162 protein-coding genes, 1 pseudogene and 3 riboswitches are annotated in these 171,519 nt (G+C 74.3%); of the genes and pseudogenes, 73 read left to right on the plus strand and 90 right to left on the minus strand.

What is annotated here, in order from left to right:
* Positions 1-150: 150 nt before the first annotated feature.
* Positions 151-301, minus strand: a riboswitch (cyclic di-AMP (ydaO/yuaA leader).
* Positions 302-1,326: 1,025 nt separating this feature from the next.
* Positions 1,327-2,100: a methyltransferase domain-containing protein gene (locus tag J4557_RS31240; protein ID WP_208270350.1), complete on the minus strand. Its 774-nt coding sequence runs from the start codon at positions 2,098-2,100 to the stop codon at positions 1,327-1,329.
* Between the two features lie 70 nt (positions 2,101-2,170).
* Between J4557_RS31240 and J4557_RS31245 the strand changes: the two genes are divergently transcribed.
* On the plus strand, positions 2,171-2,677 hold the full coding sequence (locus tag J4557_RS31245) for a winged helix-turn-helix transcriptional regulator (protein WP_208270351.1): 507 nt from the start codon (positions 2,171-2,173) through the stop codon (positions 2,675-2,677).
* A 77-nt stretch (positions 2,678-2,754) separates the two neighbouring features.
* Here the strand turns inward: J4557_RS31245 and J4557_RS31250 are convergent, their stop codons facing one another.
* The 4 genes from J4557_RS31250 to J4557_RS31265 form a co-directional block, all read right to left on the minus strand.
* On the minus strand, positions 2,755-3,411 hold the full coding sequence (locus tag J4557_RS31250; protein WP_208270352.1) for an NHL repeat-containing protein: 657 nt from the start codon (positions 3,409-3,411) through the stop codon (positions 2,755-2,757).
* 370 nt (positions 3,412-3,781) lie between these two features.
* A complete protein-coding gene (locus J4557_RS31255) occupies positions 3,782-4,063 on the minus strand; it encodes a hypothetical protein (protein ID WP_208270353.1) in 282 nt (93 codons plus the stop codon).
* 31 nt (positions 4,064-4,094) lie between these two features.
* Positions 4,095-5,021: an EamA family transporter gene (locus tag J4557_RS31260; RefSeq protein WP_208270354.1), complete on the minus strand. Its 927-nt coding sequence runs from the start codon at positions 5,019-5,021 to the stop codon at positions 4,095-4,097.
* 681 nt (positions 5,022-5,702) lie between these two features.
* Complete coding sequence (locus J4557_RS31265) at positions 5,703-6,407, minus strand: TioE family transcriptional regulator (protein WP_208270355.1); 705 nt, start codon at positions 6,405-6,407, stop codon at positions 5,703-5,705.
* Positions 6,408-6,497: 90 nt separating this feature from the next.
* Between J4557_RS31265 and J4557_RS31270 the strand changes: the two genes are divergently transcribed.
* Together J4557_RS31270 and J4557_RS31275 are read left to right on the plus strand one after the other, a co-directional pair.
* The gene (locus tag J4557_RS31270) at positions 6,498-7,649 is read left to right on the plus strand and encodes an erythromycin esterase family protein (protein WP_208270356.1); all 1,152 of its coding nucleotides are present in this window, start codon (positions 6,498-6,500) and stop codon (positions 7,647-7,649) included.
* Positions 7,650-7,760: 111 nt separating this feature from the next.
* Positions 7,761-8,231 (plus strand): MarR family winged helix-turn-helix transcriptional regulator, encoded by a 471-nt coding sequence (locus tag J4557_RS31275; protein WP_307800311.1) that lies wholly within the window; start codon positions 7,761-7,763, stop codon positions 8,229-8,231.
* 45 nt (positions 8,232-8,276) lie between these two features.
* Here the strand turns inward: J4557_RS31275 and J4557_RS31280 are convergent, their stop codons facing one another.
* Complete coding sequence (locus J4557_RS31280; protein WP_208270357.1) at positions 8,277-8,870, minus strand: helix-turn-helix domain-containing protein; 594 nt, start codon at positions 8,868-8,870, stop codon at positions 8,277-8,279.
* A gap of 80 nt (positions 8,871-8,950) precedes the next feature.
* Here J4557_RS31280 and J4557_RS31285 point away from each other — a divergent pair, with 80 nt between their 5' ends.
* The 3 genes from J4557_RS31285 (at position 8,951) to J4557_RS31295 (ending at position 11,225) form a co-directional block, all read left to right on the plus strand.
* A complete protein-coding gene (locus tag J4557_RS31285; RefSeq protein ID WP_208270358.1) occupies positions 8,951-9,970 on the plus strand; it encodes an NAD(P)/FAD-dependent oxidoreductase in 1,020 nt (339 codons plus the stop codon).
* 92 nt (positions 9,971-10,062) lie between these two features.
* A complete protein-coding gene (locus J4557_RS31290) occupies positions 10,063-10,668 on the plus strand; it encodes a TetR/AcrR family transcriptional regulator (RefSeq protein ID WP_208270359.1) in 606 nt (201 codons plus the stop codon).
* A complete protein-coding gene (locus J4557_RS31295) occupies positions 10,665-11,225 on the plus strand; it encodes a carboxymuconolactone decarboxylase family protein (RefSeq protein WP_208270360.1) in 561 nt (186 codons plus the stop codon). The genes J4557_RS31290 and J4557_RS31295 overlap by 4 nt, the downstream gene beginning before the upstream one ends.
* A 19-nt stretch (positions 11,226-11,244) precedes the next feature.
* Here J4557_RS31295 and J4557_RS31300 read toward each other — a convergent pair whose 3' ends face one another.
* On the minus strand, positions 11,245-12,102 hold the full coding sequence (locus tag J4557_RS31300) for a helix-turn-helix transcriptional regulator (protein ID WP_208270361.1): 858 nt from the start codon (positions 12,100-12,102) through the stop codon (positions 11,245-11,247).
* A gap of 145 nt (positions 12,103-12,247) precedes the next feature.
* Here J4557_RS31300 and J4557_RS31305 point away from each other — a divergent pair, with 145 nt between their 5' ends.
* Both J4557_RS31305 and J4557_RS31310 read left to right on the plus strand, forming a co-directional pair.
* On the plus strand, positions 12,248-13,291 hold the full coding sequence (locus J4557_RS31305; RefSeq protein ID WP_243776632.1) for an aldo/keto reductase: 1,044 nt from the start codon (positions 12,248-12,250) through the stop codon (positions 13,289-13,291).
* A gap of 46 nt (positions 13,292-13,337) precedes the next feature.
* Positions 13,338-13,628: a putative quinol monooxygenase gene (locus tag J4557_RS31310; RefSeq protein ID WP_208270362.1), complete on the plus strand. Its 291-nt coding sequence runs from the start codon at positions 13,338-13,340 to the stop codon at positions 13,626-13,628.
* A 36-nt stretch (positions 13,629-13,664) separates the two neighbouring features.
* Here the strand turns inward: J4557_RS31310 and J4557_RS31315 are convergent, their stop codons facing one another.
* Entirely contained in the window at positions 13,665-14,270 is a 606-nt protein-coding gene (locus J4557_RS31315) for a TetR/AcrR family transcriptional regulator (RefSeq protein WP_208270363.1), read from the minus strand.
* A 109-nt stretch (positions 14,271-14,379) separates the two neighbouring features.
* Here J4557_RS31315 and J4557_RS31320 point away from each other — a divergent pair, with 109 nt between their 5' ends.
* The 5 genes from J4557_RS31320 (at position 14,380) to J4557_RS31340 (ending at position 19,363) form a co-directional block, all read left to right on the plus strand.
* Positions 14,380-15,273, plus strand: a complete 894-nt coding sequence (locus tag J4557_RS31320; RefSeq protein ID WP_208270364.1) for a Vgb family protein — start codon at positions 14,380-14,382, stop codon at positions 15,271-15,273.
* A 70-nt stretch (positions 15,274-15,343) separates the two neighbouring features.
* Positions 15,344-16,756 (plus strand): MFS transporter, encoded by a 1,413-nt coding sequence (locus tag J4557_RS31325; RefSeq protein ID WP_243776633.1) that lies wholly within the window; start codon positions 15,344-15,346, stop codon positions 16,754-16,756.
* A gap of 43 nt (positions 16,757-16,799) precedes the next feature.
* Positions 16,800-17,588, plus strand: a complete 789-nt coding sequence (locus tag J4557_RS31330) for an RNA ligase family protein (RefSeq protein ID WP_208270365.1) — start codon at positions 16,800-16,802, stop codon at positions 17,586-17,588.
* Complete coding sequence (locus tag J4557_RS31335) at positions 17,572-18,696, plus strand: AAA family ATPase (protein ID WP_208270366.1); 1,125 nt, start codon at positions 17,572-17,574, stop codon at positions 18,694-18,696. The genes J4557_RS31330 and J4557_RS31335 overlap by 17 nt, the downstream gene beginning before the upstream one ends.
* Before the next feature lie 16 nt (positions 18,697-18,712).
* Positions 18,713-19,363 (plus strand): Type 1 glutamine amidotransferase-like domain-containing protein, encoded by a 651-nt coding sequence (locus J4557_RS31340; protein ID WP_208270367.1) that lies wholly within the window; start codon positions 18,713-18,715, stop codon positions 19,361-19,363.
* Between the two features lie 45 nt (positions 19,364-19,408).
* Here J4557_RS31340 and J4557_RS31345 read toward each other — a convergent pair whose 3' ends face one another.
* Positions 19,409-20,977, minus strand: a complete 1,569-nt coding sequence (locus J4557_RS31345) for a sialidase family protein (protein ID WP_208270368.1) — start codon at positions 20,975-20,977, stop codon at positions 19,409-19,411.
* A gap of 346 nt (positions 20,978-21,323) precedes the next feature.
* On the opposite strand from J4557_RS31345, the gene J4557_RS31350 reads away from it, so the two are divergent.
* The 5 genes from J4557_RS31350 (at position 21,324) to J4557_RS31370 (ending at position 24,841) form a co-directional block, all read left to right on the plus strand.
* Entirely contained in the window at positions 21,324-22,115 is a 792-nt protein-coding gene (locus J4557_RS31350; RefSeq protein WP_208270369.1) for an SDR family oxidoreductase, read from the plus strand.
* Positions 22,116-22,213: 98 nt separating this feature from the next.
* Positions 22,214-22,702 (plus strand): phage holin family protein, encoded by a 489-nt coding sequence (locus J4557_RS31355; RefSeq protein WP_208270370.1) that lies wholly within the window; start codon positions 22,214-22,216, stop codon positions 22,700-22,702.
* Positions 22,699-23,115, plus strand: a complete 417-nt coding sequence (locus tag J4557_RS31360) for a DUF3618 domain-containing protein (protein ID WP_208270371.1) — start codon at positions 22,699-22,701, stop codon at positions 23,113-23,115. The genes J4557_RS31355 and J4557_RS31360 overlap by 4 nt, the downstream gene beginning before the upstream one ends.
* Positions 23,116-23,129: 14 nt before the next feature.
* On the plus strand, positions 23,130-24,146 hold the full coding sequence (locus J4557_RS31365; protein ID WP_208270372.1) for a YihY/virulence factor BrkB family protein: 1,017 nt from the start codon (positions 23,130-23,132) through the stop codon (positions 24,144-24,146).
* A gap of 92 nt (positions 24,147-24,238) precedes the next feature.
* The gene (locus J4557_RS31370; protein ID WP_208270373.1) at positions 24,239-24,841 is read left to right on the plus strand and encodes a GNAT family N-acetyltransferase; all 603 of its coding nucleotides are present in this window, start codon (positions 24,239-24,241) and stop codon (positions 24,839-24,841) included.
* Between the two features lie 45 nt (positions 24,842-24,886).
* Here J4557_RS31370 and J4557_RS31375 read toward each other — a convergent pair whose 3' ends face one another.
* Entirely contained in the window at positions 24,887-25,876 is a 990-nt protein-coding gene (locus J4557_RS31375) for a helix-turn-helix transcriptional regulator (RefSeq protein WP_307800312.1), read from the minus strand.
* Between the two features lie 81 nt (positions 25,877-25,957).
* On the opposite strand from J4557_RS31375, the gene J4557_RS31380 reads away from it, so the two are divergent.
* Positions 25,958-26,722 (plus strand): alpha/beta fold hydrolase, encoded by a 765-nt coding sequence (locus J4557_RS31380; protein ID WP_208270374.1) that lies wholly within the window; start codon positions 25,958-25,960, stop codon positions 26,720-26,722.
* Between the two features lie 13 nt (positions 26,723-26,735).
* Here the strand turns inward: J4557_RS31380 and J4557_RS31385 are convergent, their stop codons facing one another.
* A complete protein-coding gene (locus tag J4557_RS31385) occupies positions 26,736-27,425 on the minus strand; it encodes a phosphatase PAP2 family protein (protein WP_208270375.1) in 690 nt (229 codons plus the stop codon).
* A gap of 266 nt (positions 27,426-27,691) precedes the next feature.
* Between J4557_RS31385 and J4557_RS31390 the strand changes: the two genes are divergently transcribed.
* On the plus strand, positions 27,692-28,747 hold the full coding sequence (locus tag J4557_RS31390; RefSeq protein WP_208270376.1) for an alpha/beta hydrolase: 1,056 nt from the start codon (positions 27,692-27,694) through the stop codon (positions 28,745-28,747).
* Positions 28,748-28,909: 162 nt separating this feature from the next.
* On the opposite strand, the gene J4557_RS31395 is transcribed toward J4557_RS31390, so the two are convergent.
* From J4557_RS31395 to J4557_RS31415, 5 genes are all read right to left on the minus strand, one after another.
* Positions 28,910-30,817 carry a glycoside hydrolase family 3 protein gene (locus J4557_RS31395; RefSeq protein ID WP_208270377.1) on the minus strand — a complete coding sequence of 636 codons (1,908 nt, stop codon included), beginning with the start codon at positions 30,815-30,817 and terminating at the stop codon, positions 28,910-28,912.
* Positions 30,818-30,986: 169 nt separating this feature from the next.
* Entirely contained in the window at positions 30,987-31,559 is a 573-nt protein-coding gene (locus J4557_RS31400; RefSeq protein WP_208270378.1) for a TetR/AcrR family transcriptional regulator, read from the minus strand.
* Between the two features lie 48 nt (positions 31,560-31,607).
* On the minus strand, positions 31,608-32,294 hold the full coding sequence (locus J4557_RS31405) for an ABC transporter ATP-binding protein (protein WP_208270379.1): 687 nt from the start codon (positions 32,292-32,294) through the stop codon (positions 31,608-31,610).
* Positions 32,291-33,400, minus strand: coding sequence for an ABC transporter permease (locus J4557_RS31410; protein WP_208270380.1), 1,110 nt, complete (start codon positions 33,398-33,400; stop codon positions 32,291-32,293). The genes J4557_RS31405 and J4557_RS31410 overlap by 4 nt, the downstream gene beginning before the upstream one ends.
* An 80-nt stretch (positions 33,401-33,480) precedes the next feature.
* The gene (locus tag J4557_RS31415; RefSeq protein WP_208270381.1) at positions 33,481-34,788 is read right to left on the minus strand and encodes an AI-2E family transporter; all 1,308 of its coding nucleotides are present in this window, start codon (positions 34,786-34,788) and stop codon (positions 33,481-33,483) included.
* A 208-nt stretch (positions 34,789-34,996) separates the two neighbouring features.
* Between J4557_RS31415 and J4557_RS31420 the strand changes: the two genes are divergently transcribed.
* The gene (locus J4557_RS31420; protein WP_208270382.1) at positions 34,997-35,824 is read left to right on the plus strand and encodes an alpha/beta fold hydrolase; all 828 of its coding nucleotides are present in this window, start codon (positions 34,997-34,999) and stop codon (positions 35,822-35,824) included.
* Positions 35,825-35,899: 75 nt separating this feature from the next.
* On the opposite strand, the gene J4557_RS31425 is transcribed toward J4557_RS31420, so the two are convergent.
* The gene (locus J4557_RS31425) at positions 35,900-36,259 is read right to left on the minus strand and encodes a YybH family protein (RefSeq protein ID WP_208270383.1); all 360 of its coding nucleotides are present in this window, start codon (positions 36,257-36,259) and stop codon (positions 35,900-35,902) included.
* A 181-nt stretch (positions 36,260-36,440) separates the two neighbouring features.
* Here J4557_RS31425 and J4557_RS31430 point away from each other — a divergent pair, with 181 nt between their 5' ends.
* Positions 36,441-36,884: an acyl-CoA thioesterase gene (locus J4557_RS31430; RefSeq protein WP_190856620.1), complete on the plus strand. Its 444-nt coding sequence runs from the start codon at positions 36,441-36,443 to the stop codon at positions 36,882-36,884.
* A gap of 155 nt (positions 36,885-37,039) precedes the next feature.
* Here the strand turns inward: J4557_RS31430 and J4557_RS31435 are convergent, their stop codons facing one another.
* The 3 genes from J4557_RS31435 to J4557_RS31445 all read right to left on the minus strand — a co-directional run bounded on the left by J4557_RS31435 (position 37,040) and on the right by J4557_RS31445 (position 40,397).
* A complete protein-coding gene (locus tag J4557_RS31435) occupies positions 37,040-38,011 on the minus strand; it encodes an ARPP-1 family domain-containing protein (RefSeq protein ID WP_208270384.1) in 972 nt (323 codons plus the stop codon).
* Positions 38,012-38,155: 144 nt separating this feature from the next.
* Positions 38,156-39,556, minus strand: coding sequence for a VWA domain-containing protein (locus J4557_RS31440; protein WP_208270385.1), 1,401 nt, complete (start codon positions 39,554-39,556; stop codon positions 38,156-38,158).
* Between the two features lie 55 nt (positions 39,557-39,611).
* Positions 39,612-40,397, minus strand: coding sequence for a TetR/AcrR family transcriptional regulator (locus J4557_RS31445; protein ID WP_208270386.1), 786 nt, complete (start codon positions 40,395-40,397; stop codon positions 39,612-39,614).
* 99 nt (positions 40,398-40,496) lie between these two features.
* Between J4557_RS31445 and J4557_RS31450 the strand changes: the two genes are divergently transcribed.
* Both J4557_RS31450 and J4557_RS31455 read left to right on the plus strand, forming a co-directional pair.
* On the plus strand, positions 40,497-41,444 hold the full coding sequence (locus tag J4557_RS31450) for an ATP-binding cassette domain-containing protein (RefSeq protein WP_208270387.1): 948 nt from the start codon (positions 40,497-40,499) through the stop codon (positions 41,442-41,444).
* A 40-nt stretch (positions 41,445-41,484) separates the two neighbouring features.
* Positions 41,485-42,255 (plus strand): ABC transporter permease, encoded by a 771-nt coding sequence (locus J4557_RS31455; protein ID WP_208270388.1) that lies wholly within the window; start codon positions 41,485-41,487, stop codon positions 42,253-42,255.
* Positions 42,256-42,292: 37 nt separating this feature from the next.
* On the opposite strand, the gene J4557_RS31460 is transcribed toward J4557_RS31455, so the two are convergent.
* Positions 42,293-43,336, minus strand: coding sequence for an EamA family transporter (locus tag J4557_RS31460; protein WP_208270389.1), 1,044 nt, complete (start codon positions 43,334-43,336; stop codon positions 42,293-42,295).
* Positions 43,337-43,462: 126 nt separating this feature from the next.
* Here J4557_RS31460 and J4557_RS31465 point away from each other — a divergent pair, with 126 nt between their 5' ends.
* Positions 43,463-46,432, plus strand: coding sequence for a hypothetical protein (locus tag J4557_RS31465; protein ID WP_208270390.1), 2,970 nt, complete (start codon positions 43,463-43,465; stop codon positions 46,430-46,432).
* 138 nt (positions 46,433-46,570) lie between these two features.
* The gene (locus tag J4557_RS31470) at positions 46,571-47,704 is read left to right on the plus strand and encodes a helix-turn-helix transcriptional regulator (RefSeq protein WP_208270391.1); all 1,134 of its coding nucleotides are present in this window, start codon (positions 46,571-46,573) and stop codon (positions 47,702-47,704) included.
* A gap of 42 nt (positions 47,705-47,746) precedes the next feature.
* Here J4557_RS31470 and J4557_RS49975 read toward each other — a convergent pair whose 3' ends face one another.
* From J4557_RS49975 to J4557_RS31490, 4 genes are all read right to left on the minus strand, one after another.
* A complete protein-coding gene (locus J4557_RS49975) occupies positions 47,747-47,932 on the minus strand; it encodes a CGNR zinc finger domain-containing protein (protein ID WP_307800313.1) in 186 nt (61 codons plus the stop codon).
* 621 nt (positions 47,933-48,553) lie between these two features.
* Positions 48,554-49,285, minus strand: a complete 732-nt coding sequence (locus tag J4557_RS51800; RefSeq protein ID WP_208270392.1) for an ATP-binding protein — start codon at positions 49,283-49,285, stop codon at positions 48,554-48,556.
* A gap of 534 nt (positions 49,286-49,819) precedes the next feature.
* Complete coding sequence (locus J4557_RS31485; RefSeq protein ID WP_208270393.1) at positions 49,820-50,023, minus strand: DUF3040 domain-containing protein; 204 nt, start codon at positions 50,021-50,023, stop codon at positions 49,820-49,822.
* A gap of 56 nt (positions 50,024-50,079) precedes the next feature.
* On the minus strand, positions 50,080-51,690 hold the full coding sequence (locus J4557_RS31490; protein ID WP_208270394.1) for a glycoside hydrolase family 10-like protein: 1,611 nt from the start codon (positions 51,688-51,690) through the stop codon (positions 50,080-50,082).
* Positions 51,691-51,869: 179 nt separating this feature from the next.
* On the opposite strand from J4557_RS31490, the gene J4557_RS31495 reads away from it, so the two are divergent.
* Positions 51,870-52,922: an Rv2578c family radical SAM protein gene (locus J4557_RS31495; RefSeq protein ID WP_307800314.1), complete on the plus strand. Its 1,053-nt coding sequence runs from the start codon at positions 51,870-51,872 to the stop codon at positions 52,920-52,922.
* A 68-nt stretch (positions 52,923-52,990) separates the two neighbouring features.
* Here the strand turns inward: J4557_RS31495 and J4557_RS31500 are convergent, their stop codons facing one another.
* Complete coding sequence (locus J4557_RS31500; protein ID WP_208270396.1) at positions 52,991-53,608, minus strand: HAD family hydrolase; 618 nt, start codon at positions 53,606-53,608, stop codon at positions 52,991-52,993.
* 8 nt (positions 53,609-53,616) lie between these two features.
* Complete coding sequence (locus J4557_RS31505) at positions 53,617-54,687, minus strand: ArsR/SmtB family transcription factor (RefSeq protein WP_208270397.1); 1,071 nt, start codon at positions 54,685-54,687, stop codon at positions 53,617-53,619.
* Positions 54,688-54,939: 252 nt separating this feature from the next.
* Here J4557_RS31505 and J4557_RS31510 point away from each other — a divergent pair, with 252 nt between their 5' ends.
* Complete coding sequence (locus tag J4557_RS31510; protein ID WP_307800315.1) at positions 54,940-56,175, plus strand: MFS transporter; 1,236 nt, start codon at positions 54,940-54,942, stop codon at positions 56,173-56,175.
* 43 nt (positions 56,176-56,218) lie between these two features.
* Here J4557_RS31510 and J4557_RS31515 read toward each other — a convergent pair whose 3' ends face one another.
* Positions 56,219-56,983 carry an NAD(P)H-dependent oxidoreductase gene (locus tag J4557_RS31515; protein WP_208270399.1) on the minus strand — a complete coding sequence of 255 codons (765 nt, stop codon included), beginning with the start codon at positions 56,981-56,983 and terminating at the stop codon, positions 56,219-56,221.
* A gap of 100 nt (positions 56,984-57,083) precedes the next feature.
* Between J4557_RS31515 and J4557_RS31520 the strand changes: the two genes are divergently transcribed.
* Positions 57,084-58,121: a GlxA family transcriptional regulator gene (locus tag J4557_RS31520; RefSeq protein WP_243776634.1), complete on the plus strand. Its 1,038-nt coding sequence runs from the start codon at positions 57,084-57,086 to the stop codon at positions 58,119-58,121.
* Positions 58,122-58,174: 53 nt separating this feature from the next.
* Here the strand turns inward: J4557_RS31520 and J4557_RS31525 are convergent, their stop codons facing one another.
* From J4557_RS31525 to J4557_RS31535, 3 genes are all read right to left on the minus strand, one after another.
* Entirely contained in the window at positions 58,175-59,161 is a 987-nt protein-coding gene (locus J4557_RS31525) for a S1C family serine protease (RefSeq protein WP_208270400.1), read from the minus strand.
* An 80-nt stretch (positions 59,162-59,241) separates the two neighbouring features.
* Complete coding sequence (locus J4557_RS31530; protein ID WP_208270401.1) at positions 59,242-59,772, minus strand: GNAT family N-acetyltransferase; 531 nt, start codon at positions 59,770-59,772, stop codon at positions 59,242-59,244.
* A 104-nt stretch (positions 59,773-59,876) separates the two neighbouring features.
* Positions 59,877-60,764, minus strand: a complete 888-nt coding sequence (locus tag J4557_RS31535) for a helix-turn-helix transcriptional regulator (RefSeq protein ID WP_208270402.1) — start codon at positions 60,762-60,764, stop codon at positions 59,877-59,879.
* A gap of 184 nt (positions 60,765-60,948) precedes the next feature.
* Between J4557_RS31535 and J4557_RS31540 the strand changes: the two genes are divergently transcribed.
* Positions 60,949-61,710, plus strand: a complete 762-nt coding sequence (locus tag J4557_RS31540) for an SDR family oxidoreductase (RefSeq protein WP_208270403.1) — start codon at positions 60,949-60,951, stop codon at positions 61,708-61,710.
* Positions 61,711-61,773: 63 nt separating this feature from the next.
* On the opposite strand, the gene J4557_RS31545 is transcribed toward J4557_RS31540, so the two are convergent.
* The gene (locus J4557_RS31545; RefSeq protein WP_208270404.1) at positions 61,774-62,634 is read right to left on the minus strand and encodes an SDR family NAD(P)-dependent oxidoreductase; all 861 of its coding nucleotides are present in this window, start codon (positions 62,632-62,634) and stop codon (positions 61,774-61,776) included.
* A gap of 108 nt (positions 62,635-62,742) precedes the next feature.
* On the opposite strand from J4557_RS31545, the gene J4557_RS31550 reads away from it, so the two are divergent.
* The 4 genes from J4557_RS31550 to J4557_RS31565 all read left to right on the plus strand — a co-directional run bounded on the left by J4557_RS31550 (position 62,743) and on the right by J4557_RS31565 (position 66,746).
* Positions 62,743-63,495 (plus strand): spermidine synthase family protein, encoded by a 753-nt coding sequence (locus J4557_RS31550; RefSeq protein WP_208270405.1) that lies wholly within the window; start codon positions 62,743-62,745, stop codon positions 63,493-63,495.
* A gap of 103 nt (positions 63,496-63,598) precedes the next feature.
* A complete protein-coding gene (locus J4557_RS31555; protein ID WP_208270406.1) occupies positions 63,599-64,195 on the plus strand; it encodes a biotin transporter BioY in 597 nt (198 codons plus the stop codon).
* A gap of 258 nt (positions 64,196-64,453) precedes the next feature.
* A complete protein-coding gene (locus tag J4557_RS31560) occupies positions 64,454-65,689 on the plus strand; it encodes an isochorismate synthase (RefSeq protein ID WP_307800316.1) in 1,236 nt (411 codons plus the stop codon).
* Between the two features lie 43 nt (positions 65,690-65,732).
* A complete protein-coding gene (locus J4557_RS31565; RefSeq protein ID WP_208270408.1) occupies positions 65,733-66,746 on the plus strand; it encodes a helix-turn-helix transcriptional regulator in 1,014 nt (337 codons plus the stop codon).
* Between the two features lie 41 nt (positions 66,747-66,787).
* Here J4557_RS31565 and J4557_RS31570 read toward each other — a convergent pair whose 3' ends face one another.
* Together J4557_RS31570 and J4557_RS31575 are read right to left on the minus strand one after the other, a co-directional pair.
* Positions 66,788-67,603, minus strand: coding sequence for an Fpg/Nei family DNA glycosylase (locus tag J4557_RS31570; RefSeq protein ID WP_208270409.1), 816 nt, complete (start codon positions 67,601-67,603; stop codon positions 66,788-66,790).
* A gap of 13 nt (positions 67,604-67,616) precedes the next feature.
* Entirely contained in the window at positions 67,617-68,642 is a 1,026-nt protein-coding gene (locus J4557_RS31575) for a fatty acid desaturase family protein (protein WP_243776635.1), read from the minus strand.
* A 201-nt stretch (positions 68,643-68,843) separates the two neighbouring features.
* Here J4557_RS31575 and J4557_RS31580 point away from each other — a divergent pair, with 201 nt between their 5' ends.
* Positions 68,844-69,650, plus strand: coding sequence for a tyrosine-protein phosphatase (locus J4557_RS31580; protein ID WP_208270411.1), 807 nt, complete (start codon positions 68,844-68,846; stop codon positions 69,648-69,650).
* 115 nt (positions 69,651-69,765) lie between these two features.
* The gene (locus J4557_RS31585; RefSeq protein WP_208270412.1) at positions 69,766-70,479 is read left to right on the plus strand and encodes a diguanylate cyclase; all 714 of its coding nucleotides are present in this window, start codon (positions 69,766-69,768) and stop codon (positions 70,477-70,479) included.
* Between the two features lie 146 nt (positions 70,480-70,625).
* Here the strand turns inward: J4557_RS31585 and menD are convergent, their stop codons facing one another.
* The 3 genes from menD to J4557_RS31600 form a co-directional block, all read right to left on the minus strand.
* Positions 70,626-72,293: a 2-succinyl-5-enolpyruvyl-6-hydroxy-3-cyclohexene-1-carboxylic-acid synthase gene (menD, locus tag J4557_RS31590; RefSeq protein ID WP_208270413.1), complete on the minus strand. Its 1,668-nt coding sequence runs from the start codon at positions 72,291-72,293 to the stop codon at positions 70,626-70,628.
* The gene (locus J4557_RS31595) at positions 72,290-73,228 is read right to left on the minus strand and encodes an o-succinylbenzoate synthase (RefSeq protein ID WP_243776660.1); all 939 of its coding nucleotides are present in this window, start codon (positions 73,226-73,228) and stop codon (positions 72,290-72,292) included. The genes menD and J4557_RS31595 overlap by 4 nt, the downstream gene beginning before the upstream one ends.
* Positions 73,229-73,312: 84 nt before the next feature.
* Positions 73,313-74,212, minus strand: a complete 900-nt coding sequence (locus J4557_RS31600; RefSeq protein WP_208270415.1) for a 1,4-dihydroxy-2-naphthoyl-CoA synthase — start codon at positions 74,210-74,212, stop codon at positions 73,313-73,315.
* Between the two features lie 101 nt (positions 74,213-74,313).
* Between J4557_RS31600 and J4557_RS31605 the strand changes: the two genes are divergently transcribed.
* The 3 genes from J4557_RS31605 to J4557_RS31615 all read left to right on the plus strand — a co-directional run bounded on the left by J4557_RS31605 (position 74,314) and on the right by J4557_RS31615 (position 78,162).
* A complete protein-coding gene (locus J4557_RS31605; RefSeq protein ID WP_208270416.1) occupies positions 74,314-75,471 on the plus strand; it encodes an AMP-binding protein in 1,158 nt (385 codons plus the stop codon).
* A 64-nt stretch (positions 75,472-75,535) separates the two neighbouring features.
* Positions 75,536-76,543 (plus strand): cation diffusion facilitator family transporter, encoded by a 1,008-nt coding sequence (locus tag J4557_RS31610; RefSeq protein WP_208270417.1) that lies wholly within the window; start codon positions 75,536-75,538, stop codon positions 76,541-76,543.
* 254 nt (positions 76,544-76,797) lie between these two features.
* Positions 76,798-78,162 (plus strand): RNA polymerase sigma factor, encoded by a 1,365-nt coding sequence (locus J4557_RS31615; RefSeq protein WP_208270418.1) that lies wholly within the window; start codon positions 76,798-76,800, stop codon positions 78,160-78,162.
* Between the two features lie 61 nt (positions 78,163-78,223).
* Here the strand turns inward: J4557_RS31615 and J4557_RS31620 are convergent, their stop codons facing one another.
* The 3 genes from J4557_RS31620 to J4557_RS31630 all read right to left on the minus strand — a co-directional run bounded on the left by J4557_RS31620 (position 78,224) and on the right by J4557_RS31630 (position 80,591).
* Positions 78,224-79,210, minus strand: a complete 987-nt coding sequence (locus J4557_RS31620; protein ID WP_208270419.1) for a zinc-dependent alcohol dehydrogenase family protein — start codon at positions 79,208-79,210, stop codon at positions 78,224-78,226.
* 99 nt (positions 79,211-79,309) lie between these two features.
* On the minus strand, positions 79,310-79,612 hold the full coding sequence (locus tag J4557_RS31625; protein ID WP_208270420.1) for a hypothetical protein: 303 nt from the start codon (positions 79,610-79,612) through the stop codon (positions 79,310-79,312).
* 154 nt (positions 79,613-79,766) lie between these two features.
* Positions 79,767-80,591, minus strand: coding sequence for a helix-turn-helix transcriptional regulator (locus tag J4557_RS31630; protein ID WP_307800317.1), 825 nt, complete (start codon positions 80,589-80,591; stop codon positions 79,767-79,769).
* Positions 80,592-80,701: 110 nt separating this feature from the next.
* Between J4557_RS31630 and J4557_RS31635 the strand changes: the two genes are divergently transcribed.
* Entirely contained in the window at positions 80,702-81,505 is an 804-nt protein-coding gene (locus J4557_RS31635; protein WP_307800318.1) for an SDR family oxidoreductase, read from the plus strand.
* Between the two features lie 81 nt (positions 81,506-81,586).
* On the opposite strand, the gene J4557_RS31640 is transcribed toward J4557_RS31635, so the two are convergent.
* Both J4557_RS31640 and J4557_RS31645 read right to left on the minus strand, forming a co-directional pair.
* On the minus strand, positions 81,587-82,489 hold the full coding sequence (locus J4557_RS31640; protein ID WP_208270421.1) for an ABC transporter permease: 903 nt from the start codon (positions 82,487-82,489) through the stop codon (positions 81,587-81,589).
* Between the two features lies 1 nt (position 82,490).
* Positions 82,491-83,474, minus strand: a complete 984-nt coding sequence (locus tag J4557_RS31645) for an ATP-binding cassette domain-containing protein (RefSeq protein WP_208270422.1) — start codon at positions 83,472-83,474, stop codon at positions 82,491-82,493.
* 117 nt (positions 83,475-83,591) lie between these two features.
* On the opposite strand from J4557_RS31645, the gene J4557_RS31650 reads away from it, so the two are divergent.
* On the plus strand, positions 83,592-84,149 hold the full coding sequence (locus J4557_RS31650; protein ID WP_208270423.1) for a MarR family winged helix-turn-helix transcriptional regulator: 558 nt from the start codon (positions 83,592-83,594) through the stop codon (positions 84,147-84,149).
* Here J4557_RS31650 and J4557_RS31655 read toward each other — a convergent pair.
* The 4 genes from J4557_RS31655 to J4557_RS31670 form a co-directional block, all read right to left on the minus strand.
* Positions 84,143-84,913, minus strand: coding sequence for a sirohydrochlorin chelatase (locus J4557_RS31655; protein ID WP_307800319.1), 771 nt, complete (start codon positions 84,911-84,913; stop codon positions 84,143-84,145). The genes J4557_RS31650 and J4557_RS31655 overlap by 7 nt on opposite strands.
* Positions 84,906-86,096 carry a uroporphyrinogen-III synthase gene (locus J4557_RS31660; protein WP_208270424.1) on the minus strand — a complete coding sequence of 397 codons (1,191 nt, stop codon included), beginning with the start codon at positions 86,094-86,096 and terminating at the stop codon, positions 84,906-84,908. Before J4557_RS31660 ends, J4557_RS31655 begins: the two co-directional genes overlap by 8 nt.
* Entirely contained in the window at positions 86,080-86,475 is a 396-nt protein-coding gene (gene nirD, locus J4557_RS31665) for a nitrite reductase small subunit NirD (protein WP_208270425.1), read from the minus strand. Before nirD ends, J4557_RS31660 begins: the two co-directional genes overlap by 17 nt.
* Positions 86,476-86,673: 198 nt before the next feature.
* Positions 86,674-88,749 carry a molybdopterin oxidoreductase family protein gene (locus J4557_RS31670; RefSeq protein ID WP_208270426.1) on the minus strand — a complete coding sequence of 692 codons (2,076 nt, stop codon included), beginning with the start codon at positions 88,747-88,749 and terminating at the stop codon, positions 86,674-86,676.
* A gap of 300 nt (positions 88,750-89,049) precedes the next feature.
* On the opposite strand from J4557_RS31670, the gene J4557_RS31675 reads away from it, so the two are divergent.
* Positions 89,050-89,553 (plus strand): NUDIX domain-containing protein, encoded by a 504-nt coding sequence (locus J4557_RS31675; RefSeq protein ID WP_208270427.1) that lies wholly within the window; start codon positions 89,050-89,052, stop codon positions 89,551-89,553.
* 91 nt (positions 89,554-89,644) lie between these two features.
* Here J4557_RS31675 and J4557_RS31680 read toward each other — a convergent pair whose 3' ends face one another.
* Entirely contained in the window at positions 89,645-89,893 is a 249-nt protein-coding gene (locus J4557_RS31680; RefSeq protein ID WP_173092611.1) for a metallothionein, read from the minus strand.
* A gap of 197 nt (positions 89,894-90,090) precedes the next feature.
* Between J4557_RS31680 and J4557_RS31685 the strand changes: the two genes are divergently transcribed.
* Positions 90,091-91,464 carry a nitrate/nitrite transporter gene (locus J4557_RS31685; RefSeq protein ID WP_243776637.1) on the plus strand — a complete coding sequence of 458 codons (1,374 nt, stop codon included), beginning with the start codon at positions 90,091-90,093 and terminating at the stop codon, positions 91,462-91,464.
* On the opposite strand, the gene J4557_RS31690 is transcribed toward J4557_RS31685, so the two are convergent.
* Together J4557_RS31690 and J4557_RS31695 are read right to left on the minus strand one after the other, a co-directional pair.
* On the minus strand, positions 91,412-92,140 hold the full coding sequence (locus J4557_RS31690) for a maleylpyruvate isomerase N-terminal domain-containing protein (protein WP_208270428.1): 729 nt from the start codon (positions 92,138-92,140) through the stop codon (positions 91,412-91,414). The genes J4557_RS31685 and J4557_RS31690 overlap by 53 nt on opposite strands.
* A gap of 236 nt (positions 92,141-92,376) precedes the next feature.
* The gene (locus tag J4557_RS31695; protein WP_208270429.1) at positions 92,377-92,793 is read right to left on the minus strand and encodes a plectin; all 417 of its coding nucleotides are present in this window, start codon (positions 92,791-92,793) and stop codon (positions 92,377-92,379) included.
* A gap of 210 nt (positions 92,794-93,003) precedes the next feature.
* Between J4557_RS31695 and J4557_RS31700 the strand changes: the two genes are divergently transcribed.
* Positions 93,004-93,735, plus strand: coding sequence for a DUF7873 family protein (locus J4557_RS31700; protein ID WP_208270430.1), 732 nt, complete (start codon positions 93,004-93,006; stop codon positions 93,733-93,735).
* 473 nt (positions 93,736-94,208) lie between these two features.
* A complete protein-coding gene (locus tag J4557_RS31705) occupies positions 94,209-94,781 on the plus strand; it encodes a TetR/AcrR family transcriptional regulator (protein WP_208270431.1) in 573 nt (190 codons plus the stop codon).
* Positions 94,782-94,829: 48 nt separating this feature from the next.
* On the opposite strand, the gene J4557_RS31710 is transcribed toward J4557_RS31705, so the two are convergent.
* From J4557_RS31710 to J4557_RS31720, 3 genes are read right to left on the minus strand one after another with little or no spacing between them, the layout of a single operon-like run.
* Positions 94,830-95,471 carry a LutC/YkgG family protein gene (locus J4557_RS31710; RefSeq protein WP_208270432.1) on the minus strand — a complete coding sequence of 214 codons (642 nt, stop codon included), beginning with the start codon at positions 95,469-95,471 and terminating at the stop codon, positions 94,830-94,832.
* Positions 95,468-96,937 carry a lactate utilization protein B gene (locus tag J4557_RS31715; RefSeq protein ID WP_208270433.1) on the minus strand — a complete coding sequence of 490 codons (1,470 nt, stop codon included), beginning with the start codon at positions 96,935-96,937 and terminating at the stop codon, positions 95,468-95,470. Before J4557_RS31715 ends, J4557_RS31710 begins: the two co-directional genes overlap by 4 nt.
* Entirely contained in the window at positions 96,934-97,662 is a 729-nt protein-coding gene (locus J4557_RS31720) for a (Fe-S)-binding protein (protein WP_208270434.1), read from the minus strand. The genes J4557_RS31715 and J4557_RS31720 overlap by 4 nt, the downstream gene beginning before the upstream one ends.
* A gap of 362 nt (positions 97,663-98,024) precedes the next feature.
* Between J4557_RS31720 and J4557_RS31725 the strand changes: the two genes are divergently transcribed.
* Positions 98,025-98,228 carry a DUF5999 family protein gene (locus tag J4557_RS31725; protein ID WP_190868705.1) on the plus strand — a complete coding sequence of 68 codons (204 nt, stop codon included), beginning with the start codon at positions 98,025-98,027 and terminating at the stop codon, positions 98,226-98,228.
* A gap of 158 nt (positions 98,229-98,386) precedes the next feature.
* Here J4557_RS31725 and J4557_RS31730 read toward each other — a convergent pair whose 3' ends face one another.
* The gene (locus tag J4557_RS31730) at positions 98,387-99,001 is read right to left on the minus strand and encodes an alpha/beta hydrolase family protein (protein ID WP_208270435.1); all 615 of its coding nucleotides are present in this window, start codon (positions 98,999-99,001) and stop codon (positions 98,387-98,389) included.
* A gap of 55 nt (positions 99,002-99,056) precedes the next feature.
* Between J4557_RS31730 and J4557_RS31735 the strand changes: the two genes are divergently transcribed.
* Positions 99,057-99,482, plus strand: coding sequence for a PPOX class F420-dependent oxidoreductase (locus J4557_RS31735; RefSeq protein ID WP_208270436.1), 426 nt, complete (start codon positions 99,057-99,059; stop codon positions 99,480-99,482).
* Positions 99,483-99,494: 12 nt separating this feature from the next.
* Here the strand turns inward: J4557_RS31735 and J4557_RS31740 are convergent, their stop codons facing one another.
* Positions 99,495-100,622: a tetratricopeptide repeat protein gene (locus J4557_RS31740; protein ID WP_208270437.1), complete on the minus strand. Its 1,128-nt coding sequence runs from the start codon at positions 100,620-100,622 to the stop codon at positions 99,495-99,497.
* A gap of 281 nt (positions 100,623-100,903) precedes the next feature.
* On the opposite strand from J4557_RS31740, the gene J4557_RS31745 reads away from it, so the two are divergent.
* Both J4557_RS31745 and J4557_RS31750 read left to right on the plus strand, forming a co-directional pair.
* A complete protein-coding gene (locus J4557_RS31745) occupies positions 100,904-101,560 on the plus strand; it encodes a TetR/AcrR family transcriptional regulator (protein WP_208270438.1) in 657 nt (218 codons plus the stop codon).
* Between the two features lie 86 nt (positions 101,561-101,646).
* The gene (locus J4557_RS31750) at positions 101,647-103,098 is read left to right on the plus strand and encodes an MDR family MFS transporter (protein WP_208270439.1); all 1,452 of its coding nucleotides are present in this window, start codon (positions 101,647-101,649) and stop codon (positions 103,096-103,098) included.
* A 118-nt stretch (positions 103,099-103,216) separates the two neighbouring features.
* Here J4557_RS31750 and gcvP read toward each other — a convergent pair whose 3' ends face one another.
* The gene (gene gcvP, locus J4557_RS31755; RefSeq protein WP_208270440.1) at positions 103,217-106,093 is read right to left on the minus strand and encodes an aminomethyl-transferring glycine dehydrogenase; all 2,877 of its coding nucleotides are present in this window, start codon (positions 106,091-106,093) and stop codon (positions 103,217-103,219) included.
* 172 nt (positions 106,094-106,265) lie between these two features.
* A riboswitch (glycine riboswitch) is annotated at positions 106,266-106,360 on the minus strand.
* A 312-nt stretch (positions 106,361-106,672) separates the two neighbouring features.
* Between gcvP and J4557_RS31760 the strand changes: the two genes are divergently transcribed.
* Positions 106,673-109,135, plus strand: a complete 2,463-nt coding sequence (locus J4557_RS31760; protein ID WP_307800320.1) for a lysylphosphatidylglycerol synthase transmembrane domain-containing protein — start codon at positions 106,673-106,675, stop codon at positions 109,133-109,135.
* Between the two features lie 53 nt (positions 109,136-109,188).
* Here the strand turns inward: J4557_RS31760 and J4557_RS31765 are convergent, their stop codons facing one another.
* The 8 genes from J4557_RS31765 to J4557_RS31800 form a co-directional block, all read right to left on the minus strand.
* Positions 109,189-109,794 (minus strand): MerR family transcriptional regulator, encoded by a 606-nt coding sequence (locus J4557_RS31765; RefSeq protein WP_208270442.1) that lies wholly within the window; start codon positions 109,792-109,794, stop codon positions 109,189-109,191.
* Between the two features lie 408 nt (positions 109,795-110,202).
* On the minus strand, positions 110,203-110,673 hold the full coding sequence (locus tag J4557_RS31770; RefSeq protein ID WP_151546279.1) for a bifunctional nuclease family protein: 471 nt from the start codon (positions 110,671-110,673) through the stop codon (positions 110,203-110,205).
* Positions 110,674-110,814: 141 nt separating this feature from the next.
* The gene (ftsR, locus tag J4557_RS31775) at positions 110,815-111,534 is read right to left on the minus strand and encodes a transcriptional regulator FtsR (protein ID WP_208270443.1); all 720 of its coding nucleotides are present in this window, start codon (positions 111,532-111,534) and stop codon (positions 110,815-110,817) included.
* 53 nt (positions 111,535-111,587) lie between these two features.
* Positions 111,588-112,121, minus strand: a complete 534-nt coding sequence (locus J4557_RS31780) for an FHA domain-containing protein (protein ID WP_208270444.1) — start codon at positions 112,119-112,121, stop codon at positions 111,588-111,590.
* Positions 112,122-112,427: 306 nt separating this feature from the next.
* Positions 112,428-113,198 (minus strand): DUF881 domain-containing protein, encoded by a 771-nt coding sequence (locus tag J4557_RS31785; RefSeq protein ID WP_208270445.1) that lies wholly within the window; start codon positions 113,196-113,198, stop codon positions 112,428-112,430.
* Complete coding sequence (locus J4557_RS31790) at positions 113,195-113,632, minus strand: small basic family protein (protein ID WP_243776638.1); 438 nt, start codon at positions 113,630-113,632, stop codon at positions 113,195-113,197. The genes J4557_RS31785 and J4557_RS31790 overlap by 4 nt, the downstream gene beginning before the upstream one ends.
* A gap of 4 nt (positions 113,633-113,636) precedes the next feature.
* On the minus strand, positions 113,637-114,521 hold the full coding sequence (locus J4557_RS31795) for a DUF881 domain-containing protein (RefSeq protein WP_208270446.1): 885 nt from the start codon (positions 114,519-114,521) through the stop codon (positions 113,637-113,639).
* Between the two features lie 59 nt (positions 114,522-114,580).
* The gene (locus tag J4557_RS31800; RefSeq protein WP_208270447.1) at positions 114,581-115,225 is read right to left on the minus strand and encodes a LysE family translocator; all 645 of its coding nucleotides are present in this window, start codon (positions 115,223-115,225) and stop codon (positions 114,581-114,583) included.
* A gap of 72 nt (positions 115,226-115,297) precedes the next feature.
* On the opposite strand from J4557_RS31800, the gene J4557_RS31805 reads away from it, so the two are divergent.
* From J4557_RS31805 to J4557_RS31815, 3 genes are all read left to right on the plus strand, one after another.
* A complete protein-coding gene (locus J4557_RS31805) occupies positions 115,298-116,638 on the plus strand; it encodes an aminotransferase-like domain-containing protein (RefSeq protein WP_208270448.1) in 1,341 nt (446 codons plus the stop codon).
* A gap of 104 nt (positions 116,639-116,742) precedes the next feature.
* Positions 116,743-118,389, plus strand: a complete 1,647-nt coding sequence (locus tag J4557_RS31810) for an ABC transporter ATP-binding protein/permease (protein ID WP_208270450.1) — start codon at positions 116,743-116,745, stop codon at positions 118,387-118,389.
* An 83-nt stretch (positions 118,390-118,472) separates the two neighbouring features.
* Positions 118,473-119,915 (plus strand): aminotransferase class V-fold PLP-dependent enzyme, encoded by a 1,443-nt coding sequence (locus J4557_RS31815; RefSeq protein ID WP_243776639.1) that lies wholly within the window; start codon positions 118,473-118,475, stop codon positions 119,913-119,915.
* Positions 119,916-119,947: 32 nt separating this feature from the next.
* On the opposite strand, the gene J4557_RS31820 is transcribed toward J4557_RS31815, so the two are convergent.
* Positions 119,948-122,446 (minus strand): sugar phosphate nucleotidyltransferase, encoded by a 2,499-nt coding sequence (locus J4557_RS31820; RefSeq protein WP_208270452.1) that lies wholly within the window; start codon positions 122,444-122,446, stop codon positions 119,948-119,950.
* Positions 122,443-123,114 carry a cardiolipin synthase ClsA gene (clsA, locus tag J4557_RS31825; protein ID WP_307800322.1) on the minus strand — a complete coding sequence of 224 codons (672 nt, stop codon included), beginning with the start codon at positions 123,112-123,114 and terminating at the stop codon, positions 122,443-122,445. Before clsA ends, J4557_RS31820 begins: the two co-directional genes overlap by 4 nt.
* Positions 123,115-123,250: 136 nt before the next feature.
* Between clsA and J4557_RS31830 the strand changes: the two genes are divergently transcribed.
* The gene (locus J4557_RS31830) at positions 123,251-123,784 is read left to right on the plus strand and encodes an NUDIX hydrolase (RefSeq protein WP_190867804.1); all 534 of its coding nucleotides are present in this window, start codon (positions 123,251-123,253) and stop codon (positions 123,782-123,784) included.
* Here J4557_RS31830 and J4557_RS31835 read toward each other — a convergent pair.
* The 4 genes from J4557_RS31835 to tsaA all read right to left on the minus strand — a co-directional run bounded on the left by J4557_RS31835 (position 123,771) and on the right by tsaA (position 127,579).
* Positions 123,771-124,964: a sensor histidine kinase gene (locus J4557_RS31835; RefSeq protein WP_243776670.1), complete on the minus strand. Its 1,194-nt coding sequence runs from the start codon at positions 124,962-124,964 to the stop codon at positions 123,771-123,773. The genes J4557_RS31830 and J4557_RS31835 overlap by 14 nt on opposite strands.
* A 68-nt stretch (positions 124,965-125,032) precedes the next feature.
* Positions 125,033-125,599: a dihydrofolate reductase family protein gene (locus tag J4557_RS31840; RefSeq protein WP_208270455.1), complete on the minus strand. Its 567-nt coding sequence runs from the start codon at positions 125,597-125,599 to the stop codon at positions 125,033-125,035.
* Between the two features lie 103 nt (positions 125,600-125,702).
* Entirely contained in the window at positions 125,703-127,079 is a 1,377-nt protein-coding gene (gene gdhA, locus J4557_RS31845; protein WP_208270457.1) for an NADP-specific glutamate dehydrogenase, read from the minus strand.
* A 77-nt stretch (positions 127,080-127,156) separates the two neighbouring features.
* Positions 127,157-127,579: a tRNA (N6-threonylcarbamoyladenosine(37)-N6)-methyltransferase TrmO gene (tsaA, locus tag J4557_RS31850; RefSeq protein ID WP_208270458.1), complete on the minus strand. Its 423-nt coding sequence runs from the start codon at positions 127,577-127,579 to the stop codon at positions 127,157-127,159.
* Between the two features lie 90 nt (positions 127,580-127,669).
* A riboswitch (TPP riboswitch) is annotated at positions 127,670-127,783 on the plus strand.
* Between tsaA and thiC the strand changes: the two genes are divergently transcribed.
* Both thiC and J4557_RS31860 read left to right on the plus strand, forming a co-directional pair.
* Entirely contained in the window at positions 127,779-129,503 is a 1,725-nt protein-coding gene (thiC, locus tag J4557_RS31855) for a phosphomethylpyrimidine synthase ThiC (protein WP_208270459.1), read from the plus strand. (Overlaps the previous riboswitch by 5 nt.)
* Positions 129,504-129,778: 275 nt before the next feature.
* The gene (locus tag J4557_RS31860) at positions 129,779-130,456 is read left to right on the plus strand and encodes a TetR/AcrR family transcriptional regulator (RefSeq protein WP_208270460.1); all 678 of its coding nucleotides are present in this window, start codon (positions 129,779-129,781) and stop codon (positions 130,454-130,456) included.
* A 4-nt stretch (positions 130,457-130,460) separates the two neighbouring features.
* On the opposite strand, the gene J4557_RS31865 is transcribed toward J4557_RS31860, so the two are convergent.
* Together J4557_RS31865 and J4557_RS31870 are read right to left on the minus strand one after the other, a co-directional pair.
* The gene (locus J4557_RS31865) at positions 130,461-131,297 is read right to left on the minus strand and encodes a metallophosphoesterase family protein (RefSeq protein WP_208270462.1); all 837 of its coding nucleotides are present in this window, start codon (positions 131,295-131,297) and stop codon (positions 130,461-130,463) included.
* 133 nt (positions 131,298-131,430) lie between these two features.
* Positions 131,431-132,291 carry an NAD(P)H-binding protein gene (locus J4557_RS31870; RefSeq protein WP_243776641.1) on the minus strand — a complete coding sequence of 287 codons (861 nt, stop codon included), beginning with the start codon at positions 132,289-132,291 and terminating at the stop codon, positions 131,431-131,433.
* Positions 132,292-132,382: 91 nt separating this feature from the next.
* Here J4557_RS31870 and J4557_RS31875 point away from each other — a divergent pair, with 91 nt between their 5' ends.
* Positions 132,383-133,324 (plus strand): AraC family transcriptional regulator, encoded by a 942-nt coding sequence (locus J4557_RS31875; protein ID WP_208270463.1) that lies wholly within the window; start codon positions 132,383-132,385, stop codon positions 133,322-133,324.
* Between the two features lie 115 nt (positions 133,325-133,439).
* Here the strand turns inward: J4557_RS31875 and J4557_RS31880 are convergent, their stop codons facing one another.
* The 5 genes from J4557_RS31880 to J4557_RS31900 form a co-directional block, all read right to left on the minus strand.
* The gene (locus J4557_RS31880) at positions 133,440-136,235 is read right to left on the minus strand and encodes an alkaline phosphatase family protein (RefSeq protein ID WP_208270465.1); all 2,796 of its coding nucleotides are present in this window, start codon (positions 136,233-136,235) and stop codon (positions 133,440-133,442) included.
* 3 nt (positions 136,236-136,238) lie between these two features.
* Positions 136,239-137,609, minus strand: coding sequence for an ABC transporter permease (locus J4557_RS31885; RefSeq protein ID WP_208270467.1), 1,371 nt, complete (start codon positions 137,607-137,609; stop codon positions 136,239-136,241).
* Positions 137,606-138,565, minus strand: coding sequence for an ABC transporter ATP-binding protein (locus J4557_RS31890; RefSeq protein ID WP_208270468.1), 960 nt, complete (start codon positions 138,563-138,565; stop codon positions 137,606-137,608). The genes J4557_RS31885 and J4557_RS31890 overlap by 4 nt, the downstream gene beginning before the upstream one ends.
* A 149-nt stretch (positions 138,566-138,714) precedes the next feature.
* Positions 138,715-139,803 carry a hypothetical protein gene (locus J4557_RS31895; RefSeq protein ID WP_208270469.1) on the minus strand — a complete coding sequence of 363 codons (1,089 nt, stop codon included), beginning with the start codon at positions 139,801-139,803 and terminating at the stop codon, positions 138,715-138,717.
* 160 nt (positions 139,804-139,963) lie between these two features.
* Entirely contained in the window at positions 139,964-141,295 is a 1,332-nt protein-coding gene (locus tag J4557_RS31900; RefSeq protein WP_243776642.1) for a hypothetical protein, read from the minus strand.
* Between the two features lie 186 nt (positions 141,296-141,481).
* On the opposite strand from J4557_RS31900, the gene J4557_RS51805 reads away from it, so the two are divergent.
* From J4557_RS51805 to J4557_RS31925, 5 genes are all read left to right on the plus strand, one after another.
* Positions 141,482-142,213, plus strand: coding sequence for a GntR family transcriptional regulator (locus tag J4557_RS51805; protein ID WP_307800324.1), 732 nt, complete (start codon positions 141,482-141,484; stop codon positions 142,211-142,213).
* A gap of 108 nt (positions 142,214-142,321) precedes the next feature.
* Positions 142,322-143,755, plus strand: coding sequence for a PTS ascorbate transporter subunit IIC (locus tag J4557_RS31910; protein ID WP_208270470.1), 1,434 nt, complete (start codon positions 142,322-142,324; stop codon positions 143,753-143,755).
* 25 nt (positions 143,756-143,780) lie between these two features.
* Entirely contained in the window at positions 143,781-144,083 is a 303-nt protein-coding gene (locus J4557_RS31915) for a PTS sugar transporter subunit IIB (protein WP_208270471.1), read from the plus strand.
* Positions 144,080-144,517, plus strand: coding sequence for a PTS sugar transporter subunit IIA (locus tag J4557_RS31920; RefSeq protein WP_208270472.1), 438 nt, complete (start codon positions 144,080-144,082; stop codon positions 144,515-144,517). The genes J4557_RS31915 and J4557_RS31920 overlap by 4 nt, the downstream gene beginning before the upstream one ends.
* Complete coding sequence (locus tag J4557_RS31925; RefSeq protein WP_208270474.1) at positions 144,510-145,253, plus strand: sugar isomerase domain-containing protein; 744 nt, start codon at positions 144,510-144,512, stop codon at positions 145,251-145,253. The genes J4557_RS31920 and J4557_RS31925 overlap by 8 nt, the downstream gene beginning before the upstream one ends.
* 95 nt (positions 145,254-145,348) lie before the next feature.
* On the opposite strand, the gene J4557_RS31930 is transcribed toward J4557_RS31925, so the two are convergent.
* The gene (locus tag J4557_RS31930) at positions 145,349-145,885 is read right to left on the minus strand and encodes a hypothetical protein (RefSeq protein WP_208270475.1); all 537 of its coding nucleotides are present in this window, start codon (positions 145,883-145,885) and stop codon (positions 145,349-145,351) included.
* A 97-nt stretch (positions 145,886-145,982) separates the two neighbouring features.
* Between J4557_RS31930 and J4557_RS31935 the strand changes: the two genes are divergently transcribed.
* Positions 145,983-146,213, plus strand: a complete 231-nt coding sequence (locus J4557_RS31935) for an EF-hand domain-containing protein (RefSeq protein WP_208270476.1) — start codon at positions 145,983-145,985, stop codon at positions 146,211-146,213.
* A gap of 66 nt (positions 146,214-146,279) precedes the next feature.
* Here the strand turns inward: J4557_RS31935 and pgi are convergent, their stop codons facing one another.
* Positions 146,280-147,911 (minus strand): glucose-6-phosphate isomerase, encoded by a 1,632-nt coding sequence (gene pgi, locus J4557_RS31940; RefSeq protein ID WP_208270478.1) that lies wholly within the window; start codon positions 147,909-147,911, stop codon positions 146,280-146,282.
* A gap of 218 nt (positions 147,912-148,129) precedes the next feature.
* On the opposite strand from pgi, the gene J4557_RS31945 reads away from it, so the two are divergent.
* Positions 148,130-148,936, plus strand: coding sequence for an acyl-CoA thioesterase (locus tag J4557_RS31945; protein WP_208270480.1), 807 nt, complete (start codon positions 148,130-148,132; stop codon positions 148,934-148,936).
* 53 nt (positions 148,937-148,989) lie between these two features.
* On the opposite strand, the gene J4557_RS31950 is transcribed toward J4557_RS31945, so the two are convergent.
* Positions 148,990-150,264, minus strand: coding sequence for an MFS transporter (locus tag J4557_RS31950; RefSeq protein WP_208270482.1), 1,275 nt, complete (start codon positions 150,262-150,264; stop codon positions 148,990-148,992).
* Positions 150,265-150,513: 249 nt separating this feature from the next.
* On the opposite strand from J4557_RS31950, the gene J4557_RS31955 reads away from it, so the two are divergent.
* Together J4557_RS31955 and J4557_RS31960 are read left to right on the plus strand one after the other, a co-directional pair.
* Positions 150,514-151,890, plus strand: a complete 1,377-nt coding sequence (locus J4557_RS31955; RefSeq protein ID WP_208270483.1) for an NADP-dependent succinic semialdehyde dehydrogenase — start codon at positions 150,514-150,516, stop codon at positions 151,888-151,890.
* A gap of 67 nt (positions 151,891-151,957) precedes the next feature.
* Positions 151,958-152,443, plus strand: a complete 486-nt coding sequence (locus J4557_RS31960) for a cupin domain-containing protein (protein WP_190868874.1) — start codon at positions 151,958-151,960, stop codon at positions 152,441-152,443.
* 1 nt (position 152,444) lies between these two features.
* Here the strand turns inward: J4557_RS31960 and J4557_RS31965 are convergent, their stop codons facing one another.
* Both J4557_RS31965 and trxA read right to left on the minus strand, forming a co-directional pair.
* The gene (locus tag J4557_RS31965; protein ID WP_208270485.1) at positions 152,445-153,944 is read right to left on the minus strand and encodes a serine/threonine-protein kinase; all 1,500 of its coding nucleotides are present in this window, start codon (positions 153,942-153,944) and stop codon (positions 152,445-152,447) included.
* Positions 153,945-154,077: 133 nt separating this feature from the next.
* Positions 154,078-154,443, minus strand: a complete 366-nt coding sequence (gene trxA, locus J4557_RS31970; protein ID WP_208270487.1) for a thioredoxin — start codon at positions 154,441-154,443, stop codon at positions 154,078-154,080.
* A gap of 192 nt (positions 154,444-154,635) precedes the next feature.
* Here trxA and J4557_RS31975 point away from each other — a divergent pair, with 192 nt between their 5' ends.
* Positions 154,636-155,655, plus strand: a complete 1,020-nt coding sequence (locus tag J4557_RS31975; RefSeq protein ID WP_208270488.1) for an AfsR/SARP family transcriptional regulator — start codon at positions 154,636-154,638, stop codon at positions 155,653-155,655.
* 47 nt (positions 155,656-155,702) lie between these two features.
* Here the strand turns inward: J4557_RS31975 and J4557_RS31980 are convergent, their stop codons facing one another.
* The 9 genes from J4557_RS31980 to J4557_RS32020 form a co-directional block, all read right to left on the minus strand.
* Positions 155,703-157,103, minus strand: coding sequence for an aldehyde dehydrogenase (NADP(+)) (locus J4557_RS31980; RefSeq protein WP_208270489.1), 1,401 nt, complete (start codon positions 157,101-157,103; stop codon positions 155,703-155,705).
* Positions 157,100-158,587, minus strand: coding sequence for an amino acid permease (locus tag J4557_RS31985; protein ID WP_208270490.1), 1,488 nt, complete (start codon positions 158,585-158,587; stop codon positions 157,100-157,102). The genes J4557_RS31980 and J4557_RS31985 overlap by 4 nt, the downstream gene beginning before the upstream one ends.
* Positions 158,588-158,726: 139 nt before the next feature.
* On the minus strand, positions 158,727-159,728 hold the full coding sequence (locus tag J4557_RS31990; RefSeq protein ID WP_208270491.1) for a proline racemase family protein: 1,002 nt from the start codon (positions 159,726-159,728) through the stop codon (positions 158,727-158,729).
* Complete coding sequence (locus tag J4557_RS31995; protein WP_208270492.1) at positions 159,728-160,657, minus strand: dihydrodipicolinate synthase family protein; 930 nt, start codon at positions 160,655-160,657, stop codon at positions 159,728-159,730. Before J4557_RS31995 ends, J4557_RS31990 begins: the two co-directional genes overlap by 1 nt.
* Positions 160,654-162,096: an FAD/NAD(P)-dependent oxidoreductase gene (locus J4557_RS32000; protein ID WP_208270493.1), complete on the minus strand. Its 1,443-nt coding sequence runs from the start codon at positions 162,094-162,096 to the stop codon at positions 160,654-160,656. Before J4557_RS32000 ends, J4557_RS31995 begins: the two co-directional genes overlap by 4 nt.
* Complete coding sequence (locus J4557_RS32005) at positions 162,093-162,407, minus strand: (2Fe-2S)-binding protein (protein ID WP_307800325.1); 315 nt, start codon at positions 162,405-162,407, stop codon at positions 162,093-162,095. Before J4557_RS32005 ends, J4557_RS32000 begins: the two co-directional genes overlap by 4 nt.
* A complete protein-coding gene (locus tag J4557_RS32010; protein ID WP_208270494.1) occupies positions 162,404-163,564 on the minus strand; it encodes an NAD(P)/FAD-dependent oxidoreductase in 1,161 nt (386 codons plus the stop codon). The genes J4557_RS32005 and J4557_RS32010 overlap by 4 nt, the downstream gene beginning before the upstream one ends.
* 108 nt (positions 163,565-163,672) lie before the next feature.
* Complete coding sequence (locus J4557_RS32015) at positions 163,673-164,284, minus strand: helix-turn-helix domain-containing protein (protein WP_307800326.1); 612 nt, start codon at positions 164,282-164,284, stop codon at positions 163,673-163,675.
* Positions 164,285-164,408: 124 nt separating this feature from the next.
* A complete protein-coding gene (locus J4557_RS32020; RefSeq protein WP_208270495.1) occupies positions 164,409-165,389 on the minus strand; it encodes an ornithine cyclodeaminase family protein in 981 nt (326 codons plus the stop codon).
* A 157-nt stretch (positions 165,390-165,546) separates the two neighbouring features.
* Between J4557_RS32020 and J4557_RS32025 the strand changes: the two genes are divergently transcribed.
* The 6 genes and pseudogenes from J4557_RS32025 to J4557_RS49990 form a co-directional block, all read left to right on the plus strand.
* Positions 165,547-166,746, plus strand: coding sequence for a branched-chain amino acid ABC transporter substrate-binding protein (locus J4557_RS32025; RefSeq protein WP_208270496.1), 1,200 nt, complete (start codon positions 165,547-165,549; stop codon positions 166,744-166,746).
* Positions 166,747-166,756: 10 nt separating this feature from the next.
* On the plus strand, positions 166,757-167,656 hold the full coding sequence (locus tag J4557_RS32030; protein ID WP_208270497.1) for a branched-chain amino acid ABC transporter permease: 900 nt from the start codon (positions 166,757-166,759) through the stop codon (positions 167,654-167,656).
* Complete coding sequence (locus tag J4557_RS51150; protein WP_279576241.1) at positions 167,653-169,413, plus strand: branched-chain amino acid ABC transporter ATP-binding protein/permease; 1,761 nt, start codon at positions 167,653-167,655, stop codon at positions 169,411-169,413. The genes J4557_RS32030 and J4557_RS51150 overlap by 4 nt, the downstream gene beginning before the upstream one ends.
* Positions 169,410-170,144, plus strand: a complete 735-nt coding sequence (locus J4557_RS32040) for an ABC transporter ATP-binding protein (RefSeq protein ID WP_208270498.1) — start codon at positions 169,410-169,412, stop codon at positions 170,142-170,144. Before J4557_RS51150 ends, J4557_RS32040 begins: the two co-directional genes overlap by 4 nt.
* Positions 170,145-170,337: 193 nt before the next feature.
* Positions 170,338-171,363 (plus strand): LacI family DNA-binding transcriptional regulator, encoded by a 1,026-nt coding sequence (locus tag J4557_RS32045; RefSeq protein ID WP_208270499.1) that lies wholly within the window; start codon positions 170,338-170,340, stop codon positions 171,361-171,363.
* Positions 171,360-171,519: pseudogene (locus J4557_RS49990) on the plus strand (deoxyribose-phosphate aldolase); the annotation flags it as partial. The gene J4557_RS32045 and the pseudogene J4557_RS49990, both read left to right, overlap by 4 nt.

Below are 171,519 nucleotides of genomic sequence, written 5' to 3' on the forward strand. Positions count from 1 at the left end.
GTGTCGGCGGGGTTGGTGCCGGCGTGGGCGGAGGGGACCAGGGAGGCGAAGCCGAACGCGCCGGCCAGGGACAGTACGGCACCGGCGGCGAGGCGGGTGCCCATGCGCTTGGCATCGAAGGTACGAGCGGTCATGAGAAGGGTTCTCCTGAGGTTCTTCCAGTCCGCCTACCGGGTTAGCTGTCGGGTTCGGGCGTGGAAGTGGCCCTACCGCGGCCCTCGCGCATGCGAGGGGTGCGGATTCACCCCGGTGTTTCGGTGGGTCCCCGGCTCCGCACCGCCATGATCGGCGTGGCCTGTGATCGGCGTCGCCTTGATCGGCGATCGTGATCGGCGCTGGTGCGGACTCGGCGGAGGACGTGCCCGAGATCGGCCGTCCTGATGATCAGGGACTCGATGCGCCCTTCGTGATCTGGTCGGGCGCCTCCGGCGGGCTTCCCCGTCGGTCACACATCCACAACAGGTTCAAGGGGCCCCATATTTCGCAAAGCACGCCCCAAGCACCCGCCCCACCTGCAAAGAGCGCCCAAAACCCCGCAAACGCAAGGGCTCAGGCCCACTTCCCCCGACCCAAAAAAAGTTCGGGAGGATCTCCAGGAGCCGGGAAACGGACATGTGGATCACCTGTCGCAGTGACCCAGACCACCCGCAGGGCGGGGCTTTCGGCAGCGGGATGGCCCCGAACGCGCTGGACAGCGCTGAGCGAAGCCGTGCACGTCAGGCCATGAGCGGCGCACGATAACGCTTTGCCGCACGTTCCGGCGGATGGAGCAGAACGGCAGGGACTGCTCGCCGGCCCCAGTAGACAGGCGCCACCCTCTGTGAGGGCTGGCGTGCCGTTGGGCCCGTCGACCAACGGACCCGGCCGCCTGACACCCGAAGGACCCTGCTGCTACTCCCTTAGACCCAGCGGCTCCCCGAGCCGCTGGCAGGCCGGTCGCGGCGACATGCTCCTGCTCCCCCGCCGTGGTCGAGGCGGCGCTGAACCGCGGCGCAAACCTGGTGCGCCGAACGGGCGGTCGGGCAGGCGGCGCGCGAGGCCGAGGTCGCCGGCGCTCACCTGGACCGGGACGCCGCGCGCACCGACGCCGGCAGGCAACGCGAACGCGCGGTTCTCGCCCAGCAGCGCACCGAGACCGCCGAGGCCCTCGTTCCGCCCTCCGGAAGGCTGCCCGCCGTGGACGCCACCGGCCCCGCCGCACTGAATCCGCGCTCGTCTGCGCGGATGGCGAGGAGGGCGTTCTCGACCGCCTGCCCACGCCGCTGTCCACCGAGACGGCTCTTCAGGTGGCCTACGTGATCCTCGCTCTGAACGACGGCCGTCCCGCTACTCCCCCGCCGTCTGATCCGTCCGGGCGTGACCGAGATAGGTGACGATCGGCTTGCCGTCCGGCTCGAGGACGAAACCCGTCATCGCCGGGATCGCCTCGTCGGCGATCCTCCCCTTCCGGCGCGCGACGGTGGCCCGGACCAGGTCGAGGACGTTCGCGGGCTTGAACGAGCAGACGTCCTCGTTCCGCAGCCCGTGAGCGGCGAGCGCGGCCGCGACCTCCTCCGGCGTCCGCAACCGCATGGCGGTGTAGCGGCCGCGCGGCATGATCCGGGTCGGCGGCAGCGCCTGGAAGGCCCCCAGGTAGATCAGCCGGGAGACCGGCGTCCGGTTGACGGTGTCGTAGAACAGGACGCCGTCGGGACGCAGCAGCCGGGCGGCGTGCGCGACGACCCGGTCGAGGTCGCCGGTGATCTCGAAGGTGTCGGCGTAGAAGAGGACGTCGAAGGACGCGTCGGGCAGTCCGGGATCCTCCGCGGACGCGGTCGTGTACTCGACGGTCTCGCCGGCGCCCGCCTCCCGCGCCATCGCGGTCGCCTCGGGTGAGGGATCCAGCGCGACGACGGTGAGACCGAGCCCGGCCAGCCCGCGGGCGAGCAGCCCGCGGCCGCTGCCGACCACCAGGGCGGACCGCCCGGCCGGCTCGATCCCGAGCCGGCGCAGCACCGAGCTCACGTACTCCAGCCGCACGTCCTGGAACGTGAGGGCCCGGATGTGGCGCCCGTCGATGGCGCCGGCCGCACGCGAGTCCAGTTCGATGGTCGGTCCCATGTCGCCTCCCGTTGGTTCCCTAAGGGAACTTTAACCTAGTCCCCTAAGGGAACCCAGATACTCTGGAGGGGTGACCAGGACCTCGCTCACCGACGTCGCGTGCTCGATCGCGCGCGCCACCGACCTGTTCGCGGACGCGTGGACGGCGCTCATCATGCGCGACGTCCTGGTGGGCGTGACCCGCTTTGACGACCTGGCCCGCGACCTGGGCATCTCGCGCAAGGTCCTGGCCGCCCGGCTCGCCCGGTTGGTGGAGGAGGGCGTGCTGGTCCGCGAGCGCTACCAGGACCATCCGCCTCGCGAGCACTACCTGGCGACGGAGAAGGGCAAGGACCTGTATCCGGTCCTGCTCGCCCTGATGCGGTGGGGCGACCGCTGGTACGGGGAGTCCGGGCCACCCGTGCGCATCCACCACCTGGAGTGCGGACACGACACCGAGGCCGTCACCGCGTGCGTCCACTGCGGGCATGAGCTCACCGCCGACAACACCACCCAGCTTCCCGGTCCCGGCGGCCGCATCGGCCCCGGGACCAGTGTCATCGGCCCCCTCATCGCCGCCCGCGAATCCACCACCTGACCCGTTCGCGCCCGCGTCGCCGACTGCTGTGTCAGGTCGCACCCGACGGCCTGGGACCGGCCCTGGTAGGCGGGCCGTCAGGGGCGGGGGATGGCGATCGCCCAGTACGGCGTGGTCGGGGTCGGCGTCGTGTTGAAACGCGCGTTGGGGAGGTATATCCGGGACCCGAAGGCGGCCACGGTCGACGGGACGTCGAACCGGCGATCGGTGACCCGCCGCACGACATGGCCGTCAGTTCCAGCGGCGTTCAAGCGCAGGACCGCGACGGCGTTGTCGTGGCCCTCGACCGCGTACATCGTCCGGCCGCGCAGCAGCAGTCCGTCGCCTTGGCGGAGCGAGTCGCCGTGCAGGTTCACCCGGCGGGTCTTCCCGGTCCAGGTGACGTGGAACAGTCCGCCGGTGTTCGACTGGACGACGAGCAGGCCCTTGCCGTCCGGGGTGGCCGTGATGCCGTTGGAGTTGAATCCCGGCTGGTACTTCAGGTCGCCGATGAGCGGGATCCGCACCGGGGCGGCGGGCAGTCGGCCGCCGCGCAGCGGCAGCTCGTAGAGCACCGGGGCGGTGGAGTCGGTGATCCAGGCCGCGCCGTGGGTGAGGATGATGTCGTTGACGAACGTCGGGCCGGTGGCCACCTGGTAGCGAGCCAGCACCCGGCCGGTCTGGGTGTCGAGGACCCGCACGTCGCCGCCGGTGCCGCCCGCCACGAACAGCCGTCCGTGTGAGTCGAGCTTCATTCCGAGAGACGGTGTTCCGGGCCCCTTGCTGAAGATCGCGCCATGTCCGGTGCGCAGGTTCACGCGGTAGATGGAGCCGTCGGCCATGGAGCTGAAATAGGCGACCGCACCGGGCCCGGTCTCAACGCCTTCGGGTTGGAACCCCTCCGGCAACCGGATCGTGGTGGGAGACGCGGAGGCCGCCTGGGCCGGAGCGCCCGGCGCAGTGACGAGTCCGAGACCGAGCACCAGTACGGCGGCGGACCTTTTACGTAGCATCAGAAAACCTCTCAACGCTGAGGTAACGGTTTCAGCTGTCGCCGGCCGGGGGTGAACGCCTGTGCGCACTCCTCGGTCATGTCGACGATCCATTTCGGGACGCCGTGGCCGATCAGTGTTTTCGCTTGGCGTCGTCGCCGACCGGAAGGTAGGTGATGGGCCTGCCGACGGCGAGGCTCAGTTGGCCGGCGACCTCATCGGACGTCAAGGAGCGCGGGCCGGTGAGGGTGCAGGTCCGGCTGTGGTGGCAGCCGGGGTCGTGGAGAAGGGGGGCCGTGGGCTTTGGACTCGTCGCGGACGTGAGCACGAAGGTCCGCGCAGTCCCTTCCGGTGCGCTCATCAGTGCGGTGGATACGGTTCCGGTGGCTCCGGTGACCAGCACGGTGCGCGACACGTTCATCCTCCTTTTGCGACGGTTGTACGGATCAGTCGCGCGCGGGGGTGCGGGCCGCGTCTGGGGGGAGCTGCGCGGCGGCCATGGCGGTCAGTGCGAGCGTGAACCCGACGCCCTGCCACGCCGTCAGGGATTCACCGAGGAACAGCCAGCCCAGGAGCGTGGCGGTCATGGGTGAGAGCAGGGCGAGGAACGACACGGCGACCACGGGCAGCTTCCCGATGCCGCGGAACCACATCGGGAAGGACAGCAGAGCTCCGACAACCGACAGCCATGCGTAGCCGCCGATCGCAGGAAGATCCAGCCCGGAGGGAAGTCCTTCGAACCCGAGTGCGAGCGGGACCAGTACGATTCCGCCGGCGGTGAGCTGCCAGCCGGCGATGGTCGCCGCGCCGGCGCCGTCCGGAAGACCCCAACGTTTGGTCAGGACGAGTCCGCCGGCCAACACTCCGGCAGCTGCGATGCCGGCCAGGATGCCGAGCAGGTCGAAGGAGAACTGGCCGCGCAGCACCATCAATCCCACGCCCAGTACGCCGACCAGGCCCCAGCCGAGCCGCCGGCGTGTGGGTTTCTCACCGAGGAGCAGGAACGCCAGTCCGGCGACGAACAATGGCAGGACGGCGGTGAGGGTCGCCGCGACGCCGCCCGGCAGCCGGTAGGCGGCGACGAACAGCAGTGCGAACAGCGCGCCGATGTTGAGGGTGCCGAGCAGCAACGAGCGCCACAGCCATCTGCCGCGCGGCAGCCTGCGCGTGATGGCGAGCAGGACCAGCCCCGCCGGCAGCGCGCGGATCACACCGGACGCCAACGGGTAGCCGGGCGGGAGGAACTCGGTGGTCACCAGATAGGTGGTGCCCCAGCTGACCGGCGCCGTCGCGGTCAGCGCGGTCAGGCCCAGAGTGCCACCGACGAGTGCGGGCCCGGGCGCGGTGATCGCGGCAGGTGACGCAGCACCCATGGCATGACCTTTCAACGTTGAAGTGTTTGACGTTGAAGACCGTACGCCGAGCGTCACCCTAACGTCAAACAGTTCAACGTTGAAAGGTTACTTGGTAACTGGCCCGCCACTCGATGAAATCCGGGGGGCGTCACCAGCCGGCTCGTCGCCAAGGGCTACGTCACACGCAACGTCCACCCCGCCAACCGGCGCACCATCGTCCTCACACCCGCCGGCCGCGCCTGACGACCGCGGTGTCCTCATGTGCCCCATAGTTGGGTTGCTCGGTGAGTCGTTCTGCGGCGGGTTTATTGAACTGGCACTGGGGCTGGGAACTGAACGGGGAGCCCCGTCAAGGACCCGAACTGGGCCGACGTGGTCGTGGTCGCGTCAACCCCGTAGCGGGCCGGGTCCACCAGCCGCGCCGACGTCGTCACCCTCGGCGGCAGCACCTTGCCGGTCCGCGGCCGCATCACCCCGTCGGTGAAGATGCTCTTCGCGCCGTCCCCGGTGTTCCACGCCCGCGCATCCACCCGGGAAGCGGGCCGTGCTCGGCGAGCACGTCGGCCGGAGACGGTCCGGGGACGTACGCGGTGGCCATCTAGGGTGGCCTGGCGTCGGGATCGGGATCTGCGTATATGGAGTCCCCCGACCCGGCTCACGCTCTCGAGCGCCGGCGGACATGGTTCGTCGCGCCGGACGTCATCGGTGTGCAATGGCCAGGTAGTGGCTCAGATGGACGGACGCGTCGAGCATCGCGAGCCCCTGCGCGGTGAGCTTTCGCTGCCAGCCGTCGAGGGCGGCGGCGAGGGCGCCCGTACCGCCGGCCTGCCGGACCTGCTCGACCACCGTGCGGATGTGGCTCAGCGGGTAGCCCCCGCGTCTGAGCAGGTGGGTGAGTTCGGCGTCGCGGACGTCGTCGGCACGGAAGACGCGGTAGCCGGTGGCGGGGTCCCGGGCGGGGGCGAGGATGCCCGCGTTCTCCCAGTTGCGCAGGGTCGCGGGCGTGACGTGGAGCCGGTGCGCGAGTTCGCCGATGGTGCGGGTCTCGGGACGTGCCGCCGGTGCCGCGTCGGCGCCGGAGTCGGCGATCAGGTGGTCGACCGCCCGCCGCACCGCGTCGAGGGTGTCCCGGTCGCGGAGCAGCCGGCCGTGGCCGCGGTCGATGGTCCGCAGGGCGCCGTCGAGGTCGCCGCCGTGCACGGCGTTCATGATCTGGCCCGCGACGGCGTGCCCGTACGCGGGGACGAGCGCGAGGAAGGCGCGCAGCGCCGCCGCGTGCGCCTCGGTGTAGATCCGGTACCCGCTGCGCGTGCGTTCGGCGGGCGGGAGGAAGCCGTCCTGCTCGTAGTTGCGCACCGCCTGGGTCGAGATGCCGTGCTCGCGGGCGAGGTCAGCTGGTCGCAAGTGTCATCACGGTTTGAGACTTTACCTGGCTCGATTGCGAGTTATGCCGCCAAAGTCTCAACCGAATTTTCAGAGATACGATTGCGACACATGACTCAGGACATTTGCGGGTTCGTACCCGCGTCATGCGACCTGCTGGGGCTCGGTGAGCCGACGCATCTGGAACCGGCCTTCGGACGGGTCCGCAACGAACTGTTCGCCCGGCTCGTCGAGCGCGGCTTCCGGTCGATCGCCCTGGAGACCGATCGTGTGGCCGCGCTCGCCGTGGACGACTTCGTCCGGCACGGCACCGGAAGCCTCGACGCCGTGATGAGCGGAGGGTTCTCGCACGGCTTCGGAGACCTCGACGCCAACAGGCGGCTGGTCGCCTGGATGCGCGAGTACAACCGGGACCGGCCCGCCGCGGAGCGCCTGACCTTCCACGGCTTCGACGCTTCGATGGAGACGACCAGCGCGCCCAGCCCCCGCACCTACCTCGAGCACGCCCGCGACTACCTGGCACTCGACCACGACATCGCGGGCCTGACCGGCGAGGACGGGCGGTGGAGCCGCATGGAGGCGGTCATGGACCCGGCCATGTCGGTCGGTGAGACGCCCGAGGCCGAGAAGCTGCGCTCGATCGCCGACGACATGCTCAACACGCTCTACGCGCGCGCACCGGAACTGATCGCGGCGACGTCGCGCGCCGAGTGGTACCGGGCGAAGACGCACCTCACCGCCGGCCTCGGCCTGCTGCGGTATCACAAGCAGTCGGCCCAGCGCCTGGAGCAGGCCGCACGCATCTCCCTGCTGGGAGGCACGCGGGACGCACTGATGGCGCGAAATCTTCTGGACATCCGCGACATCGAGGCCCGGCGGGGGCCGACGCTCGTCTTCGCTCACAACCTCCACCTGCAGCGGAACATCTGCGCCATGCCGATGGGGAACATGGAGCTCAGCTGGATCGGCGTGGGCGCCATTCTCGGATCCCTGGTGGACGAGCGGTACGTCTTCGTCGCCGGAAGCCTGGGGCGCAGCGGGATCCTCGGTCTTCAGGAGCCGGACCCGGACACCTACGAGGGCTCGCTTCAGAGCCGAATCGGCACGTGGGGCCTGGTAGAGGCCGCCTCGATAGCCGCTGCCGGTCCGCGCAAGGACGCCGCCCAGCAGCAGACCTATTTCCCGCTCGGCCAGGAGACCATCGACGCGGCGGACGCCGTCCTGCACATCAGCGACGCCTCGACGGCGGCCCCGAATCCCTAGAGCAGGGCCATCGAGCGCTGGCCGGCCGTTCCGTCGGGCGTGGGGCCGCGGCTCGCGCAGCCGCGGGCCGACGGCGGCCGGCACGGCGTCGAACGGCGATAGGTTTCGGGTGTGGACGACACCTCGGACGACGCCCTGGACGTCGACGCCTTCGACGTGGACGCCTTCACCGACGCGATCGAGAGCTTCAACCGGTTCTACATCCGGATTCCGATGCTGGAGAAGCTGCCGTTCACGACGCTGTCGGTGCTGGACACGCTCGCGGCCGGCGGTCCCGTGCGGATGACCGAGCTGACCAGGACCGAGCAGGTGAGCCAGCCCGGCATCACCCAGCTGGTCTCCCGGCTGGAGCGCGACGGGCTGGTGGAGCGCCGTCCCGATCCGGACGACGGGCGCGCCGTGCTGGTCCACATCACCGAGGCGGGCCGGCGGATCTGGCGGTCGCGCCGCGCCGACCGGACGCGGCACCTGGCGCCGCTGGTGGAGAGGCTGACCGGGGAGCAGCGGCGGGCGCTCGCGGACGCGCTGCCCGCGCTGGCCCGCCTCGCCGAGCTCGGCCGCGACGAGGCCGGCCGCAGGTAGACGGGCCGCAGGTGGACCGGCGCGGCGATGGCGGGCGAGCGGGCGCTAGCCGGAGCGCTTCGCCTTGGGGCGGGCGCGCAGGTGGGCGCGTTCGCCCTGGCTGCCGAACAGGACGAGGAACTCGACGGGGTCGGCGTCGACGGCGCCGAACCAGTGCGGCAGCCGGGTGTCGAACTCGGCGGCCTCGCCGGGCGACAGCACCAGGTCGTGCTCGCCGAGGACGACGCGCAGCCGTCCGTTGAGGACGTAGAGCCATTCGTAGCCCTCGTGGGTCTGCGGTGTCGGTTCCCGGCGCTCGCTGCCGGCGGGGATGACGAGCTTGTAGGCCTGGATGCCGCCGGCGCGGCGGGTCAGCGGCAGCATGGTCATGCCGTTGCGGACGACGGGCCGCAGGTGGATGCGCGGGTCGCCGGTGGGCGGCGCGTCCACGAGCTCGTCGAGGGTGACGCCGTAGGCCTTGGCCAGCGGGAACAGCAGTTCGAGGGTCGGGCGGCGGGTGCCGGACTCCAGCCGCGACAGCGTGCTCACCGAGACGCCGGTCGCGGCCGACAGGTCGGTCAGCGTGATCTCCCGCTCGTTGCGCAGCGCCCGCAGGCGCGGGCCGACCGCGTCGAGCGCCTGGTCGAGGTCGTCGTCCATGCGGACCAGTTTGCCATATCGGCAAAGTTGTTTGCGGTTCTCGGCGCCTGGTCCGCATAGTGGCCGCGGAGGTGGTCGAGATGACCGAACGGCTGAAGGACGCCTATGACGTGGTGGTGGTCGGCGGGGGTGCCGCGGGCCTGAACGGGGCGCTGATGCTCGCGCGATCGCGGCGGTCGGTCGTGGTGGTCGACGCCGGTTCCCCGCGCAACGCGCCCGCCGAGGGCGTGCACGGGCTGCTGGCCAGGGACGGGATGCCGCCGGCCGAACTGCTGGAGCGCGGCCGGGCCGAGGTCCGCCGCTACGGCGGGCACGTGGTGGCCGGGGCGGTCACCGAGGCGGCGCGCGAAGGCGCCGGCTTCACCGTCGGCCTGGCCGGCGGAAGGACCGTCCGGGCGCGCCGGCTGCTGGTGACGACCGGGCTGGTGGACGAGCTGCCGGACGTGCCGGGGCTGGCGGAGCGGTGGGGCCGGGACGTGGTGCACTGCCCGTACTGCCACGGCTGGGAGGTCCGCGACCGGGCCATCGGCGTGCTGTCGAGCGGCCCGATGTCGGTGCACCAGGCGCTGCTGTTCCGGCAACTCAGCGACGATGTCGTGTTCTTCGCCCACACCGCGCCGCGGCCCGGCGGCGAGCAGGCCGAGCAGCTGGCCGCCCGCGGCGTCCGCGTGGTGGACGGCGAGGTGGCGGCGCTGGAGATCGCCGATGACCGGCTCGCCGGCGTCCGGCTGGCCGACGGCACGGTGGTCGCCCGCGACGCGCTGGCGGTGGCGTCCCGGATGGTCGCCCGCGCCGGCTTCCTCGCGGGCCTGGGGCTGCGGCCGGTGGAGCATCCGACGGGCGCGGGCGAGCACGTCCCGGCCGACGCGGTGGGCCGCACCGACGTGCCCGGGGTGTGGGTCGCGGGCAACGTGACCGACCTGTCCGCACAGGTCGGTGCCGCGGCGGCGGCGGGCGCGATGGCGGGGGCGCAGATCAACGCCGATCTGGTCGCCGAGGAGGCGCGGGACGCGGTGGCCGCGCGGCGGGAGCCGTTCTCCGCCGAGTCCGAGGCGCGCGCGTGCGAGGCGGTGCTGGGCGACCGCCGCCACGGCGTGTAGCACCGGCGGAGAGGACGAGGCGGTTGCGCGGCCGGACCCTTCCATGCCATCTTGGAACGGTCGTTCCGAGATAGACACGGAGGCGGGAGCGGATGCCCGACGTCAAGCACTTCGACCCGGACGCGGTGCTGGAGCAGGTGCTGCGGCTGTTCTGGCGGCGCGGCGCCGCGTCCACCGGCATCGCCGAGGTGGTGGCGGAGACGGGGATCAGCCGGTCCAGCCTGTACGCGACCTTCGGCGGCAAGCGCGACCTGTACCTGGCCGCGCTCCGCGGCTACGTGGAGCGCCACTCGCGGCCGGTGTTCGACCGCCTCGCGGCCGACGGCCGGGGCCTGCCCGCGATCGCCGGCTTCTTCGCCGGGCTCATCGCCGCCCGCTGCTCGGGCGAGCACGCGCGCTGGGGATGCATGGTGTCCAACGCGCACGCGGGCCCCGGCGGCGCCGAGGACGACGACGTCAGGCGGATCCTGGACGCCCACCACGACGGGCTGTGCGCGGCGATGCGCGCGGCCCTGCGAGCCGCCGACCGGCAGGGGCAGCTGCGTCCGGGCCTGGACGTCGACGGCACCGCGCAGACCCTGGCGCTGCTGGCCTACGGCGTGAACCTGCGGTCGCGCGCGGGCGCCCCCGCGACCGCGCTGACCGCGTCCGTGGACGCCGCCCTCGCCTCCCTGACCCCCGATGAGGAGAACCGATGACCGAGTTCACCGTGTACGACGAGACCGACGCCCCCGAGGCCGCGCGCCCGCACCTGGAGGCGGCCAGGAAGCGGATGGGGTTCGTCACCACCCTGAACGGGGTGATGGCCGAATCACCCGAGCTGCTGGCCGGGTACAACGCGCTGTCGGAGCTGTTCGGCAGGTCGTCGCTGCCCAGGAACGCCAAGCACGTCGTGTGGATCACCGCGAGCGTGCTGAACGGCTGCGCGTACTGCGTGGCGGCCCACTCCACGCTCGCGCTGCGGTCGCGCGTCCCGGCCGAGGTCGTCGAGGCGCTGCGCGGCGGCCGCGCGCTGGAGGACCCGGCGCTGGAGGCGGTCCGCGTCTTCACCGGCGCGATGGTCGAGCAGCGGGGCTGGGTGGACGACGCGCAGGTCGAGGCGTTCCTGGCCGCCGGGTACACCCGCCGCCACGTCTTGGACATCGTGCTCGGGATCGGCATGAAGACGCTGTCGAACTACACCAACCACATCGCGCACACCCCGCTCGACCCCGCCTGGGAGGACCAGGAGTGGACGGCGCCCGCGCCCGCGTGACGCGGATCCGGCCCACGGCTCACCGCACCGAGACGCTCCGGTGGGTGGCGGCCAGCAGCCGCAGCGCGGCGTGCGAGGGGGAGTCCTGCTCGACGGTGTGCGCGATCAGCGCCTGGTCGGGGTCGTCGGGCAGGCGGAGCGTCTCGAAGCCGAGGTCGAGGGTGCCGACGACCGGGTGCCGGTAGACGTAGCGGCCGTGCGTCTTCTCCTTCAGGCCGTGCTCGGCCCAGATCTCGCGGAACTCGGGGCTGGCGGCCGACAGCTCCTCCACCAGCGCGGCGGCCGCCGGGTCGCCCGGATGCCGCCCGACGTCCAGCCGCAGGTAGCCGACGATGTCGGCGGCCTTCCCGCGCCAGTCGGCGTACAGGCTGCGCATGCCCTCGTCCAGGAACACCATGCGCGCGAAGTTGCGATCGGCGGGCGCCAGCGCCCCGAAGTCGGTGATGAGCGCGGCGGCCAGGGCGTTCCAGGCCAGCACCTCGGTGTAGCGGCCGACGATGTAGACGGGCACGTCGGTGGCGGCGTCCAGTAGGCGCCGCAGGCCGGACCGGACCCGCTGGGGCCGCCGCTCGGGCGCCCCGGCGGGCTCGGTGTAGGGGCGGGCCAGGCGGTACAGGTGGCCGCGTTCGACGTCGTCGAGCCGCAGGGCGCGGGCGACCGCGTCCAGGACGGCCTCGGAGAAGTGCAGGGTGCGGCCCTGCTCCAGCCGGACGTAGTGGTCGACGCTGACGCCCGCGAGCCGGGCCAGTTCCTCGCGGCGCAGGCCGGGGACGCGGCGCCGGCCGCCGTGGTCGGGCACCCCGAGCTCCTCGGGCTTCAGCCGGGCCCTGCGTGAGCGCAGGAACTCGCCGAGTTCCGCTCGCCTGTCGAGTGCCATGGACCGATTATCCCGTGCCGTCCCGGGATGCCGGGCCGCGAAGCCTGGTCATGCGGTGCCTAGGCACCGGCCGCCACTGGGTACGGCCGCGCCCGCCGACGAGAGTGATCATCACGAACTCCCGTCGACCTGAGGAGCAAGGGAAATGATCACGACGCGTCCGCTCGGCGGCACCGGCATGGACATCACCACGGTCGGTTTCGGGTCCTGGGCGGTGTCGGGCCCGGGCTGGCGGTTCGGCTGGGGCGCCACCGACGACGCCGAGTCCGTCGCGGCGATCCGGCACGCCATCGGCTCCGGCGTCAACTGGATCGACACCGCCGCGGTGTACGGGCTCGGCCACTCCGAGGAACTGGTCGGCAAGGCGATCGCGGGGCTGCGCGAGGACGAGCGGCCGTTCGTCTTCACCAAGGCCGGCCTCGTCTGGGACCCCGCCGACCCGCAGGCCGCGCCGCGGCGGATCATGAAGCCGGCGAGCGTGCGCCGCGAGGTGGAGGACTCGCTGCGGCGGCTCGGGCTGGAGCGCATCGACCTGTACCAGGTGCACTGGCCCGACACCGGCGAGTCGCTGGAGTACACCGGCGACGGCAGCGGCCCGGTCTCGCCGAACGCCACGCCGCTGGAGGAGTACTGGCAGGTCATGGCCGACCTGAAGGCCGAGGGGAAGGTCCTCGCGATCGGGCTGTCCAACCACTCCCCCGACCTGCTGGACCGGGCCGAGAAGGTCGCGCACGTGGACGCGGTCCAGCCGCCGTTCTCGGCGATCAACCGGTCCGCGGCCGCCGAGATCGCCTGGGCCCGCGAACACGGCACCGGCGTGATCGTGTACTCGCCGCTGCAGTCGGGCCTGCTGACCGGCGCGTTCTCGGCCGAGCGGGCCGCGTCGCTGCCGGCCGACGACTGGCGTGCGGCCCACCACGACTTCACCACCGGGCTGGCGGCGAACCTGCGGCTCGCCGACGCGCTGCGTCCCGTCGCCGAACGCCGCGGCGTGACCGTCGCGGAGGTCGCGATCGCCTGGACGCTGGCCTGGCCCGGCGTCACCGGCGCGATCGTCGGCGCCCGCCGGGCGGACCAGGTGGACGGCTGGATCGGCGCCGGATCGGTCGAGCCGACCCCGGCCGACCTGGACGAGATCGCCGCGGCGATCACGACGTCCGGCGCGGGCACCGGCCCGGCCCGTCCCTGATCCCGCACCGCTTCCGACCACGCGACTCTTCGAAGGAGGCACTTCCATGTCCTTGACCGTCGTCGCCGAATGCCTCGCCTCGCCCGGCCAGGAAGACCGGCTCCGCACCGCCCTGGAGGCGATGATCGAGCCTTCCTTGGACGAGCCGGGATGCCTGGCCTACCGCCCCTACGCCGACCCGAACCGTCCCGCCCGGATGGTGGTCGTGGAGGAGTGGACGAGCGACGCCGCGCTGGAGGAGCACTTCACCACGCCGCACTTCCGCCACGTCGAGCAGGTGCTGGGTCAGATCCTCGCCGTGCCGATGACGGTCCGGCGGCTCGTTCCGGCGCCCTGACCGCGCGTCGCGCGGCCCCGCCGCCGCCCGCGCCGGTCAGGTCGTCAGGAGACCGGCGTGGGCGGCGGCGCAGGCCGCCGCCGCCGCGCGTGCGGCCGCGGCCCGGTCGAGCGGCTCGCCGCTGACGAACAGCCGGTAGTACAGCGGCGCGATGGCGAGCCGGACGACCTCGGCGGGGTCGGTGCCGGCGGGCGCCTCGCCGCGTTCGATCGCGCGCGCGACGATGGCGGCGCTCTGCTCGTGGCGGCGCGCGAAGAACGCGTGCAGGGCGCGGGCGGCGGCGGGGCTCTGCGCGGCGGCCTGCACGAACGCTCGGGCCACGGGCCCGGCCTCGGGATCGGAGAAGCCGGCCAGGACGAGCCCGGCGAGCGCGCGCAGGTCGCCGTCGAGGGTGCCGGTGTCGGGGACCGGCCATGGTTCGCCGGCGGCCAGGTCGAGGGCGTCGGCGATGAGCCCGTCGGTCCCCGCCCACCGCCGGTAGACGGTGGTCTTGTGCACGCCGGACCGGGCGGCGACGCCCTCGACGGTGAATCCCCTGTAGCCCTGCTCGGACAGCTCGGCGAGAGTGGCCGCGCGGACGGCGGCGCGGATGCGCGCGGTGCGGCCGCCGGGGCGGACCGTCCCCGGCCCGGCGGCGGTCATGGACGGGCCCCGCGGCGCCCGGTGTTCCGCACGAACCGATCGTAACGCAACTCCAGTTGCGTTAGTCTCGCCGTCGCGCGGAAAGAAGTTGGACAAGGGGGGACTATTCATGCCGCAGGGTTCGCATGCCACGATCAGGGAGTTCACCGTCACCGACCCCGAAGCGGGTCCTTATGGAATAGCCGCGGGCCCGGACGGCGCCCTGTGGTTCACACTGGTCCACGAAGGGCGCATCGGGCGGATGGTGCCGGGCGGTGAGGCGGACTTCCATCCGGCCGCCCCCGTCCCGGCCGGGCCGATGAACATCACCGCGGGCCCGGACGGCGCCCTGTGGTTCACCGGACTGCGCGGCGACCGCGTCGGCCGGATCGACACCGGCGGCCGTGTGACGATGTTCGAGGTCCCCCCGGGCGGCCCCTGCGGCATCACCGCCGGGCCGGACGGCGCGCTCTGGTTCACCCTCATGCGGACCGACCGCATCGGCAGGATCACCACCGCCGGGGAGGTCACCGAGTTCCCGCTGCCGGTGTCGGGCGCCATGCCGTCCATGATCACGGCGGGGCCCGACGGGGCGCTGTGGTTCACCCTCAACCAGGGCAACGCGGTCGGGCGGATCGCGCCCGGCGGCGACGTCGCCGTGCACGCCCTGCCGACCGAGGGCGCCGCGCCGGTCGGGATCACCGCGGGCCCGGACGGCGCGCTGTGGTTCGCCGCGATCGGCACCGGCCACATCGGCCGGATCGCCACGGACGGGAAGGTGACCGAGTTCCCGCTGCCCGACCCGGCCGCGCGCCCGCACGCCATCGTCACCGGCCCGGACGAGGCGCTGTGGTTCACCGAGTGGGGCACCGCGCACATCGGCCGCATCACCCCCGAGGGCCGCATCGACGAGCATCCGCTGCCGAGGCCCGGAAGCGAGCCGCACGGCATCGCGCTCGGCCCCGACGGCGCCCTGTGGGTCGCCTTGGAGACCGGCGCGCTCGCCCAGGTCGTGCCCGGCTGACGGAACCCCGGCCCGTGCGGTCGCGGAAGGTTCCAGCGCGGGCGAAACGTTCGCGGGTCACCGTGGACGGATGAGATCACCGACCGACACCAGCGCCCAGACCGCCACCGAGAGCACCGGGCCCGCGCCGGTCCCCCGCCGCGGCGCGATGCTCGCCATCCTGTGCGCCGGGATGTTCCTGGTACTGCTGGACGTGACGATCGTCAACGTCGCCCTCCCCGGCATCGGCCGCGCGCTCGGAACCGGACTGCCCGGGCTGCAGGGAGTCGTCGACGGGTACGCCGTCGCGATCGCCGGGCTGCTGCTCGGCGGCGGCGCGCTCGGCGACCGGATCGGGCACCGCCGGATGCTGCTGGCGGGGCTCGGGCTGTTCGGGATCGCGTCGCTGGCCTGCGGCTCCGCGCCCGGCCCCGGCCCGCTGATCGCGGCGCGGGTCGTCCAGGGCGCGGGCGCGGCGCTGCTGCTGCCCGGCAGCCTCGCGGTCATCACCGCGGCGTACCCGGGCCGCGCGGAGCAGGCCCGCGCGCTCGGGGTGTGGGCGGGCATCTCCTCCACGGCGCTGCCCGCCGGGCCGCTGCTGGGCGGCGCGCTGGTCGACTCCGCCGGCTGGCGGTGGATCTTCCTGCTGAACGTACCGATCGTCGCCGCCGCCATCGCCGGGGTGCTCGCCGTCGTCCGGGAGCCGCGCCGGGAGCGCCCGGAAGGCGCCCGCCCTCCGCTGGACCGGGCCGGGATGGCGCTGGCGCCGCTCACCCTCGGCGGGCTGGTGTGGACGGTCATCGCCGCGGGCCACGGCCACCTCGAGGAGACGGTGCTGACGGCGGCCGTCACGATCGCCGCGGCGGCCGCGTTCGTGTGGGCCGAGCGCCGCGCGGCGGCGCCGATGGTGCCGGGAGGGCTGCTGCGCGCGCCCGCGTTCCTCGGCGCCAACGGCATCGCGCTGGCGATGAACCTGGTCACCAACGGCGTGCTGTTCGTCGCGACGCTCAAGCTGCAGCAGGCCGAGCACCATTCGGCGTTCACCGCGGGGGTGCTGCTGATGCCGATGGCGGTGCCGCTGGCGCTGCTGGCGCCGGTCAGCGGCCGGCTCACCGCCCGGTTCGGCACCCGCCTCCCGCTCGGCGCCGGAACGGCGCTGGCCGCCGCCGGATGCCTCAGCCTGCTGCGGGTCGGCGCCGGCACCCCCTACCCGGTGCTGCTGCCGACGCTGCTGGCCATCGGGATCGGCGACGGCCTGATCGTGACGGCCGTGGTCGCCGGGGCGATGCGCGCCGTCCCGCCCGCGCACGCCGGACTGGCGGGCGGGTTCAACAACACCGCCCGGCAGGTCGGGACGGCCCTCGGCGTCGCGGTGTACGGGGCGGTCGCCGGCCCGGCGCTCGACGCGGCGCGCTTCACGGCGGGCCTGCACGCGCTGGCGTGGGTGAGCGTCGGGCTGTGGCTCGCCGCGTTCGCGCTCACCGGGATCGTCCCGAACCGCTGAAATTCGGTTGGCACGGCCGGACGGGTCCGTTAGAACGGTCGGCATGCTCCGCAAATACCCCCGCACCCGGCACATCGAGGGCTCCCGGCTGCAGCCGGGGGACCACGACCTGGCCGCGCGGCCGTTCTCGGCGATCGCCGGGCGGTACCTGGTGGTGGAGGAGAAGCTGGACGGCGCCAACTGCGGCATCAGCTTCTCCTCCGACGGGGAGCTGCGGTTGCAGAGCCGCGGCCACTACCTGACCGGCGGGCCCCGCGAGCGGCAGTTCGGGCCGCTGAAGGCGTGGGCCGCGTCCGTCCAGCACGTCCTGCGGGAAGGCCTCGGCGACCGGTACGTGATGTACGGGGAATGGCTGTACGCCAAGCACACCGTCTTCTACGACGCTCTCCCCCACTACTTCTGCGAGTTCGACGTCCTCGACCGGCGCGACGGGACGTTCCTGTCGACCGCGCGCCGCCGCGAGCTGCTGGCCGGGACGCCGGTGGTGTCGGTGCCCGTCCTGCACGAGGGGACGCTCCCGGACCTGGGCGCGCTGACCGCGTTCGTCGGCCCGTCGACCTGCCGCACCCCCGCCTGGCGGGACGCGCTGCGCGCGGCGGCGCAGGCGGGCGGCGCCGACCCGGACCGGGTCGCCGCCGAGACCGACAAGTCCGACGAGATGGAGGGCCTCTACATCAAGGTGGAGGAGGACGGGGAGACGGTCGACCGCTACAAGTGGGTCCGGCCGGGCTTCCTGACCGCGATCCTCGACTCGGGGACGCACTGGCAGGAGCGTCCGATCGTCGCCAACGGCCTGGCCGACCCGGAGGTGCTGTATGCGGGTGTTCGATGACCTGTGCCCGGCGCCGCCGCACTGGGACGTCCGGTGGGACGACATCCGCGAGGCGTTCGGGTGGGTGCGCGAGATGGCGGGCGTCCCGCAGGACGCGGTGTTCCACGGCGAGGGCGACGTCGAGGTCCACACCCGGATGGCGTGCGAGGCGCTCGCGGCCCTGCCGCAGTGGCGGGCGCGCCCGGCCGCCGAGCGGGTGCGGCTGTTCGCGACGGTGCTGATGCACGACATCGCCAAGCCGCACTGCACCCGCACCGAGGACGACGGCCGGATCAGCGCGCGCGGCCATTCGCGCCGCGGCGACCTGATGGTGCGGCGGATCCTGTGGGAGATGGGCGCGCCGGTCGCGTGGCGCGAGCACGTCGCCGCGCTGATCCGCCACCACCAGGTGCCGTTCTGGGCGCTGGAGCGCCCCGACCTGCAGAAGATCGCGTTCCGGGTGAGCCTGCTGGCCCGCAACGACGACCTGGTGCTGCTGGCGTCGGCCGACATCCTCGGCCGGATCTGCCCCGACACCGACGAGCTGCTGGACAACGTCGCCCTGTACGGGGAGTACTGCGCCGAGCAGCGGTGCCTGGACGCTCCGCGGGCGTTCCCGTCCGACCACGCGCGGTTCTGGTACTTCCGCAAGGACGATCGCGACCCCGACTACGCCGCCTACGACGACACCCGCTGCACGGTGACGGTGCTGTCGGGGTTGCCGGGCGTCGGCAAGGACCACTGGATCGCCGCGAACCGCCCGGACGTGCCGGTGGTGAGCCTGGACCGTCTTCGCACCGAGATGGGGGTCTCCCCCGCCGGTGACCAGCACGCGGTCGTCGCCGCCGCGCACGAGCTGGCCCGCGGGCATCTGCGCGCCGGCCGGTCGTTCGTGTGGAACGCCACGAACGTGTCGCGGACGCAGCGCGAGCAGTGCACCGGTCTCATCGCCGGCTACCAGGGCCGGGTGGAGCTGGTGGCGCTGGAGGCGCCCCCGGCGGTGCTGCGCGACCGCAACCGCGGCCGGACCGCGCCGGTTCCGGACGCCGTCATCGACCGGCTCGTCCGCCGCTGGGAGACGCCCGATCCGACCGAGGGCCACCGCGTCGACTGGCTGAGCACGGCCTGACCAATAGAGTTCTCGGGTGCGCTTGTATCTGTCGTCCTTCCGGCTGGGCGGGCATGCCGACCGGCTGCTCGCCCTGCTGCGGGCACCGGCGGGGGCCGGGGCCGCGGTGATCGCCAATGCTCTGGACGCGGAGTCCGAGGACGACCGGCGGGGCGGGGTCCGGAGCGAGGTCGCCGCTTTGACCTCGCTGGGGCTGCGCCCGACCGAGATCGACCTGCGGCGGTACTTCGGCCGCCCCGCCTGTGACGTCGCGGCGGAGCTGGCGCGCTTCCCGCTGGTGTGGGCGCGGGGCGGCAACGCGTTCGTGCTGCGCCACGCGCTGGCCCGCAGCGGCGCCGACGCCGCGCTCACCGGCCTGCTCGGCCGCGACGCGCTCGTGTACGCCGGGTACAGCGCGGGCGGCTGCGTGCTGGCGCCGAGCCTGCGCGGCCTGGAGGCGTGCGACGACCCGGACGCCGTGACCCGCGTCCACGGGGACCCGCCGGTCTGGGACGGCTTGGGCGTCCTCGATCACGCGCTGGTCCCCCACGTCGACTCCCCGGGCCACCCGGAGTCGGCGGTCCTGACGGCCGTCGCCGCCCGCTACCGCAGCGAAGGCGTCCCGCATCGGCCGCTGCGCGACGGGCAGGTCCTGCTGGTCGACGGCCCGGAGTCGCGGGTGCTGTGACCCCGGGAGGGGCGGGCCGCCGGGCGGCGCCGGCGGCCCCCTCGCTCAGTGCTGGGTGCGGTGGGCGTTCAGATGGCGGGCGGCGGTGAGGTGCGGGGCGGGGCCCGCCGGCGCCGGAGCGGCCGGTGCCGGGGCGGCGCCGAAGATGCCGGTGAACAGGTCGGTGCTGTTGGTCGCGGGGCCGGTGTCGTTGGTCTCGATCACCGCCGGCTGGAACCCGTGCCCGGTGGCCGCGACGCTCTCGTAGTCGCCGAGGAAGTGGCCCCACCCCGCGTACGGCGCCTTCAGCCAGTCGAAGACGCGGGAGATGCGGCGCTCGGACGGCCGGTTCTCGCCGCCGCGCGGGAAGGTGGCGTACCACATGGCGGTGGGCAACGTGCTGGTGTCGCCGGGGCGCAGGTAGCGCAGGTCGTAGTAGGTGATGGCGACCGTTCCGCGGGCGTCCACCGCGATGGACGGGGTGAAGGCGGGCGCCGTGGGCGCCCGGTTGACGCGCACCGGACCCGACCAGGTGCGGCCCCCGTCGGTGGAGTGGACGAGCTGGATCTGGTCGTAGGAGCCGGTGGGGTCGGCTCCCTCGAACGTCGCGTACAGCTCGCCGGTCACCGGGTCGACGGCGGCGCTGATGAGGTTGGCGCCGCCGCGCAGCGCCTTGGACGGGTCGTCGGGGGCGTTGGGGTCGACCTCCGGCACGGAGGTGTCGGGGGCGATCGTGACGGGGGCGCTCCAGGTGCGGCCCTGGTCCTTGGAGGTGACCACGGCGAAGTGCAGGTCGACCGGCTCGGTGGCGCTGACGTCGCTGTAGGTCTGCCATTCGAAGAAGTCGTACAGGACGTCGCGGCGGGCGTCGGCGACGATGACGTTGCCGATGGTCTGCGAGTTGGGGACCGCGCCGGTGTCCACGAACGGGTGCGGGGGCGTCCAGGTGCGGCCGTGGTCGCGAGTGATGGCGATGTAGGAGGGGCCGGTGTAGTGGGCGCCGGGTCCGGTGGTGACCTGGTCGATGCGGTCCCAGACCTGGTAGGCGGTACCGGGGTGGCGCGGGTCGGCGGTGACGGAGTTCTTGTCGTCGACGATGGACGGGTCGGTGTCGTCGATGAGCTGGGTGGTGTGGGTCCAGGTGCGTCCGCCGTCGTAGGAGGTGGCGGCGCCGACGCCGTTGCGGGGCGTGCTCACGTCGAAGTCCAGGCCGCTGGCGTAGGCGACGCCGTCGGGGCCGAAGTCCACCCAGGCGTCGGAGGCCCGTTCGTAGTCCAGGCCGCCGGGGGCGCACTTGCTGAACGGCAGCGTGGTCTTGGTGAAGTGCCGTCCGTCGCGGCTGTAGGAGGCGGCGACGCCTTTGGCGCCGCCGTCGGACCAGCGGTCCTGCTGGTAGACGGCGATGACGCGGCCGGGTCTGTGCCGGTCGGCGGCGATCCACGGTTCCACTTCGGCGCCCGGGTAGACCGTGCCGTTCGGGCTGGCGCCGGCGGTGCAGGCGGCGTAGGGGTCGCCGGGCGAGATCGGGTGGACGGGCTGCGCGGCCGGGCCGGGCGCCGCGTGCGCCGCGGGCGCGGTGGCGAGGGCGGAGCCGAGCAGCAGCGCGGCGGCGGCGATCGTTGTGCGGGTCGTCATCGGGGGGAGCTCCTCGGGGGTGAGTGGAGCCGGAAGGAGGGGGTGAGTATCTGCTCGTCGTCGGGCGGGACGGGCGCTGGGAGCAACGCCCGCGCGGAACGTAGATCCACATCAGCGGACCCACAAGACCCGATGGCCGACCCCGGACACTCACGCCGGGTCCGGAACCGGCCAGGCGGGCACAAGCGGGCGCAGCGCCGGCGGTGACCGCCCCCTGGCCGCGGTCGGCGGCCCCTGCCCGGCGCGACCCTGCCAGGGCGTTCATGATGTGGCGGTTCGTCAGAGGTCATCCGTATCGCGAACGCCGATCTTGACATGTGAGACGCCGAAGAGGGAGGCTCGACCCGTGTCCGATCATGGAACCGGTCCCGGCCGGAAGCCCGGCGGGGAACCGGTCGCGCTCGTCACCGGGGCGGGCTCGGGCATCGGCGCCGCCGTCGCCGTCGCCCTGCTGGACCGCGGCTGGCGGGTGGCCCTGGCCGGGCGCCGCGCCGCCCGCCTCGCGGACACCGCCGCGCGCGCCCGCGACGCCGGGGACCGGGCGCTGCCCGTCCCCGCCGACGTCACCGACCCCGCGTCGGTCGAGGCGCTGTTCGGCGCCGTCGCCGAGCGGTGGGGACGGCTGGACCTCCTGGTCAACAACGCCGGGGTGTTCGGCGCGCCGCAGCCGGTCGAGGAGTTCTCGCACCGCGAGTGGCGGACCGTCCTCGACACCAACCTCACCGGCGCGTTCCTGTGCGCCCAGCAGGCGTTCCGCATGATGAAGGAGCAGGACCCGCAGGGCGGCCGGATCATCAACAACGGGTCGCTGTCGGCGCACACCCCGCGCCCCCTGTCGGCCGCCTACACCGCCAGCAAGCACGCGATCACCGGCCTCACCAAGACGCTGTCGCTGGAGGGACGCCCCCACCGGATCGCGTGCGGGCAGATCGACGTCGGCAACGCCGCGACGGAGATGACCGGCCGGTTCGGGTCCGGCACCCTGCAGGCCGACGGGACGGTGAAGCCCGAACCGGTGATGGACGTCCGGCACGTCGCCGACGCCGTGCTGTACATGGCGGGGCTGCCGCTGGAGGCCAACGTGCAGTTCATGACGGTGCTGGCCACCGCGATGCCCTCGTTCGTCGGCCGCGGCTAGGGGCCCGGCGCGCCGCGTCCCACGTTTAGGTCCCCACCAGGGGGAACGGGTCTGCCGTCAGGCTTCGAATCGACGGCACGCGGAGGGGGCCTGAGGCCATGAGCACCCTGCGGACACACGACGGCCGGAGCGCCGCCGAGATCACCGGGGCGTCCCGGCAGGACGCCGGACGCGCCCCCGCGGTCCTCAACGGGAACAGGAGCGAGGCCGGGACGGGCGAGCTCGTCCGGCAGGCGACGCAGCAGGTCTCGGAACTGATGCGGGCGGAACTGCGGCTCGCCGTGGCGGAACTGAAGGACAAGGGCCGGCACGCCGGCACCGGCGTCGGCATGTTCGGCGGCGCGGCGCTGGTCGGCCTGTACGGGGCGGCGGCGCTGCTCGTCGCCGTGATCGCCGCGATCGCGCTGGTGCTGCCGGTGTGGGCGTCGGCCCTCATCATCGGGGGCCTGCTGGTGGCGGTCGCGGGCGTGCTGGCGCTGCTCGGCAGGGCGCAGACCAAGCGGGCGACGCCCGCCAGACCCGAACGGGCGATGGACGAGGCGCGCATGACCGTCCACGACCTGAAGGAGAGGGCGACGCACCGATGACCACCCAGGGCAGGCACGGCGCCGACGCCGGCACCGAGGAGCTGCGTCAGGAGGTCGACCGGGCCCGCCATGAGCTCGGGGAGACGGTCGAGGCGCTGGCGGCCAAGGCCGACGTCAAGGCCATGGCCCGCGACAGGGCCGACCAGGCCAAGGCGATGGCCCGCGAGCGCGCCCTGCGCGCCCGGCGGGCCGTCGCGTCCCGGCAGGCGCGGATCAGGGCCGCGCAGGGCGGCGCCGCCGTCGCCGCGGCGGGCGCCGCCGCGGCGCTGACGGTGTGGATGCGGCGCCGCCGCACCGCGCAGGCGCGGCTGCGCCGCCGGATCCGCAACGCACCGGTGCAGGTCCGGGTCCGGCGGGCGCAGCGCGCCCCGATCCGCCTGCGCCGGACCGGCCGCGGACCGCTCAAACGCTGAGAGAGGACCCCGGAATGCGCAGGCCCTCCGCGCCCACCGATCTGCCCGTCACCTCGTGGGGACGCGCCGCCAAGCGCGCCGTCGGCGAGTTCCAGCGCGACAACCTGTCGGACTGGGCCGCCGCCCTCACCTACTACGCCATCCTGTCGATCTTCCCGGCGATGCTGGTGGTGGTGTCGCTGATCGGGCTCGGCGGCAAGTCGGTCACCAGCGACCTCATCGACAACCTCAGCGGGATCGCGCCGGGCGCCGTGAAGACCGTCCTGGTCAACGCGATCACGCAGCTGGAGCACAATCGCGCCGGAGCCGGGGTCGTCGCGATCATCGGCATCCTGGCCGCGATCTGGTCGGCGTCGGGGTACGTGGGCGCGTTCATGCGCGCGTCCAACGCCATCTACGACATCCCCGAGGGGCGGCCGATCTGGAAGACGCTGCCGCTGCGCGTCGGCGTCACGATCGTCACGCTGGTCCTGCTGTCGGCCTCGGTCATCGCGGTGATCGTCTCCGGTCCGCTCGCCCGCAAGGCCGGCGACCTGCTCGGCCTCGGCTCGACCGCGGTCATGGTCTGGGACATCGTCAAGTGGCCGGTGATGCTGCTCGTCGTCAGCTTCCTGTTCGCGCTGCTGTACTGGGCGGCGCCGAACGCCAAGCGCGGCTTCCGGTGGGTCACCCCGGGCGGCGTGCTGGCCATCCTGCTGTGGCTGGCGGCGTCCGGGGTGTTCGCGGCCTACGTGGCGAACTTCTCCAATTACAACAAGACCTACGGCAGCCTCGCCGGCATCATCATCTTCCTGGTATGGCTGTGGATCAGCAATCTGGCGATCCTGCTGGGCGCGGAGATGAACGCCGAACTGGAGCGCGGCCGCGCCATCGCCGCCGGGCGGCCCGCCGGGGCCGAACCGTATGTCGAATTCCGCGACACCCGGGGGTTCAGCGAGGAGGAGAAACGCGAGACCGGCGTCACCGGCGGCAGGGACGCGGGCGGGAATGCGGGCGGCCGCGACGGACGGCACGGCGCCACCCGCTCCTGATCCGGGGACGCCCGTACGACCAGCGTGCGACCGGGTGGTTACCGGGGAACCACGGGTCGCCCAACGGTCGGGCGGGTGAATAGGATCGGCGCGTGCTTCGTCCCACCTTTCCCATCGAGACCGAGCGCCTGACGCTGCGTCCGTTCCGAGAAGAGGACCTGGAGAGCCTCTACGCCTACCAATCCCTTCCCGAAGTGGCGCGCTTCCTGTATTGGGAGCCGCGGGACCGGGAGGAATCACGGTCGTTCCTGCGCGAGAAAATGGCCGCCGCGACCCTGGAGAAGGAGGGCGACTGGCTCGTGCTGGCGGTCGAGTGGCGCGAGACCGGCGAGCTGGTCGGCGAGGTCAATCTGCAGTGGCGCAGTCGCGAGCACCGGCAGGGCGAGATCGGCTACATCCTGAACCCGTCCTTCCACGGCAAGGGGTTCGCGACGGAGGCGGCCGCGGTGGTGCTGCGGCTGGGGTTCGAGGGCCTGGGCCTGCACCGGATCGTGGGCCGGCTGGACGGCCGCAACGCCGCGTCCGCGCGGGTGCTGGAGCGGCTCGGGATGCGGCGCGAGGCGCACCTGGTGCAGAACGAGATCGTCAAGGGCGAGTGGACCGACGAGATCATCTACGCGGTGCTGCGCGACGAGTGGGAGGCTCACCGCTCCGACGCCGCGGACGGTTCCGGCGGCGAGCCCGAGCGGGACTGACGGCGGTCCTAAGGGCGGTCCTGAGGGCGGGCCGGGCGCGGGCGGTCAGCGGCCCGCCTGCTCGTCCAGGAGGCGTGCGAGGTCGCGGACGTGCCCGCGCAGTTCGGCGGGCCTCCGGATCACGAACGGCCAGCCGAGGCCGGCGAGCATCCGCGCCATGCCGTCCAGGTGCTCGGCGCGGGTCGTCATCACCACTCCCCCGGCGGTCTCGGTGAGGGTGGCGACGGTGGCGGGGACCCGCCGGCGCGCCTGTTCGAGCGTGGTCTCCAGCAGCACCTCGACCTCGTGCGCGTACGGGACGCCGGCCAGCGACCGCGTCACGTGCTGGACGGGGTCGGCGCCGGCGGGGATCTCGTAGGCGGCGCTGCCGGTCGCGGCGCCGCTGGTGTCGGCGGAGGCGATCCGGTCGACGCGGAAGGTGCGGACCTCGCCGCTGAGGTGGTCGTGGCCGGTGGCGTACCAGCGTCCGGAATGGAACACCAGGCCGTAGGGGTCCAGGTCGCGTTCGGAGTCCGCGCCCTGCCAGGACCGGTACCGCAGCCGGACGCGGCGGCGTTCGCGGACGGCGGCGGCCAGGGTGAGCAGGACGCCGGTGGAGGGCGCGGCGGCGTCGCGGGCGGCGAGGGTGAACCCGAGGGTCTCGCGCAGCGCCTGGACGCGGTCGCGCAGCACGGCGGGCAGGACCCGCTGCACCTTCGCCAGCGCGCTCTCGGTGGCCTGTCCCGGCAGGCCGAGGCGGCGGCCGGCCAGCAGCCCGAGCACGACCGCGACCGCCTCGTCGTCGGTGAGCATCAGCGGCGGCAGCTTGTAGCCGGGCATCAGGCGGTAGCCGCCGTACCGGCCGCGTTCGGCGACGACGGGCACGCCGAGGTCGTCGAGCCGGGCGGCGTAGCGGCGGACGGTGCGCTCGTCGACGCCGAGCCGCCGCGCCAGGTCGGGCCCGGTCATGCGGTGGTGGGCCTGGAGCAGTTCGAGCATCGCCAGCACGCGGGTCGTCGGGTGGGACCGGCCGGGGTCCGGCGCCGGGTGTGACACGGGCCACTCCACTAATCCGGGCGGGTTATGTCCGGTATCGAGCCTAGCGTTGACCTCATCCACGAGGGAAAGGGCGCTGACATGGCGACGTTCGTATTGGTTCCGGGGTTCTGGCTGGGCGCGTGGGCGTGGGAGGAGGTGGCCGCGGGCCTGCGGGACGAGGGCCACGAGGCGCTCCCGGTGACGCTGACGGGGCTCGCCGAGCGGGCGGACGAGCTGACGCCGGAGGTGGGTCTGGACGCGCACATCGCCGACGTCGTCGGCGCCGTGGAGAGCGCCGGGCCGGGGCCGGTGGTCCTCGTCGCGCACAGCGGCGCGAACATGGCGGTCACCGGCGCCGCCGACCGACTCGTCGACCGCGTCTCGCGGGTGGTCTACGTCGACAGCGGTCCGATGCCGTCCGGGATGGCGGGGATCGACTTCCGCGCTCCCGACGACCGCGCGGAGCTGGAGAAGACCGTCGCCGAGGCGGGCGACGGCTGGACGATCCCGGTGCCGGCGTTCGACGCGGACACCGACCCGGTCAACCTCGCGGGCCTGAGCGCCGAGCGGCTCGCCGAGATGCGGCGGCGCGGCACTCCGCAGCCGTTCGCGACCGTGACGCAGCCGCTCCGGCGCCCCGAGCCGCTGCCGGGCACGCCGCGCACACTCGTCCTGTGCACGATCCCGCTCCCGGCCGTGCGGCAGATGGCCGGCAGCGGCAATCCGGTGTTCGCCATGATGACCGGGCCGGAGTGGACGTACCGCGAGCTGCCGACCGGGCACTGGCCGATGTTCTCCAAGCCGCGCGAGCTCGCCTCGCTGCTCGCCGAGTCCGCCGGTCCGGAGTCCGCCGGTCCCGAGTGAGGCCGGGGCGGGGTCAGGCGTCCTTGGGGGCGGCGGTGACCGGCGCGGCGCGGCGGCGGCCTTCGCGGGCGGTCGCGTCCGGCACGACCAGGACGCGGGCGGCGCAGGCCAGCAGCGTGCCGATCCCCCATCCGGCGAGCGCGTCGGTCGGCCAGTGGTAGCCGAGCGCGACGACGGCGACGGCGACCAGCGCGGCCAGGGTGTGCGCGGCGATCGTCCAGCCGCGCGAGGCGCCGGTCATCGCGGCGATGAACAGCAGGCAGGCGGCGGCGTTGGCGGAGTGTCCGGACGGGAACGACAGGTGCCCGGCGGCGAACAGCTCGTCCTCCCCGTACAGGGGTGCGGTCCGTGCGAACAGCACCTGCGCGGACCGCACGACGAGTTCGGTGCAGGCCAGCCACACGCCCGCGCGGATCAGCAGCGGGAGGCTGCGGCGCCGCCACGCGGCGGTGGCGGCGGTGATCCCGGCGAGGCCGCCGACGATCCAGTACTGGCCGCCGTTGACGATCGTCCGCCACGTCCAGTGCCAGGCGCCGGTGCGGGGCGGGAGGCCGCCGGAGAACACCCACTGGTCCAGGTGGCGCAGCGGTCCGTCGGCCAGCACGTCCAGGACGGCCGCGGCCGTGGCGAGGGCCGCGGCCGCCGCCAGTGCCCGGGGCCGCCGCCGGTCCGCGCGACCGCCCCCCGGCCGATGCGCCCGCATTCCTCGATCCTGCCCGATGCGCGGGACCCGTCACGCCGAGACCTGGCTCACACCCGGGGGCTCCGGGCGCCGTGAGCGGTCGTTCGGCGCCTCAATTGACCCGAGTGTCACCGGATGCTCACGGCACCGTCTGAATGACTCACTTATCTACAGTGGGGCGGAGTCTTCTTTGTTACTCCGGTCGGTAGATCATTTGGCGGGTCGGCGGCACACTCTGCGGAAGTCGCGCGGCCACGGGGGTCGGGCCTGTTCCGCAAGGTGAGCACATGACACCCTCTGTCCGCCGTCCGGTACTCACGGTCGTTCACTGGCGGCGTTCGGTGACGACGGCCGCCGCCACGGTACTGGTGGCCGGGATCGGCGCGGCGGGTGCCGGGGCGGCGCAGGCGGAATCGGCACCGGTGAAGGCGGACGACGGCGCTCGGATCACCCAGGAGACGAAGATCGCCGACCACGAGGTGGACGTCACCATCTCCTCCCCGGCGCTCGGCAAGTCGGTGAAGACCCGGATCCTGCTGCCCAGCGGCTGGTCGCGCGGCTCGGCGCGGACGTGGCCGGTGCTGTACGCCTTCCACGGCGGCCAGGACAACTACACCTCCTGGACGAAGAACACCGACATCGAGGCCTGGGCGGCCAAGTACGACGTCCTGGTCGTGATGCCGGAGGGCGAGAACGGCTCGTACACCGACTGGTACAACTACGGCAAGGGCGGGACCCCCAAGTGGGAGACCTTCCACACCGCCGAGGTGCGCCAGCTGATGGAGCGCAACTACGGCGCGGGCGCGGTCCGCGCGGCGATCGGCAACTCCTCCGGCGGGCAGGGCGCGTACAGCTACGCCGCCCGCCACCCGGGGCTGTTCAAGTACGTCGCCTCGCTGAGCGGCACGCTGTCGCTGCGGTCGGCGGGGATGCCGGCGATGCTGATGTTCACCAACGCCGGCAACGGGCAGGACCCGTTCGCGATCTGGGGCATCCCGTGGGCCGACGACGCCAACTGGGCGGCCCACGACCCGTACGCGCTGGCCGACAAGCTGCGCGGCACGCAGCTGTTCTTCTCCGCCGGGACGACCGGCAAGCCCGGTCCGGGCGACCCGAACGTCGCGCCGTGGGACATCGGCCTGCTGAGCGAGATCGCGGTCGGCGCGGACAACCAGGAGTTCAAGAAGCGCCTGGACGCGCTGAAGGTGCCCTACACCGCCGACATCTACGGCGACGGCCGCCACAACTGGCCCGCGTGGATCCGCGAGGCCACCAAGATCTGGCCGACGGTGATGAAGGCGATCGGCGCCAAGCAGGTGACCGTCACCGCGCGGCACCGCTGACCGTCGGGTCCCGGCCGCACGGGCCTTCATAGGTTCTGACGTGGGCGGGAACGCGCGGGGAGCAGAGGCTGAATACGGCCCGGTTCCGGGGACGACAGCGGTTGTCGTCCCCGGAACCGGGCCGTCGCCGTCGGACCCCAACCAGGGGCCGGTGCCGGCAGGTCAGTGCTGGTAGGTCAGCCCGTGGCCGAAGGGGTACAGGGCGGTGCCGGGGTCGTCGCGGGTGGGGATGGTGACGGGCAGCCTGCCCTGCGGGTCGATCTCGCCGAACAGGGTCTTGACGGCCGAGCGCAGCGCTTCGGCGGTGTAGGAGTAGGTGGCCAGGTAGGTGCGGGCCTCGGGGAAGTAGGCGATGTCGTAGGGGTCGCGGACGGCGATGACGACGACGGGTCTACCGGTGGCGACCAGCGCCTTGACGAGGTTCGCCTGGCCGGGGCCCTGGTGGCCGGGTTCGGTGCCGACGTCCCAGGCGCGGTTGGTGACGGCGACGACGAGGTCCTGGTCCCTGGCGGCGGCGACGGCGTCGTCGATCTGCGCGGGGGTGGGACTGAGGCCGGTGCTGCGGACTGTGGTGGCGGCGCCGTGCTCGGTGATGCCGGCGGCGAGGCCGGCGGTGGTGGAGGCGGTGCCCCATCCGGCGACGAGGACCCTGCGGGGGCCGGCCACCAGCGGGAGCACGCCGGCGTCGTTCTTGATCAGGGTGGTGGTGCGGTCCGCGGCGCGCTGCGCGGCGGCCAGGTGCTCCGGGGTGCCGACGGTCCGGCCGATCTTGGAGGTGTCGGCGTAGGGGCTGCGGAACAGGCCGCGCTTCTTCTTGAGGGCCAGGACCCGGTACACCGACGCGTCGAGGCGCCGTTCGCTGATCTCGCCGGTCCTGACGGCGTCGACGACGGCGGCGAGCTGGCGGGCGAACACGCCGTTGCCGGCGGCGTCGGCGGGTGGTTTGAGGAGCACGTCGGCACCGGCCTCGAGGGCGAGGACGGGGATGCGCTCGTCGCCGTACTTGTCGCGGACGCCCTGCATGTCCAGGGCGTCGGTGACGATGACGCCGCGGTAGTGCAGCTGGTCGCGCAGGATGCCGGTGAGGATCGGCTTGGACAGGGTGGCGGGGTCCTCGGAGGGGTCGAGGGCCGGCACGATGATGTGCGCGGTCATGATGGCCTCGACGCCGGCGGCGATCGCGGCGCGGAAGGGCGGCAGGTCGAGCTTCTCCCACTGGGCGCGGGTGTGGCCGATGCGGGGGACGCCGGTGTGGCTGTCGGTGGTGGTGTCGCCGTGCCCGGGGAAGTGCTTGGCGGTGGCGGTCACTCCCCCGGCGCGGTAGCCGCGCAGCTGCGCGGTGACCATGGACGACACCAGCGACGGGTCGGAGCCGAAGGAGCGGACGCCGATGACGGGGTTGGCGGGGTTGACGTTGACGTCCGCGTCGGGCGCGTAGTCCTGGTTGACGCCGATGGCGCGCAGTTCCCGCCCGGTGATGCGGGCGAGCGCGCCGGCGTCGCCGGTGCTGCGTCCGGCGGCCAGGGCCATGCTGCCGGGCGACTGGGTGGCGGGCGGCTGGACGCGCGCGACGATGCCGCCCTCCTGGTCGGTGGCGATGGTCTCGGGGATGCGGTGCGGCTGGGCCATCGCGGCGCGCTGGATGCCGTTGGAGAACCCGGCGAGCTGCACGGGGTCGTCGACGTTGTTGGCGTAGTAGATGAACCCGCCGGGGTGGTACCGGGCGACGATCTGCGCGGCGTTGTCGACTCCGTAGAGCTTCCGGTTGGCGGCGACGTCGGCGGGATCGGCGGTGTCGGCGCTCTTTCCGTAGACCTGCAGGACGAACAGCTGGGCGGCCTTGTCCTGCAGGCTCATCGAGCGCAGCAGCCGCATGAGCGCGGGGTCCTTGCCGGCGTCGCGTCCGGTGGTCTGGGCGTGGGCGGCGGGCGCGGTGAGCGCGGTGACGGCGAGCGCTCCGGCTGCCAGCCCGGCGATGGCGCGGCGGGCGCGGCCGGTGCCGGGCGGGCGCGGGGTGCGGGGCGCGCGGTCGGCGGGCCGGGGAGGACGGTGCGTGCGGGGCAGGTGCATGACGGCTCCCTCCGCCCCCGAGCTGCTATTTGATCAAGGTTCTGCTGGCACGCTAACCCGGCGGGCCGGGCTCGTCCACGGCAATGGTCGACGATGTGGTCCGGGTCCGTCCTGCCGCCGGTAAAGGCCGCCCGGCGACCGTCCCCGGGCGGTGCCGGGGCTCGGCGGCTCAGGGGCGGGTGATGAAGGCCAGGGCGGCGTCGGTGACGGCGGCGGGGTCGCGTCCGGCGTCGATGAGGCGGGCGGCGCCGTCGAGGGCGCCGAGGACGAGCGCGGCGGTGCCCTCGGGGTCGGGGTCGCCGCGGTCGGCGAGGGCCTCGCGCAGCGGCGCGACGAGCGCGCGCTGCTGCGCGGCGAGCCAGTCCAGGCATGCGGGGGGCAGCCCGGCGGCGGCGATGGCGTCGGTGACGCGGCGGTCGTCGCTGCGGGCGTACTCCAGATGGGCGCGGACGTAGGCGGCGATGCGGGCGGCGGGACCGCCCGATTCGGCGGCGGTGGTGGCGGCGCGCAGCCGGCCGGTCCAGTCGGCGAGGACGTCGGCGGCGAGCTGGGCGAGGATGTCGCCGGTGGAGGGGTAGTACTTGTAGACGCTGGAGCGGGCGAGGCCGGCGCGGGCGCCGACCGATGCCGGGGTCACCGCCTGCGCGCCGTCGGCGAGCAGGATGTCGCGGGCGGCGGCCTGCAGGGCGGTGTGCCTGCGGGCGCGGTGCTCGGCGACGGTCGGGGCGGTGATCCTCGGCATGCGGTCTCCTTCCGCGGCGGGGAGGTGCGGCCGCTGGTGCGGGTGCGGCTAGTTCATTCTGCCGTCCCGGATGCGCACGACGCGGTCGGCGGTGCCGAGCAGGCCCTCGTCGTGGGTGACCAGGACGGTGGCGGTGCCGCGCCGGTGGGCCTGCTCGGCCAGCAGCGCGACGATGTCGCGGGCGCGGTGCTGGTCGAGGGCGGCGGTGGGCTCGTCGGCCAGCAGCAGCGCGGGCCGGTTCATCAGGGCGCGGGCGATGCCGACGCGCTGGCGTTCGCCGCCCGACAGCTCGTGGGGGCGGCGGGACGCCTTGGTGGTCATCCCGACGGCGTCCAGCAGCTCGGCGGCGCGGTCGCGGTCCTCGCGGGTGACGCGTCCGGCCAGGTGCGCGACGAGCAGCAGCTGGTCGCGGGCGGTGAGGGAGGGCAGCAGGTTGGAGGCCTGGAAGACGTAGCCGATGCCGGTGCGGCGCAGCGCGGTGCGTTGCGCGGGGGTGGCGGCGGTGACGTCGGTGCCGCCGATGGCGACGGTGCCCTCGGTGGGGGCGATCAGCGCGCCGGCGACGGCGAGGAGGCTGGACTTGCCCGAGCCGGAGGGGCCGGCGACGGCGACGACCTCGCCGGGCCCGACGGTGAGGTCGACGCCGTCGAGGGCGGTGACGAGGGTGTCGCCGGAGCCGTAGCGCAGGGTGACGCCGGACAGGGTGAGCCCGGTGCGGGTCGCAGTGGCGGTCATCGGTGGCCTCCCAGGGCGGTGAGCGGGTCGACGGAGGTGACGCGGCGCAGGGTGGCGACGGTGCCGAGCACGCCGAGGACGATCAGCAGCCCGGCGGCGGTCGCCAGGGGCGCGGCCTCCAGGGCGATGGGGACGGTGCGGGACGCGGCGTGCAGCCCGGCGGTGAGGCCGACGCCGACGGCGGTGCCGACGGCGGTGGCCGACACCAGCACGACCAGCACCTGCGCGACGGCGTCGCGCACCAGGTACCAGGCGGATCCGCCGAGCGCCCGGACCAGGGCGATCTCCCCTCGGCGCTGGACGGTCCACACGACGAAGAACGCGGCGACGACCAGCATCGAGATCAGGTACAGGAACACCTTGATCAGGGTCATGGTGGCGGTCTCGGCGGCGAAGCCGGGCGAGGCGGAGTAGGACTTCTCCTTGGTGAGGACATGCGCGTCGCCGCCGCCGGCGACCGAGGGCGCGGCGTCCAGGGCGATCGCGGTGGCCTGGTGGTAGGCCTGCTCGGGCGGCGCGCCGGGCAGGCCGTAGTGGACGCGCTGCCAGGTGCGCAGCGGCGCGTAGACGACGGCGACGTGGGTGAAGGACCGGTCGCCGACGGTGCCGATGACGGGCAGCGCGGCGCCGCTGCGCTCGACCCGCAGGGTGTCGCCGATCCGGACGCCGTCGTCGGCGAGGCGGCTGGAGATCAGCACGCCGTCGGGGACGGAGCCGAGCGCGCGGCCGGTGGCGGGGCGGGGCGCGATGAAGGAGCCGGGGTCCATGCCGAACACGGCGATGTCGAGGTCCTGGCCGGTGCGGGCGTCCTTGGCGTGGGCGAGCTGGTTGCCGTAGGCGGCGGCCCTGCGGACGCCGGGCCGCGCCGCCCAGGCGGCGGCGTCGTCGGAGGAGACGGTGCTGCGCGAGTACAGGTCTCCCTCGACGCCGCGCTGGAAGGCGAAGTGGGTGACGGGCATGGCGCGCAGCGCGGACACGCCGTCGCGGACCAGCCCCGACGACAGGCCGGTGAGGACGGCGGCGAGCACCGAGATCAGTGCGATCACGGTGCCCATCAGCAGGAAGCGGCCGCGGGCGAACCGCAGGTCGCGGAGGGCGAGGAACACGGAGGGGCTCCGGGGATAGTTGGCGACACTGTGTCGCCAACCTTATGATGGCGACACGATGTCGCCAAAGCGGGGGGGGGTCACTTCCGGTGCCGGAGCCGCCCGAGCCACCGCCGCGCCCATCGCCGCGCCCACTGCGGTGCGCGCCGGGCGCGCCGGGCGCGCCGGGCCGGTGTCGTCCGGGTCAGCGGGTGCTCCTCCACCTCGTAGCGGCGGACGTAGGCGCCGGCGAACGCCTGCACGCTCGCGCCGAACGGCAGCGCCACCAGCACCCCGACCGGCCCGGCGACCGCCACCCCGGCCAGCACGAGCCCGAACGCGACCGCGGGGTGCATGTCCAGCGTCCGGGCGGTGATGCGGGGCTGCAGCAGGTAGTTCTCCACCTGCTGGTAGGCGATGATGAACAGCAGCGTCCACAGCGCCGTCGACGGCGAGCGGGTCAGCGCGATCAGCACCGGCACCGCGCCCGCCAGGTAGGTGCCGACCGCCGGGATGAACTGCGACACCACCCCCACCCACAGCGCCAGCGTCACCGCGTACGGCACTCCGAGGCCGGCGAGCGCGATGTAGTGCGCGACGGCGGAGATCAGCGCCAGCAGCGCGCGCGAGTAGATGTAGCCGCCGGTCTTGTCGATCGCGATCTCCCAGGCCCGCAGCACGGCGCGCTGCCGGTGCGGCGGCAGCAGCGAGCACACCGTCCGGCGCAGCTGCGGGCCCTGCGCCGACAGGTAGAAGGTGAACAGCAGCACCCCGAGCGCCTTGAAGACCACCCCGAACGCGGTGGTGCCGATCCCCCACACGTTCCGCGCGAGGCCCGACACGTGCCGCGACAGCGTGCCCGTCACCGTCGGGAGCCGCTGGAACAGGGTGTCGCGCGACAGGCGGGTGCCGAAGGTGGCGTTGATCCAGTCGATGACGTGCCGGACGTAGCCGGGGAACCCGTTGATCAGATGGCTGCTCTGGGTGGCCAGCAGCGACCCGATGCCGCCGACGAACCCGGCGAGCAGCACGGCGATCACCACGAACATCAGCGCGGTGGCGGCGCCGCGCCGCCATCCGCGGGCGGCCAGCCGGTTGACCGCGGGCTCGATCGCGAACGCCAGGAACAGCGAGACCAGCACGAGCAGCAGCAGGCCGCGCAGCCGTGCCAGCAGCCACAGCAGCGCCAGGAACGCCAGCGTGATCACCCAGGCGAGCGCGAACGCCCGGGGCAGCCACGGCGGCATCCGCCGCGGGCCGGGCCCGCCGGCCCCGGCCGGAGCCGTCCCCGGCGGCACCGGCGGTCCGGGAGGCGCGGGCTGTGCGGGCTGTGCGGGCGCCGGGGGCGGCGCGTCGGGCGGGACGTCGGCGGGCTCGTACGCGGGCCTGTCGCCGGGCGTCTGCGGCATGGCCGCACGCTAACCGCGCGCGTGGCCCGTCCCCGGCCGCACGCGCCGCCTTTGCCGAGACTTCAGCCGCCGCCCATGCCGGGCCGCGGTGCTCACGGGACGGGCGGGCAAAGAAAGGTCGACTCTGCCTTGCCCCGCGATCCGGATAGCGGCGCGCGTGCACGGGAACGCCCCGCGGGACGCACCGACACATCTGGGGGTTCACGGCATGGCGTTCGTCACGACGCGCGACGGCAACGAGATCTACTACAAGGACTGGGGTTCGGGAGCCCCGGTGGTGTTCATCCACGGATGGCCGCTGAACGCCGACGCGTGGGAGGACCAGATGAAGGCGGTGGCCGACGCCGGGTACCGCGGCATCGCCCACGACCGGCGCGGGCACGGCCGCTCGTCGCAGCCGTGGGACGGCTACGACTTCGACACCTTCGCCGACGACCTCGCCGACCTGCTCGGCGCCCTCGATCTGCGGGACGTCACGCTGGTGGCGCACTCGATGGGCGGCGGGGAGCTGGCCCGCTACATCGGCCGGCACGGCACGGGGCGGGTCGCCAAGGCCGTGCTGCTGTCGGCGATCCCGCCGCTGATGCTGCGGACCGACGCCAATCCCGAGGGCGTCCCGGCGCAGGTGTTCGAGGACATCAAGGCCGGGATCCTGAAGGAGCGGTCGCAGTTCTGGAAGGACAGCTCGGAGGCGTTCTTCGGCGCGAACCGCCCGGGCAACAAGGTGACGCAGGGCAACCGGGACGCGTTCTGGTTCATGGCGATGCACGAGAGCATCAAGGCGGGCGTGGACTGCACGACGGCGTTCGCGGAGACCGACTTCACCGAGGACCTGAAGAAGTTCGACGTGCCGACGCTGGTCGTGCACGGCGACGACGACCAGATCGTCCCGATCGACGCGACCGGCCGCAAGTCCGCGCAGATCATTCCGGACGCGACGCTGAAGGTCTACGAGGGCGGGTCGCACGGCATCGCGATGGTGCCGGGCGACAAGGAGCGCTTCAACCGGGACCTGCTGGAGTTCCTGGCCGCCTGAGCCCTCCGCCTCCGCCGCGGAGCCCGTGCCCGTCCGGGCGCGGGCGCCCGTGCCCGGGACGGGCACGGGCGGGCGTCAGCGGGCGGGGGCGACGAACTCCGGCTGGTCGAGGACGCGGAGCCAGCTGCCGTCGGGCTGGCGGCGGGCGACCTGCGCGCGGGCGCCGGCGCCGTCCTTGGGCGGGGTGGAGGTGAGCGCGAGGTCGCCGCTGACGAGGGTGGGAAGCGGCTCCTCGGGCTCGAAGTGCGGGCGTCCGGCGAGCACCTTCTCCCACAGGGCGCGGATCGCGTCGCGGCCGACGGTCCGCGAGCCGGGCGGGTAGGCCAGCACGGCGTCCTCCTCGTAGAGCGCGGCGACCCCGGCGGCGTCGCCGGCGTTGGAGCGCTCGACGAACAGGCGGGTGATGTCCTCGGGGCGCATGGCCTTCTCGTCCATGGTGTCCTCCCTGGTCGGCCGGTGTTTCACCTCCCATGCTGGTCGCTCGCCGTACAGAAGTCCAAAAGATAGTTCTTCTGAACATCAGAAGCTCTGCTTATGCTCTCGGTGGGCCGGGACGGGGTCTCCCGTGCGGCATGGGCCGCCGCCGGTGCCGCACGGTGCGGCAGGATGTGGCGGTATGGGGCAGATCTTCAGTCATCAGCTGCGGGTGCGGTACAGCGAGTGCGACCAGCAGGGCGTGGTGTTCAACGGCCACTACCTGTTCTTCTACGACGTGGCGCTCACGGAGTTCTGGCGGGCGGCGGTGTGCGGGCCGGACGAGATGGTGGGCGCGGGCTACGACCTGGTGGTGGCGGAGGCGCGGATCCGGTACCGGGAGGGCGCGCGGTTCGACGACCTGGTGGACGTGGAGATGCCGGTCGCGCATCTGGGCACGACGAGCATGGTGGTGCGTCCGCGGTTCGTGGTGGGCGGGCGGCTGATGGCCGACGGCGAGGTCCGGCACGTGTTCGTCGACCCGCGCTCCAAGTCCAAGCGGGAGATGCCGGGGGACGTGCGGGCGGCGCTCGCGCCCTACCTGGAGGAGACGGGACAGGCGGCCGGCACCGGGTCAGGTTCTTGATCGCTTTGCGACGTGTCGAGCGTCGTGCGAGATCCGAACTTGGAATCCGGGTTCACGCCTGACGGGTCCGGCTCAGTTCCCGTGGGTCCGATTCAACTGGGTGGGGGGCGCCCGGGGCAACCCCTTTTCCTGGGCAGTCCCGGGCGGGGCGGTGGTCAGCGGGCGAACAGGGAGGCGTAGACGGCGCGGTCGCCGTCGGTGACGACCTGCCCGGCCAGGTGCGGGCCGGTGACGGTGGACAGCCGCAGGTCCAGGTAGCGCTCCTCCTCCCGCACCTGGACGGGGTCGTGGAGTTCGGCGGGGCAGGCGGCGGCGAGCCGGCCGGCGATGTCGGTGAGGCGGGCGGCGCGGTCGCGGTCCAGGGCGGCGCGCAGTTCGGTGAGGGTGCCGGCGTCGTAGGGGACGGCGGGCGCGGGTGCGGGTTCGGCGCGCCAGGCGGCGACGCCGTAGGCGAAGCAGGCCAGGGCGGGCCACATCTCGGCGAAGTACCGCGGGTCGGGGCAGATCTCCAGGCCGGCGAAGCGTCCGGCGACCAGGAACAGCGCGCCGACCTGTCCGGGCTGGGGTTCCAGGCGGCTCTGGAACTGGGTGAGGACGGGCCGCTTGCGGGACAGGATCTGCTCGAGGTGGCCGCGGCGGGGCAGCCCGCAGCGGTGGTTGAGCTCGGCGATGTCGTCCCACAGCTTGGCGTAGCCGTGGACGTCGCGCAGTTGCAGGGCGCGGGCGCGCAGCTCGCCGGGGAGCACGAAGAACCACTGGTCGCGTCCGGTGAGGTAGCCGCCCTGGGTCTGCTGGACGCAGCAGGCGTCCTCGAACAGCAGCTTCTGGCCGGGGGCGAGGAACGCCGACCGGCACAGCGCGTGGTTCTGGGCGGCGTCCTGGACGTAGCCGATGTGCAGCGGGACGATCGCGACGCCGTCGGAGGCGCCGTTGCGCAGTTCGAGGCGTCCGTAGCCGGTGACGCGCGACAGCTTCAGCCCGGTGCGGGGCGGGACGAAGCCGGGGCGGGCGGGGCCGGAGACCGGCACCATGGTGAGCGCGCCGGCCTGCTGCGGGGTGCCGAGGCGGTGCCCGGCGAGGCTGAGCGGGCCGGGCAGCAGGGTGTCGAGCGCCGTCATCTCGGTCATGCGGTGCTCCTTTCGTTCGTGGCGGCCGAGGGCCGCTCCCCGGGAAGGCGCGCGGGCGGCCGCGGAGGGCGGCGTGCGGGGCCGTGCGGGGCCGTGCGCGGCCGTGCGCGGCCTTTCGGGGAGGTGGTCGGGCCGGGGGGCGGTTCAGGCGGCGAGGGCGGCGGTGAGGTCGGCCGCCTGCCGGTCCAGGGCGTCTAGGCGGTCGTGCAGGGCGGCGCGCAGCCAGGGGCGGCCCGCGGGGCAGTGCGCGAACATCCAGGGCAGCAGGGCGGTGAAGTCGTCCTGGTGCCAGAACCCGCGCTGCGGCAGGGACGGGGCGGGGCGGCGCAGGGTCAGGTCGTCGGCGGCGGTGAACAGGGCGTGGCAGAACACCACGGGGGTGGTGACGCCCGCGCGCGGGAGGGTGGCGACGACGCGGGCGAGGTCGCCGGGGAACCGGTTCTCGTAGCCGTCGGAGACGACGGCGACCAGGTCGGGGCCGGTGCCGAGGGCGTCCAGGACGCCGGTGGCGAGGTCGGTGGCGCCGCGGGGGGCGCGTTCGTCGCCGCCGACCTCGACGACCTCGAGCCGGTCGCAGACCCGCGACAGCAGCATCCGCAGCGCGGCGGCCTGCGACAGCACGGCCCATTCGCGTTCGCCGTAGCCGCGCATGGACGCCGAGGCGTCCAGGACGAGCGCGACGGTCCCGGGGAAGCGGGGGAAGGGGCGGGCGGCGTCGTCGACGTAGCGGCCGAGGGCGGCGTACAGGTCCTCGGCGGGTCCGCCCCGGTACAGGTGGACGAGGGTGGCGGCGATGTCGCCGCGGTTCGTGGCGGTGACGGTCGGGGGCGGTTCGCGGGCGGTGTCGAGGGTGAGGGCGGGCTCGTCGGGCAGCGCCCGCGCCGTGCCGCTCGCGGTTCCGGTGCCTGTCGCGGTGCTCGTCGTGGTGCCGGTTCCGGTGAGGCGGGCGGCGGTGCCGGTGGGCGGTGCGGCGTAGAGGGCCTGGACGCGGGCGGGCGCGGCGGCGGGGACGGCGAGGAAGCGCAGCAGGCGGCGCCGCAGGTAGTCCGAGGCGGTGTCGCCGTCCTCGATGCGGCGGGCGCAGCCGCGGGCGGCGGTCTTGCCGAGCGCGTGCTCGAAGCAGTCGAGCAGGGCGGGGCGGCGGGCCGCGATGAGGGCGTCGGCGTCGGGGTGCTCCAGCACGAAGCGCAGCACGGTGCGGGTGGTGTGCTTGTGGTTGGCGCGCAGCCGGCGCAGCGCGAGCAGGACGGTGATGACGTGCGCGGGCGGCAGCGCCAGCGTCAGGACGCGGGCGAGGCGCGCGAGGGTGTCGCGGGTGGCGCCGTCGAGACCGGCCTGGGAGGCGGCGAGGGTCTGCAGCAGGACGCGGGCGCGCTGCCAGGGCAGCGCGCCGGGGGCGAGGGCCAGCAGCGCGTAGTGCTCGGGGCCGGCGGCGTGGGCGGCGCGGTGCAGGTCCGCGTCGTCCCAGCGCAGGGTGCCGCCCCGGGGCAGGGTCAGCGGGGTGTCGTGGGTCTGCAGGTGGGCAAGGAACGTGGGGGTGTCCATGATTGATCGCCTCCGCAATCATGGATTTTAGGAACGCCGCGGAGTGCGTTGACACTCATTTTTCCGGCGAGCGCGGCGAGCGGGTGCCGCGCTGGGCGTCCTCGCCGGGCCGCCGACCCGGGCCCGTGCCGGTTCCCGGATCGGTTCCGGGGGTGGTCGCGGGGGTGTCGGCGGGGCCGGGTCTGGGGGCGTAGTCGCCGATGCCGTGCTCCAGCATGCCGAAGGCGCGGGCGGCGGAGGCGTAGACGTCGTCGCGCATCTCGTGGAGGGTCTCACCGGCGCGTTTGCGGGCGGCGATCTCCTCGATGAGGACGCCCTGGGCGGCGTAGATCATCGCGGCGGCGACGCGGGGGGTGATGTCGTCGGGGCCGGCGCCGGTCTCCTCGGCGAGGACGCCTGCGAGGGCGTCCTTGAGCCGCTCGCCGAGTTCGCGCATGCGGGCGGTGAGGGCGGGGCTGTCGCGGACGGTCTTCAGCCAGACCTCCGAGCCCTCGTGGAAGGCGGTCCGATAGTCGCCCTCGTCCAGGCCCTCGAAGAAGCGGCGGCGGAACACCGCGACGACGCCCTCGCCGGGGCGGCGGTCGCGGAACGCCTGCCCGGCGGCCTCGATCAGCTCGCCCTGGCGGTCGAAGAACAGGTCCTCCTTGGTCTTGAAGTAGTTGAAGACCGTGTTGACCGACACGTCGGCGGTGCGGGCGACGTCGGCGACGGTGACGTTGTCGAAGCCGCGCGTGATGAACAGCCCGGTGGCGATGTCGGCGATGCGGCGGCGGGTCTCGCGCTTCTTGCGCTCGCGCAGCCCCGGACCGGGCCCGGGCCGCCGGTCGATCTCCTTGCCCATGCCCGGGATCCTACCTTCGCTGGTATGACTAAAAAATTGGTGTGACTGAAAAATTGTGGTTACTCTACTGCGCGAGTCGTTCCCCCATCGGAGGTCATCGTGATCGAGGCACGCGGGCTCGCCCGCACCTTCACCGGCAAGCACGGGACGGTCGAGGCCGTGCGCGGCGTGGACCTGTCCGTGGCGCCCGGCGAGATCGTCGGGTTCCTCGGCCCCAACGGCGCCGGGAAGACCACCACGCTGCGGATGCTGACGACGCTGCTGGCGCCGACCGCGGGCACCGCGACGGTCGCGGGGCGCGACCTGCGCACCGATCCGGGCGGGGTGCGGCGCCGGATCGGCTACGTCGCGCAGGGCGGCGGCACCGACCCGTCGGTCCCGGCCGGCGAGGAGCTGGATCTGCAGGCCCGCCTGTACGGCGTGCGGGACCGCGGCGAGCGGATCGGCGAGCTGTGCGCGCGGTTGGACCTGGAGGGGCTGCGGGGGCGGCCGTGCGGGGCGCTGTCGGGCGGTCAGCGGCGGCGGCTGGACATCGCGCTCGGGCTGGTGCACCGGCCGCCGCTGCTGTTCCTGGACGAGCCGACGACGGGCCTGGACCCGCAGAGCCGCGGGAACCTGTGGGAGCACGTCCGCTCGCTGCGCGCCGAGGACGGCACGACGGTGTTCCTGACGACGCACTACCTGGACGAGGCGGACGCGCTGTGCGACCGGCTGCTGATCATCGACCGGGGCCGGATCGTCGCCGCGGGCACGCCCGCGGAGCTGAAGCGCCGCGTCGCGGGCGACGTGGTCACGCTCGAGTTCGCCGATCCGTCGGGCGGCGCGCCGGCGCGCGAGGCGCTGTCGCGGCATCCGTCGGTGCGGGAGGCGGTGGTGGCCGGCGACGGCGTGCGGCTGACGGTGGAGGACGGCGAGAGGCAGCTGATGAGCCTGGTGCGGGCGCTGGACGCCGCGGGGGTGGAGCTGGCGTCGCTGAACCTGGCCCGTCCGAGCCTGGACGACGTGTTCCTCACCGTCACCGGCCGTTCCCTGCGCGACGCCGCCTGACCGGCGGCGATCCATTCCCGAGAAGAGAAGGAGCACTGCGATGTCCTTGGCACGGACCGCCGCCGACACCCGCCTGGTGTTCGGCCGGTATCTGCGGCAGACGCTGCGCAGCAAGGTCGCGGTGGTGTTCGGCGCGATGCAGCCGCTGCTGTACCTGGTGCTGTTCGGGCCGCTGCTGTCGCGGCTGGTGGACGTGCGCGGTTTCGGCGCCGGCAACGCCTGGCAGGTGTTCGTGCCGGGCGTGCTGATCCAGCTGGCGCTGTTCGGCGCCGGGTTCGTCGGGTTCGGGCTGATCGGGGAGCTGCGGTCGGGGGTGGTGGAGCGGCTGCGGGTGACGCCGGTGAGCCGGACCGCGCTGCTGCTGGGCCGGGTGCTGCGCGACACCGTCATCGTGGCGGCGCAGGCGGTGATGCTGGTGGCGGTCGGGCTGGCGCTCGGGCTGCGGGCGCCGGCGGGCGGCATCGCGGTCGGGCTGCTGTTCGTGGTGTCGCTCGCGGTCGCGATCGCGTCGCTGTCGTACGTGCTGGCGATGCGGACGCGCAGCGAGGACGCGTTCGCGCCGCTGCTGTCGGCGGTGACGCTGCCGCTGCTGCTGCTGTCGGGGATCCTGCTGCCGATGAGCCTGGCGCCGGGCTGGCTGGACGCGGTGTCGCGGTGCACGCCGTTCCGGTACGTGGTGGACGCGGCGCGGGCGGCGTTCCTCGGCGACTACGCGACGGCGGCGGTCGCCGAGGGCGCGCTGGTCGCGGTGGTGCTGCTGGTGGTGTCGGTGTGGCTGGGGGCCCGCCGGTTCCGCGCGGAGAACGCCTGACCCGCGCCGCGGTGCCCGCGCCCCGGGCGGCCTCCGGTCAGCGCGGGGCGTCGGCGGGCCGGGCCTGGGGCGCCGCGCCGCCACCGGTCGCGGTTCCGGCGGCGGTTCCGGTCGCGGCGGGCGTGTCCGCCGCGACCGGGCGGTCGGGCGGGACGGCGGCGCGCTGGGCGATGTAGGCACCGGTGAGGACGATCGCGCCGCCGGCCAGCTGCACGGGGGTGAGGCGCTCGCCGAGCGCCGCCCAGGCGATGAGGGTGGCGGCGACCGCCTCGGTGTAGCAGATGGCGCCGCCGACCTGCGCCGACAGCCGGTGCAGGCCGGCGATCCCGGTCAGGTAGGCCAGCACGGTGCTGACCAGCGCGATCCAGGCGACCAGCGCCCAGCCGGGCGCGGTGCGCCCGGCGACGGGGACGGCGTCGCCGAGCACCCGCCACGGCAGCGCCCACGGCGCGGCGAGGGCGGCGAGCGCGGCCGCGGCGACGACGCTGCCGGCGGTGGTGATGACCAGCGGGTCGACGCGTCCGGCGAGCCGGTCGACGAGCAGGAAGTAGGACGCCTGGCAGGCGGCGGCACCGAGCCCGGCGGCCAGCCCGAGCGGGTCCAGGCTGAGGCCCGTCCACACCTGGACGACCAGGGCGAGGCCCGCCATGGCGACCGCGACGCCCGCGGCGGCGGTGCGGTGCACGGGCGCGCGGCGCACCAGCCGCAGCCACACCAGCACCATGACCGGCCCGGTGAACTCCAGCAGGATCGCCACGCCGACGGGCAGCCGGGACGCGGCGAGGTAGTAGCAGGCCTGGCAACCGGCGACGCCGGTCAGCCCGTAGGCCGCCAGCCGCCCGAGGTGGGGCCGCAGTTGCGCGCGCAGGGAGCGGGCGCGGCGGCGGGCCCGCGCGGCGCACACGATCGGGACCAGCGCGAGCGCCGACACGGTGATGCGCAGCCACACCGCCTGCAGCGGGTCCAGGCCGCCTTCGATGAGCGCCTTGCCGAACGGCCCGGACGCGCCGAAGCACACCGAGGAGAACACCGCCAGCGCGACTCCCTGGGCGCGGGTGCGCGCCGCCGCGTCGACGCCCATCGCCGCGCCTCCCCTCGACCGTTCAGGAGCATCGTGTCATAACGCTCATTACATGGGGAGGGCGGAGCGCGACCGACAGAACACGACATGCCGGACACTCCGCCGGGGAGGACTACTATTCGCCGGGTGAGCTGGCAGGGGGCCGGGGCGGGACCCGGCGGGACGGGAGGCGGCCCGGGCGGGGACCTGTTCGCGGCGGTCGAGGGCAACGTGCGCGAACTGGTCGCCTCCCCGTGGTGGCGGACCGCCCAGGCGCAGGACCGGGCCGGGCAGATCGCCGCGCGGATGCTGTGGGGCGCCGGGGAATGGTGGCTGTTCGGCGCGTGGGGGCGCTGGTACCGGTGCGGCCTGGACGGCGCCTGGCACCCCTGCCCTCCCCCGCCCGACCCCGCCGACCGCGGCGTCGCCGTCCCGGCGCCGCGCGGCGCCGGGACCCCGCCCGTCCCGCCGCAGCTGTACCCGACCGGCCCCGACCTGTCGGCCGGGCGCGTCGCGCCGCTGGGGTTCCTCGGGCCCGTCCCCGACACCGCGGTCGTCGCGCGGATCTCCCAGGCCATCACCACCGCGCTCGCGGTCGACCCGCAGCAGTTCGCCCAGCGCGACCCGATGTTCCAGCCGGGCACGCCCAGCACCATCGCCGCCGCGTGGGGCGCGCTGCTGTGGTGCGCGGGCTCACCGGTGGTGCTGACCGAGCACCCGCTGATCGAGTCGTTCATCCCGTTCCTGACCACCTCCGCCGACCAGCTGCACTGGATGATGCCGCCCGACTTCGGCACCCTGGCCGGCTACTACGTCCACCGGCTCGGCGCCGGCGACGGCGGCGGCGCCGCGCACATCGCGCGGGTGATGTACGAGGTCGCGGCGGGCCTGCAGGCCGACCCGCGGTTCCGGCCCGGCGCCGACGCGCTCGCCGCGGTGACGGCGGCGTCGCTGCGGATGGTCAACCAGGACATGGCGACCGTCCGGTACGGGCCGGAGGCGATCGTGCAGGAGTGGCGGCGCCGCTGCCCCGCCGAGTTCGCCACGCCGATGGTCCGCGACACCGCGCCCGGCGAGTACCTGCGCCTGGCCCTGTACGACCTGGAGCAGATCGTGCACGGGCTGACCGGGCCGCGCCCGGGGCCGGGCGGCCGCAGCCACGACGAGGTCCGCCGCGCGGGGATCGCGGTGCTGGCCGCCGACCTGCAGGCCGCGCCGGGCGCGCTGCCGGCGCTGCAGCGCTGGCTGGACCCCGACAGCGCCCGCACGCTGCAAGCGGTGCTGAGCGACCCGGCCAACCCGCTGCGCGCGCTGTGGCCGCGCGACGGGCGGCTGCCGGACGCGCTGCGCCGCGACGACCCCGACGCGCTCGCCGCGCTGCTGGCCACCACCTACACGGTCGGGCTGACGTGGTGCCGGCTGGCGCAGGTGCCGCCGCCGGCGTCGGGGTTCGCGGTGCCGCAGGCGGTCGCGGCGGAGCTGACGTCGCCCGCGATGCACTCGCCGCCGTCCACCGACGAGCTGTCGGCGTGGGACATCATCAAGGCGGCCCGCGCGCACATGGCCGCCGAGCGGGCGTCCTCGGGCGAGGACCGGGCCGTCGCGCCGGTCCCGGAGCCCGCGCAGGAGGCTCCGGGGCCGCCGCCGGCCGTGGCGCCGATGGAGCCGCCGTCGGCCCCGCCGATGCCCCCGCCGATGCCCCCGCCCATGTCCCCGCCGGTATCCCCGGCGGTGTCGCCGCCTGCGGCGCATGGGGCCGACCCGTCGGTCCCGCCGCCGTCGCCTCCGCCGTCTCCCGCGCCGTCTCCGGCGGTGCACGGGGAACGGCAGGCGCCGGTGAACCCGCTGGCCTCCGACGTCCCGCCCCCGCGGATCGCGCCGCCTCCTCCCCCGCCGCCCGCCGCGCCGGAACCCGAGGCGCGCGCCGCGGCGCGGCAGGAGCCGGCACCGGACCCCGCACCGGCGCCCCTGCCTGCGCCGGCTCCCGCTCCGGCGGAGGAGCCGCGGTGGCCGTCGGAGCCCCCGCGGGACGGGGCGGGCGAGCCGGTGTGGCCGTCGGAGCCCGGGCCGCCGGCCGTGCACGCCCCGGCGACGCAGCTGGACACCGACGCGTTCCGCACCAAGCTCGACCAGGGCCCGGCGTGGCCGGGAGCGCCGGTACCGCCGGCCCCGCCCGTCCGGCAGCCCGTCCAGCGGCCCGCCGACGCACCGGCCGCGCCTGCGGCGGTTCCGCCGGCGGCGCCGCACGCGGACCTGCCGCCGCCTCCGGTGCCGGTGCCCGAGCCGGTCCCGCCGGCGCCGCCCGCGCCGGTGCCGGAGTCGGCGCCGCAGGTCGCCGAGGCGTACGGGATCCGGTTCCTGTGCGGCGCCGACGACATCGGCCGGGTGGTGACGGAGGTGCGGCGGCGCGGCAAGTGGGCGCGGCGGCTGCGCGGGCAGGAGGTGTCGAGCGCGTCGGCGCCGGCGCTGCTGCTGATCGGCGCGCCGTCCAGCGGCCAGCGGCGGCTGGCGCGGATGGTGGCGCGGGCGCTGGCGGAGGTGGAGGCCTCCAGCGGCGAGGTCCGCTCGGTGCACGCCGAGGACCTGCGCGACGCGGGCCCGGACGGGCTGCGGGCGGCGCTGGAGGAGCACGCCGGGCATGTGCTGCTGCTGGACGGCCTGGACGGGCTGATCCTGGACGAGGCGCAGGGCGCGGCGTACGCGTCGGTGCTGTACCGGACGCGGCTGGAGGGCGTCAACGACACCGCGCTGCTGGGCACCTGCGAGCCGGACCGGGTCGGGGAGCTGTCGGCGGCGTCGCCGGAGCTGGTGACCGATCTGCGGGCGGTGCGGCTGCCGGATCTGGCCGACGGGCGGGCGCGGGCGGCGCTGATCGGGCTGCTGGCCGAGGAGCGGTCGCTGCGGCTGGGCTCGGACGCCTGGGCGGTGGTGGAGCGGGAGGCGGCCACGCTGCGCCCGCGCGGCCGGCTGACGGGCGCGCGGCTGGTGGAGGCGTATCTGGACCGGGCCGCGACGCGCCATCTGGGCAGCGCGGAGGCGACGCAGGCGATCGGCAGCGCGCTGACGCTGACGGCGGCGGACTTCGCGGGGCTGGCGGCCGAGCTGTCGGGCCGCTGACCCGCCGCGCCGCCGCCCCGTCCCGCCGCGTCACCTCGGCGGCCCGGGCGGGCGGTGCCCGCGGGATCGCCTGTGCCGTAAGGGTTACAGGCGTCTTCGCGGCCGCATATTGTCGGCGGCGGCGGTCACGATGGGTGTGTGGAGCATGCCGATCGCGTGGACCGGCTCCTGGCGCTGGTCGCGGAGCTGCGCGCCGCCTCGCCCGATCCTCTGGAGCCGCGGGAGCTGGCCGCGCGGCTGGGGGTCAGCGAGCGGACGGTGCGCCGCGACCTGGAGCTGCTGACGCACGGCGGGTTGGAGGTCCGGCAGCTCGGCCGCCGCGGCTATGTGCTGGAGGGGCCGGCGGAGCCGGAGCCGGAGCCGCTGAGCGAGGTCGCGTCGCTGATGGGCCCGGTCCGCGACACCGTCGCCGAGGCGGTGCGGCGGCGCCGGATCGTGCGGCTCGCCTACACCGACCGGTCGGGCGCGCGCAGCTTCCGGGACGTGGAGGCGCACGGGCTGGTCACCGCCCCGTACGGGGAGTACCTGGTGGGGTGGTGCCTGAAGCGGGACGGGCCGCGGATGTTCCGGCTGGACCGGGTGGGCGCGGCGGTGCTGTCGGGGCGCGGCGCGGACGTGCGGGATCTGGACGGGCTGCTGGCGGCGCTGCGGGTGCCGATGCCGCGTCCGGCGGCGGACGCGGGGAGGCGCGGCCCGGCGGGTGCGGCGCGGGCCCGGGCGTGGACCCTGGACCGGTTGGAGTTCGTGCGGGCGCGGCTGCGGGAGGCGGCCGCGGAGGCGCGCGGCGGCGGGCGGGGCGCGGCGGCGCTGCGGGGGGTGCTGGGGCATCTGGCGGAGTGGACGCGCTGGCAGCTGGCGGCGATCCGGGCGGCGGCGACCGGCGAGGAGCTGGTGCTGGAGGGGCGGCGCCCGCCGTTCCCGGCCGCGTTCGACCGGGAGCTGCCCTACGACGCGCGGGAGCGGATGATCCAGGACGCGATGGCGCTGCGGTCTCTGGGTGATCTGGTGCGGGATCTGAACCAGGTGCTGGAGGCGGTGGCGCACTGGGCGGCCGACTGCGACGACGCGCTGTGGGAGGGCGAGCTGCCCGACCCTCGCCCGTACGGGCCGCCGGGTCCGCCGCGTCCGCTGGCGGATCTGCTGGCGGGGTGGCGGGGGCCGCTGGCGCACATCGAGTGGCATCTGGACCGGCTCACCGACGAGCCGCCGGAGCCGCCGTCGCAGGACGAGGAGGACGTCTGGGTGGTGGACCGCTGCCCCCTGCAGGCCTGACCCCGACGGCTGCGCGCGTCCCGTGCGGCCGGACCGGACCGGTCAGGTGGTGGTCTTCGCGCGTTGGGTGTCCTTCTTGGCGCGGTTGCCGCAGGTGTTCATGGAGCACCAGCGGCGGGTTCCGGGGCGGGAGGTGTCCAGGAACAGGGCGCCGCAGTCGGCGCCGGCGCAGGCGCGCACGCGGCCCAGGGCCGGGGAGGTGACCAGGTCGAGGGCGTCGCGGGCCACGACCGCGAGCAGGGCGGCGACGGGGTCGGCGGCGTGGTGGCGCAGGTGCCCGGCGGCGTCGAGGGCGGGGACGGGGACGGGCCGTGCGGCGGCGGTGTTGACCTGGTCGCGGGCGGCGGGGTCGCAGGCGGCGGGTCCGGCGGCGCGGGCGGTGGTGACGAGCCGGTGGTGCCCGTGCGCTCGTCCCCCGACACCCCCTCCCCGGCCCCTTCCGCCGGCGGGGGGTTGAGCCGCGGGCTGACCTGGTTCCTGGCGGCGGCGGGCGGCGCGGCGGGGATGGCGGCGCTGGTGGCGGGGATGCTGCTGCTGGACGCGGCGGTGCAGGCCGGTCAGGTCGCCAACCAGGCGCGCATCTTCGCGTTGCGGCCGCAGGCGCGCGCCCGGCTCAACACCGCGTACATGACGTGCTCGTTCCTGGGCGGTAGCGCGGGGTCGTGGCTGGGGGTGCGCGCGTACGAGTGGTTCGGCTGGCGGGGGGGGTGTGCGGTCTGGCCGCGGTGCTGGCGGTGGTGGTGCTGGCGCGGCACGTGCTGCGGCGCCGTCCCGTCCCGGCGCTCGCGGCCGGTGTGGAGCCGGAGGCGGATGCCGCGCCGGGAGTGGACGGGCCGGTGGGCGGTGCGGTCAGCGGCGGGCCGGCGGGGCGTGGGTCGCGGGCGTCGTCGCGGTGATCGGGGTCGCGGTGATGGTGCGTTCGAGGTGCGGGCGGCCGGCAGGGTGGACGGTGCGGGTGAACCAGACGGTCTTGCCGGTGGGGTGGGGGCGAGAGCCGAACCCGGTGGCGAGCGCGGTGACGAGCAGCAGGCCGCGGCCGGCCTCGGCCCAGTCGAGGACGGGGGGCGCGGGCCGCGCTCCGCTGGGTGCGGCGGGGTCGGCGTCGCCGACCTCGCCGGTGAGGCGGGCGCCGTCCAGGCGCAGGTCGAGGCGGACGGGGCCGGTGCCGTGCACGACCGCGTTGGTGACCAGTTCGTCGACCATGAGGACGATGTCGTCGACGTCGCCGGGGTCGGTGACGTGCCAGGCGTCCAGGGCCTGTGCGGTGAGGGCGCGTGCGCGGGCGGCGGCGCGCGGCTCGGCGGGCAGTTCCCAGGACGCGGCGCGGTGCTCCCCTTGGAGTGCCTCGGGGGATGGTTCGCGCGGGTCCTGGAGCGGTGGGCGCTGCTCCCCTGCTGCGGCGCCCTGTCCGTTGCCCGCTGCGGCGCCGTTGACCGCTGCGATCTTCTGCCCGTTGGTTCGCCCGTTGGTTGGCGGGGCGGTGTGCCCGCCGGCGGCGGGGTCGATGATGTCGATGCTGCGTTCGCCTGCGGCGTCCGCACCGGTGCTCGCGGCGCCGGCGTCGTTCCCCTCGGGTTCCACTTCCCCGTCTCCTCACCGTACGGCGGTGTGCGCGGGCCGGTGGCGCCCGCCGGGTGTTCCCCGTCCCGGCGGCCGGTTCCGGCGTTCTCCGCGTCGGTTCATCTTCAGGGACGCATCGGGCGCGGGGGCGGTGCACGGGCGCAGGCAACCCTCACCCGCGGGTGAGGTGATGGTGGACACGCGGGCGGCCCCGGTGGAGTGAGCAGGGCCCGATTGCCGTTATGGTGGGTGGCGTCGGTGTGGAATGTGTCCCCCGGGCTCTACACAACGCCTTCGGGGAATACCGCCGGTCCGTACGGGCCGGGCTGGAACTCCGTTGTGCCTTTCGCCGTGAGGCGACCACCACACCGGCCTGAGCGCCGAGGCCCCGGCGAGATCTCTCTCGCCGGGGCCTCGGCGTTCGCCGTCTCGGGGCGGGGTTCGGGGCGGCGGTGGAGCCCGCGGGTGGTCAGGGGTTACGGCGTGGGCGGCGGGCCTGCCGCACGGGTGCGGAGTGCCCGGGCGGAGGGCGGCCAGGGCGGGTGGCGGGGCGGGTCACTGCAGAAGGACGGCGGCGATCGCGGCTCCGACGGCCGCCAGGACGACGACGGCCGCGATCGCGGTCGCGGTGATCACGCGGGCGCGGCGGCCGCGGGGGGTGCCGAGCCGTGCGAGGCGGCCGGCCAGCCGCGGGTCGTCCTCGCTCAGGCGGACCTCGATCTGGGTGAGGATCCGCTGTTCCTCCATCGACAGCGCCATGCTCAATACCTCCGGGGGGCGGGCAGTGCTGTGTTCTTCCCCACGGAGCATGATCATTATCCTTCGGCGGCGGTAACCGTTGAGCCGCGCGCGGGGGCGCTCTCGTGGTGGAGGCGGTCCAGCGCGGTGACGTAGTAGGTGTAGGCGCGGCCGGGCTTGGCGGAGGGGTCGATGACGCCGCCGCCGCGGACGTCGGCGATCAGGCGGGCGTCGCCGAGGGGCGCGCATCCGGCGGTCCTGCCGTCGGCCCGGTACACCGCGTAGGACACCGCGTCCTGGGAGGGCCGCCACTGCACCTTGACGCCCTTGCCGTCGGGGACGGCGCGGGTGTCCTGGACGGGGGGCGGGGCGTGCCCGCCGCGTCCGGTGACGGCGGGCGGGATGGCGGGGCGGGAGTAGTGGTCGTCGCGGATGCGGGCGGCGAACCCGCGGCGGTTGGCGGCGATGTCGGCGGCGCTGAAGAACACGTCGCCGCGGACCTGCGGGTACTTGCGGTTGAGGGTGAGGTGGCGCGACAGCTCGTCGGGCTTGCGCCAGGCGCCGGGTTCGCCGACGCGGTAGCCGGCCTGGCCGATGGTCAGCTGCACGCCGGTGCCCTTGACCTGGTCGGCCCACCAGGCGACGAGTTCGGCGTAGCCGGCGCGGGGGTCGCCGATGGGCCAGTACAGCTGGGGGGTGACGTAGTCCAGCCAGCCCTTCTTGATCCAGCCGCGGGTGTCGGCGTAGATGTCGTCGTAGCTCTGCAGGGCGCTGGTGGGCGAGCCGGCGGGGTCGCTGGTCTTGTTGCGCCAGACGCCGAAGGGGCTGATGCCGAACCGGACCCAGGGTTTGGCCTGGTGGATCTGCTGGGAGAGGGTCTGGACGAGGGTGTCGACGTTGCGGCGCCGCCAGTTCGCCTTGGACAGGCCCTTGCCGTAGGTCTTGTAGGCGGCGGCGTCGGGGAAGTCGCCGTCCTCGGGGTAGGGGTAGAAGTAATCGTCGAAGTGGACGGCGTCGACGTCGTACTTGTGGACGACGTCCAGGACGGCCTTGGTCGCGAGGTCGCGGACCTGAGGCAGGCCGGGGTCGTACCACAGTCCGCCGCCGTACTTGCGGACCCAGTCGGGGTGGCGGCGGGCGGGGCTGTTCGCGGCGAGTTTCTTCAGGTCGTCCTGGCGGCTGACGCGGTAGGGGTTGAACCAGGCGTGGAACTCCAGGTTCCGCGCGTGCGCCTCCTTGACCATGAAGTCCAGGACGTCGTAGCCGGGGTTCTTGCCCTGGGTGCCGGTCAGCCACTGCGACCACGGCTCGTACGGGGAGGGGTAGAAGGCGTCGGAGTCGGGGCGGATCTGCACGAACACCGCGTTCATGTTCATCGCCTTGGCGGTGTCGAGCAGGCGGGTGAACTGCTTCCTCTGGGTGGCGGCGGACCGGCCGGGCTCGGTGGGCCAGTCGGTGTTGCCGACGGTGGCGATCCACATGCCGCGGACCTGGCGGGAGGGGCCGTCGCCGTCGGGGGCGGCGACCTTGGGGCATTCGGGCTTGGCGCCGGCGGTGACGGGCCCGGCGCGGTCGCCGTCGTCGCCGCCGCCGAAGGCGGGCACGCCGCAGCCCGCCGTGCTCGTCACCGCGCCGGCCGCCAGCACCGCCGCCGCCGCCCGGATCCGCGTCCCCGTTCGCCATGCCATAGCGAGCCATTGTTACGCATCCGTTGCGGTGGTACGGACGGAACGGCGATGTCCGTGTGATGCCTCACCGTCCCGCCGCGTCCCTTTCGCCACCGGGGTCCGCCTCGTTGCGATCTTCGAACACGCGTTCCATACTGGCCGTCCCATCATGTCGTTCACGTGTTCGAGAGGGGGCGGGTGTGCGCTGGGATCACCTGCGGCTTTCCGCAGACGGCGCGGACGGCGCGGACGGCGCCGCCGGAGACGGCGCGGCCGTGCCGCTGATCGAGCGGCGGGCGGTGGCGCGCACGTTCGACACGCCGGAGTTCCGCGGGATGACCTTCTACGAGGTCCACGCCCGGTCGGTGGTCAACGCGGTGCCGAAGGCGTCCCGGATGCCGTTCCGCTGGACGATCAACCCCTACCGGGGCTGCACCCACGCGTGCGTGTACTGCTTCGCGCGCAAGACCCACGAGTACCTGGAGATGGACGCGGGTGCGGACTTCGACTCGCGGATCGTGGTGAAGGTGAACGCGGCCGAGCGGGTGCGGGCGGAGCTGGCGGCGCCGCGGTGGCGGGGCGAGCACATCGCGATGGGCACCAACGTCGACTGCTACCAGCGCGCCGAGGGCCGCTACCGGCTGATGCCGGGGATCCTCGCGGCGCTGCGGGACGCGGCGAACCCGTTCTCGATCCTCACCAAGGGGTCGCTGATCCTGCGGGACCTGCCGCTGCTGCAGGAGGCGGCCGAGCGCACGCGGGTCGGCGCGGCGGTGTCGGTCGGGTCGGTGGACTCCGATCTGTGGCGGCTGGTGGAGCCGGGCACCCCGTCGCCGCGCACGCGGCTGCAGGTGTGCGCGCGGCTGAACGAGGCGGGGATCGGCTGCTCGGTGCTGATGGGCCCGGTGATCCCCTACCTGTCGGACTCGCCGGCGCAGCTGGAGGCGGCGGTGCGGCAGATCGCCGAGGCGGGCGCGACGTCGGTGTCGGCGATCACGCTGCATCTGCGTCCGGGCGCGCGCGAGTGGTTCACCACGTGGCTGCGCGAGCACCATCCGGAGCTGATCGTCCCGTACGCGCGGCTGTACGGGTCCGGCGCGTACGCGCCGGAGGGGTACCAGCGGCGGATCGCGGCGCGGGTGCGGGAGCTGGCGGCCCGGTACGGGGTGGGCGCGGGGCGCCGCGGCCCGTCGGGTCACCGCCCCGTCCCCGCTCCCCCGCCGCCGGCCGCGGAGCAGCTGCCGCTGCTGTGACCCCGACGGCCCGTGCCGCCCTCACGGGCCGCCCCGTCCGCACTGTCCGCGCCGGTCACGGGATCGGGTCAGAGGGCCAGGTCGCGGCGCAGGCGGTCGGCGCCGGTGAACAGGAACGCGCGCAGGCCGGCGGCACGGGCCGCCTCGACGTTGACGGCCCGGTCGTCGACGAAGGTGAGGTCGGCGGGCGCGGCGTCCAGGCGGTCGGCGACGTGCGCGAAGATCGCGGGGTCGGGTTTGGCGAGCCGCAGGTCGGCGCTGAAGAAGCGGTGCCGGAACAGCGCGGCGAACGGCGCGGCCTCGATGTGGCGGGCCATCTCCAGCGGCGCGTTGGACAGCAGCGCCAGGGGGACGCGGCGGGCGTCGAGGTCGCGCAGGATCCGCAGGGTGCCCTCGTCGAGGTGCGACCACATCTCCAGGTCGAGGCGGACCAGGACCTCCAGCAGGGCGGGGGTGGCGGCGCGGCCCAGGCGCCCGCACAGCTCGCCCCAGTAGCCGGCGGCGTCGACGGTGCCGAGGTCGTAGGCGTCGCGGCCGTTCCAGTAGGCGTCCCAGAACGCGGCGGGGTCCCCGCCGACGGTGCCGGCGAGCCGGGCGGCGGCGTCCTCGGGCGGTGCGTGGCAGACGACCTCGCCGTAGTCGATGACGACCCATTCCATGACGGCCCCCTGATCGTGTTCGCTCAACGCTGCTTCTAACAAATATCACGTTTATTCGAACACGTGGAGGGTTCGGCGGTGGTTTCGCGGGCCGCGTGCGGGTCGGTGAGGCGGTCGCCGAGGGGGCTGCGCCGGTACAGCATGTGGCGGCCGTCGCGGGCGCGGGCGACGAGCCCGGCGGCGTGCAGGATCTTCAGGTGCTGGGAGACGGCGCTGGGGGTGACCGACAGCCGGCGGGCGATCTCCACGGTGGGCAGGGGTTCGCCGAGCATGCCCAGCAGCCGGGCGCGCGGCGCGCCGAGCAGCGCCGCCAGCGCGTCACCGCCGCCGCCCGTGCCGCCGCCCGTGCCGGGGGTGGTGGTGTCGGCGGGTGCGGGGCGCCACAGGGTGGCGACGCCGCGGCTGGGATAGACGAGCAGGGGCGGTTCGTCGGGGCTGACGGGCGGGGCGGGCTTGTGCGCGAACACCGAGGGGACCAGCAGCAGGCCGCGCCCGGCGGCGTGCACGGTGTGCCGCCCGATCATCTTGTCGATGTGCAGGACGCCGTCGTCCCAGCGCAGGTTGGGGTGCATGCCGGCGAACAGGGCGCGGGCGCCGCCGGTGGCCAGGCGGCGGGCGCGGTAAGTCATGTCGGCCTCCAGCACGAGCCGGATCTGCGGCCAGTGCGGCCGGACGGCGATGTGCCAGTAGCGGCGCAGCTCGTCGCAGATCGCGTCGTTGAGGCGGGCGACGCGGGCGTCGTCGCCGGCGGCGTCGGCGAGGGCGGCGGGCGGGGGCCCGGGGGCGTGGACGGCGAGCAGGTCGCGGCGGACCCGGGCGGGCGGGGCGGCGCGGGCGGCGGCGAGCTGGTCGTCGAAGGCGGAGGCGAACGCCTCGGGCCGGGGGGTGAGGTGGTCGGGGATGGCGTGCCGGTCGCCGACCAGCGCCATCAGCAGCGTGGTGTCGACGCCGGTGAGGCGCCGCAGGGCGTCGCGCCGCCAGGGCAGCTGCAGCGCGTAGCGGCCGGGGTCCCGCAGGACCCGCAGGCTCTCCATGGTCTCGCCGAGGGGCGACAGCGCGAAGCGGGTGTCGGCGAGGTCCTCGACGCCGAGCACGAAACGGATCATTAAGCGTGACGCTACATCGTTTCCGCCGGGCGGGGCCGCCGCGATCGACTCGTGGGCATGACGAGGAGCGCAGCGAACGCGGCGGGCACGAACGCGGCGGGCACGGATGGGACGGGCACCGGCGCGGCAGGTAAGGGTACGGCGGGCAGGGGCACGGGCGGCGGGCCGACCGCTAACGCGACCGCGAAATCGGCAGCGGCAGCGGCAACGGCTGCGGCGGGGGCGGGGGCGGGGGCGGGGGCGGGCCGGGGTGTGATCGCGTTGCTGGCGGTGACGTGCGGGGTCGCGGTCGGGAACGTGTACTTCCCGCAGGCGGCGGCTCCGGCGGTCGCGGCGGGGCTGGGGGTGGGTGCGGGGACGGCTGCGGGCGTGGTGTCGGCGGCGCAGTTCGGGTACGCGGCGGGGATCTTCCTGCTGGTGCCGCTGGGCGACCGGGTGGCGCACCGGCGGCTGATCGTGGTGCTGCTGGTGGTGACGGCGTTGGCGCTGGCGGTGGCGGGAGCCGCGCCGGGGGCGGGTGTGCTGCTGGCGGCGAGCGGGGCGGCGGGGGCGGCGACGGTGGTCGCGCCGGTGGTGGGGCCGATGGCGGCGGGGCTGGTCCCGGCGTCGCGGCGCGGGTGGGTGAGCGGGGTGATGTTGAGCGGGTCGCTGGGCGGGATGCTGCTGTCGCGGACGCTGGGCGGGCCGCTGGCGCAGTGGCTGGGGTGGCGGTCGCCGTATCTGGTGGCGGCGGCGCTGGCGCTGGTGCTCGCGGTGGTGCTGGCGCGCGCGCTGCCGGTGACGGTGCCGTCGTCGGGGCAGCCGTACGGGCGGTTGCTGCTGGAGCCGCTGGCGCTCTTGCGGGAGGAGCCGGAATTGCGGCGGTCGTGTCTCTACCAGGCGACGGTGTTCGGGGCGTTCTCGGCGGTGTGGACGGGGGTGGCGCTGCTGCTGGCGGGCCCCCGGTACGGGTTGGGGGCGCCGGCGGTGGGGGCGTTGGCGCTGGTGAACGCGGCGACGATGGTGTGCACGCCGGTGGCGGGCCGGGCGGCGGACCGGAGGGGCGCGGACGCGGTGAACCTGTGGGCGATGGCGGGGGTGGTGGTGTCGGCGGGTGTGCTGGCGGTGGGGTGCGTGGGCGGAGCGGTGGGGCTGGCGGGGCTGGCGGCCGGGTCGCTGCTGCTGGACGTGGCGATGCAGTCGGGGATGGTCGCCAATCAGGTCCGCAATTACGGGTTGCGGGCGGACGCGCGCAGCAGGGTGAACACCGCCTACATGACGTGCGGGTATTTGGGCGGGGCGGCGGGGTCGTGGCTGGCGGTCCGGGTGTACGGGGGGTTCGGGTGGGCGGGTGTGTGCGGGCTGGCGGCGGTGCTGGCGGTAGGGGCGCTGGTGCGGCATGGGGCGGCGATGCGCTCCCGTCCGCGCGCAGCGCCGCCCCAGCCGCCCGAGCCGCTCGCCGCGCCGGCTCTGTCGCGGGCGCGGGCGGGTGAGGCGCGGCCGCGGTGAGGTCGGGTGCGCGGGGTGGGGTGCGCGGGGTGGGGTGCGCGGGTCAGGTGCGGTGGACGGCGAGGTCGGTGCGTCCGGGGGCCAGGTCGGGGCGCAGGACCAGGTCGTCGTCGTAGCCGCCGCCGCGTTCGGGCCGGTAGGGGATGGGGTCGGCGGTGGGCAGGGTGGTGAGGCGCTGGTCGAGGCGGGCGGCGGCGCGGGCGTGCTCGGCGGGTCCGGCGCGGTCGGCGCCGGTGATCACCAGGGGCGGCAGGACGTCCATGCCGCTGTAGAACAGGGTGCCGTGCAGGAGGGGGAACAGGACGTCCTCGGCGTCGCCGTGGACGCCGCGGGGGCCGAGGCCGGTGGCGCGGGCGCCGGCGGTGGTGACGACGAGGGCGCGGTGCCCGGTCAGGCCGCCGTCGCCGTAGCGGCGGGGACGGCCGTCGGTGTCGTGGACGCCGAAGGCGTAGCCCTGGACGAACACGCGGTCGAACCAGCCTTTGAGGATGGCGGGCATCCCGTGCCACCACAGCGGGAACTGCAGGACGAGGGTGTCGGCCCAGTCGAGTTTGGCGTGTTCGGCGCGGATGTCGGGGGCGAGTGCGCCGGTGGCGCGGGCGTGCTCGGTGGCGGGTCCGAGGCGCAGGGGTTCGCGGGGGTCGTGGGCGACGTCGGCGGGTCCGGCGACGGGGTTCCAGCGCATCGCGTACAGGTCGGAGTGGCGGACGCGGTGGCCGTGGCGCCGCAGGGTGGCGGTGCCGTGGTCGCGCAGGGCGCCGTTGAGGGAGCGCGGTTCGGGGTGGGCGAACACCCACAGGACGTTCATGGGGAGTCCTCCTCGGCGGTCGGTGGCCTGTGTCCGATGCTGCCGGGGGCGTGCGGCCGTCACGAGTGGCCGGTCGGCCATGATGTGCAAGGATCGGGCCATGAGCGGGGGTGCGGGCGGCCGGCATCGGGTGGTGGTGCTGGTGCGCGACGGTGTGCTGCCGATGGAGCTGGGGATCGTGCATCAGCTGTTCGGGCGGGCGCGGTCGGCGGCCGGGGAGCCGCTGTACGAGGTGGTGTCGTGCGGGGTGGCGGCGGGGCCGGTGCGCACCGACGCCGATTTCCAGGTGCACGTGGCGGCCGGGCTGGAGGCGCTGGAGGGGGCGGGGACGGTGGTGGTGCCGGCCTCGCATGAGCTGGACGAGCGGTGCCCGGGGGCGGGGCCGGTGCCGGCGGCGCTGGTCGCGGCGCACCGGCGGGGCGCGCGGGTCGCCTCGATCTGCACGGGCGCGTTCGTGCTGGCGGCGGCGGGTCTGCTGGAGGGGCGGCGGGCGGCGACGCACTGGCTGTCGGCGGACCGGTTCACCGCGATGTTCCCGTCGGTGGACCTGGATCCGGCGGTGCTGTACGCCGACGAGGGGGACGTGCTGACCTCGGCGGGCGAGGCGGCGGGCATCGACCTGTGCCTGCACGTGATCCGGCGGGACCACGGCGCGGCGGTCGCGGGGGACGTCGCGCGCCGGACGGTGGTGCCGCCGCACCGGGAGGGCGGGCAGGCGCAGTTCATCGCGCGTCCGGTGGCGGCGCCGCAGGAGGCCTCGACGGGCCCGGCGCGGGAGTGGGCGCTGGAGCGGCTGGACGAGCCGCTGACGCTGGCGGAGATGGCGGCGCGGGCGTCGATGAGCGTGCGGACGTTCACGCGGCGGTTCCGGCAGGAGGCGGGGGTGTCGCCGGCGGTGTGGCTGGCGCGGCAGCGGGTGGAGCGGGCGCGGCAGTTGCTGGAGGAGACCGATCTGCCGGTGGAGCGGGTGGCGGAGCGGTCGGGGCTGGGGACGGCGGCGTCGCTGCGGGCGCGTCTGCAGGCCGCGGTGGGGGTGTCGCCGTCGGCGTACCGGGCGACGTTCCGCGGCTCCGGTTCCGGCCCGGCCCCCGGCCCGGGGCCGGGTTCCGGGTCGGGTGCGGGGCGCCCGGCGGGTTGACCGGCGCGCCTGCGAGGACCTGCGGGATCGGCGGCGGACGCTGGCGCAGGGGGTCAGGCGGGTTCGGTGTCGGTGAGCTCGGTGGGTTCGGCGATGACGTCGACCATGGCGCCGTTGCGCACGACGGTGATCGGCAGGGGCCGGCCGATGGCGTCGGCGAACATCAGCCGCTGCAGGGACTGGGCGTGCGACACCGGCTGCCCGCCGGCGGTGAGGACCAGGTCGCCGCGGCGCAGCCCGGCGCGGTCGGCGGGGCTGGCGGGGACGACCTCGGCGACGCGCAGCGCCCCGTCCTGCCCGGTGCGGGCGCGCAGCGCCGCGGGGACCGGGACGGGTGCGGCGACCAGGCCGAGGTAGGCGCGGCGGACGCGGCCGTCGCGCATCAGCGCGGCGATGATGCGGCGGGTGGTGGTGTTGATCGGGACGGCGAGGCCGAGCCCGGCGCCGGCGACGGCGGTGTTGATCCCGACGACGCGGCCGCGGGAGTCGGCGAGGGCGCCGCCGGAGTTGCCGGGGTTGAGGGCGGCGTCGGTCTGGATGACGTCCTCGATGACGCGGGCGGTGCCGCCGCTGCGGGCGGGCAGGGACCGGCCGAGCGCGGACACCACGCCGGCGGTGACGGAGCCGGCCAGGCCGAGGGGGTTGCCGACGGCGACGACGAGCTGCCCGACGACGAGGCGGTCGCTGTCGCCGAGGGTCGCAGGGCCGGGGACGTCGCCGTCGGCGCGGACGACGGCGAGGTCGGACAGCGGGTCGGTGCCGACGACGGTGAAGTCGGCGGTGGAGCCGTCGGCGAAGGCGGCCTGCCCGCCGGCGGCGGTGCCGACGACGTGGGCGTTGGTGAGCAGGAACCCGTCGCCGGTGAACACGACGGCGGATCCGGCTCCCTCGCCGCGGCGGTGGCGGACGCGCAGCGCGGCGACGCGGGGGGTGAGTTCGCGGGCGACGGCGGACACGGCGGCGGAGTAGGCGTCCAGGGCGTCCGCGGCGGGCCCGTCGTCATCGGGCGGGCGGGCGCTCTGGCGGGGTTCGGGGGACATCGCGGCACCTCCAGATGATTACAACATTACCGCGCAACATCTGGAGGTGGCGGAGTGTTCCCCCGGGACGGCGGGGCCGGTCAGGGCTCGTCGGTGCCGCGGACCTCGGGGCGCAGGACGCTGTAGAGCACCTCGTCGCGGTACCGGCCGTCGCGGAAGCTGTACCCGCGCATGACGCCCTCGCGGGTGAAACCGGCCTTCTCCAGGGCGCGCTGCTCGGCGATGTTGTCGACCTCGGTCTCGGCCTGCACGCGGTGCGCGGTGGTGTGCGCGAACAGGTACGACACCAGCAGCCGCTGCGCGCGGGACCCGGCGCCGCGCCCCCGCGCCGCGGGCAGCAGGGAGATCCCGATGCTCCAGCACCACAGCGACCCGGCGGTGGGGACGCGGCGGTAGGACACGACCCCGAGGATCTCCTCGGCGCGCGCGACGGCGAGGTTGCCGATCTCCTCCCCCAGGAACCCGTCCTGCTCGTACCGGCGCCGGAACCGGTGCGGATCGCTCCACCCCGCCCACAGGAACGGCCCGGCGAGCTCGGGGTCGGTGCGCAGCCGCTCGATCACCGGCAGGTCCGCCTCGGCGACCGGCCGCAACTCCACATGATCGTTCATGACCGTCACCGTAGGGCGCCCGCTCCCGCCGCGCGACCCAGCCCGCCCGCCCCCTGACCGAACCCGCGGCGCGGCCGTCGATGATCAATACGGCGCCGAGGACGTCAGGGTGTCGTCGGGTGCGGGTCGTCCGTCCGACCGTCGTCCGCCCGACCGTCGTGCGCGGTGCCGGCGGGCTCGGCGCAGGAGAGCGCGGCGAGCAGCCGCAGTTTCTCGTCGCTGTCGCTGCCCTTGTCGGGGTAGTAGACGACGAGGAGGACGTCGTCGACGGGGAGTTTGTCGCGGTGCAGGCGGAGGTCACCGACGACGGGGTGGTGGACGGTGGTGGTGCCTCCGTCGAGACCGCGGACGTCGTGGCGGGCCCACAGGGTGCGGAACCGCTGGCTGGACAGTGCGAGCTCGCCGACGAGTTCGACGAACCGGGGGTCGTCGGTGTCGTCCCCGATGGTGGTGCGAAGGGCGGCGACGAAGTCGGCGGTGGATTTGGCCCAGTCCTGGTGGAAGGCCCGCTCCTCGGGATCGAGGAGGAGCGAACGCAGCCGGTTCTGGCCGGGCCGCAGGCGGGGGGAGAGCGCGACGGCCATCGGGTTGGAGGCCAGGACGTCGAACGCGCGCCCTTCGACGAACGCGGGGATCTGGAGGTGGGCGAGCAGCTCGTGCACCCGCGCCGGCACGTGCTCGGGCCGCTTGCGGCGCGGCGCTCTCGGGCGTGCCGCCGTGAGGCCGAGCAGATACGTCCGCTCGACGTCGTCGAGCTGCAGGACCCGCGCGAGTGATTCCAGGACCTGCGGCGAGGGGTTCTTGTCACGGCCCCGTTCCAGGCGCAGGTAGTAGTCGGGGCTGATCCCGGCGAGCAGGGCGACCTCCTCACGGCGCAGGCCGGGCACGCGGCGGTGGCCCCCGGACGGGATGCCCGCCTGCGCAGGAGAGACCAGCTCGCGCCGGGCGCGCAGGTAGGCGCCGAGCCGGTTGCCGGATTCCTCGTCCTTCATGCCTTCACCGTATGCGGTGCGCGTGTTTCGGAGGGGGCCCTGGCGGGACCAGGGAAGACGGGGGCCCTCACACACTCGGAGGATCCCGTCGAGACTGCGGTCACAGCGCTGCTGAGAAGGACAGAGGACATCGCTGTCCGCGCCGATGGCCTGACCGCCGTCGGCGGACCGAAGGGAAGAACTCGTGGACATCTCCAACCGCACCGTCCTCATCGTCGGCGGAACCTCGGGCATCGGACGGGAGCTGGCCCGCCGGTTCGCCGCGGCGGGCAGCACCGTCGCCGTCGGCGGCCGGAGCCCGGAGGCGCTCTCGGAACTCGCCGAGGAAGGCTTCGGCGCGTTCACCGTCGACGTCACCGACGGTTCCTCCGTCACGTCCGCCCGTGACGCCGTGCTCGCCCGGTACCCGGACCTGGACACCGTGGTGATCATGTCGGGCGTCATGCTCCTGGAGGACCTGCGCGATCCCGCGCACTTCGAGGCGGCGGAGACGACGATCGACACCAACCTGGTCGGCACCGTCCGGGTCATCGACGCCTTCACCCCCCACCTGGTCGGGCGGGGCGCCGGCACCTTCGTCACCGTCACCTCGGGCATCGCCTTCCTGCCGTTCCCGCCCATGCCCAGCTACGCCGCCTCGAAGGCCGCGGTGCACGCCTACTCCGAGGCACTGCGCGCGCAGCTCGACGGCACCGGTGTCGGCGTCGTCGAACTCGTCCCCCCGGCCGTCGCCACAGCGGGCCAGGAGAAGGTGAACCCGCACGCGCTGCCGCTCGACGACTTCGCCGCCGAGGTCATGCAACTGCTCTCGGCGGATCCCACCCCTCACGAGATCCTGGTGAAGGGCGTCCTCATGCACCGCTGGGCCGAGCGCGACGGCACCTACGACGAGCTCGTCGCACAGCGCTCCCAGGCCCTGAGCATGCTCCCCGGCCGCCAACGCTGACCCGGGCCAGCGCGCCCGCTCGACCATCACCGGGACGGCTCCCGGGAGGACGCCGGGCGGGTGTCAGCGCAGGGTCGACAGGCCGCCGTCGACGTGCACGACCTGCCCGGTGACGTAGGCGGCGCGGTGCGACAGCAGGAACACCACGACGTCGGCGACCTCCCACGCCGTGCCCTGGCGGTGCATCGGGATCAGCGCGGCGACGCGGTCGCGGCCGGCGTTGCCGCCGGAGGCGTCGCGTCCCATGACGGTGTCGATGAGGCCGGGCGCGACCACGTTGGCGCGTACCCCACGCCCGGCGCCCTCGGCGGCGATGTGCCGGACCAGCCCGGTCAGCCCGGCCTTGGACGCGTCGTAGGACGGGGAGCGCGACCCGGGCTTGGTGCCGGCCAGCGACCCGATGAACACCATCGCGGCGCCGGCGTCCAGGGCGGGCAGCGCCGCCTTGCCGACCAGGAACGGGGCGCGCAGGTTCACCTGCATGACGCGGTCCCAGTCGGCCAGGCCGGTGCCGGCCATCCCGTAGCCGATGCCGATCCCGGGGTTGAACACCACCCCGTCCAGGCCGCCGAGCTTCTCCGCCGCCCGCATGACGACACGGTCGCAGGACTCGGGGTCGGTGACGTCGGCGATCACCACGTGCGCGCGGCCGCCCTCGGCGGCGATCATCTCGGCGGTCGCGCCGGCGGCGTGCTCGTCGACGTCGGCGCAGGCGACCTGCGCGCCCTCGCGGGCGGCGGTGACGGCGATGGCGCGGCCGTTGCCGACGGGCGCGTCCGGGTCGTCGCTGGGCCGGGTCCCGGCGCCGATGACCAGGATGCGGCGCCCGGGCAGCAGCGGGCCGCCGGGGACCGCGGGCGGGGCGGAGGGATACGCGGAGCGCGCGGGGGGACGCGCGGGGGGACGCGCGGAGGGGTCGGGCATGCCCGGCACCGTAGCCGACCCGCCCGTCCCCCGCCCAGCCCCCGCCGCACCCCCCTGCGCACGCGCTCGGGCGCGCCGGAAGGCCCCGGGTGGTTAGGGTCGGGGGCCATGGACGTGATCGGGGAAGGCCGGGCCGAGGCGGTCGTCGTGGAGCGCGCCGCGGGCGTCGGCGGGGAACTGGTGCTGCGCCGGGCGGGCGCCGACTACGAGATCATCAGCAACGGGATGTTCCTCATGGACACCCGCAACGGCGAGTCCGAGCGGCTGCTGGTCCGCGCCGCCGTCGACGCCGCCCTCGACCGGGACGGGGCCGGGGGCGGCGGGCCGGGCGTGACGCCTGGCGGGGAGCCGGTGCGGGTGCTGATCGGCGGGCTCGGCGTCGGGTTCTCCCTGGCCGAGGCGCTGGCGCATCCGGCCGTCGGGCACGTCACGGTGGTGGAGCGGGAACCGGCGGTGGTCGGCTGGCACGACGGGCCGCTGCGGCCGTGGTCGCGCGGCGGGCTCGACGACCCCCGCGTCGCCCTCGTGCGCGCCGACCTCCTCGACGTCGTCGCCGCCGGCCCCGCGGACCGGGCGCACGGGGCCGACAGGGTGGCGTTCGACGCGGTCTGCCTGGACATCGACAACGGCCCCGACTGGACGGTCACGCCCGGCAACGCCCGCCTGTACGGCCCGGACGGCCTGGACCTGCTCGCCGCGCGGCTGAGCCCGCGCGGGGTGCTGGCGGTGTGGAGCGCGGGCGCCGCGCCGGGCTTCCAGGACCTGCTCGCGACCCGGTTCGCCGAGGTGGAGGCGCTGCCGGTGCCGGTCCCGCGCGGCGAGCCGGACATGGTGTACCTGGCCCGCCGCCCGCACCCGTAGACGGCGGACAAGACCGGGGTGGCCGTTTCTGTCGACCGCGCGCTCGGTTCCGGATGACCAGTTCGCTAGGTTTCGGCTGACAACACCTTTAATGGGAGGTTCAGTGGCCACTGCTCACGCCGCCCGGCGGGGTCCCGCCGTCCTCGGCGACCTGCTGCCCGGTTCCCTGGCCCGCGACGCCGCGCTCGTCGCGGGCGCGGCCGCGTTCGTCGGCGTCGCCGCCCAGATCGCGGTGCCGCTGCCCGGCACCCCCGTACCGGTGACCGGGCAGACCTTCGCGGTGCTGCTGGCCGGCGCCGCGCTCGGCTTCGGCCGCGCCGGACTCGGCATGATCGTCTACCTGCTGGCCGGGATGGCGGGCGTCCCCTGGTTCACCGACGGCGCCTCCGGCGCCGGGTTCCCGACCTTCGGCTACGTCCTCGGCTTCGTCGTCGCCGCCGCCGTGGTGGGCCGCCTCGCCGAACGCGGCGGCGACCGCACCCCGCTGCGGACCGTCGCGACGATGCTGACCGGAACCGCCATCATGTACGCGGCGGGCGTCCCCTACCTGATGGCGTCCCTGCACGTCGGGCTCGGCAAGGCGCTGCACCTGGGCGTGACGCCGTTCCTGGCGGGCGACGCGCTGAAGGTCGCGCTCGCCGCGGCGCTGCTGCCGGCGGCATGGAAGCTGACGGGCCGCCTCAACGGCCGCAGTTCCTGACACGCCGCTTCACTCGGCCCGCCCCCGTGCAGCTCCACGGCACGGGGGCGGGCGCACAGAAACCGCAAACCACCCGCCGGGAGGCGCCGAAGGGAGCCCGACAGGACGTCGAGGAGGCGCGTGGGGGCGCGATGCATGGGTCCGGGCGGAACGGGCATGTGCAGGCCGTGAGCGCCCGCCGCGATGTGGCGCACACCTCACCGGACGCCGCCGCCCCGCCTGTTTGAACAGGTTCAATTCTGCCGTACAGTGGCATGCGTGAAGCTCGCCGTGTCAGCACCGGACCGCCTCGTCGTCCGCACCGCCCCGGTCACCGACCCCGGCGACCTCGTCTCGAGACTTCCGCACCCCTCCGCCCTGGCCTGGATCCGCCACGGCGAAGGCATCGTCGGCTGGGGCGAAGCCGCCCGCATCACCCTGCCCGGCGGCGAGGACCGCTTCACCGCCGCCGCCGCGCTCCTGCGCGAACTGTTCGGCGCCGCCGACATCGACGACCCCGTCGCCCTCCCCGGCACCGGCCCCGTCGCCTTCGGCGGATTCGCCTTCGACCCCAAATCCCCCGACTCCGTCCTCATCGTCCCGCGCCGCGTCCTCGGCCGCCGCGACGGCCGCGCCTGGCTCACCACCATCGGCGACGACGCCGACCCCCTCTCCCTCGTCCACGAACCCCAGGCCCCCACCGGCCTCACCTGGGGCGACGGAGCCATGCCCGCGCACGCCTGGGGCGACGCCGTCGCCACCGCCGTCCAGCGCATCCGCGGCGGCGCCCTCGGCAAGGTCGTCCTCGCCCGCGACCTCACCGTCCACGCCGACGCCCCCATCGACGCCCGCGTCCTGCTGCGCCGCCTCGCCGACCGGTTCCCCGGCTGCTACACCTTCTCCTGCGCCGGCCTCGTCGGCGCCACCCCCGAACTCCTCATCCGCCGCACCGGCGGCGACATCGAATCCCTCGTCCTCGCCGGCACCACCGCCCGCGGCGACACCCCCGGCGACGACCGCGACCGCGCCGCCCGCCTCTTCGCCTCCGCCAAGGACCGCGAAGAGCACCGCTACGCCGCCGACATGGTCCGCGACGCCCTCGACCCCCTGTGCGCCCGCCTGCACGTCCCCACCGAACCCGAACTCCTCACCCTCCCCAACCTCCACCACCTCGCCTCCCCCCTGCGCGGACGCCTCGCCGCCGACCGCTCCGTCCTCGACGTCGTCGCCGCACTCCACCCCACCCCCGCCGTCTGCGGCACCCCCACCGACATCGCCATGGACCTCATCCGCGAACTCGAAGGCATGGACCGCGGCCGCTACGCCGGCCCCGTCGGCTGGGTCGACGCCCGCGGCGACGGCGAATGGGGCATCGCCCTGCGCTGCGCCCAGCTCGACGGCACCCGCGCCCGCCTGTTCGCCGGCTGCGGCATCGTCGCCGACTCCGACCCCGCCGCCGAACTCGCCGAAGCCCGCACCAAGTTCCGCGCCATGCAGTACGCCCTGCAGGGCTGACCCCGCCCCACCGGCACCCCGCCCCCAACGCCACACTGGTCCCGTGCGCGCGTCCCGCCTGCTGTCCCTGCTCCTGCTGCTGCAGACCCGCGGCCGCATGACCGCCCGCGACCTCGCCGACGAACTCGAGGTCTCGGTCCGCACCGTCTACCGCGACGTCGAATCACTGTCCGCCGCCGGCGTCCCCGTCTACGCCGACCGCGGCCCCGACGGCGGCTACCGGCTCCTCGAGGGCTACCGCACCCGCCTCACCGGACTCACCACCGGCGAAGCCGAATCCCTCTTCCTGTCCGGCATGCCCGGCCCCGCCTCCCAACTCGGCCTCGGCGACGTCGTCGCCGCCGCCGAACTCAAACTCATGGCCGCCCTCCCACCCGACCTGCGCTCCCGCGCCGCACGCATCCGCGAACGCTTCCACCTCGACGCCCCCGGCTGGTTCCGCACCCCCGACGACGTCCCCCACCTGCAGCCCGTCGCCGACGCCGTCTGGAACCAGCAGCGCATCCGCGTCCTGTACCGCCGCTGGGCCCACCCCCAGCAGGTCGAACGCGTCCTCGAACCGATCGGCGTCGTCCTCAAGGCCGGCACCTGGTACCTCATCGCCCGCGCCCACCATCCCGACACACCACCGGCGGACACCGCACCGGCGCACGCGGCGCCGCGCACCTACCGCGTCTCCAAGATCCTCACCCTCCAGCCGCTCCCCCAGCGATTCGAACGCCCACCCGGCTTCGACCTCGCCGCCTACTGGGACGCCTACGCCACCCGCTTCGAAGCCGACTCCTACCGCGACCAGGCCACCGTCCGCCTCTCCCCCAACGGCCTCCAACGCGCCGCCCTCCTCCTGCCACCCGTCATGGCACGCGCCGCCCACGACAACGCCGGCCCACCCGACCCCACCGGCTGGACCACCGTCACCCTCCCCGTCGAATCACTCCGCCACGCCCACGTCGAATTCCTCAAACTCGGCGCCGACGTCGAAGTACTCGACCCACCGCCCCTGCGCGCCATGATGACCGACACCGCACGCGCACTCGCCGACCGCTACCTGCACTGACACCCGCACCACCACGACCGGTGCCCCTCACCCGCGCCGCCTCACCCCGCCGCCGGCTGGCACCCCGGACACCAGAACAGATTCCGCGCCGCCAGCTCCGCCGACGCCACCACCGACCCGCACACCAGGCACGCCGACCCCGCCCGCCGGTACACGTACACCTCACCACCATGATCGTCCACCCGCGGCGCACGCCCCATCGCCTCCGGCATGTGCTCAGGACGCACCGTGTCGATCCGCCCCGACCGCACCCCCTCCGCCATCAGCACCACCAGATCCGCCCAGATCGCCGACCACTGCCCCTCCGACAGCGCCCGCCCCGGCAGCATCGGATCGATCCCCTGCCGGAACAGCACCTCCGCCCGGTAGATGTTCCCCGGACCCGCCACCACCGACTGATCCATCAGCAACGCCGCGATGCTCGTCCGGCTCCGCGAGATCCGCGCCCACGCCCGCCCCGGATCCGCGTCCGCCCGCAACGGGTCCGGCCCCAGCCGATCCACCAGCAGCTTCACCTCACCCCGCTCGAGCAGCTCGCACGCGTTCGGACCGCGCAGATCCGCGTGCCCGCCCGCACCCGACAACCGCAACCGCACCGCCCCCCACGGCTCCGGCACCGGCAGCCCACCGAACCGCCACGTCCCGTAGATCCCCAGATGGACGTGCAGGACGCGGTCGTCGTCGAACTCCAGCAGCAGATGCTTGCCGTACGCCTCGGCGGCGCTCAGCACACGGCCGTCGATCTCGGCCGCACCCGCCGCGAACCGGCCCTGCGGGCTCTCGGCGGCGACGGGACGGCCGCCGAACACCCGACGGTGCTCGGCGGCCAGACGATGGAGGGTATGTCCTTCGGGCATGACGCCCGCAATCCTACGACCGCAGCGGCGCCCCCACCTCCCGCATGTGCGCCAGCGCCTGCCGGTACGACTCCACCAGGCCCGTCTCGGTGAACGGCAGCCCCACCGCCGCGCAATGCGCCCGCACCAGCGGCTGCACCCGCCGCAGACTGCACCGCGGGATCCCCGGGAACAGGTGATGCTCGATCTGGTAGTTCAGACCACCCATCAGCCAGTCCACCACCACACCGCCCCGCACGTTCCGCGACGTCAGCACCTGCCGGCGCAGATGCCCCCACCGCTCACCCGGCTCCGGCATCGCCATCCCCTTGTGGTTCGGCGCGAACACCGCACCCAGATGCACCCCGAACAGCGCATGGTGCAGCGCCATCAGCACGACCGCCTTCCCCGGCGACAGCAACGCGAACGCCAGCGACAGGTACCCCACCGCGTGCACCGCCAGCAGCCCGCCCTCGACCAGCTGCTCCCGCCGCGACCTCCCCCGCAGGTACAGCACGCTGCCCACCTTCAGGTTCAACCCCTCCAGCGTCAGCAACGGGAAGAACAACCCCGCCTGATGCCGCGCCACCCACCGCAGCACCCCCCGCTGCCGCGCCGCCTGCCCCTCCGTCCACGCCAGGACCCCCTCCCCCACATCCGGGTCCTTGCCGACATGGTTCGGATTGGCGTGATGCCGGTTGTGCTTGTCGCTCCACCAGCCCTGCCCCATCCCCAGCAGCAGGTTCCCCAGCACCAGCCCCAGCACCCGGTTCACCCGCGCCGACCGCGCGATCTGCCGATGCCCCGCGTCATGCCCCAGGAACGCCGTCCGCGCCGACAGCACCGCCAGCGGAACCCCCAGCAGCACCGCCCACCAGCTCGCCCCCGCCCACGCAACCGCCGCCCACACCGCCGCCGTCGCCGCGAGATTCACCCCGATCGCCCGCGAATAGTAGCCAGGACGCCGGTCCAGCAGCCCGCTCGCGCGGACCTGCCGCGCCAGCGGAGCGAAATCACTGCCGGCCGCCCGGGCGGGCGGGGCGTCGAGGGTCGCGGTCATCGGGGCCTCCATCGGATCGTCGGTGCGCTGACCGATCCGAAGCTACGGAGACGATCACCGAGCGGTCGCCACGCTGCGGAGCCAAACCCGTCCTGGCTCCCAGGTCCCGGTACCCCTCACCCGCCGTCGCCCCCGCGGACCATCACCGACCCCGACCCTGCATCGAAGACGGAACATCCCGTCCATATAGGGTCAGAAGCCATGAGCGAACCGACGCGGTGGATCGACCTGGACGGTGCCGTCAACGCCCGAGACCTCGGCGGGCTCCCCACCGCCGACGGAGGCGCCACCCGGCGCGGCCGCGTCCTGCGCTCGGACAACCTCCAGGACCTCACCGTCACCGACGTCCGGATCCTCCTCGACGAGTACCACCTCAAGAACGTCATCGACCTGCGCAGCGACGCCGAGGTCCGCCTCGAAGGCCCCGGCCCCCTCGCCCGCGTCCCCTCCGTCACCCTGCACCACCTGTCCCTCTTCCCCGAGGGCGGCCGCCGCACCGACGTCACCGCCGACACCCCCGACCGCGCCGACGTCGACAAGGCGCTCCCCTGGCAGGAGCGCGACGCCGGAGGCACCGAGCTCGACCGCACCACCGGCCACTACCTCGGCTACCTGCGCGACCGCGGCGACAACATCGCCGCCGCCCTGCGCGTCATGACCCGCACCGACGGCTCCTCCCTCGTCCACTGCGCCGCCGGCAAGGACCGCACCGGCGTCGTCTGCGCCCTCGCCCTCGACCTCGCCGGCGTCACCCGCGAAGCGATCGTCGCCGACTACGCCATGACCGGCGAACGCATCGACGCCGTCCTCGGACGCTTGCGGAACAGCGACACCTACGCCGCCGACCTGGACTCCCGCCCCGCCGACACCCACGTCCCCCACGCCGCCATCATGGAGAAGCTCCTCGCCCGCATCGACGAGGAGTTCGGCGGCACCGAGGGCTGGCTCACCGGCCACGGCTGGACCGGCGAGGACACCGACGCCCTCCGCGAACGCCTCCTCGGCTGACCGGCTCCACCCGCCCCCGCCGCCGCGACCGGTTCGCGAGCGGCGCGGCGCACGTGTACGGCCGCACCTCACGGGTAGCGCCGGGAACACCCGACACCGCCCGGAGACAACGCCGATGAAACCGCGCCCACCGCACCTCGCCGCCCTGCGCGCCCTCGCCGACCCCTCCGTCCGGCCCCGCGACGTCCGCCGCGCCCTCGGCGTCGAGACCGCCACCCGCCGCTGGCTCATCGGCGGCGTGCTGCCGCTCTGGCTCGGCGCCGGCCTCGCCGACTGGCACCGGCACCGCCGGACCCACATCGAGACCACCGCCGGCACCCGCGAATCCATGATCCACTCGCTGATGATGACCGAGGCCGGCATCCCCGTCGCCCTGGGACTGTTCTGCGAGGTCAACCCGGGCGTGCTGGCCACCTGCGCCGGCGCCCTCGCCGTTCACGGGGCCACCGCGTACTGGGACGTCACCTACGCCGAGGAGCGCCGCCGCGTCACCCCGCTGGAGCAGCACATCCACAGCCTTCTGGAAGTCGTACCGCTCATGGCCACCGGTTTCCTGACCGTCCTGTACTGGGACCAAGCGCGCGCCCTCGTCGGCCGGAACGGCCGACCCGACTTCCGCCTCCGGCTGAAACGCCGCGACCCGCTGTCATGCAGGACCCAGATCGCGCTGCTCACCGCGATGGGCGTCTTCGGCGCCCTCCCCCATGCCGAGGAGATGATCCGCTGCCTGCGCGCCCGCCCCGCCCTCGAACCGCAGCCGACCGCCACTCCGGCACTGACCCCGACGCTGGCCATCCCCGCAGACCCGGAGCACGCCGCCGCCGAATGATCTGCGGAGCTCCTTGTCTTCGGTGAAGGCTTTTTGTTTTTTAGAGCGGCAGTCGACGCAACCAGCCCGGCGCCTTTACATTGTAAATTGAAGGTTGAAGCATCGAGGACGGCGCCGGTGGTCGCCGGCGCCGTCCCTTCGGTCTCTCAGGCGAACAGCTCGCGGACGGCGGCGTGCGCCGCCTTGCGCATCTCCGCGTGCAGCACCGCGTTCGCGTCGCGGTCGGTGCGGGCCTCCACGATCCGCAGCCCCTCCCCCGCCATCGCCTTCGGCACGTCCGCGGCAGCCTCCAGCCGCCGGTACGGGACGCCGTGCGCCGCCGCCACCCCCTCCAGGTCCACCTGGTGCGGCGTGCCGAAGACCCGCTCGAACGGGCCCGCCAGCGCCGCCTGCGGCAGCAGTGAGAAGATCCCGCCTCCCTGGTTGTTCACCACCACGATCGCCAGGTCGGGACGGCGGTCGTACGGCCCGATGACCAGGCCGTTCTGGTCGTGCAGGAACGCCAGGTCCCCCAGCAGCGCGTAGGAGCGGCCGCTGTGCGCCAGAGCCGCCCCGATCGCCGTCGAGACCAGCCCGTCGATCCCGCTGGCCCCCCGGCTCGCCATGATCCGGATGCCGCGCCGCGGCCGCATCACCTGGTCCAGGTCGCGGATCGGCATGCTCGCCGCCGTGAACAGCAGCGACCCGCCCGGCATCGCCGCCACCAGGTCCCGCGCCAGCCGCGGCTCGCTCACCTCCGGCACGCCGTCCAGCACCGCGTCCACCGCCGTCGCGGCGGCCAGGTCCGCCGACCGCCACGACTTCAGCCACGCGTCGTCGCCCGACACCACCGGGATCTCGATCTCCGGCGCCACCTGCGTCGCCGACCGCACCGGGTCCGGCCAGTGCGCGAGGTCCGGAGCCAGCACGATGTGCTCCTCGGCCCGCCGCAGCAGCGACAGCAGCGGCCGCGACAGCCCCGGCTTGCCCAGCGTCACCACCACCTCGGGACGGTGCCGCTCCACGAACTCCGGGATCCCCAGCAGGAAATGGTGCGAGGTCAGCGCATGGTCGCCGTAACGGGCGTTGCCGTTCGGCTCCGACAGCACCGGCCACCCCGCCATCGACGCCGCCGCCACGTACCGCTTGACGTTGACCGCGCCGTCGCCCACCACCAGGACGCCGCGCCGCGTCGGCGGGACGTGCAGCACCGACCCGGGCGTCGCCGCCCGCACCTTCGTCCACGCCCCGGTCGCGTCGCCGTCCAGCGGCTCGCACCACGACTCGTCCCCGTCCGGGATCAGCGGCTCGCGGAACGCCGCGTTCAGGTGCACCGGGCCCGGCACCGGCGCCTGCGCCAGCCCCCACGCCCGGCTCACCAGCGACCGCCAGTACGCCACCATCCCCGGACGGTTCTCCGGCACGCCGACCTCGGTGCTCCACCGCGCCGCCGTCCCGTACAGCTTCACCTGGTCGATCGTCTGGTTCGCGCCGGTGTCGCGCAGCTCAGGCGGACGGTCCGCGGTGAGCACGATCAGCGGGACGCCCGACTCGTGCGCCTCCACCACCGCCGGATGGAAGTTCGCCGCCGCCGTCCCCGATGTGCACACCAGCGCCACCGGACGCCCCGACCGCTTCGCCAGGCCCAGCCCCAGGAACGACGCCGACCGCTCGTCGATCCGCACGTGCAGCCGGACCCGGCCGGCCTCCTCCGCGGCGTGCAGCGCCAGCGCCAGCGGCGCCGACCGCGACCCCGGCGCCAGCACCGCGTCGGTCATCCCGCACCGCAGCAGCTCGTCGACCAGGACCGTCGCCAGCGCGGTCGCCGGGTTCACCTGCCCACCCCGACCATCGGCGGGCCCGGCAGGAACGCCTGCGCGTCCACCGCGCGGCACCGCCACGCGTCCTCCAGATCGGGCGGCGCCGCGAACCGCCGCAGCGCCTCCTCGTCCACCACCGGCCGGCGCACCTCGATCTCCCCGCCGCGCTCCCCCAGCGGATCGCGCACGACGTCGCCGTCCATCAGCGACAGCGTCCCGAGCCCGCACGCGTACGGCAGCTCCGGCAGCGCGGCGGCCAGCGCCACCCCCGCCGCCAGCCCCACCGACGTCTCCACCGCGCTCGACACCACCACCGGCAGCCCGCACGCCTCCGCGACCTCCAGGGCCGCCCGCACCCCGCCGAGCGGCTGCACCTTCAGCACCGCGACGTCCGCGGCCTCCGCCGCCCGGACCTTCAGCGGATCCTCCGCGCGGCGGATCGACTCGTCCGCCGCGATCGGCACGTCCACCATCCGCCGCACTCGCGCCAGCTCCTCCAGCGTCGCGCACGGCTGCTCGGCGTACTCCAGCTCCCACCGGTCCAGCGACCGGATCATCCGCGCGGCGTGGTCGACGTCCCAGCCGCCGTTCACGTCGATGCGCACCCGGCCGTCCGGGCCGATCGCGTCGCGGACGGCCTCGACCCGCGCGAAGTCGTCGGCGTCGTCCTGGCCGCGCTCGGCGACCTTCACCTTCGCGGTCCGGCAGCCGGACGCCTTCACCATCTCGAACGCCCGGTCGGGGCCGACCGCCGGGATCGTCACGTTCACCGGGACCCGGTCGCGGACCGGGGCGGGCCAGCCCTCGTGCGCGGCCTCCCGCGCGGCCGCCAGCCAGCGGGCGCACTCGGCCGGCCCGTAGTCGGCGAACGGCGAGAACTCCCCCCACCCGGCGGGGCCCTGGAACAGCACGCCCTCCCGCCGCGTCACACCGCGGAACCGCGTCCGCATCGGGATGGCGAAGACCCGCACCCGCTGACCCCCTGACCTGCCTACCGAATCACGCTATTCCGGCCCACGTCGTGAGCCGGACCCTTAGTAGTACCACGGGTGGCGCGACCAGTCGGGGTCGCGCTTCTCCAGGAACGCGTCGCGTCCCTCCGCGGCCTCGTCGGTGCCGTAGGCCAGCCGCGTCGCCTCGCCGGCGAACACCTGCTGCCCCACCAGGCCGTCGTCGATGAGGTTGAAGGCGTACTTCAGCATCCGCTGAGCCGTCGGGCTCTTGCCGTTGATCTTGCGGGCCCACTCCAGCGCCGTCGCCTCCAGCTCGGCGTGCGGGACGACCGCGTTCACCATGCCCATCCGGTGCGCGGCCTCGGCGTCGTAGGTGTCGCCGAGGAAGAAGATCTCCCGCGCGAACTTCTGCCCGACCTGCCGCGCCAGGTACGCCGACCCGAACCCGCCGTCGAAGCTCGCCACGTCCGCGTCGGTCTGCTTGAACCGGGCGTGCTCGCGGCTGGCCAGGGTGAGGTCGCACACCACGTGCAGGCTGTGCCCGCCGCCCGCGGCCCACCCCGGCACCACGCAGATCACGACCTTGCCCATGAACCGGATCAGCCGCTGCACCTCCAGGATGTGCAGCCGGCCCGCCCGTGCCGGGTCGATCGTCTCGGCCGTCTCGCCCTCGGCGTACCTGTAGCCGTCCTTGCCGCGGATGCGCTGGTCGCCGCCCGAGCAGAACGCCCACCCGCCGTCCTTGGGCGACGGCCCGTTGCCGGTCAGCAGCACGCAGCCGACGTCGGACGACATCCGGGCGTGGTCCAGCGCCCGGTACAGCTCGTCGACCGTGTGCGGGCGGAACGCGTTGCGCACCTCGGGCCGGTCGAACGCGATCCGGACGGTGCCCTGGTCCACGGCCCGGTGGTAGGTGATGTCGGTGAAGCCGAACCCCTCGACCTCTTTCCAGGCGTCCGCGTCGAACAGCTCCGAGACCATGTGATCCTCTCCCGTCGGGGCCCGCGTCGATCCGGGCCGAGCCCATTCAACCGCCCCGCGGTTTGAACGCGTTCAGCGGGGTCGCCTACCCTGATGAGATCATGGATCGCCGCCTCCACGCCGTCGTGCTGCCGCCCGGGCCCCGCCTGTTCCGGGCGCTCGCCGCAGCCCTCGACGGCGGCCCCGCCGTCTGCCCCCTCTCCCCCGAGCTTCCCGCGCCGGCGCTGGACGCGATGCTGGAGGCGCTGGCCCCCGACGCCGTCGAGACCGAGGACGGCCTCGCCCCGTACCGCGCCGCCGGCGAGCACGCCCCGCCCGCCGACGGCACCGCCGTGCTGATCGCCACGTCCGGCTCCACCGGCGCCCCCAAGTTCGTGGAGCTGACGGCCGCCGCGCTGCGCCACTCCGCCGCCGGCACCCTCGCCCGCATCGAGGCCGCGCCCGGCGACCGCTGGCTGTGCTGCGTGCCGACCAGCCACATCTCCGGCGTCCAGGTCCTCGTCCGCTCCCTGCTCGCCGGCACCGACCCGATCATCACGCCCCGCTTCGACACCGCCGCCGTCGCCGCCGCCGGACGCGCGCACATCTCCCTGGTCCCCACCCAGCTGCGCCGCCTCCTCGACGCCGGCACCGACCTGTCCCGGCTCGGCGCGATCGTCCTCGGCGGCGCCGCCGCCGCGCCCGGCCTGCTCGCCGAGGCCCGCGAGCGCGGCGGCCGCGTCTTCACCACCTACGGCATGAGCGAGACCTGCGGCGGCTGCGTGTACGACGGCACGCCCCTGGACGGCATGCGCGCCGCCCTGGGCGCCGACGGCCGGATCCGCCTCGCCGGGCCGTCGCTGTTCACCGGCTACCGGCTGCGCCCCGAGCAGACCGCCGCGGTCCGCGACGGCGAATGGTTCGTCACCCAGGACCTCGGCGCCCTGGAGGACGGCCGGCTCCGCGTCCGGGGCCGGGTGGACGACGTCATCAACACCGGCGGCGAGAAGGTCCTCGCCGGCGAGATCGCCACCGCGCTGTCGCGGCACCCCAAGGTCCGCGACGTGGTCGTGGTGGGACGTCCCGACCCCGAGTGGGGCGAGCGCGTCACCGCCGTCGTGGTGCCCGCCGCCGACGCGCCCGGCCTGCCCGAGCTGCGCGCCTTCGTCCGCGAGACGATGCCCGCCTGCGCCGCGCCCCGCGAGCTGGAACTCGTCGACGCGATCCCGCTGCTGGCCTCCGGCAAGCCCGACCGCGCCCGCCTGCGCGCGGCGGGGTGACGCCCGTACCGCGCGGGACGCGCGGGGCGCATGGCACGGTGACGATCGGGGGAGGACGAGCGGCATGGGCGGACAGCGCGAGGAGCCGGAGAACGAGAGCGGCCTGACCGTCCTCCTGGCGTTGCTGGCCAACCTCGGCATCGCCGTCGCCAAGATCGTCGCCGCGCTGATCACCGGGTCGGCGTCGATGGCCGCCGAGGCCGCGCACTCGGTCGCCGACACCTTCAACGAGATCCTGCTCATGGTCGGGCTGCGCCGCAGCGGCCGCCCCGCCGACCGCCGCCACCCCTTCGGCTACGGCAAGGAGCGCTACATCTGGACGCTGCTCGTCGCCGTCGCGATCTTCGGCATGGGCGCGCTCTTCTCCTACTACCAGGGGTTCGAGGCGCTCATCGGGGCCCGGTCGGGCGCGGAGGCCGACCCGCTCGTCGGGTACGTCGTGCTGGCGGTGGCGTTCGTCCTGGAGGGGATCTCCTGGCAGCAGGCCCTCCGGCAGACCCGCGCCGCTGCCCGCGAGGAGTCGCTGCCCCTCTTCGCCTACATCCGCCGCACCGACGAGCCCACCGCGATCAGCGTCCTGCTGGAGGACTCCGCCTCGCTCGTCGGGCTGCTCCTGGCGTTCGGCGGGCTCGGCCTGCACCAGGCCACCGGCTCCGCGGTCTGGGACGGCATCGGGTCGGTCCTCATCGGCGTACTGCTCACCGCCGTCGCGCTCGTCCTCGGCCGCATCAACCTCAACCTGCTGATCGGCAACCAGGCCGACCCCCGGATCGTCGACGACGTCCGCGCCCGGCTGCACGCCGCGCCCGAGGTGGAGTGGGTCGTCGACATCATCACGATGACGGTCGGCGCCGACCGGGTGCTGGTCTGCGCGCGCCTGGACTTCCGCGACGCGCTCACCGCCGGCGATGTCGAGCGCGCCTGCGTCCGGATGGCGCGGGAGCTGCGCGAGGCCCACGAGGAGATCGACGAGGTGTTCCTCGAACCGGTCCCCCGCGACGACCCCGAGCTGCGGGAACGCGTGATCGCACGGTACGGCCGGACGCTGCGGCCGAAGAGCTCGGAGGCCTAGTGGCGTTGGTCACAGCGCCACGGCCCGGCGCCTTTACGAAGTAAGGTCAAGATTCACACGGTCGGGCGGCATGAAACTCCCCCGAACGGGCACCACGAGACACCGGATCGCCCCCCTCGCGGTCCCTCCGGGAGCGCCGATCCTGCCCGACCGGGAACAACGGGCCCTCCCAGCGACGTTCCCGTATATGCGTGCGCCTGCAGCGAACGACAATCCGCGCCGCATCCACACACCGAAGGGAGAGGGGTGCCCCCATGCCGCGAAGCGCTATCGAGACCCCGCTCACGGAGTCGGCGAGCCCCGCACTCGACGACCTCCTGAAGCGCGGCCGCGCCCAAGGGCGCCTCTCGCTCGACGAGGTGAGGGGGGCCTTCGAGAGCGCCGGCCTCAGCCCGGCGCAGGGCCGCTCGATCCTGCGCGAGCTGTCGGAGGCCGGGATCAGCCTGGCCGGGGAGCCCGACACCGTCCGCAAGATGGCCGCGGCCGCCGACCACGACGGCGGCGACACCGCGCAGGCCACCCCGGGCGCCAAGAAGCGCACCGCCCGCAAGGGCGCCGCCAAGGGCGGCGGGCGGACCCGCAAGGCCGCCGAGACCGCCGGCGGGGACGCCGCGCGGCCGGGCACCGGCGACGCCGACGTGCCCGAGGAGGGCTTCGAGGTCACCGAGGTCGAGGCCGCCGACTCCCCCGCCGACCTGGACGACCAGTCGACCAGCATGGGCGACTCGGTGCACACCTACCTCAAGGCGATCGGCCGCCGGCAGCTGCTCACCGCCGAGCAGGAGGTCGAGCTCGCCAAGCGCATCGAGGCCGGCCTGTACGCCGAGCACAAGCTGGAGACCGAGAAGCTCACCCCGCGGATGCGCGCCGACCTCGAATGGGTCGCCGCCGACGGGCGCCGCGCGAAGGCCCACATGCTGGAGGCCAACCTCCGGCTCGTGGTGTCGGTCGCCAAGAAGTACTCCGACCGCGGCCTGTCGCTGCTGGACGTCGTCCAGGAGGGCAACCTCGGCCTGATCCGCGCCGTGGAGAAGTTCGACTACTCCAAGGGCTACAAGTTCTCCACCTACGCGATGTGGTGGATCCGCCAGGCGATCCAGCGCGGCTTCGCCGACTCGGCCCGCACCATCCGGCTGCCCGTGCACGTCCTGGAGATGCTGAGCAAGCTCAGCCGGGTCGAGCGCGACATGCACCAGCGGCTCGGCCGCGAGCCCACCCCGGAGGAGCTGGCCGTCGAGCTGGACAAGAGCCCCGAGCAGGTCCGCGAGCTGCTGCGCACCAGCCGCCAGCCGATCAGCCTGGACTCCACCATCGGCGAGGACGGCGAGACCCGGATCGGCGACCTCATCGAGGACACCGACAGCCCCGAGGCGTCCGAGCTGGTCGACCGCCAGCTGATGGCCGACCAGCTGCGCCGCACGCTGGACATCCTGTCGCCCCGCGAGGCCAAGATCATGGCGATGCGGTTCGGGCTGTACGACGGGACGCCCCGCACGCTCGACGAGATCGGCAAGGCGATGGGGCTGACCCGCGAGCGGATCCGGCAGCTGGAGAAGGAGTCGCTGTCCAAGCTGCGGCACCCCAGCAACGCCCGCCCGCTGCTGGACTTCGCCGTCTGACGCACCCGGCCCGCACGCCACCGGCGCCCGCCCGATCATCCGTGATCCGGCGGGTGCCGAGTCAGTCACCGATGGTGACGACGACCTTGCCCCTGCCCTTGCCGGCCTCCACCACCGCGTGCGCCTCATCGACGTCGCCGAGTCCGAACACGCGGTCGTCCAGCAGCGGGGTCAGCGCTCCGGAGTCCGCCAGGACCGCGGCCTCGCGCAGGATGTCCCCGTGATGCTCGCGACCCCGGCCGGTGAGCATCGGCAGCAGGGTGAAGATCCCGGAGTAGGTGGCGCCGCGGAAGGACAGCGGGGCCAGGCTGTGCGTCCCCCACCCGAGCGCGCTCACGACGTGGCCGGTGTAGGTGCGCACGGCGGTGAACGAGTCGTCGAGCGTCGTCCCGCCGACCGTGTCGAAGACCACGTCGAAGCCTTCGCCCCCGGTGTGGCGGTCAACGTACTCCTCGACCGTCGTGCTCCGATAGTCGATCGGAACGGCGCCCAGGCCGCGGATCGTCTCGAGGCTCTCGGCGGCGCCGGTGGCGAAGACCTCGGCGCCGCGGGCGCGCGAGATCTGGACGGCCACGTGACCGATGCCTCCCGCCCCGCCGTGGACGAGGACCTTCTGGCCGGCACCCACCGCTGCCCGATCGACCAAGCCCTCCCACGCGGTGATGACGACCAGCGGCAAGGCCGCCGCCTGACGCATACTCAGCGACTTCGGCTTCCGGGCCAGCAGGCGCGCGTCGACGGCCGCGTACTCGGCCAGGGAGCCCTGAAGCTCACCCACCCCGCCGGTCAGCCCGTACACCTCGTCGCCGGCCTCGAAGCCCCTGACGCCGGGGCCGACCCGCTCGACCACGCCCGCGAGGTCCAGACCCAGCACGGACGGCAGGCGGGTGCGGGCGTGGGCCGCCTTCCCGGCGCGGATCTTGGTGTCCAGCGGGTTCACGCCGCTGGCCTCGATCCGCACCAGCACCTGCCCCTCGCCGGCCTCGGGCGTGTCCACCTGGTCCAGGACCAGCGATCCGCCGAACTCTTCCAGTACCACCGCACGCATCAATCGCCTCACGTTCACTGTGCCGAATGTTTCGTCAGGGTCGAGTTGCCTGTACCCGGCCGGTGGCGAAATAGGTGTCCGGGGTGGTGGGAGCTGGTGCTACGTGACGTACTGCAGCACCGTGGTGAACTGCCAGTCGACGGTGCTGTGGTCGATGGCTTCATGGACGGGTGAACCGCCCATCTCGCCGGTGATCCCGGCTGCCCCGGAGCGGGCGTGCTCGATGCTGTCGTAGGCGACGATGTCGAGGATCGTGCCGTCGTCGCGCAGGACGATGCGGCGCCACCGGAAGCCGGGCTGCCGCTTCAGGTACTCGTTGATGTCCGTGTTCGCTGCGACGAAGTCCTCCGGCGTGAGACCGGGCGCGGGCCGGAGCGTGGTCACTTCCAGGATCTCGGTCATGAGTCGTGGCCTTTCCGTGTCGGGTGATCGTGGCCGACCGGGGCCCGTCGGTCGCCTCTCCAGCATGAGGTGCGGGTCGGCGGGCGGGAAGGCAGCGTCTTCCTGGGTGTGGGACACCCAGGAAGCATCCACGGGCCGGGCAGGACCGGCACCGTCAGACCGGTCCAGCCGTCGAGGCCAGGTAGGTCAGGGCATCCTCGCTGCGGCTCCCGGGTTCGGGCGTGCCGACGAGCAGCACCTGCCCCGGGGCGTCGACCACGTCGAAGGTCTGGTAGGTCAGCTCGATACGCCCCACCTCAGGGTGTACGAACACCTTGAACGCCCGCGTCAGGTTTCCCACACTGTGGGTCTCCCACAACGCGCGGAACTCCGGTGAGGTCTTTCCGAGTTCGGCGACGAGTTCCTTGATGCCCGCGTCGTCCGGGAACCGCCCGGCGTTCAGGCGCAGCGCGTACACGGTGCTGCGCTGCAGCAGCTGCCAGTCGGTGAACACCGCCTTGCTCTGGGGGTGGGTGAACAGGATGCGGACCATGTTCCGCTCCGCCCCGAACGGTGAGAGCAGTGCGTCGGCGATCGGGTTGGTCGCCAGCACGTCGAAGGCCCGCCCGAGCACGTAAGCCGCCGCTCGGGGGAAGGCTTCCAGCATCTGCAGGAGGGACGGGTGCACGAGATCCCGCGAGCCGTCCTGCCCCAGACCGGGATTCAGTCCCGCCAGCTTGTACAGATGCTCGCGGGCGTCGAGCGGGAGCCGGAGCGCGCGCCCGATCGCCCCGATCACCTGCGCGGAGGGATTGCGCTCGCGCCCCTGCTCGAGGCGGGCGTAGTAATCGGCGCTGACTCCGGCGAGGACGGCGACCTCCTCACGGCGAAGGCCGTGGACGCGACGCCCTGACACACCGCCGGCGAAACCGACGTCCGCCGGCTCCACGCGTGCGCGGCTCGCGCGGAGAAAGGCACCGAGCTCGTTGTCACGCACCACAAAACCCAAGGTAGCAGCAGGTGCAGTCGCCGAGATTCGGCGATTTGGGCCTCATCCAAGGATCTGCGTGCCTGGGTGCGCGACACCCAGGCACGCAGTTCCTTCCAGGCGTGTCCCCGACGCGGTTGAGTTTCAGCCAAGGGGCGGCAGCCGCCGCCGGAATCCGAAGGATGAACATGACCACGTCAGCAGAGCCGAAGGCCGTCCTCATCACCGGTGCCAGCAGCGGCATCGGTGAGGCCACCGCCCGCCGTCTCGCCGAGATCGGCCACCGGGTGCTTCTCGGCGCCCGCCGCACCGACCGCCTCGCCGCCCTTGCCGACGAACTGCGCGCCGGTGGCGGATTCGTTGCCTACCGCGAGCTGGACGTGACCAGCCTTGACTCCATGCAGGCCTTCTCCGCGGCCGGCCTGCGGGAGTTCGGCCGCATCGACGTGCTGGTCAACAACGCCGGGGTGATGTCGCTGTCGCCGATCGCCGATCTGCGCATCGCCGAATGGGAGCAGATGATCGATGTGAACCTGCGGGGCGTGCTCAACGGAATCGCCGCCGTGCTGCCTCAGATGCAGCGCCAGGCGGCGGGACAGATCGTGAACGTGTCCTCGGTGTCCGGGCACCGGGTGGACCCGACCGCCGCGGTCTACAGCGCCACCAAGTTCGCCGTGACGGCCTTGTCCGAGGGGCTGCGGCAGGAGAACCGGGACGTTCGCGTCACCGTCGTCAGCCCCGGCTTCACCCAGAGCGAGCTGACCCACCACGGCGGCGCAGCAGAGGCGCGGGCCGCCGCCCACGCGGCGGCCGAGCAACTGGCGATCCCGGCCTCCGCCATCGCCGACGCGATCGCCTTCGCCATCGACCAGCCGGCGAACGTCGACGTCAACGAGCTCATCGTCCGCCCCACCGCGCAGGCCTGACGACCTGGGCGGCCGGGCGGCGCCTCGTTCGGGCCTTGACGGGACTCCACCGGCGGCCTCGATGATCACGGCTCGTCGATGTCAGTCGGCGTGGCGGAACTCGATGATCGCGACGCCCATCAGCCCGAAGCCGATGGCCAGCACGATGACGATCTCCAGCCAGACCGGGACGACCCATCCGCCCCAGGTGACGCCGGGGTCGAAGGTGCGCCGCAGCGCCGGCGTCAGGTCCAGGTGGGAGAAGACCGCCTGGCGCAGCGGGTCGACGGCGTAGGTCAGCGGGTTGAACCGGGTGAGCACGGTCAGCCACGCGGGCAGACCGTTCAGCGGGTACAGCGCGCCGGACAGGAACATCATCGGCATCATCGCCATCTGCATGAGGCCGAAGAACGACTGCATCTGCTTGATCCGGGCGGCCATCATCACGCCGAACCCGGTCAGCGCGAACGCGCCGAGGAACATCAGCCCGAGCAGCTCCAGGATCAGGACGGGGTCGTAGGGGACCCCGGCGAGCCCGGCCAGCGCGACGATCACCGCGCCCTGCAGCGTCGCCACCAGCGCGCCGCCGATGCACTTGCCGATCACGATCGAGCTGCGGCTGACCGGGGCGACGAGCATCTCGCGCAGGAACCCGAACTCGCGGTCCCACACGATCGACCCGGCGGAGAACATCGCGGTGAACATCACCGACATCGCGCACACGCCCGGGAAGATGAACGTCTTCAGGTCGATGTTCCCGTGCGCGCCGCCGCTGGCCATCAGGTTCGACAGGCCGGTGCCCATCACCAGCAGCCACAGCACCGGCTGCACCAGCCCGGACACCATCCGCAGCTTGTCGCGCCAGAACCGGATCAGCTCCCGGTGCAGGACGATCCGCACCGCGCGCACGTCCTGCCGCAGCCCCGGCTCGGGCACCCGCACCCGCACCACGTCCGCGACCCGCGCCGCCGCGTCGGGCGCGCCCGCCCGCGTCGAACTCGTCATCTCATCTCCTCGCCATGCGCATCGCCATGCGCATCCTGTCGGTGGAGCCGGCCTCGGCGTCGCGGATCGTCGAGCCGGTGAAGGACATGAAGACGTCGTCCAGGGACGGCCGGGACACGCTCACCGACCGGATCGGGACGCCCAGCTCGGCGAACAGCCGCGGCACGAACGCCTCGCCGGAGGCGACCGAGAACGCGACGGCGCCCTCGGAGACGCCGGCCTCCAGGTCGAAGCGCTCCCGGAGCGCGGCGATCGCGGCCTCGTCGTCGGCTGTCTGGATGCGGACCCGGTCCTTGCCGACGCCCGCCTTCAGCGCCTCGGGGGTGTCCAGCGCGACGATCCGCCCCGAGTCCATGATCGCGATGCGGTCGCAGAACTCCGCCTCGTCCATGTAGTGGGTGGTCATGAAGATGGTGATCTCTTCGGCGTCCTTGAGCTGCCGGATGTAGTCCCAGATCGACGAGCGGGTCTGCGGGTCCAGCCCGACGGTCGGCTCGTCCAGGAACAGCACGCGGGGCGAGTGCAGCAGGCCGCGCGCGATCTCCAGGCGGCGCTTCATGCCGCCGGAGTAGGTCTGCACGAGGTCGGCGCGCCGGTCCCAGAGCCCCACCATCTCCAGCACCTGCCGGATGCGGTCTGAGGTCACGCCGCGCGGCACGCCGTACAGCTCGGCGTGGAAGCGCAGGTTCTGCTCGCCGGACAGGTAGCCGTCGAGCGTCGGGTCCTGGAAGACCAGGCCGATGTTGCGGCGGACGCTGTCGCGCTCGGCCACCACGTCGAAGCCGGCGACCCGCGCCGTGCCCGCGGTCGGCTTCAGCAGCGTGCAGAGCATGTTGATCGTGGTGGACTTGCCGGCGCCGTTCGGGCCGAGGAAGCCGAAGATCTCCCCCGGGGCCACGGTGAAGCCGATCCCCCGGACGGCCTCCACCTCGCCGAACTTCCTGATCAGGCCGTCGACCTCGACGGCGGGTCCCCCGCCGGGCATGAGGCCTCCCCTCCGATGGCGATATGCGCCCATATTTTGGGCTTTCCAACGGTAGGAGTAGCCTATCTCTCACGTCAAGAGAGATAGGACGTTCCAAGCGATCTCGAGGAGCGGGACGTGAAGGACCAGGACGACCCGATGTACGACTCGCCCACCTACCTGATGTACGAGACGGTGCGCCTCGTCCGGCGCACCGGAGCGCGGATGTTCCCCGGCCAGCCGCGGATGCCGCACCTGCTCGTCCTGTGGTGCGTGGCGCGGTCCGGGCCGCTGTCGCAGCGCGACGTCGCCGAGCGGCTGCGCATGGACGCCGGCGACCTGGTCGGGATCGTGGACGCGCTGGAGGAGGCCGGCCACCTCCGGCGCCGCCGCGACCCCGCGGACCGGCGGCGCTACGCGCTGGAGGCCACCGACGGCGGCCTCGGCTACCTGGAGGACGGCCTCCAGGCGCGCCGCCGTCTCAACGAGATCCTGTTCGAACCCCTGTCACCGGACGAACGGCGGCTCTTCCGGGAGATGCTGCTGCGGGTCCTCGCCCACCACGACGACCGGTTCGCCGACCTGGCACCGGACGACGCCCCCGCGGACGACGCCTCCTACCGGGGAACGGCGCCGCGCGAACGGGTCGTCACCCCGCAGGTCGAGGCGGAGGCCCGGCGGCGGGCGCGTCAGTAGAGGGCGTCGCCAGGGACGGCGGCGGGCTCGCCCATGCGCGACCGCGCCTCGTCATAACGGCGCAGGACCAGCCGGGCGGCCGCGTCGTGCGCCCCGATCGGCGCGGTCACCGCGTCGGCGCCGCAGGCCCGCATCCGGTCCAGGAACCGGCCGGGCGCCAGCAGGTACGACGCCACGACCACGCGCCCGGTGCCGCGCCGCCGCTGCCGCGCGACCACCTCGTCCAGGGCCGGGCCTCCGGCGGCGACGAAACCGTACGGGACGGGCCGCCGCAGCCGCCGCGCCAGCAGCCGCGCGGCCTCCCGCACGTCCGCGGCGCCGGCCGGGTCGGCGGAGCCCGCCGCGCCCAGGACCACGGTGTCCTGCGGGCGCGGCGGGCCCCCGTCCCCGCGCCGGACGGACGGCATCGCGCCCAGTCGTCCGGCCAGCGCGTCGGCGAGCAGCGCGTCCGGGCCCAGGGGACGCGCCGTCACCGCACCGGGCACCAGCCGCCCGGCGCGTTCGGGAATGTCGATCAGCGCGTGGTAGCCGCGCCCGAGCAGCAGCGGCACCGCGACCGCGGGCCCGTCCAGCGCGGCGGCGGCCTCCTCCAGAGACGGGGAGACCAGCTCCCCGTACGCCTCCGCCACGCGCAGCGAGGGCCGCAGCGCCCGCACCCGCGCCAGCAGCTCCCGCACGGCGACGGGCCCCGCCGGGTCGCGCGTGCCGTGCGCCACGGCCAGCAGCACCGGCGGGCGGCCGGCCACGGCGAGCCGGTCAGCCACCCGCGCCCGCAGCGAGCCGGTCCACCAGGCGCGGGTCGCACGCCAGCCGGTAGCCGCGCTTGACGACCGTCTCGACGATCCCGGGGCGGCCGAGCCCCCGCCGGAGCCGCGCCACCGCCATCTCCACCGCATGCTCGTCGGCCTGCGGCCGCGCGTCCCGCGACCACGGAGAGCCGCCGACGACCAGCCGGCTCGGCAGCACCCCGCACAGCTCCGCGCGCGACACCACGTGCCCGGGCCGCCGGGCCAGCGCCCGCAGGATCGCCATCGGCGCGGGCGCGATGGGCCGCAGCTGCCCGTCCAGCACGACGGCGTGCCCGCGCAGCTCCAGCGAGGCCCCGCGCACCGACAGCAGCCGCGCGCGCCGCCGCGGCAGGTCCGACGCCAGCGCGCGCACGAGCGCCCCGAGCCTCGCCCGCTCCGGCTGGACGGCCGGCACCCCGCGCTCGGTCAGCGACCGCGCCGTCACCGGCCCCACGCACGCCGCGACCACGTGGGTGCGCAGCGCCTCCAGCAGCGCCTCCTCCAGGCCGTCCTCGGCCGCCACCGCGAGCGTCGCGGCGACCGCCGGCGCGCTGGTGAACGTGATCGCGTCCACCGTGCCGGCGACGGCCTGCCCGACGAGCCGCCGCAGCGGCGTGACGTCCTCGGCCCGCGCCCACCGGTACACCGGGATCTCGATCACCTCGGCGCCCGCCTCGAGCAGCGCCTCCGTCAGCTCCGACTGGCGCTCCCCGTAGAGCTGGACCGCCACCCGGGCGCCCGACAGGTCCTTCTCCAGCAGGTGCGCGATCACCTCCGCGCAGCTCTCCGACTCCGGTGACCAGCGCTCCTGCAGCCCGGCCGAGCGGATCGCGCCGCGCGCCTTCGGGCCGCGCGCCACGATGTCGGCGTCGCCGAGCGCCGCGATGAGGGCGTCGCGCAGCCCCCACCCGTCCGCCGTCTCCAGCCAGGCCCGGAACCCGATCCCGGTCGTGACGACGGCGTGGTCCAGCGGCCGGGCCAGGCACGCCCGCGTCGCCTCCAGCAGCTCGGCGTCGTCGGCGAGCGGGACGAGGCGGATCGCGGGGGCGAGCACCACCCGCGCGCCGCGCCGCTCCAGCAGCGTCGCGAGCTCCTCGTGGCGGCGGGCCGCGGTCACCCCGACGGCGAACCCGGCCAGCGGCTCACTGTCGGCGGTCATCGGTGAGCGCCACCTCCACCCGGTCGCCGCCGGCCGCGCGGCGGACCGGGAACGTCGGCACCGCCACCCGCGGGTCGTCCAGGCAGGCCCCGGTGCGCAGGTCGAACACCTGCTTGTACATGGGCGAGGCGACCGTCGGGACGCCGTCGCGCGTGCCGAGGATGCCCCGCGACAGCACGTAGGCGCCGCTGAACGGGTCGAGGTTCGACAGCGCGTACAGGGCCCCGTCGAAGGCGCGGAACACCGCGACCTGCGTGCCGTCCAGCATCGCGCAGGCACCGCGCTCGGGGATCAGGTCGGTGTAGGAGCAGATGTCGAACCAGCGGGCCGCGGCTTCGGCGGGACGCCTCGTGATCGTCGCTTCGGATGTGATGCTCATCGGCCGGCAACCTCCAGGCGAGTCGCGTGCGGGAACAGTGCGGGCGTGGCGGCGGACGTCACCGGCCCGGCGCCTTGACGTTGTAAGGTTCGCGCGGTGGCCGGCCGTGCCGGTCCGTCCCCGATGTTCATGAACCGAGTCTCGGCAGGGGCCGTTTCACGGTTGGGTCTCCTTTGTCACCGCCGTGTTAAAAGGCGCTCACGCCGAGATCCGGACGGCGCACACCTTGAATTCCGGCATCCGCGAGACGGGGTCGAGGGCGGTGCCGGTGAGCAGGTTCGCGCGTCCCTCCCCCGCCCAGTGGAACGGCATGAAGACCGTGTCGCGGCGGATCGCGTCCGTCACGCGCGCCGCGGCGATGGCCGCGCCCCGGCGGCTCTCCACCTTCACGTCCTGGCCGTCCTCGACGCCGAGCCGCTCGGCGAGGTCGGGGTGCAGCTCCACGAACGGGCCCGGCGCCGCGTCGGCCAGCGCCCGGACCCGCCGGGTCTGCGCACCCGACTGGTACTGCGCCAGGACGCGCCCGGTCGTCAGGTACAGCGGGTACTCGGCGTCGACGTCCTCGGCCGGCCCGTGGTGCTCGACCGGGACGAACCGGGCCCGCCCGTCCGGTGTGGGGAAGCGGTCCAGGTAGGGGCGCGGCGTGCCGGGGTGGTCCTCGGACGGGCAGGGCCAGAACACCCCGCCCTCGGCCTCGATCCGCTCGTAGGTGATGCCGGAGTAGTCGGCGGCGCCGCCGGCGCTCGCGCGGCGCAGCTCGCCGAACACCCGCTCCGGGTCGGCGCTCCACTCCCCCGGCGCGCCGAGCCGCCCGGCCAGCGCCGCGATGATCTCCAGATCGGTGCGGACGGCGCCGGGCGCGCGGACCGCGGGCCGCCGCCGCAGCACCCGCCCCTCCAGGTTCGTCATCGTGCCGGACTCCTCCGCCCACTGCGCCGTGGGCAGCACCACGTCGGCGAGCCGCGCGGTCTCCGACGGCACGAAGTCGGCGACCACCAGCAGGTCGAGGGCGCCGAGCCGCTCCTCGACGGACGCGGCGCGCGGCGCCGACACCACCGGGTTCGACCCGAACAGCAGCAGCGCCTTCGGGCCGTCCGGCATGCCGAGCGCCGACAGCAGCTCGTACGCCGACCGGCCCGGCCCCGGCAGCGCGTCCGGCTCGACGCCCCACACCGCCGCGACGTGCGCGCGCGCCGCCGGGTCGTCGATTTTGCGGTAGCCGGGCAGCTGGTCGGCCTTCTGCCCGTGCTCGCGGCCGCCCTGCCCGTTCCCCTGCCCCGTCAGGCAGCCGTACCCGGAGCCGGGACGGCCCGGCAGCCCGAGCGCCAGCGCCAGGTTGATGAACGCGCCGACCATGTCGGTGCCGCGCGCGTGCTGCTCGGCGCCCCGCGCGGTCAGCACGTGGGCGCGGTCCGCGCCCGCCAGCAGCCGGACGGCCTCGCGCATCTTCGGGAGCGGGACGCCTGTGATGCGCTCCACCCGGTCCGGCCAGTACGCGTTCGCGACCGTCCGGACGGCGTCGAACCCGCTCGTCCGCGCCGCGACGTAGTCCTCGTCGGCGAGGCCCTCGGCGATCGCCAGATGCAGCAGGCCGTTGGCGAGCGCGATGTCGGTGCCGGCCGCGGGCTGCAGGTGCAGGTCCGCCTGCCGCGCCGTCGCGGTGCGGCGCGGGTCCACGACGATGAGCGCGCCGCCGCCGTCGCGCATGTCGGCCAGGTGCCGCATGAACGGCGGCATCGTCTCGGCCGGGTTGCCGCCCGCGAGGAGCACGGCGCCGGACGCGGCCAGGTCGGTGACGGGGCCGGGCAGCCCGCGGTCCAGCCCGAAGGCCCGGCCGGACGCCGCTGCCGCCGACGACATGCAGAACCGCCCGTTGTAGTCGATCTGCGAGGTGCGCAGCGCGACCCGGGCGAACTTGCCGAGCTGGTAGGCCTTCTCGTTGGTGAGCCCGCCGCCGCCGAACACCGCGACGGCGTCCGGCCCGTGCTCGGCGGCCAGCCGCCCGATCCCGGAGACGATCCGGTCCAGCGCCTCGTCCCAGGTGCACGGCTCCAGCGGCGCGTCGCGGCTGCGGCGCATCAGCGGGACGGTCAGCCTGTCCGGGACGGTGAGGAGCTCCGCGGCGGTCCAGCCCTTCTGGCAGAGCCCGCCGCGGTTCGCGGGGACGTCGTCGCGCGGCGCCACCCGCACCGGCGCGCCGGCCGCCGCGCCGCCGTCCAGGGTCATCCCGCATTGCAGGGCGCAGTACGGGCAGTGCGTAGGAGTCCCGGTCATGCCGGAAGGCTCCGGCGGTGCCGTTTCGCCGCCGCGTCCCACGTGTGACCCGCGCGTTAAATGCGGTTCACGCCGCGCGTCCGGCAAGGTCAGCCGCCCGTTCCGCGGGCACGGGCGGAACGGGCGGAAACGGTTGACGATCGCGTGTCAAGCGTTGTCGGCGACTGTCAGGGTCCATTCGTCACCGCGCGGCCGGTTGCCGAACCGGATTCGCGGCGGCCCGGCGATCTCGCGGAAGATGCGGTGCCGGGCCCGCCGCGGCGAGGATCACAGGACGGTCGTCCGGCCTAATCTCGGTACATGCCCGACCTTGCTTACTACGCCTCGCTGCCGCGCTCCCGCGGCGCCGCGGCGGCCCTGCTCCTGGACGGCCTCGGGCGGGTCCTGCTGGTCAAGCCCACCTACAGCGAGGGCTGGTTCCTGCCCGGCGGGGTCATCGAGACCGACGAGTCCCCGCTCGCCGCGTGCGTGCGCGAATGCCGCGAGGAGCTCGGCCTCGTCCCCCGCCTGGACGGCCTCGTCTGCGTCGACTGGGGCTCCCCGCGCGACGACGGCGTCGACTCGGTCAACGTGTTCGTCTTCGGCGGCACCATCACCGACGCCGAGCTCGCCGCGATCCGCCTGCCGCCCGACGAGCTGTCCGACCACGTCCTGGTCGCGCCGGAGAAGGTCCCCGAGCTGTCGCCCGCGCACGTCTCGCGCCGGATGGAGCCCAGCCTGCGCGCCCTCGCCGACGGCCGCCCGGTCTACCTGGAGGACGGCCGCGAGCCCGCGTTCGGCGGCGCGGGGCGGACCGCGGGCTGAGCACGGGCGGCCGGGCCGCCGCACGGATCGGGCCGGGACGGGCCGCCGCACGGGCGGGGCGCCGGCCCGTCCCGGCGCCCCCGCGCCGCGCCTACACCGGCGCGGCGTCCTGGATGAGCCGGGCGCGCTCCGGATCGGCGGCGCGGGCGCAGTGGGCACCGCAGTAGAACCGCCCGCCCACCTCGACGCCGTGCCCGAGGATCCTGCATTCGCAGTGCTCGCAGATCGGCGCCATCCGGGTGATCGCGCACTCGAACGAGTCGAAGGTGTGCACGTCCCCCTGCGCGTGCACCTCGAACGCCATCGCGTAGTCGTTCCCGCAGACCTCGCAGGTCGCCATCGGTCCTGTCTCCCCTCCCCCGCCGCCCCGCGATCACGGTCTACCCCGGCGGGCGGCGGCCACGCGCGCCGTCCCGGTCTCACACCTCGCGCGCGCGCTGTGCAGTGGAGTTATCACCGCCGCATTGCGGGCCACACCCGCGCGAAACGCCCGGCTCCTAGCGTCGTGCCGCGTCAGCGACCCCAAGGAGACACCCGATGACCGTCACGACCGAAGCGGCGCCGCGCACGCGCCGCCCCTCGCTGAAAGGCCGCTGGATCGAGGACTGGCGGCCCGAGGAGCCGGAGTTCTGGGCCGCGTCCGGGGCCCGCACCGCCCGCCGCAACCTCGCGTTCTCGATCTTCTCCGAGCACATCGGGTTCTCGGTCTGGACGCTGTGGTCGGTGCTCGTGCTGTTCCTCGGCCCGGCCTACGGCATCGACCCGGCCGGCAAGTTCATGCTCACCACCGTCCCGGCGGCCATCGGAGCCGTGCTGCGGATCCCCTACACCTTCGCCGTCGCCCGGTTCGGCGGCCGCAACTGGACCATCGTCAGCGCCTCGCTGCTGCTGGTCCCCGCGGTGCTCGCCGCGTTCCTCATCAAGCCCGGTGTCTCGTACTCCACCCTGCTGGTCCTGGCGGCCGTCGCGGGCGTCGGCGGCGGCAACTTCGCCTCCTCGATGGCCAACATCAACGCCTTCTACCCGCAGCGGCTCAAGGGCTGGGCCCTCGGCGTCAACGCCGGCGGCGGCAACGTCGGCGTCGCCGTCGTCCAGCTCGTCGGCCTGGCGGTGCTCGCCACCGCCGGCAAGGGCCACCCGGGCCTCGTCGCCGGCATCTACATCCCGTTCATCGTGCTCGCCGCGCTCGGCGCGGCGCTGTTCATGGACAACCTGTCGCAGGTCCGCAACGAGAAGCGGGCGATGCGCGACGTCTGCAAGGACGGCCACACCTGGATCATGTCGCTGCTCTACATCGGCACGTTCGGGTCGTTCATCGGGTTCGGGTTCGCCTTCGGGCAGGTGCTGCAGGTCCAGTTCAAGGCCGACTTCGACACCCCGATCAAGGCCGCGTACCTGACCTTCCTCGGACCCCTGCTCGGCTCGCTGATCCGGCCCGTCGGCGGATGGCTCGCCGACCGTACGGGCGGGGCGAGGGTCACGTTCTGGAACTTCGTCGCCATGGCGGTCTCGGCGGGGATCGTCCTCACCGCCTCGCGCGAGAAGTCGCTCGCGCTGTTCGTCACCGGGTTCATCCTGCTGTTCGCGTTCAGCGGCCTCGGCAACGGCTCCACCTACAAGATGATCCCGGCGATCTTCCGCGCGAAGGCGCAGCTCGGCGTCGCCAACGGCGGCGACCCGGTGGCCGCCGAGCACGAGGCCCGGCGGCTCGCCGGCGCGCTCATCGGCATCGCCGGCGCGATCGGCGCGTTCGGCGGGGTGCTGGTCAACATCGCCTTCCGGCAGTCGTTCCTGACCTCCAAGACCGGGGACGGCGCGTACATCGCGTTCATCGCCTACTACGCCGTCTGCTGCCTGCTCACCTGGGCGGTCTACCTGCGGACCCACCCGAGGAAGCCGGCGGGCGTCTGACGCCCTGCCGCGCGTTGCGCTGCCGCACGCCCCGCGACCGGCCGGGCCCCTCCCCGGGGTCCGGCCAGTTCGGCGTGCGGCCCGACGACCGCAGCACCGACTCCCAGGCGTCCCCCGACTCCAGGGGCAGGTGCGGCACCCCCCAGTGCCACGCCGACACCAGGACGTCGGGGTCCCGCGGACGGTAGTCGGCGCCGATCGCGCGGGCCATGTCCCAGGCGTGCAGGTGCCACTCCACGCACGCGGCGCCCGCGTGGTCGCCCACGGTGTACTTGGTGCCCCGGTAGATCAGGTGGGTGCGGTCCCACATGTCCGGCATCAGGTCGGCGTAGGCGCCGGCCGACACCGAGAACGCCGTGATCCGCTCCGGGCCCGGCTCCGGCGGCAGCACCGCCAGCTCGGCCGCGTTCTGCCGCGCCTGCTGGCGGATCAGCACCGCCGACGCCGCGTCCTGCGCGAACAGCTTGGCCAGCCGGCTGTCCGGCGCGTCCTGCAGGTACTCAAGGAAGTTCTCCGCCACGCACCGCAGGTGCCCGGCCAGGTCGATCAGCTGCCAGTCGGCGCACGGCGTCGGCACGTCCCAGTCCTCGACCGCCGACGCCAGATCACGGATCGCCCGCGTACCGTCCTGGTAGGACTCGAGTACGCGGCACCGATCCGGCGGCGTGCGCTCCACGTGACTTCCCCCCGCGTCCAGGGCACCGGCGCCCCTCCCCGCCGGAGCGCGTCCCGCGCCCGCCGCACGCGGCGGCGGGCGGTACGGGCCGCCCCGGCGTTCCCCGAGAGGGCAGACTCTCAGAGTTCGGTGGCCGGTGCCACTCGGTGGTGCTGTGTCGTTCCACGTGGTCCCACGTGGTCACGGGCCGCCGCCACGGCCCCCCGGCTCGGGCGGCGGCGCGCCTGCGCGGCCGCTCAGACGGCCGCGGCGGGGCGCGTCCGGAAGCTCAGCCGGTGCGCCTCCCGCGCGGTGCGCAGCCGGTCGACCTCGTCGGTCCACGGCCGCACGGACGGGCGCGCCTTGGCCTTGCGGCGCGCGATCTCCGCGGCGCGGCGGGCCTCGGCGTCCTGCGCGTCGGACACGTAGGTCTTCGGGCCCATCGCGATCCGCTCGGACGCCTCCGCCGCGGCGAGCACCTCGGTCATGGCCGCGTCGAAGGCGATGGTCAGCTCGTGCAGCTCCTGCTCGGGCACGTCCGCGCCCTGGGCGTCCCGCAGCGCGCTCTCGGCCTCGCGCGCCGCCGCGAGGCGCGCCTCGTACTCGGCGGCCAGCCGCTCGTCGGCCTCGTACTGCTCCGCGACGTCCTTGCCCACCTTGCGGATCAGCGGCATGGCGATACTCCCTCAAACTCACGATCTTCATCGTCCGATCGAGGCCCAGCGTACGCGCGCCGCCCGCCGGGTGTGACGCCGGACACCGAACTCGGCGCCTTTACGCAGTAAGGTCGCGCGGGGAGACCCCGGCGCCGCTCCGAAATCCGGATGCGAGGAAGATCCAGAATCAGTACCGTTTCCGCCGGAAACACGGGGAGGCGACGGACCATGGCGAAACTCAACCAGATCATCGCGGTCGAGAAGGGCGCGAAGAGCCGCGCGCAGCGCGAGATCGCCGAGATCGGCCAGCGGCTGCAGAAGACCGCGCTGCTGTCCGGCATCTCCCGCACCTACCAGCCGCTCGACGACGAGGGCGAGTCGCTGCCGCCCGAGTCCACCCGCGTGCAGGTGAAGGCGGAGGAGACGCTCAAGGAGGTGGCGGTGGCGCTCACCCGGCTCTTCGACATCACCGCCACCAAGGACTGGGCGAACTGCGATGCCCGCGCCGACGTCACCGTCGACGGCCGGACCGTCCTGGAGCAGGTCCCGGTGGCGCACCTGCTGTTCCTGGAGAAGCAGCTCACCGAGCTGGCCGCCCTCGTCGACCGGCTCCCGGTGCTCGACACCGCCGAGTCGTGGACGTTCGACGAGTCCGCCGACGTGTGGCGGACCGAGCCGGTCAGGACGACCCGCACCAAGAAGATCCCGCGCGCGCACGTCCTGTACGAGGCGACCACCGAGCACCCCGCCCAGGTGGAGACCTACACCGAGGACGTCATCGTCGGCACCTGGACCAGGACCGCCTTCTCCGGCGCCCTGCCGGCGCGCCGGGTGAACGAGCTGCGCGAGCGCGTCGCCAAGCTGCAGGCGGCGGTCAAGTTCGCCCGCGAGGAGGCCAACGTCGCCGAGGTGACCGACCGCAAGGTGGGCGAGGCCGTCTTCGGCTACCTTTTCGCCTGAACCGCCCGCGGGGACGCGGGCGCCGCACAACTGAAGACTCCCCCGCTGGAGCGCGGGGGGCGGGCGCAAGCCCGAAGCTGAGAATGAAGTTCAGCTTGATCACGTGGCGTCAGCGGAGGTTCGAATCCTCCCCGGAGCACTCGGGCCCCGGTAGCTCAGCGGCAGAGCGGCCCATGAATCTCAGGCTCTCGCTCCAGTCTCAGCATCTCCGCCCATCACCGGTGGGCGGGGGACGGCGATGGTCGCCGAGGTGCCAGTTCGAATCTGGTCCGCCGCTCTCGTGCGGCGGTGGTTCAAAGGGAGAACACGGCGAACTGAACCTGACCGTCCCCCGGAAACGCGCCGGTGTGCGCATCAGGGCGGAACCACCAAGGGCCCCGGAACTCGGGCAAGTTCCGGGGCCCGCCGCCGTCCCGGCACGGCGCGCCCCCGCGTCCCCGATCATGTCGGCGGCCCCCCGTACGCTTGCCCCCATGGTCAGGCAGCCCAGCATCAACGCCCAGAACCGCGCGCCGCTGTCGATCGAGCGGATCACCGAGGCGGCCCTGCAGATCGTCGACGGCCAGGGACTCGGCCGCCTCACCATGCGCCGCCTCGGCGACGCCCTCGAGGTCGAGGCCATGGCGATCTACCACCACCTCCCCCGCGGCAAGGAGCAGCTCCTCGACGGCCTCGTCGCGCACGTCGCCGCCGCCCCCGCCGACACCGGCGCCGCGGACGCCGCGTCCTGGCGGGGCGTCCTGCGCGCCTGGGCCGGCGACTACCGCTCCCGGCTCCTCGCCCACGCGGGCGTGCTCCCGCTCGTCGTCACCCGCCGCAACCCCGCGGCGCTCGCCGCGACCGTCGCGTCCCTGCGGGAGGTGATGCGGCAGGGCGGCGTGCGCGAGGACCCCGCCGCGGTCGCCGCGCACACGCTGCTCGGATACGTGATCGGGCACGCCGCCCTGGAGGTCCGCGGAACGGCGGAGGACGGCGCCGACCGCGCCGTCGACTGGGACGCCCGCTTCGCCGCCGGCCTCGACCTCGTCCTCGCCGGCGCCGGGTAGCGGGCCCGCGCGGCGGGACCGTCCAGCGGGGCCGGTCAGCGGGGCCGGTCAGTCCTCGACGACCAGCACCTCGAGGTGCCGGGGGCCGTGCATGCCCTCCGCGCCCGCCATGTCCGCGGCGTACGCGGCCGACGGGCCGCTGATCCAGGTGAGCGGGCGGGACGGGTCGAGCCGCTCGACCGCCTCCGGGACCGTCCCCACGATCTGCTCGGCCTGCACGACGCACAGGTGGTAGGCGGGCAGCAGGGTGAGGGCGCGGCGGCCCTGCGTCGGGCCGCCGTCCAGCACGACGGTCCCGGTCCGGGCGATCGCGACGGCGCACCCGGTGACGACGCCGTCCGCGGCGGCGAGGGCGTCCACGTCGATCGCCGGGCGGTCCGCCATCGCGCGCACCCCGTCCAGCTCCGCGAGCCAGCCGAACGGCAGGTCCGCCGGGACGACGATCTGCTTCGCCTCGCGTCCCCACAGCGCGGCGGCGACGGCGGTGGCCAGCTCGTCCGCGCCGACGTGGCGCACCGCCGCCCGGTTCTCCGCGAGCCGCTCGCCGAACAGTGCCGGCACGTCCGCGCCGGTCGCCGCCTCCGCGGCGGGCAGCCGGCGCGCGTACCCGCGCGGCACCGGCGGCCGCGTGCCACGCGCCCCGCCGAGCGCGTCCCGCACCCGCCGCAGCACCTCGTCCCGGGAGCTCACCGGCGCCTCCTCGCCCACCACGCGCGGAAGGTCTCCGGCGGCGGCGCCGGCAGGTCGCGGGCCTCGGTCCACTTGCCGAGCAGGCCGGGCAGCCGGCGGATCCGGCCGCCGCGCGACATCAGCCGCGCCCAGCGGGTGCCCCGGCGCAGCGCCGCCTCGTAGCGGCGCGGGTCGGCCATCGTCCAGGCCAGGCCCCGCATGAGCACCAGCTCCGGCGTCGGGACGGGCCGGTGGCGGCGCGACTCGACCACCCGCCCGCGCAGGTGGACCAGCACCTCCGGGATGTCGATCTTCACCGGGCAGACGTCCGCGCAGGCGCCGCAGAGCGTGGACGCGAACGGCAGCGACGCCTCGGCGGCCCGCTCCACGCCGCGCAGCTGCGGGGTGAGGATCGCGCCGATCGGCCCGGCGCGGACCGGCCCGTACGGGGCCGGCCCGGTCCGCTCGTAGACGGGGCAGACGTTCAGGCAGGCCGAGCAGCCGATGCAGCGCAGCGCGGCGCGTCCGACCTCGTCGGCGAGGGCCTTCGTACGGCCGTTGTCGAGCAGCACGAGATGGAACTCGCGGGGCCCGTCCCCGGGGGTGACGCCCGTCCACGACGACACGTACGGCGTCATCGGCGCACCGGACGACGAGCGCGGCAGCAGCTGGAGCAGCACCTCCATGTCGGCCCAGGTCGGGACCACCTTCTCGATGCCGGCGACGGAGATCAGCGTGTCCGGCAGCGTCAGGCACATCCGGCCGTTGCCCTCCGACTCCAGCAGCACGGCCGTGCCGGTCTCCGCCACCAGGAAGTTGGCGCCGGTGACCGCGACGCGCGCGCCGAGGAACCGCTCGCGCAGGTGCAGCCGCGCCGCCTCGGCGAGCGCGGCGGGATCGTCGGACAGGCCGCCCGCGGCGCCGGGGAGCCGCCGGACGAACAGCTCGCGGATCCGCGCGCGGTCGCTGTAGGGCGCCGCGGACGCCGGCCCAGCCGGGTCGTCCTCGCCGAGCCGGGCGACCAGCTCGGCGAACCCGGTCTCCCGGACCGTGACGCCCGCGCGGGCCAGCGCCGCGTTCAGCCCGATCTCCCGGGTGACCGACGACGTCGACTTGACGACCTCGGACGCGCCGGCGGCCCGCACCAGGCCGGTGACGATCCGGCGCGCCTCGGCCGCGTCGGCCGCCCAGTGCACGCGCCCGCCCGCCTCGGTGACGGCCCGCTCGAGCTTCTCCAGATGCGCGTCGAGCGCGAGCAGCGCCCCGTCCTTGACGGCCCGGCCGGCCTCGCGCAGCTCCTCCCAGTCGGCGGGCTCGGGGTCGGCCGAGCGCCGCTCCCGGACCGCCGCGGCGGCGGCGCGCAGGCCGCGGCGCAGTGCGGTGTCGGCGAGCGCGGCCCGCGCGGCGGAGGCGAACTTCGGCGGCGCGGTGCCCGCCCCCGGAGCCCCCGGCGCTCCCGCGGGCGGCCCCGGCGGCGCGCCGGTCACGCGGGCCCCGTCGCGGCCAGGATCTCGGCCAGGTGCATGACCCGGACGCCGCCGCGCAGCCGCGACAGCGCCCCGCCGATGTGCGCCAGGCAGCCGTTGTCGACCGCGCACACCACGTCCGCGCCGGTGTCGCGGACGTGCCGGACCTTGTCGGCCACCATCGCCACCGAGACGTCGGCGTTCTTCATCGCGAACGCGCCGCCGAACCCGCAGCACTCGTCCGCCGCGGGCAGCTCCACCAGGTCGAGGCCCTTCACCGCGCGCAGCAGCCGCAGCGGCCGGTCGGCGACGCCGAGGATCCGCGCGGACTGGCAGGACGGGTGGTAGGTGACGCGGTGCGGGAAGTAGGCGCCGACGTCGGTCACGCCCAGCACGTCCACCAGGAACTCGGTCAGCTCGTAGACGGCCAGGTCCTCCGCGGCCCGGGCCAGCTCCGCGTCGCGGGCCGCCCGCGCGATCCGCGGGTAGGCGTCGCGGACGGCGGCGGCGCACGAGGCCGACGGCGCCACGATCGCCTCGGCGTCCTCGAACGCGGCAGTGAACGCGCGCGCGAGGCCCGCCGCCTCGCGGTGGTAGCCGGTCGTCCAGTGCACCTGGCCGCAGCAGGTCTGGCCGGGCGGGTAGGAGACGTCGTGGCCGAGCCGCTCCAGCAGCGCCGTCACGGCCCTGCCGGTCGCGGGGAACAACGCGTCGTCGAAGCACGCGACGAACAGCGCGACGCGCATACCGGCCTCACCCCCCACGCTCGCAAAGCCCGGTCCCCGGGGCACATCGTAGAACGCGCGGAGGCCGCGTCCGGGTGAAACGATCGCACACGCCGGCCGGAAGCGGGCGGACCGGTAAGGAAGATCCAACCGGGGGGAACGTTTTCTGGACGTCGGCGTGTCGTTCTTCGTCCGTTATCGAGCGTGGGGAACGCTATGCCTGGCACCTCGAGGTGAGGCGGGTCACAGACCACCGGTACTCCGGTACCAAAGGACAACCGTCCCAACGGGCTATGGCCGGGTCGGGCGAACCGTTCCACACTGGGGTGCGTCATAAGGGAAAGCACCACAACCGACCAGTAGTTGAGACCGGAGGCACGCCGATGTGCCCGCACCAGCCACCCTGTCCCTCGCACAACGCGCCCGACCGCGACGCCGCCAGGACGCTCGCCGCCCATCCCGAGCAGGGGTGGAGCCTGCTGTGCAACGGCGTCGTGCTCTTCGAGGACACCGGCGAGCTGCTGCCCGATGGAGTGGTCATCGCCCCGCACCGGCCGACGGACCTGAAGGCGCCGTCCGCCGCGTGACGAGTCTCCGACGGGGGACTAGTTCGAACGGGTGATCATCCTCGGGGGCACGCCCGCCCGACCACGCCCTCTGGGCCCGCACCGGGCCCAGGGGCGTTCTGCTGTCCGGGCCCTTTTCACCGGACCCTTTTCACCTGGCGCGTCTCACCGGGCGTGTCTCACCGGGCCGTCCGCGCCGGGGACGCCGCCCAGCGCCGCAGCCACGGCTCCGCCGCCCGGCCCGCCTCGGCGGGGTTCCTGTTCAGGTCGTGCCGCTCCCCCGGCAGCACCGCGACGTGCGCCGCGTCCGCCGCGTCCGGCACCCCGAACGGGTCCCGGTCGCCGTTGACGACGAGCACCTCCACGCCCGCGCCGCGCAACTCGTCCACCCGGGTCTTCTCCGGCCTGCCCGGAGGATGCAGCGGGAACGCCAGCGCGATCACGCCGGCCACGCCGGCGGCCGTCGCCGTCCGGCACGCGACGCGCGCGCCGTTGCTCCGGCCGCCCTGCACGAGCGGGACGTCCCCGAACCGCTCCCGCAGCGCCCCGACGACCTCGAGCCACGCCTCGTCCTGCTTGACGGCGGAGCCGGGCGCCCTGCGCCCGGCGAGCCGGAACGGCTGCACGACCCGCGCGACCGCGCCGTCCAGGCCGAGCGCGACGTCGCGGACGGCCAGCAGGTCGGGCGCCTCCACTCCGCCGTTCGACCCGTGCGTCAGCACCAGCAGGAACGCCGGGCGGTCCGGGCCGTCCAGGGTCGCCTCGGCGGGCCCGTGCGCGGTCTGGATCTGCATGACGCCACGGTATCGGCCCGGCACGGCCGGTGATCGTGTGGGGCACACTGGACGGATGAAGATCATGACCGACAGCGAATGGCGCGCGTTCGTCCTGGAGGGCACCCGCACCGGCAAGGCCGGCGTCACCCGCAAGGACGGCACCCCCCACGTCACGCCGATCTGGTTCGTCCTCGACGGCGACGACCTGCTGTTCACCACCTACCACGAGAGCATCAAGGCGCGCGTCCTCGCCCGCGACCCGCGCCTGTCGGTGTGCGTCGACGACCAGACGCCGCCGTACTCGTACGTGATGATGCAGGCCGAGGCCCGGCTCACCGAGGACCTCGACGAGCTGCGCACGTGGGCGACCGCCATCGGCGCCCGCTACATGGGCGCGGACCGCGCCGAGGAGTTCGGCGCGCGCAACGCGGTGCCCGGCGAGTACCTCGTCCGCGCCCGCATCACCAAGGTCGTCGCCCAGCGCCACATCGCGCACTGAGGCGCGGCGGGGTCAGGCTCCCGGGCGCTCCGGCGGCGGGGCGGGAACCGGGCCGCCCATCGCCAGGCGCAGCCGTTCCGCGAAGCTCTCGTGCAGCAGCGGCCCCCACGGGTACCCGTCCGGCACCCGGACGGCGTCGCCGATCACCTCGTCGGCGCCTCCGGGCCGCTGCCGCTCGCCCGCGTGCCGGACGGCCAGCAGCGCGTACATGTGGTCGAGGGCGCCGAACGCCTCGCCGGCGAGCACGGGCAGCGTCCCGTCGCTGACGGCCTGCTCGACGACCGGCTCCCACCACAGGTCGGCGGGGTCGGCGTCCTCGTCGCCGAAGTCGCGGCGCAGCCGGGCCCGCACCTGGCCGGCGACGCCCGGGTCGGCGAGGCCGCGCCGCCACACCTCCCCCGCCTCCGCGCCGCGCCCGCGCAGCGGCAGCGTGCGCGCCAGCAGCTCCGTCGCGAGCGGCCCGACCTCCGGGTCGGCGGGCTCGGACGGGTCGCCGAGCGCCGCGCCGAACGCGCCGACGGCCTGGTCGAGGTAGGAGATGCCGAGCGCGACGGCGAGCCGCGCGTACGCGTACGGGGCGCCGTCCCGCTCGATCAGCCTCAGCCCCGCGGCCAGCACCCGCTGCGCGCGGGCAGGCTCGCCGCGCTCCAGCAGCCGCTGGGCGAGGTCGTGCGCCGCGGGCGGCCCGTACTCGGGGTCGCCCGTCCCGATCACGGCCTCCCAGTGCTCGCGCGCCTCCTCGAACGCGCCCGCGTCGTCGGCGAGCCGGGCGAGGGCGAGGTGGGCGGGCGGCAGGTACGCCGGGTTGCCGAAGTCGACGACGACGCGCCAGGCGGGCGCCGCCTCCTCGTGCTCCCCGGCCCGTTCGTGGGTGAGCGCCAGGTGGTAGGCGGCGCGGGGGCCGTACTCGGGGTCGCCGGTGGCGATGGCGGCCCGGTCGGCCTCACGGGCCGCCTCGACGTCCCCGGCGTCGTCCAGGACGACCGCGAGGCCGAGCGCGGCCTGCGCCCGGCACGGGGTGTCGCCGAGCGCCAGCACCCGCTCGAACAGCAGCGCGGCCTCACCGGCCGCGCCGTTCTCCGCGAGGCTCCGCGCCTCCTCGCACAACAGGGCCGGATCGTCGGCCGCGGACTCGCTCATCGGTCTTCTGCCCTCTGGGGGTCGGGGTCCGGTGCCCTCTGCGGGTCGGGTCCGCCCAGAGCCTAGCGACCGAGCCGCCACCCGTCCCGGAGGACACCCGGAAACCCCGCCAAGATCGCAAAACCCGCGTCCCGCCCCGTATCCCCGAGGCGCGCGCCGTCCGGGAGCCACGCCTCAGCCCGCGCGGTCGAGGCCCGGACCGTGACCCCGGAGACCTGCGCAGCGAGCGCGGTGCCGTGCGGACTTGCGCCGCCCCGGGGCCGTCTGTAAATGTTTACTGCATGGCGGAGAGCAAGGCGTCACTCCTGACCGCGGCGGCGGAGGAGTTCGCCCAGTACGGACTTCGGGGCGCGCGGATCCAGGCGATCGTGAAGCGGGCCGGCGTCAACGAACGGATGATCTATCACCACTTCGGCAGCAAGGAGGGCCTGTACAGGGCCGTCCTGACGGATCAGATGGCCGCACTGCACGATGCGTGGTCCCCGGCCTTGCAGAAGGCGCGGGACCTCACGCCGTACGAGGGCGTGGCGGCGGCGCTCGACGCGTTCGCCGCCGGCCTCGCGAGCCGCCCCGTCCTGATCGGGCTGTGGCTGCACGAGTCACTGGGCGGTTGGCAGACGCTCCCCCTCCCCTCGGCGGACACGCTCCCGGCGGAGCTGCGGGAGTTGTACGAGCGCGGCCAGCGCGAGGGTGTCTTCCGCGGGGACTGCCCCTTCGAGATCGCATACGGCATCGCGATGAGCGCCCTCATCGGCGGCGCGGTGCTGGCGCGGCGCGGAGACGCCCTGGCGGAGGACAAGGGCATCGACTTCTCCGCCCCCGAGACGAGGCGGCTGGTGCTGGAGCAGCTGCTCGACGGCATGACGGGCCCCGGGCGGACGCACGGGCAGGGTGAAGCCGTCGGCGGAGCTCAGCCGCGCACGACCTCCGCCCCCTAGGCCGCCGCAGACCGTCGTGCTGGTCGCGGCGGCACTGCGGCGCCCCCCGCAGTAAATATTTACTGAAGAGAGGAAGGCCGGATTCGATGACCGTCTCCGCGAAAGCGGCCGGGCGGCGGGCCACCGGACGCCTGCCCGCCCGGCTCGTGATGCTCATGATCACGATCGCCCTGGGTTCGATCATGATGCAGCTCGACGCGACGATGACCAACATCGCCTACGACACGCTGCTCAGGCGGTTCGACACCTCCCTGCTCACCATCCAGTGGATCAGTACCGGCTACCTGCTGGCGATGGCCGCGGTCATGGCGCTGTCCGGGTGGGCTCTGGAGCGGTACGGCGCCCGGACGATGTGGATCATCTGCATCTCGCTGTTCCTGGCCGGATCCGTCCTGTGCGGCACCGCCTGGGACGCCTACAGCCTCATCGGGTTCCGGGTGGTCCAGGGACTCGGCGGCGGCATGGTGCTGCCTCTCGGCATGGCGATCCTCGCCCAGGAGGCCGGGCCGTCGCGGCTCGGGCGGGTCATGGGGGTGATGGGCGTCCCCTCCGCGCTCGGGCCGGTGCTCGGGCCGGTGCTCGGAGGCGTCATCGTCGACGACTGGAGCTGGCGCTGGATCTTCTTCATCAACGTCCCGGTCTGCCTCGCCGCGATCGTGCTGGCCTGGCGGGTCATGCCGACCCGCACGTCGCGGAGCGCCGGGCGGCTCGACGTGCTCGGACTGGTGCTGCTCTCACCGGCCTGCGCCGCGGTGGTCTTCGGGCTCGCCGAGGCCGCCAAGTACGGATCGTTCGCCGACCGGCACGTCGCCGTCCCGCTGGCCGCGGGGGTCACGCTTCTCGCGGTGTTCTGCCTGCACGCCCTCCGCGCTCGCGACCCCATCCTCGATCTGCGGCTGCTGAAGGTCCGCAGCTTCCTGTCGTCCTCGGCCGTGCTGTTCTTCGCCAGCGTCGCCCTGTTCGGCGCGGTGGGCGTGCTTCCGCTGTACTCCCAGCAGGTGCGGGGGCACAGCGCCCTCGAGTCCGGGCTGCTGCTGGTCCCGCAGGGCATCGGGATGGCCGTCTCGCTGATCGCCGTCGGCAGGTTCGCCGACCGGATCGCCGCCAGGGTCCTGGTCATCGGCGGCCTCGTGCTGACGGGCATGGGCGCCCTGGTCTTCACCCGGCTCGCCGCCGGCAGCGACGAGGCGCTGCTGAGCGCGGCGCTCCTGGTCAACGGCTGCGGCATGGGCGCGGTGATGGTGCCGGCGATGGCGGCCGCCATCCGCGACGTCCCCGGGGCGATGATCCCGCGGGCCAGCGCGGCGAACAGGATCATCATGCAGATCGGTTCCTCGTTCGGGGCCGCGGTGCTGCTCATCGTCGCGCAGGGCCGGATCGACGAGCTGATCGCCGCAAAGAAGATCACGCCCGACGGGCTGGCGGGCGCCTACGGCCGCACCTTCTGGTGGGTCCTCGGCTTCGCCGCCGTCTCGATCCTGCTCGCCCTGTTCATCCCCGCCCGCGCGGCACAGCAGCCCGACGAGGACCGGGCGTAGCGCGCGCCACCCGCTCCCCCACCGCCGCCGGACGCCCGCATCTCGTGATCTTCGGCGTCCGAACGGCGGTCGGTGAGGGAGCGGCATGCCGCGCGCCCGCTGACGACACGGCCGGGGACTAGTCCTCGAACGCCTCCGGCGGGGGGCAGGAGCAGACGAGGTTGCGGTCGCCGTAGGCCTGGTCGATGCGGCGGACCGGGGGCCAGTACTTGTTCTCGCGGAGCGCGGGGACGGGGTAGGCGGCCTCGTCGCGGGTGTAGGCGTGCTTCCAGTCGTCGGAGACGAGGCAGGCGGCGGTGTGCGGGGCGTTCTTGAGCGGGTTGTCCTCGCGGTCGTAGCCGCCGTCGGCGACGCGCTGGATCTCCCGGCGGATCTCGATCATGGCGTCGCAGAACCGGTCGAGCTCGGCGAGGTCCTCGGACTCGGTGGGCTCGATCATCAGGGTGCCGGCGACGGGGAAGGAGAGCGTCGGGGCGTGGAAGCCGTAGTCGATGAGGCGCTTGGCGACGTCCTCGGCGGTGATGCCGGTCTCCTTGGTGATCTTGCGGAGGTCGGCGATGCACTCGTGCGCGACGAGGCCGTTGCGGCCGGTGTAGAGGATCGGGTAGTGCGGGCCGAGGCGGGCGGCGAGGTAGTTGGCGCCGATGATGGCGCCCTCGGTCGCGGCGCGCAGGCCGTCCGGGCCCATCATCGCGATGTAGGCCCAGGAGATCGGCAGGATGCCCGCGGAGCCCCACGGCGCCGCGGAGATCGGGCCGACGCCGGTGCCGGCGGGGCCGGCCTCCTCGCGCAGCGGGTGGTTCGGCAGGAACGGGGCGAGGTGCTCGCGGACGCCGATGGGGCCGACGCCGGGGCCGCCGCCGCCGTGCGGGATGCAGAAGGTCTTGTGCAGGTTGAGGTGCGAGACGTCGGAGCCGAACTCGCCGGGCCGGGCGAGGCCGACGAGGGCGTTGAGGTTGGCGCCGTCGACGTAGACCTGGCCGCCGGCGGCGTGGACGGCGGCGCACACGTCGGTGATCGACTCCTCGAACACGCCGTGCGTGGACGGGTACGTCACCATGATCGCGGCGAGCCGGTCGCCGTGCTTGTCGATCTTGGCGTGCAGGTCGTCGAGGTCGACGTTGCCGCCGTCGTCGCACTTGACGACGGCGACGCGCATGCCCGCCATGACGGCGCTGGCGGCGTTGGTGCCGTGCGCCGAGGACGGGATGAGGCACACGTCGCGGTGCTCGTCGCCGCGGGAGGCGTGGTACCCGCGGATGGCGAGGAGCCCGGCCAGCTCGCCCTGCGACCCGGCGTTGGGCTGGACGGACACCTTGGCGTACCCGGTGATCTCGGCGAGGGCGTCCTCCAGCTCGCGGATCAGCTCGAGGTAGCCGGCGGCCTGGTCGACCGGCGCGAACGGGTGGACGTTCGCGAACTCGGGCCAGGTGATCGGCTCCATCTCGGCGGTGGCGTTCAGCTTCATCGTGCAGGAGCCGAGCGGGATCATCGAGCGGTCGAGCGCGATGTCCTTGTCCTGGAGCCGGCGCAGGTAGCGCAGCATGGCGGTCTCCGAGCGGTGCGCGTGGAAGACCGGGTGGCTGAGGTAGGGGCTCTCGCGGCGCAGGGCGCCGGGGATCGCCTCCTCGGCGCCGCCGACCTCGGCGGGCACGCCGAACGCCTCGAGGACGGCGGTGACGTGCTCGGGGAGCGTCGTCTCGTCGCAGGCGACGGCGACGTGGTCGGCGCCGGACGGCCGCAGGTTGATCCCGCGCTCGCGGGCGGCCCCGACGACCTCGGCGGCGCGGCCGGGGACGCGGGCGAGGACGGTGTCGAAGAACTCCCCGTGGACGACCTCGACGCCGCCGGCGCGCAGGCCCGCGGCGATCTCGGCGGCGCGGCGGTGCGTCCGCTGGGCGATGGCGGCGAGGCCCTCGGGGCCGTGGTAGACGGCGTACATGCTCGCCATGACGGCGAGAAGGACCTGCGCGGTGCAGATGTTGCTGGTGGCCTTCTCGCGGCGGATGTGCTGCTCGCGGGTCTGCAGGGCGAGGCGGTACGCGGTGGCGCCGTCGGCGTCGACGGACACGCCGACGAGGCGTCCGGGCAGCTGCCTCTGGATGCCCTCGCCGACCGCCATGTAGCCGGCGTGCGGGCCGCCGAACCCGTACGGGACGCCGAACCGCTGCGCGGAGCCCACGGCGATGTCGGCCCCGGACTCCGCCGGCGGCCGCAGCACGGTCAGGGCGAGCAGGTCGGCGGCGACGACGACCTTCGCTCCGCGCTCGTGCGCCTGCGCGGTGAGCGGCTCCAGGTCGCGAACGGCGCCGGACGCGCCCGGGTACTGCAGCAGGACGCCGAAGAAGTCGCCGTCGGGCAGCCCGGCGGACAGGTCGGCGACGACGACCTCGATGCCGAGCGGGACCGCCCGGGTCCGCACGACCTCGATCGTCTGCGGCAGCGCGTCGGCGTCCACGAGGAACGTCCCGGGCTCCTTGCGCTTGGACACCCGGTGCGCGAGCGCCATGGCCTCGGCGGCGGCGGTGCCCTCGTCCAGCATGGAGGCGTTGGCGACCGGCAGGCCGGTCAGGTCGGACACGACCGTCTGGAAGTTCAGCAGCGCCTCGAGGCGGCCCTGCGAGATCTCGGGCTGGTACGGCGTGTACGCGGTGTACCAGCCCGGGTTCTCCAGGACGTTGCGCAGGATCACGCCCGGCGTGATCGTCCCGCTGTAGCCGAGGCCGATCATCGAGGTGAGGACGGTGTTGCGGGCCGCGAGCTCGCGCAGCCGGGCCAGCGCGGCGGTCTCGCTCAGCGCGGGCGGCAGCTCCAGCGGCCGGGACGTGCGGATCGCCGCCGGGACGGCGTCGTCGATCAGCGCCTCCGCGCCGGAGTAGCCGATGGCGGCCAGCATCCGGGCCCGCTCGTCCGGGGACGGGCCGACGTGCCGGTCGGCGAACGTGGAACGGGGGTGCTGCGGCGAGGCCACGGGGGCGAAGAACTGGGCGGTCATGGAGAGCCTCCTGGCTGCTGCGGTCGCTCAGGGCCGCCGCCGGCAACGGGCCGGCGGCCGGTCTCCCCCTCTGTCATCGGCACCTGAGAGCTTCCCCCGCCAGGCGGGATTTCCCCTTCGGTGAGCCGCCCCTCCCCCGGTCGGGGGATCGGCGCCTGCTTTCCAGAGGTGCCTCGTCCGCGCGGTCCTTTTGCCTGAGAGGTTCCGGGGAGGTTGCCCCTTCGGCGCCCCACGCTGGCCGCATGGGGTCTCTCCCGCGCAGGGTCGACGGCATGTCCGGAACAAACCCTACCCAACCATCGCCCGCGCGATCGTCGCGCGGGCCCGCGAACCGCCGCAACGGCGGCACGTCCCGCCGCGCGGAACCGGGGTGATGGACGGTCCGGGCATCTACCGGCAAGTACGATGTGCACAGCTCACCGGGGCGGGCCGCGGTCCGCGCGGCCACCGGGCGGGACGGGGCGCGGCGGGGCGCGGCGCCGTCCGCGGCGCCGGCCGGACCGGGGCCGCCGTTGGACGGCGCGCCGCCGGCCCTGGGACGCTGATCACGATGGCGGACGGTCAGGGCGGCGGTACGGCGTGACACAGACCCACGGCGGGGCGGTGCGCCCGGCGACGGGCGCGACCGCCGGCGTCCCCGTGGACGAGCCCGCCCAGCCGGACCGGATCCGCCGGTCCGGCGACGCGATCAGGTTCGGGGTCTCCTGCGTCGCGCTGGCCGTGGTGATGCTGCTGGTGTCGATCGCGCAGCAGACCACGCACGGGCTGCAGACCGACATCGCGCAGGGCACGGCGCACGCCCCGCGCCTGCTGCTGTCGCTGGCCACGCTGGCGTCCAGCTTCGGGGTGCTGACCGTGCCGATCGCGTTCGCGGTCGAGCGGCTGTTCCGCAAGGACGGCATGCGGGTCGCGATCGCGCTGCTGGCGGCCGTGATCGCGTTCGGGATCACGGTCGGGCTGGACGACTGGGTGACCAGCGCGGCGCCGGGCGGGGTGCTGGACTCGCTGATCTGGGGCGGCACCAGGACGGCCCCGGTGCACACCGACATCGCCCCCGTGATCGCGTTCGTCACGGCGGTCGGGATGGCCGGCCGGACCCGGTGGCAGGCGGTGACGTGGACGCTGATCGGGCTGGCCGCGCTGACCGGGCTGACCGCGTCGTACGCGTCGGTCGCCGCGCTCGCGGCCACCTACCTGCTCGGCCGCGCGATCGGCTACGGCACGCTGTACGCGGTCGGCACGCCCAATCCGCGCCCGACCGGGACGGCGGTGGTCTCCACGCTGGAGCGGCTCGGGCTGTGCCCGCGCCGCGCCGCGCGCCTCGACGACCCCGGCGACGCCGCCGCCGACCGCTGCTACGGCGTCGTCCTCGACCGGGAGGACGAGGAGTGCCGCGCGCCGGGCGAGCGGCGGCCCGGCCGGTGGGACCTGGAGGTGCGGGTCCTCGACCGCGACCAGCAGACCGCGGGCCTGCCGTACCGGATGTGGCGGACGCTGCGGCTGAGCCGCACCACCACGGGCCGGGCGCTGCGCCCGCTGCGCCGCTCCCTCGAGCTGGAGTCGCTGATGGCGTACGCGGTGGACGCGGCGGGCGCGCGCACCCCCCGGCTGGTGGGGACGTCCGAGGTCGGCACGGAGGCGGCGCTGCTGGCCTACGAGCACGTGCCGGGGCGGCGGCTCGGGGAGGTCCGGGACGAGGAGGTCACCGACACCCTGCTCGCCGACGTGTGGCGGCAGTTCCGGCGGCTGCAGGAGGGCCGCCTCGCGCACCGGCGGCTGGAGGAGGACGCGATCCTCGTCGGCGACGACGGCCGCGCCTACCTCACCGACATGCGGTCCGGCGAGATCGCGGCCGGCGACCTGGCGCTGCGGCTCGACCTGGCGCAGCTGCTCACCACCGTGGCGCTGCGCGCGGGCCCCGAGCGGGCGGTGCGGACCGCGGCGTCGGCCCTGGGCGAGGACGCGCTCCCGGCGGCGGTGCCGCTGCTGCAGCGGGTGGCGCTGTCGCGGTCGACGCGGACGGCGCTGCGCCGCGACCGTGAGCTGCTCTCCCGCATCCGGGAGCAGATCGTCGCGCTGAAGCCGGAGACGGAGGCGGCGCCCGTCCGGCTGGAGCGCTTCCGGCCCCGGACGATCTTCAGCATCGTCGGCCTGTCGGTCGCCGGGTACATCGTGATCCCGCAGGTCGCGAGCCTCGACTTCGCCCATCTGCTGTCGACCGTCACCTGGCACTGGCTGCTGATAGCCCTCGCCGCATCCGCCGCCACCTATCTCGCGGCGGCGTACATGCTCCTGGGCTTCGTCCCGGAGCGGCTGCCGGTGGGGCGAACGGTGCTGGTCCAGGTCGCCGCGTCGTTCGTGCAGCTGGTCGCGCCGGCCGCGGTCGGCGGCGTCGCGATCAACACCCGCTACCTGCAGCGGTCCGGCATCCGCTCGGGCCCGGCGGTCGCGAGCGTCGGCGCGTCCCAGCTGGTCGGGCTTGTCGTGCACGTGCTGCTGCTGGCGCTGTTCGGCTTCCTCACCGGCTCCACCCACAACGCCACCAAGGACCTGGCGCCGTCCCGCACGATCATGATCGTGGTGCTGGCGCTGGGGCTGGCCGCCGGCGCGGCGCTGACGATCCCGCGGGTGCGGCGGTTCTCGACGTCCCGGCTGCGGGCGATGTTCTCCGGCGTGGTGCCGCGGCTCGTGGACGTCCTGCAGTCGCCGCGCAAGCTCGCCACCGGGCTCGGCGGGACGGTGGGGCTGACGGTGGCGTACGTGGTCTGCCTGGACGCATCGATCCGGGCGTTCGGCGGGTCGCTGCCCTGGACGGCCGTCGTGGTGGTGTTCCTGACCGCCAACGCGGTCGGCTCGGCGGTGCCGACGCCGGGCGGGCTCGGCGCCGTCGAGGGCGCGCTGACGCTGGCGCTGACGATCTCGGGGCTGACCGCGGAGACGGCGACGTCCGCGGTGCTGCTGTACCGGCTGCTGACGCTGTGGCTTCCCGTCCTGCCGGGCTGGGCGGCGTTCGCCTATCTCCAGCGCAAGGACGCGATCTGAGGGGTCGGAGGGGCCGGGGCCGTCCGGGGGAGGCCGCAGGCTCGCGGGGGCGCTCAGCCGGTGCGGCGGGCGCGCCGGCGGTTCGCCAGCTCATCGTGGGGGTGTTCGAGAGGGTCCGGGTCGTCGGTGGCGGCGCGTTCGCCGGGAAGCTCCGCCAGGCTTCCCTCCACCTCCTGCCACACCCGTCCGAGCGCGATCCCGAACACGCCCTGGCCGCCCTGGAGCAGGTCCACGACCTCGTCGGCGGAGGTGCACTCGTAGACGCTCACCCCGTCGCTCATCAGGGTGATCTGCGCCAGGTCCTGGACGCCGCGGTCGCGCAGGTGCGTCACCGCGGTGCGGATCTGCTGCAGCGACACCCCGGTGTCCAGCAGCCGCTTCACGACCTTCAGCACCAGGATGTCGCGGAAGCTGTAGAGCCGCTGGCTGCCCGATCCCTGCGCCGCGCGGACGCTCGGCTCGACCAGCTTCGTGCGGGCCCAGTAGTCCAGCTGCCGGTAGGTGATCCCCGCCGCTGCGCACGCCGTCGGGCCGCGGTAGCCGACATCCTCCGGCGGCGCGGACACCTGCGTGTCGAAGAGCAGGCCCTGCTCTCCGGCGCGTCGTGACGCCATGTGCCTTTCGGGGGTCGCCTTGCCCTCGCCGCTGCTCACCGCCACGCGGACCTCCGGCTTCTATCAGCCCGTGGCGCTTCGTCAAGGGGGTTTGACGAATTACACCACGGGTGTTCCACCAGCACGGTAGGTGCCGGTCAGGGTGTGGTCAACGTTCGCCGTCGGCGCGTCGCATGCCCGGATGAACCGGCTTCACGTGGGCAAACTGCGCACCTTGGCCGCCAACGCACTCCTACCCCGATGGTCACCCCTCGGAAACTGCCAGGTCCAGGGCAATGCAAGACCAATCGCGGCACGGCATGAACTTACACCCTGAAGTGACATTCCCCACTCCATCCCCCAAGTCCGGCCCGCACCGCTCCATCACACAGCGTAACCGATGCCCGCTCGAACAGGCGGGACGCCGGGCGGAGCGCCCGGGCGCGATCTGGAGGGCGGGGCCGTCCGGCGCGCCTAACCGGCGCGGCCGAAGTCCTCCGGGGAGATGGTGTCGAGGAACTCGCGGAACTTCTCCACCTCGTCCTCCTGCTCGTCGGGGATGGCCACGCCGGCCTCCTCGAGGACGTCCTCGCTGGCGAAGATCGTCGCGCCGGTGCGCAGCGCGAGCGCGATGGAGTCGGATGGGCGGGCGCTCACCTCGACGCCGTTGGAGAAGACCAGGTCCGCGAAGAAGATCCCCTCGCGCAGGTCGGTGATGTTCACGGTGCGGAGCTGGACGCTCAGCGCGTCGAGCACGTCCCGGAAGAGGTCGTGGGTGAGGGGGCGCGCGGGCAGCACGCCCTGCTGAGCGAAGGCGATCGCCGTCGCTTCGACCGCCCCGATCCAGATGGGCAGGTAGCGCTCGCCCTCCGTCTCCTTCAACAGGACGATGGGCTGATTGGAGGGCATCTCGACCCGGACGCCGACGACCTCCATCTGCTTCACTGCGGCTCCCTGCTGGTCGACGCTGTCTCGATCACCACGTGCACAGGACGGATCCTCGACGAACCCTGTAGCCCAACGTACACCCAGGCTCGGACAGGGTGGCGCGGCGGCGGGCGGCAAATGCCCGCCCGGCCCCCGCGGTCAGGGGTCGAGGCTTTCGCGAAGTCCCGCGGACAGCAGGGCGGCGTGCAGCCGGACGGAGAGCGCGGCGATGTCGCGGGCGGTCTCGGCGGCCTGCTCGTGCGCGCCCGGGCTGCGCCGGCGCAGCTGGGGGGCGACCATCTGCTCGATCAGCCCGGCCTGCCGGTCGGCGGCGGCCTTGGCGGCGCGCAGGTGGCGGACCTCGAAGCCGTGCTCGCCGAGCGCGGCGGCGGCGCGGGCCACGGTGAGGGCCTCGCCGTCGTAGTGGGTGCCGTTGCGCCGGACGAGCCCGTACTCCTCCAGGTCGCCGAGCATGTCCTCGCCGATGCCGGCGCCGTCCAGGAGCTGGCGGCGGGTCAGCCGGACTGCCGGGTCGGGCGCGTCGGCGCCGGCCGCGACCAGGGTGCGGGGCCGGCGGGCGGGCTCCTCGGCGCGGGCGCCGAGGGGCGGGACGGCCTCGCCGCGGTCGCGGGCCTCCAGGTGCTGCCTGATCGCGCGCAGCGGCATGTAGTGGTCGCGCTGCGCGGTGAGCACGAACCGGAGCCGCTCCACGTCGGCCGGGCCGAACTTGCGGTACCCGGCGGGGGTGCGCTCCGGTTCCACGAGCCCCTCCGACTCCAGGAACCGGATCTTGGAGATGGTGATGTCGGGGAACTCGCTCCTGAGCAGCCCGAGGACGTCCCCGATGGTCATCGGGGACCGGGCCGGCTGCGCGTTCAAGGGCCCTCCCATCGTCGCCGAGACCCCGTGCTCCCCCGCCGCTCCGGTCCTCGTCAGCCGTGCGCCGGGTTGGTCAGGAAGACCAGCCGGAACTTGCCGATCTGGACCTCGTCGCCGCCGGACAGGCCGGCCTGGTCGATCCGCTGCCGGTTGACGTAGGTGCCGTTCAGGCTGCCGACGTCGCGGACGGAGAAGGTGCCGCCGTGCCGGGCGAACTCGGCGTGCCGGCGGGAGACGGTGACGTCGTCCAGGAAGATGTCGCTCTCCGGGTGCCGGCCTGCGGACGTGCGGTCCTTGTCGAGCAGGAAGCGGCTCCCGGCGTTCGGGCCCCGCTTGACGACCAGCAGCGCGGTCCCGGGCGGGAGCGCCTCCATGGCGGTCTGCTCCGGTCCGGGCTGCTCCTCGGCCTCCTGGCCGGTGTCCAGCGCCTCGAACCCGCCGATGGAGATCGTGGAGGTCGACTCGCCGGGCGACTCCCGGTAGATCGGCGGCTGGGCGCCCCGCGTCAGCGGGGTGCCGCAGTTCGAGCAGAAGCGGGCATCATCCGGGTTGGCGTGACCGCACTGCGTGCAGTAGACGCTCGGCATAGATCGGCTCGGCCTCCTACCATCGGCGCGCCGCCCGCGAACGCCCCGCTGCCGCGGGAGCCGCGTGCGCCACGCGCATCCTTCACCCAACCCACGCCGGGGACCCGCCCCCGACCACGGTCCTGCTCACCGCCCGCGCACGCGACGGTCGCCGCAACTTACGCGGGTATTGCCCGAGGGGTCAACCGGAACGGTGAACCGACCGCACCACGGTACCTGTGCCGATGATCGCCGGTCTACGCCGCCGCGCGGGCGGCGCCGATCGCGACGTCACCGGGCGGCCGTTCACCGCTCCCCCCGTTCCCTCTACGGAGACCGTATCGCGCTCACGGTCACTTTCGCGCGCGGGGTGATCGAGACGGTGGCGCCGGCGGCCCGCAGCGTCCGCACGACGCCGCCCGGGATGTTGAGCGCCGTGGTCATGGTGTGCGGGTCCCCGATGGCGAGGAACGTGTACGGGGCGCGCAGCGTGCTCCCGTCCGCGCGGACGCCGTCGCGGGCGTCGACGAAGTAGGTGTCGACCCCGGCGCGGACCCCGTTGACCTGGACGACCTCGGCGCCGGCGTCGCGGAGCTCCTCCAGCGCGTCAAGGAGGCCGCCGGCGCGGACGCCGCCGCGCGGGTCCCGGACGACCATCTGGATGCCGGGCCCTTCGGCGGGGAGCGTGCCCGCCAGGAGCCCGTAGGTCGTGGCGCGCTTGCGGGCCTCCTCCAGAGCGGCGCCGCCCCGGGCGTCGCGCTGGAGCTCGGCCTTGGTCTCCTCCAGGTCGCGGATGTCGCCGCGGAGCCGTTCGGACCGCTGCCCCAGATCGGCCAGGATGCCGACCAGCTCGTCCTGCCGGGCTGTGGCGAACGTGGTGTCGCGCTTGGTGGAGCGGACCTGCACGGCCACCGCGAAGCCGACGAGCAGGCACAGCAGGCCGCCGATGAGCTGCCCCCAGCTCGCCCTGGGCCGCAGCAGGGCCATCACCCCGGTCAGGGGCCGGGGCTGCTGCTCCGGCGGCTCAGCGGGACGCTCAGGGTACTGCTCGGGCGTCTCCGGCCGCTCGGGCCCTCCACGGGCGTCGTCGCCGCTCATGCGCCGAACAGCTTCCGCCGGATGCCGGCCGCGTTGGAGAAGATCCGGATGCCGAGGACGACCACGACGCCGGTGGACAGCTGGGAACCGACGCCCAGCTCGTCGCCGAGGAAGACGATCAGCGCCGCGATCACCGTGTTGCTGAGGAAGGACACGACGAACACCTTCTCGTCGAAGATCCCCTCGAGCCGGGCCCGGACGCCGCCGAACATGGCGTCGAGCGCCGCGACGATGGCGATGGGCAGGTAGGGCTGGAGCCACAGCGGGACGTCGGGGTGCAGGAGCAGGCCCAGCACCACGCCGATCACCAGCCCGATCAGCGCGATCATGCCGTGCCCGTCCCTTCCGTGCGCGTCGCGGCCGAGGCGGCCGCGCGCGGTCGTCGAACGCGCGGTCGTCGGGTGCGCGCCCGTGGTCGCCGTCCGCCCGGTCATCGCGTCACTTGCCCGCTCCGGGGGCCGGCGCGGCGTACCGCAGCCGGAGCGCTCCCGCCGCGGGCAGCCGGGCGCCGGACGTGCGGCGCGTGTCGTACCGGATGCCGTACCGCTCCTCGAGGTCGCGCAGCCTGCGGTCGGCGGCGGAGCCGGTGAACGCGTCCCGCACGCGGCCCGGGTCGCCGAGCGCCGTCACCTCGTACGGACCGGTCAGCGGGCGGTAGTCCACCAGGATCGCCTCCCCCGCGGTGCGGATCGCGGTGACCGGGGTGAGCCGGCGCCCGTTGATCCCGATGGCGGTGGCGCCGGCCGCCCAGAGGCCGTTGACCAGCACCTGGAGATCCTGATCATAGACCCGGCCGTCGGAGTCCCCGCCGCCGTCGCCGGGCGCGTCGCCGACGGTGACGACGAGACCGGGGCCGGAGGCGGGCTCGGCGGCCGCGGCGGCGGCCTGCGCGGCGAGGTCGCGGCGGACGCGGCGTCCGGCGGCGCTGCGCTCCAGGGCGCCCGCCCGCTCCCGGCCGGTGTCGGCGCGCAGCCCGTCGAGGCGGCGCTGCAGGGCGTCGGCCTCGCCGGTGCGGGCGTGGATCTGGTCGATGAGCCGGGCGCGCTCCTTGGCCGCCACGGGCTCGCTGCGGCGCACCTGGACACCGGCCACGGCGATGAGGACGCCCGCGGCGGTCAGCACGGCGAGGACGCCGCCGCCCCACGGCCGCCCGCCGCGCGGGCGGGCCCCGCCGGACGCCGCGCGCCGCGCCGCCGCCTCGGCGTAGCCGGGGTCGAGGAGCTTGCCGGAGAACAGGTCCGACAGCAGGGACATGGAGGCGTCGGGGCGGCGCCATCCGTCCGCCCGCTCCGCCTCGTCCCGTCCCCGCCGTCGCGCGATCACCGCACCATGATGGCAAGGCCCGCCAAATCGGGCCGGGTCCGCCGGCCTCCGGCGCGGCGCTAGGCGATGGCGGCGCGGGTGCGGTCGAGGCCGATGTGGACGGCGAGGCCGGCCAGCACCGAGCCCATCAGGTAGCGCTGGACGCGCTGCCAGGCGGGCCGGCGGGTGAGGAACGCGGCGATGCTCCCGGCGCCGAGCACGATGAGGCCGTTCACGGTGATCGCGACGGTGATCTGGGTGAGCCCGAGGAGCAGGCTCTGCAGGGCGACGTGGCCGCGGGAGGGGTCGACGAACTGCGGCAGCAGCGACACGTACAGGATGGCGATCTTGGGGTTGAGCAGGTTGGTCACGAGGCCCATGGCGAACAGCCGCCGCGGGGGGTCGGCGGGCAGCTCCCTGGTGGCGAACACGGCGGTCCCGCCGGGCCGGACGGCCTGCCAGGCCAGCCAGAGCAGGTACCCGGCGCCCGCGAGCTTCAGCGCCGTGTAGACGGGCGGGACGAGCCGGAAGACGGTCGTGATCCCGGCCGTGGCGGCCACGACGTAGAGGACGAAGCCGACGGCGACGCCGCCGAGCGAGACGAGCCCGGCGCGCCGGCCCTGCGTCACCGACCGCGACACCAGGTAGATCATGTTCGGCCCGGGGGTGAGGACGAGCCCGAGCGCGACGAGGGCGATGGCCGCCAGGGCCGCTGGGGAGATCATTGCACCGATGCTAGGCGCCGGATTTGTTCGGTGCAATAATGACATTGTACTCGGTGCAATCCTGGGAGCCGTATGGACGACTACCGGCGGGTGGCCGACGCGGTCGCCGCCGACATCGCCGCCGGGCGGCTGCGGCCGGGCGATCGGCTGCCGCCGCAGCGCACGTTCGCGCGCCGCCGCGGCATCGCCGCCTCGACGGCCGCTCGCGTCTACCGGGAGCTGGGCCGGCGCGGCCTGGTCGTCGGCGAGGTCGGGCGGGGCACGTTCGTGCTCGCGGCGGAGCGCCGGACGACCCCTGCCCTGGCCGAGCCGGCGGGCGCCCGCGTCGACCTGGAGCTGAACTACCCGGTCGTGCCGGAGCAGGCTCCCCTGCTGGCCGCCGGGCTGGACCGCCTGACCCGCCCGGACGTGCTGGACGCGGCGCTCGCCCCCACCGGTGTCGCGGGCGCCCCGGCGGCGCGCGAGGCCGCGGCGGCGCTGCTCGCGGCGGACGGCTGGGCCCCGGCGCCGGAGGACGTGCTGTTCGCCGGGAACGGCCGGCAGGCGATCGCCGCGGCGGTGGCCGCGCTCGTCCCGCCGGGCGGGCGGCTCGCCGTCGAGGCGCTCACCTATCCGCTGGTCAAGGGGATCGCGGCGCGGCTCGGCGTCACGCCGGTCGCGGTGCCGGTGGACGAGCACGGGATGGTCCCGGAAGCGCTCGCCGACGCCCACCGCGCCGCGCCGCTCGGCGGCGTCTACCTCCAGCCCACGCTGCACAACCCGTACGGGACGACGATGCCGGAGGCCCGGCGCGCCGGGCTGGGCGCCCTCCTCGGGCAGCTCGGGCTGTGCGCGATCGAGGACCGGATCTGGGCGTTCCTGCGCGAGGACGGCCCGCCGCCGCTGGCGTCGTTCGCGCCGGATCACACGATCCCCGTCGACAGCCTCTCCAAGCGGCTGGCGCCGGGGCTGAGCGTCGGGTTCGCCGCCGTCCCGCGGCGGCTGGCGGGCCGGGTCGCCGCCGCGCTGCGCTCGGGCGCGTGGGGGCCCGCCGGGTTCGCGCTGGAGGCGGCGTCCGGGTGGGTCGCCGACGGGACGGTCGAGGCGATCGTGAAGGCGAAGCGCGCGGACGCCGCGTCCCGGCAGCGGATCGCGGCGGACCGGCTCGCGGGCGCCGCGATCCGGTCCGATCCCGGCTCGTACTTCTGCTGGTGGGAGCTGCCCGCGCCGTGGCGGGCGGAGACGTTCGTGGCCGCGGCGGCCCGGCGCGGCATCGCCGTCACGCCCGCCGCCGCGTTCGTGGTGGGCGGCGCCGCCGCGCCGCGGGCGGTGCGGCTCGGCCTGGCGTCCCCGCCGGAGGACGTCCTCGCCAGAACCCTGGACGTGCTGGCGGAGATCGCGGCCGGCCCGCCCGACGACGCCCCCGCGGGCTGACCGCCTCCGGGACCGGGCGGGGATCCTCCTCTGGACTCCGCGCCCGGCCTCGTCCATGTTCTTCTGGGGGCGGGCGCGCCCTCCGGAGGGGATGGGGGCGTGACGTGATCGAGGTGCGCGGGGTCGGGCAGCGGGTGGACGGCGGGCGCCGCACGCTGCGGGACGTGTCGATGACGATCGGCGCCGGCGAGCTCGTGGCGATCATCGGGGGCAGCGGCGCCGGCAAGACGACGCTGCTGGACGCGATCGCCGGGGTGCGGCCGCCCGCCGAGGGCGAGGTGCGCCACGAGGCCGGCGGCGGATCGTTCGGGTACGTGCCGCAGGACGACATCGTCCACAAGGAGCTGCCGCTCCGCCGCACCCTCCGGTACGCGGCGGGCCTCCGGCTGCCCGCGGGCACGCCGCCGGAGGACGCCGAGAGGGCCGTGGACGACGTGCTGGACGCGCTGGCCCTCACCGACCGGGCCGGCCAGCGCGTCGGGCGGCTGAGCGGCGGCGAGCGCAAGCGCGCCAGCATCGCGGTCGAGCTGCTCACCCGGCCGCGGGTGTTCTTCCTCGACGAGCCGACGTCGGGCCTCGACCCGGCCGCGGCCGCCAACCTGATGCGGCTGCTGCGCGGCCTCGCCGACGCGGGGACGACCGTCGTCATGACGACGCACCACCCGCCGGACGTCGCGGTGTGCGACCGGGTGGCGGTGCTGGCGCCGGACGGGCGGCTGGCGTTCCACGGCCCGCCGGAGGAGGCGCTGGAGGAGTTCGGGGCCACCGCGGTCGACGAGATCTACCTGCGGCTCGCGGGCGGCCCGGAGGCCGACTGGAGCTCCCGGTTCCGGCGTCCCGGCGGCGCGGGGACGGCGCCGGGTCCGGGCGTCGGCGCACCGCGCCAGTGGGCGCTGCTGACCCGGCGCAACCTCGATCTGCTGACGGGGAACCGCCTGACGCTCGCCGTGCTGGCGGGGTCGCCGGTGATGGTGCTGGCGATGTTCGCGGTGCTGTTCCGCCCCGGGGCGTTCGCGCCCGAGTCGCCGAGCCCGGGCGCGACCGTGATGATCCTCTTCTGGATCGCGTTCGGCGGGTTCTTCTTCGGGCTGACCTACGGGCTGCTGCAGATCTGCACCGAGCTGCCGGTGCTGCGGCGGGAGCGGCTGACCGGGCTGCGGATCGGGCCGTACGTGCTGGCGAAGGCGGCCGTGCTGCTGCCGCTACTGGCGGCGGTGGACGCGCTGATGCTCGGGGTGCTGCGCGGGCTCGACCGGCTGCCGGCGCTGGGCTGGCGGACGTACGGGGAGCTGTTCGCCACGCTGCTGCTGTGCTCGGTGGCGGCGCTGGCGCTCGGGCTGCTGGTCTCGGCGGCGGTGACGGATCCGGCGCAGGCGACGATGGCCCTGCCGATGCTGTGCTTCCCCCAGGTGCTGTTCGTCGGCGCGATCCTGCCCGTCCCGGTGATGGCGGCGCCGGGACGCTGGCTGAGCTACGCGATGTCGAACCGGTGGGCGTTCGAGGGGCTCGGCCACAGCCTGGGCGTCGACCGGCTGTGGGCGTCGGGCCGGTCGCCGCTGGGGCCGCCCCTGCTGGCCTCCTACGGCGGCACGTTCTCCCGGGCCGTGGCCGCCGACTGGGCGATCCTCGCCGGGTTCGCCGCGCTCTTCCTGGCCGGGACGGCCGCCGTCCTCGCCCGCCGTACGCGGTCGTCCGCCGGCGGCCCGTCCCGTCGTGCCGGAGAACCGCCAAACACAGCCATCAAGTCCTGAAAAGGTCAGAACTCCCCCTTGCACGCCGTTCTCCGATTTTGGACCGTTCTTAGAGGAGGATGCGGCTTTGTATGCGGGGGTGCATGATGTCCGCTTCAACCGATTCCTGGGCGGCGGGGGCGACGCCCGGCACCGACGCCGAGTACGCCTCGACGAGCCGGCTGGACGACCTGAGGGCCGCCGAGTACGGCCACCTCGACGCCGAAGGCCGGACCTACCTTGACTACACGGGGGCGGGCGTGGCCGCCGACGCGCAGATCCGGGCGCACGCCCGGCGCCTCACCGGGCACTGCTACGGCAACCCGCACTCGGAGAACCCGACGTCCAGCGCGTCGACCGAGCTGGTCGAACGGACCCGCGCGGCGATCCTCGGCTTCTTCGACGCCTCTCCCGACGAGTACGAGGTGATCTTCACGCCGAACGCGACCGGCGCGTGCCGGCTGGTCGGCGAGGCCTACCCGTTCGGGCGCGGGTCACGGCTGGTCCTCACCGGCGACAACCACAACTCGGCCAACGGCATCCGCGAGTTCGCCCGCGCGCGCGGCGCGCAGGTGGTCAACGTGCCCGTCCGCGGAGCCGAACTGCGCGTCCCCGACGACGACGTGCGCAACGCCCTCGCCCGCCGCCGCGGGCTGCTCGTCTACCCGGCGCAGAGCAACTTCACGGGCGTCCAGCACCCTCTGGCGTGGGTCGACCTCGCGCACGCACACGGGTACGACGTCCTGCTGGACGCGGCCGCGTTCGTCCCCGCGAACCGCCTGGACCTCAGCCGGACGCGGCCCGACTTCGTCCCGGTGAGCTGGTACAAGGTGTTCGGCTACCCGACCGGCGTCGGCGCCCTGGTCGCCCGCCGCGCGGCGCTCGCCCGGCTGCGCCGCCCCTGGTTCGCGGGCGGCACGATCCAGGCGGTCAGCGCGCTCGGCGGCTGGCACGTCCCGGCCCCCGACGAGACCGCGTTCGAGGACGGCACCCTGAACTTCCTGTCGATCCCCGACGTGGAGTTCGGCATCCGGTGGATCGGGGACATCGGCATCGACCTGGTCCACCTCCGGGTCGCCCGCCTCACCTCGTGGCTGCTGCACCGCCTGACCGGGCTCCGGCACGGCGCGGGCACCGCCATGGTCCGGGTGTACGGCCCCACCGGCACGGACCGGCGCGGCGGCACCGTCGCCTTCAACGTCCTGGACCCGCGGGGCCGGATCGTGGACGAGCGGATCGTCGCCCGCGACACCGCCGCCGCCGGGATCTCCGTCCGCACCGGCTGCTTCTGCAACCCGGGCGCCGGGGAGGGCGCCTTCCACATCTCCGAGCGGGCCCTGCGCGACCGGCGGACGCTGCGCGGCGGCATGCGCACGCTCGACGAGTACCTCGACCTGCTCCAGCTGCCGAGCGGCGGCGCCGTCCGCGCCTCGCTCGGCCTTGTCTCCAACGTCGACGACGTCGAGCGGCTCGTCTCGTTCCTGGAGGAGACCTACGGGGACCGGGAGCCCGACGCGAGGGGCCTCAAGCCCCGCGAGCGCTGCTGAGGCTCCCGCCCCCTCGCGCCGAGGCCACCGGGTCAGGAGCCCGCGCGCTCCACCACGACGGCCCACTCCTCCAGCAGTTCCTGCGCGGCGTCGGCGTCCGGGCCCTCGGCCCACAGGTGCGTGACGGCCTCCGCCGGGTCGGGGAGGACGAGCACCCAGCCGCCGTCGTCCTCCACCACGCGGACCCCGTCGGTGGTGTCGAGGGTGCGGCTCCCCGCCGCCTCCACGACGTGCCGCATGACGCTGCCCTTCGCCGCCCACGGCGTCGGGACGGACCGGCGCAGCAGGTGCGCGACGGGGATGCGCCGGTCGATCTGCGACAGCGTCAGCCGCGTCCGCGCGACGAGCCCGACCAGGCGGACGAACGCCGCGATCCCGTCCACGGTGCCGCTGAACTCCGGCATCAGGAACCCGCCCCGGCCGTCCCCCGCGAAGATCACGTCGGGGCGCGCGGCGGCCTTGGTCAGCACGTCCTGCGAGGTCGAGGTCCACTCCACCTGGACGCCGTGGAACCGGCAGACCTGCTCGGCCACCCGGGTCGTGGTCACCGGCAGCGCGACCCGCCCGCCGCGCCGCTCGGCCGCGACGAGGTCCAGCATCACCAGCAGGGCCCGGTCGTCGGCCACCAGCTCGCCGTTCTCGTCCACCAGCGAGATCCGCTCGCCGACCGGGTCGAACCGGACGCCGAACGCGGCCCGCGACGACGACACCAGCGCGCCGAGCCGCTCCAGGTCGCGCATCCGCTCGGGCAGCGTCTCGGTCGGGTTCGCCTCGTCCAGCGCGTTGTTGCGGGTCAGGACCTCCACCCCGACCCGGCCGAGCAGGCTCGGCAGCACCAGCGACGCGACGCCGCCCGCGCAGTCCAGCACGATCTTCAGCCCGGCCTCGCGGACGCCGCTGATGTCGATGCGGTCCAGCAGGTCGCGGGTGTAGGTCTCCACCACCCGCGGCGGGTAGGTCAGCTCGGCGATCTCGCCGGGGAACGCGCGCCGGTACTCCTGCCGCCCGAACACCCGCTCCAGCTTGCGTTGCGCGGCCTGCGACAGGTCCGCGCCGTCCGGGTCGAGGAAGATGATGTCGACGCCCTGCGTCTCGCCGTACGTGGTGCGGATGTAGATGCCGCCGGCGCAGTCCTCGCGGCCGGTCTCGAACCGGGCGACGGTCAGCGGCGTCGCCTCCAGGTCCTGCACGTTGATCGCGCTGGCGGTCAGCGCGCTGATCACCGCGCGCTTGAGCGTCCGGGCGGCGCGCGAGACGTCCCGCCCGGTGACGACCGTGGTGCCCTTCTTCAGCGTGGTCGCGTACGCGCTGGCCAGCCGCACCGCCAGTTCCGGCGTGATCTCCACGTTGACCAGGCCGGACACCCCGCGCGGCCCGAACAGGTTGCGCTGCCCGCGCGACTCCCAGATCACGCTGGTGTTGACGACCGCGCCCGCCTCGATCGTCTTGAACGGGTACACCTTCACGCCGCTGGAGACGTACGCCTCCGCCTCGATGACGCACTCGTCCCCGATGATCGCGCCCTCCTCGACCCGGGCGCCCGCCATGATGTCGGTGTTCTTGCCGATGACGCAGCCGCGCAGGTTCGTCGACGGCGCGACGAACACGTTGTCGTGGACGATCGCGCGGTGCAGGAACGCGCCCTCCTTCACCACGACGTTGCTGCCGAGCACGGTGTACTCGCGCAGCTCGACGCCGGCCTCGACCTTCGCGTAGTCGCCGATGTACAGCGGGCCCTTCAGCACGGCCTCCGCGTCCACCTCGGCGCCCTCGGCGACCCAGACGCCCGGCGACATCTCGAACCCGTCCAGCTCGATGCCGACCTGCCCGGACAGCATGTCGGCCTGCGCCTTCAGGTAGCTCTCGTGGGTGCCGACGTCCTCCCAGTAGCAGTCCGCCACGTACCCGTACAGCGGCGCGCCCTCCGCCAGCAGCTTGGGGAACACGTCGCCGGACCAGTCGACGACCTCGCCCGCCGCGACATGGTCGAGCACCTCCGGCTCCATCACGTAGATGCCGGTGTTGACGGTGTCGGAGAACACCTGCCCCCACGTCGGCTTCTCGAGGAACCGCTGGATGCGGCCCTCGTCGTCCACGATGATGATCCCGAACTCCAGCGGGTTCGGGACGCGCTTGAGGCCGATGGTGACGAGGGCGCCGTTGCGCTCGTGGAAGCGCACCATGTCGGTGAGGTCGATGTCGGTCAGCGCGTCCCCGGAGATCACCAGGAACCGGTCGTCGCGCAGCGCCGCCTCGGCGTTCTTCACGCTGCCCGCGGTGCCGAGCGGCACCTCCTCGGTCGCGTAGCTCAGCGACATGCCGAGCTCCTCGCCGTCGCCGAAGTAGTTGCGGATCAGCGCCGCCAGGAACTGCACCGTGACGACGGTCTCGCTGAACCCGTGCCTCTTCAGCAGCCGCAGCACATGCTCCATGATCGGCCGGTTGACGAGCGGCAGCAGCGGCTTGGGCTGGTTGGCGGTCATCGGACGCAGCCGCGTCCCCTCGCCACCCGCCATCACGACGGCCTTCATCGGGGGGTCTCAGCTCCCTTCTGCTCGCCGGCCGGGGGCCGCGCGCCCGGTCCGGGCGCGCCGTCGGGTGGCGCGCCGCGGCCGGCCAGCACCAGTTGCCGCGTCTGCGCCCAGTACAGGACGGCAGCCCACCAGTACAGCGCCGTCCCCCAGATGGCGAAGGACCACCCGATGATCTTCGCCGCGGTGCCCGCCGCCCCGTCATGGTCGCCCAGCAGCAGCAGCGGGAAGGCGTACAGCAGGCACAACGTGCCCGTCTTGCCGATGAAGTGCACGGGAAGCGTCCCGCCGTACCCGAGCCGCCGCACGATCGGCGCGATCGGGGTGATCGCCAGCTCGCGCGCGACCAGCGCGACCAGCAGCCACAGCGGGATGATGTCGCGGATCGTCAGGCCGACGAGCGTCGCGAAGATGTACAGCCGGTCGGCGGCCGGATCCAGGAGCATGCCGAGCTTGCTGGTCTGGTTCAGCGCCCGCGCGAGCTTGCCGTCCAGCCAGTCCGACAGGCCGGCGAACACCAGCAGCCCGAGCGCCCACCAGTCCTGCTCGACCAGCACCAGCCACAGGAAGAACGGGACTCCGACGAGCCGCGCCATGCTGAGCATGTTCGGCACCGTGAAGATCCGGTCCCGCGCCGCCTCCGGCGCCCTGCCGGCCTCAGTGCTCACCGCTCGCGCTCCCCTCCCTGACAGCGCCCTCCGGGCGATGACCCCGGGGCGGGGGCCCGCCCCCCGGCGGTCGCGCCGTCCCCCTTGATCCTGACCCTACCGGTAAGGGTTTGAAAGCCCCCGATAGCGTCCGGCCATGCGATGGACGGTGCACGGCGAGAGATCGATCTACGACAGCCCCTGGATGGACGTGCGTCTGGCCGACGTGGAACTGCCGGACGGGCGGCGCTTCGACCACCATCTCGTACGGGTGCGGCCCGCCGCGGGCGTGGCGGCGGTCGACGGCGCGGGCCGCGTGCTGCTGATCTGGCGGCACCGGTTCATCACCGGCGCCTGGGGCTGGGAGGTCCCGGGCGGGCGGGTCGAGGACGGCGAGGACCCGGCGGAGGCGGCGGCGCGCGAGCTGGTCGAGGAGACCGGGTACCGCGCCGGGCCGCTGGAGCACGTCGTGGCGGTGCGCCCGTCGCCGGGGCTCCACGATGGGATACATCACATCTTCCGTGCGGACGGCGCCGAGCGGATCGGCGAGCCGACCGACGTGGAGGCGGAGCGGATCGAGTGGGTGCCGCTGTCGTCGGTACCGGAGCTGGCCGCCCGCGGCGAGATCGGGTCCGGTTCGACCCTGGCGGGCCTGCTCCTGCTCCACGCCCGGACGATCAGCGGGGGGTGACCGGCTCTTCCCCGGACGGCACGTCCGGGGGCGCTCCGGTGCTGAGGGCCGTGGCCGGGAGGACGGCGGCGACCACGAACCCGCCGTCCTCTCCGGGGCCCGCGTCCAGCGTCCCGCCGACGCTGCGCGCGCGCTCGATCATGCCGAGGATCCCGAACCCCTCGGGCGCGGCGCCGGAGGGGCCCCGGCCGTCGTCGGCGACGCGCACGACGAGCCCCCGCTCCTCGCGCGCCAGGGTCACCGCGACGCGGCGCGCGCCGGCATGCTTGACAACGTTGGTCAGGGCCTCCTGCACGATCCGGTACGCGGCGACGCCGATCTCCGGCGGCGCGCCGGCGGCGCCGTCCGCGCTCAGCGCCACCTCCAGCCCGGCGGCCCGGGCCGCGTCCACGAGGCCGGGGATCGCGTCCGGGCCGGGCAGCTCGGCGGGCCCGCCGACGTCGGTGCCGCGCAGCACCTGGAGGGTGCCGCGCAGCTCGGTGCGGGCCTCGCGGCAGGTCGCGGCGATCGATCCGAGCGCCTCGGCCAGCTCCGCGCGGTCGAGCGGCCGGTCGCCGGCGACGAGGTGGGCGGCGGCGCCCGCCTGCACGCCGATGACGGTGATGCTGTGCGCGAGCAGGTCGTGCAGGTCGCGGGCGATCCGGAGGCGCTCCTCGGCGACCCGGCGGCGCGCCTCCTCCTCGCGGGTGCGCTCGGCCCGCTCGGCCCGCTCGGTGATCGTGGCGAGCCGGGCGCGGTGCGACCGCCAGACCTGCACCGCGATCACCACCGACACCACGGCCTCGATCACCGCGATCTGCTCGCGGACGGAGCCGCCGCCCGCCCGCAGCGCCATCGTGATCACGCAGACGAACAGCAGCAGGCCGACCACGGTCAGGACGGCGCGGACCCGGCGCCCGAACACCGCGTAGGAGAACAGCGCGATCACCTCGGCCGGGATCAGCGCGTGGTGCTGGTACTGCAGCAGGTGGTAGGGCAGCGTCAGGAGGACCAGCGCGACCAGCGCGAGTGCCGGGCGCCGCCGGATCACCGCGAGCGGCAGGTGGGCGCCGACCAGCAGGAGGAGGCCCCCGGCGTCCAGCGGCCGCGTCCCCGGCCAGGCGAGCGCGGCGGCGACGGCCGCCGCGGCCAGCAGCGTCGTCAGCAGGGCGTCTCGGATCGCCGCGTCGGGCCGGGGCATCGTCACCACGTGCCCATCTTCCCCGACTCCGCGGCGGGAGCGCACCCGCCCGCGCCGTCGCGCGGCGGTCAGTCCCGGACGCGTTCGTAGCGGAGCATGACGACGCCGTGGGGGAAGGTCCGGGTCTCGGCGAGGGCCAGCCGCGTCCTGCGGTCGAAGTCGGAGAACAGCGGCCTGCCCCGTCCCAGCAGGATCGGATCGACGAACAGGCGGTACTCGTCGATCAGGTCGAGGGCGCGGAAGGAGGCGGCCAGGTCCGGGCCGCCGAGCACCATGTCACCGCCCGGCCGCGCCTTGAGCTCGCGGATCTCCTCGGCGACGACCTCGCGCCTGATCTCGGTGTTCCACCCGGCGCTCCGCAGCGTCCGGGAGAAGACGATCTTCGGCTTCTCCCGCCAGATCCCGGCGAACTCCCGCATGGGCGCGGGGAGGTCCGGGTCGGCGTCGGCGGTGGGCCAGACCGAGGCCATCAGCTCGTAGGTGACGCGCCCCGAGATGAAGGCGCTCATGCCGCGGAACCAGTCGTTGAAGTACCGGTGCAGCTCGTCGTCGACGAGATGCCAGTCGATCTCGCGGTCGGGCCCCTCGACGAACCCGTCCAGGGACGTCGTCATGGACACAATGATCTTTCTCATCGCCTCCCCCTCTTCAGCAGGGAGGCTAACGGCCGCCACCGACAGGGCGGCGGTCCCGCCGGTCCCGGGCGCGCCGCCGCGCGGGCGGCGCGCCCGGGACCGGTCAGATGAGGCCCTGGGCGAGCATCGCCTCGGTGACGCGCTCGAAGCCCGCGATGTTGGCGCCCACCACGTAGTTCCCGGGCGCGCCGTAGCGCTCGGAGGTCTCGTCGCAGGTGTTGTGGATCCGCGTCATGATCTCCGCCAGCTCCGCCTCGGCCTCCGGGAACGTCCACATCTCGCGTCCCGCGTTCTGCCGCATCTCCAGGGCGCTGACCGCGACGCCGCCGGCGTTGGCGGCCTTGCCCGGGCCGAACGCGACGCCCGCCTCCTGCAGCACGTGGACCGCGTCGGGCGTGGTGGGCATGTTGGCGCCCTCGGAGACGGCCTTCACGCCGTTGCGGACCAGCACCCGGGCGGCCTGGACGTCCAGCTCGTTCTGCGTCGCCGACGGCAGCGCGATGTCGGCCGGGACGTCCCAGACGCTGCCGCCTCGGACGAACCGGGCGGACGCGCCGCGCCGCTCGGCGTAGTCGGCGACCCGGCCCCGCTCGACCTCCTTGACCTGCTTGAGCAGTTCGAGGTCGATGCCCTTCTCGTCCACCACGTAGCCGCCCGAGTCGGACACGGTGATCACGTTGGCGCCGAGCTCCTGCGCCTTCTCGATGCTGTAGATCGCGACGTTGCCGGAACCGGACACGGTGACGGTCTGGCCGTCCAGCTCCTCGCCGCGCTTGCGGAGCATCTCGGCGGTGAACAGCACGTTGCCGTAGCCGGTGGCCTCCGTCCGGCACGCCGACCCGCCCCAGGGCTGGCCCTTCCCGGTGAGGACGCCCGCCTCCCAGCGGTTGCTGATCCGCCGGTACTGGCCGAACAGGAAGCCGATCTCCCGGCCGCCGACGCCGATGTCCCCGGCCGGGACGTCGGTGTCGTCGCCGATGTGGCGGTGCAGCTCGGTCATGAACGACTGGCAGAACCGCATCACCTCGGCGTCCGAGCGGCCGCGCGGGTCGAAGTCGCTGCCGCCCTTGCCGCCGCCGATGCCGAGCCCGGTCAGCGCGTTCTTGAAGATCTGCTCGAAACCGAGGAACTTCACGATGCCGAGGTTCACCGACGGGTGGAAGCGCAGGCCGCCCTTGTACGGGCCGAGCGCGCTGTTGAACTCCACCCGGAAGCCGCGGTTGACGTGCACCGCGCCGGAGTCGTCGGTCCACGGCACCCGGAAGACGATCTGCCGCTCGGGCTCGATGAGCCGCTCCAGCAGCCCCTGGCCGGCGAGCTCGGGACGGGCGGCGACGGCCGGGCCGAGCGACTCCAGCACCTCGTGGACGGCCTGATGGAACTCCGGCTCCCCCGGGTCGCGGACGAGGACGCGCTCGTAGGCCTTGTCCAGCACGGTGTGCGTGCCGGTCGCGTTCTGCGGCCGGGGGGAAGCGGGCATGCCGGGTCCTTCCTCAGACGGTGATCATGCCCCTCTACTTTAGGCGGTGGTCTGGACCACCGCGGGGCACGGGCCGGTCAAGGACCCGTATCCCCCGCGAGAACGGGCTTGACGTCCAGCACCGGGGTGCCGTCGAGCGCCTCCAGGCCGCGGACGCGCACGCGCCGCCCGGTGACCTGGAGGATCTCCACCGGGTGCAGGCCGATCGGGTTCGGGCGGGCCGGGGAGCGGGTGGCGAACACACCGGTCTCCGGATTGGCCGGGTCGTCGCGCGGCCGGGTCCGCAGCACGTCCCGGGACGCCAGGTGCAGCCAGGTCAGCACGATGACCCGGTCGCCGGCGCGGAGGCCCTCCAGGGCCGCGTGGTACGCCGGCTCGAAGACCAGCCACGCGTCGGGGGCGCCCTCCGTCCCCTGCTTGGGCGCGGCGGCGCGGTCGCTGAGCGGGGACGAGACGTGGCCGACCGGTGTGAGGGTGAGGTCACCGCGGATGTTCTCCATGTCCCGATCCTCCCAGCCCCGTCGCGCGGGCGCGTTTTACCCCAGGGGCGGCGGTTGCGGCAACGGGGGTGCGCCGGGTTACCGTCGAGCACGACAGATCGCGGGGGCCCGGCGAACCGGGCTGAGATCGCGGCTGAGACGGCCGCCGACCGCATGAACCTGACCGGGTAATGCCGGCGTAGGGAGAGATCGAGTCGTCATGACCGAATCCGTGGTTCCAGCTGCCCGCAAGACGTACCTCCAGGGTTCCCGCCCGGGGATCCGCGTTCCCATGCGGGAGGTTCCGCTGACCAACGGCGACGTCGTCGTCCTGTACGACACGTCCGGGCCGTACACCGACCCCGACCACGAGACCGACGTCCGCAAGGGGCTGCCCGCGCCGCGGGAGGCGTGGATCGCCGAGCGCGGCGACACCGAGCCGTACGAGGGGCGGGCGGCGCGCCCCGAGGACGACGGGCGCCGCTCCGCGCCCGCGGCCGGCGGGCCGCTCCCCCGCAGGCCGCGCCGGGCGAGCGGCGGCGCGGTGACCCAGCGCGCCTACGCGCGGCGCGGGGAGATCACCGCCGAGATGGAGTTCGCGGCGCTGCGCGAGGGCGTGGCGCCGGAGTTCGTCCGCGACGAGCTGGCGGCGGGCCGGGCGGTGCTGCCCGCCAACGTCAACCACCCGGAGCTCGAGCCGATGATCATCGGCCGGAACTTCCTGGTGAAGGTGAACGCCAACATCGGCAACTCGGCGGTGGCGTCCTCGATCGAGGACGAGGTCGAGAAGATGACGTGGGCGACCCGCTGGGGCGCCGACACGATCATGGACCTGTCGACGGGCCGGGACATCCACACCACCCGCGAGTGGATCCTGCGCAACTCGCCGGTGCCGGTCGGGACCGTCCCGCTGTACCAGGCGGTGGAGAAGGTCGGGGGCGACCCGGCGGAGCTCACCTGGGACGTCTTCCGCGACACCGTGATCGAGCAGGCCGAGCAGGGCGTCGACTACATGACCGTGCACGCGGGCGTGCTGCTGCGGTACGTGCCGCTGACGGCGCGGCGCAAGACCGGCATCGTCTCGCGCGGCGGGTCGATCATGGCGGCGTGGTGCCTGGCCCACCACGAGGAGAACTTCCTCTACACCCGCTTCCGCGAGCTGTGCGAGATCTTCGCGGCCTACGACGTCACCTGGTCGCTCGGCGACGGGCTGCGGCCCGGCTGCATCGCGGACGCCAACGACGAGGCGCAGTTCGCGGAGCTGCGCACGCAGGGCGAGCTCACCCGGATCGCCGCGGAGTTCGACAACCAGGTGATGAACGAGGGCCCGGGCCATGTCCCGATGCACAAGATCAAGGAGAACGTGGACCTGCAGCAGGAGTGGTGCGACGGCGCGCCGTTCTACACGCTGGGGCCGCTGACCACCGACATCGCGCCGGGCTACGACCACATCACCTCGGCGATCGGCGCCGCGATGATCGGCTGGCACGGCACCGCGATGCTCTGCTACGTCACGCCGAAGGAGCACCTCGGGCTGCCCGACCGCGACGACGTCAAGGCCGGCGTCATCGCCTACAAGATCGCGGCGCACGCCGCCGACCTGGCCAAGGGGCATCCGGGCGCGCAGGCGTGGGACGACGCGCTGTCGGACGCGCGGTTCGACTTCCGCTGGGAGGACCAGTTCGACCTGTCGCTCGACCCGGACACCGCGCGGGCGTTCCACGACGCGACGCTCCCGGCGGCGCCGGCGAAGACCGCGCACTTCTGCTCGATGTGCGGGCCGCACTTCTGCTCGATGAAGATCACCCGGGACGTCCGCCGGTACGCCGACGAGCACGGCCTGGCCGAGGAGGACGCGCTCGCCGCCGGGATGCGGGAGAAGGCCGGGGAGTTCCGCTCCGGGGGCGGGCGCGTGTACCTGCCGCTGGCGCCCGGCGGTTCCTGACCGGCGACCGGGCCGAGCGCCGGTCGGCCGCGCCCTCGGTCGGGGCGCTCCCCCTTCCTCTCACCGGAGCCCGTCGCGGACCTCGTGCCGCGGCGGGCTCCGGCCGCTCGGATCCCCGGCGCGCGCCCCCGGCCGGGACACCCCGGCAGGACATCGGCCGCCTGACCGGGGTGGCGCGGCACGCTGCGACTAGACTTCAGGGAACGTTCCAACACCGCGGACCATCCCCTGCACGCCGCGGTCGCGCACGCGTCAGGAAGGACCGGGGACCCAAGGTGACCAGCGACGACATGCCGCGCACCCGTGCGCCGCGCGCGGACGTCCGCCGCAACCGCGCGCGGCTGCTCGCCGCCGCGCGCGAGATGTTCCTGCGCGACGGCGCGGGCGCCTCGCTGGAGGGCGTCGCCCGCCTGGCGGGCGTCGGCGTCGGGACGCTCTACCGCCACTTCCCCACCCGGCAGGACCTCCTGGAGGCACTGCTCGCCGACGCCTACGACGCGCTCGCGCAGCGGGGCCGCGAGCTGCTGGAGTCGCCGGAGCCCCGGCGGGCGCTGCTCACGTGGCTGGACGACTTCGTCGCCGCCGTGTCGGAGTTCCGGGGGACGGCGCCGTCCGTCCTGGTCTCCTTGCGCGGTGAGCGCTGCGAGGCGTTCCGGTCGTGCCGCGCCATGCGGGAGGCGGGCGAGGCGCTGTTCGCCCGCGCGCAGGAGTCCGGCGAGGCGCCCGCAGGGGTCGCGTTCCTGGACGTGCTGAAACTCGCGGGCGGGATCGCGACGGCCGCCGAGCGGGAACCCGGCGCCGCCGGGCGGCTGCTCTCCCTCGCCGCGTCCGGCATCGCCCCCGGCGCCGCGTCCGGCGGATCCGGCACCGCGCCCGGTGAGTCGGGTGCCGCGCCCGGGGAACACGGAACCTCGCCCGGCGGGTCGGGCGGCGCGCCGAACCCGTTCGGCTGAGGCGTCAGGTCCGGGCGGGGACGGGGAGCACGCGGCGCGGGCCCTTCGGCTCGCCGCCGTGCCGGCGCCATTCGCGCGGGTAGCCGACCGACACCTCGATGTGCGGCACGCCGTCCGTCCAGATCGTCCGGGGGATGTGCAGGTGGCCGTACACGACGGCGACGGCGCCGAACCGGGAGTGCCAGGACCCGGTGCGCTCGGTGCCGCACCACTGCGCGAACTCCGGATACCAGAGCACGCGGGTGGGTTCCCGGACGAGCGGCCAGTGGTTGACCAGGACGGTCCGGGTGCCCGGGGCGAGGGCCGCCAGCCGCTCCTCGGTGTAGCCGATCCGGGCGTCGCACCAGGCGTCCCGGCTGGGGTGCGGGTCTGGGTGCAGGTAGACCTCGTCGGTGCAGACGACGCCGGATTCGTGCGCGATCTTCAGCGCCTCCTCCTTAGTGGACGCGCCGTCCGGCCGGAACGTGTAGTCGTAGAGGAGGAAGAGCGGGGCGACCGTGACCGGGCCGTCCGCGCCGTCCCAGACCGGGTACGGGTCCTCGGGCGTGAGCACGCCGAGCCCGCGGCACATGTCGACGAGCCGCCGGTAGCGGGCCTCGCCGCGCAGGGCCACGGGGTCGTTCTTGACCGTCCAGAGCTCGTGGTTGCCGGGGACCCACAGGACGCGGTCCCACCGTCCGGCCAGTACGCCGAGCGCCCACTCGACGTCGGCGAACCGCTCCGCGACGTCGCCCGCCACGATCAGCCAGTCGCCCGGCGTCTCGGGCTCCAGCGCCTCGACGAAGGCGCGGTTCTCGGGGAACCCGACGTGCAGGTCGCTGATCGCGTACACACCGCTCATGCCGTGATCGTAAGCGCAGAGCGGGCGCGGCCCGTGCTCGGCAGGCGAGCACGGGCCGCGGTCCGGGCGGGGGCGCGATGATCGGCCGTTCTTGCCGCAGGTCAGCCGCTCGGCGCGCGGAGGCGGGGCGGGTTCAGGCGTTCCAGATGCCGGTGGCGGCGGTCTCGCGGGCGTAGGCGGCGAAGTCGCGGGCCTCGCGGCCGAGGGCGCGGCGGACGCCGTCGGCGGGCTCGGCGTTGCGGCCGTCCAGCACGGTGGTGAACAGGTACGTCAGCAGGCCGATGACCTCGCCGGGGAGGCCGTGCTCCTTGAGCGCCGCCGCGTAGTCGTCCGCGCCGACCCGGACGTAGGCGATCTCGCGTCCGGCGGCGCGGCCGATCTCGGCGACCGCCTCGGCGAAGGTGAGCGCGCGCGGCCCGGTGACCTCGTAGGTCTCGCCGGCGTGCCCGGCGCGGGTGAGGGCGGCGACGGCCACGTCGGCGATGTCGTCGGCGTCGGCGAACGGCTCGGGCACGTCGCCGGCCGGCAGGACGACCTCGCCGGCCCGGACCGGGTCGAGCAGGTAGTCCTCGCTGAAGTTCTGCGCGAACCACGCGGCCCGCACGATCGTCCACTCCAGGCCGCAGTCCCGGACGACGCGCTCGCACGCCCGCGCCTCCTCCTCGCCGCGCCCGGACAGCAGCACGACCCGGCGCACCCCGGCGGACGCCGCCGCGGCGGTGAAGGCGCCGATCGCCTCCGGCGCGCCGGGGGCGGCGAGGTCCGGGTAGTAGGACAGGTAGACGGCCTCGACATCTTGCAGGACCGGCGCCCAGGTCCCCGGATCCGTCCAGTCGAAGCCGGGGACCGCCGACCGCGAGCCCATCCGGACCGGGACGTCCAGGGACTCCAGCCGCTCGACCACCCGCCGGCCGGTCTTGCCGGTCCCGCCGAGCACGAGCACGAGCCCGGTCTCCATGGTGTGCCCGTTCGTGTTCTCGCTGGTGTTCGTCATGTCGTGAAGTCAACCGCCGGGCGCGCCCGTCCGACATCGTTGAGAAGCCGGACTCCATACGCGAGCGTCCACGGCCTTTACGCTGAGCGGCATGGACGCCCTGACCGACCTTCTCGACGGCCCCCGCGCGCACGGAGCGTTCATGATCCGCTCGGCGCTGAACCCGCCGTGGTCGATGCGGATCCAGGACGAGGCGCCGCTGACGCTGGTGGCCGTGGTCCGCGACGAGGCCTGGGTGATCCCGGACGAGGGCGCGCCCGTGCACGTCCGCCCCGGTGACCTGGTGATCTGCCGCGGTCCCGACCCGTACGTCGTGGCGGACGACCCGTCCACCGAACCGCAGATCGTCATCCACCCGGGCCAGCGCTGCACCACCCCGGACGGGACGAGCCTGTCGGAGGCGATGGACCTCGGCGTGCGCGCCTGGGGCACGGACCCGGACGGCCGGGCGGTGATGCTCGTCGGCACCTACGAGACGCGCGGCGCGGTCACGCGGCGGCTGCTGGCCGCGCTGCCGCCGCTGGCGGTCGTGCGCGGCGACACCTGGCGGTCGCCGCTGGTGGGGCTGCTCGACGAGGAGATCGTCAAGGACGAGCCCGGCCAGGAGGTCGTGCTCGACCGGCTGCTGGACCTGCTGCTGATCCAGACGCTGCGCGCCTGGTTCTCCCGCCCGGAGGCCGAGCAGCCCGGCTGGTACCGGGCGCACGGCGACCCGGTCGTGGGGCCCGCGCTGCGGCTGCTGCACGACGACCTGGCGCACCCGTGGACGGTCGCGGACCTGGCCGCGAAGGTCGGCGCCTCGCGGGCCGCGCTCGCGCAGCGCTTCGGCAGGCTGGTCGGCGAGCCGCCGATGGCGTATCTCACCGGCGTCCGGCTGGCGCAGGCCGCCGACCTGCTGCGCGAGAGCGACGCCACCCTCGACGCCGTGGCGCGCCGGGTCGGCTACGGGACCGCGTTCGCGCTCAGCACCGCGTTCAAGCGGGAGCACGGGATGAGCCCGCAGGAGTACCGCTCCGGCGCGGCGACGGCCTGACGCCTCCGCGCTGCGCGCCGGCCGCCGCATCGGCGGCCCGCGGCCCGGACGTGCGGCGGCCCGCCCGGGGATCGATCCCGGGCGGGCCGCCTGTGGTGGACCGTGCCGGTCCGGATCAGCCGTCGGCGTCCGGGGACGGCAGGTAGCGGCCGGGCACCTCCGCCGGGGTGAGGATCCTCTTCTCACCCGGGTACGGCTTGGTGAACCCATGGGTCAGGTACCACGTGTAGTGGTCCATCTGGTCGGGGTTGGCGCGGTCGGGCTGCGGGTTCCGGTCGTTCTGGTGCTGCTGCCGGTTCCACGCGTCCCACAGGTCCGCGACGCCCTTCTCCCCCGCCGGCACCGCCGGGGTCGGCGACTGGGCGGGGGCGAGCGACGCCCTGGTCGTCGGGACGGGGTCGTCGCCGCAGGCCGGCGGCGTCTTGAGCCCGTAGGTCAGCGGGACGCGGTTCTGCACGGCGGTGAACGGCGTGTAGTCGGGCCGCCCGGTGAACGCGGTGTACATCGGGGTGGCCGCGCCGTCCTTCTGGTTCATCGGGCGGACCCCGAGGATCTGCTCGATGGTGCGGACCACCGTGATCTGCGAGTAGTAGTGGCTGTCGACCTTGCCGTGGTTGGCGTAGGGGCTGATGACCTGGACCGGACCGCGCGCGCCGTCGACGTGGTCGACGCCGTTCTGGGTGTCGTCCTCGATCACGAAGATCGCGGAGTCCTTCCAGTACCTGCTGTGCGAGATGTGGTCCACGATCCTGCCGACGGCGAGGTCGTTGTCGGCGACCTGGGCGATCGGGTTCGGGGCCCCGCCGGTGTGGTCGCTGGACAGCCAGAACATGTTGAGGTTGCCCGGGCCCTCGGCGTCGAAGTGGCGCTTCCAGATCTCGTACCGGTAGATGTCCGGGATGTCGGTGTCGAACTTCGGGTAGTCGTGCGCCGTGACGTCGTTCAGCGACGGGATCGGCGACGACGAGTCGGTCGTGATGGCGGTGTTCTGGCCGGTGGACGCCATGTTCCTGGCGTCGCAGTAGAACTGCTGCCATGTGGCGCCGGACGGCTTCGTCTCGAACTGGAGGAACTCGCCGTAGTTCTTGACGGTGCCCCCGGCCGCCTGGACACCGCTCCACAGGGTGCCGGAGCGCTGGTGGCCGAGCGCGTCGTCCTCGGTGTCGTAGCTGCGCTCGTACTCGCCGGCGCCCGACTCGGTGTACTCGGGGTTGTCGGACTGCATCAGCCAGTTGTGGCCTTCGGCGGAGTTGGTGCCGACGTCGTAGGCGTTGTCGTACAGGCCGAACTGGCGGGCCAGGGCGTGCTGGTTCGGGGTGGTGTTCTCACCGAACTGCGCCAGCGCCGGGTCGCCGTTGCCGCGCTCGTCGTCGCCGAACACCTGGTCGTAGGAGCGGTTCTCCTTGACGAGCAGGAAGACGTGCTTGATGGTCGACGGGTCGCCGAGCCGCACCGGGACCGGCACGGGCGCCGCGCGGCCGCCGGAGCGCAGCCCGGCGAGCGAGGCGGCGTCCCAGCCGTTCTGCTGGAAGACCCGGGCCGTGTAGGCCCGGACGAGGCGGTCGTCCGGCAGCGTGAACCGCAGCAGCGTGCCGGTCGAGTCGTGGGTGTTGTGGCCGGTGGCCGGGGAGGTCCCGGGCCCCTTGTCGATGGTGCGCTCGGGGCCGCGCTCGCCGATGCCGCGCAGGTTGGTGACGACCACCTGCCCGCCGACGGTCGTCACGTTCTCCGGGAAGTAGTCCACCGGCAGCAGGCCGACGAAGCCGACCGACTCCTTGGGGGTCCTGTACCGGTAGACGGCGACCGCGTTGGCGCGGCCGAGGGTGACCAGCAGGTGGCCGTCGTCGGTGAGGGTGAGGCCGTCGGGCTCGTATCCGACCTTCGCACCCGGCCACGGCTGGGTCGTGATGGTCTGGACGACGGCGTCCTTGGAGGTGTCGACGACCGAGACGGTGTCGCTGCCGGTGTTGGCGACGAACAGCGCCCCGTTCTTGGCGTGCAGCGCGGTCGGGTGCAGGCCCACCTCGATGGACTTCACCGAGGCGCCGGTGTCTCCCACGTCGATGACGCTCACGGTGCCGGTGGTGGCGGCGCCGGTCTTCGGGTCGGCGGGCACCTGGGTGCCGTAGGAGTTGAGGGTCCGGTCGCCGTCCTTCGCGGGACGCCCGCCCTCGTTGCTGACGTAGAGCTTGCCGCCGACCAGGGCCAGGTCGCGCGGAGCGTTCCCAACACTCCAGCTGTGCTTGATCGCCCCCGTGGCCGGGTCCATGGCCACGACGCGGTTCTGGCCGTTGACGGCGGTGTACAGGGTGCCGCCGTCGGCGGAGAACACCGCCTGGGCCGGGAGGGGGTGCTTGGATCCGTCGTTCGGGATCGTGATGAACGTCGGGGCGCCGACGGTGCCGTCGGCGTTCACCGGGAAGCGGCTGAACCCGTTGATCTGCGGCATCCAGAGGGTCTTGCCGTCCGGCGAGTACGTCGGGCCCTCCTGCCCGACGTTGTTGTTGCCGATCCTCAGGTCCGCGTCCGCCGAGGTGCCGGCCTGCTGGAGGACCTTGTAGTCCTTCAGGTCGACGATCGTCAGGGCGATGGAACGGTCCGTGGTCAGGGCCGCGAGGTGGCGGCCGTCCGGGCTGACGGTGGAGGACAGCAGCTTCCCGTTGTCGACGAGAAGGCGGTCGCCCAGGGGCTTGTTGAACTGGTCGCTGGCGAGCAGCGTCCCGAGGCCGGTCGTGTCGCCGACCTTGTGGGTGCCGAAGGCGTGCGTCGACGCGTAGGCGACACCCCCTCCGGCCGTGACGGCCAGCGCGGCGGTACCGGCCGCGACGAGCCGGACCCGGCGGCCGCCGAGCCGGCGGAACACCCCGGAGCGGTTCTCCGCGGGGTTCCGGCGTTGACGTGTGACGTGCATGAGCTAACCCTTCTGAGCACTGGCGGGGCTGGCGAGCAGGTCGACGTTGCCGTCGAACTGCCACAGGGGGTTGGGCGCATCCCCGCTCGAGGTGCGCACCTGGAAGTAGCCGTTCACCTCCTTCGGACCGTCGCCGTCGGCGACGTACCGCCCGTCCGCGGTGACGTCGAGCTGGTAGATGGCGGTGCCCGCGGAGACCACGCCGGGCAGGTGCCATGTCACGACGCACCGCCAGTCGTTGCCCGGCCCCTCGTCGGCGACGCGGCCGCCGCCCTTGTCGCAGGACGCCGTGGTCCGCAGCCGGGCCTCGGTGACGGCGGGGCGGTGGAGTTCGCGGGTCTGCAGCCGGTAGAGGTGCGCGTACGAGGTGGCGAGGGAGTTCTCGAGCTTCACCCGCTCGATCCCCGACCCCTTCGCCGGGGTCGTCCAGGAGACCACCGCGACCGTGGCGACGGTGAGGGCGGCCAGCGGCAGCACGCCGCTCACGGTGACGCGCCGCCCCGACCCGTCGTAGGCGAGGTCGGTGAAGTCGCGGCGCAGGAACAGCCGGTAGGCCAGCCCGGTGGCGACGACCGCCCAGACCAGGGCGACCGCGACGCCGATGAGCAGCGGGCGGGTCTGCGCGGGCTCGGTGAACAGGCCGCGCCAGGCGAGGAACGCCTCGCCCGGCAGGGCGGTCCGCACGGCCACCGGCAGCGGTAGCGTCTGCGCGAGCTGGAGCCCGAGCGCGAGGAGCGCGGGCATCAGCAGGCCCATCGGCGAGCGGCCCAGGGCCACCGAGCCGAGCAGCCCGACCGCCGCGAACGCCAGGGTCGGCGCGAGCACGCAGCACCAGGCGAGCAGGACCGTCGCGGCGGCGTCGCCGGAGGACAGCAGGTGGCCGTCGAGGCCGGCGAGCGGGTGGCCGCCGGCCGCGGCGAGCCCGCCGGCGATGCCGGAGGCGGCCAGACCGGCCGTCATCGCCAGGATCACGGTGAGGCTCGCGAGCGCCTTCGCCACGAAGATCCGGCGCGGGGAGCGGACCGCGACCAGCAGGTGGCGCCAGGTGCCGAGCCGGTCCTCGGCGGCGAACACGTCGCCGGCGGTCAGCGACGTCAGCAGCGGGAGCGCCCAGGTGCACGAGAAGCCCAGCACGACCAGCGATCCCGCCCAGCCGGAGGCGTGCATCCAGCGGCCGAAGACCGTGTCGGCCGGGAGCGAGCTCTGCAGGCTCACCGCGGCCACGAACGCGGCGGGCGCGATCCAGCACGCCGCGAGGACCAGCCGGATCCGCCACTGCGACAGCAGCTTGACCAGCTCGAAGCGGTAGCCGCGCGGCAGCGGCGCCGGACGGGCCTCGTCCGCGGCGGGCGCGGTGGCGGTGGTGGTGGTCATCGGGAGTCCTCCTCGGTCTCGCCGGGAACGGTCCCGGTTCCGGTCAGGGCCAGGAAGGCGGCCTCCAGCGGCGGGACCACGGGCGCGAGCCCGCGCACCGCGACGCCGGCCTCCACCAGCCGCACCACCAGGTCGTCGAGGGCCTGCACCGGCCCGCGGACGACGAGCACGTCGGCGTCCGGCTCGGTGCCCGGGTCCCCCACGACGCGCAGGCCGGGCGTCCGCTCGGCCACCTCGCGGGCGGCCGGCGGGTCGGAGGTCAGCAGCCGGTGGTCGAGGTCGCCGACCTCGGCGGCGAGCTTCTTCACCGGCCCCGAGAACACGACCCGCCCGGTCGAGAGGATGGTGACCTCCGGGCACAGGGCGGCGAGGTCGTCCATCCGGTGGCTGGACATGACGATCGCGGCGCCGTCCGCGGCGAGGCGGGTGATGACCCCGTGGACGTGCCGCTTGCCCGCCGGGTCCAGGCCGTTGGCGGGCTCGTCGATGACCAGCAGCCGCGGCCGGGTGAGCAGCGCGGCGGCCAGCCCGAGCCGCTGCCGCATCCCCAGCGAGAAGCCGCGGACCCGGTCGTCCGCGACGTCGGTGAGACCCACCTGCTCCAGCGCGTCGCCGACGCCGGCGGCGGAGTCGTGCCCGCGCAGCCGCGCCAGGGCGGCGAGGTTCTGCCGCGCGGTGAGCGAGGGGTAGAGCCCGGGCCCGTCCACGAAGCCCGCGACGCCGTCGGGGACGGCGAGCGTCCGCCCGACCGGCGTCCCGAGGATCTCGAGGCGGCCGCGGTCCGGGACGGCCAGGCCGAGCAGCAGGCCGAGCAGCGTCGTCTTGCCCGCGCCGTTCGGGCCGACCAGGCCGTGGACCTGCCCGCCGTCCACCTCCAGATCGACGTCGTCGAGCGCCACCACCTCGCCGAACGACTTCGTGATGCCGCGAGCCCGGACGACCCTGCTTCTGCGCATGCCAGTTCCCCACTTAGACGCCGCCGCAGGAACTTAGAGATCGCGAATGGCGTCGACGGGGCGCGCAGCCGAACGACGGGCGAATGATCGCCCACCCTCAGGGGCCGCGGCGGCCCCATGGGGACCGGAGGAACGGGCGGTGCCGCAGGTCAGCCGACGGACACCGGCACGTCGGGGTCCGTGACGATGGTCGCGGCGGGCACCGAGGAAGCGCGCCGGACGACGGGCGCGCCGCTCGCCTGGATGTCGCGGATCCGGATCCCGCTCCCGCCGCCGATGTGGACATGGGGAGTGCCGGGCCTGGTGGCGTCGGGCTGGACGCCGTCGCCGTCGCTGAACATGAGCCCGTCGAGGACGATGCCCGCCCCGCCGGTGACGGTCACGATGCCCTTGTCGTAGGCGGGGTGGGAATGGCCGGCCGAGCCCGGATCGGACATGCCGCCGTAGAACCAGCAGTCGCGGACCCGCACGAACCTGCCGCCGGTGATGAGGAGCTGGCTCCCCAAGGTGGGATGGCCCGCCTGGGCCTGCGCGTCGAAGCGCGCGCCGTTCAGGACCACGCCGCGGCCGCCGTCGAGGCGGAGCGCGCACACATTGGCCCTGGCCGTGGCGAAGATCGGGCCGACGACGGTCTTGCTGACGTTCGGCAGCCACACGTGGTAGCGGTCGCCGTGGCCCATCCTCGGGGAGTCGATCAGCATCCCGTCCGTCCAGTAGCTGTTGTCCGAGCCCCAGAGCTTGAACGGCGTGTCGTAGCTGTTGTTGACGTCCCAGAAACCCGAGAAGGCGACCGCGTTGTGCGCTCCCCACATGACGTGCTTGAACAGGTTGAACGCGAGGTTCTCGAAATGCGAGGCCCACAGGACCGGGCCGCCGCTGCCCTGGTCGGCGAAGAAGGCGGTTCCGGAGTCGCCCTCGAAGCTCAGGTTGCCGACGTAGAGTCCCCGCGTCCGCCCCTTCGGGAGGGTCAGCCATCCGGAACCCGGCACGCTGATCCTCACCCGCTGGTTGTAGTGGAACTCGTTCCCGCTGATCAGGCCCGTGAAGGCGAGCCCGTCGAACACCTGGCGGGGCTGCTTGAACTCCATCGAGCGCTGCCCCAGCACGATCGCGGGCTTGCAGGTCTGCTGGGAGACGTAGGACAGCGCCTGGGTGAGCTTGGCGTCGTCGGTGGCGCCCGTGAACGAGTCCAGGAGGACTCCTCGCGCGGTCGAAGGGCCGCCGGCCGGCTCTGCCATTTCCCCTCCTCAGCGGGCAATTCCACTGAGCGCGACATTCCCCCTTACTACAGCGGGTAATCGGGCGGTCACAGAACAGTCACGGGCCGGTGAGGGGCCGGGCCGGCGGGCTCGGCCCCTCGAACCCCTGCCGGCCCCTCGAACCCCTGCCGGCGCCGCGTCACCGGGGGACGTAGAGCCGGATGTCGTCGACCCGGGCGCCGCCCTCGTAGAAGTTCATGTGCGGATCGCCGATCATGAAACGGTCGGGATAGGCCGACCCGGCCGGCCACGTATGGCGGTCGACGAGGGTGCCGCCGGGCCCTTTCCAGGTCCAGTCGGCGTCGTAGCGGCCGTCGTACTCGCCGGGCTTCTGGTTGTAGTGCCAGATCGGCTCGCCGTCCTGCACGAACGCGCGCGTGTACCGGTACGTCGCCCGGCCCACGTGGGCGAACACGCCCGACATCTCCATCGTGTACGCACCGCCGCGGCGCTCGATCGCGAACGTGTACGGGTTCTCGGGCAGCAGTTCCGGCCGCAGGTCGACCGTCGAGACGATCGCGCCGCCCTTGGCGAGCCCGCATTCGCTCTGCATCAGGTACTCGGTGCCGGGCATCGCGGGATACCTGCGGTCGTCGGTCATGAAAATGGCGTTCACGCCGTTTCCGGTCCCGGCCGAATAGGGCTCGTACCGCTTCGTCGCCGGGTTGCAGTACTTCAGGCCCGAACCCGTGTACTTGTACCTGTTGTAGCCGTCCATGGCCACTTTCCGGTGACCGTGGACGAAGATGTTGTCGTGCGGCGCGACCCGCCGGTAATCCACGATCGACATGTAGTAGAAGCCGTTGGAGTCGGTGCGCGCGTCCGCCCACGCGCATTCGGGCCTGGAGAAGTCGCCGCCGGACGCCCACGGGAAGACGGTCTTGCAGCCGCCGGGCGCGTAGCCGTTGATCCGGCCGTCGGGGTAGTCCCACGAACCGCCGCGCTCGCCGCCGAAGTCCAGGCCGCGCAGCGTCATCTCGACGCGGTACTCGGCGGGCAGGTCCCGCGTCGAGCGGATGACGATGCCGCCGCGGTAGTCGGGCTCGTCGAGGTCGGCGGCGCCGCGCCGCGCGGTGAGGGTCGGCGGCCGGTCCGGCCTGCCGTCCCCGTCGGCGTCGCGCGCGGCGAGTTCGGCGGTCAGCCAGCCGCGCCGGCCGAACGCGAAGGACTTGCGGTACGTGCGGACCTCGGCGAGCCGCGTCCGGAACGCCGGCCCGCCGACCGTGGCGAAGTACGCGCCGTCGTTGTCGTACATGTCGACGTCGTAGGGACTCGCGGGACCGTCGTCGTCGGGCCTCCACGGCACCCGCGCGTCGTCGAGGCGCCGGTCGAACGGCTCGGCCGCGACGAGCCGCCAGCCGGACCGGGCCCCCGGCGGCCCGGCGCCCGCCCCGGCCGCCGCCGTGCCCGCCGTCACGGTCAGGACGAGCGGAACCGCGAGCGCCAGGCCCGCGCGAACGCGCCGCTTCATATCGCCGCCTCCCCCCGCCGCGCCGCGGGGCGCGGCGCTCGGCCGGTGTCAGGACGATCTTCGGCGACGGCGGGCCGGGGGCGCGCCCGCCGCCATGGCAAACATCGACAAAGTGGTATTGACCAGTCGTCATAACGAAACGTAGCGTGTGCGACGACAGGATCGGCTCCCTGGAAGGGTGAAGGCGTGCGAACTGGCGGCGAGGGCCGTAACGGGAACACGAAGCGGCAGACGGTCCGCCGCGAGCTGCTCGCCATGCTGGAGGGTCTGGAGCCCGGCGACGCGCTGCCGTCCGAACGGCGGCTGGTCGACGAGCTCGGCGTCTCCCGGCCCACGTTACGGCAGGCCGTGGACGGCCTCGTCGCCGAAGGGCTGCTCGAACGGCGGCACGGAAGCGGCACCTACGTGGCCGAACCGCGGATCGCGGTGCCGCTCACCATGACCTCCTTCACCGAGGACATGATCCGCCGGGGGATGAAGCCGGGCGGCCGCGTGCTGTCGTTCCGCACGGAGACCGCGGGGGCGCGGATCGGCAGGCGGCTGGACCTCCCTCCGACCGAAGAGGTCTTGACCATTCGGCGGCTGCGGCTGGCGGACGGCGCCACGATGGCCATCGAGACGCTCCACCTGCCCCGGGCGCTCATGCCCGGGCTGCGCAGGGACGTCCTGGAGGGTCGGTCGTTCTACGACCTGCTGCGCGGCGCCGGCATCGTGATCGCGTCGGGCACCGAGACGATCGAGCCGACCGTCACCACCCCGGAGGAGGCCGCCGAGCTGGGCGTCCCTGTGCACACGCCGGCGTTCCTGTTCGAGCGGGTGACGCGGGACGAGGACGGCCGGCCGCTGGAGTACGTCCGGTCGGTCTACCGGGGCGACCGGTATCGCCTCGAACTCGACCTCCGCCCGCCGTCCCACTGACCGCTTCCCCGGTACGCGTCCAGCACGCGTCCGGGGCACGACCGTCCATCAGCGCTGGCCGGGGGGCCGCAGCGCACGAACCACCCTGAGAAGTGAGGCGACTTCACCATGGGCGTCATCAAGGACATCCTCACGTTCCTGGCGAACAACGTCTTCGGCCAGGTCCCGATCCTGATCGGGCTCATCACGCTCGCCGGGCTGATCCTGCAGGGCAAGCGGGCGGAGGACGTCGTCGCGGGCGCGCTGCGCGCCACGATCGGCGTGGTGATCCTGTTCATCGGCGTCGACGTGTTCACCGGCGGGCTCGCCAGCTTCCAGACGGTGCTGGCGAGCGCGATGGGCACGACGCCGCCGCACGCCGACCACTCGCTCACCGACTTCCTGTCGAAGCAGGGCGGCACGATCGCGCTGGTGATCACGGTGGCGTTCCTCGCGCACGTGCTGATCGTGCGGCTCTTCCCCGCCGCGCGGTACCTGTACCTGACCGGCCACCTGATGTTCTGGATCAGCACGGTGACGGTGGCGTCGCTCGTGACGATCGCGCCCGGCGCGAACCAGCTCACGCTGGTGCTGTGCGGGGCCGGGTTCGTCGCCGCGTACTGGACGCTGCAGCCGCTGTGGATGCGGCCGCTCATGCGCCGCGTGATGCCCGACGACCGGTTCGGGTACGCGCACACCAGCTCGCTGGCCTGCCTCATCACCGGTTACGCCGCCCGGCCGCTCGGCAGCCGAGAGAAGCACGACACCGAGAGGCTGACGCTGCCCCGGCAGCTGTCGTTCTTCAAGGACGTCACCATCAGCACCGCGCTGATCATCTCGGTGATCATGCTGCTGGGGGTCGCGTTCGCCGACCACGGCGTGGTGGCCGGGGCCGCCGCCGAGATGGACGACAAGCTGTCCCCGTGGGTGTGGGGACTGCTGGTCGGGCTGCGGTTCGCGGGCGGCATCGCGATCCTGCTGTACGGGGTCCGGATGTTCCTCGGCGAGATCGTCCCGGCGTTCAAGGGCTTCAGCGACCGGGTCATCCCCGGCACCCGGCCCGCGCTGGACGCGCCGACCGTCTTCCCCGTCGCGCCGACCGCGGTCATGCTCGGGTTCGTGACGTCCACGGTGGTGTTCCTGGCCTGCCTCGCGGTCTCCGCGGCGGCCGGCTGGTTCACTCTCGCCCCGCCCATGATCATGCTGTTCTTCGTCGGCGGCGCGGCGGGGCTGTTCGGCAACGTGGCGGCGGGCTGGCGCGGCGCCGTCCTCGGCGGCGTGGTCTCCGGCCTGATCCTGGCGGTCGGCCAGGGCTTCACCTGGGGGCTGTACGAGCGGACGGCGCCGGAGCTGTCCACCCTCGCCGACCCCGACTGGTACGCGATCGGATGGCTGCTGAAGGCGGCGGACCCGGTCATCGACGCGGGGACGGTCTGGCTGGTGCCGGCCGTCGCGCTCGCCGCGACCGTGGTCACCCTGGTCCTGCTCGGCCGCGCGGACAGGCGCCGCGCCACCGCCGAGGGCGAGCCCGCGGCCGCCGGCACGGCCGCCGCCGAGGCGTGAACGACTCACAACGGAGGGAACCGACATGGCACTGGACAGGCGGCTGGAGGTCCTCGCGGTATGCGGGGTCGGCATGGGCTCCAGCCTGATGCTGAAGATGACCGCCGAGGACGCGCTGAGCTCGCTCGGCGTGGACGCCCGGGTGGAGAACACCGACGTGTCGTCCGCGCGGGGCATGTCCCCGGACGTGGTGATCGGGCAGGGCATGCACACCGGCGAGATCGCCGACCTCGCGCCGGTCGTCATCACGATCAGCGACTTCCTGGACAAGGACGGCCTCGCCGCGCAGCTGAAGGAGCGGCTGACCGGGCAGGGGTGGCTGCCGTGACCGTCATCGCCGCGAACGACGACGTCGCTGCGCGGGACTGGCGGGAGGCCGTCCGGGAGGCCGCGTCCGCGCTGGTCTCCGCGGGCGCCGCGGGCGAGGGCTATCCGGCGGCGTGCGAGCGGGTGGTCGAGGAGAACGGCCCGTACATCGTGCTGACGAAGGGCCTCGCGCTCGTCCACGCCCGGCCCGAGGACGGCGGGCTGGCCGTCGGCGTCGGCGTGACCCGGCTGGCCGCGCCGGTGGAGTTCGGGCATCCCGACAACGACCCGGTCGACCTCCTACTCGCGTTCTGCACCCCGGACCCGGACGCGCACGTCGGCACGCTCGCCGCGCTCGCCCGGTCGCTGTCGGGCGGGCTCGCCGACCGGCTGCGCGCCGCGCCCGGCCGGGAGGAGCTGGCCGGCGCCCTCAAGGAGGCCGTGCCCGATGCCTGACGCCGCCCGGCAGCGGCTCCCCGGCCGGGTGCGGGCCCTGCTCGACGACCTCGACGCCGCCTCCGGCGAGGCGATCGGCGCAGCGGCGGCGCTGCTGCTCGACGCGGTCCAGGCGGGCGGGATCGTGCACGTCGCCGGGGCCGGGCACTCGCTGGTGATGGTGTGCGAGACGTTCTACCGGGCCGGCGGGCTCGCCGCGGTCCGCCCGATCTGGGCGCCGGACGTGCTCCCGCTGGACGACGCCGTGCGCAGCACCCGCGCCGAGCGGCGCGCCGGCGTCGGCCGCGCCGTCGTCAGGGAGGCCGCGCCCGCCCCGCCGGACGTCGCGGTGGTGTTCTCCACCAGCGGCCGCAACCCGTACCCGGTGGAGATCGCCGAGGAGTGCGCGGCCCGGAACGTCCCGGTGGTCGCGGTGACCTCGGCCCGCGCCGCGAGCGGCGCCGCCGCCCGGGCCGCGACGACGCTCGCCGACCACGCCGCGATCGTGGTGGACACCCGGGTGCCGCCCGGCGACGTCCTGCATCCGCCGGACGCGCCGCGGACCGCCGCGGTCTCCACGATCCTCGCCGCGTACGCCTGGTCGCGGGTCCTCGCCGACCTCGACGACCTCGCCGCCGCGCGCGGCGTGGAGCCGCCCCGGTGGACGAGCGCGAACGTGCCGGGCGGCGACGAGCGGAACACCGCGCTCATCGAGCGCTACCGGCACCGCGTCCCCGAGCTGGCCGGAGGCGAGTGACCGGCCAAGGCTGACCGGCCAAGGCTGACCGGCCAGAGGTGACCGGCGCCGGCCGCTCCCGCCGGCCGGCCGTTCCAGCCCGCGGGGAAACCGTTCTAGCCCGCGAGGAGGCCGGCGCGGTCGGGGACGGTGCGGGGCAGCTCCCGCAGCCAGGACGCCGCGTCGTCCGGCCACCAGCGGCCGGGCGACAGCCGGCCCAGCTCCGCGGCGACCCGCGACGGGACGGAGGGCGCCGGGACGACGCGGGCGGGCGCGGCGCCGGCCAGGACGCCAAGCCACCAGTGCCGCGCGGTCTCGGGCATCTCCTCGGGGTCGAGGACGATGTAGTAGTCGGGGAGCTGCGCCCTGCCCGAGCGCAGCGCCGCGAGGGCCTCCTCGACGGCGACCTCCAGCGGGCCGGGGGCGGACGCCCCGTCGAAGAACGCGGTCCAGGCGTCCCGGACGGCGGCGAGCGGGTCGTCGTCGTGCACCACGTAGGTGCCGGCGGCGCGGCCCACCAGCGCGGCGAACTCGGCGGGCGGGACGTCGCCGCGGACCAGGGCGCGGACGTTGTGCAGCCCGCCCAGCCCGGCGACCACGTCGCCGGCCCGCTCCCCCGCCACGACGACCACGGTGCTGCTCGATCGGCGCATGCCCGGAGTCTATGATGCGGGCGTATCGGACCAGTTCGGCCCGAGGGGGACGACCCCTCGCGCCCCGTCCGACTTCGTCGGGGATCAGAGGAGTGAGATGACCACCAGGCCGACCGAGGACGACCTGCTCGCCGTGTTCACGAGGGCGGACCTCGGCAAGGACGAGCGGCTCGACCTGATGGAGTTCACGCTCGTCCTGGAGCACCTCGGGCTGTCGTGGACACGCGCGGAGACGCAGGACAGGTTCGAGAAGGCCGACGCCAACCTCGACGGGTTCATCTCCTACGCCGAGTACCGGGCGATCCTCGAGGAGCAGGGCTGGGCCTGACCTCGGACGCGACGGAACGGAACGGGCCCGCCGGCCGCACCGGCGGGCCCGTTCCGTTCGCTCCGGTCAGACCCGGCGTCCGCGCAGCTCGCGGTACCTGCGGACGAGCGCGGCGGTGGAGGGGTCGGGCGCCTGCGCCGGCGGCTCCTCCGAGGTGAGCGCGGGCGCGAGGTCCTGCGCCATCACCTTGCCGAGCTCGACGCCCCACTGGTCGAAGGAGTCGATGCCCCAGATCGTCCCCTCGACGAACACGATGTGCTCGTAGAGGGCGACCAGCTCGCCGAGCGTCTTCGGGGTCAGCTTCGGGACCAGGATCGTGCTGGTCGGCCGGTTGCCCGGCATCACCTTGTGCGGCACGACCGCGGCGGGCGTCCCCTCGGCGGCGATCTCGTCGGCGGTCTTGCCGAACGCCAGCGCGGACGTCTGCGCGAGCAGGTTCGCGGTGAGCAGGTCGTGCATGCCGGCCCGGTCCTCGAACGGCTCGGCGAACCCGATGAAGTCGGCCGGGACCAGCCGGGTGCCCTGGTGCAGCAGCTGGTAGAAGGCGTGCTGGCCGTTGGTGCCGGGCTCGCCCCAGAAGATCGCGCCGGTCTGCGCCACGACCGGCGCGCCGTCGGCCCGCACCGACTTGCCGTTGGACTCCATCGTCAGCTGCTGCAGGTAGGCGGGGAAGCGCGACAGCCGCTGGCTGTAGGGCAGCACGGCGCGGGTCTGCGCGCCGAAGAAGTCGGTGTACCAGACCCCGAGCAGGCCCATCAGCACCGGCATGTTCGCCTCGAACGGCGCGGTGCGGAAGTGCTCGTCGATCGCGCGGAACCCGGCCAGCATCTCCCGGAAGCCCTCGCCGCCGATCGCGATCATCAGCGACAGGCCGATGGCGCCGTCGAAGGAGTAGCGGCCGCCGACCCAGTCCCAGAAGCCGAACATGTTGTCGGTGTCGATGCCGAAGTCCGCGACCCGCTCGGCGTTGGTCGACACCGCGACGAAGTGCCGGGAGACGGCCTTGTCGTCGCCGAGGGCGTCGATCAGCCACTGCCGCGCCACCTTGGCGTTCGTCAGGGTCTCCAGCGTGCCGAACGTCTTGGAGCTGATGACGAACAGCGTCCGCTCGGCGTCGAGTCCGGCGAGCTTGCCGAGGATGTCGGCCGGGTCGATGTTGGAGACGAACCGGCAGGAGATCCCCGCGTCCACGTAGTCGTGCAGCGCCTCGTAGGCCATCGCGGGGCCGAGGTCGGAGCCGCCGATACCGATGTTGACGACCGTGGTGATCCGCTTTCCGGTGAACCCCGTCCACTCCCCCGACCGGACCCGTTCCGCGAACCGGGACATCTTGTCCAGGACGGCGTGCACGTCGGCGGCGACGTCCTGCCCGTCCACCGTCAGCGCCTCCCCCGGCGGCAGCCGCAGCGCGGTGTGCAGGACGGCGCGGTCCTCGCTGACGTTGATGTGCTCCCCGGAGAACATCGCCGCGATCCGGTCGCGCAGCCCCGCCCGCTCCGCCAGCGCCACCAGCAGCCGCAGCGTCTCGTCGGTCGCCCGGTGCTTGGAGTAGTCCAGGCAGAGGTCCCCGGCGGTCACGGTCATGCGCTCGACGCGCCCCGGGTCCTCGGCGAACAGCTCCCGCAGGTTCCGGCCCGCGAGCGCCGCCTGGTGCTCGGCCAGCGCCGTCCACTCGGGCGACTCGGTGATATCAGCCATTGCCTCTCTCATCTCCTCGGCGGGGCCGGGCGGGCGCCGACGGCCCCCGGGCGCTCCGCCGCCCCCCACGGCGATCATAGGTCGGCGGCGCGCGGCGCTCGCAACGCTCTCCCCGACCGGGGAGTGTTCCCACCCGGACGACCGGTCGGTCCGGCCGCGCGGATAGGGTCGGCGCCGTACGCGGCCGGACGGGTTCCGGAAGGTTCACGGGAGGGTTCATGGGCGGCGTCCCGCGGGACATGGCGCGGCTGTTCGAGCTGACGGCGCTGGGCGGCGACGTCTTCGTGGCGGACTCCCCGTCGGTGGGGCGGCCGCGGCTGTTCGGCGGGCAGGTCGCCGGGCAGGCGCTGCGGGCCGCCTGCCGCACCGCGGACGGGCGCCCCCCGCACTCGCTCCACGCCTATTTCATCCGGCCGGGCGCCCCCGAGGAGCCGCTGCGGTTCGAGGTGGCCCGCACCCGCGACGGGCGGTCCTTCTCCACCCGGCACGTCACCGCGAGCCAGGGCGGCAAGCCGATCCTGGAGCTGATCGCCTCGTTCCACGAGCCGGAGGACGGGTTCGACTGGCAGCCGCCCGGCCCGTCCGGGACGCCGGAGCCCGAGGGGCTGCCGGAGCCGACGCTGCCCGGGTTCTTCAAGCACCCGATCGGGTTCGAGATCCGCGTGGTGAACCCGCCGGGCGAGGGCGAGTTCCCCATGCCGCACCCGTTCTGGATCCGGGCGGACCGGCCGGTCGGCGACGACCCCGCGCTGCACGCGTGCCTGCTGGCCTACCTGTCCGACATGGGGGTGGTGAGCAGCGCCCGCGCGCCGGGCTCGCCGAAGCGGCTCGTCACCGCCGTCACCCTGGACCACGCGATGTGGTTCCACCGGGCGCCGCGCGTGGACCAGTGGCTGCTCTACTCGGTGGAGCCGGTGACCAACCACGGGGCGCGGGGACTCGCGCGCGGAACGCTCCACACGGCGGACGGCACGCTCGTCGCGTCCATCGCCCAGGAGGCGCTCCTGAGGCCCGCCACCGGCTGAGCCACGTCGCCCCCGCGCGCCGTGCGCGCGGGGGCGACGTGATCCCGGGATCGTCAGGCCTTGGCGGCGACCAGCGCCGGCGCCGGCGCGACCGCCGGAGCCGGCGTGGTCGCGGCGGCCGTGCCGGTGCGGCGCACGCGGGCGAAGCCGTAGGCGGCGGCGGACGCGACGGCCAGGCAGACGACGCCGGCCAGCATGAGCGCGGCGCGGGGGCCGAGGGTGTCGCTGAGCGCGCCGAGCGCCGGGCCGCCCACCGCGCCGGACGCGGCGCCGACCATGCCCTGCGCGGCGATGACGCGGCCCCGCAGGTGGCCGGGGCTGTCCAGCTGGACGCGGGTGGCGACGGTGGTGTCCAGGACGACGGCACCGGCCGCGATCGGCAGCATCGCGGCGCCGAACAGCGCCAGGTTAGGCGCGAAGCCGCTGAGGAGCTGGCCCGCGGAGCAGATCGTCGCCGTGATCAGCAGCAGCCGGAGCGGGAGCCGGGTGCGGGACGCGGCGTACACGCCGCCGAGGACGGTCCCGACGGCGAAGAGCACCGACAGGGCGCCGTAGCCGGCGGCGCCGGCGTGCAGCGGCCCCTGGCTCATCGCCGCCATCGTCACCTGGTAGTTGCGGCCGAGGCTGCCGAGCGCGAAGGCGAGCCCGAACATGATCAGCAGCCGGGGGTTGCCGAGGACGTACCGGAACCCGGCGACGATGCCGCGCTCGCCCGGCTCGGCGGGCGGCAGCACGTGCAGTTCCCGTGTGCGCATCAGCCCGATCGCGAGCAGCACCCCGAGGAAGCTCACCGCGTTGGCCGCGAACGCGCCGGGCACGCCCGCCAGCGGGATGATCACGCCGGCGAGGCTCATGCCGAGGATCCGGCCGCCGGAGCTCAGCACCGAGCCGAGCGCCAGGCCGTTGGACAGGTCCTCGGGTCCGACGACCTCGGCGCCGAACCGGCCGAGCGCGGGCGAGGTCATCGCGGTGACCATGCCGGACGCCAGCGAGATCGCGTACAGGCCGCCGGTGCCGGACGGGTCGCCGGCGGCGATCACCGCGAGCACCGTGGACAGCGCCGCCTGGGCGATCTGGCCGGCCGCCACGACGTACCGGGCGGGGAGGCGGTCGGCGATCACCCCGCCCCACGGGCCGAGCAGCATGGTCGGCAGGGCCTGCAGGACCAGGCCCAGCCCGACGCTGGTGGCCGAGTGGGTGATGGACAGGATGAGCCAGTTCATCGCCAGGACCTGCATCCACGTCCCGGTGATCGAGACGAAGTCCGCGGTGGCCCAGAGCCGGTAGTTGTGATGGCGCATCGAGCGCAGCATCACCGGGATCGCCAAGGTCCTCTCCCCTTCAAAGGCAGCTTCAAAGGGGGTTAAACGCCACCGGTTCCGTGGAACGTTCCGGTCAAGGGAAGTGCGTGAGCCATGTCACGTTTGACCAGGTCAGCCTCGGGCAGCGGCGAACCGGCCCGGAGCCCCCGCCACCCCGGGGATCCCGCGCGGCGCGGCCGTCCGCCCCCGTGTTTCCTGGGAGGGCGCACGGGCACGTCCCCGATGAACAGGCGGACACCCAGGGAGCATCCGGACATGACGACGATCGCCACCACCAATCCCGCGACCGGGGACGTGGAGAAGACCTTCGACGCGCTGACCGACGAGGAGATCGACCGGCGCATCGGGCGGGCCGCCGAGACGTTCGCCGCGTACCGCACGACCGACCTCGGGCGGCGCGCGGAGTGGATGAACGCCGCCGCCCGCATCCTGGACGACGAGGCCGAGCAGATCGGCGCGATGCTCACCACCGAGATGGGCAAGACGCTCAAGGCCGCGATCGGGGAGGCGCGCAAGTGCGCGAAGGCGTGCCGGTACTACGCCGCGCACGCCGCGGAGTTCCTCGCCGACCGGCCGGCCGACCGCGAGGCGGTGGGGGCCCGGGACGCCTACGTCCGCTACCAGCCGCTCGGGCCCGTGCTGGCGGTGATGCCGTGGAACTTCCCGCTCTGGCAGGTGATCCGCTTCGCCGCGCCGGGGCTGATGGCGGGCAACGTGGGCCTGCTGAAGCACTCCTCGAACGTCCCGCAGACCGCGCTGTTCCTGGAGGACCTGTTCCGCCGCGCCGGGTTCCCCGAGGGCGCGTTCCAGACGCTGCTGATCGGCTCGGCGAAGGTCGAGCGGGTGCTGCGCGACCCGCGGGTCAAGGCGGCCACCCTGACCGGCAGCGAACCGGCGGGGCGGTCCGTCGCCGCGATCGCCGGGGACGAGGTCAAGCCGACGGTGCTGGAGCTCGGCGGCAGCGACCCGTTCGTCGTGATGCCGTCGGCCGACCTCGCCGCGGCCGCGGAGGCGGCGGCCACGTCCCGCTGCCTGAACAACGGGCAGAGCTGCATCTCCGCCAAGCGGTTCATCGTCGACCGCGGCTGCGCCGACGAGTTCGAGCGCCTGTTCGTGGCGAACATGCGGGCGCTGAAGGTCGGCGACCCGATGGACGAGGACACCGACGTCGGCCCGCTGGTCAGCGAGCAGGGCCGCGCCGACGTCGAGGAGCTGGTCGCCGACGCGGTGGGCAAGGGCGCGACGGTGCTGTGCGGCGGCGAGCGCCCGGACCGTCCCGGCTGGTACTACCCGCCGACGGTGATCGGCGACGTGACGCGGGACATGCGGATGTTCCACGAGGAGGTCTTCGGGCCCGTGGCGTCCCTGTTCCGGGTGGACGGCGCGGAGGAGGCCGTCGAGCTGGCCAACGCCACCGGGTTCGGCCTCGGGTCCAACGCCTGGACGCGGGACGCGGGCGAGCGGGAGCTGTTCGCCCGCGAGCTGGACGCGGGCCAGGTCTTCGTCAACGGGATGACCACGTCCTACCCCGAGTTGCCGTTCGGCGGCGTCAAGCGGTCCGGGTACGGGCGCGAGCTGTCCGCCCAGGGCATGCACGCGTTCTGCAACGTCAAGACCGTGTGGGCGGCCTGAGCGCCGACGGCTCCGATCGGCGGCGGCCTTGATCGTCAACGGCTAGGCTGGGCGTGGAGGTGGCGCGATGACGCGGATCGAGCAGGGCGCGGTCGTGGTCCGGGGCGACGAGGCCGAGACGATCGGGGACGTGCCGGCGGCGGTGCGGCTGCTCGCCGACTCCAGCAGCACCGGCGGCGCGCTCAGCACGCAGCGGGTGACGCTGGCCGCCGGCGGGAACGGGGCGACGCCCCACTACCACGCCGGGTCCACCGAGCTGTTCTACATGCTGGGCGGCACCGCGCAGATCCTCGCCGGGGAGCAGGTGCTGGAGGCCGGCGAGGGCGACCTCGTGGTGGTGCCCCCGAGGATGGCGCACGCGTTCGCCGCCAAGCCCGGCAGCACCGCCGACCTGCTGATCGTGATCACGCCGGGCGTCGAGCGGTTCGACTACTTCCGGCTGCTCGGCCGGCTCGGGAAGGGCGAGGCGACGCTGGACGAACTGCTGGAGTCGCAGGAGCGGTTCGACAACCACTTCCTCGACAGCCCCGAATGGACCGAGGCCCGGTCCTGACCTAGGGGACGACCCGGAACGTCGTGCGGGCGGGGGCGCCCCCGGCGTCGGCGGAGAAGGTGTGCGCGCCGGGCGGCAGCGGGCCCGCGACGAACTCGTGGCCCTGGTTCACCGCATAGTTGAAGGTGCCCATGCGGTCGACGACCGGGCCGGGGCGCTCGCCGCGACCGTCGAGGCTCACCTGGATGCGCTCCCCCGGTCGCCAGCCCGCCCCGTGCACCACGAAGACCGTCGCGCCGTCGCCCTGCGACTGGTTGACGACGATCCGCGGGTTCCCGGTGGGGCGGTCACCGGCGCCGCCCAGCGGGACCGGCGGTTCCGCCGGCCTCCCGGCGGGCGGCCGTCCCGCGCCCGGGGACGTCCCGGCGGAGCCGCCGCCCGACCAGAACGTCCGGGCCAGCAGCGCGCCGACGCCGATCAGCACGATCGCGGCCACCGAGGCGACCGTGTTGCGGGGCTCGCGGAAGAACGTCCGCGCCGACGAGGCCGACGACCGGCCGTCCCGCGCGCCTCCGATGACCACCGGCGGACGCTCCCGCGCCGGCACGGAGTCCTCCGCGCCCGGCGCGGCGCTCTCCTGCCCCGGTTCGGCGACCGGGAGCCGCGGCCCCGCCGCGTAGTCCCTGACCAGGCCCAGCGCCGTGCCGGACAGGCCGGGCTCGGCACGCCCGTGGCGCAGGTACTCCGCCACCGACGCCAGCACGTCGCCGGCCGACGGCCGCCGTCCGGGGTCGCGGGCCAGGCAGCCGCGCACCAGCGTCTCCAGTTCCACGGCGAGCCCGGAGAGGTCCGGTGGCAGGGTGGCGAGCCGCGCCATCAGCTCCAGCGCGCCCTCGCCCCGGTAGGGGCCGTGCCCGGTCGCCGCGTACAGCAGGGTCGCGCCCAGCGCGTAGACGTCGCTCGCGGCCGTCACCACCCGCGACCCCTGCGCCTGCTCGGGCGCCATGAACGCGGGGGTGCCGATCGCGACGCGGCTGAGCGTCATCCGGGCCCGCTCCCGCGCGTGCGCCAGGCCGAAGTCGATCACCCGCGGCCCGTCCGCGCACACCAGCACGTTGGACGGCTTGAGATCGCGGTGGACGAGGCCCGCCGCGTGGATCGACTCGAGCGCCTCCGCGCATCCGCCCGCCAGCCACCGCACCGCCGCGACGGGCAGCGGCCCCGCCTCCGCGACCAGCAGCTCCAGCGACGGCGCCGGGACGTACGCCGTCGCGAGCCAGGGCACCTCGGCGTCGGGGTCGGCGTTCACGACCGACGCGGTGTAGACCCCGCTGACCCGGCGCGCCGCCGCGGCCTCGTGCGCGAAACGGGTGCGGAAGTCGGTCTCGCGGGCCAGCTCGGCCCGGATGGTCTTGACTGCGACGAGCCGTCCCGCCGCGGAGCGGCCCAGGTAGACGCGGCCCATGGAGCCCGACCCGAGCCTGCCGAGGAGCGTGTACGGCCCCGTGGCGACGGGGTCGCCCGCCTCCAGGGGGCCGAGCGGCGCGTCGCGCCTGACCATGTCGCCTCCCCCGGTCGCCTGCCTCACATGGTGCACAACGCGGGGGGCCGGCGGCCGCCGCGGGCGCGAAGCGTCCGATGGCGGCCAGGCGACCGGCCCGCGCGGTGCGCGGGCCGGGGCGAGTGAGGGCGGGTCAGGCGCTCTTGTGGGCCTCCGCCTCGCGCCGCACCTCGTCCATGTCGAGGGCGCGGGCCTGCGAGATGAGGTCCTCCAGGGCCTCCTCGGGCAGCGCGCCCGGCTGGGAGTACAGCACCACCCGGTCACGGACGACCATCAGCGTCGGGATCGAGCTGATCTGGAAGGCCGCCGCGAGGTCCTGCTCGGGCTCGGTGTCGACCTTGGCGAACACCACGTCCGGGTGCTTCTCCGACACCCGCTCGTAGACGGGGGCGAACTGGCGGCACGGCCCGCACCAGGACGCCCAGAAGTCGACCAGCACCATGCCGTCGCCGCCCACGGTCTCGTCGAACGTCTCGCGCGTCAGGGCCTTCGTAGCCATCACCGTTCTCCTCTCAGGGTCCTTACTGCTACGGCAACACCGGCCCGGGCGGCGCGATTCCCCGCGGCCCCGCGGGTGCCGCGCGACGGGCGATTACGCCCGTACGGGCGGGTCAGGGCGCCGTGTAAGCGAGACGAAATCGGCGTTCATTACCGTCCGGAACGAGGCTCATCCCGTCCTGGAAGGCGGCTCATGTCGGGTACGAGAGTCCTTGTCAGAGCGAGTGACGCCGGGATCGCCGCGACGGGGCGGCCGGGCGGCGCCCGGGAGGGTGCGGCGGCGCGGTCCGCCGTCCGCTTCGAGGTGCTCGGGTCGCTGCGGGTGCGCGGCGCGGCCGGGCCCGTGCGGCTCGGCACCCCGAAGACACGCGGGCTGCTGGCGGCGCTGCTGTGCGGCGCGAACCGGCCCGTCGCGCTGGAGACGCTGGTCGACGCCCTGTGGGGCGAGGAGCCCCCGAAGTCGGCCACGAAGAACGTCCAGTCGTACGTGCACCGGCTGCGCCGCGCTCTCGGCGACCCGGACCGGATCGTGCGGACGGGGCCGGGCTACCTGCTGCGGGTGCGGCCCGGCGAGCTGGACGCGCACGCCTTCGAGCGGCTCGTCCGGGAGGGCGGCGCGGCGGCCCGGCGGGGCGACGACGCCCGCGCGGAGCGGCTGCTGCGCGACGCGGCGGCCGCCTGGCGCGGCGAGGACGCGTACGCGGGCGTGCCGGACGTGCCGCTGGTGCGGGCCGAGGCACGGCGCCTCGCTGAGGCACGGCTCGCGGCGCTGCGCGACCGGATCGACGCGGAGCTGCGGCTCGGCCGGCACGCGGCGCTCGTGCCGGAGCTGTCCGCGCTGACGGCGCGGCACCCGCTGCGCGAGGAGCTGTGGGCGCGGCTGATGACGGCGCTGTACCGGTCGGGACGGCAGGCGGACGCGCTGCGCGCCTTCGGCGACGCGCGGCGGGCCCTCGCCGAGGAGGCCGGGCTGGATCCCGGCCCGGGACTACGGGACCTGCAGCGGGCGATCCTCGCGGGCGACCCGGCGCTCGCGCCGCCGGTGCGTCCGGCGGAGGTCCTCGAGCGGTTCATCCGGGCGCTGGACGCCGACCTGCCGGCGGAGGACGCCGAGCGGGCCGCGCTGTGCCACAGCATCCTCGCCGGGCGTCGGCTCATCGCCGCCCTCGACGACGCGGCCGGCGAGCTGCTGCGCGCCCTCGGCTCCCGCTGACGGAGCGCCGGTCCCCGGCCCGGGGACCGGCGCTCCGGCCGCTCCGCTCAGTGGACGGTCTGCGGGACCTTCCACGGGTTGTCGTCGCGCAGCGGCGGCGGCAGCAGCTCCTGCGGCCACCCCTGGAAGGCGACGGGCCGCAGGAACCGCTCGATCGCGGCCGTGCCGACCGACGTGGTGGCGGGCGCGGTCGTGGCGGGGTACGGCCCGCCGTGCTCCATCGCGTAGCTGACGGCGACGCCCGTGGGCCACTGGTTCCACAGCACGCGCCCGCTGCGGTCCGCGAGGACGCCGGTGAGCGCGGCGAGGTCGCCGGTCTCGTCCTGCTCGGCGTGCAGCGACGTGGTGAGCTGGCCGGGCAGCGCCGCGACGGCGTCCGCGACGTCGGCGAGGTCGTCGTAGGTGACGACGAGGCCGAGCGGGCCGAAGCACTCCTGCCCGGCGGCGTCGGCGTCGGCGCGGAACGCCTCGAGGTCCATGGCGAGCAGGCGCGGGGCGGTGGACGCCCCGTCCTCGGGCCAGACGACGCGGCGGACGCCGGGGCGGCCGCCGAGCGCGTCGGAGACCGCCAGGAAGCCGGCCTCGATGCGGTCGTTCAGCATCGGCGCGGCGGCGACGCCGCGCAGCCGCTCGGCGATCTCCTCCACCAGCGCCTCGGGCGCGAACAGCAGGCCGGGGTTGGTGCAGAACTGCCCGGCGCCCAGGGTGAGGGACGCGGCGTAGCCCTGCGCGATCTCGTCGGCCCGCGTCTCGGCGGCGCGCGGCGTCACCACGGTCGGGTTGACGCTGCCGAGCTCGCCGAAGAACGGGATCGGGGTGGGCCGCTCCGCCGCGATCCTCGCGAGCGCGAGGCCGCCCTTCTCCGAGCCGGTGAACGCGGCGGCGGCGATGCCGGGGTGCCGCAGCGCCTCGACGCCCTCCGCCTCGCCCTCGATCAGGCCGAACACGCCGTCCGGCAGCCCGGCGCCGGCGATGATCTCGGCGGTGCGGCGCGACAGCCGGGGGTGGCCGGGGTGCGCCTTGAGCACGACGGGGCAGCCGGCGGCGAGCGCGGAGGCGGTGTCGCCGCCCGCGACGCTGAACGCGAACGGGAAGTTGCTCGCGGCGAACACCAGCACCGGGCCGAGCGCCGTCCGGTAGCGGCGCAGGTCGGGCCGGGGCCCGCTCGGCCACTGCGGGTCGGGCCGGTCGATGCGGGCGTCGTAGAACGCGCCCTCCCTGACCTGGTCGGCGAACAGCCTCAGCTGGAACGTGGTGCGGGTGAGCTCGCCGTTCAGCCGGGTCTCGCCGAGGTGGCTCTCCTCGTCGGCGAGGGCGACCAGCTCGGCGCGGGCGGCCTCCAGGGCGTCCGCGATCGCGGTCAGGCCCTCGGCGCGCTCCTGGGGCGGGGCCGCGGCCCATCCGGCCGCGGCGGACACGGCGGCGGCGACGGCCTGGTCCGGTGTCATGAGGTGCTCCCTTCGTCCCCGGCGTGCGGGGTGGTGCGGACGGTCCCCGGTCCCCGATTCTCCACCGAGTTCCGGTACCCGTAGAACGCGTAGACGATCAGGCCCAGCAGCATCCAGACCACGAACCGGACCCAGGTGACCCAGTCGAGGTTGGCGATCAGCCAGATCGAGAAGCCGATGCCGACCAGCGGCACCAGCGGCACCCAGGGAGTGCGGAACGAGCGCGGCAGGTCCGGCCGGGTCCGGCGCATCACCATGATCGCGACGGCGACCACGATGAACGCCATCAGGATGCCGATGTTGGTGAGGTCGGCGGCCTCCTTGATCGGCAGGAACCCGGCGATGACGGCCGAGCCGATCCCGACGAGCCAGATGACGCGATCGGGCACCTGCCGCTTCGGGTGGTTCCTCGCGAAGTAGGCGGGCAGCAGCCCGTCCCGGCTCATCGAGAACCAGACGCGGGTGACGGCGAGCATGTTCGCCAGCGCGGAGGTGGTGATGCCGATGACGGCGCCGACCGCGACGACCGTGCCGAGGCCCGCGAGGCCGACGGAGGCGAGCGCGCTGGAGAACGGGCTCTTGACGTCGATGTGCCGGTAGTCCTGCATGCCCAGCAGGACGATGCAGACGAGCAGGTAGATGACGGCCGCGATGGCGAGCGAGATGACGATCGCCTTCGGCAGCACCTTCTTGGCCTCGGCGCTCTCCTCGGCCGCGGCGCTCATCGCGTCGTAGCCGTAGACGGCGAAGAACGTGGTGGCGGCGCCGGAGATCGCGCCGCCGATGCCGAACGGCAGGAACGGGCTGAAGTTGCCGCCGGAGATGTGGAACGCTCCCGCGATCACGACCAGGGCGACGATGCCGAGCTTCACGACGACGAGGATCGTCTCGAACCGCGCCGACTCCCTCGTCCCGCGCGACAGCACGAACGCCAGCAGCAGGCACAGCAGCGCGGCGAACAGGTCGACCTTGTGGCCGGAGCCGGTGCCGGGCGCGCCGAGCGCCCAGTGCGGCAGGTCGAGGCCGGCCTGGTCGAGGATGTAGGACAGGTAGCCGGAGATCGCGATGGCGACGACCGCGACGATCGCGGTGTACTCCAGCAGCAGGTCCCAGCCGATCGCCCAGCCGATCGCCTCGCCGAGCGCGGCGTAGGAGTAGGTGTAGGCGGAGCCGGCCTTCGGGATGAGGCCGGCGAACTCGGCGTAGCAGAGCGCGGCGGCGCTGCTGGCGACGATCGCGATGAGGAACGAGATCATCACGCCGGGGCCGGCGTCGTCGTGCGCGACGACGCCGGCGAGCGAGAACACGCCCGCGCCGACGAGCCCGCCGAGGCTGAGCGCGACGAGCTGCCACAGGCCCATGGTGCGGCGCAGGCCGCCGGCGGTCTCCTCCTCCGACGAGTCGACCGGCTTCAGGCGGAAGATTCCCGCTCGGGTGAACAGCCCGCGTGCGGCCGGATCGGCCGACGGGGGCGTTTTCGGCATGGCTTGGGACATGACGGTCCCTCCCGGATGGGTCAGGGGTTACCAAGGGGTGGGTCGTGCGGCGGCCGGCCGGCTCGGCCGGCCGCCGTGAAGAGCCCGGACGGGGGCCGCGGCCCCGGAACGGGAGAGGCCGATCGGCCTAGAGGACGAAGCCCTCGGGGAAGGGATCGGCGGGGTCGAGCAGGTAGGTGGCGTTGCCGGTGATCCAGGCGCGGCCGGTGAACTCGGGGATCACCGCGGGCAGGCCGCCGGCCTCGGCGGTGCCGACGAGCCGGCCGGTGAACCGGGTGCCGATGAACGACTCGTTCACGAACTCGGTGTGCAGCGGCAGCTCGCCGCGCGCGTGCAGCTGCGCCATCCGGGCGGACGTGCCGGTGCCGCACGGCGACCGGTCGAACCAGCCGGGGTGGATCGCCATGGCGTTCCGCGAGCGCTTCGCGTCCGAGCCGGGCGCGAGGAACTGCACGTGCTTGCAGCCGCCGATCAGCGGGTCGCCGGGGTGCACCGGGCGGTCGGCGTCGTTGATCGCCGCCATGATCGCCAGTCCGGCCTCGAGGATGTCGTCCTTGCGGGCCCGGTCGAACGGCAGCCCGAGCCGCTCCAGCTCGGTGATGGCGTAGAAGTTGCCGCCGTACGCCATGTCGTAGCGGACCTCGCCGAGGCCCGGCACGTCGACCGCGGCGTCCTGGCGCAGCGCGAACGCCGGGACGTTGCGGAGCGTGACGTTCTCGGCGACGCCGTCGCGGACCGCCACGCGGGCCTCGACGAGCCCGGCCGGGGTGTCCAGCCGGACGATCGTCTCCGGCTCGGTCACCTCGACCATCCCGGTCTCGACCAGCACGGTCGCGACCCCGATGGTGCCGTGCCCGCACATCGGCAGGAACCCGCTGACCTCGATGTACACGACGCCCCAGTCGGCGTCCGGCCGGGTCGGCGGCTGGAGCAGCGCGCCGCTCATCGCGGGGTGGCCGCGCGGCTCGTCCATCAGGAACCGGCGCAGCCCGTCGAGGTGCTCGACGGCGTGCCGGCGGCGCTCGGCCATCGTGGCGCCCGGGATGGGCGCGACGCCGCCGGTGACGACGCGGGTCGGCATGCCCTCGGTGTGCGAGTCGACCGCGGTGATCGACCGGACCGAGCGCATCAGGCGGCCTGCCGCTGCGCGAGGGCCTCGATGGCGCGGGCCATGTCGGCGGTGACGCCGGCGCGGTGCTCGCCGGTCAGCGGGCCGCGCGGCGGGCGGCACGGGCCGCCGTACCGGCCGACCTGCTCCATGCCGAGCTTGATCGCCTGGACGAACTCGGTGCGCGAGTCCCAGCGGAAGGCCGCGACGAGCGGCTCGTACAGCGCGCGGGCCTCCTCCAGCCTCCCGGTGGTGGCCAGCTCGTACAGCAGCGCGGACTCGGCCGGGAAGACGTTCGGGAAGCCCGCGAACCAGCCGGTGGCGCCCATCAGCAGCGCTTCGAGGGTGACGTCGTCGGCGCCGGCGACGACCTCCAGGCCGGGGGCCTTCTCCTTGATCTCCAGGACGCGGCGGACGTCGCCGGAGAACTCCTTGACCGCGACGATGCCGTCGATCTGCGCGATCTCGGCGAGCAGGTCGGGGGTGAGGTCGACCTTGGTGTCGATCGGGTTGTTGTAGACCATGACGGGCAGCCCGACGGACGCGACCGCCTCGTAGTGGGCGATGACCTCGCCGCGGTTGGCCCGGTACATCGTCGGCGGGAGGCACAGAACGCCGTGCGCGCCGTCCTCGGCGGCGAGCTCGGCCCAGTGCCTGGCCTGGTGGGAGCCGGGGCCGTGCACGCCCACCACGACGACGCCGTCCTCGCCGACGGCCTCGACGGCGGTGCGGGCGACGCGGCGGCGCTCCTCGTCGGTCAGCGAGGAGTACTCGCCGAGGGAGCCGTTCGGTCCGACGCCGCGGCAGCCGTTGTCGACGAGCCAGCGGCAGTGCTCGGCGTACTTGCCGTAGTCGACGGCGAGCCCGGCGGGAGCGGTGGCGTCCTCGTAGTAGGGCAGCGCCGTCGCAACGATGACGCCGCCGAGGCTCAGGAGCTTGGTGTCGCTCATCGGGCGCTCTCTTTCTTGTCGGGGTTCGGTGTGTTCTCGGTCGGGGGACTTGCGAGTTCGCCGAGCCGGATGGGCTGGGCGATGGGCCGGTGGTGGGGGTTCGCCCCGGGCACCGTGTCGGAGAGCAGTTCGGCGACCGTGGGGCCGCAGACGCGGGCCTGGCAGGGTCCGAGCCCGGCGCGGGTGCCGAGCTTGACCGCGCGGGCGGACCCGCTCGCCTTCTCGCCGGCCGCGCGGCACAGGGAGCCGTAGGTGGTCTCCTCGCAGCGGCAGACGACGGTCTCGTCCCGCAGCCAGCCGGGCCAGGCCGCGCCGATCGGATGGGCGGCGGCGAGCCGGGCGGCGAACGCGCGGGCCCGGTCGCGGCGGCGGCGCAGCGCGCCGGCCTCGCGGGCGCCGGGGTCCCCTCCCCCGGCGATCCAGCCGGCGAGCAGGCCCTCGGTGCGGGCGGCGGGCGCCCCGCCGATGCCGGTGATCTCGCCGGCCGCGTAGACGCCGGGCGCGGTGGTGCGCTGGTCGGCGTCCACCTCGGCGAAGGCGCCGCCGGGCGTGCGGGTGAGGGCGCAGCCGGCCGCGACGGGCAGTTCGAGCTGCGGCGTGAAGCCGTGGGTGACGCACAGCGCGTCCACCGGGACGGTGCGCTCGGTGCCGGGGACGGCCGACCAGTCGGGACGCAGCCGCGCCGTGACCGCCTCTTCGACGCGCCCGTCGCCCCGGGCCTCGATCACGGCGCGGCCCGTCCGGTACGGGACGCGGTGCCGGGCCAGCAGCCCCGCGTACTCGGCGAGCTCCCCGGCCTTGCCGGCCTGCGAGGCCAGCTCCCAGGGGCGGCGGCCCCAGCCGCGCGCGACGGTCGCGGCGGGGTTGGCCTCCAGCACCTCCAGGACGGTGGCGCCGGCCTCGATCAGCGACGCGGCGACCGGGAGAAGGAACGGTCCAGAACCGGCGATCAGGACGGGGTCGCCGACGACCAGGCGCTCCCCCTTGGCGAGCGCCTGCGCGGCGCCGGCGGTGTACACGCCGGGCAGCTCCCATCCCGGGAACGGCAGGACGCGGTCGTGGGCGCCGGGCGCGAGGACCAGCGCGTCCGGGCGCAGGACGCGGCGTTCGCGTCCTGCGGTGTCGGCCTCGCCGCGCAGCACGTGGACGGTCGGCGTGCCCTCGTCGAGCCGTTCGATCGACCAGACGGTGCTCTCCTGCCACCAGTCGCAGCGCGGATGCCCGAGGACGTGGTCGCGGAGCCGCTCGAAGCCGCGCCAGCCGTGGTGCAGGCGTCCGGGGTGCGCGGCGGCGAACGCGTCGGGGAGCATCCGGTGGTACTGGCCGCCGGGGTGCTCGGACGCGTCGATCAGCGTGACGTCCGCGCCGGCGCGCAGGGCGCCCGCCGCCGCGCCGAGCCCGGCGGGCCCGGCGCCGACGACCACGACACGGCGGCTCATCGGGCGTCCTCCGCCCGGGACTGGGTCGCGACGGCGTCGCCGTCGTGCGCGCGGCGGCGGCAGGCCCGCACGTCGCGGACGCCGTTGACGGTGACGAGGCAGTCGAAGCAGGCGCCGATCCCGCAGAACACGCCGCGCGGGGCGCCGGACGGCCCCGACCGCCAGGTGCGGCGCCCGGAGACGAGCAGCACGCCGGCGATCGTCTGCCCGGCGACGCCGTCGACGGGCTCGCCGTCCACGGTGATCCGCAGCGGGACGTCGGGGCGGCGCCCGGCCGCGTCCCCGGCCGCGGGCACGAGTCTCGCGCTCACAGGTTCTCTCCTTCGGACTGGACGGCGGGCCGGTCGGCGCGGAACGGCGCGGCGTCGATCGCGGGCTCGCGGCCGAGCATCAGGTCGCGCAGCACGGCGGCGGTCCCGGCGGACAGCCCGATCCCGGCGCCCTCGTGCCCGGTGGCGTGCCAGAGGCCGTCGAGCCCGGGGTCGGCGCCGATGACCGGCAGATGGTCGGGGACGAACGGGCGGAACCCGCCGTAGGCCCGGATCACCGGCACGCCGGCCAGCGCCGGGAACAGCCGGAGCGCCTTGGCGGCGATGACCGACAGCACCTCGGGGCGGATCCGGTCGTCGAACCCGACGCGGCGGCGCGAGGAGCCGAGCAGGATCGTGCCGCCGCGGGTCGCCTCGACGACCGCGGACGCCTGGAGGTCCTCGGCGGCGCTGCCGACGGCGCCCACGTAGTCGGCGTCGTAGACCTTGTGGAAGACGGTCGGCGGCATCGGCGCGGTCACCAGCACCTCGCCGCGCCGGGGCCGGACGCCGAGCCGGACGCCGAGCCTCCTCGCCACCTCCCCCGACCAGGGTCCGGCGGCGTTGACGACGGCGTCCCCCTCGATCGTCCCGCCGGAGGTGCGGACGCCGGTGATCCGCCCGCCGCGGCGGGCGGCGCCGAGCACCTCGCAGCCGGTGCGCAGCTCGGCGCCGGCGCGGACGGCGGCGGCCAGCAGCGCGGTCGCGGCGCCGGCGGGCTGCACCTGCGCGTCCCCGGGGTAGTGGACGGCCATCGCGACGTCGCGGGTGAGGTGGGGCTCGGCGGCGGCGAGCGCGGCGGCGTCCATCTCGTCGGCGGTGACCCCGGCCTCGCGCTGGCTCTCGGCGAACTCGGCGAGCGCGCCAGCGCCCTCGGGCGTGGTGGCGACGACGATGCCGCCCTTCGGGTCCCATTCGGCGGCTCCGGCGTTCGGGTCGCCGTCCAGGATCGCGGGCCACAGCTCGCGGGACAGCTTCGCCAGCTCCAGCTCGGGGCCGGGCCCCTTGTCGGAGACCAGGACGTTGCCCTCGCCGTGCGCGGTGGTGCCCGCGGCGGGACCGGACCGGTCGACGACCGTGACCGCGCATCCCGCGAGGGCCAGCTCGCGGGCGCAGGCGGCACCGATCATCCCGGCGCCCAGCACCACGACCCGCGTCATCGGCCCTCCCGCCGCGCCGGAACGCCCCGCCAGGGCGTTCGTTAAACCGAACGACCCTGAGAGTATGTCCGCCCCAGCCGCGCTGTCAACGCGCGGATGAGACCGGCGTCACGGCGTCTCGACCAGGTGCGGCGGTTCCGCGGGCGCGGCGTGAAGCCGCTGGTCAGAGCGGTACTGCAGGAGCAGCACGGAGCGGACGGGCCCGTCCAGGGCGGTGTAGGTGTGCGGCAGCCGCGCATCGAAGCTCACGTAGTCGCCCGGCCCGAGCTCCACGTCCCGGTCGTCCACCCGAACGCCGAGCCGCCCCGCCTGCACGATGGTGTGCTCGGTCCCGACATGGCCCAGCGAGTCCTGCCGGGAGTCGGCCCTGACCTGCTGGTCGTACACCTCGAAGATCGCTCCGCCGGACTCGATGCCGCGCAGCGGCCGCAGGTCGACGCCCTCGCCGCGCAGCACCTCGACGTCGGCGCCGCGCACCACGGTCAGCCCCGACGGCTGCTGGTGGTCCAGCAGGTCGGAGATCGGCACCTCCAGGGCGCGCGACAGGCTGAACACCGTCTCGATGGTGGGGTTGCCGGCGCCCGCCTCCAGCTGGGAGAGCGTCGCCTTGCCGATCTTCGACCGGCGCGACAGCTCCGACAGCGACAGCCCGAGCTCCAGCCGCGCGCGGCGCAGGTTGCCCGCCAGCACGTCCCGCACCGAATCGCCCGGACCGCCCACGTGCCCGCCCCCTTCGCCCGCGGGACGCCGATCGCCCGCTTCCCTTGCGTTCGCTTTAACGAACACGTAGTTTACCGACGGCGCCGCGTGGCCGGGCGGATCGGCCCGCTGCGGCGCGCGCGGCCTACGACAGCGCGACGCGCCGGCCCGCCCCGGCGGCGCGGGCGCGGTCCACGATGACGGCGGCGGCCGCGGCGTCCTGCACGCCCAGGCCGACGCTGTTGTAGAAGACCACGTCGCCGGCCGCCTCCCGGCCGGGCGCGAGGCCGGCGACGATCGGCCCGAGGGCCCGGATCCGGTGCTCGCCGAGCCGGCCGTCGCGCAGGGCCGCCACGATCGGGCCGGCCTGCCGCACGGCGGTGGCCACGTCGTCGACCACGACGGCCGCCGCGCGGGCGAGGAGCGCGCCGTCGACCTCGCTCCGGTCCGGCGCGAACGAGCCGACGCTCAGCACCGTGCAGCCCGGTTCGAGCCACTCGCCGAGGACGACCGGCTCCGTACTCGTCGTCGCGGTGACGACGATGTCCGCGCCGGCGACGGCGGCGCGGACGTCCCCGGTCCCCTCGACCGGCAGGCCCAGTTCCTCGGCCAGCTCGGCGGCGGCGCCGCACGTCCCCGCGTTGCGGCAGGCTACGGTCACCCGCTCGACCGGGCGCACGAGCGGCATCGCCCGCGCGTGCGCGCGGCCCTGCACGCCGCAGCCGACCACGGCGAGCCGGGACGCGCCCGGGGCCGCGAGGTGGTCGGCGGCCACCGCGCTCGCCGCGGCCGTCCGGGGCGTCGTGACCGCCTCGCCCTCGATGATCGCGACGGGCCGCCCGTCCACCGGGTCCTGCACGGTCACCAGCGCCGCGACGGTCGGCAGGCCGCGCGCGGCGTTGCCCGGCGTGACGCTGCCGAACTTCGCGACCGCCCCGGCCCCGGGGAGCCGCGACACGTAGCTGAACGCGACCGCGCCGTCCGGCCCGTCCAGCAGCACCCGCGGCGCGAGCCTCGCCTCACCCGTGCCGAGCGCCGCGAACGCGGCCCGCTGCGACTCGATCGCGGCCGGCAGGTCGAACACCGCGCGCACGTCGGCGGCGGACAGCAGCAGGACGTCGGCCATGCGCCGATCCTCGCGAGCCGCGCCCCGCGCTGTCGAGGCCGGAAGGGCAAGCGGTGCTTACCGATCACGACATGAGATCGCATGCTTCGTCGTCTCGACGGCCGTCCGTCGACGGATCACGCTTTTGCCAACCCGCCTGACGAGCGAGGGAGCACCGATGACGTCCACGACACCACGGCGCCGCGGAGCGCGGTCGCACGGGCTCGCGGCGGCCGGCGCCGGGCTGCTGCTGGTCCCGCTCGCCGCCGGCTGCGGGTCGGGCGGATCCGGCGGATCCGGCGACATCAAGATCGGCGTGCCCGCGCCGCTGAGCGGCGACTCGGCCTCCGCCGGCCAGGACATCCTCGCCGCCGCGAGGGTCGCCGCCGACGAGGTCAACAAGGCCGGCGGGGTGAAGGGCAAGAAGATCAAGATCGTCCAGGCGGACGACCAGTGCAGCGCGCAGCAGGGCGCGCAGGCCGCGCAGAAGCTGCTCAACAGCGGCGTGGTCGCGGTCGCCGGCGGCTACTGCTCGGGCGCGGCCGTGCCCGCGATCCCGATCTACGGGCGGCGGAGCGTGCCGTTCGTCATGGACGCCTCCACCAACCCGTCGCTCACCGACGGCGGCAAGGGCAAGGTGTTCCGGACCTGCGGGCGCGACGACAACCAGGGCCTGGTCGCGGCGAAGTTCATGACCGGTCCGCTCGGCGCGAGACGGATCGCGCTGCTGCACGACAACACCACCTACGCCAAGGGCCTCGCGGACGCGGCGGCCTCCTCGGTGAGGCAGGCCGGCGGGCAGGTCGTCTACGAGGACGCGCTGCAGCCCGGCCAGTCCGACTACAGCCCGGTCCTGACGAAGATCGCCTCGACGAGGCCGGACGTCCTGTACTTCACCGGCTACTACGCCGAGGCGGGGCTGCTGATGAAGCAGCGCAGGCAGCTCGGCCTGAAGTTCACGCTGATGGGCGGGGACGCCACGACCGACGCGACCGTCCTGAAGACGGCCGGCTCCGCGGCGGACGGCTACATCGCCACCACCGCGCCGCTCGCCAAGGACCTGCCCGCCGCGGCCGGGTTCGTGTCCGCCTACAAGGCGAAGAACGGCGCCGACCCGGGGCCGTTCTCCGTCTACGAGTACGACGCGGTGAAGGTCCTCGCGGAGGTCATCGGGCAGACCGGGACGAAGGGCGCCGACATCATCAAGGGCCTGCACGGCGTCAGGGACTTCCCCGGCATCACCGGCCCCATCACCTTCGACGCGAAGGGCGACCGGACCGACCCGCTCTACATCACCGTCCACGTGCAGAGCGGCGCGTTCACCGCCTACAAGAAGCTCGACAAGAGCGGCGCCTGGGTGGACGCCAAGACGTCATGAGCGCGGCGGCATGAGCGAGTTCGTCCAGTACCTGGTGAACGGCCTGACCATCGGGGCGTTCCTGGCGCTGATCGCGCTCGGCTACTCGATGATCTACGGCGTGGTGCGGCTGATCAACTTCGCGCACGGCGACGTGTTCATGATCGGGGCGTTCGCCGGGTACGGGGTCCTCACCACGCTCGGCGTGACCGGCGGGACGGCCTGGCCCGCGATGCTCGCGGCGGTGGTGGCGGGCGCGCTCGCCACCGGCCTCGTCGGTACCGGGATCGCCCGCGCCGCCTACGTCCCGCTGCTGTCCTCGCCCCGGCTGGCGCTGCTGATCGCCGCGATCGGGGTGTCGCTGGCGCTGGAGGAGGGCGTGAAGGACCTGACGCACGCCCGGTTCAAGTCGTACCCGGGAGTGCTGGACGGCGGCCGGATCTTCAGCGGGACCGTCCGCGTCACCTACGGCCAGCTCGCGCTCGTGCTGCTGTCGGTGGCGCTGATGGCGGGGCTGTGGCTGTTCGTCACCCGGACCGTCACCGGCACCGCGATGCGGGCGCTGGCGATGGACCGGGACGCCGCCCGGCTGCAGGGCATCGACGTCGAGCGGCTCGTCCTCGTCACGTTCTTCGTCGGGTCCCTGCTCGCGGGCGCCGCAGGCGTCATGTACGGGCTGTACTACGTGCAGATCAGCTTCGGGATGGGGTTCCTGATCGGGCTGCGCGCGTTCACCGCCGCGGTGCTCGGCGGCATCGGGAACCTGCCGGGGACGATGGTCGCGGGCGTATGCATCGGGCTCGTCCAGTCGTTCGCCGCCGGGTACGTCTCGTCCCGCTGGACCGATGTGATCATCTTCGGGCTGCTGATCGCGGTGCTGGCGCTGCGGCCGACCGGGCTGTTCGGCGAGCGCGTCGTGGAGCGCGCATGAGGGCCCGGGACCCGCTGCGCCGGGACCTGGCCCTCCGGTACGGGGGCTGGCCGCTGCTGGTCGTGCTCGCGCTGGCAGGCGGGCAGGTGATGGACGACTACCAGGTCACCGTCGCCGGGACGATCCTGATCTACGCGATCCTCGGGCTCGGCATCAACATCGTCGTCGGCTACGCCGGGCTGCTGGACCTCGGCTTCGCGGCGTTCTTCGCGATCGGCGCGTACACGTCCGGGCTGCTGATGGTGAAGCTGGGCTGGAACTTCTGGCTGACGCTGCCGGCCGCGGTGCTCGCCGCGGCCGCCGCCGGGGTCGTGATCGGGTACCCGACGCTGCGGCTGCGCAGCGACTACCTCGCGATCGTCACCCTCGGCTTCGGCGAGATCATCCGGATCACGGTGGTGAACCTGGACGTCACCGGCGGCCCGAACGGGCTGACCGGGATCCCCCCGGTCTCGGTCGCGGGACGCCAGATCGTCACGCCCGCCGGCTTCTTCTACCTGGCGCTCGCGTTCTTCGTCGTCGTGCTGGTCCTGACGGGACTGCTGGCGCGGTCGCGGCTGGCGTACGCGTGGCGGGCGGTCCGGTCGGACGACACCGCCGCCGAGGCGGTCGGCGTCCCGTCCCGGCGGGTGAAACTGCTCGCCTACGTCCTCGGCGCCGCCGTCGGCGCGGTCGCCGGCCCGCTGAACGCGGCGCAGCTCGGCACGGTCGACCCGTCCAGCTTCACGTTCCTGACCTCGCTGATGATCCTGCTGGTGGTGATCATCGGCGGGATGGGCAGCCGGCCCGGGGTGATGGTCGGCGCAATCGTCATCGTCGCGCTGCCCGAGGCGCTGCGGACCGTGCAGGAGTACCGGGGGCTGTTCTTCGCGTTGCTGCTCATCGTCATCGTGATCCTGCGGCCGCAGGGCGTGTGGCCCGCCCGGCCGCGCCGGTTCCGGCTGCCCGCGCGGGCGCCGGCCGAGGCGCGGCCCGCCCCGGCCGGGCCGGGCGCGCTGCTGGCGGTGGACGGCCTGTCCCGGGAGTTCGGCGGCGTGACGGCCGTCGAGGATCTGCGGCTGCGCGCCGCCGCCGGGCAGGTGGTGAGCGTGATCGGCCCGAACGGGGCGGGCAAGACCACCGCGTTCAACTGCATCACCGGGCTGATCCCGCCGTCGTCGGGGACCGTCGTGCTCGCCGGGCGGCGGGTGCGGGGGCTGCCTCCGCACCGGGTCGCCGCCGCCGGGCTGGCCCGCACGTTCCAGAGCATCCGGCTGTTCGACGAGATGACCGTCGCCGAGAACGTGCTGATCGGCCGGTTCGCCCGCGACCGGGCGCTGCTGCGGCCGCCGCGCCGCGCCGACCTGGACGCGGTCCGCCGCTGCCTGGACTTCGTCGGCCTGGCCGGCGCGGCGGACCGGCCCGCCGGGGGGCTCCCCTACGGCGACCGGCGCCGGCTGGAGATCGCGCGGGCGCTCGCCGCCGAGCCGCGGGCGCTGCTGCTGGACGAGCCCGCCGCGGGCGCCAACCCGACCGAGAAGCGCGCGCTGATGGAGCTGATCGCGCGGATCAGCGGGCTCGGCACGGCCGTCGTGCTGATCGAGCACGACGTCGCGCTGGTCATGTCGATCTCCGATCGGGTGACCGTGCTGGAGCACGGCCGGGCGATCGCGGAGGGCCCGCCCGGCGAGATCCGGGCGGACCCGCGGGTGATCGCGGCGTACCTCGGCGTGCCCGACGACCCGGAGACCGACCTCGTCACGGAGGTGCTGGGGTGACCCTTTTGCGGGTGACGGACCTGCACAGCCGCCACGGGCAGGTCGAGGCGCTGGCCGGGATCTCCTTCGAGGTCGCCGAGGGCGAGATCGTCGCGCTGCTCGGCAGCAACGGCGCGGGCAAGACGACCGCGCTGCGCACCCTCACCGGGCTGCACCGGGCCCGGTCGGGGCGTGTCGAGTTCGACGGCCGCGACATCACCCGGCTCGGCGCGCACCGGATCGTCGCCGCCGGGCTCGGGCACGTCCCGGAGGGCCGCCGGGTGTTCCCGGCCCTGACGGTGGCGGAGAACCTGCTGCTCGGCGGCTACCTGCGGCGCCGCGACCGCGCCGCGGTGAGCGCCCGCCGCGAGGAGGTCTACGCCATGTTCCCGCGGCTCGGGGAGCGGCGCGGGCAGCTCGCCGGGCTGCTGTCCGGCGGCGAGCAGCAGATGCTCGCCATCGGCCGCGCGCTGATGCTGCGGCCCCGGCTGCTCGCCCTCGACGAGCCGACGATGGGGCTGGCGCCGCGGACGGCGCAGCAGGTGCTGCGGGTCGTCCGCGACATCCGGGACCAGGGCGCGACCGTCCTCATCGTCGAGCAGAACGCGCACCAGACGCTCCGCCTCGCCGACCGCGCCTACGTGCTGGAGACGGGCCGCGTCGTGCTGGACGGCCCGGCCGCGGACCTCGCCCGCGACGACCGCGTCAAGGCCGCCTACCTCGGCGGCGACCCGGTGATCGAGACCGGCTGATCAGCGCCGCACCCCGCTACTGAAACCGATTTCTGTTCCTGGGTGCGGCCGCGCGCTCCCCGCCGCCCGGACGACCCGAAATCAGCAGGTCGGACAACATTCCGGCAGATCACCTCTTGACATCGCCGACGCTCCTGCTGCAATCATTCTCTGACAACGGTTTCAGTGATCTGGGCAACAGACGGGAGTCGACGTGGCGACCATCCACGACGTGGCGGCGCGGGCCGGGGTCTCCCCCGCCACCGTCTCGCGGTTCCTGCGGGGACAGCGGGTCAGGTCGGCGGAGGCCATCCGGGCCGCCGTGGATGAGCTGGGCTTCGCGCCGAACATCGCGGCCCAGTCGCTGAAGTCGGGGCGCACCCGCACCATCGGGGTCGTCGTCCCCGACATCACCAACCCGTACTTCGCCGCGGTCGTGAAGGGCATGGAGTCCGTCAGCCGCGACCGCGGCTACCGGCTGCTGCTCGCCAACAGCGACGAGAGCGGCGCCCGCGAGGCCGACCTGCTCGCCGACATGGCCCGCCAGGTGGACGGCATCATCCTCGCCCCGGCCACCGAGCACGAGCAGACCCCGGTGCAGCTGCGCGACAGCGGGCTCCCCGTCGTGTTCATCGACCGGGACCTCGCCGACGGGGAGAGCTTCGACGCCGTCCTCGTCGACAACCGCGCGGGCGGCCGGCAGGCCGCCGAGCACCTCCTCGGGCTCGGCCACACCCGCATCGCGATGATCAGCGGCGGCCAGGAGTCCACGCCGGGCCGGTACCGGCGGGACGGTTTCCTCGAGGCCGTGTCCGCCGCCGGCGTCGAGATCCCGCCGGAGCTCGACCTCATCGGCGACTTCCGCGAGGAGCGCGCGTACCAGCTCACCCTGTCGCTGCTGTCGCTCGCCGAGCCGCCGACCGCGATCTTCACCGCGAACAACCTCACCACGCTGGGCGCGCTGAAGGCGCTGCACGACATGCGGGTGGACGTCCCCGGGCAGATCAGCCTGATCGGCTTCGACGACCTGGACACCGGGCCGCTGCTGCGGCCCCCGCTGACCGTCGTCGACCGCCCGATGACCGAGCAGGGCGTCCTCGCCATGCGGCTGCTGCTGCACCGCTTCGACGACAGCCAGACCCGCGACCTCCCCCGCCGCATCGTCATGGACATAAAGATCATCGAGCGGGCCTCGACCGCCCCGCCTCGCACCCCCGGGAAGGCAGGCACGACGCGATGACCGCGACCGAGTTGCACGGATTCCTGCATGGGCTTCCCGGCGTCGACCAGGTCGGCGCGGAGGAGCGTGCGGCCCGGCTGGCCACCCGGTCGATCAAGACGTCGGCGAAGGCCGAGGCGATCGATCTGGCGATCTCGATGGTGGATTTGACCACGT

The organism is Actinomadura nitritigenes (genome assembly GCF_017573545.1).
GTDB classification, from domain to species: Bacteria; Actinomycetota; Actinomycetes; order Streptosporangiales; family Streptosporangiaceae; genus Spirillospora; species Spirillospora nitritigenes.

Bases quoted from the DNA above. Each gene is read 5' to 3' on its own strand.
- J4557_RS31645 (WP_208270422.1), bottom strand. From the start codon at position 83,474: ATGCCCGGCGGGGGACCCGCCGTCGAGGTCGACGGCCTGATCAGGAAG.
- J4557_RS31240 (WP_208270350.1), bottom strand. From the start codon at position 2,100: ATGGGACCGACCATCGAACTGGACTCGCGTGCGGCCGGCGCCATCGAC.
- J4557_RS31945 (WP_208270480.1), top strand. From the start codon at position 148,130: ATGGGCGGCGTCCCGCGGGACATGGCGCGGCTGTTCGAGCTGACGGCG.
- J4557_RS31725 (WP_190868705.1), top strand. From the start codon at position 98,025: ATGTGCCCGCACCAGCCACCCTGTCCCTCGCACAACGCGCCCGACCGC.
- J4557_RS31525 (WP_208270400.1), bottom strand. From the start codon at position 59,161: ATGTCCCCCGAACCCCGCCAGAGCGCCCGCCCGCCCGATGACGACGGG.
- J4557_RS31815 (WP_243776639.1), top strand. From the start codon at position 118,473: ATGATGTCCGCTTCAACCGATTCCTGGGCGGCGGGGGCGACGCCCGGC.
- J4557_RS31610 (WP_208270417.1), top strand. From the start codon at position 75,536: ATGGGCGGACAGCGCGAGGAGCCGGAGAACGAGAGCGGCCTGACCGTC.
- J4557_RS31405 (WP_208270379.1), bottom strand. From the start codon at position 32,294: ATGACCGCCACTGCGACCCGCACCGGGCTCACCCTGTCCGGCGTCACC.
- J4557_RS31455 (WP_208270388.1), top strand. From the start codon at position 41,485: ATGTCCTTGGCACGGACCGCCGCCGACACCCGCCTGGTGTTCGGCCGG.
- J4557_RS31595 (WP_243776660.1), bottom strand. From the start codon at position 73,228: ATGCGGACGCGGTTCCGCGGTGTGACGCGGCGGGAGGGCGTGCTGTTC.
- J4557_RS31955 (WP_208270483.1), top strand. From the start codon at position 150,514: ATGACGACGATCGCCACCACCAATCCCGCGACCGGGGACGTGGAGAAG.
- J4557_RS31830 (WP_190867804.1), top strand. From the start codon at position 123,251: ATGCGATGGACGGTGCACGGCGAGAGATCGATCTACGACAGCCCCTGG.
- J4557_RS31615 (WP_208270418.1), top strand. From the start codon at position 76,798: ATGCCGCGAAGCGCTATCGAGACCCCGCTCACGGAGTCGGCGAGCCCC.
- J4557_RS31930 (WP_208270475.1), bottom strand. From the start codon at position 145,885: ATGCGCCGATCGAGCAGCACCGTGGTCGTCGTGGCGGGGGAGCGGGCC.
- J4557_RS32030 (WP_208270497.1), top strand. From the start codon at position 166,757: ATGAGCGAGTTCGTCCAGTACCTGGTGAACGGCCTGACCATCGGGGCG.
- J4557_RS31600 (WP_208270415.1), bottom strand. From the start codon at position 74,212: ATGGTCTCGGAGCTGTTCGACGCGGACGCCTGGAAAGAGGTCGAGGGG.
- J4557_RS31310 (WP_208270362.1), top strand. From the start codon at position 13,338: ATGTCCTTGACCGTCGTCGCCGAATGCCTCGCCTCGCCCGGCCAGGAA.
- J4557_RS31395 (WP_208270377.1), bottom strand. From the start codon at position 30,817: ATGCACCTGCCCCGCACGCACCGTCCTCCCCGGCCCGCCGACCGCGCG.
- J4557_RS31875 (WP_208270463.1), top strand. From the start codon at position 132,383: ATGGACGCCCTGACCGACCTTCTCGACGGCCCCCGCGCGCACGGAGCG.
- J4557_RS31750 (WP_208270439.1), top strand. From the start codon at position 101,647: ATGACCGTCTCCGCGAAAGCGGCCGGGCGGCGGGCCACCGGACGCCTG.
- J4557_RS31360 (WP_208270371.1), top strand. From the start codon at position 22,699: ATGACCACCCAGGGCAGGCACGGCGCCGACGCCGGCACCGAGGAGCTG.
- J4557_RS31910 (WP_208270470.1), top strand. From the start codon at position 142,322: ATGGGCGTCATCAAGGACATCCTCACGTTCCTGGCGAACAACGTCTTC.
- J4557_RS31280 (WP_208270357.1), bottom strand. From the start codon at position 8,870: ATGGACGACGACCTCGACCAGGCGCTCGACGCGGTCGGCCCGCGCCTG.
- J4557_RS31730 (WP_208270435.1), bottom strand. From the start codon at position 99,001: ATGCAGATCCAGACCGCGCACGGGCCCGCCGAGGCGACCCTGGACGGC.
- J4557_RS31985 (WP_208270490.1), bottom strand. From the start codon at position 158,587: ATGCCGAAAACGCCCCCGTCGGCCGATCCGGCCGCACGCGGGCTGTTC.
- J4557_RS31260 (WP_208270354.1), bottom strand. From the start codon at position 5,021: ATGGGTGCTGCGTCACCTGCCGCGATCACCGCGCCCGGGCCCGCACTC.
- J4557_RS31420 (WP_208270382.1), top strand. From the start codon at position 34,997: ATGGCGTTCGTCACGACGCGCGACGGCAACGAGATCTACTACAAGGAC.
- nirD (WP_208270425.1), bottom strand. From the start codon at position 86,475: ATGAGCATCACATCCGAAGCGACGATCACGAGGCGTCCCGCCGAAGCC.
- J4557_RS31620 (WP_208270419.1), bottom strand. From the start codon at position 79,210: ATGCGTGCGGTGGTACTGGAAGAGTTCGGCGGATCGCTGGTCCTGGAC.
- thiC (WP_208270459.1), top strand. From the start codon at position 127,779: ATGACCGAATCCGTGGTTCCAGCTGCCCGCAAGACGTACCTCCAGGGT.
- J4557_RS31820 (WP_208270452.1), bottom strand. From the start codon at position 122,446: ATGAAGGCCGTCGTGATGGCGGGTGGCGAGGGGACGCGGCTGCGTCCG.
- J4557_RS31675 (WP_208270427.1), top strand. From the start codon at position 89,050: ATGCCCGACCTTGCTTACTACGCCTCGCTGCCGCGCTCCCGCGGCGCC.
- J4557_RS31400 (WP_208270378.1), bottom strand. From the start codon at position 31,559: ATGCCGAGGATCACCGCCCCGACCGTCGCCGAGCACCGCGCCCGCAGG.
- J4557_RS31485 (WP_208270393.1), bottom strand. From the start codon at position 50,023: ATGGCGCTGTCGATGGAGGAACAGCGGATCCTCACCCAGATCGAGGTC.
- J4557_RS31885 (WP_208270467.1), bottom strand. From the start codon at position 137,609: ATGACCACCACCACCGCCACCGCGCCCGCCGCGGACGAGGCCCGTCCG.
- J4557_RS31840 (WP_208270455.1), bottom strand. From the start codon at position 125,599: ATGAGAAAGATCATTGTGTCCATGACGACGTCCCTGGACGGGTTCGTC.
- J4557_RS31800 (WP_208270447.1), bottom strand. From the start codon at position 115,225: ATGATCTCCCCAGCGGCCCTGGCGGCCATCGCCCTCGTCGCGCTCGGG.
- J4557_RS31780 (WP_208270444.1), bottom strand. From the start codon at position 112,121: ATGCCGAGCGTCTACTGCACGCAGTGCGGTCACGCCAACCCGGATGAT.
- J4557_RS31995 (WP_208270492.1), bottom strand. From the start codon at position 160,657: ATGAGCGACACCAAGCTCCTGAGCCTCGGCGGCGTCATCGTTGCGACG.
- J4557_RS32020 (WP_208270495.1), bottom strand. From the start codon at position 165,389: ATGGCCGACGTCCTGCTGCTGTCCGCCGCCGACGTGCGCGCGGTGTTC.
- J4557_RS31700 (WP_208270430.1), top strand. From the start codon at position 93,004: ATGGCGAAACTCAACCAGATCATCGCGGTCGAGAAGGGCGCGAAGAGC.
- J4557_RS31900 (WP_243776642.1), bottom strand. From the start codon at position 141,295: ATGAAGCGGCGCGTTCGCGCGGGCCTGGCGCTCGCGGTTCCGCTCGTC.
- J4557_RS31330 (WP_208270365.1), top strand. From the start codon at position 16,800: ATGCTCCGCAAATACCCCCGCACCCGGCACATCGAGGGCTCCCGGCTG.
- J4557_RS31975 (WP_208270488.1), top strand. From the start codon at position 154,636: ATGTCGGGTACGAGAGTCCTTGTCAGAGCGAGTGACGCCGGGATCGCC.
- J4557_RS31895 (WP_208270469.1), bottom strand. From the start codon at position 139,803: ATGGCAGAGCCGGCCGGCGGCCCTTCGACCGCGCGAGGAGTCCTCCTG.
- J4557_RS31965 (WP_208270485.1), bottom strand. From the start codon at position 153,944: ATGGTCAGGCGCGACGCGCCGCTCGGCCCCCTGGAGGCGGGCGACCCC.
- J4557_RS31670 (WP_208270426.1), bottom strand. From the start codon at position 88,749: ATGACCGGGACTCCTACGCACTGCCCGTACTGCGCCCTGCAATGCGGG.
- J4557_RS31990 (WP_208270491.1), bottom strand. From the start codon at position 159,728: ATGCGCTCGGTCCGGTCGATCACCGCGGTCGACTCGCACACCGAGGGC.
- J4557_RS31335 (WP_208270366.1), top strand. From the start codon at position 17,572: ATGCGGGTGTTCGATGACCTGTGCCCGGCGCCGCCGCACTGGGACGTC.
- J4557_RS31685 (WP_243776637.1), top strand. From the start codon at position 90,091: ATGACCGTCACGACCGAAGCGGCGCCGCGCACGCGCCGCCCCTCGCTG.
- J4557_RS51150 (WP_279576241.1), top strand. From the start codon at position 167,653: ATGAGGGCCCGGGACCCGCTGCGCCGGGACCTGGCCCTCCGGTACGGG.
- J4557_RS31790 (WP_243776638.1), bottom strand. From the start codon at position 113,632: ATGACCGGGCGGACGGCGACCACGGGCGCGCACCCGACGACCGCGCGT.
- J4557_RS31865 (WP_208270462.1), bottom strand. From the start codon at position 131,297: ATGAGCGGTGTGTACGCGATCAGCGACCTGCACGTCGGGTTCCCCGAG.
- J4557_RS31535 (WP_208270402.1), bottom strand. From the start codon at position 60,764: ATGAAGGACGAGGAATCCGGCAACCGGCTCGGCGCCTACCTGCGCGCC.
- J4557_RS31505 (WP_208270397.1), bottom strand. From the start codon at position 54,687: ATGATCCGTTTCGTGCTCGGCGTCGAGGACCTCGCCGACACCCGCTTC.
- J4557_RS31355 (WP_208270370.1), top strand. From the start codon at position 22,214: ATGAGCACCCTGCGGACACACGACGGCCGGAGCGCCGCCGAGATCACC.
- J4557_RS31415 (WP_208270381.1), bottom strand. From the start codon at position 34,788: ATGCCGCAGACGCCCGGCGACAGGCCCGCGTACGAGCCCGCCGACGTC.
- J4557_RS31440 (WP_208270385.1), bottom strand. From the start codon at position 39,556: ATGGACACCCCCACGTTCCTTGCCCACCTGCAGACCCACGACACCCCG.
- J4557_RS31870 (WP_243776641.1), bottom strand. From the start codon at position 132,291: ATGACGAACACCAGCGAGAACACGAACGGGCACACCATGGAGACCGGG.
- J4557_RS31270 (WP_208270356.1), top strand. From the start codon at position 6,498: ATGACTCAGGACATTTGCGGGTTCGTACCCGCGTCATGCGACCTGCTG.
- J4557_RS31705 (WP_208270431.1), top strand. From the start codon at position 94,209: ATGGTCAGGCAGCCCAGCATCAACGCCCAGAACCGCGCGCCGCTGTCG.
- trxA (WP_208270487.1), bottom strand. From the start codon at position 154,443: ATGGCTACGAAGGCCCTGACGCGCGAGACGTTCGACGAGACCGTGGGC.
- J4557_RS31735 (WP_208270436.1), top strand. From the start codon at position 99,057: ATGAAGATCATGACCGACAGCGAATGGCGCGCGTTCGTCCTGGAGGGC.
- J4557_RS32025 (WP_208270496.1), top strand. From the start codon at position 165,547: ATGACGTCCACGACACCACGGCGCCGCGGAGCGCGGTCGCACGGGCTC.
- J4557_RS31605 (WP_208270416.1), top strand. From the start codon at position 74,314: ATGGATCGCCGCCTCCACGCCGTCGTGCTGCCGCCCGGGCCCCGCCTG.
- J4557_RS31550 (WP_208270405.1), top strand. From the start codon at position 62,743: ATGGACGTGATCGGGGAAGGCCGGGCCGAGGCGGTCGTCGTGGAGCGC.
- J4557_RS31460 (WP_208270389.1), bottom strand. From the start codon at position 43,336: ATGGGCGTCGACGCGGCGGCGCGCACCCGCGCCCAGGGAGTCGCGCTG.
- J4557_RS31430 (WP_190856620.1), top strand. From the start codon at position 36,441: ATGGGGCAGATCTTCAGTCATCAGCTGCGGGTGCGGTACAGCGAGTGC.
- J4557_RS31580 (WP_208270411.1), top strand. From the start codon at position 68,844: ATGAGCGAACCGACGCGGTGGATCGACCTGGACGGTGCCGTCAACGCC.
- J4557_RS31290 (WP_208270359.1), top strand. From the start codon at position 10,063: ATGCCCGACGTCAAGCACTTCGACCCGGACGCGGTGCTGGAGCAGGTG.
- J4557_RS31745 (WP_208270438.1), top strand. From the start codon at position 100,904: ATGGCGGAGAGCAAGGCGTCACTCCTGACCGCGGCGGCGGAGGAGTTC.
- J4557_RS31640 (WP_208270421.1), bottom strand. From the start codon at position 82,489: ATGACGAGTTCGACGCGGGCGGGCGCGCCCGACGCGGCGGCGCGGGTC.
- J4557_RS31805 (WP_208270448.1), top strand. From the start codon at position 115,298: ATGGACGACTACCGGCGGGTGGCCGACGCGGTCGCCGCCGACATCGCC.
- J4557_RS31980 (WP_208270489.1), bottom strand. From the start codon at position 157,103: ATGACACCGGACCAGGCCGTCGCCGCCGCCGTGTCCGCCGCGGCCGGA.
- J4557_RS31325 (WP_243776633.1), top strand. From the start codon at position 15,344: ATGAGATCACCGACCGACACCAGCGCCCAGACCGCCACCGAGAGCACC.
- J4557_RS31385 (WP_208270375.1), bottom strand. From the start codon at position 27,425: ATGCGGGCGCATCGGCCGGGGGGCGGTCGCGCGGACCGGCGGCGGCCC.
- J4557_RS31935 (WP_208270476.1), top strand. From the start codon at position 145,983: ATGACCACCAGGCCGACCGAGGACGACCTGCTCGCCGTGTTCACGAGG.
- J4557_RS31890 (WP_208270468.1), bottom strand. From the start codon at position 138,565: ATGCGCAGAAGCAGGGTCGTCCGGGCTCGCGGCATCACGAAGTCGTTC.
- tsaA (WP_208270458.1), bottom strand. From the start codon at position 127,579: ATGGAGAACATCCGCGGTGACCTCACCCTCACACCGGTCGGCCACGTC.
- J4557_RS31250 (WP_208270352.1), bottom strand. From the start codon at position 3,411: ATGAAGCTCGACTCACACGGACGGCTGTTCGTGGCGGGCGGCACCGGC.
- J4557_RS31720 (WP_208270434.1), bottom strand. From the start codon at position 97,662: ATGCGCGTCGCGCTGTTCGTCGCGTGCTTCGACGACGCGTTGTTCCCC.
- J4557_RS31530 (WP_208270401.1), bottom strand. From the start codon at position 59,772: ATGAACGATCATGTGGAGTTGCGGCCGGTCGCCGAGGCGGACCTGCCG.
- J4557_RS31515 (WP_208270399.1), bottom strand. From the start codon at position 56,983: ATGAACGTCCTGTGGGTGTTCGCCCACCCCGAACCGCGCTCCCTCAAC.
- J4557_RS31305 (WP_243776632.1), top strand. From the start codon at position 12,248: ATGATCACGACGCGTCCGCTCGGCGGCACCGGCATGGACATCACCACG.
- J4557_RS31680 (WP_173092611.1), bottom strand. From the start codon at position 89,893: ATGGCGACCTGCGAGGTCTGCGGGAACGACTACGCGATGGCGTTCGAG.
- J4557_RS31520 (WP_243776634.1), top strand. From the start codon at position 57,084: ATGAGCGGGGGTGCGGGCGGCCGGCATCGGGTGGTGGTGCTGGTGCGC.
- gdhA (WP_208270457.1), bottom strand. From the start codon at position 127,079: ATGCCCGCTTCCCCCCGGCCGCAGAACGCGACCGGCACGCACACCGTG.
- J4557_RS31435 (WP_208270384.1), bottom strand. From the start codon at position 38,011: ATGACCGAGATGACGGCGCTCGACACCCTGCTGCCCGGCCCGCTCAGC.
- J4557_RS32010 (WP_208270494.1), bottom strand. From the start codon at position 163,564: ATGACGCGGGTCGTGGTGCTGGGCGCCGGGATGATCGGTGCCGCCTGC.
- J4557_RS31390 (WP_208270376.1), top strand. From the start codon at position 27,692: ATGACACCCTCTGTCCGCCGTCCGGTACTCACGGTCGTTCACTGGCGG.
- J4557_RS31365 (WP_208270372.1), top strand. From the start codon at position 23,130: ATGCGCAGGCCCTCCGCGCCCACCGATCTGCCCGTCACCTCGTGGGGA.
- J4557_RS31695 (WP_208270429.1), bottom strand. From the start codon at position 92,793: ATGCCGCTGATCCGCAAGGTGGGCAAGGACGTCGCGGAGCAGTACGAG.
- J4557_RS32000 (WP_208270493.1), bottom strand. From the start codon at position 162,096: ATGAGCCGCCGTGTCGTGGTCGTCGGCGCCGGGCCCGCCGGGCTCGGC.
- J4557_RS31320 (WP_208270364.1), top strand. From the start codon at position 14,380: ATGCCGCAGGGTTCGCATGCCACGATCAGGGAGTTCACCGTCACCGAC.
- J4557_RS31960 (WP_190868874.1), top strand. From the start codon at position 151,958: ATGACGCGGATCGAGCAGGGCGCGGTCGTGGTCCGGGGCGACGAGGCC.
- J4557_RS31625 (WP_208270420.1), bottom strand. From the start codon at position 79,612: ATGACCGAGATCCTGGAAGTGACCACGCTCCGGCCCGCGCCCGGTCTC.
- J4557_RS31380 (WP_208270374.1), top strand. From the start codon at position 25,958: ATGGCGACGTTCGTATTGGTTCCGGGGTTCTGGCTGGGCGCGTGGGCG.
- J4557_RS31315 (WP_208270363.1), bottom strand. From the start codon at position 14,270: ATGACCGCCGCCGGGCCGGGGACGGTCCGCCCCGGCGGCCGCACCGCG.
- J4557_RS31345 (WP_208270368.1), bottom strand. From the start codon at position 20,977: ATGACGACCCGCACAACGATCGCCGCCGCCGCGCTGCTGCTCGGCTCC.
- J4557_RS31660 (WP_208270424.1), bottom strand. From the start codon at position 86,096: ATGACCGCCGACAGTGAGCCGCTGGCCGGGTTCGCCGTCGGGGTGACC.
- J4557_RS31835 (WP_243776670.1), bottom strand. From the start codon at position 124,964: ATGCCCCGGCCCGACGCGGCGATCCGAGACGCCCTGCTGACGACGCTG.
- J4557_RS31445 (WP_208270386.1), bottom strand. From the start codon at position 40,397: ATGGGCAAGGAGATCGACCGGCGGCCCGGGCCCGGTCCGGGGCTGCGC.
- J4557_RS31300 (WP_208270361.1), bottom strand. From the start codon at position 12,102: ATGGCACTCGACAGGCGAGCGGAACTCGGCGAGTTCCTGCGCTCACGC.
- J4557_RS31295 (WP_208270360.1), top strand. From the start codon at position 10,665: ATGACCGAGTTCACCGTGTACGACGAGACCGACGCCCCCGAGGCCGCG.
- J4557_RS31880 (WP_208270465.1), bottom strand. From the start codon at position 136,235: ATGCACGTCACACGTCAACGCCGGAACCCCGCGGAGAACCGCTCCGGG.
- J4557_RS31785 (WP_208270445.1), bottom strand. From the start codon at position 113,198: ATGAGCGGCGACGACGCCCGTGGAGGGCCCGAGCGGCCGGAGACGCCC.
- J4557_RS31585 (WP_208270412.1), top strand. From the start codon at position 69,766: ATGAAACCGCGCCCACCGCACCTCGCCGCCCTGCGCGCCCTCGCCGAC.
- J4557_RS31570 (WP_208270409.1), bottom strand. From the start codon at position 67,603: ATGCCCGAAGGACATACCCTCCATCGTCTGGCCGCCGAGCACCGTCGG.
- J4557_RS31490 (WP_208270394.1), bottom strand. From the start codon at position 51,690: ATGGCATGGCGAACGGGGACGCGGATCCGGGCGGCGGCGGCGGTGCTG.
- J4557_RS31740 (WP_208270437.1), bottom strand. From the start codon at position 100,622: ATGAGCGAGTCCGCGGCCGACGATCCGGCCCTGTTGTGCGAGGAGGCG.
- J4557_RS31925 (WP_208270474.1), top strand. From the start codon at position 144,510: ATGCCTGACGCCGCCCGGCAGCGGCTCCCCGGCCGGGTGCGGGCCCTG.
- J4557_RS31545 (WP_208270404.1), bottom strand. From the start codon at position 62,634: ATGCCCGACCCCTCCGCGCGTCCCCCCGCGCGTCCCCCCGCGCGCTCC.
- gcvP (WP_208270440.1), bottom strand. From the start codon at position 106,093: ATGACCGCCCAGTTCTTCGCCCCCGTGGCCTCGCCGCAGCACCCCCGT.
- J4557_RS31575 (WP_243776635.1), bottom strand. From the start codon at position 68,642: ATGACCGCGACCCTCGACGCCCCGCCCGCCCGGGCGGCCGGCAGTGAT.
- J4557_RS31285 (WP_208270358.1), top strand. From the start codon at position 8,951: ATGACCGAACGGCTGAAGGACGCCTATGACGTGGTGGTGGTCGGCGGG.
- J4557_RS31425 (WP_208270383.1), bottom strand. From the start codon at position 36,259: ATGGACGAGAAGGCCATGCGCCCCGAGGACATCACCCGCCTGTTCGTC.
- pgi (WP_208270478.1), bottom strand. From the start codon at position 147,911: ATGGCTGATATCACCGAGTCGCCCGAGTGGACGGCGCTGGCCGAGCAC.
- J4557_RS31915 (WP_208270471.1), top strand. From the start codon at position 143,781: ATGGCACTGGACAGGCGGCTGGAGGTCCTCGCGGTATGCGGGGTCGGC.